The 205,883-nt window shown below is 71.3% G+C and carries 188 protein-coding genes, 3 pseudogenes, 1 CRISPR repeat array and 1 riboswitch (1 of these 193 only partly in view); of the genes and pseudogenes, 113 read left to right on the forward strand and 78 right to left on the reverse strand.

Annotated features, from left to right (window positions below; genetic code table 11):
- A protein-coding gene (locus QSK10_RS28075) for a SpoIIE family protein phosphatase (RefSeq protein WP_285666177.1) crosses the window boundary here: on the forward strand, positions 1 to 846 show its 3' end. It extends 1,254 nt beyond the left edge of the window; 846 of the gene's 2,100 nt are visible here — the last part of the coding sequence; its start codon lies beyond the left edge, outside the window; the stop codon is at positions 844 to 846.
- 15 nt (positions 847 to 861) lie between these two features.
- Positions 862 to 1,293, forward strand: coding sequence for a hypothetical protein (locus QSK10_RS28080; RefSeq protein WP_285666179.1), 432 nt, complete (start codon positions 862 to 864; stop codon positions 1,291 to 1,293).
- Here QSK10_RS28080 and QSK10_RS28085 read toward each other — a convergent pair.
- Positions 1,290 to 2,912 (reverse strand): hypothetical protein, encoded by a 1,623-nt coding sequence (locus tag QSK10_RS28085; RefSeq protein WP_285666181.1) that lies wholly within the window; start codon positions 2,910 to 2,912, stop codon positions 1,290 to 1,292. The two genes, QSK10_RS28080 and QSK10_RS28085, sit on opposite strands and share 4 nt — an antisense overlap.
- Before the next feature lie 63 nt (positions 2,913 to 2,975).
- Complete coding sequence (locus QSK10_RS28090; RefSeq protein ID WP_285666182.1) at positions 2,976 to 3,296, reverse strand: PadR family transcriptional regulator; 321 nt, start codon at positions 3,294 to 3,296, stop codon at positions 2,976 to 2,978.
- A gap of 137 nt (positions 3,297 to 3,433) precedes the next feature.
- Here QSK10_RS28090 and QSK10_RS28095 point away from each other — a divergent pair, with 137 nt between their 5' ends.
- The 4 genes from QSK10_RS28095 to cydC are packed head-to-tail and all read left to right on the forward strand — an operon-like array spanning position 3,434 to position 9,017.
- Positions 3,434 to 4,684 carry a cytochrome ubiquinol oxidase subunit I gene (locus QSK10_RS28095; RefSeq protein ID WP_285666183.1) on the forward strand — a complete coding sequence of 417 codons (1,251 nt, stop codon included), beginning with the start codon at positions 3,434 to 3,436 and terminating at the stop codon, positions 4,682 to 4,684.
- Positions 4,681 to 5,598 carry a cytochrome d ubiquinol oxidase subunit II gene (locus QSK10_RS28100; protein ID WP_285666184.1) on the forward strand — a complete coding sequence of 306 codons (918 nt, stop codon included), beginning with the start codon at positions 4,681 to 4,683 and terminating at the stop codon, positions 5,596 to 5,598. The genes QSK10_RS28095 and QSK10_RS28100 overlap by 4 nt, the downstream gene beginning before the upstream one ends.
- Before the next feature lie 51 nt (positions 5,599 to 5,649).
- The gene (gene cydD, locus QSK10_RS28105; protein WP_285666447.1) at positions 5,650 to 7,290 is read left to right on the forward strand and encodes a thiol reductant ABC exporter subunit CydD; all 1,641 of its coding nucleotides are present in this window, start codon (positions 5,650 to 5,652) and stop codon (positions 7,288 to 7,290) included.
- The gene (cydC, locus tag QSK10_RS28110) at positions 7,287 to 9,017 is read left to right on the forward strand and encodes a thiol reductant ABC exporter subunit CydC (RefSeq protein WP_285666185.1); all 1,731 of its coding nucleotides are present in this window, start codon (positions 7,287 to 7,289) and stop codon (positions 9,015 to 9,017) included. The genes cydD and cydC overlap by 4 nt, the downstream gene beginning before the upstream one ends.
- Here the strand turns inward: cydC and QSK10_RS28115 are convergent, their stop codons facing one another.
- Positions 9,018 to 9,593, reverse strand: coding sequence for a DUF1453 domain-containing protein (locus QSK10_RS28115; RefSeq protein ID WP_285666186.1), 576 nt, complete (start codon positions 9,591 to 9,593; stop codon positions 9,018 to 9,020).
- Between the two features lie 63 nt (positions 9,594 to 9,656).
- Here QSK10_RS28115 and QSK10_RS28120 point away from each other — a divergent pair, with 63 nt between their 5' ends.
- The gene (locus tag QSK10_RS28120; protein WP_285666188.1) at positions 9,657 to 10,298 is read left to right on the forward strand and encodes a TetR/AcrR family transcriptional regulator; all 642 of its coding nucleotides are present in this window, start codon (positions 9,657 to 9,659) and stop codon (positions 10,296 to 10,298) included.
- On the opposite strand, the gene QSK10_RS28125 is transcribed toward QSK10_RS28120, so the two are convergent.
- Positions 10,283 to 10,720, reverse strand: a complete 438-nt coding sequence (locus QSK10_RS28125) for a hypothetical protein (RefSeq protein ID WP_285666190.1) — start codon at positions 10,718 to 10,720, stop codon at positions 10,283 to 10,285. The genes QSK10_RS28120 and QSK10_RS28125 overlap by 16 nt on opposite strands.
- 144 nt (positions 10,721 to 10,864) lie before the next feature.
- Here QSK10_RS28125 and QSK10_RS28130 point away from each other — a divergent pair, with 144 nt between their 5' ends.
- Both QSK10_RS28130 and QSK10_RS28135 read left to right on the forward strand, forming a co-directional pair.
- Positions 10,865 to 11,440 carry a copper resistance CopC family protein gene (locus QSK10_RS28130; protein WP_285666191.1) on the forward strand — a complete coding sequence of 192 codons (576 nt, stop codon included), beginning with the start codon at positions 10,865 to 10,867 and terminating at the stop codon, positions 11,438 to 11,440.
- Between the two features lie 65 nt (positions 11,441 to 11,505).
- Positions 11,506 to 13,506: a bifunctional copper resistance protein CopD/cytochrome c oxidase assembly protein gene (locus tag QSK10_RS28135; RefSeq protein WP_285666192.1), complete on the forward strand. Its 2,001-nt coding sequence runs from the start codon at positions 11,506 to 11,508 to the stop codon at positions 13,504 to 13,506.
- Between the two features lie 796 nt (positions 13,507 to 14,302).
- Here QSK10_RS28135 and QSK10_RS28140 read toward each other — a convergent pair.
- The 3 genes from QSK10_RS28140 to QSK10_RS28150 form a co-directional block, all read right to left on the reverse strand.
- Positions 14,303 to 17,383: an ATP-binding protein gene (locus QSK10_RS28140; RefSeq protein WP_285666193.1), complete on the reverse strand. Its 3,081-nt coding sequence runs from the start codon at positions 17,381 to 17,383 to the stop codon at positions 14,303 to 14,305.
- A 15-nt stretch (positions 17,384 to 17,398) separates the two neighbouring features.
- The gene (locus QSK10_RS28145) at positions 17,399 to 18,772 is read right to left on the reverse strand and encodes an L-serine ammonia-lyase (RefSeq protein WP_285666194.1); all 1,374 of its coding nucleotides are present in this window, start codon (positions 18,770 to 18,772) and stop codon (positions 17,399 to 17,401) included.
- A 156-nt stretch (positions 18,773 to 18,928) separates the two neighbouring features.
- Complete coding sequence (locus QSK10_RS28150) at positions 18,929 to 19,513, reverse strand: cadmium resistance transporter (protein ID WP_285666195.1); 585 nt, start codon at positions 19,511 to 19,513, stop codon at positions 18,929 to 18,931.
- An 84-nt stretch (positions 19,514 to 19,597) separates the two neighbouring features.
- Between QSK10_RS28150 and QSK10_RS28155 the strand changes: the two genes are divergently transcribed.
- Positions 19,598 to 20,143 carry a mycothiol transferase gene (locus QSK10_RS28155; RefSeq protein ID WP_285666197.1) on the forward strand — a complete coding sequence of 182 codons (546 nt, stop codon included), beginning with the start codon at positions 19,598 to 19,600 and terminating at the stop codon, positions 20,141 to 20,143.
- On the opposite strand, the gene QSK10_RS28160 is transcribed toward QSK10_RS28155, so the two are convergent.
- The gene (locus QSK10_RS28160) at positions 20,140 to 20,697 is read right to left on the reverse strand and encodes a TetR/AcrR family transcriptional regulator (protein WP_285666198.1); all 558 of its coding nucleotides are present in this window, start codon (positions 20,695 to 20,697) and stop codon (positions 20,140 to 20,142) included. The genes QSK10_RS28155 and QSK10_RS28160 overlap by 4 nt on opposite strands.
- 94 nt (positions 20,698 to 20,791) lie before the next feature.
- Here QSK10_RS28160 and QSK10_RS28165 point away from each other — a divergent pair, with 94 nt between their 5' ends.
- Complete coding sequence (locus QSK10_RS28165) at positions 20,792 to 21,205, forward strand: nuclear transport factor 2 family protein (RefSeq protein WP_285666199.1); 414 nt, start codon at positions 20,792 to 20,794, stop codon at positions 21,203 to 21,205.
- A gap of 31 nt (positions 21,206 to 21,236) precedes the next feature.
- Here the strand turns inward: QSK10_RS28165 and QSK10_RS28170 are convergent, their stop codons facing one another.
- Genes QSK10_RS28170 through QSK10_RS28190 form a run of 5 tightly spaced genes read right to left on the reverse strand, consistent with a single transcriptional unit; the run spans position 21,237 to position 24,309 of the window.
- Complete coding sequence (locus QSK10_RS28170) at positions 21,237 to 21,668, reverse strand: SRPBCC family protein (RefSeq protein ID WP_349497712.1); 432 nt, start codon at positions 21,666 to 21,668, stop codon at positions 21,237 to 21,239.
- Positions 21,669 to 21,673: 5 nt separating this feature from the next.
- Positions 21,674 to 22,027 carry an ArsR/SmtB family transcription factor gene (locus tag QSK10_RS28175; protein ID WP_285666201.1) on the reverse strand — a complete coding sequence of 118 codons (354 nt, stop codon included), beginning with the start codon at positions 22,025 to 22,027 and terminating at the stop codon, positions 21,674 to 21,676.
- Positions 22,024 to 22,413 (reverse strand): SRPBCC domain-containing protein, encoded by a 390-nt coding sequence (locus tag QSK10_RS28180; protein WP_285666202.1) that lies wholly within the window; start codon positions 22,411 to 22,413, stop codon positions 22,024 to 22,026. Before QSK10_RS28180 ends, QSK10_RS28175 begins: the two co-directional genes overlap by 4 nt.
- A gap of 34 nt (positions 22,414 to 22,447) precedes the next feature.
- Positions 22,448 to 23,362: a DMT family transporter gene (locus QSK10_RS28185; protein ID WP_285666204.1), complete on the reverse strand. Its 915-nt coding sequence runs from the start codon at positions 23,360 to 23,362 to the stop codon at positions 22,448 to 22,450.
- Positions 23,359 to 24,309, reverse strand: coding sequence for a threonine ammonia-lyase (locus QSK10_RS28190; protein WP_285666205.1), 951 nt, complete (start codon positions 24,307 to 24,309; stop codon positions 23,359 to 23,361). Before QSK10_RS28190 ends, QSK10_RS28185 begins: the two co-directional genes overlap by 4 nt.
- Positions 24,310 to 24,378: 69 nt before the next feature.
- On the opposite strand from QSK10_RS28190, the gene QSK10_RS28195 reads away from it, so the two are divergent.
- Positions 24,379 to 24,861, forward strand: a complete 483-nt coding sequence (locus QSK10_RS28195) for an Lrp/AsnC family transcriptional regulator (RefSeq protein WP_285666206.1) — start codon at positions 24,379 to 24,381, stop codon at positions 24,859 to 24,861.
- A gap of 31 nt (positions 24,862 to 24,892) precedes the next feature.
- On the opposite strand, the gene QSK10_RS28200 is transcribed toward QSK10_RS28195, so the two are convergent.
- From QSK10_RS28200 to QSK10_RS28235, 8 genes are all read right to left on the reverse strand, one after another.
- Positions 24,893 to 25,699, reverse strand: a complete 807-nt coding sequence (locus tag QSK10_RS28200; protein WP_285666207.1) for an ABC transporter permease — start codon at positions 25,697 to 25,699, stop codon at positions 24,893 to 24,895.
- Positions 25,696 to 26,664, reverse strand: a complete 969-nt coding sequence (locus QSK10_RS28205; RefSeq protein ID WP_285666208.1) for an ATP-binding cassette domain-containing protein — start codon at positions 26,662 to 26,664, stop codon at positions 25,696 to 25,698. Before QSK10_RS28205 ends, QSK10_RS28200 begins: the two co-directional genes overlap by 4 nt.
- Before the next feature lie 143 nt (positions 26,665 to 26,807).
- On the reverse strand, positions 26,808 to 28,649 hold the full coding sequence (locus QSK10_RS28210; RefSeq protein ID WP_285666209.1) for a YhgE/Pip domain-containing protein: 1,842 nt from the start codon (positions 28,647 to 28,649) through the stop codon (positions 26,808 to 26,810).
- On the reverse strand, positions 28,649 to 29,428 hold the full coding sequence (locus tag QSK10_RS28215; protein WP_285666210.1) for an ATP-binding cassette domain-containing protein: 780 nt from the start codon (positions 29,426 to 29,428) through the stop codon (positions 28,649 to 28,651). Before QSK10_RS28215 ends, QSK10_RS28210 begins: the two co-directional genes overlap by 1 nt.
- A gap of 156 nt (positions 29,429 to 29,584) precedes the next feature.
- Entirely contained in the window at positions 29,585 to 30,502 is a 918-nt protein-coding gene (locus tag QSK10_RS28220; protein WP_285666212.1) for a serine hydrolase, read from the reverse strand.
- Between the two features lie 37 nt (positions 30,503 to 30,539).
- Entirely contained in the window at positions 30,540 to 31,574 is a 1,035-nt protein-coding gene (locus QSK10_RS28225) for an NAD-dependent epimerase/dehydratase family protein (protein ID WP_285666213.1), read from the reverse strand.
- Positions 31,575 to 31,705: 131 nt separating this feature from the next.
- Positions 31,706 to 31,993, reverse strand: a complete 288-nt coding sequence (locus QSK10_RS28230) for an SHOCT domain-containing protein (RefSeq protein ID WP_285666214.1) — start codon at positions 31,991 to 31,993, stop codon at positions 31,706 to 31,708.
- 776 nt (positions 31,994 to 32,769) lie between these two features.
- The gene (locus QSK10_RS28235) at positions 32,770 to 33,510 is read right to left on the reverse strand and encodes a lysophospholipid acyltransferase family protein (RefSeq protein WP_285666216.1); all 741 of its coding nucleotides are present in this window, start codon (positions 33,508 to 33,510) and stop codon (positions 32,770 to 32,772) included.
- A gap of 213 nt (positions 33,511 to 33,723) precedes the next feature.
- Here QSK10_RS28235 and QSK10_RS28240 point away from each other — a divergent pair, with 213 nt between their 5' ends.
- Both QSK10_RS28240 and QSK10_RS28245 read left to right on the forward strand, forming a co-directional pair.
- Positions 33,724 to 34,659: a sensor histidine kinase gene (locus QSK10_RS28240; protein WP_285666217.1), complete on the forward strand. Its 936-nt coding sequence runs from the start codon at positions 33,724 to 33,726 to the stop codon at positions 34,657 to 34,659.
- 4 nt (positions 34,660 to 34,663) lie between these two features.
- A complete protein-coding gene (locus QSK10_RS28245) occupies positions 34,664 to 35,335 on the forward strand; it encodes a response regulator (protein WP_285666218.1) in 672 nt (223 codons plus the stop codon).
- Here the strand turns inward: QSK10_RS28245 and QSK10_RS28250 are convergent.
- Complete coding sequence (locus QSK10_RS28250) at positions 35,332 to 35,961, reverse strand: hypothetical protein (RefSeq protein WP_285666219.1); 630 nt, start codon at positions 35,959 to 35,961, stop codon at positions 35,332 to 35,334. The genes QSK10_RS28245 and QSK10_RS28250 overlap by 4 nt on opposite strands.
- A gap of 102 nt (positions 35,962 to 36,063) precedes the next feature.
- Here QSK10_RS28250 and QSK10_RS28255 point away from each other — a divergent pair, with 102 nt between their 5' ends.
- Positions 36,064 to 36,435, forward strand: a complete 372-nt coding sequence (locus tag QSK10_RS28255) for a VOC family protein (protein ID WP_285666221.1) — start codon at positions 36,064 to 36,066, stop codon at positions 36,433 to 36,435.
- A gap of 40 nt (positions 36,436 to 36,475) precedes the next feature.
- Positions 36,476 to 38,152 (forward strand): ABC-F family ATP-binding cassette domain-containing protein, encoded by a 1,677-nt coding sequence (locus tag QSK10_RS28260; protein ID WP_285666222.1) that lies wholly within the window; start codon positions 36,476 to 36,478, stop codon positions 38,150 to 38,152.
- Between the two features lie 20 nt (positions 38,153 to 38,172).
- On the opposite strand, the gene QSK10_RS28265 is transcribed toward QSK10_RS28260, so the two are convergent.
- The gene (locus tag QSK10_RS28265) at positions 38,173 to 38,520 is read right to left on the reverse strand and encodes a hypothetical protein (protein ID WP_285666223.1); all 348 of its coding nucleotides are present in this window, start codon (positions 38,518 to 38,520) and stop codon (positions 38,173 to 38,175) included.
- Positions 38,521 to 38,531: 11 nt separating this feature from the next.
- The gene (locus QSK10_RS28270) at positions 38,532 to 39,479 is read right to left on the reverse strand and encodes a LysR family transcriptional regulator (protein ID WP_285666224.1); all 948 of its coding nucleotides are present in this window, start codon (positions 39,477 to 39,479) and stop codon (positions 38,532 to 38,534) included.
- A gap of 234 nt (positions 39,480 to 39,713) precedes the next feature.
- Positions 39,714 to 39,824, forward strand: a riboswitch (TPP riboswitch).
- Here QSK10_RS28270 and thiE point away from each other — a divergent pair.
- The 7 genes from thiE (at position 39,822) to thiC (ending at position 45,370) form a co-directional block, all read left to right on the forward strand.
- Positions 39,822 to 40,475, forward strand: a complete 654-nt coding sequence (gene thiE / locus QSK10_RS28275; RefSeq protein WP_285666225.1) for a thiamine phosphate synthase — start codon at positions 39,822 to 39,824, stop codon at positions 40,473 to 40,475. (Overlaps the previous riboswitch by 3 nt.)
- A complete protein-coding gene (thiO, locus tag QSK10_RS28280) occupies positions 40,475 to 41,506 on the forward strand; it encodes a glycine oxidase ThiO (protein WP_285666227.1) in 1,032 nt (343 codons plus the stop codon). The genes thiE and thiO overlap by 1 nt, the downstream gene beginning before the upstream one ends.
- Positions 41,507 to 41,538: 32 nt before the next feature.
- Positions 41,539 to 41,703 carry a sulfur carrier protein ThiS gene (gene thiS / locus QSK10_RS28285; RefSeq protein ID WP_432705376.1) on the forward strand — a complete coding sequence of 55 codons (165 nt, stop codon included), beginning with the start codon at positions 41,539 to 41,541 and terminating at the stop codon, positions 41,701 to 41,703.
- A gap of 1 nt (position 41,704) precedes the next feature.
- On the forward strand, positions 41,705 to 42,472 hold the full coding sequence (locus QSK10_RS28290) for a thiazole synthase (protein ID WP_285666229.1): 768 nt from the start codon (positions 41,705 to 41,707) through the stop codon (positions 42,470 to 42,472).
- Entirely contained in the window at positions 42,469 to 43,050 is a 582-nt protein-coding gene (locus QSK10_RS28295; RefSeq protein ID WP_285666230.1) for a thiamine phosphate synthase, read from the forward strand. Before QSK10_RS28290 ends, QSK10_RS28295 begins: the two co-directional genes overlap by 4 nt.
- A complete protein-coding gene (gene thiD / locus QSK10_RS28300; protein WP_285666233.1) occupies positions 43,047 to 43,829 on the forward strand; it encodes a bifunctional hydroxymethylpyrimidine kinase/phosphomethylpyrimidine kinase in 783 nt (260 codons plus the stop codon). Before QSK10_RS28295 ends, thiD begins: the two co-directional genes overlap by 4 nt.
- Complete coding sequence (gene thiC / locus QSK10_RS28305) at positions 43,826 to 45,370, forward strand: phosphomethylpyrimidine synthase ThiC (RefSeq protein ID WP_285666234.1); 1,545 nt, start codon at positions 43,826 to 43,828, stop codon at positions 45,368 to 45,370. Before thiD ends, thiC begins: the two co-directional genes overlap by 4 nt.
- A gap of 44 nt (positions 45,371 to 45,414) precedes the next feature.
- Here the strand turns inward: thiC and QSK10_RS28310 are convergent, their stop codons facing one another.
- Together QSK10_RS28310 and QSK10_RS28315 are read right to left on the reverse strand one after the other, a co-directional pair.
- On the reverse strand, positions 45,415 to 45,918 hold the full coding sequence (locus tag QSK10_RS28310; RefSeq protein ID WP_285666235.1) for a hypothetical protein: 504 nt from the start codon (positions 45,916 to 45,918) through the stop codon (positions 45,415 to 45,417).
- Positions 45,915 to 46,442, reverse strand: coding sequence for a hypothetical protein (locus QSK10_RS28315; RefSeq protein WP_285666236.1), 528 nt, complete (start codon positions 46,440 to 46,442; stop codon positions 45,915 to 45,917). The genes QSK10_RS28310 and QSK10_RS28315 overlap by 4 nt, the downstream gene beginning before the upstream one ends.
- 437 nt (positions 46,443 to 46,879) lie before the next feature.
- Here QSK10_RS28315 and rplM point away from each other — a divergent pair, with 437 nt between their 5' ends.
- From rplM to QSK10_RS28340, 5 genes are all read left to right on the forward strand, one after another.
- Entirely contained in the window at positions 46,880 to 47,323 is a 444-nt protein-coding gene (gene rplM, locus QSK10_RS28320; RefSeq protein WP_285666237.1) for a 50S ribosomal protein L13, read from the forward strand.
- Between the two features lie 28 nt (positions 47,324 to 47,351).
- Positions 47,352 to 47,870, forward strand: coding sequence for a 30S ribosomal protein S9 (gene rpsI / locus QSK10_RS28325; protein ID WP_349497709.1), 519 nt, complete (start codon positions 47,352 to 47,354; stop codon positions 47,868 to 47,870).
- Positions 47,871 to 47,958: 88 nt separating this feature from the next.
- A complete protein-coding gene (glmM, locus tag QSK10_RS28330) occupies positions 47,959 to 49,284 on the forward strand; it encodes a phosphoglucosamine mutase (protein WP_285666238.1) in 1,326 nt (441 codons plus the stop codon).
- Positions 49,285 to 49,979: 695 nt separating this feature from the next.
- A complete protein-coding gene (locus tag QSK10_RS28335) occupies positions 49,980 to 50,639 on the forward strand; it encodes a hypothetical protein (protein WP_285666239.1) in 660 nt (219 codons plus the stop codon).
- A 401-nt stretch (positions 50,640 to 51,040) separates the two neighbouring features.
- On the forward strand, positions 51,041 to 52,549 hold the full coding sequence (locus QSK10_RS28340) for a TROVE domain-containing protein (RefSeq protein ID WP_285666240.1): 1,509 nt from the start codon (positions 51,041 to 51,043) through the stop codon (positions 52,547 to 52,549).
- Positions 52,550 to 52,602: 53 nt separating this feature from the next.
- Here QSK10_RS28340 and cysC read toward each other — a convergent pair whose 3' ends face one another.
- Positions 52,603 to 54,123 (reverse strand): adenylyl-sulfate kinase, encoded by a 1,521-nt coding sequence (gene cysC, locus QSK10_RS28345; RefSeq protein WP_285666241.1) that lies wholly within the window; start codon positions 54,121 to 54,123, stop codon positions 52,603 to 52,605.
- A gap of 71 nt (positions 54,124 to 54,194) precedes the next feature.
- On the reverse strand, positions 54,195 to 54,377 hold the full coding sequence (locus QSK10_RS28350; protein ID WP_285666243.1) for a hypothetical protein: 183 nt from the start codon (positions 54,375 to 54,377) through the stop codon (positions 54,195 to 54,197).
- A gap of 104 nt (positions 54,378 to 54,481) precedes the next feature.
- Here QSK10_RS28350 and QSK10_RS28355 point away from each other — a divergent pair, with 104 nt between their 5' ends.
- Positions 54,482 to 55,477: a hypothetical protein gene (locus QSK10_RS28355; protein ID WP_285666245.1), complete on the forward strand. Its 996-nt coding sequence runs from the start codon at positions 54,482 to 54,484 to the stop codon at positions 55,475 to 55,477.
- Here the strand turns inward: QSK10_RS28355 and QSK10_RS28360 are convergent.
- Positions 55,474 to 57,324 (reverse strand): GNAT family N-acetyltransferase, encoded by a 1,851-nt coding sequence (locus QSK10_RS28360; RefSeq protein ID WP_285666247.1) that lies wholly within the window; start codon positions 57,322 to 57,324, stop codon positions 55,474 to 55,476. The two genes, QSK10_RS28355 and QSK10_RS28360, sit on opposite strands and share 4 nt — an antisense overlap.
- Before the next feature lie 1,005 nt (positions 57,325 to 58,329).
- Complete coding sequence (locus tag QSK10_RS28365) at positions 58,330 to 59,976, reverse strand: CBM96 family carbohydrate-binding protein (RefSeq protein ID WP_285666248.1); 1,647 nt, start codon at positions 59,974 to 59,976, stop codon at positions 58,330 to 58,332.
- 222 nt (positions 59,977 to 60,198) lie between these two features.
- Here QSK10_RS28365 and QSK10_RS28370 point away from each other — a divergent pair, with 222 nt between their 5' ends.
- The 5 genes from QSK10_RS28370 to QSK10_RS28390 are packed head-to-tail and all read left to right on the forward strand — an operon-like array spanning position 60,199 to position 68,230.
- Positions 60,199 to 61,953 carry a Wzz/FepE/Etk N-terminal domain-containing protein gene (locus QSK10_RS28370; RefSeq protein WP_285666250.1) on the forward strand — a complete coding sequence of 585 codons (1,755 nt, stop codon included), beginning with the start codon at positions 60,199 to 60,201 and terminating at the stop codon, positions 61,951 to 61,953.
- Positions 61,950 to 63,314: a hypothetical protein gene (locus QSK10_RS28375; RefSeq protein WP_285666251.1), complete on the forward strand. Its 1,365-nt coding sequence runs from the start codon at positions 61,950 to 61,952 to the stop codon at positions 63,312 to 63,314. The genes QSK10_RS28370 and QSK10_RS28375 overlap by 4 nt, the downstream gene beginning before the upstream one ends.
- The gene (locus QSK10_RS28380; RefSeq protein ID WP_285666253.1) at positions 63,311 to 64,573 is read left to right on the forward strand and encodes a hypothetical protein; all 1,263 of its coding nucleotides are present in this window, start codon (positions 63,311 to 63,313) and stop codon (positions 64,571 to 64,573) included. The genes QSK10_RS28375 and QSK10_RS28380 overlap by 4 nt, the downstream gene beginning before the upstream one ends.
- Positions 64,567 to 65,448: a sulfotransferase domain-containing protein gene (locus QSK10_RS28385; protein WP_349497710.1), complete on the forward strand. Its 882-nt coding sequence runs from the start codon at positions 64,567 to 64,569 to the stop codon at positions 65,446 to 65,448. The genes QSK10_RS28380 and QSK10_RS28385 overlap by 7 nt, the downstream gene beginning before the upstream one ends.
- A gap of 7 nt (positions 65,449 to 65,455) precedes the next feature.
- Positions 65,456 to 68,230: an MATE family efflux transporter gene (locus tag QSK10_RS28390; RefSeq protein WP_285666254.1), complete on the forward strand. Its 2,775-nt coding sequence runs from the start codon at positions 65,456 to 65,458 to the stop codon at positions 68,228 to 68,230.
- A 797-nt stretch (positions 68,231 to 69,027) separates the two neighbouring features.
- Here QSK10_RS28390 and QSK10_RS28395 read toward each other — a convergent pair.
- Entirely contained in the window at positions 69,028 to 69,819 is a 792-nt protein-coding gene (locus QSK10_RS28395) for a WecB/TagA/CpsF family glycosyltransferase (RefSeq protein WP_285666255.1), read from the reverse strand.
- Between the two features lie 137 nt (positions 69,820 to 69,956).
- On the opposite strand from QSK10_RS28395, the gene QSK10_RS28400 reads away from it, so the two are divergent.
- Complete coding sequence (locus QSK10_RS28400) at positions 69,957 to 70,979, forward strand: sulfotransferase (protein ID WP_285666257.1); 1,023 nt, start codon at positions 69,957 to 69,959, stop codon at positions 70,977 to 70,979.
- Entirely contained in the window at positions 70,976 to 71,887 is a 912-nt protein-coding gene (locus QSK10_RS28405) for a glycosyltransferase family 2 protein (protein WP_285666258.1), read from the forward strand. The genes QSK10_RS28400 and QSK10_RS28405 overlap by 4 nt, the downstream gene beginning before the upstream one ends.
- 66 nt (positions 71,888 to 71,953) lie before the next feature.
- Here the strand turns inward: QSK10_RS28405 and QSK10_RS28410 are convergent, their stop codons facing one another.
- The 7 genes from QSK10_RS28410 to QSK10_RS28440 form a co-directional block, all read right to left on the reverse strand.
- Positions 71,954 to 72,157: a hypothetical protein gene (locus QSK10_RS28410; RefSeq protein WP_285666259.1), complete on the reverse strand. Its 204-nt coding sequence runs from the start codon at positions 72,155 to 72,157 to the stop codon at positions 71,954 to 71,956.
- 149 nt (positions 72,158 to 72,306) lie between these two features.
- Entirely contained in the window at positions 72,307 to 72,525 is a 219-nt protein-coding gene (locus QSK10_RS28415) for a hypothetical protein (RefSeq protein WP_285666260.1), read from the reverse strand.
- Positions 72,526 to 72,639: 114 nt separating this feature from the next.
- Positions 72,640 to 73,383, reverse strand: a complete 744-nt coding sequence (locus QSK10_RS28420; protein ID WP_285666262.1) for a hypothetical protein — start codon at positions 73,381 to 73,383, stop codon at positions 72,640 to 72,642.
- Between the two features lie 67 nt (positions 73,384 to 73,450).
- Positions 73,451 to 74,425, reverse strand: a complete 975-nt coding sequence (locus QSK10_RS28425; protein WP_285666264.1) for a nucleoside triphosphate pyrophosphohydrolase — start codon at positions 74,423 to 74,425, stop codon at positions 73,451 to 73,453.
- Positions 74,426 to 74,429: 4 nt separating this feature from the next.
- Complete coding sequence (locus QSK10_RS28430) at positions 74,430 to 75,119, reverse strand: hypothetical protein (protein WP_285666265.1); 690 nt, start codon at positions 75,117 to 75,119, stop codon at positions 74,430 to 74,432.
- Between the two features lie 53 nt (positions 75,120 to 75,172).
- A complete protein-coding gene (gene mfd, locus QSK10_RS28435; protein WP_285666267.1) occupies positions 75,173 to 78,709 on the reverse strand; it encodes a transcription-repair coupling factor in 3,537 nt (1,178 codons plus the stop codon).
- Positions 78,710 to 78,858: 149 nt separating this feature from the next.
- Positions 78,859 to 79,674: a metal-dependent hydrolase gene (locus QSK10_RS28440; protein WP_285666269.1), complete on the reverse strand. Its 816-nt coding sequence runs from the start codon at positions 79,672 to 79,674 to the stop codon at positions 78,859 to 78,861.
- A gap of 200 nt (positions 79,675 to 79,874) precedes the next feature.
- On the opposite strand from QSK10_RS28440, the gene QSK10_RS28445 reads away from it, so the two are divergent.
- On the forward strand, positions 79,875 to 81,053 hold the full coding sequence (locus tag QSK10_RS28445; protein ID WP_285666272.1) for an outer membrane protein assembly factor BamB family protein: 1,179 nt from the start codon (positions 79,875 to 79,877) through the stop codon (positions 81,051 to 81,053).
- Position 81,054: 1 nt separating this feature from the next.
- Here QSK10_RS28445 and ppc read toward each other — a convergent pair whose 3' ends face one another.
- Positions 81,055 to 83,784 (reverse strand): phosphoenolpyruvate carboxylase, encoded by a 2,730-nt coding sequence (gene ppc, locus QSK10_RS28450; RefSeq protein ID WP_285666273.1) that lies wholly within the window; start codon positions 83,782 to 83,784, stop codon positions 81,055 to 81,057.
- A 166-nt stretch (positions 83,785 to 83,950) separates the two neighbouring features.
- Here ppc and QSK10_RS28455 point away from each other — a divergent pair, with 166 nt between their 5' ends.
- Positions 83,951 to 84,460 (forward strand): DM13 domain-containing protein, encoded by a 510-nt coding sequence (locus QSK10_RS28455; RefSeq protein WP_285666274.1) that lies wholly within the window; start codon positions 83,951 to 83,953, stop codon positions 84,458 to 84,460.
- A 234-nt stretch (positions 84,461 to 84,694) separates the two neighbouring features.
- Here QSK10_RS28455 and trxA read toward each other — a convergent pair whose 3' ends face one another.
- Positions 84,695 to 85,054: a thioredoxin gene (trxA, locus tag QSK10_RS28460; RefSeq protein WP_285666275.1), complete on the reverse strand. Its 360-nt coding sequence runs from the start codon at positions 85,052 to 85,054 to the stop codon at positions 84,695 to 84,697.
- A 181-nt stretch (positions 85,055 to 85,235) separates the two neighbouring features.
- Here trxA and dhaK point away from each other — a divergent pair, with 181 nt between their 5' ends.
- The 4 genes from dhaK (at position 85,236) to QSK10_RS28480 (ending at position 88,364) form a co-directional block, all read left to right on the forward strand.
- Positions 85,236 to 86,222, forward strand: coding sequence for a dihydroxyacetone kinase subunit DhaK (gene dhaK / locus QSK10_RS28465; protein WP_285666276.1), 987 nt, complete (start codon positions 85,236 to 85,238; stop codon positions 86,220 to 86,222).
- Entirely contained in the window at positions 86,219 to 86,806 is a 588-nt protein-coding gene (dhaL, locus tag QSK10_RS28470; protein WP_285666277.1) for a dihydroxyacetone kinase subunit DhaL, read from the forward strand. The genes dhaK and dhaL overlap by 4 nt, the downstream gene beginning before the upstream one ends.
- Positions 86,807 to 86,852: 46 nt before the next feature.
- Positions 86,853 to 87,248: a dihydroxyacetone kinase phosphoryl donor subunit DhaM gene (gene dhaM, locus QSK10_RS28475; protein WP_285666278.1), complete on the forward strand. Its 396-nt coding sequence runs from the start codon at positions 86,853 to 86,855 to the stop codon at positions 87,246 to 87,248.
- An 84-nt stretch (positions 87,249 to 87,332) separates the two neighbouring features.
- Positions 87,333 to 88,364, forward strand: coding sequence for a ComEA family DNA-binding protein (locus QSK10_RS28480; RefSeq protein WP_285666280.1), 1,032 nt, complete (start codon positions 87,333 to 87,335; stop codon positions 88,362 to 88,364).
- Here QSK10_RS28480 and QSK10_RS28485 read toward each other — a convergent pair whose 3' ends face one another.
- Both QSK10_RS28485 and glmS read right to left on the reverse strand, forming a co-directional pair.
- Entirely contained in the window at positions 88,365 to 88,592 is a 228-nt protein-coding gene (locus QSK10_RS28485) for a hypothetical protein (protein ID WP_285666282.1), read from the reverse strand. It abuts the gene before it with no gap.
- Positions 88,593 to 88,647: 55 nt separating this feature from the next.
- Positions 88,648 to 90,501 (reverse strand): glutamine--fructose-6-phosphate transaminase (isomerizing), encoded by a 1,854-nt coding sequence (gene glmS, locus QSK10_RS28490; protein ID WP_285666283.1) that lies wholly within the window; start codon positions 90,499 to 90,501, stop codon positions 88,648 to 88,650.
- 103 nt (positions 90,502 to 90,604) lie between these two features.
- Between glmS and QSK10_RS28495 the strand changes: the two genes are divergently transcribed.
- From QSK10_RS28495 to QSK10_RS28525, 7 genes are all read left to right on the forward strand, one after another.
- Positions 90,605 to 91,117, forward strand: a complete 513-nt coding sequence (locus QSK10_RS28495) for a GNAT family N-acetyltransferase (RefSeq protein WP_285666285.1) — start codon at positions 90,605 to 90,607, stop codon at positions 91,115 to 91,117.
- 44 nt (positions 91,118 to 91,161) lie between these two features.
- The gene (locus tag QSK10_RS28500) at positions 91,162 to 92,853 is read left to right on the forward strand and encodes a serine/threonine-protein kinase (RefSeq protein ID WP_285666287.1); all 1,692 of its coding nucleotides are present in this window, start codon (positions 91,162 to 91,164) and stop codon (positions 92,851 to 92,853) included.
- A gap of 113 nt (positions 92,854 to 92,966) precedes the next feature.
- Positions 92,967 to 93,275, forward strand: a complete 309-nt coding sequence (locus QSK10_RS28505; protein ID WP_285666288.1) for a hypothetical protein — start codon at positions 92,967 to 92,969, stop codon at positions 93,273 to 93,275.
- Position 93,276: 1 nt separating this feature from the next.
- On the forward strand, positions 93,277 to 94,236 hold the full coding sequence (locus QSK10_RS28510; protein WP_285666290.1) for a hypothetical protein: 960 nt from the start codon (positions 93,277 to 93,279) through the stop codon (positions 94,234 to 94,236).
- A gap of 610 nt (positions 94,237 to 94,846) precedes the next feature.
- A CRISPR array of direct repeats spans positions 94,847 to 95,118; the repeat unit is 29 nt; unit sequence GTGCTCCCCACGGGCGTGGGGGTGAGCCG.
- Positions 95,119 to 95,338: 220 nt separating this feature from the next.
- Positions 95,339 to 96,658, forward strand: coding sequence for a hemolysin family protein (locus tag QSK10_RS28515; RefSeq protein WP_285666291.1), 1,320 nt, complete (start codon positions 95,339 to 95,341; stop codon positions 96,656 to 96,658).
- Positions 96,655 to 97,686, forward strand: coding sequence for a hemolysin family protein (locus tag QSK10_RS28520; protein ID WP_285666292.1), 1,032 nt, complete (start codon positions 96,655 to 96,657; stop codon positions 97,684 to 97,686). Before QSK10_RS28515 ends, QSK10_RS28520 begins: the two co-directional genes overlap by 4 nt.
- A gap of 100 nt (positions 97,687 to 97,786) precedes the next feature.
- The gene (locus QSK10_RS28525; RefSeq protein WP_285666294.1) at positions 97,787 to 98,881 is read left to right on the forward strand and encodes an LLM class flavin-dependent oxidoreductase; all 1,095 of its coding nucleotides are present in this window, start codon (positions 97,787 to 97,789) and stop codon (positions 98,879 to 98,881) included.
- Here QSK10_RS28525 and QSK10_RS28530 read toward each other — a convergent pair.
- Genes QSK10_RS28530 through QSK10_RS28545 form a run of 4 tightly spaced genes read right to left on the reverse strand, consistent with a single transcriptional unit; the run spans position 98,856 to position 103,365 of the window.
- Positions 98,856 to 100,298 carry an outer membrane protein assembly factor BamB family protein gene (locus QSK10_RS28530; RefSeq protein WP_285666296.1) on the reverse strand — a complete coding sequence of 481 codons (1,443 nt, stop codon included), beginning with the start codon at positions 100,296 to 100,298 and terminating at the stop codon, positions 98,856 to 98,858. The two genes, QSK10_RS28525 and QSK10_RS28530, sit on opposite strands and share 26 nt — an antisense overlap.
- Before the next feature lie 18 nt (positions 100,299 to 100,316).
- On the reverse strand, positions 100,317 to 101,468 hold the full coding sequence (gene galK / locus QSK10_RS28535) for a galactokinase (protein ID WP_285666297.1): 1,152 nt from the start codon (positions 101,466 to 101,468) through the stop codon (positions 100,317 to 100,319).
- Between the two features lie 11 nt (positions 101,469 to 101,479).
- Positions 101,480 to 102,562, reverse strand: a complete 1,083-nt coding sequence (gene galT / locus QSK10_RS28540; protein WP_285666298.1) for a galactose-1-phosphate uridylyltransferase — start codon at positions 102,560 to 102,562, stop codon at positions 101,480 to 101,482.
- 26 nt (positions 102,563 to 102,588) lie between these two features.
- Positions 102,589 to 103,365 carry a DeoR/GlpR family DNA-binding transcription regulator gene (locus QSK10_RS28545; protein ID WP_285666300.1) on the reverse strand — a complete coding sequence of 259 codons (777 nt, stop codon included), beginning with the start codon at positions 103,363 to 103,365 and terminating at the stop codon, positions 102,589 to 102,591.
- 406 nt (positions 103,366 to 103,771) lie between these two features.
- Here QSK10_RS28545 and QSK10_RS28550 point away from each other — a divergent pair, with 406 nt between their 5' ends.
- The 7 genes from QSK10_RS28550 to QSK10_RS28580 all read left to right on the forward strand — a co-directional run bounded on the left by QSK10_RS28550 (position 103,772) and on the right by QSK10_RS28580 (position 112,924).
- Complete coding sequence (locus QSK10_RS28550; protein WP_285666303.1) at positions 103,772 to 105,025, forward strand: hypothetical protein; 1,254 nt, start codon at positions 103,772 to 103,774, stop codon at positions 105,023 to 105,025.
- Between the two features lie 60 nt (positions 105,026 to 105,085).
- Positions 105,086 to 106,813: an ABC transporter ATP-binding protein gene (locus QSK10_RS28555; protein WP_432705371.1), complete on the forward strand. Its 1,728-nt coding sequence runs from the start codon at positions 105,086 to 105,088 to the stop codon at positions 106,811 to 106,813.
- A complete protein-coding gene (locus QSK10_RS28560) occupies positions 106,810 to 108,549 on the forward strand; it encodes an ABC transporter ATP-binding protein (protein ID WP_285666305.1) in 1,740 nt (579 codons plus the stop codon). Before QSK10_RS28555 ends, QSK10_RS28560 begins: the two co-directional genes overlap by 4 nt.
- 1,310 nt (positions 108,550 to 109,859) lie before the next feature.
- A complete protein-coding gene (locus QSK10_RS28565; protein WP_285666306.1) occupies positions 109,860 to 110,378 on the forward strand; it encodes a hypothetical protein in 519 nt (172 codons plus the stop codon).
- A 64-nt stretch (positions 110,379 to 110,442) separates the two neighbouring features.
- Positions 110,443 to 111,456, forward strand: coding sequence for a tryptophan--tRNA ligase (gene trpS / locus QSK10_RS28570; RefSeq protein ID WP_285666308.1), 1,014 nt, complete (start codon positions 110,443 to 110,445; stop codon positions 111,454 to 111,456).
- A gap of 21 nt (positions 111,457 to 111,477) precedes the next feature.
- Entirely contained in the window at positions 111,478 to 112,020 is a 543-nt protein-coding gene (locus QSK10_RS28575; RefSeq protein WP_285666309.1) for a 2'-5' RNA ligase family protein, read from the forward strand.
- Positions 112,021 to 112,024: 4 nt separating this feature from the next.
- Positions 112,025 to 112,924, forward strand: coding sequence for a YihY/virulence factor BrkB family protein (locus QSK10_RS28580; RefSeq protein ID WP_285666312.1), 900 nt, complete (start codon positions 112,025 to 112,027; stop codon positions 112,922 to 112,924).
- On the opposite strand, the gene QSK10_RS28585 is transcribed toward QSK10_RS28580, so the two are convergent.
- Positions 112,872 to 113,249 carry a hypothetical protein gene (locus QSK10_RS28585; protein ID WP_285666314.1) on the reverse strand — a complete coding sequence of 126 codons (378 nt, stop codon included), beginning with the start codon at positions 113,247 to 113,249 and terminating at the stop codon, positions 112,872 to 112,874. The two genes, QSK10_RS28580 and QSK10_RS28585, sit on opposite strands and share 53 nt — an antisense overlap.
- Before the next feature lie 164 nt (positions 113,250 to 113,413).
- Here QSK10_RS28585 and QSK10_RS28590 point away from each other — a divergent pair, with 164 nt between their 5' ends.
- The 15 genes and pseudogenes from QSK10_RS28590 to QSK10_RS28660 all read left to right on the forward strand — a co-directional run bounded on the left by QSK10_RS28590 (position 113,414) and on the right by QSK10_RS28660 (position 128,510).
- Positions 113,414 to 113,776, forward strand: a complete 363-nt coding sequence (locus QSK10_RS28590; RefSeq protein WP_285666316.1) for a hypothetical protein — start codon at positions 113,414 to 113,416, stop codon at positions 113,774 to 113,776.
- A 122-nt stretch (positions 113,777 to 113,898) separates the two neighbouring features.
- On the forward strand, positions 113,899 to 114,420 hold the full coding sequence (locus QSK10_RS28595) for a SigE family RNA polymerase sigma factor (protein ID WP_285666317.1): 522 nt from the start codon (positions 113,899 to 113,901) through the stop codon (positions 114,418 to 114,420).
- Positions 114,417 to 115,373: a hypothetical protein gene (locus tag QSK10_RS28600; protein WP_285666318.1), complete on the forward strand. Its 957-nt coding sequence runs from the start codon at positions 114,417 to 114,419 to the stop codon at positions 115,371 to 115,373. The genes QSK10_RS28595 and QSK10_RS28600 overlap by 4 nt, the downstream gene beginning before the upstream one ends.
- A 123-nt stretch (positions 115,374 to 115,496) precedes the next feature.
- Positions 115,497 to 116,024, forward strand: a complete 528-nt coding sequence (locus tag QSK10_RS28605; RefSeq protein ID WP_285666319.1) for a SigE family RNA polymerase sigma factor — start codon at positions 115,497 to 115,499, stop codon at positions 116,022 to 116,024.
- Positions 116,021 to 117,037 (forward strand): hypothetical protein, encoded by a 1,017-nt coding sequence (locus tag QSK10_RS28610; RefSeq protein WP_285666320.1) that lies wholly within the window; start codon positions 116,021 to 116,023, stop codon positions 117,035 to 117,037. The genes QSK10_RS28605 and QSK10_RS28610 overlap by 4 nt, the downstream gene beginning before the upstream one ends.
- Positions 117,038 to 117,189: 152 nt before the next feature.
- A complete protein-coding gene (locus QSK10_RS28615) occupies positions 117,190 to 118,245 on the forward strand; it encodes a BMP family lipoprotein (RefSeq protein ID WP_285666321.1) in 1,056 nt (351 codons plus the stop codon).
- A gap of 171 nt (positions 118,246 to 118,416) precedes the next feature.
- A complete protein-coding gene (locus QSK10_RS28620; RefSeq protein WP_285666322.1) occupies positions 118,417 to 119,475 on the forward strand; it encodes a BMP family lipoprotein in 1,059 nt (352 codons plus the stop codon).
- A 210-nt stretch (positions 119,476 to 119,685) separates the two neighbouring features.
- Complete coding sequence (locus tag QSK10_RS28625) at positions 119,686 to 121,152, forward strand: ABC transporter ATP-binding protein (RefSeq protein ID WP_349497713.1); 1,467 nt, start codon at positions 119,686 to 119,688, stop codon at positions 121,150 to 121,152.
- Between the two features lie 107 nt (positions 121,153 to 121,259).
- Positions 121,260 to 122,543: an ABC transporter permease gene (locus QSK10_RS28630; protein WP_432705377.1), complete on the forward strand. Its 1,284-nt coding sequence runs from the start codon at positions 121,260 to 121,262 to the stop codon at positions 122,541 to 122,543.
- 5 nt (positions 122,544 to 122,548) lie between these two features.
- Positions 122,549 to 123,829, forward strand: coding sequence for an ABC transporter permease (locus tag QSK10_RS28635; protein WP_285666326.1), 1,281 nt, complete (start codon positions 122,549 to 122,551; stop codon positions 123,827 to 123,829).
- Positions 123,830 to 123,908: 79 nt separating this feature from the next.
- Positions 123,909 to 124,307: pseudogene (locus QSK10_RS28640) on the forward strand (cytidine deaminase); the annotation flags it as partial.
- Between the two features lie 5 nt (positions 124,308 to 124,312).
- Complete coding sequence (locus tag QSK10_RS28645; protein ID WP_285666327.1) at positions 124,313 to 125,605, forward strand: thymidine phosphorylase; 1,293 nt, start codon at positions 124,313 to 124,315, stop codon at positions 125,603 to 125,605.
- 378 nt (positions 125,606 to 125,983) lie between these two features.
- Entirely contained in the window at positions 125,984 to 126,670 is a 687-nt protein-coding gene (locus QSK10_RS28650; RefSeq protein WP_285666329.1) for a DUF4272 domain-containing protein, read from the forward strand.
- 158 nt (positions 126,671 to 126,828) lie between these two features.
- Complete coding sequence (locus tag QSK10_RS28655) at positions 126,829 to 127,374, forward strand: MauE/DoxX family redox-associated membrane protein (protein ID WP_285666330.1); 546 nt, start codon at positions 126,829 to 126,831, stop codon at positions 127,372 to 127,374.
- A 56-nt stretch (positions 127,375 to 127,430) separates the two neighbouring features.
- The gene (locus QSK10_RS28660) at positions 127,431 to 128,510 is read left to right on the forward strand and encodes an adenosine deaminase (protein ID WP_285666331.1); all 1,080 of its coding nucleotides are present in this window, start codon (positions 127,431 to 127,433) and stop codon (positions 128,508 to 128,510) included.
- Between the two features lie 40 nt (positions 128,511 to 128,550).
- On the opposite strand, the gene QSK10_RS28665 is transcribed toward QSK10_RS28660, so the two are convergent.
- The gene (locus QSK10_RS28665) at positions 128,551 to 129,456 is read right to left on the reverse strand and encodes an NADP-dependent oxidoreductase (protein WP_285666332.1); all 906 of its coding nucleotides are present in this window, start codon (positions 129,454 to 129,456) and stop codon (positions 128,551 to 128,553) included.
- Between the two features lie 115 nt (positions 129,457 to 129,571).
- Here QSK10_RS28665 and QSK10_RS28670 point away from each other — a divergent pair, with 115 nt between their 5' ends.
- Positions 129,572 to 130,528 carry a GlxA family transcriptional regulator gene (locus tag QSK10_RS28670; RefSeq protein WP_285666333.1) on the forward strand — a complete coding sequence of 319 codons (957 nt, stop codon included), beginning with the start codon at positions 129,572 to 129,574 and terminating at the stop codon, positions 130,526 to 130,528.
- Between the two features lie 135 nt (positions 130,529 to 130,663).
- Positions 130,664 to 131,446 carry an Rv1352/Rv1906c domain-containing protein gene (locus QSK10_RS28675; RefSeq protein ID WP_285666334.1) on the forward strand — a complete coding sequence of 261 codons (783 nt, stop codon included), beginning with the start codon at positions 130,664 to 130,666 and terminating at the stop codon, positions 131,444 to 131,446.
- Between the two features lie 63 nt (positions 131,447 to 131,509).
- On the opposite strand, the gene QSK10_RS28680 is transcribed toward QSK10_RS28675, so the two are convergent.
- Positions 131,510 to 132,679: an MHYT domain-containing protein gene (locus tag QSK10_RS28680; protein ID WP_285666335.1), complete on the reverse strand. Its 1,170-nt coding sequence runs from the start codon at positions 132,677 to 132,679 to the stop codon at positions 131,510 to 131,512.
- Between the two features lie 400 nt (positions 132,680 to 133,079).
- Here QSK10_RS28680 and QSK10_RS28685 point away from each other — a divergent pair, with 400 nt between their 5' ends.
- From QSK10_RS28685 to QSK10_RS28705, 5 genes are all read left to right on the forward strand, one after another.
- Positions 133,080 to 134,588: an aldehyde dehydrogenase (NADP(+)) gene (locus QSK10_RS28685; protein WP_285666337.1), complete on the forward strand. Its 1,509-nt coding sequence runs from the start codon at positions 133,080 to 133,082 to the stop codon at positions 134,586 to 134,588.
- A 236-nt stretch (positions 134,589 to 134,824) separates the two neighbouring features.
- Entirely contained in the window at positions 134,825 to 138,127 is a 3,303-nt protein-coding gene (locus QSK10_RS28690) for a sensor histidine kinase (RefSeq protein ID WP_285666338.1), read from the forward strand.
- A gap of 53 nt (positions 138,128 to 138,180) precedes the next feature.
- On the forward strand, positions 138,181 to 138,567 hold the full coding sequence (locus tag QSK10_RS28695) for a roadblock/LC7 domain-containing protein (protein ID WP_285666452.1): 387 nt from the start codon (positions 138,181 to 138,183) through the stop codon (positions 138,565 to 138,567).
- A 92-nt stretch (positions 138,568 to 138,659) separates the two neighbouring features.
- Positions 138,660 to 139,037, forward strand: coding sequence for a DUF742 domain-containing protein (locus QSK10_RS28700; RefSeq protein ID WP_285666339.1), 378 nt, complete (start codon positions 138,660 to 138,662; stop codon positions 139,035 to 139,037).
- Positions 139,018 to 139,644, forward strand: a complete 627-nt coding sequence (locus QSK10_RS28705) for a GTP-binding protein (RefSeq protein ID WP_285666340.1) — start codon at positions 139,018 to 139,020, stop codon at positions 139,642 to 139,644. Before QSK10_RS28700 ends, QSK10_RS28705 begins: the two co-directional genes overlap by 20 nt.
- Before the next feature lie 1,156 nt (positions 139,645 to 140,800).
- Here QSK10_RS28705 and QSK10_RS28710 read toward each other — a convergent pair.
- Genes QSK10_RS28710 through QSK10_RS28720 form a run of 3 tightly spaced genes read right to left on the reverse strand, consistent with a single transcriptional unit; the run spans position 140,801 to position 143,742 of the window.
- Complete coding sequence (locus QSK10_RS28710) at positions 140,801 to 141,208, reverse strand: roadblock/LC7 domain-containing protein (protein ID WP_285666343.1); 408 nt, start codon at positions 141,206 to 141,208, stop codon at positions 140,801 to 140,803.
- Positions 141,209 to 142,819: a hypothetical protein gene (locus QSK10_RS28715; RefSeq protein WP_285666344.1), complete on the reverse strand. Its 1,611-nt coding sequence runs from the start codon at positions 142,817 to 142,819 to the stop codon at positions 141,209 to 141,211. It abuts the gene before it with no gap.
- Between the two features lie 53 nt (positions 142,820 to 142,872).
- Positions 142,873 to 143,742, reverse strand: a complete 870-nt coding sequence (locus tag QSK10_RS28720; protein WP_285666346.1) for a DNA primase — start codon at positions 143,740 to 143,742, stop codon at positions 142,873 to 142,875.
- A 127-nt stretch (positions 143,743 to 143,869) separates the two neighbouring features.
- On the opposite strand from QSK10_RS28720, the gene QSK10_RS28725 reads away from it, so the two are divergent.
- On the forward strand, positions 143,870 to 144,460 hold the full coding sequence (locus QSK10_RS28725) for an acyltransferase (protein ID WP_285666348.1): 591 nt from the start codon (positions 143,870 to 143,872) through the stop codon (positions 144,458 to 144,460).
- A 62-nt stretch (positions 144,461 to 144,522) separates the two neighbouring features.
- On the opposite strand, the gene QSK10_RS28730 is transcribed toward QSK10_RS28725, so the two are convergent.
- Both QSK10_RS28730 and QSK10_RS28735 read right to left on the reverse strand, forming a co-directional pair.
- Positions 144,523 to 145,953 (reverse strand): GuaB1 family IMP dehydrogenase-related protein, encoded by a 1,431-nt coding sequence (locus QSK10_RS28730; RefSeq protein WP_285666350.1) that lies wholly within the window; start codon positions 145,951 to 145,953, stop codon positions 144,523 to 144,525.
- Positions 145,954 to 146,027: 74 nt separating this feature from the next.
- Complete coding sequence (locus QSK10_RS28735) at positions 146,028 to 147,776, reverse strand: acetyl/propionyl/methylcrotonyl-CoA carboxylase subunit alpha (protein WP_285666351.1); 1,749 nt, start codon at positions 147,774 to 147,776, stop codon at positions 146,028 to 146,030.
- Positions 147,777 to 148,066: 290 nt separating this feature from the next.
- Between QSK10_RS28735 and QSK10_RS28740 the strand changes: the two genes are divergently transcribed.
- Complete coding sequence (locus QSK10_RS28740) at positions 148,067 to 148,594, forward strand: DUF4396 domain-containing protein (RefSeq protein WP_285666352.1); 528 nt, start codon at positions 148,067 to 148,069, stop codon at positions 148,592 to 148,594.
- A 408-nt stretch (positions 148,595 to 149,002) separates the two neighbouring features.
- On the opposite strand, the gene QSK10_RS28745 is transcribed toward QSK10_RS28740, so the two are convergent.
- Positions 149,003 to 149,305 carry a hypothetical protein gene (locus tag QSK10_RS28745; RefSeq protein ID WP_285666353.1) on the reverse strand — a complete coding sequence of 101 codons (303 nt, stop codon included), beginning with the start codon at positions 149,303 to 149,305 and terminating at the stop codon, positions 149,003 to 149,005.
- Positions 149,306 to 149,355: 50 nt separating this feature from the next.
- Positions 149,356 to 150,003: a PadR family transcriptional regulator gene (locus QSK10_RS28750; protein ID WP_285666354.1), complete on the reverse strand. Its 648-nt coding sequence runs from the start codon at positions 150,001 to 150,003 to the stop codon at positions 149,356 to 149,358.
- Between the two features lie 266 nt (positions 150,004 to 150,269).
- Here QSK10_RS28750 and QSK10_RS28755 point away from each other — a divergent pair, with 266 nt between their 5' ends.
- On the forward strand, positions 150,270 to 151,232 hold the full coding sequence (locus QSK10_RS28755) for an ATP-binding cassette domain-containing protein (RefSeq protein WP_285666453.1): 963 nt from the start codon (positions 150,270 to 150,272) through the stop codon (positions 151,230 to 151,232).
- Positions 151,233 to 151,237: 5 nt separating this feature from the next.
- Entirely contained in the window at positions 151,238 to 151,999 is a 762-nt protein-coding gene (locus tag QSK10_RS28760) for an ABC transporter permease (protein ID WP_285666357.1), read from the forward strand.
- Between the two features lie 100 nt (positions 152,000 to 152,099).
- Here QSK10_RS28760 and QSK10_RS28765 read toward each other — a convergent pair whose 3' ends face one another.
- The gene (locus tag QSK10_RS28765) at positions 152,100 to 152,393 is read right to left on the reverse strand and encodes a DUF397 domain-containing protein (protein WP_285666360.1); all 294 of its coding nucleotides are present in this window, start codon (positions 152,391 to 152,393) and stop codon (positions 152,100 to 152,102) included.
- A 186-nt stretch (positions 152,394 to 152,579) separates the two neighbouring features.
- Between QSK10_RS28765 and QSK10_RS28770 the strand changes: the two genes are divergently transcribed.
- Positions 152,580 to 154,100 carry a N,N-dimethylformamidase beta subunit family domain-containing protein gene (locus tag QSK10_RS28770; RefSeq protein ID WP_285666362.1) on the forward strand — a complete coding sequence of 507 codons (1,521 nt, stop codon included), beginning with the start codon at positions 152,580 to 152,582 and terminating at the stop codon, positions 154,098 to 154,100.
- A 6-nt stretch (positions 154,101 to 154,106) separates the two neighbouring features.
- On the opposite strand, the gene QSK10_RS28775 is transcribed toward QSK10_RS28770, so the two are convergent.
- From QSK10_RS28775 to QSK10_RS28785, 3 genes are all read right to left on the reverse strand, one after another.
- A complete protein-coding gene (locus QSK10_RS28775; RefSeq protein WP_285666363.1) occupies positions 154,107 to 154,766 on the reverse strand; it encodes an O-methyltransferase in 660 nt (219 codons plus the stop codon).
- Between the two features lie 89 nt (positions 154,767 to 154,855).
- A complete protein-coding gene (locus QSK10_RS28780; protein ID WP_285666364.1) occupies positions 154,856 to 155,941 on the reverse strand; it encodes a hypothetical protein in 1,086 nt (361 codons plus the stop codon).
- Positions 155,938 to 156,489, reverse strand: a complete 552-nt coding sequence (locus QSK10_RS28785) for a SigE family RNA polymerase sigma factor (RefSeq protein WP_285666365.1) — start codon at positions 156,487 to 156,489, stop codon at positions 155,938 to 155,940. The genes QSK10_RS28780 and QSK10_RS28785 overlap by 4 nt, the downstream gene beginning before the upstream one ends.
- A 162-nt stretch (positions 156,490 to 156,651) precedes the next feature.
- On the opposite strand from QSK10_RS28785, the gene QSK10_RS28790 reads away from it, so the two are divergent.
- The 4 genes from QSK10_RS28790 (at position 156,652) to QSK10_RS28805 (ending at position 161,283) form a co-directional block, all read left to right on the forward strand.
- On the forward strand, positions 156,652 to 157,131 hold the full coding sequence (locus tag QSK10_RS28790) for a pyridoxamine 5'-phosphate oxidase family protein (RefSeq protein WP_285666366.1): 480 nt from the start codon (positions 156,652 to 156,654) through the stop codon (positions 157,129 to 157,131).
- Between the two features lie 76 nt (positions 157,132 to 157,207).
- A complete protein-coding gene (locus QSK10_RS28795) occupies positions 157,208 to 158,383 on the forward strand; it encodes an ABC transporter substrate-binding protein (RefSeq protein WP_285666367.1) in 1,176 nt (391 codons plus the stop codon).
- A gap of 165 nt (positions 158,384 to 158,548) precedes the next feature.
- Positions 158,549 to 160,882 carry an ATP-binding protein gene (locus QSK10_RS28800; protein WP_285666369.1) on the forward strand — a complete coding sequence of 778 codons (2,334 nt, stop codon included), beginning with the start codon at positions 158,549 to 158,551 and terminating at the stop codon, positions 160,880 to 160,882.
- On the forward strand, positions 160,879 to 161,283 hold the full coding sequence (locus QSK10_RS28805) for a roadblock/LC7 domain-containing protein (RefSeq protein WP_285666370.1): 405 nt from the start codon (positions 160,879 to 160,881) through the stop codon (positions 161,281 to 161,283). Before QSK10_RS28800 ends, QSK10_RS28805 begins: the two co-directional genes overlap by 4 nt.
- Before the next feature lie 174 nt (positions 161,284 to 161,457).
- Here QSK10_RS28805 and QSK10_RS28810 read toward each other — a convergent pair whose 3' ends face one another.
- The gene (locus tag QSK10_RS28810) at positions 161,458 to 161,862 is read right to left on the reverse strand and encodes an SgcJ/EcaC family oxidoreductase (RefSeq protein WP_285666373.1); all 405 of its coding nucleotides are present in this window, start codon (positions 161,860 to 161,862) and stop codon (positions 161,458 to 161,460) included.
- 71 nt (positions 161,863 to 161,933) lie between these two features.
- Here QSK10_RS28810 and QSK10_RS28815 point away from each other — a divergent pair.
- Positions 161,934 to 162,833, forward strand: a pseudogene (locus QSK10_RS28815) (RNA polymerase subunit sigma-70); the annotation flags it as partial.
- A 45-nt stretch (positions 162,834 to 162,878) separates the two neighbouring features.
- Here the strand turns inward: QSK10_RS28815 and QSK10_RS28820 are convergent.
- The 4 genes from QSK10_RS28820 to QSK10_RS28835 form a co-directional block, all read right to left on the reverse strand.
- A complete protein-coding gene (locus QSK10_RS28820) occupies positions 162,879 to 163,865 on the reverse strand; it encodes a hypothetical protein (RefSeq protein WP_285666375.1) in 987 nt (328 codons plus the stop codon).
- Positions 163,862 to 164,365 (reverse strand): SigE family RNA polymerase sigma factor, encoded by a 504-nt coding sequence (locus QSK10_RS28825; protein WP_285666376.1) that lies wholly within the window; start codon positions 164,363 to 164,365, stop codon positions 163,862 to 163,864. Before QSK10_RS28825 ends, QSK10_RS28820 begins: the two co-directional genes overlap by 4 nt.
- Positions 164,366 to 164,456: 91 nt before the next feature.
- A complete protein-coding gene (locus QSK10_RS28830; RefSeq protein ID WP_285666377.1) occupies positions 164,457 to 165,425 on the reverse strand; it encodes a hypothetical protein in 969 nt (322 codons plus the stop codon).
- Positions 165,422 to 165,913, reverse strand: coding sequence for a sigma factor-like helix-turn-helix DNA-binding protein (locus QSK10_RS28835; RefSeq protein ID WP_285666379.1), 492 nt, complete (start codon positions 165,911 to 165,913; stop codon positions 165,422 to 165,424). The genes QSK10_RS28830 and QSK10_RS28835 overlap by 4 nt, the downstream gene beginning before the upstream one ends.
- Before the next feature lie 202 nt (positions 165,914 to 166,115).
- Here QSK10_RS28835 and QSK10_RS28840 point away from each other — a divergent pair, with 202 nt between their 5' ends.
- The 5 genes from QSK10_RS28840 to QSK10_RS28860 all read left to right on the forward strand — a co-directional run bounded on the left by QSK10_RS28840 (position 166,116) and on the right by QSK10_RS28860 (position 169,431).
- Positions 166,116 to 167,189, forward strand: coding sequence for a hypothetical protein (locus QSK10_RS28840; protein WP_285666380.1), 1,074 nt, complete (start codon positions 166,116 to 166,118; stop codon positions 167,187 to 167,189).
- Between the two features lie 114 nt (positions 167,190 to 167,303).
- A complete protein-coding gene (locus QSK10_RS28845; protein WP_285666381.1) occupies positions 167,304 to 167,672 on the forward strand; it encodes a hypothetical protein in 369 nt (122 codons plus the stop codon).
- A 75-nt stretch (positions 167,673 to 167,747) separates the two neighbouring features.
- The gene (locus QSK10_RS28850; protein ID WP_285666382.1) at positions 167,748 to 168,164 is read left to right on the forward strand and encodes a hypothetical protein; all 417 of its coding nucleotides are present in this window, start codon (positions 167,748 to 167,750) and stop codon (positions 168,162 to 168,164) included.
- Between the two features lie 69 nt (positions 168,165 to 168,233).
- Positions 168,234 to 168,611, forward strand: coding sequence for a hypothetical protein (locus QSK10_RS28855; protein ID WP_285666383.1), 378 nt, complete (start codon positions 168,234 to 168,236; stop codon positions 168,609 to 168,611).
- A gap of 88 nt (positions 168,612 to 168,699) precedes the next feature.
- Positions 168,700 to 169,431, forward strand: coding sequence for an ankyrin repeat domain-containing protein (locus QSK10_RS28860; RefSeq protein WP_285666384.1), 732 nt, complete (start codon positions 168,700 to 168,702; stop codon positions 169,429 to 169,431).
- Here QSK10_RS28860 and QSK10_RS28865 read toward each other — a convergent pair.
- Genes QSK10_RS28865 through QSK10_RS28875 form a run of 3 tightly spaced genes read right to left on the reverse strand, consistent with a single transcriptional unit; the run spans position 169,428 to position 171,179 of the window.
- Positions 169,428 to 170,033, reverse strand: coding sequence for a Maf family protein (locus tag QSK10_RS28865; protein WP_285666386.1), 606 nt, complete (start codon positions 170,031 to 170,033; stop codon positions 169,428 to 169,430). The two genes, QSK10_RS28860 and QSK10_RS28865, sit on opposite strands and share 4 nt — an antisense overlap.
- On the reverse strand, positions 170,030 to 170,206 hold the full coding sequence (locus tag QSK10_RS28870) for an acyl-CoA carboxylase subunit epsilon (RefSeq protein ID WP_285666387.1): 177 nt from the start codon (positions 170,204 to 170,206) through the stop codon (positions 170,030 to 170,032). The genes QSK10_RS28865 and QSK10_RS28870 overlap by 4 nt, the downstream gene beginning before the upstream one ends.
- Before the next feature lie 16 nt (positions 170,207 to 170,222).
- Complete coding sequence (locus QSK10_RS28875; protein WP_285666388.1) at positions 170,223 to 171,179, reverse strand: NYN domain-containing protein; 957 nt, start codon at positions 171,177 to 171,179, stop codon at positions 170,223 to 170,225.
- A gap of 332 nt (positions 171,180 to 171,511) precedes the next feature.
- Here QSK10_RS28875 and QSK10_RS28880 point away from each other — a divergent pair, with 332 nt between their 5' ends.
- From QSK10_RS28880 to QSK10_RS28890, 3 genes are read left to right on the forward strand one after another with little or no spacing between them, the layout of a single operon-like run.
- The gene (locus QSK10_RS28880) at positions 171,512 to 172,051 is read left to right on the forward strand and encodes a TetR/AcrR family transcriptional regulator (RefSeq protein ID WP_285666389.1); all 540 of its coding nucleotides are present in this window, start codon (positions 171,512 to 171,514) and stop codon (positions 172,049 to 172,051) included.
- Complete coding sequence (locus QSK10_RS28885; protein WP_285666390.1) at positions 172,048 to 172,707, forward strand: SGNH/GDSL hydrolase family protein; 660 nt, start codon at positions 172,048 to 172,050, stop codon at positions 172,705 to 172,707. The genes QSK10_RS28880 and QSK10_RS28885 overlap by 4 nt, the downstream gene beginning before the upstream one ends.
- Positions 172,708 to 172,727: 20 nt before the next feature.
- Positions 172,728 to 173,366 carry an N-acetyltransferase gene (locus QSK10_RS28890; protein ID WP_285666391.1) on the forward strand — a complete coding sequence of 213 codons (639 nt, stop codon included), beginning with the start codon at positions 172,728 to 172,730 and terminating at the stop codon, positions 173,364 to 173,366.
- Between the two features lie 417 nt (positions 173,367 to 173,783).
- On the opposite strand, the gene QSK10_RS28895 is transcribed toward QSK10_RS28890, so the two are convergent.
- Positions 173,784 to 175,301: an acyl-CoA carboxylase subunit beta gene (locus QSK10_RS28895; RefSeq protein WP_285666455.1), complete on the reverse strand. Its 1,518-nt coding sequence runs from the start codon at positions 175,299 to 175,301 to the stop codon at positions 173,784 to 173,786.
- Positions 175,302 to 175,590: 289 nt separating this feature from the next.
- Here QSK10_RS28895 and QSK10_RS28900 point away from each other — a divergent pair, with 289 nt between their 5' ends.
- Complete coding sequence (locus QSK10_RS28900; protein ID WP_285666392.1) at positions 175,591 to 176,205, forward strand: GtrA family protein; 615 nt, start codon at positions 175,591 to 175,593, stop codon at positions 176,203 to 176,205.
- Between the two features lie 3 nt (positions 176,206 to 176,208).
- Positions 176,209 to 176,706 (forward strand): MaoC/PaaZ C-terminal domain-containing protein, encoded by a 498-nt coding sequence (locus tag QSK10_RS28905; protein WP_285666393.1) that lies wholly within the window; start codon positions 176,209 to 176,211, stop codon positions 176,704 to 176,706.
- Here QSK10_RS28905 and QSK10_RS28910 read toward each other — a convergent pair.
- The 6 genes from QSK10_RS28910 to QSK10_RS28935 all read right to left on the reverse strand — a co-directional run bounded on the left by QSK10_RS28910 (position 176,668) and on the right by QSK10_RS28935 (position 182,447).
- Positions 176,668 to 177,207, reverse strand: coding sequence for a PH domain-containing protein (locus QSK10_RS28910; protein WP_285666394.1), 540 nt, complete (start codon positions 177,205 to 177,207; stop codon positions 176,668 to 176,670). The genes QSK10_RS28905 and QSK10_RS28910 overlap by 39 nt on opposite strands.
- Before the next feature lie 132 nt (positions 177,208 to 177,339).
- A complete protein-coding gene (locus QSK10_RS28915) occupies positions 177,340 to 177,723 on the reverse strand; it encodes a hypothetical protein (protein ID WP_285666396.1) in 384 nt (127 codons plus the stop codon).
- Complete coding sequence (locus QSK10_RS28920; RefSeq protein WP_285666398.1) at positions 177,714 to 178,664, reverse strand: helix-turn-helix domain-containing protein; 951 nt, start codon at positions 178,662 to 178,664, stop codon at positions 177,714 to 177,716. The genes QSK10_RS28915 and QSK10_RS28920 overlap by 10 nt, the downstream gene beginning before the upstream one ends.
- Before the next feature lie 96 nt (positions 178,665 to 178,760).
- The gene (locus QSK10_RS28925) at positions 178,761 to 179,570 is read right to left on the reverse strand and encodes a biotin--[acetyl-CoA-carboxylase] ligase (protein ID WP_285666399.1); all 810 of its coding nucleotides are present in this window, start codon (positions 179,568 to 179,570) and stop codon (positions 178,761 to 178,763) included.
- A gap of 4 nt (positions 179,571 to 179,574) precedes the next feature.
- Complete coding sequence (locus QSK10_RS28930; RefSeq protein ID WP_285666401.1) at positions 179,575 to 180,045, reverse strand: GtrA family protein; 471 nt, start codon at positions 180,043 to 180,045, stop codon at positions 179,575 to 179,577.
- Entirely contained in the window at positions 180,042 to 182,447 is a 2,406-nt protein-coding gene (locus QSK10_RS28935; RefSeq protein ID WP_285666403.1) for a sigma-70 family RNA polymerase sigma factor, read from the reverse strand. The genes QSK10_RS28930 and QSK10_RS28935 overlap by 4 nt, the downstream gene beginning before the upstream one ends.
- Before the next feature lie 353 nt (positions 182,448 to 182,800).
- On the opposite strand from QSK10_RS28935, the gene QSK10_RS28940 reads away from it, so the two are divergent.
- From QSK10_RS28940 to purE, 4 genes are all read left to right on the forward strand, one after another.
- On the forward strand, positions 182,801 to 183,664 hold the full coding sequence (locus QSK10_RS28940; protein WP_285666404.1) for an Ig-like domain-containing protein: 864 nt from the start codon (positions 182,801 to 182,803) through the stop codon (positions 183,662 to 183,664).
- 191 nt (positions 183,665 to 183,855) lie between these two features.
- Complete coding sequence (locus tag QSK10_RS28945) at positions 183,856 to 184,683, forward strand: Ig-like domain-containing protein (protein ID WP_285666405.1); 828 nt, start codon at positions 183,856 to 183,858, stop codon at positions 184,681 to 184,683.
- A 66-nt stretch (positions 184,684 to 184,749) separates the two neighbouring features.
- Positions 184,750 to 185,901 carry a 5-(carboxyamino)imidazole ribonucleotide synthase gene (locus QSK10_RS28950; protein ID WP_285666407.1) on the forward strand — a complete coding sequence of 384 codons (1,152 nt, stop codon included), beginning with the start codon at positions 184,750 to 184,752 and terminating at the stop codon, positions 185,899 to 185,901.
- Positions 185,898 to 186,407, forward strand: coding sequence for a 5-(carboxyamino)imidazole ribonucleotide mutase (gene purE, locus QSK10_RS28955; protein ID WP_285666408.1), 510 nt, complete (start codon positions 185,898 to 185,900; stop codon positions 186,405 to 186,407). Before QSK10_RS28950 ends, purE begins: the two co-directional genes overlap by 4 nt.
- A 64-nt stretch (positions 186,408 to 186,471) precedes the next feature.
- On the opposite strand, the pseudogene QSK10_RS28960 reads toward purE, so the two are convergent.
- From QSK10_RS28960 to QSK10_RS28970, 3 genes and pseudogenes are all read right to left on the reverse strand, one after another.
- Positions 186,472 to 187,224, reverse strand: a pseudogene (locus QSK10_RS28960) (succinate dehydrogenase/fumarate reductase iron-sulfur subunit); the annotation flags it as partial.
- Positions 187,221 to 189,137 (reverse strand): fumarate reductase/succinate dehydrogenase flavoprotein subunit, encoded by a 1,917-nt coding sequence (locus QSK10_RS28965; RefSeq protein WP_285666409.1) that lies wholly within the window; start codon positions 189,135 to 189,137, stop codon positions 187,221 to 187,223. The pseudogene QSK10_RS28960 and the gene QSK10_RS28965, both read right to left, overlap by 4 nt.
- An 11-nt stretch (positions 189,138 to 189,148) precedes the next feature.
- Entirely contained in the window at positions 189,149 to 189,958 is an 810-nt protein-coding gene (locus QSK10_RS28970; protein ID WP_285666410.1) for a hypothetical protein, read from the reverse strand.
- 995 nt (positions 189,959 to 190,953) lie between these two features.
- On the opposite strand from QSK10_RS28970, the gene QSK10_RS28975 reads away from it, so the two are divergent.
- From QSK10_RS28975 to QSK10_RS29025, 11 genes are all read left to right on the forward strand, one after another.
- Positions 190,954 to 192,417, forward strand: a complete 1,464-nt coding sequence (locus QSK10_RS28975) for an ABC transporter substrate-binding protein (protein ID WP_285666411.1) — start codon at positions 190,954 to 190,956, stop codon at positions 192,415 to 192,417.
- A gap of 128 nt (positions 192,418 to 192,545) precedes the next feature.
- Entirely contained in the window at positions 192,546 to 193,550 is a 1,005-nt protein-coding gene (locus QSK10_RS28980) for an ABC transporter permease (protein WP_285666412.1), read from the forward strand.
- Positions 193,543 to 194,451 (forward strand): ABC transporter permease, encoded by a 909-nt coding sequence (locus QSK10_RS28985; RefSeq protein ID WP_285666414.1) that lies wholly within the window; start codon positions 193,543 to 193,545, stop codon positions 194,449 to 194,451. The genes QSK10_RS28980 and QSK10_RS28985 overlap by 8 nt, the downstream gene beginning before the upstream one ends.
- A 5-nt stretch (positions 194,452 to 194,456) precedes the next feature.
- Positions 194,457 to 195,488 carry an ABC transporter ATP-binding protein gene (locus QSK10_RS28990; protein WP_432705372.1) on the forward strand — a complete coding sequence of 344 codons (1,032 nt, stop codon included), beginning with the start codon at positions 194,457 to 194,459 and terminating at the stop codon, positions 195,486 to 195,488.
- Positions 195,481 to 196,491 (forward strand): ABC transporter ATP-binding protein, encoded by a 1,011-nt coding sequence (locus QSK10_RS28995; protein WP_285666418.1) that lies wholly within the window; start codon positions 195,481 to 195,483, stop codon positions 196,489 to 196,491. Before QSK10_RS28990 ends, QSK10_RS28995 begins: the two co-directional genes overlap by 8 nt.
- A 454-nt stretch (positions 196,492 to 196,945) precedes the next feature.
- The gene (locus QSK10_RS29000; protein WP_285666419.1) at positions 196,946 to 197,968 is read left to right on the forward strand and encodes an ABC transporter permease; all 1,023 of its coding nucleotides are present in this window, start codon (positions 196,946 to 196,948) and stop codon (positions 197,966 to 197,968) included.
- A gap of 38 nt (positions 197,969 to 198,006) precedes the next feature.
- Complete coding sequence (locus QSK10_RS29005) at positions 198,007 to 199,761, forward strand: ABC transporter substrate-binding protein (RefSeq protein ID WP_285666421.1); 1,755 nt, start codon at positions 198,007 to 198,009, stop codon at positions 199,759 to 199,761.
- Positions 199,762 to 199,874: 113 nt separating this feature from the next.
- On the forward strand, positions 199,875 to 200,864 hold the full coding sequence (locus QSK10_RS29010) for an ABC transporter permease (RefSeq protein WP_285666456.1): 990 nt from the start codon (positions 199,875 to 199,877) through the stop codon (positions 200,862 to 200,864).
- A gap of 34 nt (positions 200,865 to 200,898) precedes the next feature.
- A complete protein-coding gene (locus QSK10_RS29015) occupies positions 200,899 to 202,008 on the forward strand; it encodes an ABC transporter ATP-binding protein (RefSeq protein WP_285666422.1) in 1,110 nt (369 codons plus the stop codon).
- Positions 202,001 to 203,032: an ABC transporter ATP-binding protein gene (locus QSK10_RS29020; RefSeq protein ID WP_285666424.1), complete on the forward strand. Its 1,032-nt coding sequence runs from the start codon at positions 202,001 to 202,003 to the stop codon at positions 203,030 to 203,032. The genes QSK10_RS29015 and QSK10_RS29020 overlap by 8 nt, the downstream gene beginning before the upstream one ends.
- Before the next feature lie 130 nt (positions 203,033 to 203,162).
- Positions 203,163 to 204,917: an ABC transporter substrate-binding protein gene (locus QSK10_RS29025; protein ID WP_285666425.1), complete on the forward strand. Its 1,755-nt coding sequence runs from the start codon at positions 203,163 to 203,165 to the stop codon at positions 204,915 to 204,917.
- Positions 204,918 to 205,883: the final 966 nt, after the last annotated feature.

Below are 205,883 nucleotides of genomic sequence, written 5' to 3' on the forward strand. Positions count from 1 at the left end.
CTCGGCGCCCTGACCTGCGCCCGCCTCGGCGACCGCGAGCAGTTCGACCACGACGACCTCCTGCTGGTCCAGGAGATCGCCAACCGCACCGCCCTCGGCATCGACAACTCCCGCCTCTACCGCGACGAGAAGCAGGCCGCGCTGATCCTCCAGCTGTCGCTGCTGCCGGAGTCGCTGCCGAAGGCCCCCGAGGCCGACATGGCCTACCGCTACCTCCCCAACAGCCGCTCCCGCCAGGCCGGCGGCGACTGGTTCGACGCGATGGTGATGCCCGGCCGCCGCATGGTCCTGGTCGTCGGCGACGTGATCGGCCACGGCATCGCCGCCGCCGCCGCGATGGGGCGCTACCGCACCGCCGTCCAGTCACTGGCCTCCATCGGCCTCGAACCCGCCGCGCTCATGACCCGCCTCAACGACATCGCCATGACCTTCGGCGACAACGCCATGGCCACCTGCATGTACGTCCAGTACGACCCGCTCCAGCACAAGTGCGTCATCGCCTCGGCCGGGCACCCGCCGCTCATCGTCGAGCCCCCCGGCGTCCCACCGGCGACCCACGAGATCCCCGCCGGGCCCATGCTCGGCGCGATCCCCGGCGCCGAGTACCGCAGCTACTCCCTGCCCACCCCGCCCGGCACCCGCCTGCTGCTCTACAGCGACGGCGTCGTGGAGTCCCGCTCGACCCCGCTGGACGAGGGCATCGCGCGCGTGGTCCAGCAACTGGCCGTCCGCCGTGGACTGTCGGAGCAGTGCGACCTGATCATGGCCGTCACGCCGACCGACGCCCGCGACGACCGGACGGTGCTGCTGGCCGAACTGCACGGGCTGCGGAGAGTGGGGGAGTAGCGCTAGCGTGGCCGCGTGCCACGCTACGTCCTCCCGGCCTTCCACGCCGACGTGCTCGCCCCCGGCGAGACCCACCCCGACGTGCCGCGGGAATTCCACGACGCCGCCGAGGCGCTGGGACCGCGGTTCCGGCCCGCGCTGCTCCGCTACCGGCGCTTCCGCGGCGTGTACCCGATGCTCGTGGTGTGGGCGGAGGACGCGCCCGCGCTCACCGGCGACCCGGCCGAACTGGCGGGAGCCGTCTACGCCGGGCTCCACCGCAACATGTGCTTCGCGTGCCGGACCTGGTACACCGTGGCCTACCCCGACCACTCCCTGGCCCCGGGGAGCGTGCCGCACGTCCCGAACTGCCCCGCCTGCGGCGCGCCCGCCGACACCGCGCGGCTGCACGTCCTGGGCATCGTGCCGGGTTCGGCCGGCCCCTCGCGGGACCGGCCGATCCCCTAACGCAACAGGTAGGAGCGGACCACGCTGACCGTGGCGGTGTTCCCGTCGGCGTCGGCGGCCGTGGCGCGCAGGGACACCGAGGCCGCACCGCGCGGGTGCCTCAGCACGCCGCGTCCGTTCACGAGGGACACCGGCGTCCAGGTCGCGCCGTCGTCGTAGGACGCCTCCAGCGTCAACGACGTCGCCGCCGGGATGCCCTCGGAGGCGGGGGACGTCACCGTCACCCGCTGGTCGCGCCCGGCCTTCGCCGCGCCGTCGGCCACGCCGCTCACCGTCCAGTGGGGCATCAGCAGCGGCAGCGTCCCGGTGCCGCCCGCCGAGGCGAACTCCCACACGCCGCTGATCTTCGCGCCCAGGCTCGTCCAGGACGCCCCGAGCCGGCCGTCGACGGCCAGGCGGTAGCGGCCGGTGTCGCCCGGGGGCAGATCGGCGTAGAAGGAGGTCACGTCGCCCTCGGCGCGCATCAGCTCGGCGCCGTCCTTCGACAGCACCGCCGTGCCGGTGAGGAAGCCCTCGTCGAAGAAGGTGAGCTCGGCCAGGGACGAGTCGAAGGAGACGGAGTCGTGCCAGCGGAAGCCGTAGGCGCCGAAACCGAGGGCGCCCGGCACGAAGTCCTCGCGGAACCGTCCCGGCCGCATGACGCGCTCCCCATGATGGAGGGCGACCAGCCCGCGCTGCTCGTCGACGAGGAAGAGGCTCGGCTGGTAGAGCACGCCCACCTGGTAGTACTCGGTGCGGGTCGACGGGACGGTGATGTCCAGCAGGAGGCACATGCCCTCCAGCAGGTCGTCGTCATTGGACGTCGCGCACTGCTTCGCCGGGGTCGCCGCGCCCAGCCCCCCGTAGCGGACGGTGCCCACCGCGAGGTCGCGCGGCCGGACCTCGTAGACCAGGTCGCGGGGCACGCCGGTGCGCTCCTTGAAGAGCAGGTGGTAGGAGTAGTCGCCCCCGCCGGGGGCGGCCGCCGCGACCCGGAACGTGTGGGCGAAGCGGCGGTCGGCGCTCGGGCGGATGTACAGGTCGGTCGTTTCGTCCATCGCCGCGCTGGCGGCGATGAAGTTCTCACCGGCGCCGAACCGCAGCGCCGTGTAGGCGACCTGGGTCACCGAGGCGCGGGGAGTGACCACCTTGAGCGGGCTCAGCCCGGCGCCGTCGAAGGCCAGCGAGCCGCCGGAGGCGCCGACAGTGAGGAACCGCCAGGTCGCGGCGTACTCGCCCCGGCGCGAATCGGTGGCCTTGGTGAGCATCCGGATCAGGCAGCCGTACTCGCCGGGCGGCAGGTCCATGGCGCCCTCGCCGCCGGTGAGCCGCGCCGGGGCCCAGGTGCCGTCGGCGGGATCCATGCAGAAGACGTCGGCCAGGTCGGGGGCCTTTCCGTGCCGGTCACGGGCGGTCACGGTCACCGGCACGCCCTCGGCGGCGGCGAGAGTGGGCGGCGGTGCCGGCATCGGCTGGTCGCCGAGGCCGAAGCCGTCCATCGGGTCGGACGGGGAGAGCGGGTCGGGCGCGGCCGCCGGTAACGGCCGCGCGGAAGGCGGCTCGGCCGCCGCCGGAGTGGCGGGGACGATGACCGGCACGAGGGCGGCGGCCAGGAGCGGGATGATCAATCGACGTCGCACGTGTGTCCCTTCGATCGAGGATCTCAGGGGAGGGAACGCCGTGGACGGGCCGAAAGGTTGGCCCTAGGCCGTCCCGAGCACCGCGCTCACCACGTCCCGGAACTCGCGCCACTCCCCCCGCTGCGTCGCGAGGGCCTGCTTCCCCCCGGTCGTCAGGCGGTAGGTGCGCCGGTCGCGCCCGGCCACGTTGGACCACTCGCTGCGCAGGTGCCCGGTGCGCTCCAGGCGGCGCAGGGCGGGGTAGACCGTGCCGGTGGGCAGATCGAGCGCGCCGTCGCTTCGGGCGCGCAGGGCTTCGATGATCGCGTAGCCGTGGAGGGGGCCGTCTTCGACGACGGAGAGGATCAAGGCGTCCAGGTGTCCGTGCAGCGAGCTCGCCTTCATAGGTAGCCAGTCTAGAGGTGTCAGAGCATGATCACCATACCGGGCTGTTATCAGCGCAGGTGAAAAGCATATTGGTGTGTAGGCGGGCGATATGTAGACTGGCGACATGTTGTCAAGTCATAGATGGGGTGGTGACGATGGGGGCGCTTGATCTGGCGCGTACCCAGTTCGCGCTCACCACGTCGATCCACTGGGTGTTCGTCCTGGTCACCCTCGGCCTGCTGGCCGCGCTGCTGTACTTCCAGACGCGCGCCACGCTCTCGCGCAAGCAGGAGAGCCGGGACCTGTACTTCCGCATGACCCGCTTCTGGGGCATGGCCTACGTGATCAACTACGCGCTGGGCATCGCCACGGGCATCGTCATGGAGTTCCAGTTCGGAACGCACTGGTCGGGCCTGTCGCACGTGGCCGGCGGGGTCTTCGGGGCGCCGCTGGCCCTGGAGACGATCATCGCGTTCACCGCCGAGTCGACCTTCCTCGCGCTGTGGATCTTCGGGTGGAACCGGATCCCGCGCGTGGCGCACCTGGTGGTGCTGTGGGTCGTGGCGATCACCGCCTACCTGTCGGCCTTCTGGGTCCTGGTCGCCAACGGCTGGATGCAGAACCCGGTCGGCTACGAGATGCGCGACGGGCGCGCGGTCCTGGTCGACGCCGGGGCGGTCTTCGCCAACCCGTCCACGTGGCACGCGTTCGGGCACATCCTCGGTGCGGCGCTCACCGTCGGCGGGACGGTCGTGCTGGGCGTGTCCGCCTGGCACCTGTTCCGCAAGCGCGGGACGCCGTTCTGGCTGCGCAGCTTCCGCACCGGCCTGGTGACGGCCTTCATCGGCCTCAACGTCATCCAGGCCACCGGCTTCCCGCAGCAGGACTTCGTGAAGGGCATCCAGCCGATGAAGTTCGGCGGGGACGCCGCCGACATGGTCGCCAGGTTCGGGCCCGGCGACTACACGCCCTGGGACGGCATCAGCGGCGTCATGGACGCCATGCAGGGCATCGGCAACGCCGGTTACGCGATCCTGCTGCTGGCGCTCCCGCTGGCCTTCGGCAAGCTCGCCGCGCGCGCCCGCTGGGCCATGCCGGTCCTGTGGATCTTCGTGCCGTTCCCGATCCTGGCGGCGATCTCGGGCTGGGTGTTCCGCGAGATGGGCCGCCAGCCGTGGATCGTCTACGGCGTGGAGAAGACCGCCGACGCCTTCAGCGGCGTCAGCGCCGGCGGCATGTGGGTGTCGCTGATCGGCTTCACGGCCGTCCTGGGGACGCTGCTGGTCACCGACTGGTGGCTGATCCTGCGGCACACCGTGCGCGGCCCGGTCAAGGACCCGTGGGTGCCCGACGCCGCCGCCGCTTCGGCTCCCGAGGAGCCCGTCCTGCTGGGAGGCGTTCGATGACCGGTCTCTGGTACGCCCTTCTGGGCCTGCTGTTCGCCGCCTACTTCGGCCTCGCCGGGCTCGACTACGGCGTGGGGATGCTGGCCCGCCACCTGGGCCGCGATGAGCGCGAGAAGCGCCTGGCGCTGGCCACCGTCGGCCCGTTCTTTCTGGGCAACGAGGTGTGGCTGGTCGCCGCGATCGGGGCGATGTTCGGCGCGTTCCCGCTGATGGAGGGTGAGTTCCTGGGTTCGCGCCCGGTGCTGTTCGCGGTCCTGCTGTGCGGGCTGGTCGCCTTCACCGCGGCGGTGCAGCTGCGCAGCCGCGGCAAGAACGTGGGCGCCTTCGACGCGGTCATCGCGCTGGGCGCGCTGGTCACCGTCATCGGCTGGGGCGCCGTGCTCGGCGAGGTCCTCCAGGACGACGGCGGCCTGCCCAACTGGTTCTCGCTGCTGTGCGGGCTGGTGCTGGCGGTGCTGGCGCTGCTGCACGGCGCGGCGTTCCTGGCCTGGCGGGGCACGCCGGAGCTGAAGGCGCGCGCCAAGGGCGTCCTGAGTGCCGGGACGCTCCCGGCGCTGATCGGCGTGGCACTGGTCACCGTGACGGGGATCTTCACCGTCGACGTGGCGCAGCCGATCGTGCTGATCGCGGGCGCGGTGGTCATCGCGGGCGCGGTCCTGCTGGCCGGTCGCTCCTCCCGCGCGGGCCTGGCGCTGACCGGCTCGGCGGCCGCGATCACGCTCCCGGTGCTGGTCATCGGCCTGGCGAAGCTGCCCTACGTCGCCGGTCACCTGACCGTGGCGCAGGCGGCGACCGGCGAGGACGCGCTGACGCTGCTCACCATCGCCGCCGCGCCGATGGTCCCCGTGCTGCTGGCCTTCCAGGCCGTCACATGGTGGCTGTGGCGACGCCGGGCGACGCCGCTCTTCTACTGACCTTCTACGAGCCGTAGGGTTTTAGCCGTGAGGCCCATCGACCCCCAGGCCATGAAGCGGCTGCCGGAGCTGCGCCGCTACCTGACGCTGACGGCCGTCACCGGCGCGGTGACGGCCGCCGCGATCGGCGTGCAGGCGTTCGCGCTGTCCGGCGTGCTCTCGCGCGCCGTGCAGGACGTGTCCCCAGAACTGCTGGGCGGGCTGGCGCTGGTGGCCGCCGCGTTCGGCGTCCGGGCCCTGCTGGCCTGGACGCACGGGCGCGTGGCCGCCCGCGCCGCCGCCGACGTCAAGGCGCGGCTGCGCGCGGAGGTCCTCGAAGGCGCCGCCGCGCGCGGCCCCCGCTGGCTGCGCGGGCGGCGCGGCGGCGAGACCGCCACCCTCGTCACCCGGGGCGTGGACGGGCTCGACGCCTACCTCACCGGCTACCTGCCGCAGCTCATGCTGGGCATGACGGTGCCGATCGCGGTCCTGGTGATGCTCTACGTCGCCGACCTGACCTCGGCGATCATCATCACCGTCACCGTGCCGCTCATCCCGATTTTCGGGATCCTCGTCGGCTGGCACACCAAGGCCAAGACCGAGAAACAGTGGCGCCTCCTCTCCCGCCTGGGCGGTCACTTCCTGGACGTGGTGGCCGGCCTGGCCACCCTCAAGGTCGCCGGTCGCGCCGCCGCGCAGGCCAAGGCCGTGCGCGAGGTCGCCGACCGCTACCGGGGCGCGACCATGTCCACCCTGCGCGTGGCGTTCCTGTCCGCGCTGGTCCTCGAACTGGTCGCCACCGTCTCCGTCGCCCTGGTCGCCGTCCCCATCGGACTGCGCCTGGCCGACGGCACCTTCGACCTGCGGACGGCGTTCTTCGTCCTGCTGCTGGCGCCCGAGGCGTTCCTCCCGCTGCGCGCCATGGGCACGCAGTTCCACGCCAGCCAGGAGGGCCTGGCCGCGATGCGGGAGGCCCTCGACGTCAAGCCCGAACCCGAACCCGCCCGGCGCGCGCTGCCGGAGGGCCCGTTCCAGACCATCGCCTTCGAGGACGTCACCGTCGAATACCCGGGCGTCAAGGCCCTCGACGGCGCCACCTTCACCGTCACCGCCGGTGAACGCGTCGCCCTCATCGGCCCCTCGGGCGCGGGCAAGACCACGGTCCTGGCCGTGCTCCTCGGATTCGTCACCCCCTCCTCCGGCCGTGTCCTCATCGATGGACACGACCTCGCCGAACTCGACGCCGACGACTGGCGCGCCCGCCTGGGCTGGGTGCCGCAGCGCGCTCACCTGTTCGCCGGGACCGTCGCCGACAACATCCGCCTCGGCGACCCGGACGCGCCGATCGGCCGGGTCCGCGAAGCGGCCATATCGGCCGACGCCGGATTCATCGACACATTGCCCGACGGGTACGACACTTCCCTCGGCGACCGCGGCGTGGGCCTGTCCGCCGGTCAGTCCCGCCGCCTGGCGCTGGCCCGCGCGTTCCTCCGCGACGCGCCCCTGCTCCTGCTCGACGAACCCACCGCCAGCCTCGACGGCCACAGCGAAGCCGCCGTCACCACCGCCACCGCCCGCCTCGCCGAGGGCCGCACCGCCCTCATCGTCGCCCACCGCCCCGCCCTGCTCGAACACGCCGACCGCGTCCTGCGCGTGGCCGACGGGCGCGTGGCCGAACTCGAAGTGACGCCCATGCCCGAGGTGACGACGTGAGCGAACTGCTGATCCTGCGGCTCATCCGCCGCCACCTGCCCCGCGTCGCCCTGGCCGCCCTGGTGTCGGTGGGCGCCGAACTCGCCGGGATCGGCCTCATCGCCACCGCCACCTGGCTGCTGGCCCGCGCCGCCCAGCAGCCCCCGCTGACCGCGCTCACCGTGGCCATCGTCGCCGTCCGCGCCCTGGCCATCGGCCGCGGCGGACTGCGCTACCTGGAACGCCTCGCCGGGCACGACGCCGTCCTGCGCGCCCTCGCCGAGCTGCGCGCCCGCGTCTACGCCGCCCTCACCCCCCTGGCGCCGGCCGGGCTGCGGAACCTGCGCGGCGGCGACCTGCTCACCCGCTTCGTGGCCGACGTCGACGCCGTCCAGGACCTGCTCCTGCGCTGCCTGCTGCCCGCCGCGACCGCGCTTGTCACCACCGCCGCCGTCCTGGTGTTCGTGGGCGCCTTCTCGCCCCTGGCCGCGCTCGTCGTCCTCGGCGGCGCGCTCATCGCCGGTGTGTTCCTGCCGTGGCTGGCCGGGCGCCTCGCGCGCGCCTCCGCCCGCCGCACCGCCCAGGCCCGCGCCGACCTGTCCACCGCCACCGTCGACCTCGTCCACGGCGCCGCCGACCTCACCGCCTACGGCGCCGCCGGGCGCAAGGTCGCCGAGGCCACCGCCATCGCCGGCGACCTCGCCGCCGCCGAACGCCACGGCTCGGCCGTCGCCGCCCTCGTCGGCGCGATCGGCCTGGCCACCCAGGGCGCGGCCGTCATCGGCGTCCTCCTCGCCGCGCGGGCCACCGGCGGCATCGACCCGATCATGATCGCGGTCCTCTCACTGACCACCCTCGCCGCGTTCGAGGTGCTGCTGCCGCTCACCGCCGCCGCCCGCCGCCTCCAGGAGGTGCGCGCCTCCGCGACCCGCCTGGCCGCCATCCTGGACGCCGCGCCACCCGTCCCCGACCCCGCCACGCCCGCCGAGGCCCCCACCGCGCCCGTCACCCTCACCCTCAGCGCCGCCCGCCCCGTCATCCCCGGCCGCGTCGCCGGTGACGGCGGCACCGACCTCGTCCTCGCCCCCGGCCACCGCGTGGCCGTCGTCGGGCCCTCCGGCGCGGGCAAGTCCATGCTGCTGGCCGCCCTCGTCCGCTTCGCCGAACACACCGGCGGCATCACCCTCAACGGCGTCGACATCGCCGACCTGCGCGGCGACGACGTCCGCCACCTGGTCTCCGGCGCCCTCTCCGACGCGCACGTCTTCCACGCCAGCATCGAGGAGAACCTGCGCGTGGCCTCGCCCCAGGCGTCCCCCGAGGCCGTCACCGCCGCGCTCACCGCCGCCGGGCTCGCCACCTGGACCGAGAGCCTCCCCAATGGCCTGGCCACCATCGTCGGCGAGGACGGCGACCAGATGTCCGGCGGACAGCGCCAGCGCCTCCTCCTCGCCCGCGCCCTGCTCGCCGACCCGCCCGTCCTGCTCCTCGACGAACCCACCGAGGGCCTCGACCCCGCCACCGCCGACGCCGTGCTCGCCGACGTCATGGCCGCCACCCCCAGCCGCTCGGTGCTCCTGGTGACGCACCGCCTGCGCGGGCTGGAGGCCGTCGACGAGATCCTGGTGCTGGACGACGGGCGCGTCACCGAACGCGGGACGCACGCCGCGCTCATCGAGCGCGGCGGGTACTACGCCGAACTGTGGGCCTCGCAGGAACTGGCCGAGGGACGCTACGCCGCCCTCTGATCACCACCGGTCGCGCGGCGGGGCCGGCACCGGGGGGTTCTGCGGGGCGGGCCGCCGCTCGCCGGAGCTCCGGAACGACTGCAACAGCGCCGAGGCCGGTGAGTCCCGCTTCTCCGGCGCGAACGGCACCCCGCTGCGCAGCGCCCGCGCGCCCACGACCAGCATCTCGCCGAGCAGGCCGACGCCGATGGACAGCGTCATCTGCCGCGCCTCGGCGTGCATCCCGCCGACCTTGGTGGCCAGCAGCCCGAACCCCCCGTTGACCGCCAGCGAGAGCACCCACACCACGACCGTCCCGGCCGTGTACTTCTGCCACAGCACGCCCTCCCTGCGGAACAGCACCAGCGTCCCACCGCGGATCGCGCCCATCACCACGCCCAGCAGCCCGCCGCCGACGATCCACGCGATGTCGCGGGCGTCCACGAGGTCGAGTTTCGTCAGCTCGTAGACCGCGATCCCGCACAGGATCACCGGCGGCCCGCACAGGTCCCTCGCGTTCAGCGGCTCGCCGCGGAAGCGCTTCACGATCAGCGCGATCACCGCGACCACGATCAGCGCCGTCATCCACCAGGACATCAGAACTCCTTTATTTGGCACGCTCGTGCTAAATAACGTAGCACAGTCGTGCTATAAAAAGCCATGCCCAAGATCGTGGACCCCGAGGAGCGCCGCCGCCTCGTCGCCGCCGCCGTCTTCCGCGTCGTGCGCCGCGACGGCATCGAACGCGCGACCCTCAAGGCCATCGCCGCCGAGGCCGGACTCGCCGTCGGCTCCGTCCGGCACTACTTCACCTCCCACGACGAGCTCATGCTCTTCGCGATGAACGAGATGGTCGACGGCGTCACCGCCCGCGTCCTCGAACACGCCGAGACCCTCAAACGGCCCGCGCCCGTCGCCGACCGCATGGCCCGCGCGGAGCAGCTCCTCGCCGAGTTCCTGCCCCTCGACGAACGCCGCATGGACGAAGTCGTCGTCTGGCTGGAATTCGCCGTCGCCGCCCGCACCCGCCCCGAGCTGGCCACCCACGTCCGCAGACTGCATGACGGCGAGCGCATGATCGTGCGCCGCGTGCTCGGGCGCGCCGAGGAGTCGGGACGGCTGCGCCCCGGGCTCGACCTGGACCTGGAGGCGGAGCGCCTGTGCGCCGTCCTCGACGGCCTGGCCGTGGCGGCGGCGCTACGGCCGGAGGCGCACGACCCGGAACGGTCGATGGGGGTATTGAGGACGCACCTGGCGGGGCTGAGCGTGGAGGGTTTAGCGGAGGATCACTCCGTGTCGTAGTGCCACACCGCGAACACCGCGCAGGCCACGTCGAGCGCGATGGCGAACGCCTGCAGACCGCAGCAGAGCGGCGCGAAGAGCAGCCCAGGCGGGCCCTGGAACACCGGGATCAGCCCCACCGCGAGCGCCACGGCCGCCGCGAGGCCGCTCCAGCCCAGAAACGCGATGGGGGCTTTCAGCCGCACGCCCAACGCGAGCGCGCCCCCGGCGATGACGGCGGCGGCACTGGCGAAAACCATCACCCAGCCGGCCGCGGGCACAGGCCGCGCCCAGGGTGTCAGCGCGAGCACCGGGACGGCGGCCAGGAGCGTTCCCCCACCGGCGGTGGCGGCGACCGTGCGCGTCCTCAGGTAACTGTCGGAGTCGGGTACCCGGATCCGCGTGGGTACCGGCTCGGGACGCGGCGATTCGGGTTCGGGCATGGGGCACCTCCATCGACCCCCGCCGGGCAACGGGCGTCCCCCGCAACCTAAGCCCCACGCGTCCCACCACGCTCCGGAATGTGCGCGGGCACACCTACCCGGGCCGCCGGGAACTTTCCAGCGGCCACCGACGACAATCCCGACGTGACCAAACCCCGGCTCATCCTCGCGGCCCTCGCCGCGGCCTTCGCCTTCGTCCTGGTGACCGCGACTCCCGCCTCGGCGCACGCGCGTCTGCTGTCCTCCGACCCGAAGGACGGCGCCGCGCTGGCCACCGCGCCCAAGCAGGCGGTCCTGGAGTTCTCCGAGCGCCTGGACGCCAAGTCCACGCAGATCGCGGTGACCGACTCCTCCGGCGGCGTCGTCCCGTCCTCGCCGTTCACCGTGGACGGCCAGAAGCTCACCCAGCCGCTGTCGCTGACGGTGGCCGGCACCTACACGATCGGGTACCGCCTGGTCTCCGAGGACGGCCACCGCGTCGACGGGAAGCTGACCTTCTCGGTGCAGACCGGCACGACCCCCAGCGAGGCCGCCTCGGCGGGGACGTCGCCGTCGGGCACGGTCCCCTCGCCGCTGAAGTCGGAGGTCAAGTCGACCGCCGACCAGATCGCCGAGACCTCCGGCACCACCATCTGGTGGATCGCCGGTGCCGTCGCGCTCGCCGTCGGCCTCTTCGTCGCGGTCAGCGCCATGCGCAAGAGGAACGCCCGCCGGCCGTGAGACGCTCGCCGCGCGAGGCACCCCCGGGGGAAGCGGCCGCTCCCCCCGGGAGCACCATCAATGCCGTGACCGACGCCGCGCCCGCCCGCCGTCCGCTGCCCGTGTGGCCGCTCGCCGGAGCCCTCGTCGCGGCCGTCGTGGTCGCGGCGGTGGCGCTGCGGCTGGGCGGCGGCGTCCGCATCGTCGAGGTCCCGGGACTGCCGACCGCCGACCCGGTGGTGGCGTGGCTGCTGCCGGTCGCCAAGCTCGTCGGCGACCTCTCCGCGGCCCTCACCATCGGGTGCCTCGTCGCGGCGGCGTTCTTCGTGCGCAGCGCCGACGGGCGCATCGGCGCGCAGGCCTACCGCTGGCTGCGCGTGGGCGCGCTGTCGGGCGCGCTGTGGGTCGCCGCGTCGCTGGTGATCCTGCCCGCCAACTACGCCGACCTGATGGCCTGGCCCCTGTCGAACGTGACGACCGAGGGCCTGTGGAGCTTCATCGTCGACACCGAGAACGGCACCGCCTACGCCCTCACCGCGTTCCTGGCGCTGCTGGCGGCCGTCATCGCCGGGCGCACGTTCACCGTCACCGGCGCCGCGGTCGCCGCGATCCTGGCGATCCTGGCCGTCCTCCCGCCGGTCTTCACCGGCCACTCCGCGGCCTCGGGCAACCACCAGATCGCGGTGGACTCGATGGTCCTGCACGTCGTCGGCGCCGCCCTGTGGGTCGGCGGCCTGGCCGCGCTGCTGCTCGCCCGCCGCGACCGCGCCGAGGTCGCCGCCCGCTACAGCCGCCTCGCGCTCGCCTGCTTCGGCGCGGTGGCCCTGTCCGGCGTCATCAACGCCGCCACCCGCATCGAATCCCTCGACTACCTCGCCACCACCGACTACGGACGCGAGGTCACCCTCAAGGCGCTCGCCCTCATCGTCCTGGGCGCCGTCGGCTACTGGCACCGCGCCCACACCCTCCCGAAGGTCGGCGAGACGAACGCGTTCCGCCGCCTGGCCGCCGCCGAGCTCGTCGTCATGGGCGCCACCTTCGGACTCGCCGTCGCCCTCGGCCGCACACCCCCACCGCCGACCGCCCCCCGCGACGAGACCGCCGCGCGCTCGCTGCTCGGCTTCGACCTGCCCGGCCCGGTCAGCGCCAAGGCGATCCTGGTCGACTGGTACCCCGAGATCATCGTCTGCACCGTCGCGCTCACCGCGATCACGCTGTACCTGCTGGGCGTGCGCCGCCTGCGCAAACGCGGCGACGCGTGGTCGGCGGTCCGCACCGCCCTGTGGATCGCCGGCTGGTGCCTGGCGATCTTCGTGACCTCCTCGGGCATGGGCCGCTACGGGATGGTGCTGTTCAGCATCCACATGGTCCAGCACATGACGATCAACATGCTGGTGCCGATCCTGCTGGTCCTGTCGGCGCCCATCACCCTCGCGCTGCGCGCCCTCAAACCCGTCCGGGACGGCCGGGGCCCGCGCGAATGGCTCACGCTGGTCCTGCACTCCAAGCCCGTCAAGTTCGTCTCGCACCCGCTGATCGCGCTGGGCATCTACGTGGCCTCGCTGTACATGATGTACTTCACCGGCCTGTTCTACTGGGCGATGAAGTCGCACGCCGGGCACCTGATGATGCTCGCGCACTTCCTGGCCGCCGGGAGCCTGTTCTTCTGGCTGCTCATCGGCCCCGACCCGGCCCCCCGCAACATCCCCTACCCCGCGCGCGTCCTGATGATGTTCGTCGCGGTCGCCTTCCACGCCATCTTCGGGCTCACCGTCATGCAGTCCACCGACCTGCTGGCCGCCGACTGGTACAACGCCCTCGGCCGCACCTGGGGCGACACCCCCATGGCCGACCAGCGCGCCGGTGGCGGCATCGCCTGGGCCTTCGGCGAGGCCCCCAGCCTCGTCGTCCTCGTCGCGCTCCTCGCCCAGTGGTCGAAGAGCGAGGACAAGGAGGCCCGCCGCCTCGACCGGGCCGCCAAGCGCGCGCAGGAGACCGGGCGGCCCGAAGAGGACCCGCACGAGGTCTATAACGCCTACCTGGCGGAGCTGGCGGAGAAGGACCGCGCGGCGGGGCTGCGGGACTGAGGCCGACGGCCCCGGGACACGCGCCCGGGGGAGCGGCGGCGATGCCGACCGGGCGCTCGCCCATCGCCGGTTCCAGGCCGGGACGGTGATGCCGCGCGGACCGGGTGAGGACCCGGCCCGCGCCCGCCTCCGTGAGCGCGGAAACGGCGCGCCGGGTGCGCTCGGCGGCCACGAGGGACTCTCGTGGTGTCGTGTGGTGCGCGCCGGTGATGAGCCGTGTGACGCGGCCGGAGGCGATCGCGCCGAGCGGTATCGGGTGGACCTTCGCCCCGGCCACCGGCCACTGTGGACCGGCGGGAACGGCACGACCCGGTGCCCGACCGTCATGCGCGCGAGCACGGCGGGTCTCTCCGCGAGTCAAGGTGACATCGAGCCGTACTCGCCGCCTTGAACGTGCCGTGCATCCGGGCTCGCCGAGGAGGCGGCTCCAGGCGGGTGAGGCGCCGGAAGAGGCCCGGACGGCTCCACGGGCCGTGCACAGGCGCGCTTCCATGCGGCGAGCGTGGGCCGTGTCGTGCCCGCGTGACGGTGAACGGGCCTGAGGGGGCGCATTGCCCGTGCCGGTTCGGGGAGCCTCGCGGTGGAGCCGGTGACCGGTCACCGCGAGCTCGCATCGACGGCCGGAGTGGCGAGTGTGGGTCGTCTCGCGCCCGTGCCGAGGGGGCACATCGTCCGTACCGGCTCGCGGAACCTCGCGGCGGAGCCGGTGACCGGCCATCGCGAGCTCGCACCGGCGGCCGGAGCGGCACGCCGGTCACCCCACGCCGATCACCCCACACCGGCCCCCCGGCCGCCTCTAGCGCGGGTTCACCCGCCGTCCCGGATCGGGTTCCTTGCGCCACCCCGCCAGGCGGGGCACGCGCGCCTCGCCGCCGATGACCTCGTCGCGGTCCCGCGCGCGGCCACGTGCGTAGGCCGCCTCGTAGGCGTTCTTGCCCAGCAGGGCACGCGCGGCCTCCACCGTCTCGGCCACGTCGGGTGAGGACCGGTCGGGCATGCCCCGGACCAGGTGCGCCTCGCCCAGCAGCTCCGCCGCGCGCACGGACTCACCGCGCGCCTGCGCCAGGGCCGCGGCGGCCTCGATCGCCTGCGAGACGATCGGCCCGTCACCGGTGGCCGAGGACAGCTCCCGCGACTCGGCCAGCGCCGCGTCGGCGGTCTCCAGGTCGCCCAGGACCAGCGCCAGCCGTGCCCGGGCCGTGGCGTGCAGCGCCTGGAGATGCGGCGGACCGGCGCACAGGTCCAGCGAGGGTTCCACGTCTCGCAGCGCTTCGGCGGCCTGCTCGAAGCGCCCTTCACGGCGGTGGACGTCGGAGAGGAACACCCCGGCGTGGACGACGTTATTGTGCTCGGCGACTCCCCGTGCCGCCGCCAGTGCCCGCTTCAGGGCGTCCACGTCGCCCTGCGCGCGGCGGACGTGCAGCTGCGAGAAGCCCGGGTCGGCGCCCAGTTCGTCCTCGGCGGTGATGGCGCGCGCGTACAGCGCGGTGGCGACCTCGCGCTCGCCGCGCCACATGGCCATGTCGGCCTGCTCGGCGAGCACGAAGGACAGCCCCCAGCGGTCGCCGTTGACGCCGTAGATCTCGGCGGCCGTGGCGAGGCGCTCGGCGGCGGTGTCGAGGTCGCCGAGGTTGATGAGCAGCGCGCCCTGGAAGCAGTTGACGGTGGCGCGCATCCACGGGTCGGGGTCGTCGCGCATGGGTTCGGTATCGCGGATGGCGGTGGCGTCCTGCTGGCACATGACGACCACGGTCATGTCGACCAGCCGCAGCAGCGGGTGGGCGGCGCGCAGGCCGTGGGCGTCGCGGATCTCGCGGGCCTTGTGCATGTAGGCGAGGATGTGCCCGGCGTCGGGTTCGGCGTCGAAGGCGTGGAAGGCCCCGACGGCGTTGACCACGGCCCGGTGCAGCGGTGCGGCCTCGCCGTCCATGCGGAGGGCCTCGGTGGCCATCTGCGCGCCCTCGACGCGTCGTCCCCGCAGCCACCAGTACCAGCCGAGCGCGGCGACGACGCGCAGGGCGATGTCGGCGCGGCCCTCACGGACGCCCCAGCGGTAGGCGGCCATCAGGTTCTCGTACTCGTGGGTGATGAGGTCGAGCGCGGTGAGCTGTTCCCCGGTGCGCAGCACCGGCTCCAGCCGCTCGGCGAGGGCGATGTGGTGGAGGGCGTGGCGTTCGTGGACGGGGACGGTCAGCCGCTCGGCCGCGTACTCCCGGATGGTCTCCAGGAGCCGGTACCGGCCGTCGGCACTGTGAACAACGAGCGACTTGTCGACCAGTGACGCCAGCGCGTCGAGCGGGTCGTCGTCGGTGACCGCCTCGACGGCGTCCAGCGTCGCGCCGCCGGCGAAGACCGACAGGCGCGCGAGGAGGTCGCGCTCGGCGTCGTCGAGCAGCTCCCAGCTCCAGTCGACCACCGCGCGCAGGGTGCGGTGCCGGGGCAGCGCGGTGCGGTCGCCGCCGGTGAGGACCCGGAAGCGCGCGTCGAGGCGCGCGGCGAGCTCGGCGGGCGTCATGGACCGCAGGCGCGCGGCGGCCAGCTCGATGGCCAGCGGCAGCCCGTCCAGGCGGGCGCAGATCTCGTTGACGGCGGCGCGGTTGGCGCCCTCGACGGTGAAGTCGGGCCGGGCGGCGCGGCCGCGCTCGGCGAGCAGCCGCACGGCGTCGGCGGACGCCAGGGGCGCCACCGGGTAGAGGGTCTCGCCGTTGAGGCCGAGGGGCTCGCGGCTGGTGGCCAGGACGCGCACGCCCGGGCATTCGGCGAGCAGCCGCGCGGTGATCGCGGCGGCGGCGTCGATGAGGTGCTCGCAGTTGTCCAGCACCAGCAGGACGCGTTTGGTGCGCAGCGCGTTGATGAGGCGCGTGACCGGCTCGGAGGCCGGGGTGGGCGCGGTCCGCCGGGCGTAGGCGGTGTCGGTGAGGTCGAGGGCGGTCAGCAGCGCCGAGGGCACCTCGGCGGGGTCGGCGATGGGCGCCAGCTCGACCAGGCGGACGTCGCCGCTGTCCCCGGCGGCGGTCTGGAGGGCCAGGCGGGTCTTGCCCGCGCCGCCGGGCCCGGTGAGGGTGATCAGCCGCGAGGGGATGCCGCGCAGCGCGGTCAGGTCGTCGTCGCGGCCGATGAAGGAGGTGAGCACGGCCGGGAGGTTGTCGCGGCGGGGCGCGGCCTGCCCGCGCAGGACCGCCTTGTGGACCTCGGTGAGCACCGGCGACGGGTCGACGCCCAGCTCCTCGGCGAGGTGCCCGCGGGTGGTCTCGAAGACCTGGAGGGCCTCGGCCTGCCGCCCGGCGGCGGCCAGCCCCCGCATGAGCTGCGCCTGCGCGCGCTCCGACAGGGGGTGCGCGGCGGCGCGCGCGTGCAGCGTGGAGAGGTCGGCGCGGCCGAGGGCCAGCTCGGCCTCGGCGAGGTCGAGCCCGGCTTCCTCACGGCGCAGGGTCAGTGCGGTGGCGGTCTCGGCGGCGACCTCTTCGAGGGCGTCGGGACGCTCGCCGCGCCACAGCTCCCGCGCCCGGCGCAGGACCGCCGCAGCGGTGTCGTGGTCCCCGGACTCCAGGTGCGCGCGGCCCTCGGCGGCCAGCGCGGTGAACCGGTGGGCGTCGACGGCCTCCGGCGGCAGGCCGAGGCGGTAGCCGAAGGGCCCGGAGGCGATCAGGTCGCGGTCGCGCAGGGCGGTCCGCAGGCGGGAGACGGCGGACTGGACGGTGTTGGCCGCGACCGGGGCGTCCGGCCACAGCGCGGCCGCGATGCGGTCGGCCGAGACCCACTGCCCCGCCTCGGCGGCGAGTAGCGAGAGGAGGCCGCGCGGACGTGCCCCGGTGACCGGGATCGCGCGGCCTTCGTCGTCGGTCGCTTCGAGCGGCCCGAGGACTGCTATCAACATGACGCCATTATGCCGTCAGCATTCAATCACGTTGACGGCAAGCCCTCCTCGCGCGGTCTCCTTGTACTTGACCTTCATGTCCGCGCCGGTCTCGCGCATCGTCTTGATCACCTTGTCCAGCGACACGTGGTGCTCGCCGTCCCCCCGCAGCGCCATGCGCGCGGCGGTGATCGCCTTGATCGAGGCCACCGCGTTGCGCTCGATGCACGGGATCTGCACCAGGCCGCCCACCGGGTCGCAGGTCAGCCCGAGATTGTGCTCCATGGCGATCTCGGCGGCGTTCTCCACCTGCGCCGGCGTCCCGCCCAGGACCTCGGTGAGCCCGGCGGCGGCCATCGAGCACGCCGAGCCGACCTCACCCTGGCAGCCCACCTCGGCGCCGGAAATCGAGGCGTTCTCCTTGAACAGCACGCCGATCGCGGCGGCGGTCAGCAGGAAGCGCACCACGCCCTCGTCGGAGGCGCCCGGCACGAACCGCCAGTAGTAGTGCAGCACCGCCGGGACGATGCCCGCCGCGCCGTTGGTCGGGGCGGTCACCACCCGTCCGCCGGCGGCGTTCTCCTCGTTGACGGCGAGGGCGAACAGCGTCACCCAGTCCATCACCCGCAGCGGATCGGTCGCGTAGATCTCCGCCTGGAGGTCCCGGTGCATCCCCGCCGCCCGGCGCGGCACCTTCAGCCCGCCCGGCAGGACGCCCTCGGTGGCCACGCCCGTGCGCACGCACTCGCGCATGACGTCCCAGATGTGCAGCAGGCCCGAACGCACGTCGGCCTCCGAACGCCACGACAGCTCATTGGCCATCATCACGCCCGAGATCGGTAGGCCCGTCGCCTTCGTGATCGCCAGCAGCTCACCGCCGGTCTTGAAGGGGTGGGCGACCGGGGTGTCGTCCTCCTTGATGGGCGGGGCGTCGGTGCCGCCGGTGTCGTTGACGACGAAACCGCCGCCCACCGAGTAGTAGGTCCGCTCGCGCAGGACCGCGCCATCGGCGCCCACGGCCCGGAACGTCATCCCGTTCGGGTGGTAGGGGAGGGCCTTGCGGCGGTGCAGGACCAGGTCCCGCCGCTCATCGAAGCCGACCTCGTGCGTCCCCATCAGGCTGATGCGCTTCGCCACCCGCACGGCGGCCACGCGCTCGCCCACGGCGGCGGTGTCCACCGTCTCGGGGTCCTCGCCCATCAGGCCGAGGAGTACCGCCTTGTCGGAGCCGTGCCCGTGCCCCGTGGCCCCCAGCGAGCCGAAGAGCTCGGCGCGGACACCGTCGACCTGCGCCAGGAGGCCGTCGGCCTTCAGGCCGGCGACGAACATGTGGGCGGCCCTCATCGGTCCCACGGTGTGGGAACTCGACGGGCCGATACCGACCTTGAAGAGGTCGAAGACGCTGATCACTGCTGGCTCGCTCCTTAGGCCCTCGGGTTCGCGCCGACCGCGTTGTCGGGTGCCCGGGCGCATCAAGCGTAAACGCCGATCTTGGCGGGTGAGGGGCGGTGTGACGCGGGCCGTTCGCTGATTGACGCGGCGTTCATCTGGTGGGACGCGCGTGGTTCACCGCGGGATCGACTCCAGGACGATGACCGCGCCGATGACCATGAAGACCACCGGGACCATCCACTCACCGTAGCGCTCCACGACGGCGATGACCCGCTCGTGCGAACCCAGCCACGACGCCGCCAGGCACCACACCGCCACGCCCACCGCGAACACCGCGACGGTCACCGCGCTCGGCCACGCGCCGATGGAGCGGAAGACCGGGGTGTAGACCGAGATGTTGTCCGCGCCGTTGGCCAGCGTCACACCGGCCACCGCGAGCAGCCCACCGGCCACCGGCTTCGGCTCGTCCCCGCCGCCGCCGCGGCGCCGGATCGCCCCGATCAGCCCCCGCACCCCGAGCGCGAACGGCACCAGCCCGAGCAGCCCCACCCACCGGTCCGGGACGATCGTCAGGCCCAGCGCGGCCACGCCCGAGATCGCCACCAGGGCCGCGATGCCCGCGTACTGCCCGGCCCAGATGTGCCACGCCCTGGGGCGTCCCGTGGCCCGCGAGGACAGGAACAGGACGGTGAGCACGATGATGTCGTCGATGTTGGTCCCGGCGAACATGCCCGCCGCCGCCCCGATGGTGCCGCCCATGGACGTGGACGATACCGATGTGACACCCATCACTCTCCGTGTTCCGGCAGTGGAACGTCCGGAACCCCTCCTATCGTCATCGGCATGATCGAGTTGACCACGCATTTCGCCGATACCGTCCCCATGCCCGGGGAGATCGAGACCATCGTCTTCGCGCTGGACCGCTCCCGCGCCCAGTTCGCCTGGAAGGCCGGCGGCCTGGACGCCGAGGCCCTCGCCCGCCGCCCGCTGCCCTCCCGCATCACCCTCGGCGGGCTCGTCAAGCACCTCGCCCTCGTCGAGGAGCTCTTCACCATCGACCTCACCGGCGAGGCCCCCGGCTCGCCGCTCGCCGAGGCCGACCACGAGGACCCCGACTGGGCCTGGCGCACCGCCGCGGAGCACACCCCCGACGAGCTGTACGCCATGTGGCGCGACGCCGCCGCCAAATCCCGCGCCGCCCTCCTGCGGGTGACCGCCGACGGCGGCCTCGACCAGCCCGCGAAGTACTGGCGCAACAACGACGGCGAGACGATCAACCTCCGCCGCCGCATGACCGACCTGCACGACGAGTACGCCCGCCACGTCGGGCACGCCGACCTCCTGCGCGAGGCCGTCGACGGCCTCGTCGGCGAGGACCCGCCGCGCTAGCCCCCGGCCAGCCCCTCAAAGAGCAGGGCCAGCGTCCGCTCCCGGAACTCCTCGCCCCACCCCTCGGCCATCGCCTCCTGGCACAGCGCCGACAGCAGCGCGATCAGCTCCTCGGTCACCAGGTCCGCGCGGACGCCGCCCGCCGAGCGGGCCCGCTCCACCAGCCGGTCGATCGCCGGCCGCAGCCGCGACAGCGCGTCGCCCACGTGGACGCGCGTCCCGGTCTCGGCGAGCCGGGCGAAGACCGCCCGGTTGTCCGCCCCCACCGCCAGGACCCGCGCGCAGAACAGCCGCAGCGCGCTCGCGTCGGGCGCCCCGGCCAGCGCGTCGACGTCGGCGACCAGGCCGTCCTGGAGGCTCATCACCACGGCCTTGAGCAGGTCGGGCTTGGTGGGGAAGTGCCGGAACACCGTCCCGATGGCGACTCCGGCCCGGGCGGCGACCTCTTCGGTGGACGCCGAGGCGCCCCGCTCGGCGAACACCCCGACGGCGGCGTCGAGGATGCGCGCGCGGTTGCGCCGGGCGTCGGCGCGCAGCGGGCGGGGTGTCTCCACGGGACCTCCATGGCCAAAGTGAGTGGGACTCACTATATTGATACTGAGTCCCACTCATCTTAGTTCAGGAGGCGCCATGACACATTCAGGTGCGGTGACACATTCAGGTGCGGTGACCCCGCGCGAGATCTACCGCCGCATGCGCGAGTCCGTCCTCGCCGAGGACGCCACCCTGCTCCCCGCCGAACTCCTCGCCGAGGACCTGGTCGTCGAAACGCCCTTCTCGCCCCCCGGCATGCGCCGCTACGAAGGACGCGAGGCCTGGCTGCGGTTCTTCGCCGAGCGGGCCCTGCCGGTGCGCTTCCACGAGATCCGCGACATCGCCGTCCACGACACCGCCGACCCCGGGGTCATCGTCGTCGAATACGAGCTGAGCGGCACCGTCACCACCACCGGCGTCACCGCCTCGGCCACCTTCGTCGGCGTCCTCGGCGTCCGCGACGGGCTCATCCGCCTGTGGCGCGAATACCAGGACGTCCGCGCGATCGCCGAGGCCCTGGCCGCGTGAAGGAGGGGCGGCCGCGAGGCCGCCCCGTCCGTCAGTGCCAGTCGCTGATCTGGACGTCGTGCGGCGAGGGCTCGCCCTTGCCCGTCTCCACCAGCCGCTTCATGCTCATCAGGAAGGTGGCCCACTTCGTCGAGCAGTGGTTCATGAACTCCACCCGCTCGCGCCAGCCCTCGTGCTTGAACAGGACGATGGTGAACTCGCCCTCCTGCCGCAGCTCGAAGTGGATCTCGGTGCCCACCCACTCCTCGGGCCCCTCGGCGACCTCCCAGCGCACGAACTCGGCGGGACGCGTCTCCAGGACGCGCATGTCGAAGCCGCCCGGGGGGAAGCGGAACCGGAGGATGTCGCCCTCGCCGGTGGTGTCCTCGGTCCACCATCCGGCCAGCCCCTCGACGGTGGTCAGGGCCTTGAAGACGTCCTCGGCCGGCGCGATCACGCCGACGCGGTGCAGGATCTCGTACAACTCGCTCACTCCTTCTCGTTCCGCGCGCGCTGAATGGCCTCGGCGATGTCCTTGATCCGGCGCAGCCGGGCGTCCCACGCCGCGGCGACCGAACTGAACTGGGACACCGCGAGGGATAGCCGGTCCTCGTCGACGCTGTAGCGCCGCTCGCGCCCGGCGGGCGCGGAGTGGACGAGACCGGCGCGGTCGAGGACCGCGAGGTGCTTGGCGATCGCCTGCCGGGTGACGGGCAGCCGCTGGCTCAGGGCCGTGGCGGTCCCGCCGCCCTCGGCCAGGAGCAGGTCGAGCATCCGGCGGCGGATCGGGTCCCCGATCGCCGACCAGAGCTCGTCGTCGACGGGGTGGTCGAAGCGGCTCACGCCGCGACGGTGGTCGGCACGTACTCCACCAGGCGCGGCAGGAAGTGGTCCCAGCCCCGCACGTTCTCGGCGTGCCCGGCCGCGTCGGCGTGCCCGGACTCCACGAACCGCACCAGGGTGCCGGTGCCGGAGGGGGTCAGGGTGAAGGTGACCTGGAGGTCCTCGGCCCAGGTGAAGGCGAAGCGGCTCACCGGGATGGCCTCGTCGACGGTGAGGGGCACGGAGGGGTAGTCGGGCAGGAAGGCGATGGTGCCGGGCTCGCCGGGGGCCAGGCTCACCTTCGCCTCGTCCGGCCACCACTTCACCAGGTGCTCGGGCGAGGTGAGCACCTCGTAGACGATCTCGGGACTGGCCTCGATGTGGAGTTCGCGCTCGATGGTGGTCATGATGTCCTCTCGCAACCTTTGGTTGCGAATGAACCTACCGCGCCGGAAGCAGATGTGCAACCTTTGGTTGCGCGCGGGGACGCGACCGCAGCGCGCCGAACCCGATCGCGGTGAGCAGCAGCGCGCACCCGGCCAGCTGCGCCGCCGAGGGCGCCTCGCCCAGCAGGGCGGTGGCCAGCGCCATCGTCAGCATCGGCTGGAGCAACAGCAGCAGTCCCGACACCGCCAGCGGCAGCTTCGGCAGGTTCACCGTGATCAGCAGCCACCCGGCGACCTGCGGGCCCAGCGCCAGCAGCAACACCCAGCCGTGCGAGGGCCACGACGGCGTCAGCCCGCCGTCGCCGACGGCCAGCGCCGCCACCAGCGCGCCCAGCGCGGCGACGCCGGTGACGTCCCGCAGCATCGCCACCGGCCGGTCGGCGCCGTGCCGCTGCGCCTGCCGCACCGCCATCAGGAACCCGCCGTAGCAGAGGGAGTTGGCCAGCCCGGCCAGCGCGCCCAGGACCGGGTCGGAGCCGGTGGCGCCGCCGATCACCCCGGAGACCAGCACGACCCCCAGCAGCGCGGGCCCCAGCGCCAGGACCAGGCGGCGCGGCGGCTTCTCGGCCAGCAGCCACCAGCCGCCGACGGCGACCACGAGGACCTGGAGGTTGCAGATCACCGTGGCCACCCCGGCCCCGATCAGCGACACCGCCAGGTTCTGCATGACCCCGGCCGCCCCGAACAGCAGCCCGGCCAGCACACACCAGGCGCGCTGCCGGGCGGTCCGCCGCGCCCCACGCCGCTCGAACAGCGCCAGCAGGGCCAGCACCGGCAGCGCGTACCCGTTGCGCAGGGCGGCCGTCGTCGTCGCGGGCAGGTCGGCGAGCTTGACCAGGACCGCCGAGGTCGAGATGACCGCCGCCCCCAGCGCGCCGGTGAGCAGCGCGCGGTCGCCGCCCAGGTTCACCGGGACAGCTCCAGCGCCATCGACCGCAGCTGCTCCGGACGCGGGTTGGCGCCGGTGAACACCGTCGCCACGGAGGTCTCCGGGACCAGGCCCCCGGCGATCGCGGCGAGCCCGGCGGCGCCGGCCGGTTCGAGCAGGACGCCGAGGGTGCGCGCGGCCAGCGTCATCGCCGAGGCGATCTGCGCGTCGTCGACCACCACGATCTCGTCCACCAGCTCGGTGGCCCGCGCCACGGCCTCGGCGAAGGGCCGCTGGACGCCGATGCCGTCGGCGAAGGTGTCCACGGCGGGCAGGCTGACGACGCGCCCGGCGCGCAGGCTCTCGCGCATGCTCGCCGCGCCCGCCGCGTTCACCCCGACGATCCGCACGCCCGGCCGCTTCGCCTTGAGCCAGCGGCCGACGCCGTTGATGAGGGCGCCGTCGCCGACCGGCAGGACGACCGCCTCCAGGTCCTTGATGGTGGCCAGCTCGACGCCGATGGTGCCCGCGCCCTCGGCGACCCGGACCTCGCGCCCGTCCTGGAGGCAGCGGACGTGCGTGTGGGACGCCGCGTACTCCTCGGCGGCGATCCGCGCGGTCTCCCCGTCGGCCCCGGCGAGGGTGACGGTGGCGCCGAGGGCCTCCATGCGGGCGCGCTTGCCGGGGTTGATGGACTCGGCGACGAAGACCTCCACGGGGATGCCGCGCGCGCGTCCGCAGTAGGCCATGGCCTGCCCGAAGTTCCCGGCCGAGGCGCACACGACCTTCTGGCCGGGGGCGATGTCGCGCAGGAGGTAGTCGGCGCCGCGCCCCTTGAAGCTGCGGATGGGGTTGGCGGTCTCCAGCTTGACGGTGACGGCGCGGCCGAGGGTCGCGGAGAGGTTCTCGTCCACGTACTGGGGGGTGTGCAGGAAGACGGGGTCGATGACGGCGGCGGCTTCTTCGATGCGGGCGAGGTCGATGTCCATGCCCTGAAGCTATGGGAAGTGATGATCTACGCGATTGAAAGTTTTGGCGCCGAAGCGCAAAGTTGTTGCATGAGATCGCATCCGGCGCTCGACGAGATCGACATGATGCTCCTGGACCTGCTGCAACGGGACGCCGCGCGGACCCTGCGCGAGCTCGGCGAGGACGTGGGACTCACGCCCAGCGCGGTGCAGCGCCGGATCGCGCGGTACAAGGCGGCCGGGCTGATCTCGGCGCAGGTCGCCGTCCTGGACCCGCACCGGCTGGGCCCGACGGTGCTGGCCAGCGTGATGCTGACGCTGGTGCGGGAGTCGATGGAGCACCACAAGGCGTTCACCGACCGGATGCGCGCGGCCCCCGAGGTCCAGCAGTGCTATCTGATCGCCGGGCCCTGGGACTACCTGGTGATGCTGGCGGCCAAGAGCCCCAGGCATTGCAGTGAGCTGGGCAACCGGCTGTTCAAGAGCGACGAGAACATCAAGCGCTACGAGACCTGCATCGTCTTCGACACCATCAAGGCCGGGCTGACGATCCCGCTGGGCGGCGGCCGGTGATCCGGCCGCCGCCCTCGTGGTCCGCCGGGCTTCAGGACAGCTTGGCCCGGTAGGCGCGCAGGGCGAGGGGGAAGAACACCACCGCGATACCGGCGGCCCAGGCCAGCGACACCCACACCGAGTTGCCCACCGGCGTGCCGTTCAGCAGGGCGCGCGTCCCGTCGGCGAGGAACGTGATCGGGTTGAGGTTCTCCGCCCACCACTTCAGCGCGCCGGGCATCGAGTCGGTGCGCACGAAGGCGCTGGAGGTGAAGGACAGCGGCATCGCGATGACGAAACCGAACATCATGACCTTCTCCTCGGAACCGGCCAGCAGGCCCAGCAGCACGTTCAGCCACGACATCGCCAGGCTGAACACCACCAGCAGCGCCAGCGCGGCCAGCAGGCCCAGGACGCCGCCGTGCAGGTCGAAGCCGATGAGCACGGCCAGGCCGACCATCAGGCCCAGCGCCCACACCTGCTTGACCATGTCGGCCAGGATCCGCCCGATCATCGGGACGGGCCGCGCCACCGGCAGGCTGCGGAAGCGGTCGTAGACGCCCTTCTCCACGTCGGCGTGCAGGCCGACGGCGGTGTTCAGCGAGGTGAACACCGAGTTCTGGACGATGATCCCGGCCAGCGCGTAGGTCAGGTACTCCTGCGGCGAACCGGCCATCTGGCCGCCGAAGACGTAGGTGAACAGCAGCAGGAACATCACCGGCTGCACCGACAGGTCCAGCAGCTCGGCCGGATTGTGCTTGATGCGGACGAGGGTGCGCCAGGCGATCGACCAGGTGTTGCGGAACTGGGCGGACAGGCCGGTCTGGCGGGCGGGGCTGGGGATCAGCAGGGTGGTCATGCGAGGGCTTCTTCCATGGAGTCGGAGGAGTCGGCGGAGCGGCCGGTCAGGGTGAGGAACACTTCGTCGAGGCTCGGGCGGCGCAGCGAGAACTCCGCCACGTCCAGCCCCGCCTGGGACAGCCGCACGGCCGCCGCGGGCATCACGCCGCCGTCGGTCACCGGCACCGAGAGCCCTTCGCCCTCGGTGGCGACCTCGCGGCCGGTCACGTCGATGAGCAGGTTGCGCACGGCGGCCACGTCCACGCCGCGCTCGGGCCGCACGTACAGGACCTGCCCGCCGACCTTCGACTTCAGCTCCTCGGGCGCGCCGGTGGCGATGACCCGGCCGTGGTCGATGACGGCGATCTCGTCGGCGAGCTGGTCGGCCTCTTCGAGGTACTGGGTGGTCAGCAGGACGGTGACGCCCTCGGCGACCAGGTCGCGCACGATCTGCCACAGGTCGCCGCGGCTGCGCGGGTCCAGGCCGGTGGTGGGCTCGTCGAGGAACAGGATGCGGGGGCTGCCGACGAGCGAGGCGGCCAGGTCGAGGCGGCGCCGCATGCCGCCGGAGTAGTGCTTGGCGGCCTTGTTGGCCGCGTCGGTCAGCTTGAAGCGCTCCAGCAGCTCCATGCCGCGCGCCCGGGCGTCGCGGCGGGAGAAGCCGAGGAGCCGCCCGATCAGCAGCAGGTTCTCGATGCCGGTGAGGGCCTCGTCGACGGCCGCGTACTGGCCGGTCAGCCCGATCAGGCCGCGGACGGCGGCGGCGTCCTTCAGGACGTCGTGCCCGGCGACGGTGGCGTGCCCGGCGTCGGGCCGCAGGAGGGTGGTCAGGATGCGCACGGCGGTGGTCTTGCCCGCCCCGTTGGGGCCGAGGACGCCGTGCACGGTGCCGGTCTTGACGGCCAGGTCGATCCCGGCCAGGGCCTTGGTGTCCTTGAAGCTCTTCGTGAGCCCCTCGGCCCAGATCGCGTATCCGTTGCTCATGGAACACAGGTTGCGCGGGGCCGCTGGCAGCGCGCTGGCACGGCGCTGGCGCGTGCTGACAGGGCCTCCGTCAGCGCGAAAGAGGCCCGGGACGCGGTGAGGCGTCCCGGGCCTTCCCCTCCCTGGGGTCAAGCGAGTGAGTCCTACATCTCCACGGCGGGCTTCAGCCGCATCATGTTCCAGCGCCGCTGGGCGTGCACCGTCAGCGTCGAGGCGCCCACCGCGATCAGGAAGATCGCGCCGAGGATCGCCGCGTCGCGGGCCACGTGCCAGCCGACGCCGCCGGAGATCGTGACGCGCAGGGCGTCCACGAAGTAGGTCATCGGCAGGAACGGGTGGATGGCCCGGAAGAACGCCGGGGCGGTCTCGATCGGGTAGAGGCCGCCGCACGCGGTGAGCTGGAGCATCAGCAGCACCAGGATCAGCACGTCGCCGACGGCGTCCAGGGCCAGCCGCAGGAAGTGCGCGATGGCCGAGAAGCACATCACCCCCAGCACGACCATCCCGATGGTGCCCAGCACGTTCACCGGCTTCAGGCCGAGCCCGACGTCGACGACGACGTAGAGCACCAGGCCACCGGCGATGCCGAGGAGACCGGCCGGGAGCCAGCCGCCCAGGGCCACGGTGAACGCGTTCACCTTCGCCGCGGCGGCGCGGGCGTTGAACGTGCGCAGCAGCAGGAAGGCCACCAGGCCGAAGACCCACAGCGCGATCGCGAAGAAGAACGGCGCCAGGCCGCGCCCGTACACCCCGGCCGGGTGCTCGTTGGTGGTGTTGACGCCGACGGGCGAGCCGAGCACGTCGGCCTTGGCCGCGTTGTCGGCGGAGTCGCCGCTGGGCAGCTTCGAGACCGCCGAGGCCAGGCCGGAGGACAGCTGCGAGGAGCCGGTCTTGAGCTGGTCGGTGCCCGCGGCGAGCTGGTCGGCGCCGGTCTTGGCGGTGCCCACGCCCTCGTTGACCTGGCGCGCGCCGTCGGCGACCTGCTTGGCGCCGTCGGTGAGCTGCTGGACCTTGCCGGCGGCGTCCCCGATCTGGCCGGGGGACAGGCTCTGGATGGTCTTGTTGGCGCCCTGGATGGTGCCGTTGACGTTGTCGGCGCGCCCGGCGATGCCGGTCAGGCGCGAGCAGATCTCACCGTCGGGGTCCTGTTTGCAGGCCAGGTCCTTGACGCGGTTGATGTCGGTGTCGATGGTGCCGGACACCTCGGCGGCGCTGGCCATGCTGTCCTGCACGCCCGGCAGCGCGTCCTGGGCGAACTTCGCGATCGGCTGGACGGCGCCGTTCAGCTGGTTGGCGCCGTCGGAGACCTGCTGCGCGCCGGTGGCGACCTGGCTGGAGCCGTTGTCCAGGGTGCCCAGCCCGTCGGCGAGCTTGTGCGCGCCGTCGGAGGCCGCCGCCGAGCCCGAGGCCAGTTGCGAGGCGCCGTTGGCGGCGTCGGCGAGACCGGTGTGCAGCTCGCCGAGGCTGCCGAACATGGTCGTGGCGAAGGTGGTGTAGGCGGCGGTGTTGATCTGGTTCTGGAGCTGCGATTTCACCGTCTCGGCCATCATGCCGATGATGAAGCCGTTGGCGTCGTCGAGGGTGATGTCGATCGAGGCCCGTTCGGGTGACTGCCCGGCGAGGCTGGCCAGCTTCGCGGAGAAGTCACTGGGGACGGTGATCGAGAAGTAGTACTCCCCGGACTCCATGCCCTTCTTCGCCTCGTCGGCGTCCACGAACTCCCACTTGAAGATGGGCGTGGCCTTCAGCTGCGCGACGAACTCGTCCCCGGCATTGAGCTGCTTGCCGTCCACGGTGGCCGGCTGGTCCTCGTTGACCACGGCGACCGGGACCTTGTCCAGCCCGCCGTAGGGGTCCCAGTTGGACCACAGGTACAGCGAGCCGTACAGCAGCGGCACGAAGACGATCATGCCGAGGGCGAGCTTGCGCATGACGGGCTGGGAGAACCGCCGGAACTCCAGCAGCGCGAGGCGAAGGGCTTTCATCAGTTGGTCTCCTCGTCGCGCTGGGCGATGGTCTCGGCGCGGTGCTGGCCGGTGTGGTGAGGCGGAGCGGGCTCCACGCGCGGCACGATCCGGGTGGGCGTGTCGGCGTCGACGGGCGCGTTGGGGAGGTGCACGGTCACGTCGGCGATGCCGGGCTGCGCGGTGGTCGCGATGACGAGGTGCCCGTGCTGGGCGAGCTGCCGCAGGGCCGTCCACACGCGATGGACGTTGGGGCGGTCCAGGCCCTTGTCCACGTCGTCGATGGCGATGATCGGGCGGTGCTCGGCGGTGGCCAGCGCGAGGGTGAACAGGACCTTGGTGGGCGCGTCCAGGTGCCCGAAGCGGGTGCCGGAGTCGGGGTTGATGCCGAACAGCGCGCAGGCCTCCACGATGGACGCCGGGGTGATCTCGGCGCCGCCGATCAGCAGCCGCTCGGAGGTGAGCGCGCCGACCGTCAGGTGCTCGTCGGGGACGATGACCGGCCCGGCGGAGGCGATCGCGGCGTACTCGCGGATGCGCTTGGGCTCGTCGTGGCCGTCCACCGTGACCGAGCCGGTGGAGTGCTTGAAGCGGCCGGTGAGGCTCAGCAGCAGCGAGGTGCGGCCGGTGTCGCCCTGGCCGACGATCGCGAGCAGCTGCCCGCGCTCGGCGGTGACGTTCACGCCGTCGAAGATGGGGCCCTCGGGCCCCTTCGCGGACAGGTTCCGCGCGGTGAGGAACGCCGGTACGTCCATGCTGCCGTAATCCACAGTGGGCAGCACGGTGGTCTCGTCGGTCATCTCCTCATGATCACAGCTTTTTGACACACAGCTATGTTACTCACGAGTACGGTAAGAGAATTCGACCCGATTCGGGGGGATCGGTCCAGGTTCGCACCCGGCCATCGTGCACGGTGAGCGACCGGCCCGGGACGCGTCGCGGTCGAGTGTGGACCGTTACACCGCGGCCGCGATCAGCGAGCCGATGGCGCTCACCACGTCCAGCGCGTCCTCGTAGTCGGTGTGCCCGCTGGTGAGGATCGCGACGAACACGTCCGGCTCGCCGGGCGTCTCGATCATGCCGACCGAGTGGGCCAGCCAGCGCCCGTCGAGGTTGTCGCGCCAGTCCCAGCCGTTCTTCAGGCGCACCACCGAGCCCGGCACCGACAGCCGGTCCACGCCCCAGACCTGCTCGGAGACCACCGAGGCGGTCAGCTCGCGGATGAGCGCCACCTCGTCCTCGGACAGCACGCCCGGGTACATCACCGCGTGCCACAGCCGCACCTGGTCGGCCGCCGAGGTGCTCACCGCGCCCCAGTCCCAGCCCGCCTCGGTCTCGCTCAGCCCGAAGGCCTCGTTCGCCTTCGACAGCCCCGCCGGGCCGCCGATGTCGCCGTAGAGCTCGTTGGTGGCGTCATTGTCGGACAGCGTGATCATGTCGCTGGCCATGTCCCGCTGATCGCGGGTGAGCGGGGCGTCCTGCAGATAGAGCAGCGTGGCGAGGATGTCGACCTTCACGATCGAGGCGGTCTCGAAGCGCAGCTCGGGGTGGTAGTCGAAGAACTCCTCGCCGACGCTCACGCGCACCGAACCGGCCAGCTCCGGGTGCAGCGCGAGATAGGCGTCCAGGGACTCGGTGAGCTCGCCGGCGTCCACCAGTGGCGCGGCCGGTTCGGCCTGCGGCAGCACCGACGGCGCGGCGGCGGCCATCCCCGGGGAGGGCGGATTCTGGACCATGATGAGCGTCACGGCCGCGGCCACGGCGAGGAAGCCGAGCGCGGCTGCGCGCAGCGGCTTGCGTTTCCAGGCCTGCCGGGGCGCCCACGAGAAGGCGACCCAGGCCAGATCCCGGATGAACTCCAAGATCTTGCGCATCGGTCCTCGGGGAGGGGTGCGGGGACGGCTTGCCAGGCTACGCGATCACGACGCCCGGCCGCAGCCGCCGATCCAGCAGCCCATCGGCCTGGAGGCGGCGAATCCGGCGAATCCGCAGATAACGATCCTCGAACTCGGCCAGATTCAGCCGTTCGGACCGGTACGCCTCGGTGAGCTCCCGGACACCCTCCGCGAGTGTCCACCGGGGACGGAACGACGGGATGTCGGCGGCGATCCGGTCGCACGCCACCCGGTAGCCCTGATCGTCGCCGTACGGGTCCGGCGTGAACCCCACGCGCCCGCCCACCGTCTCCTCGATCAGCCGGGCGATGTCGCCGAGCCGGTGGTTCTCCGTCTTCACGCCCACGTGATAGGCCCGGTTGTGCCAGATCTCCCGGCGCGTGCCCAGGACGGCGGCGTAGGCCCGCGCGATGTCGCTCACGTGCGTCAAGGGCCGCCAGGCGTCCGGATCGCCCCGCACGTTGATCCGGCCCGCGACCAGCGCGAACGCGACCAGGTTGTTCACCAGCAGATCACCGCGCAGCTTCGGGGCGATCCCGTAGGCGGTGGTGTTGCGCAGGAAGACCGGGGAGAACTCGTCATCGGCCAGCGCCGCGATGCGCCGCTCGGCCAGCACCTTCGACTCGCCATAAGGCGTCACCGGGGCGAAGGACACCCCCTCGTCGATCCACCCCGCGCTGCCCGCCCCGTACATCGAGCACGTCGAGGAGAACAGGAACCGCGGCACCCCCGCCGTCTTCGCCGCCCGGGCCAGCCGGACGGCCGCGTGGTAGTTGATGTCGTAGGTCACCGAGGGATTCAGGTTTCCCAGCGGGTCGTTGCTCAGGGCCGCCAGATGCACCACCGCGTCGAAACCCGCGCAGTGCTCGAAGGTGACGTCCCGCACGTCCATCCGCAGGGTCGGGACCTCCGGTGGTGTCGCGCCCGGTGGGAAGGCGCAGTCGCGGAACCAGCCGGGGTCGAGGCCGATGACGTCGTGACCGGCGGTGAGGAGGAGGGGGAGGAGGGCGGAGCCGACGTAGCCTTCGTGGCCGGTGAGCAGGATGCGCATTTCACCTCCCGGGTTTGGGGGTGGGTTCTCGCGGTTCGTTCGCGGGCTCGGGAGGGTGAGGGTAGGGGAGGCCGGATCCCGTCGGGAGGTGGGTGACGGGAATCCGACGCTCGGTTTGGCTTTCTCGGGGCTTAGCTTTCGCGGAGGGTGCTCAGGCGGGACTGGTACTCCTCGGCGTCGATCTCGCCACGGGCGAAGCGGTCGCGGAGGACGCTCTCGGCGTTGACCTGGGGGGCCTGGGCGGCGCGTTCGGCCTGACCGCGCCAGAAGGCGCGGCGACGGCGGCCGAAGACGAGGCCGAGGGTGACGAAGACGGCGATCCAGAAGAGGGGGAAGAGGAGGAACCAGGGGCCGGGGCCGCCATGCCAGCCGTAGTGGTCGGTGGTGGAGGCGGTGGCGAGGAGGGCTTGGGTGAACATTGCTTGCTCCTTGGTGGAGTTGGTGGGTTGGGTGAGCTGAGCTGGGTGGGCGATCTATGTCCAGCGTGGGGTTTTTGGCGGGGGATCGCGTCGGCTCGGGGGCGGCTGTCGGGGTACTTCGGGGGGAGTACGGGGGATCCCTGGGGGGCTCTGCCCCGGCCCCTGCTCCTCGCCCTTACCCCGAGCGCGTCTCCCCGCGCTTCTCGCCCGCCCCCACGGGTCGCCCTCACCCGATTCCCTGCGCTGCGGCTATGTCACGGTCGCCGTCTGGTCAGGGCTTTCAGCCCTAGGACCCGACCAGGGGTGCGGCCCCTGGACGCCGGACCTCTCTCGGGAGGCGTCTCCTCCTCTGGCCGGCCAAAGCGACGCTGAACGCAGAACCTGGGGGTGTCAAGACGGAAGGGCGTGTCTTGACACCCCCAGAACCTGCGTTCTGAAACCACGTCTGGCCGACCGACGGAGGATCCACCTCTCCTATCCCGAGTCACCCCAGCGGATCTGGTCTCGGGCCCGTGTTGTCGTGCGGCTTACGGGCCGTCTCGGTCCGGATCTAAAACAACAAGCCTGTTCCCCACCCGGGTTCTGACCCCGTAGCCAGCCAGTCACTGTGCCCGGCTCTAAAACAACGAGCTTGTCTCTCACCCGGGTTTTGACCCCGTTGCCCGCCGGTCACCTCGCCCGGCTCCGACCAACTGCCATCCTTCCCGGAACGCCACAGGGGCCGCCCTTGTCGTGGGCGGCCCCTGTGGCGTGTTGGTCCGTGCTCGTCTTGCTTGTTACTGCTCCTGCTGTTCCGGCTTCTGTTCGCCGTTCTCCTGCTCTTCCGCCTTCTGCTTCTCCGCGAGTTCGCGTTTCGCACGCGCGGCGAACATGTCCACGTACTCCTGCCCGGAGAGGGCCTGGATCGCGCGCATGATCTCGTCGGTGACTTCGCGGAGGGTTTGGCGGTCGGGCGAGTCGGTGAGCTTGTCGGAGAAGTCCAGTGGCTTGCCGATGTCGATGCTGACCTTCGCCATCTTCGGCAGGAGCTGGCCCTCCATCTGCACGTCTTGCGTGCCCTGGATGCCGGCGGGGACGACGGTGGCGCCGGTGGCGAGGGCCAGGCGGGCGACGCCGGTCTTGCCCTTGTAGAGGCGCCCGTCGGGAGAGCGGGTGCCTTCGGGGAAGATCGCCAGGACGCGGTCCTCGCGGAGGATCTGCTCGCTGGCGCCGAGGCCGTCGAGGGCGGCGCGGCCGCCGGAGCGGTCGACGGGGACCTGGCCGAGGCCGTTGAAGAGGGCGCTCATGAGTTTGCCCTTGACGCCGGGCTGGGCGAAGTACTCGATCTTGGCCATGGTGGCGATGTGGCGGTGGGTGATCAGTCCCAGGAAGTAGTGATCGGCGGCGGAGAGGTGGTTGGCCGCGATCAGCACCGGGCCTCGCCGGGGGATGTTCTCCGTGCCGGTGAACTTCGGACGCCACACCACACGGATGGCGGGCGCCGCGGTCACCTGGAGGACCCTGTACAGAAAAGTCACCGTTCTCCCTCACGCTCGTCGGCGGGCGACGCCGACACATTCCTACTCCCGATGTCGTACCCGAGCCCACTCCGCGCGGGGAATGCGCCGACCAGCGGCGACGCATACCGTGAACGGGTGCACCCAGACGAGCAAGGCGATAATAAAGACCGTACCCAGCGTGACCGCGCGCCCCGGGGGCGGAAGGGGAACCTCTCACCCGAGGCGTTCCGTGTGCCGTGGGCGCTCATCGCCGTGCCCGTCGCGCTCGTCCAGATCTTCGGCACGCTCGGCGCGGCGCGTGCGCAGCCCGATGCTGCGCATCATCTCGACCGTCTGGCCATCGTCCTGGTGCTCGCCGGGCCGGTCGCGTTGCTGTTCGCCGGGCGGTTTCCGCGGACCGTCATCGGCGTGACCATGGCCGCCGCGGCGGCCTATTACACGCTGGGATACCCGCCGGGGCCGATCTTCGTCTCCGTCATCGCCGCCCTGTTCCTGTGGGGACGCCGGATGCGCGTCGAGCGGCACCGGGCGCGGCAGCGGGAGGAGGCCGCCGACGAGGAGCGGCGCGCCGGGGAGGAACGCCTGCGCATCGCCCAGGAGCTGCACGACGTCCTCGCCCACCACATCTCCCTCATCAACGTGCAGGCGGGCGTGGCGCTGCACCTCGTCGACGAGCGGCCCGAGCAGACGCGAGAGGCGCTCGCGGCGATCAAGACCGCCTCGAAGGACGCCCTCGGCTCCCTCCGCGCGGCCCTCGACCTGCTGCGCAACCCGGGCGAGGCCGCGCCGCGCTCACCGACGGCGGGGCTGGCGCAGCTGCCGGGCATCGTGGACAGCGTCCGCGCCGCCGGACTCGACGTCACCCTCACCGTCCTCGGCGACCCGCGCGAGGTGCCCCTGCCCACGCAGCTCGCCGCGCTCCGCATCACCCAGGAATCGCTCACCAACACCCTCCGCCACTCCGGCGCGTCCACGGCCGCGGTGACCCTGGAGTACCGGCCCGGCGACGTCGTCGTCACCGTCACCGACGACGGGCGCGGCGGCGTCCCCGTCCCCGGCAACGGCCTGAGCGGCATGAGCGAACGCGCCACCGCCCTCGGCGGCGCGTGCTCCGCCGGGCCCGCGCCCGGTGGCGGCTTCACGGTCCGCGCGGAACTGCCAGGATGAGGAGGTGACCGACATCCGCGTCCTGCTCGCCGACGACCAGGCGCTCCTGCGCGCCGGTTTCAAGGCCCTCCTGGACTCCGCCCCCGGCATCACCGTGGTCGGCGAGGCCGCCGACGGCGCCGAAGCCGTCCGCCTCGTCCGTGAGCTCGTCCCCGACGTCGTGCTCATGGACATCCGCATGCCCGGCACCGACGGCCTGGCCGCCACCGCCGCCATCGCCGCCGACCCGGCCCTCACCGACGTGAAGGTCGTCATCCTCACCACCTTCGACCTCGACGAATACGTCTTCGAGGCGCTGCGCTCGGGCGCCAGCGGCTTCCTCGTCAAGGACACCGAGCCAGTGGAGCTGCTGCACGCGGTGCGCGTGGTCGCGCGCGGCGACGCGCTGCTGTCCCCGAGCGTCACCCGCCGCCTGGTCTCGGAGTTCGCCGCCCGCGCCAAGGAGCCCGTGCCCAGCGGTGAGATGGACCGCCTCACCGAACGCGAGAAGGAGATCGTCGCCCTCGTCGCCACCGGCCTGTCGAACGAGGACATCGCCAAGAAGCTCTTCCTGAGCCCCGCCACCGCCAAGACCCACGTCAGCCGCGCCATGATCAAACTGCGCGCGCGGGACCGGGCGCAGCTGGTGGTCATGGCCTACGAATCGGGCCTGGTCCGCCCGGGCTGGCTCGGCTAGGACCCGGGGTAGCCCATCTCCCGCAGCGCCGCCGCCAGCTCGCCGGCGTCCCGCCGCGCGCCGTCCGGTGGCGCGTCGCCCGCGAAGGCCCACCGGCCGTCCACGGGCACCCCGTAGTAGTCGGCGGCCCATTTCCCGAACGCCGCCGCCGGGTCCTCGGCCGCGACGACCTTGCACAGCCACATGGCCCCGTCGTTCTCGCCGCCGGGGAACTCCACCGGGCCGCAGCGCCACTCGCCGGACTCCGGCGTCCACCACGCGGCGAAGGTCGCGTCCAGGACGCCGTCGTCGGCGAAGTTGTCCACGAGGTGCCCGAAGACCGGCGGCAGCCCGTCTAGGAGGCCCGGCCACAACTCGCGCGGGTGCTCGCGCCAGGGCGAGACCTCCGACTCGTGGTCGAAGCCCCACAGGAACACCCCGTGGCCGGTGAAGGCGATGAAGAGATCGTCGCCGGACCCGTTCATCAGCTGCATCATCGCCGTGCCCGGCCCCCACTCCGGCGTGAAGTGGTACGTCAGATACGCCCCGTCGTCACTGGCGGCGGCCTCGGCCGCCGCGCAGGCCAGGGCGCGGCGGCGCAGCTCGGCGGGTTCGGGCAGGAGGGGGATGAGGTCATGGACCGACATGGGACGCCACTCTGCCACGAGGGACCGACATCACACCGCCGCTCCTTGTTTCGTACGCCGTACGATGTACACTGTACGAAGTCATCCGCCAGAAGGAGTCGCATGGAAATCACCGCCACCGCCGTCTCGATCAACGTCGCCGACGTCGCCGCCTCGGCGAACTTCGCCCGCGAGCACTTCGGGTACAGCGAGGCCATGGCCGCCGACGGCTTCGCCTCCCTCACCCACCCCCAGGCGCCGGCGCTGATCTTCCTCGACGAGAACTCGCCCGTCCTGCCCGAGGCGCTGCGCACCCGGGCCGCCGGGGTCATCGTCGCCTTCACCGTCGGCGACATCGACGCCGAGTACGCGCGCCTCGCGGGCGTGGGCGACCTCGTCGTCCCCCTCAAGACCGAGGAGTGGGGCGAGCGCCTCTTCGTGATCGCCGACCCCAACGGCGTCCACTACGAGTTCGTCTCGTGGGTCAGCGGCTAAACCGCTGGCCGCGCGGGGCGATCCCCGGCAGACTCCCTGCGTGGGTTACGTAGACGTGGCCGGTGTCGGCCGGATCCTTCCCGACGGCAGAGAGCTGTTCTCCGGGGTTTCCTTCCGGGTCGGTGAGGGCGCGAAGGTCGCCCTCATCGGCGCGAACGGAACCGGTAAGACCACGCTCGTCCGGATGATCGCCGGGGACACCGCGCCCGATGAGGGCGTCATCAACCGGGCCGGTGGGCTCGGGGTGATGCGGCAGATCCTCGTCCACGACGACCGGCTGCTCTCCGATCTCGCGCTGTCCCTCGCCCCGCCCCGGCTGCGCGAGCTCGGGGAGCGGCTGGCCGCCGCCGAGAAGGCGATCACCGACGCCGAGAAGCGCGGCAAGTACTCCACGGCCGCCGAGAAGGCCCAGGTCGCCTACGCCGACGCGCTGTCGGCGTGGGGCGACGCGGGCGGTTACGACTTCGAGGTCCTCTGCGACACCGTCTCCATCCTCATCCTGGAGAAGCCGTGGGACCTGACGCGCACGCGCGTGGTCCGCACGCTCTCCGGCGGTGAGCAGAAGCGCTTCGCGCTGGAGCTGCTGCTGCGCGGCCCGGAGGAGGTCCTCCTCCTCGACGAGCCGGACAACTTCCTCGACGTGCCCGCCAAGCGCTGGCTGGAGCGGCGCATCAACGAGTCGGAGAAGACGATCCTGTACGTCTCCCACGACCGTGAGCTGCTGGCCAACACCGCGCAGAAGATCGTCACCCTGGAGTCCGGGGACGCCTGGGTGCACGGTGGCGGCTTCGCCACCTGGCACGAGGCGCGGGTGGCGCGCTGGGAGCGTTTCGAGGAGCTGCGCCGCCGCTGGGACGAGGAGCACCAGAAACTCAAGGATCTGGTGATCATGTACCGCCAGAAGGCGTCATATAACGCCGACATGGCCTCGCGGCTGCGCGCCGCCGAGACCAGGCTGGAGAAGTTCGAGGAGAAGGGCCCGCCGCCGGAACCGCCGCGCGACCAGGACATCCGGATGCAGATCGCCGGTGGCCGCACCGGCAAGCGCGCGGTGATCTGCGAGGGGCTGGAGCTGGACAACCTGACCTTCCCCTTCGACCTGGAGGTCTGGTACGGCGACCGGGTCGCGGTCCTGGGCGCCAACGGCACCGGCAAGTCGCACTTCCTGCGGCTGCTGGCCCGTGGCGGCACCGACACAGATTTTTCAAAGAGCGGCGGCCCCCTGGACGGCCCCCGCCTCGAACCCGTCGCGCACAACGGGATCGCGCGGCTGGGCGCACGCGTCGTCCCCGGGCACTTCTCGCAGACCCACGACCGCCCCGACCTGCTCGGGCGCACGCTGCGGGAGATCCTGTGGAAGGGCGACGACAACCGCCCCAGCCTCGACCGCCCCTCGGCGATGAGCCGCCTGTCGCGCTACGAGCTGAACCGGCAGTCGGAACAGACGTGGGAGAGCCTGTCCGGCGGACAGCAGGCCCGTTTCCTGGTGCTGCTGCTGGAACTGGGCGGCGCGACCCTGCTGCTGCTCGACGAGCCCACCGACAACCTCGACCTGGCCAGCGCCGAGGCCCTGGAGGAGGGCCTGAAGCACTTCGAGGGCACCGTCATCGCCGTCACCCACGACCGCTGGTTCAGCCGCGGCTTCGACCGCTTCGTGCTGTTCCAGGGCGACGGCGAGGTCGTGGAGACGCCCGAACCGGTGTGGGACGTGCGTTAGCCGTCAGTCGAGGACTCCCGTCATTCGAGGACCTTGCGCCGGAACTTCTCGCCCACCCGGGTGAAGAAGTTCCGCAGGGTCGCCTCCTGCTCGCGCGTCACCTCGTAGACGCGCCCGGGGTTCTCGAAGACCCCGGTGACCGAGCGGTACAGCGGCGTGGTGATCCGCGCGTTGGCGTACACCGCGACCTTCGCGCCGTCCCGGGACCGGCGGGTCTCGGCGGCGAACCAGTTCAGCGGGATCCGCACCGGGGCGAGTTCGCCCCTGGTGTAGATCTCCACGATCCGCTCGATGACCTGGAAGCGGTACTCGCCGAACTCGGTCTTGTGGCTTATGGCGTTGGTGATCTCGCCGTACTCGTCACGCATGATCGCGGAGACTACAGCCACTCCCGGTCCTCGGCGGGCGTCCAGGCGCCGTCGGGGATCGCCAGCCAGCCCTCGGCCGCGCCGAGTTCGCGCGCGGCGGCCAGGACCGCGTCGAGGCCGGGGTGGCGCAGTTCGCGGCGGTGGACCAGGCTCACCACGCTGACCGGGACGGGCGCGGTGAGCGGGCGCACGACCGTCCCGGGCAGCGCGGGCATGACGGTGCTGAACAGGATCGGCTCGCGGTGGCGTCCAATGTAGACGGTCATCTCCTCGGGGCCCTGCGGCCAGGCGCGGGCCGGGGACGGGTCGATGCCCTTGAGGGACAGCAGCCTGCGGCCGTAGTCGGCCCATTCGGTGCTGGCGGGGTTGCCGAGGCCGATGTCGACGCGGTGGCCGTCCAGCGCGGCCAGCGGCACCTCGGCGTAGGCGGCGAGGGGATGGTCTTCGGGCAGCAGGACCGCCACCCGCTCGACGCGCACGACGGTGTGGCGCAGCCGGTCCCGGACCTCCGGTGGCAGCCCGGCGAAGCGCCCGAAGGCCGCGTCGAGGTTCCCGGCCAGGATCTCGCGCGCGGCGGCGGCCAGTCCATTGTGGAAGCGCCCGGCGAACTCGACCTCGGGCGCGGCGGCGCGGGCCCCGGCCAGGATGCGGCCGGAGGTCATGGCGGGCCCGTTCAGGTCCATCAGCAGGGGCCGCCGCCGGGGCCGGATCGCCTCGGCCACCTCGTCGTGGACGTCGAGGAACCGCCGGGCGTGCGGCAGCAGGTTCCGGCCGTGCTCGGTGAGGTCGACCGCCCGCGTGGACCGCCGGAACAGCGGGTGACCCAGGTCACGCTCCAGGCGCGCCACGTCGCGGCTGAGCGCCTGCGGGGCGACCAGCAGGCGGGCCGCCGCGCGGCCGAAGTGCAGCTCCTCGGCCACGGTGACGAAGACCCGCAGCAGGCGGGGATGCAGATCCATGCCGCGATTATCTACAGAAGCGCGTCAATGCCTCCGGGGAAGGTGCTGGAGTCTCGCGCCCGGCCGGCACAGGATCGACGGCATGCCCCACAAGATCGCCGCCCTGCTCACCGCCATCGTTCGCCGTGTTCTGAAGGAGCCGTCCATTTCGGACAGACTGCCCCGGATGTGGTGACGGAGATTACTTGACGCGACCCTCTTGATACGCGCCGCTGAAGCGGCGTACGGTAGCGGCCAGAAACCCACGGGTGTCCAGTGCACTGGGCTGAGATTGCGGCATGCAGCCGCGGACCGTCGAACCTGATCCGGGTCATGCCGGCGCAGGGAGAGGAGCCATCGCCAATGGCCGTACCCCCTGGCGCGCTGCCGCGCCTGCACGTCATCACCGACACCTCCCCGGGTGTGGACACCCTCGGCGCCGTCCGCGCCGCCCTGTCGGCCGGGGCGCCGCTGATCCAGGTGCGCGTCGAGGACGCCGCCACCGACCGCGCCGCCTTCGATCTCGCCCTCCGCGTCGCCGCCCTGTGCGCCGACCACGCGGCGATATGCCTGGTCAACGACCGCCTGCACGTCGCCCTCGCGGTCGGCGCGCACGGCGGGCACGTGGGTGCCGAGGACCTCCCGGTCGACGCCGCCCGCCGCGTGCTGGGACCGAAGGCGATCGTGGGCGGCACCTGCCGCGAACCCGACGCCGGGCGCTCCCACCGGCGCGCCGGAGCCAGCTACCTGGGCGTCGGGCCCGCGCATCACACGTCCACAAAGGACGGGCTGCCGGATCCGCTGGGCGCGGCCGGGATCCGCGCGGTCGCGCAGGCCGTGGACATTCCCGTCATCGCCATCGGCGGCGTCACCCCCGAGCGCGTGCCGGACCTGCTGGACGCGGGCGCGCACGGCGTCGCCGTCGTGGCCGCGATCTCCCGGGCCGCCGATCCCTTCGAGGCCACCAAGTCCTTCCTCAAGGTGCTCCCGTCTTTTGAAGGACGGCGAGAGGGCTGATGACCGACGTCGCCATCGTCGGCGGCGGGGTCATCGGGCTGTCCATCGCCCTGCGCTGCGCGAAGCGCGGCCTGGGCGTGGCCGTCCACGACCCCGCGCCGGGTTCGGGAGCCTCCACGGTCGCCGCCGGGATGCTCGCGCCGGTCACCGAGGCCCACTACGGCGAGGAGGCCCTGACCTCCCTCGCGCTGGCCTCCCTCGCCCTGTGGCCCGCCTTCGCCGCCGAACTCGGCCTCGGCGACGCCTACACCGAGCACGGCACCCTGCTGGTGGCCCTCGACCACGGCGACCGCGCCGAACTCGACCGCCAGCACGGCTTCTACGCCCGGCTGGGCCTGGCATCCCACCGGCTCACCGGGGGCGAGGCCCGCGCGCTGGAACCCCTGCTGTCCACCCGGGTCCGGGGCGGCGTCCACGCGCCCGGCGACCACCAGGCCGATCCGCGCCGCCTGCACGCAGCGCTGCTGGACGCCTGCCGCGCCGCCGGGGTCGCCTTCGTCCCCGCGGCGGTCACCGATCCGTCCACACTGGACGCCGACCGGGTGGTGGTCTGCACCGGCGCCCGTGACCTGCTCGGCCTGCCGGTGCGGCCCGTGCACGGCCAGGTCCTGCGCCTGCGCGGGCCCGCCGAGCTGCGGCTCACCGTGCGCGGCATCGTCGGCGGCCGCAGCGTCTACGTCGTGCCCCGGCCCGACGGCGAGGTCGTGGTCGGCGCGTCCTCCGCCGAGCGCGGCTTCGACACCGCGCCGCGCGCCGGGGACGCCTACGAGCTGCTGCGCGACGCGCTGGACGTGCTCCCCGAGCTGGCCGAGTACGAGCTGCGCGAGGTCCGCGCGGGACTGCGTCCCGGCACCCCCGACAACGCGCCGATCCTCGGCCGCACCGCCGATCCGCGCGTCATCGCCGCCACCGGTCACTACCGCAACGGCGTCCTGCTCGCTCCCGTCACCGCCGAGCTGATCACCGCGCTCGTCGTCACCGGCGAGGAGCCCTCGGCGCTCCAGCCCTTCCATCCCAGGAGGTTCCAGTGAACGTCAACCTGAACGGCGCGACACGGTCCCTTATGGACGACGCCACCGTCGCCGACGCCGCCGCGCTGCTCGACGTCCGTCCCGGCCGCGGCGTGGCCGTGGCGGTCAACGGCGAGGTGGTGCCCCGCGGGGAATGGGGCCGCCGCCTGCGCGAGGCCGACCACGTGGAGATCCTGCGCGCCAGCCAGGGCGGCTGACGTGGACGACTTCACCGTCGACGGCGTCACCTTGCCGTCCCGCCTCATCCTGGGCACCGGCGGCGCCTCCAGCCACGCCGCCGCCGAGGCCGCCATCCGCGCCAGCGGCACCGGGCTGGTCACCGTCGCGCTGCGCCGCGTCGACCCCTCGGCGCCGGGGTCCATTCTGGACGTCGTCGACCGCTGCGGCGTGCGGCTGCTGCCGAACACCGCCGGGTGCTTCACCGCCGTCCAGGCCGTGCGCACCGCCCACCTGGCCCGCGAGGCCTTCGGCACCGGCTGGGTGAAGCTGGAGGTCATCGGCGACGAGAAGACGCTGCTGCCCGATCCGGTGGAGCTGCTGGCCGCCGCCGAGAAGCTGGTCGCCGACGGCTTCACCGTCTGGCCCTACACCAATGACGACCCGATCCTGGCCCGTCGCCTCGCCGACGCCGGATGCCCCGTGGTCATGCCCCTGGGCTCCCCGATCGGCACGGGCCTGGGCATCCGCAACCCCCACAACATCGCGCTGATCGTGGAGGGCGCCGGTGTCCCGGTCATCCTGGACGCCGGGATCGGCACCGCCTCGGAGGCCGCGCAGGCGATGGAGCTGGGCTGCTCCGGGGTCCTGCTGGCCTCGGCGGTGACCCGCGCCGAAGACCCCACCGCGATGGCCGAGGCGATGAGGCACGCCGTCATCGCCGGGCGCCTGGCCCACCGCGCCGGGCGGATACCCCGGCGCACGCACGCCGAGGCGTCCACCGCCTTCGAAGGGATGGCGGCGCTGTGACCGCCCGGCTGCTGCTGCTCACCGACGGCGCGCGCAGCCACCATCCCCTGTGGACGGTGATGGAGGCCGCGATCGACGCCGGGGTGCGCCAGGTCGTGCTGCGCGAGCACGGCGATCCCGACCGCCGCCTGCTGGCCACCCGCCTGGCGAACCTGCTGGGCGAGGTCGGCGGACGGCTGATCCTGGCCGTCCGCGACGTCGCGCCCGCCTGGTGGCAGGGCGCCTACCACCTGGCGGCCGCCGCCCGTCCCGTCGACCGGGCCGTCTTCGGCCGCTCCTGCCACAACGCGGCCGAACTGGCCGCCGCGCAGGCCGAGGGCGCCGCCCACGTCACGGTCTCACCGGTCTACCCGACCTCCTCGAAGCCCGGCTACGGCCTGGCCCTCGGCGTCGCCGGGCTGGGCGCGCTGTGCGCCAAGGCCGTCGTCCCCGTCTACGCCCTCGGCGGGATCGACACCCCCGCCCGGATCCGCGAATGCCTGGGCGCGGGCGCCCACGGCGTGGCGGTCATGGGGGCGATCATGCGGTCCCGCGACCCGGGCGTGGTCGCCGCGCGGCTGGTGGAGGCGGCCCGATGAGCCAGGCGCCACCGGTCGTGCTCACCATCGCCGGATCCGACTCCGGTGGGGGGGCGGGCATCCAGGCCGACCTGTCGACCTTCGCCGCCCACCGCGTCTTCGGGACCAGCGTCATCACCGCGCTGACCGCCCAGAACACCACCGGCGTGCGCGGCGTCCACCGCGTCCCGGCCGATTTCGTGGCCGCGCAACTGGACGCCGTCCTGGCCGACTTCGACGTGGTCGCGGTCAAGACCGGGATGCTCGGTGATCCGGCGATCCTGGCCGTGGTCGCCGACTACGCGAAACGCGGCCGCCTGCCCAACCTCGTGGTCGACCCCGTCCTGGTGTCCACCTCCGGCGCCCTCCTCTACGAGGGCGACCCGCTGGACTACCTGCGCCTGCTCGCTCCACATGCGACGGTGTTCACCCCCAACCTGCCCGAGGCCCGCGTCCTGGGCGTCCCGGACGCGCGGGCGCTGGCCGCCGCCACCGGCACCACCGTCGTCCTCAAGGGCGGCCACGCGACCGGGCCGCGCGCCACCGACGAGGTCGCCGACGGCCACGGCACCTGGCTCCTGGACGGCGAGCGCCTCGACACGGTCAACACCCACGGCACCGGCTGCACCTTCTCCGCGGCCATCACCGCCGGTCTCGCGCTCGGCCATGCCCTTCCAGCGGCATTGCGCGAGGCCAAGTCCTACATCTCCCGCGCCATCGCCGCCGCCCGGGAGTGGCGGCTCGGCGCGGGGCACGGTCCCGTCGATCACCACGTTCGTCCCGAAGGAGTGTCCACATGAGGCAGAAGGTCTACGTCGAGGGCTCCCGTCCCGACATTCAGGTTCCGTTCGCCGAGGTCCACCTGGCCGGGGACAACCCGCCCGTCCGGCTCTACGACACCTCCGGTCCCGGCTCGGACCCCGAGGTCGGCCTGCCGAGGATGCGCCAGGCGTGGATCGACGAGCGCGGACCCGGCGAGCGCGTGACGCAGATGCACTACGCCCGCAAGGGGATCATCACCCCCGAGATGGAGTACGCCGCGATCCGCGAGGGCCTGGACCCCGAGATCGTGCGCGAGGAGATCGCCACCGGCCGCGCGATCCTCCCGGTCAACGTCAACCACCCCGAGTCGGAGCCGATGCTGATCGGCACCCGCTTCCTGGTCAAGATCAACGCCAACATCGGCACCAGCGCGGTCTCCGACTCCATCGCCGCCGAGGTCGAGAAGCTCCAGTGGGCGGTCAAGTGGGGCGCCGACACGGTCATGGACCTGTCCACCGGCAAGCACATCCACGAGACCCGCGAGCACATCGTGCGCAACTCGCCCGTCCCGATCGGGACCGTGCCGCTGTACCAGGCCCTGGAGAAGGTGAACGGCGACCCGGTCAAGCTGACCTGGGAGGTCTTCCGCGACACCGTCATCGAGCAGGCCGAGCAGGGCGTGGACTACATGACCGTGCACGCCGGCGTCCGCCTCGCCTACGTGCCCCTGGCCGCGAACCGCGTCACCGGCATCGTCTCGCGCGGCGGCTCGATCATGGCCGCCTGGTGCCTGGCGCACCACACCGAGAGCTTCCTCTACACCCACTTCGAGGAACTCTGCGAGATCTTCGCCCGCTACGACATCGCCTTCTCCCTCGGCGACGGCCTGCGTCCCGGCTCCATCGCCGACGCCAACGACGAGGCCCAGTTCGCCGAACTGCGCACCCTGGGCGAGCTCACCGAGATCGCCTGGCGCCACGACGTCCAGGTCATGATCGAAGGCCCCGGCCACGTGCCGATGCACAAGATCAAGGAGAACGTCGACCTCCAGCAGGAGCTGTGCCACCAGGCGCCCTTCTACACCCTCGGCCCCCTCACCACCGACATCGCGCCCGCCTACGACCACATCACCTCCGCCATCGGCGCGGCCATGATCGGCTGGTTCGGCACCGCGATGCTCTGCTACGTCACCCCCAAGGAGCACCTGGGCCTGCCCAACCGCGACGACGTCAAGGCCGGCGTGATCGCCTACAAGATCGCCGCCCACGCCGCCGACCTCGCCAAGGGCCACCCCACCGCCCAGGCCTGGGACGACGCGCTGTCCAAGGCCCGCTTCGAGTTCCGCTGGGAAGACCAGTTCAACCTCTCCCTTGACCCCGAGACGGCCCGCGAGTACCACGACGAGACCCTCCCGGCCGAACCCGCCAAGACCGCGCACTTCTGCTCCATGTGCGGACCGAAGTTCTGCAGCATGCGCATCTCCCAGGACCTCAAGGAGTACGCGGCCAAGGGCATGGCGGAGAAGTCGGCGGAGTTCGTGGAGAGCGGCGGGAAGGTGTACCTGCCGGTCGTCGGCTGAGCCGGTGAATAGGGTGCGGCGGCCCGAAGCCGCCGCACCCCGCCTCACCGGGCTCGCCGCGTCCGCCGCCACCAGTACTGCCCCGTCAGCGCCATCACCACCGGCCCCCACAGGGCCAGCGGCCCGTAGGCCGCCCAGAACACAGGCACCTGCCAGCCCGCCAGGAACAGAGTGCTGGGACCGCCGGTGATCTTCGTGCCGAAGGGCACCAGCAGCAGCCCGTAGGTGAAGACCAGCAGCACGAGCGAGCCGAGCCCCGCCGGGATCACCGCCGCCGGGACGGGGACGCGCCACCGGCCCAGCCGCTCGCCCCAGCGCGCCACCAGCCCGAAGCAGAGCAGCGCGAGCCCTTCGCTGACGAAGAACAAGGTGATGACGTAGGGCAGCCCGGCGTGCCCGGTCACCCCCGGCGGCGGGATGGTCATCGGCGCGTCCAGCGCGTGGGCGAAGCGCCACGCGCACGACGGCAGGATCAGGAAGGGCAGCAGGACCGCCAGCCGCACCGCCCACCGGGGCGCGCCCTCCGCGACGGCTCCGTGGAGCCTCACGCCGCCACCGCCCGGGTGCGGCGGCGGTAGTAGTGGACGGTGAGGATCGCCAGCAGCGGCGGCCACAGCGCCAGCGGCGCGTAGCAGACCCAGAAGACCGCGACCTGCCAGCCGTGCAGGATCAGCCCGTCGGGCTCGCCGTTCAGCTTCATGCCCAGGGCCGAGGTCGCCATCGCCCACGGGAAGATCAGCAGCGCCACCGAACCGAGCGCGGCCGGGATCGTGGCGGCCAGGACCGGGATGCGCCACCCGAAGACGCGTTCGCCCCAGCGGGCGACCAGGCCGAAGGCCAGGAACGCCAGGGCCTCGCTGACCACGCTCAGCGCGATCACGTACCAGAGCCCGGAGAGCGGGCCCTCGTCCGGCGGGGCGTCGGAGTGCTCCAGGATCGGCACGTTCAGGGCCAACAGGATCCGCCAGATCCCCGAGGGCAGGGCCAGCAGGCTGATGACGAGGGCGGTCCGGACGGCCCAGCGGGGGACACCGGCGGCGAGCTGGCCGTGCAGGCGGCTCAGACGGCTCATGACTACTCCTTGATGGGGAACGCCATGAGCCTCGCGCCGGACGGGGGCCGCTCACGTCCCGCGCGGGAGGGGACACCATCCCCCGGGCAGGGGAGAGGACGTGCCGGCCGGTGACACCGGCCACAACCACGGGGACGGTCCCGGGCACGGGAGTGGCCCCCGTCACCGCCGCCCGCGTGAGGCGCCCGCGAGGCCGCGACCCGCACCACACCGCCCGGCCTCGTCACCCGCCGGGGCGTGCGGATAGACTTCGCAGCGGACACCAGCGCCTCCCCGCCCCCGAATCACCTCGGGATTTTCGCGCGGGGTAGACTCGCGGACTGTTGTGCGAGCGTACGGACACCTACGTGAAACGTGTGTGCCCAGTTCAGGTACGCTCAGGCGATCGGCGCGGTCTTCGCGCGCCCACACACCGACGATGAGAGCAAGGTAGACCTGTGCCTACGTACAGCCCGAAGCCGGGTGACATCACTCGCGAGTGGCATGTCATCGACGCGACCGACGTTGTGCTCGGCCGTCTCGCCACCCACGCCGCCACGCTGCTGCGGGGCAAGCACAAGCCGACGTTCGCGCCGCACGCGGACACCGGCGACTTCGTGATCATCGTCAATGCCGGCAAGGTCGCCCTTACCGGTAACAAGCGTGAGCAGAAGATCGCCTACCGTCACTCCGGCTACCCGGGCGGTCTGAAGAAGACCAAGTACTCGGAGCTGCTGGACAACAAGCCCGAGCGCGCTGTCATGCTCGCGATCAAGGGCATGCTGCCCCACAACAAGCTCGGCCGCCAGCTGCTCACCAAGCTGAAGGTCTACGCCGGCGCGGAGCACCCGCACGCCGCGCAGCAGCCGCAGCCGTTCGAGATCAAGCAGATCGCGCAGTAGGCGCGGCTAAGGAAGCGTGAAGGAACAGATGACCGAGCCGACGACCGCCGTTGAGGCGACCGACGACATCACCGCCGACGTCCCGGCCGTTCCCGCCGTGGACGAAGTGCCGGCCGTTCCCGCCGTGGCCGAGGTCGCCGCGCCGTACGTGCCGCGCATGGACAAGCCCGTCCAGACCGTCGGCCGCCGCAAGAAGGCGATCGTCCGCGCTCGCCTGAAGCCGGGCACGGGCAAGTTCGTGCTGAACGGCCGCACCCTGGAGGACTACTTCCCCAGCGCGGTCAGCCAGCAGATCGTCAAGGAGCCCCTGGTCACCATCGACCGGGTCGAGACCTTCGACATCTTCGCCAACCTCAAGGGCGGCGGCATCACCGGCCAGGCCGGCGCGCTGCGCCTGGCGATCGCCCGCGCGCTCATCGAGATCGACCCCGACGCGCGCCCGGAGCTCAAGAAGGCCGGCTTCCTCACCCGGGACGCCCGTGCCACCGAGCGCAAGAAGTACGGCCTGAAGAAGGCCCGCAAGGCTCCGCAGTTCTCCAAGCGGTAACCAGATCCTGGCGTTCGAAGCCGCCGGGGACGTCGTGCGGCGTTCCCCCGGCGGCTTCGGCGTATTCAGCAGACGGAAGGTTTTCGGTATGGGTCGGCTGTTCGGTACCGACGGGGTGCGAGGCCTCGCCAATGACAAGCTCACGCCGCAGCTGGCGACGGCCCTGGCCGAAGCCGCTGTGCACGTGCTTTCTGACGCGGGCAACAAACGCCCCTTGGCGCTGATCGGCCGCGACTCGCGCGCCAGCGGCGAGATGCTGGAGGCCGCCGTCATCGCCGGTCTGCTCAGCGTCGGCGCCGACGTGATCCGGGTCGGCGTGCTGCCCAGCCCCGCGATCGCCTACCTGACCGCCGACACCGGCGCCGACATCGGCGTCATGCTGTCGGCCAGCCACAACCCCATGCCCGACAACGGCATCAAGTTCTTCGCCGCCGGCGGCCACAAGCTGCCCGACGAGGTCGAGGACCGCATCGAGGCCGCGCTGGAGCGCGAGCACCCGCGTCCCACCGGCGCCGAGATCGGCCGCCTGCGCGACCTCACCGACGGCGCCGAGCGCTACACCGCGCACCTGGTGTCCACCGTGGACGCCGACCTGTCCGGGCTCAAGATCGTGGTCGACTGCGCCAACGGCGCCGCCTCCGACGTCGCCCCCGAGGCCCTGCGCCGCCTGGGCGCCGAGGTCATCGCCATCCACGCCGAGCCCGACGGCCTCAACATCAACGAGAACTGCGGCTCCACGCACATGGACTCGCTGCGCGCGAAGGTCCTGGAAACCGGCGCCGACATCGGCTTCGCCCTCGACGGCGACGCCGACCGCTGCCTCGCCTCGGCCGCCGACGGCTCCGAAGTGGACGGCGACGCGATCATGGCGATCCTGGCGCTGCACATGAAACGCGCCGGGAACCTCGCCGGCGACACCCTCGTCGCCACCGTCATGAGCAACCTCGGCCTCCACCACGCGATGCGGGACGCCGGAATCACCCTCGTGACCACCGCCGTCGGCGACCGCTACGTGCTGGAAACCCTGCGCGCCAAGGACTTCAGCCTCGGCGGCGAACAGTCCGGGCACATCGTCATGCCCGCCTACGCCACCACCGGCGACGGCACCCTCACCTCCCTCCACCTGGCCGCCTCCGTGGTCGAGACCGGCAAGGGCATCGGCGAACTCGCCGCGGTCGTCCGCCGCCTCCCGCAGGTCCTGCTGAACGTCCCCGTCGGCGACAAGAACGTGGTGAACACCCAGGCGGTCCGCGACGTCCTCGACGAACAGGCCGGAGTCCTCGGCGAGGACGGGCGGATCCTGCTGCGGCCGAGTGGGACCGAACCGCTGGTGCGGGTGATGGTCGAGGCGGACACTGCTGAACGCGCGCACGCGGTGGCGGACACGGTGGCCGCCGCGGTGCGGGCGGGGTAGGGCGGGGGCACTCGCTTGAGAGGAGAGCCGGGGCGGCGCCCCGGCTCTTTTTGTGGGTGCGTGGGTGCGTGGGTGCTCGCGGCCGGTGGGTTGGCTGCGGCTCTGCGTGGTGCTCAAGGGGCTTTGCCCCCTGGACCCCCACCAGGGAACTCCGTCCCCTGGACCCCGGAAGTCAAAACACTTCCCCCGAGCCGGAGGCGGGCTTAGCTCCTCGGCACACGGTGATTCGTGGCTCTGGGGGTTGGTTGCGCCGCTGCACGCGCGCGTCCGGCTTCACCACACGATCAAGACACTTCTCTCACGTGGGTGGTCGCTGCCCTGTCTTGGCTTGCGGCTGCCCTTGCCCTGCGGCTGCCGCTGGCCGTCCACTTGGGACGGCCGCGCAGCCTTCATAGGGTGTCCCGCCGAGATCATCATCGGAAGCGGCGCGGTTTCATTGGAAGAAGTAGCCGCGTCCTGCGCACCGGCGGAACACCCACCACGCTAACCCCGCCCACCCGGGCCGGCAACCGCTTATGGACCCACCACTCCGGTTTCGGAGTGTGACGGGCCCGCCGCGTTCGGCTAGGGTCGATTCCATGCCCTCGCGCAACAGGTTCCGCGCGTTGTCCGGCGAACACCGGTTAGGTGCCGTCGTCCGCGTTCACCGCGAGCGTCATCCCGTCTGGTCCGGGTGGGCCAGGTACGCCGCCACCGTGGCGGGAGTCGCCGCGGTGCTCTGCGCCGTGCGCGATCCCGACCTGTCGGTGTCGATCCTGCTGGCCACCGGCACCGTGATCTACGGGCACGCGCTCCTCGCCGAAATACCCGCGCCCGCCGGGCGGCGCTGGATCGCCGTCTGCGACGGCGGATTCATCGTCGTGTCCGAATGGGACGGACCGGTGGCCATGCGCTGGACATCGGTCAACGCGACCCTGCGGGTCACCCGCAAAGGCGTCTCCTGGACGCCGTACGTGTTCTACCAGCCCTACCAGGTCTACGGCCGGACCACCGACGGGCGCGCGCTGTGCGTCCCCATCGGCACGTTCGTCGCACAGGACCTGCTGGTGGAGACCATCGAAGCCCGCGTCTCCGAGCGGCTCATGGTGCGCGCCCGGCGCGCGCTGGAAGCCACCGGCCGCGCCGACTTCGGGCCCGTGTCGATAGTGGACGGCGGCATCGAGGTCCGGGTCGGCGACCTGGAACTGACCGTGCCGCGCAAGGCCTTCCTCGCCGACGACTCGCGCATCATGCTGCTGACCCCACCGGAAGGGTATCCGCAGCTGGCGGCCATCCCGGTGAACCGGGTGATGCTGCGGCTGCTGGCCGAACGCCGCGAAGGCGTGAAGTCCATTGAGGACGGCCGCGAGGCTTAATGCGTTGAGGCGCCCGTGAGGCGTCCGTATGGTTGGGATCGCGCTCCTCCCGGTGCGCAGACCGCGGCTACTTCGGGTCGAGGGTTCGAATCCCTCCATCCCCTCGGGGATGTAGCTCAGATGGCAGAGCAGGACCGGACCTTCTCCGGCTGCCCGCGGTCGGCTTGTTCTCGGGAGGGCGTCCAGGCATGGGCACCCGGTGCGCAGACGAGGGTTACTTCGACTGTTAATCGGGAGGTCGCGGGTTCGAGTCCCGCCCGGATCCACCAAACCATGGGTCCGGTAGCTCAGAGGCAGAGCGCCAACGTTCCTTCGTCACTTCGATCTCGGGTGCCCTTGCGTGGACGTACGTCCCTCCCATTCCCTCAAGGTGCCAGTTCCCTAAGGTGGTGTCTTCAGCCATGGCCCGATTCAACAAGACCGCCCAGACGCGGCGCCATTCTGTTCCGACCGCCGAGCGCGGCATGGGCCACCGGCGGGACGCCAAGGGTGAACTGTTCCTGCTCGCGGTGTCCACTCTGGGCGGTGCGAACGCCTTCTACGAGTCGGCCGAGGAGCGTGACAAGCGCCTGGTCGGCCTGGTCCGCAAGGTCGCGGTGAGCGATCCCGACTGGATCGCGGCGTTCCTGTCGTGGCTGCGGAACACCGCCAACCTGCGCAGTGTCTCGCTGATCGGCGGCCTGGAGGCCGCTAGCGCGCTGGCCGCCGTGGGCATCCCCGGCGGGCGGTCCATCGTGGACTCCGTCCTCCAGCGCGCCGACGAGCCCGGCGAGGCCCTCGCGTACTGGTTCGCCACCCACGGGCGGGTCATGCCCAAGCCCGTGAAGCGGGGCATCGCCGACGCCGCGACGCGGCTCTACGACGAGTTCGCGCTGCTCAAGTACGACACCGCCGCGCGCGGGTTCCGCTTCGGTGACGTCCTGGAGCTCACCCACGCCAAGGCCCGTACCCCCGAGCAGGGCGCGCTGTTCCGGCACGCCATCGACCGGCGCCACGGACGCGGTGAGGCGATCGCGGAGTCGCTGACCACGCTGCGGGCCCGCGCCGAGCTGATGGCGGTCCCCGTCAAGAACCGCGCCCGGGTGGCCCGGGACGCCGAGCGGCTCAAGTCCGCCGGGATGACCTGGGAGGCCCTCGCGGGCTGGAAGCAGAGCCCGATGGACGCCGACGCGTGGCGCTCGGCCCTGCCGACCATGGGTTACATGGCGCGGCTGCGGAACCTGCGCAACCTCGACCAGGCCGGGGTGGACGACGCCACGGCCGCGCTGGTCGCCGAGGGCCTGGCCGACCCGGCCAAGGTCGCCCGGTCCAAGCAGCTCCCGATGCGCTTCCTGGCGGCGCACCGGGCGGTCGGCTCGCTGCGGTGGGCGTCCTCGCTGGAGGCCGCGCTCAACCACAGCCTCGCCAACGTCCCGTTCCTGCGGGGACGGACGCTGGTGCTGGTGGACCGCTCCGGCTCGATGTTCTTCTCGACCTCGGAGGCCACCGGGCTGAAGTTCGCCGACCTGGCCGCCGTCTTCGGCGCGGCGCTGGCGCTGCGGGCGGAGAAGGCCGAGCTCGTGGAGTTCGGCACCACCTCGCGCGGTGTCGGGTACCGGCGCGGCGACTCGGTCCTGACGGTCGTCGGGCGCTTCCACGACCTCGGCGGCACCAACACCGAGGCGGCCGTCAAGCGCTGGTACCGCAACCACGACCGGGTGATCATCGTGACCGACGAGCAGTCGGCCGGCGGCGACCCGCTCGCCTCGATCCCCGACACGGTGCCGGTGTACACGTGGAACCTGGTCGGCTACCGCGTCGGGCACGGCGTGCCGCGCGGACGCCGGTACACCTTCGGTGGCCTCAGCGACGCCGCGTTCGGCCTGATCCCGCTCATCGAGGCGGGCGAGGACGCGCGCTGGCCGTTCTGAAAGACCGGGAACGTCGTGAAGCCCGGCTCGTCATGAGCCGGGCTTCCTCGCCGTCACCACCCCCGGCGGTCCAGCCACCCCTCGTCGCGCAGGTGGTCCAGGACCTGCTTGACCGCCTCGTCCACGCCGATCTCGCTGGTGTCGACCGACAGGTCGGCGTCGGTGGGCGTCTCGTACGGGTCGCTGATGCCGGTGAAGGACCCGATGATCCCCGCGCGGGCCTTGGCGTAGAGGCCCTTGCGGTCGCGGCGTTCGCACACCTCCAGTGGCGTGGCCACGTGGATCAGCACGAACCCGCCGCCCGCCTCCTCGGCGGCCGCGCGGGCCTCGGCCCGGGTGGCGGCGTAGGGGGCGATCGGGCAGCAGATCGCGATGCCGTGATGGCGGGCGATCTCGGCGGCCACGTAACCGATGCGGCGGATGTTCAGGTCGCGGTCCTCGCGCGAGAACGTCAGCCCGGCCGACAGCAGCCGCCGGACCACGTCACCGTCCAGCAGCGACACCGTCCGCTCACCGGTCTCGGCGAGCGCGTCGTAGAGCCCCCGCGCGATGGTGGACTTGCCCGAGCCGGAGAAGCCGGTGAAGAACACGACCAGGCCGCGCTCCCTGCGCGGCGGGCGCGAACGGCTCAGCTCGGCGGCCACCGCCGGTGGCGTGTGCCAGTCGGGCAGGCCGGAGCCGCGGTCGAGCAGGTCGGCGATCTCGGCGGGGGTCTTCTGCCCGCGCCGGAACCGCGGCGGAACGTCGTCGAGGGGCCGCCACTGGCCGTCGCGGATGTCGTAGCCCAGCTCGCGCGGCACGATGACGCGCACGCCCGCGCTGGACACCGTCCCCCCCAGGGACAGCAGGTGCGTGACGCCGTAGGCGGCGGCGATCTTGGCGCGCAGCAGCCCGTCGCGGATCTCGTCGCCGCGCGGCGCCAGCGGCACCGCCACGACCGTGCACCTCGGGAGCCGGTCGCGCGCGGCCAGCACCGCCCGCACCAGCGCCTCGGCGGGCAGCCCCCCGGGGCCGGCCGAGGCGATGGGCAGCAGCAACAGGACGTGGGCGTTCAGCGCGCGGGCGGTGTGCGCGATCTGCGCCAGCTGCGGGCGGTGCAGCGGCCGCTCGGCGATGACGCCGAGGACCCGCCCGTCGGGCAGCGAGGCGCGCACCACCGCCGGGGCGGTGCGCATCTTGCGGAAGGGACCGTGCGCGGGTTCGGCGATGCGCCGGACGGGTCCGGCCAGCCGCGCCGAGCCGGGCCCGGCGGGGGTGATCTCCAGGACCTCCACCGCGGCCACGGGCGCGCCCTCGGGATCGGTGAGGACCAGGACGCGGTCGCGCGGCGCGCGCGGATCCAGCCGCGCGGCCAGCTCGGCGGGCACGTCGAGGGTGATCGGGACCGGCCACGGCCGCCCGTCCGCCAGTTCACCGCGCGCGACCACCGAGGCCACGTCGGCGGCCGTCAGGAACCCGGTCAGCGGCTCGTACGCGCCCGTCAGCAGCAGCTCCAGATCGGCCAGCTCATGTGGCCGCGGCGTGCAGGTCGGCGCGTTGGCGAGTACCTCATCGGGAAGCACCCATTCGCTCAAGGCGGCATCACCCCCGACAGGAGTGTCCCAGGCTCCTGTGACATCCGTCGAGGGGGATCATGCTCACGGTGCTATTTCCGTCCCTCTTTGTAGAAGTAGACGAACGCCAGGACCAGCAGGAGCGCGATCAGCGCCCGCCCCCGCCACCGTTTCAGCTTCGAGCGCGCCTTGGGCGACACGAACCACGCGATCGCCGCGATCACCAGGAACATCCCGGCGAACGCGATCAGGGCCGTGGGCAGCCGTTCGTCCATGCGCTTCTCCGCCTTCCCAAACGTGTCACTCGATTCTGCCGTGCCCCCCGGTGTTCGCCCGGGCCGGATAGCGTTGCTCACACCGAGAACGGGGGTGACGGGCCATGACGGCTTGGCAGGACAGTGGATACCCGCTCAAAGCGCATGACGGTTCCCCCCACCCGGTGCGCGTCGGCGTGGGTCCCGACGCCGTCCTCCTCCCGTCCGGCGCGGCCGGACTCTGGATCGACACCGGCTCCGGCGCCGTCCCGCCCGTCGTCGGCGTCGACGACGCCCCCGCCGTCTGCGGCTGGGGACGCGCGCTCATCGCCGTCCCACCCGGCCGCCACCTGATCGCCGTCCAGCTGCAGGGCACCTCGGAGTGCGAACGCCTCGCCGACCTCGCCGAGGGCGAGGTCACCGCCTGGGAGTACCGCGAGTCCCGCTTCGGCGGCCGGGGCGTCCTCGGGCCGCCCGGCGTCCGCCCCGGTGGCCTGTCCGGATCCCGCCTGCTCGCCGCGATCCTGCTGGTCCAGGCCGTGGCGATCGGCGCGGCGGCCGTCCTGGGCCGCTACGGCGGCTGGCTGTCGGCGATCTTCGGCTGGATCCTGTGCACGGTCCTGGCGGCCTGGCTGGTGTCGCTGCCGGTCCGCGCCCGCGGACGCGCCACCACCCGCCGCCAGTCCGGCCCGCCCGCCGAGCGCGCCCCCGGCGTCCACCTCCTCGCGCCCCTGCGCGGGCCCGAGCTGCCCGCGCTCGCCGCGGGTGAGGGACGGCTGCTGCTGGCGGTGTCCACCGAGAGCGGTCCGGACGCCCCCGCCGACGGCTGGCGGGAGGCGCCCGAGGTGACCGTCGACGGTGAGCGCGTGCCCCTCGCCAACGGCCGCTGGTGCCTGAGCCTGCCCGCCGGGACGCACTGGCTGGAGGCCTTCGCCGACGGGCGCCGGCTGGACCTGGGCGTCCGCGTCATCGAGGGACGCACCACCGGCTATGAGCTGACTCAGCGTTCCGGGGAGGACGGGACGGTCCTCGCGGCCCATCTGGAGCGCCGGTTCAGCCCACCGGGTTCGACCCCGGCGGGCGTCGACGGCATCGCGTCCACATCCGACGAGGGTTATTAACGGAGGTCGATGCGGCCGCCGGTGATGGCGAAGCCCGCCTTCAGGAACGCCGCCTTCATCGGCAGGTTCGGCAGGTCGGTGTGCCCGCCGACCGACTCGGCGCCGTTCTCGGCGTGGATGTGCAGCATCTCGGCGAGCAGGTCGTGCACGTACCCGTTGCCGCGATGGCCCGCGACGACCGTGATGTAGCAGATGATGGCGCTGTCGTAGTTGCGCGCGGGGAAGATCGCCCCCACGACCTCACCGTCGGCGTTCTCGGCCAGCCGCCACCAGTCGCGCCCGGCGGGGTAGTCGGCGAATCCGGCGACCTCCTGCTCGGCGGTGGCCTGCGCGCCGAGCTTCTCGCAGTCCTCGCGCGTGTAGGCGTCCAGCGTGCCCGGGAAGCCCTCGCGCACGGCGTCGACGAACTCCTCGTCGGTGCCCTCACGGAACCTCAGCCGCGCCGAACGCTCCGGCAGCCCCCGCTCGGCCGTCCAGCGGAATCCGTGCCGCTCGACGAAGACCGACAGGCCCGCCCGCTCGGCGGCCGCGACCCGCGCCTCGACCTCGCCGCGCAGCGGCGTGTCCCGCCACCCCGCCGGGGTCCGCAGCGCGTACTCCGGACGCGGATCGGCGTCCTGCGTGGCATATGCCGCGCGCATCAACCCGGCGCCGACCTCGACGTCGTCCCCGGGCTCGAACCAGTCGACGACCTTCGGCGCGGTATCGGCCGGGAAACCCCAGAACGCCATCCGCCCCCGCACCACACCGCCCTCGATCGCCACCCACATCCAGTGCGGCTTGTAGTGCCCCTCGGCCAGGTTGCGGCGCCAGTCAACCTTGTCCTCGTAACCCACACCCTCCACAGGCGCGTGCGGATAAGCGCCGAACAGCTCGGTGTCGCCCTCGCCGAGAGACCGGAAAACCAGCCCCGGCCAGTAGTCCAGCTGCACCGTGACCGTCCGGAACCCCGCCCGGTCGAAGGCCGCCTTCATCGGCGCGTTCGCCAGGTCGGTACTGGCCGTGACGACCGTCCGCCCGTTCCCGGCATGAACGTGCAGGCCCTCGGCCAGCAGATCGTTCACGTACCCCCGCCCACGATGATCGGCGGCGACCGTGATGTACCCGATGCTGGCACTGTTGGAGATCACCGTCGGGAAGATCGCACCGACCACCGCACCACCGGCGTCCCGCGCCAGCCGCCAGTCGTCCCGCCCCGGCAGCGTGATCACACTGTCGAGCAACTGCTCGGCGGCGAAATCCTCACCCCGCGCCAGATCGGTGACCGTGTGCCCATCGAGAGTCCCCGGCAACCCCGCCCGAATCGCCGCGAGAAACTCGGCATCCGTCCCCGGCACGAACGTCAACCGAACCGACCGCGCCGGCAGCCCGTCCGAGGGCTCCCACCGGAACCCGAAGCGCTGCTGCGCCACGACCAGCCCGGCATTCTCGATCGCCGCACACCGATCGGCGATCTCACCGGCGATATCATCCCGCGAACGCCAATCCGGCGGCATCAGAAGATTGAACTCGGGCTCCCCCATCCCACCCCGCCCCACAGCGGCATAAGCATGAGCGGCGAGCAACGTCCCCACCGCCACCCGATCGGCGGAATCACCCAGCTCGAACCAGTCGAGAGCCAACGGCGCAACCGAATCCGGACGCCCGAAAAAAGCCGCCCGAGCGATCACGACATCATCGCGAACAGCGACGAACGTCCACTCCGGACGCACCTTGCCCTGCGCGAGCAGAGCGGAATAGTCCTGCGAAGCCTCACGCCCGACAGAGGGGTGAGAGGAATGCGGATAAGCGTGAAAAAGGTGAAGCGTATCCGGCGTGAGCGCACGGATGGAAAGCGAAGAAGTCATGCGGTTCCTTACGGAGAGAGCGTATGCGCTCCCGAAGAACCGGGTCAGCCCGCGTGAGACGGAAGCTGGGAGCGCGTAACAGTGAGAGTCGACATCGCACTCGCCTCCTTCCGGGAACAGGGCTGATCCTGCGACGGCCGAAACCGTAACACGGAAGAGCGGAGCTAGCAAGATCGACTAGGGGAAGGGGTATCGGCGCAGGTAAGCCCGCCGCGAGGACGAGACGCAGGGTGGAGCGGGTGCGCCGCGTAGCTGCGGGCGATGGCGAGATGAGGCGAGGCGGGGCGGGGGAACTGGGCCGGGGCAGTGACTGGCTGGCAACGGGGTCAAAACCCGGGTGGGGAACCGGCTTGTTGTTTTAGACCCGGGCAAGGTGACTGGCTCGCTACGGGGTCAGAACCCGGGTGGGGACGATAGCTTGTTGTTTTAGAGCCGCACTGAGACGGCCCGTAAGCCGCAGAACAAACCTCGCCCCGCGCCCGGCTTGTGCGGGGGCTGTCTCGGGATAGGAGAGGATCCTCCCTCGGTCGGCCGGATGGTTCTTCGAACGAGGGTTCTCGGGGTGTCAAGACAGCTCTACCGTCTTGACACCCCGGGGTTCATCGTTCACCGTCGCAAAGGCCGAACGCGGGTGGAGCCTCCCGAGAGAGGTCCGGCGTCCAGGGGCCGCACCCCTGGTCAGGTCCTAGGGGTGAAACCCCTGACCAGACGGCGACCGTGTCATAGCCGCAGCGCAGTGGATACATCGAACACGGACGATCCGCGGGGCGCCAAACAAGAAGCACGACAAGCTGCAACAGGCGTCGGAAACAAACAACCCCCGGGCCAGGGATGCCCGCTGAGACCGGGTGAAACGGCCCCGGGTGATGGGTAGCGGCCGCACGGGAAGGCCCGACCCGCGCGGCCCGCAAGCCGAAAGACAGGGGCTGGGGTGACAGGGGCAGGGCTGACAGGCGCCGGGGTAACAGCCCCCGGCCGACAAGCCCCAGCCCGACCCCCCCACCCCTACCCCATCCGCACCTGAAAATGCCGAGACTCACTCAAATCCCGATAAGCCGACAGCGTCCCCGGATCCGTATCCACCCGCGAATCCTTCCCCCGGTCATTCGCCGTCTCAAAATAAACCAGCGCCTTCAACCGCGGAAAAAGCGAAATCTGCGCCTCCGCCTGCGATATCACCTCAGCCGGATGCCCCGGGTTCTTGTCCGACTGCCAAACCCCCCACTCCGCCAGCATCAGCGGCTTCCCGGGAAAGGTCTCAGTAGCCCACCGGTAGTACCCCGGCCAGTCCCGCCCGTCGGTCCGGTCCACCATCTCCGCGAAGTCCCCGTACCCGTACCCCGGGTCGGAGTACGCGTAGGCGTCCCAGGCCACCCAGTCCACGACGTCGTCGCCCGGGTACAGGTTCTTGTGCCAGGGCTGCACGGCCCAGTCCAAATAGGCCATGTAGACCATCACGGTGACCATGTTCGTGACCCCGTCGGCCCGCAGCCGCTGGATCACGTACCGGTACATCGCCGCGTAATCCGACGCGGTGCGCCCGGACCCCGCGCGGGGGTCCACGTCGTTCTCCGGCTCGTGGTGGACGGTGAAGAAGAACGGCTCGGTGTAGGTCTTCTTGATGTGCTCGGCGAGCCGGTCGAGGTAGTCGTCCATGTCCTTGTTCCCGGCCGCGATCTGCGCCCAGGTGGCGCCGCGCGGCTTCCAGTTGAGGAACAGGATGCGGGGCTTCTCAGGGTCGTTGGCGATCTTCAGCTCGTCCTCGGTGGGGAACAGCTCGAAGCCGCGGTGGTAGGCGTGGTAGATGTCCTGCCGCCGCCCGGTGCGGTCCTCGAAGCGGTTGAGGGCGGTGACCCGGGGTACGTCGGATCGCGCGCCGGGCGCGACCCCCCACAGTGCCCCGCAGGTGGGTACGAGCTTGACCCCGATGACGCACCCGTTGTCCAGATCGGACCCGACGATGGCCTCGGTGGAGGACGAGGACGAGGACGACGAAGAGGGCGAGGAAAGAGAGTGCTGCCCCGGCGTCGGCACCACCGGCACCTTGTAGTCCAGCCGGGGCGGGGTGTCGCCTTCCCGGGCCTGGAGCCGCGCCAGGAGCTTCTCGTCGGGGGAGGTGATCGCGAAGGCGTACACGCCGACCTTGGTGACCACCTTGGACAGGTCGAAGGTCACCTGGCCGTCGGTCGCGGTGGCCGCGTCGACGGGGTCGCCGAAGGGCGGGATCTCGGCGGCGGTGAGGCCGGACTCGGTCCAGCGCGCGGCGACGCGGGTCAGCTCCAGCAGCTGCTTGGGCCGGGCGTCGACGACCGCCACGTGCAGGCGCGGTTCGCGCACGGGCGCGTCGGAGACCGTGAAGCGCAGGTAGGCGGTGGCCACGCCCACGTCGCGGGAGCCGCCGACCAGCAGCTCGGTCTCCGAGCCCGCGGGGGTCTCGGGCGCCGCCGTGCGCGTGTACGTGTCCGCCTCGGCGTTGATCGAGGTCGACATGAAGTCGGCCGCGCCCCCGCCCTCGGTGCGGTCGGCGCCCACGGCGTAGCCGAGGCCGAAGCCCGCCGCCGCGATGGGGACCACCACGGCTATCGCCACGCCTCTGCGCCCGCTTCCCGCGCGCAGGCCCAGCGCGTTGCGCCAACTCCGCCACCCGCCCATGCCGTCGTCCCTCCCACCCGGCATTGCACTCCCGCCCAGAACACGTCGGCATCCCAGCACACACCAGTGCCGAACCGGTTTCATCTACTTTCGACACCAATTGTGAATACCAACCGTAGCCGACCATTACCCTCTTCGTCACCATGCCCGTATCCGACACGGACGATCGTCGTTGTCCTTTGGGACGATTGGACGGCGGAGGGGGCGGACCGCTCGATGGCCATGGACACTGGTCGCACCACATCCACCTACCACCTGAGCGACATGCTCGTGGCGGTCAAACGTGGACGGACGCTGCTGCTGGCGCTACTGGGCGCCGGCCTCGCCGTGGGCGCCGCCCTGGCGGTGACGACCCCGGCCGAGTACGTCTCGCACACGCAGGTGCTGGTGCGTCCCACGGGCGTGGACGACCCCAACGTCTCCGGCGGGCGCACCAAGGGCGAGCTCAATCTGGACACCGAGGCGCAGCTGGTCAAGTCCACCGCGGTGGCCGACCGGGCCCTTGAGATCTTGGGCGGGCAGGCGTCCGCGCAGGACCTGGCCGCGCACGTGACGGTGGAGGTCCCGGCGAACACGTCGGTGCTGACCATCGGCTTCTCGGGGGGCTCGGCCGTCGCCGCGCACGATGGTGCCGCCGCGTTCGCCACCGCCTACCTGGAGCACCGGGAGGCGACGGCCAAGGAGACCATCGACACCGAGATCAAGGGCGTCGACGCCAACCTGGAGAGCCTGCGCGGCCAGCTCGCGCAGGTCTCCACCGACCTGGCGGCGGCCACGGCGGCCGACCGGGTCGTGCTGGGCAGCAACAAGGACCTGCTGAGCCGCCAGATCGAGGAGCTGACCTCGCGCCGCTCCGAGCTGGACGGCAAGCTGTCCACCCTGGCCGGTGGCAAGGTCATCAGCGAGGCGGTCACGCCGTCCTCGCCGGACAAGCCCATCGTGTGGCTGGACGTGGCCGGTGGCGGCACGGCGGGCCTGCTCGCCGGGTTCGGCGCGGTGCTGGCGCGTGAGCGCTTCTCGCGTACCGTGCGGCGGGCCGCCGACCTGCCCGAACGCTGCGGGGTGCCGCTGCTGGTGGAGCTGCCCGCGTCGGTGGCGCCCAGGTTCGCCGACGTGTACGGCGCCTACGGCCCGGCGGGCAAGGTCTTCGGGCGCCTGCGCAACGAGCTGATCGCCGCCCTGCCCGAGCGGGGCCGGGTCCTGCTGGTCGTGGGCGTGGACGAGGGCCCGGGCGCGACCGTGGTCGCCGCCAACCTCGCCGCCGCCTTCGCGCGCGCCGACCTGCCCACCGCGGCCGTGGCCGCGCACGCCTCGCCCTACCTGGCGCTGCCCGACATGCTCGGCACGCCCTCCGTCCCGGGTCTGGCCGACGTCATCACCGGCCGCGCCGACCTGGACGAGGCCACCGTGCGCGCCGCCCGCCACCCGCGCCTGTCGGTGCTGGGCGCCGGTTCGGCCGCGCGCGCCGGGGGCTGGCCGAACGGCGCGATGCGGCAGATCACCGGGGCCCTGGCGCAGACCGCCGAGTTCGTCGTCGTCGAGGCGCCCCCCGCGTCCGGGGACGCCGACGCGCAGCGCCTGGCCGCCGAGTGCGACGCGGTCCTGCTGGTCGCCGAGTCCGAGCGGACCCGCCTGTCGGCCGTCTCCGACCTCGCCGAGCAGCTGCGCCGGGTCAACACGCCCCTGCTGGGCGCGGTGGTCCTGCCGCGCTTCAAGAAGCGCCGTCCCGACGCGCCGGAGACCGTCCCGACCGTGCAGGCCGGGTCCGGGGCCCCCGAGCCGCGCTTCGAGCGCGCCGGGGCCGAGGCGCTCACCGAGATCATGCCCGCGATCCCCGCGCAGCACGGCGAGCCCGAGCGCGCCGGTGACCTGCTGGTCGCCGCCGACGCCGAGCCCGCAGGCGACACCGAGGCCGCCGAGGCGCCCGCCGGTGAGGTGAAGGCCCGCCGGAAAGGCCGCCCATGCCCGCGACGATGAGGGGGGTCGCGACGGTGCGGGAGGCGGTCTTCGCCGTGCCCCGCCCCGCGCGGCTGCTGCGGCTGCCCCCGGCCTGGCCGCTCACCGGCCTGCTCGTGCTCTATCCCCTGTGGTGGGCACTGGGGCTGGGCACGCTCATCTTCCCGATCCTGGCCGTGCCGATGGCGGTGTGGCTGTCGCGCCGCGCGAAGATCGCCGTGCCGCCCGGCTTCGCGCTGTGGCTGGCCTTCTGCGCCGTGGTCGTCATCAGCCTGCTCGCCCTCGACGTCGACCCCGCCGGGACGATCCCCGGCGGCCTCGGCAGCCGCCTGCCCGGCGCGCTGTTCCGCGTCCTGGGCTACGCCTCGGTGACGATCATGTTGCTGTACGCGGGCAACCAGACCGAACGCGACCTGCCCCGCCGCCGCCTCGTGGCGATGCTGGTGTGGCTGTTCGCGGTGACCGTCGCCGGCGGGCTGCTCGGCATGTTCGCCGGGCACTTCGAGTTCACGTCCCCCCTGGAGATGCTGCTCCCCGCCAAGGTCGCCAAGGACGGCTTCGTGCAGTCCCTCGTGCACCCGGCCGCCGCGCAGGTCATGGACTTCCTCGGCTACGAGACCCCCCGCCCCGCCGCCCCCTGGGGCTACACCAACACGTGGGGCAACAACCTCGGCATCCTCGCGCCCTTCGTGGTCGTCGCCGCCTTCGCCACGCCCGCCAAGGCCGCCGTCCGGGTGGGCGCGCTGGCACTGCTGGCCGTCGCCCTCGTCCCCGCCGTGTACTCCATGAACCGCGGCCTGTGGGTCAACATCGGCGTCGCCGGGGCCTACCTCGCCGTCCGCTTCCTGCTCATGGGCCGCGTGTGGATCCTCGGCGTCCTCGGCGGCGTCCTCGTCGCCGCCGCCATCGCCGTCACCCTCACCCCCCTCGGCGGCGTCATCCAGCAGCGCCTCGCCAACGGGCACTCCGACGACGGACGCGGCTACTCCACCGAACAGGCCCTCACCGGCGTGTGGGAATCACCCGTCATCGGCTACGGCAACACCCGCAAGACCCTCGGTTCCGGCGCGTCCATCGCCGTCGGCGCCACCGAGGACTGCCCCCGCTGCGGCGGGCGCGTCATCGGCGGCAACGGGCAGCTCTGGCAGGCCATCTACGCCCACGGCATCGCCGGGGCCCTCACCTACGTCGGCTTCTTCTGCTGGGTCCTGTGGCGCTTCCGCAAAGACCGCAGCGCCATCGGCCTGGCCGCCAGCGTCGCCATGCTCCTGTCGCTGACCTCGATGTTCTACTACAACGCCCTCTACACCCCGCTCGCCCTGACCTTCATGGCCTACGCCCTGCTGTGGCGCAACCAGCGCGAACCGGAGACGACCGCATGACCGTTAATGGCGCTGCCTTCAATGACGCCGCCCGCCGCGCGCAGTACGTGAACGAGGTCCTCTCCCTCCTCTTCCCCGCCCCGTGGCGACGCGACGACACCGCCGCCCACGGGCCGGGCACCGTCCGCATGATCGCCGTACCCAACATCCGCCGCCCGCGCCTGCTCGTCCCCGCCGACGAACCGCGCGTCGCCGCCGCCGCGCTCGCCCGCTACGCCCGGCCGCAGGCCCGCATGGCCCGCCTCAAGCGCGACGCCGCCGTCCTCGCCCTGCGCACCGGCGCCTCCCGCCTGCTGCTGCGCGACCGCGTCGCCGTCACCGGGCCCGACCCCGAGACCGACAGCATCGTGGCCTACCTGTCCGGCGTCCTGGACACCCCCGTGCGCATCGGCATCGACATCGGGCCCGCCCGCGCCAACCGCAAACCCGTCGTCCAGCTCCTCACCCGCCTCGGGCAGACCATCGGCTTCGCCAAGATCGGCGTCAACGACCTCACCCAGCGCCTCGTCGCCGACGAGACCGACGCCCTCGAACGCCTCGCGAAGGCCGAGCTCACCGCCGTCACCGTCCCCGCCGTCCGGCACGCCGGCATCTGGCGCGAGCACAATGTCCTCGTCCAGCAGGCCCTGCCCATCTGGGCCGACCGCGTCCCCGTCCACCCCGGCCGCCTCGCCGCCGCCATGCGCGAGATCGCCCACGTCGACGGCACCACCGAGGCCCCGCTCGGCGCGTCCGGCTACGCCGCCCGCCTCCGCGAACGCCTCGCCGCCCTCGACGACACCCCCGACGCCCGCGAGCTGCGCGCCGCCGCGCTCGCCCTCCTCGACGCCAGCGGCGACGACGTCCTCGGCTTCGGCGCCTGGCACGGCGACTGGGCGCCGTGGAACATGGCCGTCCTCGCCCAGACGCTCCTGGTCTGGGACTGGGAACGCTTCACCCTCGACGTACCCCTCGGCTTCGACGCCGTCCACTACCGACTCCAGCACGACATCGTCGTCGCCCACCGCGACCCATCGGCCGTGGTGGACCACTGCATCGCGCACGCCGGCGACCTCGTCGCCCCCTTCACACAGGCCACCCCACGTCGGGCCGGGCTCACCGCGCTGCTGTACCTGATCGACCTCGCCACCCGGTACCTCACCGACCGCCAGGCCGAGGCCGGAGCCGCGCTGGGAGCCCTCGGCACCTGGCTCCTCCCGGTGCTGGTGCGCCGGGTCTCGGCCTTCGCTTCCAGCCCAGAAGGGAACCAGCAGTGCTGAAGATCAGCGGGGAGAAGGTCCCGCATCAGCTCAAGCGCGTCATCCATCTCGGATCGCGCTCGTACGGGCGGATGACCGCCGCCGCGCGGCTCCTGCCGTCCTTCCTGCTGTGCGGCGGGCAGCGCTGCGGCTCGACGTCGCTGTACCGGGCGCTCTCGTCGCACCCGGCGATCCTGAAACCCGTCCTGCACAAGGGCGTCCACTACTTCGACACCAACTACCGGCGCGGGCTGTCGTGGTACCGCGGGCACTTCCCGACCCGGCTGACCGCCAAGCGCGTCAGCGACGGGCTCGGGCTGCGTCCCATGGTCTTCGAGTCCAGCCCGTACTACCTGTACCACCCCCTCGCCGCCGAGCGCTTCGCCCGCGACCTGCCCGGCGTCAAGCTCATCGTGCTCGTCCGCGACCCCGTCGAGCGCGCCTACTCCCACCACGCCCACGAGGTCGCGCGTGGCTTCGAGCCGATCCTGGACTTCCGGGCGGCCCTCGACGCCGAACCCAAGCGCCTTTACGGGCAGGACGCCCGCCTGCGCCGCGAACCCGACTACTACAGCTTCAGCCACCAGCACCACGGCTACCTCTCCCGCGGGGAGTACGCCGTCCACCTGGAACGCGTGGCGGGCATCGTCGGACGCGAGCGGATCCTCGTCATCGACTCCCACGACTTCTTCACCGAACCGGGCCCCACCTACGACCGCGTCCTCGGTTTCCTCGGCCTGCCCTCCCTGCACACACCCGCCTTCGGCAAGCACAATGCCCGCCCCGACCGGCCCTCGATGACCCCGGAACTGCGCGACGAACTCGACTCGCACTTCCGCCCGCACGACGAGGCCCTGTCGGACTGGCTCGGGCACACGCCCTCCTGGCGGCGGTGACCCGCACATGACCGCGGTGGGCGGCCCCCGGGCCGGAGATGAGACGACCGCCCACCGGGGCGGCCAGATCGCGCCGAACGACGGCCCGGCCGACGACGCGATGCTGCTGTGGGAGGCGGTCCGCGAAGCCGCCCGGCACGCACCGGGCGCGCGCTCCGCGTCCTGGGGGCCCGTGCACCCCGGCTTCGCCGGCCTGCCGGGCTTCTCCGGCGGGCTCGGCATCGGCGCCGACCCACCGGAGGTCGAATGGCTCGCCGCCGCCTCGACCCGGCCGGACACGCCACCGCCACCGGGCCCGATCGCGACCTTCCGCGCGCCGGGCCGGGCGGGGGAGCAGCCGACCACGCCCCGGCAGGGCGAGCGCCACGGCGGCGAGCGGGGACCGGCGCTCACGCCACCCGCCTCGGCCGTGTGGCGGCCGACGGGCGAGAGCGGCTCAAGCGCCATCGAGCACGAGCCGATCCCGGGCACGTCGCCGATCGAAGCCGACTGGACGTTCACACCCGACGGCCCGACCACCGACGCCGCCCACCTGCACGCAGCCTTGACCGCGCCCGATGACGCCGGCGGGTTCACCACGACGGTGTCGCCCGCCGAGGCCGACGGGCCGTCGTGGCTCGGACTCACCGCGCATGTGGACGGTGGTGAGCTCGCCGCGAGGCGGGACACGGCCACCGACGGGTTCGCCGAGACGGCACTGCCCGCCGGAGGCGATGGTGCTGGCTACGACCAGGCTTCGGTCGCGGCGATACCCGAGGCAGGGGTCGTGCGCCAGAGGGCGGGTGAGGGAGGCTCGACCGCCGACGAGTCCGGCGACATAGCATCACGCGCCGGAGGCGATTGTGGTGTAACCAGGCACGATACGGCCGAAGCCACGGCCGAGCGCGGGTTCGCGCGGCAGTGGGTGGGCGAAAAGGCCCCGGCCAGCGACGGGTTCGCCGGGACGGCACCGCCCGCCGGAGGCGATGACGGTGCCAGCGGGCATGACGTAGCCCCGGTTGCCGCGTCACCCGAGGCCGCGGTCGTGCACCAGCGCGCAGGTGAGAGCGACTCGCTCGCCGACGGCCTTGAGCCGACTCCGGCCGCGTCGGCTCTCGAACCCGATCACGTGGCGACCCCGCCGGGAGGCACTGGCGCGCCCTCCCGCTGGAGCCCGTCCGTCGTCCCGGCCGCGTCGCCCGCCCCCACCGTGGTCCCCACCCCGCGCGGCGAACCGGCCCCCGCAGACCTCACTCCCGAAGACCTCACTCCCGAAGACCTCACCCCCACAGACCCCCCACCCTCCACCCCGACCCCCCCGAAGTCCGACTCCCTCCGGGGCGTCGCCCGCGGAGGCGTCGCCAATCTCGCCGGGTCCGCCGTGTCCGGCGCGGCGGGGCTCGGCATCACGTGGCTGGTCGCCGCCGCTCTCGGGCCGGCCGGGGCCGGGTTGTTCTTCGCCGCGACCTCCGCGTTCCTCATCACCACGAGCCTCTCGCGGCTGGGGACGCCCACCGGGCTCGTCTACTGGATCGCGCGGCTCCGGTCCGACGGGGTCACGTCCTTCCGCAAGACGCTGCGGGTCGGCCTCACTCCCGTCGTCGCGCTGAGCGTCGCGCTCGGGGTCGCGGGATACTTCCTGGCACCGGCGCTGGCCGGGGCGTACAGCCCCGATCCGGCGCACACCGACGAGTACGCGCGGCTGTTGCGGCTGCTGGCGGTCTTCGTCCCGGCGGCGACGATCCTCGACGTGCTGCTGGCGGCCACGCGGGGCATGTCGACGATGAAGCCGACCGTCTACATCGAACGGCTGGGCCGCACGCTCCTCCAGGTCGCGCTCCTCGCGCTCGCCGTCGCGCTCGCCGGGGACGGTGGGGCGGCCGACGCGGTCACGCTCGCGTGGGCGGCGCCGTTCGTCCCGGCGATGGTGGCCGCCGCGATCTGGCTGCGCAAACGCCGGGGACCCGCCACTGGTGAGGGTCCGACGCCGCGCGAGTTCTGGACGTACACCGGCCCGCGCGCGCTCGGCTCGCTGGCGCAGCTGGCGCTCCAGCGGCTCGACATCCTGCTCGTCGCGGGCATGCTCGGCTTCCGCGAGGCCGCCCTGTACACCGTCGCCACGCGCTTCGTGATCGCCGGGCAGCTGGCCAACCTGGCCGTGGGGTCCTCGCTGCAACCGCGCATCGCCGCGGCGCTCTCGCCGAAGAACGGCGCCATGCGCGACCCGGGCACCGCCCGGCGGCTCTACCGGCACACCACGTCGTGGATCATCCTGCTGGCCTGGCCCATGTACCTCACCGCCGCCGTCCTCGCGCCGGAGTACCTGCGCCTGTTCGGCGCCGAGTACGACACGCCGCAGGCCGTGGTGATCGTGCGCGTCATGGCCGCCGCGATGCTGGTGGCCAGCGCCTGCGGGACCGTCGACAGTGTCCTGTCGATGTCGGGCCGCACCAGCTGGCAACTGTCCAATGTGCTGACCGCGCTGGCCGCCAACATCGCCGTCGACCTGTGGCTGATCCCGCGCGTCGGGGTCGCCGGGGCGGCGCTGGGGTGGGCGGCGGCGGTCCTGGCCAACAACCTGATCCCGCTGGCGCAGCTCGGCTTCGCCGAGCGGCTGCACCCGTTCGGGCGCGAGTCGGCGATCGCGATGGGACTCGCGGCCTTCTGCTTCGGCGCGCTGCCGGTGACGGCGATCGCCCTCGGCGCGCCCGGCGTCGGGGCCGCGATCGGCGGCGGCCTGGTGTACGCGCTATCGCTGTGGCGGCTACGGGGACCGCTGCTCACGAAACACGTAAGTGCCTGATCCGCTGGGGGATGACGAGGGAATGCGCTCCGACTACACAGAGATCTTCCGCGACGAAGGGGCGGCCGAACAGTACGAGAGCGACAACTACCGTCCGGGATCGTTCTACTCGCAGGTCTCGGCCAGGCAGCGGGACTGGCTGCGCGCCTTCACCGAGACCGCCTTCGACGTCCCGCCCGTCCACCACGACTTCGCCTGCGGCACCGGACGCGTCCTGCGCATGCTCGAAGGGCTGGTGCGCGAGGCGCACGGCTACGACACCTCCGGTGTCATGCTCGCCCGCGCGCACGAGCTCGACACCCCGGCCGAGCTGCACGTCATCGAGGCGGACGGGCCCGTAGCGTCCACTGTGGACGATGAGTGGCCGGCCCTGGTGACCTGCTTCCGGCTGCTCCTGAACGCGCCCCGTGACCTGCGCGAACGCGCCCTGCGCTTCGCGGCGGGGATCCTGCGCGGACCCGACTCGGGACTGCTGATCCTGGAGAACCACGGCAACGCGTCCTCGCTGCGGCACCTGAGGCGGCCCCGCGCGGGCTCCGATCGCCGGTTCGCCGAACTCGGCCACGACGAGGTCGCCGCGCTCCTGCACCGCTACGGCTTCGAGCTGCTCACCATGCAGGGCTTCACGATGCTCACCCAGGGCTTCTACCGTCCCCCGATCGGGTGGATCGCGCCCGCGCTGGACAGCGCCGTCAGCCGCCGGGGGTTCCTGGCCTCGCGCGCCACGAACGTCCTCTACGTGGCGCGGCGGCTGTTAAGAAACGGCCGGGACCCCGCGAGGGTCCCGGCCGTGGTGGTCATCGCCGCAGTAGCGCCAGGACCAGCAATCGCAGCGCCAGCGGCGCGTCGTGCAGGACGTAGCGGGCGAACAGCCGCCGCGGCTCGCGCGCCATGCGGTGCAGCCATTCCAGGCCCGAGCGCTGCATCCAGACCGGCGCGCGGCGCATCGTGCCCGCCACGAAGGCGATCGACGCGCCGCAGCCCATGAACCACGTCCGGGGCAGCATCGGCGCCAGTTTGGAGATCATCCACTCCTGCTTGGGGAAGCCCAGGCCCACGTAGACGACGTCCGGGTCGGCCGCGGCGATCTCCTCGCAGACCTCGCGGATCATCGCCGGGTCCTTCTCGAACCCGAAGGGCGGCGCCAGCGCGCCCGCGATCCGCAGCCCGGGCGAAGCGTCGGCGAGCTTGCGCGCGGCCACGTACTCGGTGCCGGGACGCCCGCCCAGCAGGAACACCGATCCGCCCAGCCGGCCCAGTTCCGCCGACAGGCTCCAGATCAGGTCCGAGCCCGCCACCCGCGCCGGAAGCCCGCGCCGGGCCAGCTTCGACGCCCACACCACCGGGGCGCCGTCGGCGACGACGAGCGTCCCGGCCTCAACGTACGCGCGTGCGCGGGGATCACGCAGAGCCTGCCGCACGATGTCCACATTGGCCGTGACGATGCGCCCGCCGCGGCCCTCAAGCAGCGATTCGCGGACGTGGTCGACCACGCCCTGCTCGTCGATGGCGTCGAATCTGATTCCGGAGACGGTGAAGTGATCACTCTGCGTTCCCAGACGACTCTGGAACGTGGGCTGCGAGCTCATAGCCGCAGACGATAACCCGCCGAGGGTGCCGATCGTAGTTGTTTCGCCACAAGGCGTGTCCTTTTTGTGGTCTGACTCGGTTATACGGGGTGAGGGCACCGGCGGCCCTCCTTCGACGCACGGGTGGGGGGAAGGGAATGTCAGACGAGGTCGTGAAGGTGCTCTTCATCGGCGGTCTCGGCCGCAGTGGCACCACGCTGCTGGAACGGCTGCTCGGGCAGCTTCCGGGGACGCTGCCGCTCGGCGAGGTCGCCCACCTGTGGGAGCGCGACATCCGCGATGACGAGCGCTGCGCCTGCGGGTCCCGTTTCTCGATGTGCGAGTTCTGGCACCGGGTCGGGCAGCGGGCCTTCGGCGGCTGGGACAACGTCGACCTGGCCCGCGTCGAGGCCCTGCGCGCGACCGTGGACCGCACCCGGCACATCCCGACCCTGGCGGGCAAGAAACTCGCCCCCGTGCAGTACCGCCTCGTGACCGAGTACGCCGACTTCTACCGCCGCGTCTACGCCGCCGCCTCCGCCGACGCCGGTGGCAACCGGCTGATCATCGACTCCTCCAAGCACGCCTCCCTCGCCTACTGTCTGCGCTGGAGCCCCAATGTGGACCTTCGCGTCGTGCACGTCGTGCGCGACAGCCGGGGCGTGGCCTACTCGTGGACGAAGCAGGTCCGCCGTCCCGAGACCGGCGGCGCCGCCGAGATGACCCGCTACTCGCCGGCCCGCTCGGCGATGCTGTGGAACGCGCAGAACGCGGCGTTCTCGATGCTGCGGCGGCGCGGGGTGCCGGTCCGGCGCGTCCGCTACGAGAAGCTGCTGGCCGACCCGCGCACCGTGGTCGAGCGCCTCGCCGAGTTCGCGCTCGTCCCGCTGGAGCCCGGCGACCTGCGCTACATCGGCTCCGACTACGCCGATCTCGGCCCCAACCACAGCGCGGCCGGGAACCCCATGCGGTTCTCGGTGGGACGCATCCCGCTGCGCCGCGACGAGGAGTGGCGCGATGAGCTGCCCAGCGCGCAGCGCCGCCTCGTCCGCACCCTCACCGCGCCCCTGCTCAACCGCTACGGGTACATCTCCCGGCCGGTGGAGCTCCCGGCGCCCGCGCCACCGTCCACGGTGGAGACCGTCACGGCCGCTCCGGCGCACGCGGGGCGTGAGCTGTGAGCGGGCAGCAGTGGCCGTCCATCGGCGTCGTCGTCCCCACCCACCGGCGGCCCAAGCAGCTGCGCGACACCATCGACGCGATCCTCACCCAGGACTACCCCGGTGACCTGCGCGTGGTCATCGTCTTCGACCGGGCCAAACCGGACGAGGCCTTCGTCCAGAATGGACCGCGCACGGTCGCCGTCACCAAGAACCTGCGCACGCCCGGCCTGGCCGGGGCCCGCAACACCGGCATCTGCGCCCTCGACACCGACCTGGTCGCCTTCTGCGACGACGACGACGTGTGGCTGCCGGGCCGCCTGCGCCGCCAGGTCGCCGCGCTGTCCCCGACGGCGGAGCTGGTCACCTGCGCGGTGGAGGTCGCCTACGAGGGCTCGGTCGTGCCGCGCCTGGCGGGCACGGCCACGATCCGGCACGTCGATCTCCTGCGCTCGCGCATGATGATGCTGCACTCCTCGACGTTCCTGCTGCGCCGCACCGCCCTCATGGGCGGGCTCGGCATGGTCGCCGAGGACGCGCCCGGCTCCCAGAACGAGGACTGGGACCTGCTCCTGCGCGCCGCCCGCCGCGCGCCCATCACCCACGTGGACGAGCCGCTGGTCCGCGTGCACTGGGGCAACTCGCACTTCGCCGCCCGCTACGACACCAAGATCTCATCGCTGCACTGGATGCTGGGGCGCCACCCGGAGCTGCACGGCTGCCCGCAGGGCGCCGCGCGCGTCTACGGCCAGCTCGCCTGCTGGCACGCCGCCGTCGGGCAGCGCAAGGACGCCTTCCAGTGGGCGCGCCGCGCGATGCGTTCGAAGTGGACGGAGCCGCGCGCGGTGATCGCGACGGCCGCCGCGATGGGCATCGTCAAGATCGAGACGGTGATGGCGGCGCTGCACCGCCACGGGCACGGCATCTAGCGACGGCGGAACCGCCTCGTCCACCACGGGGGTGCGGGCGAGGCGGTCCACGCGGATCCCGTGCGGTCAGCAGGGGCTGTTGGTGCGGTAACAGGCCGTGCAGCTGACGAGCGGGCCGGTGCAGCTGACCCGGCAGGTCCGCTGGTACTCCATGCGGCCCTGACCGCAGCCGCAGCTCGGGTAGGCGTAGTCGCCCGCGTTCGGGACGCAGGCTCCGGCCCCGATGGCGGGGATCAGGGCGGCGAGTAAGCGATCGGCGAGTCTCAGCATGGGCGCTCCTTGTGCCGGCGGAGCCCGGTGGGCTCCGGATCACCGGAGGCTAGCGATCGGCGAAACCCACTGTCCACAGTGTGTTCATCCGATCGGGGGACACAAAGGACCGCCTCCCGGTGACGGAGAGGCGGTCCCGATGGGCGCGGCTAGCCGGGGCAGATGCTCTGGGTGGCGACGCAGCTTCCGCAGTCGGCGTGGCCGGAGCAGCTGATGGTGCAGTACTGGCGGGTGCGGCGCTCGCCGGGGTAGCACTCGCAGGTGGACCAGAAGCTGTCCCCGGCGTTGGGTACGCAGGCGCCCGCCCTGCCCCGGGGCATGATGGCGGTGAGTAAACGGTCGGCGGCGGCCTTGACGAGCTTGGTCATGGCGACTCCTCGGATGGTGAAACGTGCCGGTGTCGCCGGACAGTAGTGATCGCCGCTATCTGTGTCCATAGTGGACGGACGCGTATGTGCACCTCAGTGTGCCTTGCGTGTGCGCTACGTGGTCATGCGCTCCAGGGAGCCCGTGAGGCTCGCGTAGGTCATCACCGTCAGTCCGGGACGCCAGTAGGAGGCGACCGCCTCGCGCACCTCGGTCGCCTCGAAACCCGTCGCGTACCGGGGATGCCCGAGCACGACCGTGGCTGGCGTGCCGGTGCGCGCGGCGAGGCGGTGGACGTCCCCGCCGGGCACCACGCGGTCCTCGAAGCGCTCGACCAGCGCGGGCACGTTCGCGCGGCCGAAGGCCCACACGTGGACGCCGTCGGCGCGCAGGACCGCGACCTCGTGCGCGGCCCGCCCGCGCGCGGGCAGGAACGCGCCGCCCAGCAGCCATTCCCGGTGTTTGAAGCAGGACCGCAGGTCCTCGGCGGTGGAGTCGGGGTTGTCGATCGCGGCGGTCAGCCGCCGCACGGTCTCGGCGATCTGCTCGCCGATCTGGCCGCGCAGCTCGGCGGTGTCGTCATCGGCCTTGGCGAGCCGCTCGTCGAGCTGCTCCTCGGTGAGTCGCCCGGCGGCGAACTCGGCGAGGTGATGCAGGCGCGCCGAGACGTCCCATCTGCCGTAGCGGTCGGCCTCGCGGACGCCGTCGCGCAGGTAGCGCACCAGCGCGGTGGGCCGCGACTTGGGTGAGGAGACGTGGGCGAGCGCGGCCTCCACGTGAACGCGGACGGCCGGGATGTCGGTGCGGGAGAGGAGGAGCTTGATGTGCTGGACGAGGGAGGGGGAGGTCCGGGAGCCCATCGCCGAGTTATAGCCCCATGGCCTCGGCGGGTGCGAAGTGGGGTTCAGCGAATCGGGGACGGTCCTTTCAGGACGTCGTCTTCTCGTTCTCCCGGACGGCCTCGGCGTAGGCCAGCGCGTACTTCCGCAGCGCGAGTTCGGGGTCCACTCCGGACTCGCGGGCCTTGGCGACCAGGGCGAACATCTCGGCGCCGAGGGCGAGGTCGGCGTCGGTGGCCTCGGGGGAGGCGGTGACGCCGGCGCGGGAGGCGCGGGACTGGAGCTTGGCGGCGAGGGGGAGGGCGGGTTGCGCCATGGCCACACCGTCCATCGAGGACTCGCGGTGGGGCTTCTCCTCGGCCTTGATGGCCTCCCAGTTGTCGAGGGACTGGTCGGCGGAGTCCACCTTCGCGTCGGAGAACACGTGCGGGTGGCGGCGGATGAGTTTGGCGACGAGGTCGCCGGAGACGTCGTCGATGGTGAAGCGGGTCTCGTCGTCGGGGTCGTCCTCGGCCATGCGGGCGTGGAAGACGACCTGGAGGAGCAGGTCGCCGAGTTCCTCGCGCAGGTGGGACTTGTCGCCGGAGTGGACGGCGTCGATGACCTCGTAGGTCTCCTCGACGAGGTAGGGCAGGAGCGACTCGTGGTCCTGTTCGGCGTCCCAGGGGCAGCCGCCGGGGGAGCGCAGGACGTCCATGGTGGACACCACGTCGAGGAGGCGGCCGCCGGGCGGGTCCCAGGAGCCGTGGAGCAGCTCGATGTCGGCGAGGCGGGGTTCCTTGGCGAGGCGGAAGCCGAGGCGCCGGGTGAGGGCGGGGTCGCCGTCGGGGGCGGCGAGCCAGACGGTGGTGGCGCCGTCGGCGGTGGAGAGGAGGACCTCGGTGGCGGTGTCGGCGGGCAGGACGGTGACGTTCACGCCGGAGCGGCGGATCGCCGAGGCCTGCGCGGAGTCGGCGCCGGTGAAGACGGCCTTGGCGGAGCGCAGGGCGTCCCACGCGTCGGCGGAGAGGAGCCCCGCCGGGAGGCGGGGCGAGGTGACGAGCAGGACGATGCGCGGGGCCATGGCGTTACGGGGTGGTGGAGGTCGGGATCGGCGCCTCGATCATCACGGCGGTGCCGTCGGCGACGGGGATGGACGCGAACTTGATCGCGAGCTGCCCGTAGCGCGGGTTGGTCAGCACGTCGTACTGCTCGAAGAGCTCGTCGGCGCGGTTGCGCTGCGCGAGGGCGACGCGGAGGGGGGCGCCGCTGGTGGGCTCGTTGATCGCGGCGAGCACCTGGGCGCCGAAGTCGGCGGGCAGCTGCGCGTCGCCGTTGGCCGCCTTGTAGTCGGCCACCAGGCCCTCGACCATCTCGGGTGAGGCCTGCATCTCCTCGACGCCCTCGAAGAGGAACGCCTTGTAGGCGGGACCCTGGGCGAGCAGGCGCGCGAAGGCGTTGTCGGAGTCGGCGCCGATCTTGGCGGCGGCGGCGGCGAAGTCCGGCCCGGGCAGCGGGCGCCCGGTGTCGGCGGAGACGCGCTGGGCGAGGTCGACGATCGTCAGCCACTCCACGACCTGCTGGCGGAGGTCTTTGACCTCGGCGGGGCGGCCGTTGATGGTGAGCGCGTCGGGCGCGCTGTCCACGATCGCGTCGACCCGGTCCTCACCGACCCGGCTGTCGGCCACGAACACCGCCGCGCCGGTTTCCACCCGGCATGCCGAGAGCCCGCCGACGGCGAGCAGTGCCAGGGCGGCGACGGTCGCGATGCGCCTCATTGTGTCGTCCCTCTCATCGTGCGAACGGGTGCCAACGGCTCACGCAGCCTAACTCACCGCACCGGCGCGGGCGCGTCGAGAACCGTGGTCACGAGCTCGGCGCACCAGTTCAGCAGCGCCAGCCCGGACAGCGGCTGCCCGCCCATGCGCCCGGTGGTGGGGCGGGGCAGCGACACGACGTCGCCGGTGGCCTTGTAGACCGCGTCGGGGTAGTAGCGCTTGAGGCGCAGCTGCTTGGAGTCGGGCAGCGGCATGGGCGAGAACCGGACGTGGCGGCCCTGGAGGGACACCTCGCCGATGCCGTACTTGCGCAGCAGGAGCCGGAAGCGGGCGACCTGGACGAGGTTCTCCACCGGCTCGGGCGCCTCGCCGTAGCGGTCGGTCATCTCGGCGCGGACCTCCACGAGGTGCTCCTCGGTGCGAACCTCGGCGAGCTTGCGGTACATCTCCAGGCGCAGGCGCTCCACGGAGATGTAGTCGTAGGGGATGTTGGCGTCGACGGGCAGGTCGACCTTGACCTCGGCGAGCTGCTCGCCCTTCTCGCCCTTGAAGGACTGGACGGCGTCGCCGACCATGCGCACGTACAGGTCGAAGCCGACCCCGGCGATGTGCCCGGACTGCTCGCCGCCGAGGAGGTTGCCGGCGCCGCGGATCTCCAGGTCCTTCATCGCCACGTACATGCCCGCGCCGAGCTCGGTGTGCTGCGCGATGGTCGCCAGGCGCTCGTGCGCGTGCTCGGTGAGGGGCTTGTCGGGCGGGTACAGGAAGTAGGAGTAGGCGCGCTCGCGGCCGCGCCCGACGCGTCCGCGGATCTGGTGGAGCTGGGACAGCCCGAGCAGGTCGGCGCGTTCCACGATCAGCGTGTTCGCGTTGGGGATGTCGATGCCGGACTCGATGATGGTGGTGGCGACGAGGACGTCGAACTCGTTCTCCCAGAAGCCGACCATGATCTTTTCGAGGCGGTCCTCGCCCATCTTGCCGTGCGCGGTGACCACGCGGGCCTCGGGCACCAGCTCGCGGATGCGGGAGGCGGCCTTCTCGATGGACTCGACCCGGTTGTGCAGGTAGAAGACCTGCCCGTCGCGCAGGAGCTCGCGGCGGATGGCGGCGGTGATCTGCCGGTCGTCGTAGGCGCCGACGCTGGTCAGGACGGGGTGCCGCTCCTCGGGCGGGGTGGCGATGGTGGACATCTCGCGGATGCCGGTGATGGCCATCTCCAGGGTGCGCGGGATCGGTGTGGCCGACATGGACAGCACGTCCACGGCCGCGCGCAGCTGCTTGAGGTGCTCCTTGTGCTCGACGCCGAAGCGCTGCTCCTCGTCGACGATGACGAGCCCGAGGTCCTTGAAGCGGGTGGTGGGCTGGAGGATGCGGTGGGTGCCGATGACGATGTCGACCTCACCGGTGAACATCTTCGCCAGGACCTCTTCGGCCTCTTTGGGCGTCTGGAAGCGGGACAGCTGGCCGATCTTGACCGGGAACTGCGACATGCGCTCGGTGAACGTGTTGAAGTGCTGCTGGGCGAGCAGCGTCGTGGGCACCAGGACGGCGACCTGCTTGTTCTCGGTGACGGCCTTGAAGGCGGCGCGCACGGCGATCTCGGTCTTGCCGTAGCCGACGTCGCCGCAGATGAGGCGGTCCATCGGCATGAGCTTGCGCATGTCGCCCTTGACCTCGTCGATCGCGGCGAGCTGGTCGGGCGTCTCGTGGTAGGGGAAGGCGTCCTCCAGCTCCCGCTGCCACGGGGTGTCCTCGCCGTAGGCGTAGCCCTCGGTGGCCTGGCGGGCGGCGTAGAGCTTGATGAGCTCGGCGGCGATCTCCTTGACGGCCTTGCGGGCGCGCGCCTTCGTCTTCTGCCAGTCGGCGCCGCCGAGGCGGTGGACGGTGGGCTGCTCGCCGCCGACGTAGCGGGTGAGCTGGTCGAGCTGGTCGGTGGGCACGAACAGCCGGTCGCCGGGCTGGCCGCGCTTGCTGGGGGCGTACTCGATGACGAGGTACTCGCGCTCGGCGGCGTTGATGGTGCGGCGGACCATCTCGATGTACTGGCCGACGCCGTGCTGCTCGTGGACGACGAAGTCGCCCGGGTTGAGTTCCAGCGGGTCGACGCCGCCGCGCCGCCGGGACGGCATCTTGCGCATGTCCTTGGTGGAGGCGCCGCGCTGGCCGGAGATGTCGTCGCCGGTGATGACGGCCAGGTCGGCGGCCTGGAGGCCGCCCAGCAGCGCGCCGACGGTGACGGTGACGGTGCCGTGCTGGACGTCGGCCAGGCCCGGCAGGTCATGGGCGAGGTGCGCGCCGAACTCGGCGGTGCGCAGCAGCTCCACCGCGCGCTCGGCGGGCCCGGTGGCGGGGAAGACCAGGGCGACGCGCTTGCCCGCGGCCAGGTGCCCGCGCAGGTCGGACAGGAGGGCGACGTTGTCGCCGTGGTACTTGGGCGACTCGTTGAGGCCGAGCGGGATGGCGTCCAGGTCGCCCAGGGGCGTCAGGTCCCACCACGGCTGGCCGCGGTCGGCGGCGGCCTGCCGGACCTCGGCGATGCCGCGGAAGGCCGCGGCGCCCAGGTCGATGGGGGACTCGGCCCCGGCCGCGGCGGCGGCCCACCCGGCGGCCAGGAACTCCTCGCTGGTGGCGACCAGGTCGTGGGCGCGGGTGCGGATGCGCTCGGGGTCGCAGGGGACCACGATCGCGCCGGGCGGGAGGCAGTCGATGAGCAGTTCGAGCTTGTCGGCGCCCAGCAGCGCCGGCGCCAGCGACTCCATGCCCTCGACGGGGATGCCCTCGGCGAGCTTGTGCAGCATCTCGGCCAGGCTCGGGTGCTCGCGGGCCAGCTCGGCGGCGCGCGCCCGGACGTCCGGGGTCAGCAGCAGCTCACGGCACGGCGGCGCCCACAGCACCTCCGCCTTGTCCAAAGAACGCTGGTCGGCGACGGAGAAGTAGCGGATCGAGTCGACCTCGTCGCCCCAGAACTCCACCCGCAGCGGGTGCTCCTCGGTGGGCGGGAAGACGTCCAGGATGCCGCCGCGCACGGCGAACTCGCCGCGCTTCTCGACCAGGTCGACGCGCGCGTAGGCGACCTCGGACAGCGCCTGCGCCACCTGTGTGAGGTCGTGGGTGCCGCCGACCGTCAGGTGCACCGGCGCCAGGTCGCCCAGGCCCTTGAGCTGCGGCTGGAGCAGGCTGCGGACGGGGGCGACGACCACGCGCACCGGGCCGCGCGCGGGATCGCGCGGGTCGGGGTGGGCGAGGCGGCGCAGGACGGCCAGGCGGCGCCCGACGGTGTCGGAGCGCGGGGACAGCCGCTCGTGGGGGAGGGTCTCCCAGGCGGGGTAGAAGGCGACCTCGTCGGGCGGGAGCATGCACCGCAGCGCCTCGGTGAGGTCCTCGCCCTCGCGGCTGGTGGCGGTCACGGCCAGCACCGGCCGCCCGGCACCGAGCCGGGCGTGGGCCAGGGCGGCGACCAGGAACGGCCGCGCGGCGGTGGGTCCGGTCAGATCCAGGATCTCGGGCGGCGTGGCGGACTTCGCCAGCTCGATCGCGTTGGCGAACTGCGGGGTGGCGAGGGCGGCGGCGAGCAGACCGGCCAGGGACATGGATGCACCTTTGGTCGACGGGCACGCAGGATGCCCCCGGCCCGGGACAGGGAGGGGGGTGGACGTGCTTCCGGGCCAAGCCTACGCCCGACCTGTGACGATTCGCTCGTGGATCGCGCGGACGGGGGCCGCGGCCCCCGTCACGAGGGTCACTGCAGCAGGGCCACGATCGCCGCCCGCACCTCGGGCAGCAGCGCGATCGCCGAGATACCGGCGACGATGGTGAAGCCCGGCGCGAGGATCTTCTTCTCCACCGTCCCGCCGACCTTGACGGCCATCTTGTCCGGGACGCCGATCTCGAACCACACCTGCTTCTTGATGGGCAGCGGGAAGAACAGTGGGCAGCCCATCTTGGTGATGATGTCGCCGAGGGTGTGGATGACGCACCCGGCGGCCACCGCGACACCGATCAGCCAGTACGCGCGCCCGTCCGGTGGCAGCAGCCTGGCCGCGCCGAAGGCCCCCACGCCGGAGACCACGGTCACCACGAACCAGCCCTTCTCCCGGGCGACCTCGGCCATCAGGCCCCGCATGGCCAGCCCGATCATGAAGAACAGGATCGGGATCACCGCCGGTTTCCCGAACTTCCAGCCCAGCCAGCCGAACAGGACCCCGATCAGCGCGGCGAAGAACCACGTGTGGGTCAGCGTCCGGTGCCCGTTGTTGCGTTTGCCGTCCTTCTTGGTGCGGGTGATGGAGTAGAAACCCCACGCGATGCGCTCGGTGGCCTCGGCCATCACCATCGTCACCGGGCCGAACGCGCGCGCGACGGTGGAGCCGCCGCGATTCTTCAGCACGCGGCCGGCGCAGTCGAGGTCGGGGAGCAGTGACCCGCCCGCGCACACGATGGTGCCGACGACCAGCTCGGCGGGCGTCTGGTGGAAGTCGTAGAAGGCGTCGGCGATCGCCGAACCGGCCAGCCAGACGGCAGCGCCGGACAGGGCGTGTGTCGGTCCCATCACCATCGGTAGTCACTCTCCTTTGTGGACGTGAGGGTAGCCGATGGGTACGACGGCGCCGAGGCGCGGGATCGGTTGCGACTCAGGGGTTTCGGTGACTCTGCGTGGTCGTGTCGTGGCGATGGTGTGATGGCCGCTTCGGCGCATGGTGATCAAGGACCGGGCTCGCCTAACCTCGGCTCGTCGAAGGCGATGGGGGAGGCGCGATGAGGCCGCGGATCGTGGTGCCGGTCGTGGCGGGGGTGGCGGTGCTGGCCGTGGTGGTGGCGCTGGTGGCGTCGCGGTTCCTGGGACAGGGCCTGCCGCCGGAGATCGAGCTGCCGGGGCCCGAGGCGATCGACACGGCCGGAACGCCGCCACCGCCGGGCTTCGGGGACCAGCCACTGTGGACCAGGGACGGGCTCTTCTCGGTCGCCCTCGGCGGTGGGCTGGCCGTGGTCGAGTACGCCGAGAGCCTCCGCACGGGCATGGTCGTGCTGGACGCCCGCACCGGCGAAACCCGGTGGGCGCTGGGACGGCGGGCCGTCATCGCCGGTGGCACCACCATGCGGGCCACCGGGATCGGGCCGTACCCGACGGCCGAGGGGACCGTCATCATCGGCACGAGGCTCCTGGAGGAGGAATCCCCCAGCGGCGTCACCGCGCTGGACGGCGGCCGTCGCGTGTGGACCTACGAGCCCGGCGGCGGAGTCTCCTTCGGCGGGGCCGTCGGCGACGGCTTCACCGCCCTGAACGTCACCGGCCCCGGCCGCGAACCCGGCGTCGTCGTCCTGGGCAACCACGACGGCGAGCCGGTGTGGCGGCTCGACGGGCACCGGATGGACAACCTCGCCGGTGGCGTGGTCCTGGCCCGCCCCAACGGGTCGGCGGCGATCGGCGGCTTCGACGGCCGCACCGGCCGGAAGCTGTGGGAGCACCCGGAGTACACCTCGGCCGAGCTCGCCTACGCCGACGCGGCGGTGGTGGTGGTCAAGGCCGCCGTCGGCGCCGAGACGCCGGTGCACCGCCTGCTGGACGCGCTGTCCGGCGCCGAGATCGCCCGCCTGGACGACCAGGTGAACACGCTGCTGGGCGCGTGCGCGTCGGATGCCTCGGCGCTGGTGTGCGACCTGGTGAACCGGGGCGTGGAAGAGGACCGCCGGCTGCTCAGCTACGCCGGCGGGCACGTGCGGATGTCGGCGCGGGCACCGGCCGACACCGGTGCGACCCGCTCGGTGTGGCGGGGCCGGGTGCTGCTCGCCGAGTCCACCGTGGACATCGCCGGGGTCGAGCTGAGGCCCGGCCTGCCCGGGCCCCTCCTGGCCGAAGGCGGCGGCTTCGTGGCGTTCCGGACCGGCGGTGACGACGGGGACATCACCGTGTCGGTCCACGCCGCCACCGGCTGACTCAGCCCGTGTTCCGCATTCCCGCCGCGATGCCGTTCACCGTGGTCAGCAGCGCCCGCTGGAGCAGCGGGTCGGCCTCGCCGCCGTCGCGGTAGCGGGCCAGCAGCGAGACCTGGAGGTGGTGCAGCGGCGCCAGATAGCGGTCGCGGACGGCGAAGGTGCGGCGCAGGGCGGGGTTGCCCTCCAGGAGCTGCTCGGATCCGGTCACGCGCAGGATCTCGGCCACGGTCAGCTCGTGCTCGGCCTTGACGGCGTCGAAGACCGGGCGCAGCTCCTCGTCGGCCAGGACGTCGACGTAGCGGGCGGAGATGGACAGGTCGGTCTTGGCCAGGGTCATCTCGACGTTGGACACGAAGGTCTTGAAGAAGTTCCAGCGGCCGTACATCTCGTCCAGCAGGTCGCCCAGTCCCGCCTCGCGGGCGGCCTTGAGGCCGGTGCCCACGCCGAACCAGCCGGGGACGATCTGGCGGGACTGGGTCCAGCCGAAGACCCAGGGGATGGCGCGGAGGCCGCCCAGGCCCGCGCCGGTGTCGGGGCGCTTGGCGGGGCGGGAGCCGATGTTGAGGGCGCCGAGCAGCTCGGTGGGGGTGACCGCCCAGAAGTACTCCGGCAGCCGCGGCATGTCCACAAGGGAGCGGTAGGCGGTGTGCGCCCTGGCGCTGACCTGGTCCATGGCGGCGTACCAGGTGTCCAATGTGTCCGACTGGAAGCGCGGCTCGGTGTGCAGGAGGGTCGCGCGCAGGACCGCCGAGACGGTCAGTTCGAGGTTCTCGCGCGCCAGGGCCGGCAGGGTGTACTTGTCGGAGATGACCTCGCCCTGCTCGGTGACCTTGATGGCGCCGTGCAGGGTTCCCCACGGCTGTGCCAGGATCGCCTCCAGGGTGGGGCCGCCGCCGCGGCCGACGGTGCCGCCGCGGCCGTGGAAGAGGCGCAGGTTGACGCCGTGCTTGGTGGCCACGTCGCGCAGCTGGCGCTGGGCGCGGTGGATCGACCACTGGGAGGTGGTGATCCCGGCGTCCTTGTTGGAGTCGGAGTAGCCGAGCATGACCTCCTGGACGTCGCCGCGCGCGGTCACCAGGGCCCGGTACGACGGCACCGACAGCAGGGCGTCCAGCAGGGTGTCGGCGCTCGCCAGTTCGGCCACGCTCTCCAGCAGCGGCACGAAACCGACCGACGCGCGCCCACTGTGGACGTCGACCAGCCCGGCCTCGCGGGCCAGGACCACCGCGGCCAGGACGTCGTCGATGCCCTCGGTCATGGAGATGATGTAGGACTCGATGACGTCGGCGCCGTAGCGCTTCTGGGCCGCGCGGATCGCGCGGAACACCCCGAGGGTCTTGGTGTTGCGCTCGTTCAGCGCGGTGTCCGGTGTGGACAGCGGCCGCCGTCCGGACAGCTCCTTGGCCAGCAGCGCGGTGCGCGCCGGGCGGGCGGCGTCCTCGTAGGGCGCCGACAGCCCGCCGATGCGCTCGTACATCTCGGCGATGACCGCGTGATGGGCGGCGGCGTGCTCCCGGACGTCCATGGTCGCCAGCTGGAGCCCGAAGGCGGTGATGGTGCGGATCGCGGTGGCCACCCGGCCGTCGGCGATGAGGCCGCCGTGATGGGTGGCCAGGGAATCGCGGATCAGCTCCAGATCGGCGATCAGCTCGGCCGCCGAGGCGTAGTCGCGGCCCGGACGGTGGGGCCCGTCGGCGGCGAGGCGGGCGCGGGTCAGCTCCAGGCGGGTCCGCATCGCGCGGGCCTTGAGGCGGTAGGGCTCCTCGGCGTTGACGCGGCGGAAGCGGTCGCCCAGTTCCGGCAGCGCGCGCAGGTCCGCCGCGACCGAGGCCAGCAGGGCCTCCGAGGGCTCGGCGAGGCGCTGCGAGACCGACACGTCGGCGATGACGCTGTCCAGCGCGCGCTCGGCGGCGCGGATGCCGTGCTCGTGCTGGATCAGCAGGACCTCGCGGGTCACCTCCGGCGTCACGAACGGGTTGCCGTCGCGGTCGCCGCCGATCCACGTCCCGAAGGACAGGGGACGCGCCGGGGGCGTGGCGCCCAGCTCGGCCAGCGTGCGGTTCAGGTCGTCCAGGACCTGCGGGGCGGCCTCGTTGAACAGGTCGGCCAGGTAGTAGATGGCGTTGCGAGCCTCGTCGGCGGGCTCGGGACGGTTGACGCGCACCTCGTCGGTCTGCCACAGCAGATCGATCAGCTCCGCCAGGCGCCGGTCGGTGGCGGCGGTGTCGGCGACACCGGTGACGGCCGCGTCGGCCGCCTCGGCGTCCAGCAGGTCGGCGACCGCGCGCAGCTTCGACAGGATCGACCGGCGCGCGGCCTCCGTCGGGTGCGCGGTGAACACCGGGCGGATCGCCAGCTGCGCCGCCCCCCGGGTGATCTCCTCCGGCGACAGGCCGCGCTCGCGGATCAGCCGCGCGGCGTCGGCGAGGTGCCCGCCGTCCTCGGCGCGCCGCCGCCGCAGCTCACGGGCCCGGTGGACCTGCTCGGCGATGTTGGCCAGGTGGAAGTAGGTCGCGAACGCGCGCGCGAGGCTGATGGACGTCGGCAGGTCCAGCGCCGACAGGCGCGTCACGGCCAGCTCGTCGCCGGCGCGCACCAGCTTGCGGGTCTCCTCCACCAGGTCCAGCAGGCCCTGGCCCTCCTGCCGCACCAGGCTCTGCCCGAGCAGCGCCCCCAGTCGGCGTACGTCGGCGCGAAGCGCGGCGTCGATCGCGGCGGCCTCAACAGACATGCTGGTCTCCCTCACGAAGCAGGGGGTGGACGGCGCTGTCCGCGGTCGATGGGCGAATTTTACCGGTGGCGGCCCGGCCCGGGGGTGAGGCGCGGAACACACCCGTAAGGCTTCCGTAACGGGCCTAACCCTTCCACCCCGCCCCCGGCGGTGCTGCACTGGAGACATGCTCCGCAGACTCGCGCGCAAGCCCCTGACCTGGGTGATCATCGCCGTCCTCATCGCCGGGGCCGGCTTCGGGCTCTACTGGTTCCAGCCCTGGCGGCTGTGGACGGCCAGCACCGCCCACGACGCGCTGCCGGTCGTCACCGCATCGGACTCCGCCACACCCGGACCGGTGCTGCTCGCCTCGGGGACCTTCGTCGCCCACGAGCACGAGACCACCGGCACCGTCCAGCTCGTCCGGCAGCCCGACGGCGGCGTGGTCCTGGCCATCGCCGGGCTCGCCACCTCCGACGGGCCCGACGTGCACGTGTGGCTCACCGACCAGGCCGTCACCGCCGACGGCTGGAAGGTCTTCGACGACGGATACCACCGGGAGATCGGCAAGCTCCGCGCGAACAACGGCGACCAGGTCTACGACGTCCCCGCCGACGTCGACCTCGCCAAGGTGACCAGCGTGTCGATCTGGTGCGAGCGGTTCAGCGTCTCCTTCGGGGCCGCGACGCTCGCGTAGGGGAGCGGGGTGAGGTGGGCCGGTGGTGCGCGCCACCGGCCCGCTACATGAGATGCGCCGGGAGGGGGCGGGGGATGCCGGAGGCGACGCCTTCGGACCATCAGGCCGGTCGATCGTGGCCGCGCGTGCCACTGACACCTGCTCCCGCCCACGAAAAAGGCCGGTGGCAACCCCACCGGCCCTCACACCACTGCGCCTCTCACCCCAGAACCGCGGACGGTGGCTTCGCGGGAGCTAGTTCTGCTCCTCCACCTGGGCGCGGACCTTGTCCATGTCCAGTTCCTTCACACGCTTGATGACCTCGTTGAGGCCACTCTCGGGGAGGACGCCGGGCTGGGCGAAGACGAGGATGCCGTCGCGGAAGGCCATCACGGTCGGGATCGAGGAGATCCCGGCGGCGCGGGCGAGGTCCTGCTCGGCCTCGGTGTCGACCTTGCCGAAGACCACGTCCTCGTGCTGCTCGCTCACCGACTTGTACGTGGGCGCGAAGCGCTTGCACGGGCCGCACCAGTCCGCCCACCAGTCGACCAGCACGATCCCCTCGCCGGTGATCGTCTGCTCGAACGTTTCCTTGGTCAGGTCGACGGTGGCCATGGGTCCTCCAGCTCTGGCGTCACGGACGAATACCGTCCGTGGGTATGCAACGACGTCCTCCCGATGACTATTCCACGGGAGCGGGGGCGACGGTGGTGAGCCGCGGCACTGAACCGAGCTCGCCACGAACCGCCCACCGAGGCGCTAGCGTGTCAACCACGCCGCCAAATGGGAGATTCCCGTGAAGAAGCTCATCAACACCCCCGGCACACTCCTCACCGACGCGCTCACCGGCTTCGCCGCGGCCCACCCGGCGCTGGACGTCGACGTCCGGCGGCGCATCGTCACCCGCGCACCGACCCCGGGACGGGTCTCGCTCGTCTCCGGCGGCGGCTCCGGGCACGAACCGCTGCACGCCGGATTCGTCGGGCCCGGCATGCTGCACGCGGCCTGCCCCGGCGAGGTCTTCACCTCACCCGTGCCCGGCCAGATCCACGCGGCCACCACCGCCGTCAGCGGCGGCGCCGGCGTCCTGCACGTGGTCAAGAACTACACCGGGGACGTCCTGAACTTCGCGCTGGCCGCCGAACTCGCCGACGACGACGGCATCGAGATCGCCACCGTGATCGTCGACGACGACGTCGCCGTCGAGGACTCCACCCACACCGCCGGGCGCCGCGGCACCGGCGCGACCGTCCTGGTCGAGAAGATCGCCGGGGCCGCCGCCGAGAACGGCGAGAAACTGGCCGTGGTCGCCGAAATCGCCACCGAGGTCAACGCGCGCAGCCGCTCCTACGGCGTGGCCCTGCGCGCGGGCACCGTCCCCGCCGTCGGCACACCCGGCTTCACCCTCGCCGAAGACGAGATGGAATGGGGCATCGGCATCCACGGCGAGCCCGGACGCCGCCGCGGCCCCATCGCCCCCGCCCGCGACATCGCCGCCGGAGCCCTCGACGCCATCGCCGCCGACATGCCCCTGGAGGGCGAGGTCCTCGTCCTCGTCAACGGCATGGGCGGCACGCCCCTCATGGAGCTCTACGTCATGTTCGCCGAGGTCACCGCATGGCTGGAGGCGCGCGGCGTGCGCGTGGCGCGCAGCCTCGTCGGCGACTACGTCACCTCACTCGACATGACCGGCTGCTCCATCACCGTCATGAGACTCACCGGCACCCTGCGCGATCTATGGGACGCGCCCGTCGAGACGCCCGCGCTGAGGTGGGGCCGATGATGGACGCCGCCCGCACCCGCGCCTGGCTCACCGCCGCCGCCCGCCTCATCAACGCCAACTCCGGCCACCTCACCGCCCTCGACACCGCCATCGGCGACGGCGACCACGGCCTCAATCTGCGCCGCGGCTTCGAAGCCGTCACCGCCGAAGCCACCGGCGACACCCCCGGCGCGGTCCTCAAAGCCGCCGGGAACGCCCTCATCGACGCCACCGGCGGAGCCTCCGGGCCCCTCTACGGCACCTTCTTCCGCCGCGCCGCCAAAGCCCTCGGCGACGCCCCCGAAGTCGACGACGCCGTCTTCGCCCAGGCCCTCGCCGCCGGGCTCGCCGGCGTCCAGACCCTCGGCGGCGCCGCCGAAGGCGACAAGACCATGGTCGACGCCCTCGCGCCCGCCGTCACCGCCTTCGCCGCCGGCGGCGACGCCGCGGCCGCCGCCGCCAACGGACGCGACGCCACCGAATCGATGACCGCCCGCAAAGGCCGCGCCAGCTACCTCGGCGAACGCTCCATCGGCCACATCGACCCCGGCGCCGCCTCCGCCGCCCTGCTGTTCCAGGCGCTCTGCTCGGTGACAACCGACTGATCCCGGGTACACGGCCAACCCGCCCCCGCACCGGAGGTAACCGCCCATGACCGTCGGCATCGTCCTCGTCTCCCACTCCCCGGCCCTCGCCGAGGGAACCGCCGAACTCGTCCTCTCCCTCACCGCCGGAGGCGTCCGCGTCCTGCCCGCCGGAGGCAACTCCGACGGCGCGCTCGGCACCAGCCCGCCGCTGATCCTGGACGCCGTCATGCGCGCCAACGAGGACGGCCACGGCGTCCTGCTCATCCCCGACCTCGGCTCATCGGTGCTCTCGGCCCGGCTGCTCATCGACGACCTCGCCGAAGGCGTCCTCGCGCTCGCCGACGCGCCCTTCGTGGAGGGCGCGGTGGCCGCCGGAATGGCCGCTTCCACCGGCGGTGACCTCGCCGTCGTGCAGGCCGCGGCGAAGGAGGCGTGGTCCTTCCGGAAGGACCCTGATTAAACCCTGATCGTTCGCCAGAAGGATGGCCGCGCAAAGGTTTCCGGCTACCGTCGAGGAAGGACCTCACCCCCTCCGGAGAACTTCATGCGGATTCTCGTGCTCGGCACCGGGCCGGGAGCGGCCAGCGCGCGCCAGTTCGCCCACGCACGCGGGCTCGCACTGGCACGCCACGCCCTCGACCAGGTCGGCTACATCGTCACCGACGACACGGTCAACCCGCGCGACCCGAAGCTGGTCGCGGCCAAGGCCCTGGGCATGCGCGTCATGGACGACACCGAGTTCGTCAACCAGCCCGAAGGGATGCTCCTCCCGCAGCCGCACGAGGGACACCTGGTGCCCCGGCAGCGCGGCCACCACCCGCATCCGCGCCCGACGGTCGTCGACGACGCCCTGCGCGCCCTGGGCGACGCCGCCCGCCGCGCCGACGGCAACGCCGTGCGCAACGTGCTCCGGCAGCTGTTCTCGGTGCTGTGGGCGATCTCCCCGCTGATCACCGGCGGCCTGAGCACGCCGATCATCTTCGGGCACGCCGCCGCGAAGCTGAAGTCGGTGCTGCTGGGCATCTGCACCGCCGTCTACGGCGGCATCCTGCTCGGCGTGCTCATCCTCGGCGGCATCATGGGCGGCGACCTCATCAACGGCGGGCGCGTCCAGCCGAACCCGTTCATCATCGCCGGGGTGTTCGCCATCGTCTTCGGCGGCACCGCGCACGCCTTCGCCATCCGCAAGAAGGTGTTCGCGCCCGACAAGGCCGAGCCGCAGCCGGCCCGCCGCGTCCCCACCGACGACGTGGAGGCCCGCGCGCTGGCCCGCCGCGAGCGCCGTCAGCGCGCCCGCGAGATCGCCACCGAGGACCCCGCCCTGGCCGATGAACTCGGCATCGGGCGTCCCGACCTGCGCACCGGATACGACGACGGCGGCCTCATCGACGTGAACGCGGTCCCCGCCGGGGTGCTGGCGGAGATGCGCGGCGTCGACGAGGCCACCGCCGAGAGGATCGTGGAGATCCGGGCCCTGAGCGGGCCCTTCACCTCGACCGAGGACCTGATCGTGCGCGCCGACCTCGACCCCGCCTCGCAGCGGATCGTGGAGGAGTACGCGCTCTACCGCTCCTGACTACTCGTCCATGGCCCACCAGAGCACGCCGGGACCGCGCCCGCCCTCGTCCTCGAAGGCGACCACGATCTCCCAGTCCTCGTAACCGGCGGGCTCCGCCGGCGGCTTGAGGCCCTTGCGGAGGGCGTACTCGGTGAGCTCGTCGGTGTCCATCGTCTCGGCGCGGCGGCGCAGGTCGGCCAGCAGCGCCGGCGGGCCCTCGACGGGACGGTCGTAGTCGTCTTCCATGCGCACAGTCTCGCAAAAGCGCGGGCCGGACCCATCGAGGTCCGGCCCTTCACGGTTACTCGACGGTGACCGACTTCGCCAGGTTGCGCGGCTGGTCGATCTCCAGCCCCAGCGCGCCGGCCACCTCGCAGGCGAAGACCTGCAGCGGCACCGCCGTCAGCAGCGGCGCCAGGAGCGTCGGCACCACCGGCACGTACACCACCTCGTCGGCGTGCGGGACGACGGCGGTGTCGCCGTCCTCGGCGACCGCGATGACCTTCGCGCCGCGCGCCTTGACCTCCTGGATGTTGCTCACGACCTTGTCGTGCAGCAGGCCCCGCCCGCGCGGCGAGGGCACGATCACCACGACCGGCGTGCCGTCCTCGATCAGCGAGATCGGGCCGTGCTTGAGCTCACCGGCGGCGAAGCCCTCGGCGTGCAGGTAGGCCAGTTCCTTGAGCTTCAGCGCGCCCTCCAGCGCCACCGGGTAGCCCACGTGGCGTCCGATGAACAGGACCGGCTGCACGCCCGCCAGGGACCGCGCCAGCTCTCGCACCGGGTCCATCGCGGCCAGCACGGTCTGGATCTTCTCCGGCATCGCGGCCAGTTCGTCCAGGATCGCGGCGACCTCGTCGGCGTACTTCACGCCCCGGATCTGCGCCAGGTGCAGGCCCACCAGGTAGCAGGCCACCAGCTGCGTCAGGAACGCCTTGGTGGACGCCACGGCGACCTCAAGACCGGCGCGGGTGTAGAGCACGGCGTCCGACTCGCGCGGGATCGTCGAGCCGACGGTGTTGCTGATGGCCAGCACGCGCGCCTTCTGCTCCTTGGCGTGGCGCAGCGCCATGATCGTGTCCATGGTCTCCCCGGACTGGGAGATCACGATGACCAGCGTCGAGCGGTCCAGGACCGGGTCGCGGTAGCGGAACTCGCTGGCCAGCTCCACCTCGCAGGGCAGGCGCGTCCAGTGCTCGATGGCGTACTTGGCGACCAGGCCCGCGTGGTACGACGTCCCGCAGGCCACGATGAACACCTTGTCGGTGTCGCGCAGGTCCTGGTCGGACAGCCGGACCTCGTCCAGCGCGATCTCGCCGGTGGCGGTGAAGCGGCCGCGCAGGGTGTCGCGGACGGCGGTGGGCTGCTCCTCGATCTCCTTGAGCATGAAGTGCTCGTAGCCGCCCTTCTCGGCGGCGTCGGCGTCCCAGTCGACGGTGTAGGGCGTGGCGTCGGCGGGCAGCCCGTCGAAGCCGGTGACGGTGATGCCGCCGCGGTCGATGGTGACGATCTGGTCCTGGCCGAGCTCGACGGCCTCGCGCGTGTACGACAGGAACGCCGACACGTCGGAGGCCAGCCAGTACTCGCCCTCGCCCTTGCCGACCACCAGCGGCGAGTTGCGGCGGGCGCCCACGACGGTGCCGGGGTCGAGGGCGTCGACGGCGAGGAGGGTGAAGGCGCCGGTGAGGCGGCGGCAGACGCGCGTCATGGCCTCGGTGAGCCCGGCGCCGGACGCCAGCTCGGCGGCCAGCAGGTGCGCCGCGCACTCGGTGTCGGTGTCGGAGGCGAACTCCACGCCCGTCGCCTCCAGCTCGGCGCGCAGGACGGCGAAGTTCTCGATGATCCCGTTGTGGATGACCGCCACGCGCCCGTCGGCGCTGCGGTGGGGGTGGGCGTTCCGGTCGGTCGGGCCGCCGTGCGTGGCCCACCGGGTGTGGCCGATGCCCACCGTCGCGTCCCGGGGGACCGCCTCGGACTCGGCGAGCGCCTTGTCCAGGTTGCCCAGTTTCCCGGCGCGCTTCTCCACGTAGAGGCCGCCGCCGTCGGGCAGGGCCACGCCCGCGGAGTCGTAGCCCCGGTACTCAAGGCGCCGGAGGCCGTCCATCACGACATCGAGCGCCTGTCGCGCTCCCACGTATCCCACAATTCCGCACACGGCCGCGACTGTACCCCAGTTTCAAGCAAAGTGCTTGCGCGGATGGGGGGTGTTCACGCACGCCTCTTGAGCGCGAAATGCGAAGTGGCTTTACAGTTCGGCAATGAACGGCGCCTACGGTGGGCCGATGCCGCTCTCGCTCGTCCCCATGACCCCGGCGCACGCCGAGGATGTTCTGGCCGTCTACGCCGCCGGGATCGCCACCGGCCACGCCACCTTCGAGACCGCCACGCCGTCCTGGGCCGACTTCGACGCCGCCCGGCTCCCCGCGCACCGCTTCGTGGCGCTGGACGGCGTGGTCGCCGGGTGGATCGCCTGCTCGCGCAAGTCGGCCCGCCCGGCCTACGCGGGCGTGGTGGAGCACTCGGTCTACGTGCGTCCCGGGTACGGCGGCAGGGGGATCGGGGGTGAGTTGCTGCGGGCGTTCATCGCGTCCACCGAGGCGGCCGGGATCTGGACGATCGAGACGGCGGTCTTCCCCGAGAACACCGCCAGCCTGGCCCTGCACCGCCGTTTCGGGTTCCGCGAGGTCGGTGTGCGCGAGCGCATCGGGATGCTCGCCGGACGGTGGCGCGACACCGTTCTCATGGAAAGACGCAGCCCGGTCGTGGCCTGAGCCGCTTAATCTGGATCCATGGCCTTAGCGCTCCGGACGTTTTCGTGAGGCCCCTGGACGCGTCCGAGCGGACGCCCATGGGGCCCTTCCTGCCCCTCGCCGAGCTGGGCGCGGGGCGCCTCGCCGTGACCTTCCTCGGGCGCGGGCCCGACGGGCGTCCCGTCGCGCTCAAGGCCGTGCGGGAGCAGCTGCTGGCCGAGCCGGGGTTCGTGCACCGGCTCGCGCGTGAGGCCGCCGCGTCCCGGCGGGTGACCGGTGGGCACGTGGCCGCGATGGTGGCCGCCGGTGAGGACTGGCTGGCCGCCGAGTTCGATCCCGGCCCCACCCTCACCGAGGCGCTCGCGCAGGGGCCGCTGGCCGAGGACGACGTCCTGCGGCTGGCCTCGGGGCTGGCGCGGGCGCTGGTGGAGATCCACCGCGCGGGGACCGTCCACCGCGATCTGAAGCCCTCGAACGTGCTGCTGGCCGACAACGGCGTGAAGGTCTGCGACTACGGGCTCGCACGCGTCTTCCAGGGCCCGGTGACGCCCGCCTACTCCGCGCCGGAGCAGATCGCCGGGCGGGCGGTGACCGCCGCCGCCGACGTGTGGGCGATCGGCGTCCTGCTGGTGGAGGCGGCCACCGGGGTCAACCCGTTCGCCGGGACGAGCGTGCAGGCCGGGTACAAGATCGCCAATGTCTCCCCGGACCTGTCGGGCCTGCCCGCGAGCGTGCGGAAGGTCGCCGAGCGCTGCCTGGACAAGGACCCGCGCAAGCGGCCCACGCCCCGCCGCCTGCTGGAGCTGATCGGGCCGGAACCGGCCGGGCGGCCGTGGCCGCCGCACGTCCACCGCATCGCCGCCGCCCGCCGGGTGGAGGCCGAGGCGCTGCTGCACGGCCTGGAGCCCGAGGACCCGCCCGCCGAGCGGCGCTTCGTCCCCGGCGGCCCGCCGCCGCGCCGCCGCACCGGCATCGCGGTGACCGTCGGGGCCGGGCTGCTGGCCGCCGTGCTGATCACCATCGCGCTGGTGGCGGGCGGGCGCGGCGGCGGGCCCTCGGGCGCGCCGGACGTCGCCGACTCCTCCACACCCGCCGAGACGCCGTCCTTCGACGCCGTGCACGCCGGGCAGTGCGTGGTGAACGTGGGCGGCGAGTCGGCCCCCGCGCTGCGGGTGGTGTCGTGCCAGGACGGCGCCTTCGAGGTGGACAAGGTGGTGCCCTCGGCCGACTCCTGCGACGGCCCCTGGAACGTGACGTTCCCGGAGGAGAAGGTGACGGTGTGCCTCTGGTACCTGCACCCGAACGGCGACGCCTACCGCGCCAAGGCCGGTGACTGCGTCAAGGAGCGGGACAACGTGTGGTCGCGCACCGAATGCGAGACCGGCGAGTTCTCCGTCGTCGACCGCTTGGGCGGCACCGCCGACAGCGGCCAGTGCCGCCGGATGCGCTCCATCGACCGCAGTCCCCGGTTCGTGGTGGACGGCGTGACGGAGCTGGACGTGGTCCTGTGCCTGTCGATGAACTACCCCGACGCGATGGGCCACGCGCCCGTCGGCACGTGCCTCATCGCGAAGGGCAAGGAGGGCGCCTGGCGCTTCGAGTTCGCCGACGACTGCGCCATCGCCAACGCGGTGGTGACGGGCCGGACGCCCGGGGTGAACCAGGTGGGCTTCTGCGGCGGCGACGGGTCGGTGAGCTGGGCGCCGCCGAGATACCCGGATCTGGGGTACACGGTCTGTTTCCGGTGGCAGAAGTAAGGGGATTCGCATTCGTCCCTTTCTTTGATCTTCCGGCGCCTCTAGGGTTTCCACCACACAGGCGTACCCGGGCGGGCCGCGCGCCCGCTCCCGAGAAGCAGAGGGGACCGCACATGCAGATCGATGCCGAACGCATCAAGCGGGCGTCCGCCAAGATCGAACAGGTCGGCGACGACGCCCACGACTACTTAGGGCGCATGACGGGCCCCATGGACGCCGCGGTCAAGAGCATGACGGGCCTGGCGGGCACGGCGACCCTCCAGCAGCTCCTGACCACCCTCGACAAGCGCGTCGCGGCACTGGCCACCGAGTCGCGGTCGCTGTCGGCGACGATCAACACCGCCGTCGACAACCACGTCGTCAACGACGCCGAACGCGCCGCGCAGCTCAAGGCGCTCAGCCCGGCCGGCGGAGGGCGCTGACATGGTCGACTTCCGGCACCTGCGCGACATGGCGGTCGAACCGCTCCACGAGTTCGCCGGCCAGGCCCGCAAGATGGCCTCCGAGCTGGAGCGCTTCAACACCGAGACCGACCGGCAGCGCCTCGCGATCGCCGAGGCCTGGTCCGGGCTGGACGCCTCGGCCGCCGACCGCTCGCTGGTCCTGTCCGCCACCGACTACCGCAAGACCTCCGAGCACTACGGGCAGCTCGACACGATCATCACCACCCTCGCCGACGAGCTGAACGCCGCCCGCCAGACCCTGGAGTCGGCGATCGCGAACGCGCCCTCGATCCCCGGCACCGTCAACGACGCCGGCACCGTCCGCGTCAACGTGTCCGCACTCGGTTCCAACCCGGCACCGGCCGCCGTGAAAGCGGCCGAACTGCGTGCGCGCCAGGTCGCCGCTCAGATCAGAGCGGCCCTCCAGGCGGCGACCAACGCCGACCGCAAGGCCGACACCGCGCTCAAGGCCGTCCACCCCCAACCCCCGCGCAAGCTCCCGACCACCGTCCACGTCGGCGACCTGACCCTCGCGCAGCTCAATAACGCCGAGACCATCGTCGACGTCGGCACCCGCCTCGGCATGAGCGACAAGGGCAAGGCCATCGCCCTCGCCACCGCGCTCCAGGAGAGCAACCTGCGCAACCTGGCCAACACCCGCATGCCCGACTCGCTGACCGTGCCCAACGAGGGCGTCGGCAAGGACCACGACTCGGTCGGGCTGTTCCAGCAACGGCCGAGCCAGGGCTGGGGCACCATCCGGGAGTGCATGGACCCCGACCACGCGGCCACGGCGTTCTATAACGAGCTGAACAAGGTCAAGAAGTTCGAGGACCTGGATTTGACCGTTGCGGCACAGCGGGTGCAGCGATCGGCGTATCCAGATGCGTACGCGAAGTGGGAGAGCTTGGCGAACGAGATCGTGCAGGCGAAGAAGTGAAGTAGGGAGGGGCGGGCCGCCCGGGGTGGGGCTTGGGTGGCTCTGGGCGGCCCCGGGCTTGGGTGGCCGTGGGCGGCTCGGGTCGGGGCCGCCGCGGCTTTCGGCGCGCCGGGGTGGGGCGGCGGGGGAGTGGGACGAGGCGGAGTGGTGGCGGTAGCGGATCCGGCGGCGGCCCGGCGGCGATCCGCCGGGCGGGCGTTCAGGCCACACCCGCCACCCGCCGACCCGCTCACCCACCGCCCGCCTGCTCATCACCTGCGACCCGCCACCCGCCCGCCTGGTCACCTACCCCGGCCCGGCGATGTCGTGACGAGAGGTGGACGGGAGTCATGGTTTCGGCTTGTCTGTCCGATTCGAAGGTCGGAGTTATCCACATTGAAGTGGTTATCCACAGGCTGTGGACTCATCCGTTTGGCAGGCTCCGCGTGAGCCCGGTTACGTTCGCCCCAGCGGGGCGGGCTCTGGGCCCCCACCGAAAAGAGGTGCGGTTTTGAACGAGCGGCGAGCGCTGGACGCGACCGGGCTCGCGGTGACCGGCTTCGGGTTGCCGAGGCGGGCACGCCGGGGTGAGAATCGGCCGATGGGCTCGTAGCGGCGCAGGTCGCGAAGGGTGCTCCCCACGGGCGTGGGGGTGAGCCGGCGGATGAACTTCGGACGCGGGCGATGGTCACCGTGCTCCCCACGGGCGTGGGGGTGAGCCGACCCAGGCCCAGGCGATGAGGGACAACGGATCGTGCTCCCCACGGGCGTGGGGGTGAGCCGTCAAGGGTTTTGGCTGGCCACCTCCCTTTTGAGTGCTCCCCACGGGTGTGGGGATGAGCCGGGGCTGTCGATCCGGCGGGTCCTGCGCGATGTGCTCCCCATGGGCGTGGGGGTGAGCCGACCTTCAATGCGGTGGCGCCGGTTTCGGCAGCCTGCTCCCCACCCCATCCCCCACCCCGTGATACCCCCACCACAGTCGGTTTCCACCCCACCCATGAAACCGATACGCTTTTCTGATGCCGATCATGGACGACGAACCAGAACCCAGTAATACCCGGCCGGGTACGGCCCGGCCGCTTTCGCGCACTTCGTGTGCGCGCGTCGCCTTCGAGGGGGTGACATGCTGATCCTCCTCGGTGTCCTGATCATCCTGCTCCTGACCGCCGCCACCGGCTACTTCGTGGCGCAGGAGTTCGCCTTCGTCGCCGTCGACCGCAACCGCTTGCGCCAGGCCGCCGAGTCCGGCGATCGCCGGGCCGCGCGGGCGCTCGATGTGACGCGCAGGCTCTCCTTCATGCTCTCCGGCGCGCAGCTGGGGATCACCGTGACCGGTCTGCTGGTCGGTTACGTCGCCGAGCCCTTCGTGGGTGACGGCCTGGCCGCGTTGTTCGGGACTTCGGTGCCGACGGGTGTCTCCACCGCGATCTCGGTGGCGGCGGCTCTTCTCTTCTCCACGCTGGTGCAGATGGTCTTCGGTGAGCTGTTCCCGAAGAACCTCGCCATCGCCAAGCCGGAGGCGCTCGCGAAGGCGCTGGCCGGGTCGACGCAGGTGTACCTGAAGGTCGCCGGGCCGGTCATCCGCCTCTTCGACGCCGCGGCGAACTGGATCCTGCGCAAGGTGGGCATCGAGCCCGTCGAGGAGCTCGCGCACGGCGCCACCGCCGAGGACCTGGGCCACATTATCGACGAGTCGCACGCCAGTGGTGTCCTGGACGCCGAGCTGTTCCGGCAGCTGGAGGGCGGCCTCGACTTCCGCACGCTGGACGCGGGGCAGGTCATGACGCCGCGCGTGGACGTCCACACGATCGCCGCCGACGAGCCGGTCTCGGCCGTGGTGGCCGCGCTGGAGACGGGCCGCTCGCGGTTCCCGGTGATCGGCGCGCACATCGACGACGTCCTGGGCGTGGTCGGCATCGCCGAGGTGCTGGGCGTGCCCGCCGGGCTGCGGGACCGCATCACCGTCCGCTGCGTGGTGAGCCCGGCGCTGCTGGTGCCCGACAGCCTGCCGCTGCCGGAGCTGCTGGAGCGCTTCCGCGAGGAGAACCGGCAGCTGGCCGTGGTCGTCGACGAGTACGGCGGCCTGGCGGGCGTGGTGACCTTCGAAGACGTCGCCGAGGAGGTCGTCGGCGAGATCCTCGACGAGGACGACCAGCCCGAGCGCACCGCCTGCCGCAAGATCGACGGGACGTGGATGGTGCCCGCGCGCTGGCGCGTCGACGAGATCGCCGAGGAGACCGGCATCCGCCTGCCCGACGACCCGGCCTACGAGACCCTCGGCGGACTGGTGCTCCAGCAGCTGGGCCGCACCGCCGAGCCCGGCGACGTCGTGGACGTCGCGCTGGGCGAGGAGGGCGTGGCGCGGCTGCGGGTGGTGGACGTGCAGCGGCACGTGCCGCACACCGTCGCCGTGCACATGCTGGAGCTGGAGCCGTCCTCATGATCGTCGCGCTCCTCGTCTCCCTGTTCCTGCTCGCCGCCAACGGGTTCTTCGTGGCCGCCGAGTTCGCCCTGATCGCCGCCAAGCGGCACCGGCTGGCCGAGAAGGCCGCGTCGGGTTCGCGGGCGGCGCGGCTGGCCGTCCAGGGCGGCAAGCAGCTGACCGTGACCCTGGCCGGGGCGCAGCTCGGCATCACCCTGTGCACCCTGGGCCTGGGCGCGCTGGCCAAGCCCGCCGTGGCGCAGCTGCTGGACCCGCTGCTGACCGCGGCCGGGCTGCCCGACCAGGTCGCCTACGTGATCTCGTTCCTGATCTCGATCGTGCTGGTGGTCTTCCTGCACATGGTCATCGGCGAGATGGCGCCGAAGTCCTGGGCGATCACCCACCCGGAGACCTCGGCGCTGGCGCTGGCCATCCCGTTCGAGGGCTACATCCGCGCCACCAGGCCGCTGCTGTGGCTGCTGAACGGCGCGGCGAACCTGGCGCTGCGCGCGGCGGGCGTCACGCCCAAGGACGAGATCGGCGACACCGTCCAGGCCGAGGAGCTGTCGCTGCTGGTCCGGCAGTCCGCCGAGGACGGGCTGCTGGCCGACCAGCAGCACCGGATCCTGTCGGGCGTGCTGAACCTGCGCGACACCACCGTCGGCGAGCTGGCCCTGCCCCGCGCGGACGTGGTCACCGTCGACGTCACCGCCGCCGGTCCCGACATCGAGCGGGTCTCGCTGGAGTCGGGCCGCTCGCGCCTGGTCGTGGTCGACGCCGGTGACCGCCCGCTGGGGATCGTGCACATCCGCGACGTGCTCAAGCGGCCCGGCGCGACCGCCGCCGAGCTGCTCACCGAGCCGTTCACGCTCGCGCCGGACACCGCGATCTCGCAGGCGGTCAGCGCGATGCGCCGGGAGCGCGCGCAGCTGGCGCTGGTCACCGAGGAGGGCCGGGTCACCGGCCTGGTGACCCTGGAGGACCTGCTCGAACAGGTCCTGGGCGACTTCGAGGACGAGACCGACGCGCGGACGCCGGCGCCCGTCTAGCGGTGGCCCGGCCCACAGCCGGGAACAACCGGAGCCGTGGTCCGCTTTTCGTTGAGGGAACTCCGTGCCAAAAAACGGAGCCTCTAGCGAAAGGCGGACCATGGCCGACGAGATCCGCGGCGAGGCGCGCGGGACCGCGCCCGTCCCACTGTCCATCCTGGACCTGGCCCCGGTGGGCACCGGCTACACCGCCGCCGAGGCCCTGGCCACGACCGCCGCGGCGGCCCGGCTGGCCGAGGAGCTGGGCTATCACCGCTTCTGGGTCGCCGAGCACCACTCGATGCCCGGCATCGCCAGCACCACCCCGGCGGTCCTGCTGGCCAATCTCGCCGCGCACACCGGCCGCATCCGCCTCGGTTCGGGCGGGGTCATGCTGCCCAATCACGCGCCCCTGGTCGTCGCCGAGCAGTTCGGGACCCTGGAGGCCCTCGCGCCCGGCCGCGTCGACCTGGGCCTGGGCCGCGCGCCCGGCACCGACCAGGGCACCGCGCTGGCGCTGCGGCAGTCGGCCGAGCGCCTGCACGTGGACGACTTCCCGCGCCAGGTCGCCGAACTGAGCGGCTTCCTGGACGGCGACTGGCCCGAGGGGCACCCCTACGAGCGCATCCACGCCGTCCCGGGACCGGTGCAGCGGCGCGCCGACGGCGGTGTCGGCGAGCATCACCGCCCGCCGCTGTGGCTGCTGGGATCCAGCGACTACTCCGCCCGGCTGGCCGCCGAGCTGGGGCTGCCCTTCGCCTTCGCGCACCATTTCTCCGCCGACAACACCGTCCCGGCGTTGCGGATCTACAAACAGAACTTCCGTCCCTCGGCGGTGCTGGACGAGCCGTACGCGCTCATCGGGGTGACCGCGTTCGCCGCGCCCACCGCCGAGGAGGCGCGGCGGGCGGTGGCCTCGCTGGGGCTGTCGATGCTGAAGCTGCGCACCGGGCGTCCCGGGCTCGTCCCGTCCCCGGAGGAGGCCGAGGCCTGGCCGTACACCCCGCAGGAGCGGAACTTCGTGGACGCCTGGCTGTCCAATGTGGTCCACGGGACGCCGGAGGAGGTCCGCGACGGGCTCGACGCGCTGGTGAAGCGCACCGGCGCCGACGAGCTGATGATCACGTCCACTGTGCACGGACGTGAGGCGCGGCTGGCGTCCTACCGGCTGATCGCCGAGGAATACGGGATCACACCGGCCGCATCGTCAGGCTGAAGTACGTGCCGTCGGCGGGTTTGGCGGCGGTGATGAGGGTGCGGTCGTCGTAGCCGATGACCGTGCCCTTGCCGATCGCGGTGAGCCGCCCGTCGGCGAGGTTCACCGACCAGGTGAAGCCCTCGGTGCCGAAGTAATCGGCGCGGGCGCTGAAGATGAGCTTCCCGCCGGCGATGAGGCTGCCCGACCACTCGGTGTACTTCTGGCCGCCCGGCTGCTCGATGGGCGTCTTCCACAGCTGCTGCCCGGCCGGGCTCTCGGCGGTGACCTCGACGGCGTCGCCCATGACGGCCAGCTCGGGTGTCACGGTGAGCAGCGGGCCGCGGTTGCCCAGGATCGGGCCCGCCTCGCCGGTGGCGGGATCGACCGTGCGGTAGGAGCGCATCCCGGTGTCGCGGTCCACCAGCAGGCCGCCGGAGGTGACGGCCCCGGCGAACTCGGAGAGCATCTGCGAGTCCTTCAGGCCCTCGTAGGTCCAGATCTCGGCACCGGTCTTGGGATCGATGCCCTTGTAGGTGTCGTCGCCGATGCCGCCGTCGCGCACGATCTTGTCGCCGAAGACCTGGTAGGTCCAGCTGCCGCCGTCGCCGATGCCCCACTCGCCCACGACCGAGCCGTCGGCGAGGTTCACCACCGTCGCGCGGCGGTTCTTCCCGTCCATCAGCATGGCCAGGCCCGGCGCGTCGGTGACGCGCCAGGGCGCGATGGTCGCCACGGCCGCCGATTGGTCGGTCTCCCACTGCTCGTTGACCCAGATCGGGAACTCGGGATAGCGGCCGCCGGGCGCGCTGCGCGTCCACTGTGGGCTCCCGTCCTTCAGGGAGTACGAGGTCAGCTCGCAGGACTCGCCGTCGACGCATTCGGCGGCGATGAGCGCGGTGGTGGTGGCGTGGGCGACCGACCAGCCGACCACGTGCGAGGTCTTCGGCAGCTGCGTGAAGCGCAGTTTCCCGGTGGCCAGGTCGAGCACGTCGCGGGTGCTGCGGAAGATCTCGGCGCCGTCCGGCGGGCTCTTCTGCACGATCACCGCGTCACCGGCGATGGTGACCTCGGTGGTGGCGATGGTGTGGTTGAGGCCCTCGGTGTCCCACTCGGTGAAGGGTTGCCGGTAGTCCTGCTTCCACAGCACCTTCCCGTCCTCGCGCGACAACGCGAAGACGCCCCGCTGCGCGGTGACGACCACGACCTTCCCGGCGACCCGCGCGGCCACCGGATCGCCGAAGTCGGCGGGCGCGGTGACCGTCCACGTCTTCGGCGGCCGGAACGCGCTGTCCGAAGTGGACGACCGCAGGGCGAGCGCGCCCACGGTCGCCGCCACGGCCAGAACCACGACGGCGCCGATGATCGCGGTCAGCAGCACACCGGCGCCCGGCCCCCGGCGCGGAGGAGTGGGAGCCGGGGGGAAGTGGGACGTCATGGGGCGGATCGTATTGGATCAGGCCAAGCGGTGGGCGCCCGCCGACGGCGTCGCGACGAAGGTCACCGGCGCGGTGTATCCGGCCGCGGCGAAGGCCTCGGCGACCGCTTCGCCGATCTCGCCGGTCTTCTCCGTCTCGCACAGGGCGATGACGCAGCCGCCGAAGCCGCCGCCGGTCATGCGGGCGCCGTGGGCGCCGGCCTTCTCGGCGGTCGCGGCGGCCAGGTCGACCTCGCCGACGGTGATCTCGTAGTCGTCGCGCATGGACGCGTGCGAGGCCGACAGCAGCGCGCCGAGCCGGACCGGGTCGAGCCCGGATCGCAGGGACGCCACGGTGTCCAGCACGCGCGTGTTCTCGGTGACCACGTGCCGGACGCGGCGGCGCAGCAGCTCGTCGTCCAGAGTGGACAGGGCCGCGTTGAGATCGGTGACGTCGCGCAGCGCTGGGACGCCCAGCAGCGCGGCGGCCTCCTCGCAGGACGCGCGGCGGGCGGCGTACTCGCCGTCGACGTGCCGGTGGGGCGCGCGGGTGTCGATGATGAGGACACTGAGTCCGTTGTCGGCCAGGGGGAACGGGACCTGCTCGGCCTCGTAGGTGCGGCAGTCCAGGAACAGCGCGTGCCCCTCGGCGCAGCGGATCGAGGCGCTCTGGTCCAGGATCCCGGTGGGCGCGCCGACGTAGACGTTCTCCGCCCGCCGCGCCAGCGCCGGACGGTCGGCGGTGGGCACGTCCAGGCCGTGCAGATCGGCCAGCGCGCCCAGTACCGCGCACTCCAGCGCCGCCGAGGACGACAGGCCCGCGCCGATCGGGACGTCGGAGGCCAGCGCGATCCGGGCGCCGCCCACGGCGTGCCCGGCGTCCCGCAGCGCCCAGACGATCCCGGCGGCGTAGGCCGCCCAGCCCTCGACCGCGCCCGGCGCGAGCCCGGCCTCGGTGAAGGTCACCGGCGCGTCCGGGGCCAGCTCGGACACCACCGTCCACTCTGGAGTCCCGGTCGCCGCGACGGCCGCGACCGTGGTGTGCGGCAGCGCGAAGGGCAGCACGAAACCGTCGTTGTAGTCGGTGTGCTCGCCGATCAGGTTCACCCGTCCCGGCGCCGCCCACACCACCGCGGGCGCCTCGCCGAAGGCCGCGGCGAACAGCGCGCCGGCGCGATCCCGGGTGCTCACGACGTCCCCGCTCACAGCGCCTCCCGCAGCATCGCCGCCGCCTTCTCCGGCGGCACGTCGTTGATGAACACGCCCATCGCCGACTCCGAACCCGCCAGGTACTTCAGCTTCCCCGGCGCCCGGCGCGTGCTGTGCACCCGCAGGTGCGCGTAGGCCAGATCGCGGCCGGTGCGCACCGGCGCCTGGTGCCAGGCGGCGATGTAGGGCATCGGCAGGCCGAACACCGCGTCCAGCCGCCGCAGGACCTCCAGGTAGGCCGGGCCGAAGGCGTCCCGCTCCTCATCGGACAGTGCCGGGACGTCCGGCACCCGCCGGTGCGGGTACAGGTGGATCTCGAAGGGCCAGCGCGCGGCGACCGGCACGAACCCCGTCCAGTGCTCGTTCTGCACCACGACCCGCTCGCCCTTGCGCTCCCCGGCCAGCACGTCGGCGAACAGGTCGCCGCCGGTGCGCAGCCGGTGCTCCTCGGCCGACGCCAGCATCCGGCGCGTCTCGGGCGTCACGAACGGGTAGCCGTAGATCTGTCCGTGCGGGTGATGCAGCGTCACGCCGATCTCCTCGCCCCGGTTCTCGAAGCAGAAGACCTGCTCCACACCGTCCAGTTCGGACAGCGCGGTGGTGCGGTCGGCCCACGCGTCCACGACCGTGCGGACCCGCTGCGGTGTGAGCTGCGCGAAGGACGTGCCGTGGTCGGAGGTGAAGCACACGACCTCGCAGCGGCCCACCGCCGGGCGCGCCGGCGACAGCTCGGTGCCCTCGCCCACCGCGTGCCCGTCGAAGGCCACGAAGGACGGGAAGAGGTTCTCGAAGACCGCCACCTCGTAGTCCGGCGCCGGGATCTCGGTCGCCCGCTCCGGCGTCGAGGGACACAGTGGACACTCGGCGGCCGGCGGCAGGAACGTCCGCGACTGCCGGTGCGAGGCCACCGCCACCCACTCCCTGCGCAGCACATCGAAGCGCATCTCGCCGGTCGGCGGGCGCTCCGGCAGCACCCGTCCGTCCACATGGGACGCGTGATCGGCGCCCGGTTCGGCGTCGAAGTAATGGATCTCCCGCCCGTCGGCGAGCACGGTGGAACTGCGATGGACTGTCACGGTGGGGCCTTCGGTTCGGGGAGGGGTCACTGCGTGTCGGCGACGATGAGCTCGCCGACCTGATCGCGCAGTTCGCCGCGGGCGGCTTCGGGCAGCCCGTCGTCGGTGACGAGCACGTCGGCCTGGCCCAGGTCGGCGATGGTGCGGATGCCGACCATCTCCCACTTGGAGTGGTCGGCGAGGACGATGAGGCGCCGCGCGGAGGCGACCATCGCGCGGTCGGTCTCCGATTCGGCGATGTTCGGGGTCGTGAAGCCCGACCGCGCGCTGAACCCGTGGACGCCCAGGAACAGCGCGTCCACGTTGATGGTGGCCAGCGAGGCCACCGCGAACGGCCCGACCAGCGCGTCGGAGGGCGTGCGGATGCCGCCGGTGAGGATGACCGTCTGGTCGGCGCGCCCGGAGCGGTAGAAGACGTCGGCGACCGGCACCGAGTTGGTGACCACCGTCAGCCCCGGCACCGACAGCAGGTGATGCGCGAGCGTCCAGGTCGTGGTCCCGCCGGACAGCGCGATCGCCGTGGACGGCTTCACCAGCCCCGCCGCCGCCCGCGCGATGGCCTCCTTCTCGGCCTTCTGCTGCACCGACTTCGCCGCGAAACCCGGCTCGTCCGTCGCGCCGATGTCGACCGCCGTGGCACCGCCGTGCACCTTGGCGACCAGGCCGCGCTCGGCGAGCTGCTCCAGGTCACGGCGGATGGTCATGTCGGACACCCCGAACTCGACGACGAGTTCGCTCACCCGCACGGCGCCGTCACGGCGTACGCGCTCGGCGATGATGGCCTGTCGTTGCTGCGCGAGCATGGCTCTCCCCGGGGGCGGGACGGCGATAAGAAGGCGATGACGATCCTGTGAGGGTAATCCAACACGACCGAACATGCCAATGCCAGCCCAGCGCGCATCAATCGCGCAACAGGTGGGGCGTGATGGGAAGTGGGTCCGGTATTGGGAAGGGTGAATGCGCATTCGAGCGCGTTCGCGCACGCGGCGGGGTTCGGGATTTGGGGGGAGGTGTGGGATGAGGTGGGCGCGGGCCGCCGCCGGGGACCCGGTCTCGGGAAGGGCCGACAAAGGCGCGGTACGGGCATGGGCCGGGACCGGCTCCCGCCCGGCCGCGCCGATGCGGACGGTGAGGGTCTGGCCCCACTGGGTTCGTTTGCCCTAATGTCGATCCCTCATCGTGAGACGGCGCGAGACGGGGAGACGGGTCATGGAACGAGAGCATGTGCGGGAGCGCGCCGGTTCGCCGGTTCGCACGGCCGGACGGCGGGCCCCGTCGCAAGGCCCCGTCGCCGTGGACCTGGTCCGGCTTCAGAGGCTGGCGGGCAACCGCGCCATCGCGCGCATGTTCACCTTCCGGCGCGGCCTGGAGAGCCTCCGTGCCGGTCACAACCAGGAGCAGGCCGCGTTACCGGGCAAAGCAGAGGTCATCGGCCTGATCAAGGCGGATCTCGACGCCATCGATCGTGATCCCGTGAAGAACATCGGCCTGCTCACCGACGTCCGGCAGGACATGGACGTCGTACTCTCCGTCTTCAGCGACGGGCTGGGGGTGCGTACGGCGACGGCCGCGCCCGACCCCGTCCGGCTGGAACGGCAGAGCGACATCAAGCAAAAGCTGGTGGATGCGAGAGTGTTCTGCGAGACCGCCTACCACCGGCTGCTCAAGCTGCCCGAACCCGTGGGGCCGGAGTGGGAGGCGGCCGTGCGGGAACTGAGGGCCAGCAGGCGGCTCTGGTACGGCATCGTGCAGGACAAGATCAAGACCGAGGTCCGGGAGACGCTCGACCGGACCGTCAAGGACGGTAAGCGCGAGGCCGGTGGGGCCAGCGGAACCGGGCAGATCGACACGCGCTCCGACGAGCTCGTGAAGGTGCTGAGGGCAGACGCGTTCATCCCGCACCTGCTGGTCGGGCTGCCCACCGCCGGAGCACACGTCGCGGCCCGGATCGCCGGGGCACTGAACGCGTCGGCGGCTTCTCCGGCGGCCGTGACCGAGCTCGTGACCTTCCGCCCCCGGTATGTGAAAGAGTCCGCCGACACCGATGCCGTGGACCCGAACGTGCAGGTCGCCTCCGAGAGGCTCGCGGAGGCGCACAGGAGCATCCTCGCCGCGGATCTCGCCCGCCTCCAGCTGCCCCCGTCACCCGAACTGCGGGTCCTGGTCGTGGACGACTTCTCCAGCAGCGGCGACAGCATCGCGTCCGCCAAGGACGCGATCCGGGCGGCCCTGGGGCAAGGTGTCGAGGTCCGTGCGGCCGTATCCCGGTACAACTTCGGTCAGATCGGGCCCAGGCTCCGTGAGCACAAGGTCAACCCGATCGACTACATGGTCGGCCCAGTGAAGTCCGGCACCCGGGAGGAGGTCGAGGCCCATATCGGCACAGACGACGACCGGATGGAAGCGGCACAGGAAGACGGCTGGACCGACCCGCGCCCCAAACCGTGGTGGCGGGTCTGGTAACCCCACCTCACCCCCTGAAACACGACGTCAACCTCATGTTCGGGTACCGTCGCCCGCATCATGCCGATCATGCCTCTCACCCACCCGGGTACCCCCGACGCCCGTGGACCGGCCCGCTACCTGTGGTGGCTCGTCGTCCGCCAGCCCTGGCGCGTGCTCCGGGGCGCGTTCTTCGGCACGGTCTGGATGGTGGGGCTGACGCTGCCGCCCTACCTCACCTCGCGGGCCGTGGACGACGGGCTGCGCGCGCACGACGCGCGTGCGCTGATCTGGTGGACCGCCGCGATCGTCGGCGTCGGCGTCGCCAACGCGCTGCTGGGCATGATGCGGCACCGGACGATGACCTTCATCCGCATGGACGCCTCCTTCCGCACCGTGCGGGCCGTCGTCCGGCACGCGACCCGGCTCGGCGCCGCGCTGCCCCGGCGGCTGTCGACCGGTGAGGTCATCGCCGTCGGCTCCACCGACGTCAACCGGATCGCCATGGTCCTCACCTTCGTGGGACCGGGCGTGGGATCGGTCATCGCCTACGTCGTCGTGGCGATCCTGCTGTTCAACGTCTCGGCGCTGCTGGCCGCGATCGTGCTCCTCGGCGTGCCCGGCATGGTCCTGCTCGTCGCCCCGCTGCTGCGGCGCCTCCAGCGCGTCGAGACCGAGTACCGCGAGCAGCAGGGCACCCTCACCGCGCTCGCGGGCGACGTCGTGTCCGGACTGCGCGTCCTCAGCGGCATCGGCGGCAAGGACCTCTTCACCGAACGCTACCGGCAGCGCTCGGCGGCCCTGCGTGACGAGGGCTACCGCGTCGGCGCCGTCGCCAGCTGGATCCAGGCCTGCGCGGTCGGCGCGCCCGCCCTGTTCCTCGCCGCCGTCATCTGGCTCGGCGCGCGCACCGCCGCCGCCGGCGACATCTCCGTCGGCCAGCTCATCGCCGTCTACGGCTACGTCGCCATGCTCGCCGGACCCGTCTACTTCTTCGTCGAAACCTCCTACGACCTCACCCGCGGCCTCGTCGCCGCCCGTCGCGTCACCACGATCCTCAACATCACCCCCGACGTCACCGAACCGGACACGGCCACCCCCGCCCCCACCGGTCCCGCCGACCTCCACGACCCCGCCACCGGCCTGACCGTCCCCGCCGGGAGCCTCACCGTCATCGCCGCCGACGACCCCGCCGAGGCCCTCGCGCTCGCCGACCGGCTCGCGCGGCTGGTCGACTCCGACGTCACGTGGGGCGGCGCCCCGCTGGCGGGGATGCCGCTGGACGAGCTGCGGCGCCGCGTCGTGGTCGCCGACAATGACGCCTACCTGTTCGCCGGTTCGGTCCGCGACACCCTCGTCGCCGCCCGCGACCACGACGCCGCCGAGGTCGCCGCCGCCGTCCACACCGCCGCCGCCGACGACGTCATCGAGGCCCTCCCGGACGGGCTCGACACCGCCGTCGGCAACCAGATCCGCACCCTCTCCGGCGGGCAGCGGCAGCGCCTGCGGCTGGCGCGCGCGGTCCTCACCGGCGCCGACGCGCTGATCCTGGTGGAGCCGACCTCGGCCGTCGACAGCCACACCGAGTCGGTCATCGCCGGGCGCCTGCGCGCCGCCCGCGCCGGGCGCACCACCGTCGTGGTCAGCACGTCCCCGCTGTTCCTGGACCTCGCCGACACCGTCGCCCACCTCCACGACGGCCGTGTCACCACCGGCGACCACGAGTCGCTCCTGCGCACCGACCCCGCCTACCACGCCCTCGTCGACCGGCGCACCGGCGACGACCAACCCGCCGAGGCCGGCCGATGACCACCACCCGACTCCCCATCGCCGGCCGCCGCGACGTCCGCCGCGCCACCTGGCGGCTCCTCGCCGCCGACCGCCGCGCGATGGCCGCCGTCCTGGCCCTCTACTGCGCGGCCGCCGCGACCGGCCTCGCCGGTCCCTGGATCGTCGGGCGCATCATCGACCAGGTCGACAAGGGCACCACCACCGCGACCATCGACGTCCTGGCCGCCACCGCCTGCGCCTTCGTGATCACCCAGGTCCTGTTCACCCGCGCCGCCCGCTACGCCGGGCACCGCTTCGGCGAACGCGCCCTGGCCCGCCTGCGCGAGGGCTTCCTCGCCAGCGCCCTCGACCTGCCGGTCTCCACCGTCGAGCACGCCGGCACCGGCGACCTGATGACCCGCGCGTCCTCCGACGTGTCGACCGTCGGCAACAGCGCCCGCGACGCCCTCCCCGAGATCTTCCTCGGGCTCGTGCAGACCGTCTTCGTGGTCGCCGCGATCATGTTCCTCGACCCCGTCCTCGGGCTCTGCGTCCTCATCTCGGCGCCCTTCCTGATCCTGGTCACCCGCTGGTACCTGCGCCGCGCCCGCGACGCCTACCTCGCCGAGGGCGCGGCCAACACCGAGGTCGCCGAGGACCTCGCCGCCACCGCCGAGGGCGCCCGCACCGTGGAGGTCCTGCGCCTGCGCACGAGCCGCATCCACGGCGGCGACCGCCACATCACCACCGCCCACGGCACCCGCGTCCGCACCCTCGCCCTGCGCAGCGTCCTGTTCCCCAGCATCGACATCGCCCACACCCTCCCCGTCGCCGCGACCCTCCTCATCGGCGGCGCCCTCTACTTCCACGACCTCGTGTCCCTCGGCACGATCGCCGCCACCACCCTCTACCTCTGGCAGCTCGTCGACCCCATCAACACCATCGTCATGTGGATCGAGAGCCTGCAAAGCGGCAGCGCCGCCCTCGCCCGCATCGAAGGCGTCGGACAGGTCCCGCCCGCCCCCGAACCCTCCGGCCGCACCCCCCACGACGACCGCCTCGACATCGACGCCGTCCACTACGCCTACCAGCCCGGACACGACGTCCTGCGCGGCGTGACCCTCTCGGTCAACCCCGGCGAACGTCTCGCCATCGTCGGCCCCTCCGGTGCCGGAAAATCGACCCTCGGCCGCCTCCTCGCCGGCATCGACGCCCCCACCTCCGGCCGCGTCACCATCGGCGGCGTCGACGCCACCGACCTCGACCCGGCCGAACTGCGCCGCCGAGTCGCCCTGGTGACCCAGGACCACCACGTCTTCCTGGGAACCCTCCGCGACAACCTCGCCCTCGCCGCCCCCGAAGCCAACGACGAGGACATGGAAAAGGCGTTGCAAGCAGTCGGCGCCACCTGGACCAAGAGCCTCGACGACGGACTCGACACCATGCTCGGCGCCGGAGGCCTCAAACCAGACGCCTCCCAGTCACAGCAACTGGCACTGGCCAGACTCGTCCTCGCCGACCCCCACACCCTCATCCTCGACGAAGCCACCTCAATGCTCGACCCAAGAGCCGCCCGCGACACCGAACGCTCACTCGCGGCAGTACTCGAAGGCCGCACCGTCATCGCCATCGCCCACCGCCTCCACACAGCACACGACGCGGACAGAGTCGCGGTCATGGAGAACGGAGTGGTGACCGAACTCGGCAGCCACCACGAACTGGCGGAAGCAGGCGGCACGTACGCAGCGCTGTGGCGCTCGTGGCACGGAAGCTAGAAGCAAGAGCACGGAAGAGCAGAGCAAAAGAGCAAGAGCAAGAGAACAAGCACGAGCACGAGTGAGCGCGGGGGGCGCACGGCCACGAGCGAAGACCGGCGTGCGACGAAGGCAAGAGCGGGGTCGGGCGGGCAGCGATGGGTGAAGCCAGCCCGGGGTGAGGGCGGTAGACGTAAGACCGGCCGGGTGTGATGCGAAGCCTGGTGCGGTGGGGGTGAGACGAAGTCCTGGCGGTGTGGGGATGCAGCGGTGGGTGAAGGCCGCCCGATGACAGTGCCGGGGACGATGTGTCGAGCCGGGTGCGATGCGTAGCAGGGTAGGGCTCTTGACCTGACCCGCAGCCGACGAACCTGCCCGTCGCCCAAGACGAGGCCCCGCACAACCTTTCCTTCGAGAGCTGGATCTTCTGGCGTGCGGCCTGACGGGTCTTTGGAACGAGGGTTCTGGGGGTGTCAAGACAGCTCTTCCGTCTTGACACCCCCAGGTTCCTCGTTCACCGTCTGCAAGGCCGAACGACGGGAGATCCGCGGCCGGTAACCCGAACGATCAGAGTGGGGATGGAAGGGGATGGGCCAAGGGGGAGAGGCGGGAAGAAGGGTGGTGCGAGATGAGGCCGGTGCGGGCTGGGGTGGCGCGGGCCGGGGGGGTGCGGGCCGAGGGCAGGAGAGCCGCTGTGGCGAGGTTCGGGGACCGGGCACGGGCGGGGGTGAGGCGTACGGCCCGCAGGCCGAGAGATGGCGGGGTGAGAGATGGCGGGGTGAGACCCAAGGTGAGGCGACTGGCGGACCACGGTGGCCTCGCGAGGCGAACCCCGGCTGGTGAAACGGTGCGATCCCGACGCCCAGGGCATGGGCAGGGGTGAGGTGTGTGGCCCGCAAGCCGAGAGATGGCGGGGCGAGAGGTGCGGCCAAGGGCCAACGGGGGCTGCGGGACAGGTCAGGGGAGGCGTGACGGGGGTGGTGCGGGCCGGGGTGAGGCCGAGGGTCGGGGAAGGCGCCGGGGGAACCCGGGAGGCGGGCTGGTGTGCCCCGGTGGCCCGGGCCGTGGGCTGGTGGTGAGGGAGACGGCCCGCAAGCCGAAAGACGGTGGGGGGTGACGGTGGGGGGCGACCGTGAGGGGCGACGCCGGGCCGAGCCGCCGGGGGCGACGGCCAAACACCCCCCACCCCCTCCCCCAAATCGGCGACAATCAGCCAAGATCCCCTAAATCCCGCCACCTCCCCCATCCCCCCTGACTACGTTCGTGTTGATCATGCGACCGCCGCACTCCGGCCGTCGCATTCGCCGAACGAACGAAAGGTGGACCACACCGTGCGTACGTTTAAGAAGGGCATCGCGGCGACCGCCATCACCACCGCCGCTCTCGCGGGCCTCCTAGTAACCCCGTCGATCGCAGCGGCAACGGAGACGGCGGCAGCGGACCCGGCTCCCGGGGCCGACTGCGCCACCCAGGTCACCGCCCTCCAGCAAACGATCACCGATCTCACCGCCGCCGTCGCCCTGCCGGTCAGGGCCACGCCGGACGAGATCGGCCTTCCGCCGCTGCCGGGTACGGCCGATCCGACCGCGCTGGCCGTCCAGCTGCAGTCGCAGGTCACCGGTCTCGCCGACACCGGCTGTCTGCCGGCGCTTCCGGCCACGGGCGCCGATCCGGTCAGCGCGTGCCTGGACGCGGCGGTCGACCTGCAGGCCGAGGTCTCGGCACTGCTGGCGGCGCTCATCGGCACCGACGGCCCGGACGTGACCGCCGCGGTCGCCGTCGTCACGAAACTCTCGGCGACGGTGACGGTGCTGGTCAGCGGCAACTGCCTGACCGGTCTGCCGGTCTGAGCGACGGCGCGGCGGACGGTGGCCTCACCGTCCGCCGCGCCGGTTCGCCTGACAGAATCCCCCCATGGTCGCCACGCGCAAACCCCGGGTCCTGTCCGGCATCCAGCCCACCGCGGAGTCCTTCCACCTGGGCAACTACCTCGGGGCCCTGCGGCAGTGGGTGACGCTCCAGGACACCCATGACGCGTTCTACATGGTCGTCGATCTGCACGCGATCACCGCCGGGCATGACCCGCAGGCGCTGCGGCGGCGGACGCGGGCCTCGGCCGCGCAGCTGCTCGCGATCGGCCTGGACCCGGCGCGCTGCACCTTGTTCGTCCAGTCGCAGGTGCCCGAGCACACGCAGCTGGCGTGGGTGATGAGCGCGATCACCGGTTTCGGCGAGGCCAGCCGGATGACGCAGTTCAAGGACAAGTCCGCCAAGCAGGAGCGCGCCTCGGTCGGCCTTTTCACTTATCCGATCCTGCAGGCCGCCGACATCCTGCTCTACGACACCGACCAGGTCCCGGTCGGTGAGGACCAGCGGCAGCACCTGGAGCTGACCCGTGACCTCGCCGGGCGCTTCAACAAGACCTTCGGGAAGACGTTCCGGCTGCCCGAGCCCTACATCCCCAAGGAGACCGCCAAGATCGGCGACCTCCAGGAGCCGGGCGCGAAGATGTCGAAGTCGAACTCGGTGCCCGCCGGGATCATCGAGCTGCGCGACACGCCGAAGAGCGCGGCCAAGAAGATCCGTGGCGCCGTCACCGACACCGGACGTGAGATCGTCTTCGACGAGGAGAACAAGCCGGGCGTCTCGAACCTGCTGTCCATCTACTCGGTCCTGGCGGACACGCCGATCCCCGAGCTGGAGGCGCGGTACGAGGGCAAGGGGTACGGCGACTTCAAGGGCGACCTCGCCGAGGTCGTCGTCGAATTCATCACCCCCATCGCCGCGCGGACCGAGGAGTACCTGGCCGACACCGCCGAGCTCGACAAGATCCTCACCGAAGGGGCGCACCGTGCGCGCGCCGTCGCCACGGCGACCCTCGCGGACGTGTACGACAAGGTCGGGTTCGCGCAGCCAGTGCGCGACTGAGAACGGAGACGGGGGATCGGCGTGGCCAGAATCGGGGTCGCCATCGCGGTACCGGAGCCGTGGGGGAGCGAACTGCGGCGGCACAGGATGAGCACCGGCGATCCCCAGGCCGAGATCGTCCCCACCCACGTCACGCTCCTCGCGCCGGTGGAGATCGCCGACGGCGACCTCCCCGGCGTCGAGGAGCACCTGGCGTCGGTGGCCGCCCGGCATGCCGCGTTCACGCTGCTGCTGCGCGGGACGGGCACGTTCCGGCCGGTCACCGAGGTCGTGTTCGTCGCGGTCGCCGCCGGCATCGCCGAGTGCGAACGGCTGGCGGCCTCGGTCCGCACCGGCCCCCTCACCTACGAGGCGCGTTTCCCGTACCACCCGCACGTCACCGTCGCCCACGACGTGGACAGCGCCCACGCCGACCGGATCTTCGACGAGCTCGCCGGTTACGAGGCGCGTTTCGGGGCGGACGATTTCGTGCTGTACGCGCACGGACCGGACGAGGTGTGGCGCGAGCGTCGGCGATTCGCGCTCACGGGTCCCGATACGTCTGGCGAACTTCACCGAGAATGAGTCCATGAAGGACCCGATGGATTACGTCGAGCGCTGGTGGATGCGCCTGCGCAAATGGTCCCCGCGCGTGGACCATTTCAGCCGGGCCATCGACCGGTTCTGGCTGACGCAGGGGGCCCTGCACTCGGCGGGCATCTCCTACTACGGGTTCTTCGCCGCGTTCGCGTTGCTGCTGGCGGCCTTCTCCGGGCTCGGGTTCATCCTGGACGCCGATTCACGGATCCTCGACACCGTCGAGGAGTGGCTGACCACGAACCTGCCGACGGTGGACGTCTCCACGATCATCGCCGCGCGCGGCACCGTCGGCATGATCGCCCTGGTGGGCTTCATCATCACCGGCATCGCGTGGGTGCAGGCGCTGCGGTCGTCGGTGCGGGCGGTGTGGAAGCTGGAGCCGGAGCCGGGCAACCCGGTGCTGCGGTGGCTGGTGGACCTGGGGGTCCTGTTCGCGCTGGGGCTGCTGCTGGGCGTCACGCTCACCATCGGCACGATCCTGGAGCGCGGCCTGAACTGGACCCTCGACGTCAGCAGCCTCAACGGGTTCGGCTGGATCGGCACCACCAGCGAGGTGCTGATCGGGATGGCGGTCAACACGGTCCTGGCGACGGCGTTGCTGACCGTCCTGCCGCGGCTGGCGATGCGCCCGGCGCGGGTCCTGATGCCCGCGCTGTGGGTGGCCGTCGGCCTTGAGCTGATCAAGACCGTGGGCCGTTTCTACATCACCCGCGTGGAGCACAATCCGGCCTATCAGCTGGTCACCGGCACCGTCGGGCTCCTGGTGTTCCTGCAGCTGTTCAATCAGACCCTGATGTTCGCCGCGGCGTGGACGGCGACCTCCAGGCGCGGGAAGGTCACCGACCTGTCCGTGAAGCCGCCGATCGTGGTGGCCGACGACCCGGAATGAGCAGCAGCGCCGCCACCGCGAGCAGGCCCAGGGACAGCGCGGTCTCGGTCCCGAAGGACAGGTCGCCGGTGCCGCCGCCGGAACCGCCGTCCTCGCCGCCGTCGACGGGACGCCGGTCGGCCGGGGCCGGGCTGATCGAGGCGGGCGCGGAGGGCTTGGGCGACAGTGGGGGCTCCGGCGACTGCGAGCCGCCGCCCGCGTCGTCGACCAGGACGTACGGTGGCGCCTGTGGCGGGCCGGGCTGGGTGAGCGCGGCGGGGACGAGCACCGCCGACAGGCCGAGAGCGGCCAGCGCCCAGGAGCTGAACAGTGCGCGTCGCTTCATTGTGCTTCGCGGATGCACGCTCAACCCCCTTCGCATGGGTACACGCTATCGAGTCCCGTCGCTCCCGTCCGGCAGGCGTGCCCACGAATGTGCCGAAGTTATCGTCGCGCTCCGGTATCTCTCGACTTCGACAGCGCGTAGAACCTTTGGCATAATCCCGTGACATGGAGACTCTACGGCTCATCCTCAGGTACGCCCATCTGATTGGCTTCGCGCTGCTGCTCGGCGGCGCGGTCGCGCAGTACTTCGCCGGGAAGTTCAAGATCAACGCGGCGATGGCCTGGGGCGCGGGCATCCAGGTGCTCACCGGCGTGGCCCTGTCGGCGCCGCTGGGACGCGCGGTCCAGCCCGACGCGGCCAAGCTCGCCGTCAAGGGGGTGGTCGCCGTCCTCATCGCGGTGATGGTGCTGGTGCCCTTCTTCCGCAAGCGCAAGCAGGAGGGCGGCGCGGTCGTCGCCAGTGGACACTTCCACGGCATCGTGCTGATGACGCTGGCCAACGCGGCCGTGGCGGTGTTCTGGCGCTAGCGGCCGGAGGGGGATGGCCTCGGAGGGGCGGGCGCGGGATGCGCCCGCCCCTTTTCGTCGGTCGTGCAACCCCGGTGGCTCCCACGCCCATTGATAGGGCGACACCACGGGAGAGGACACCCATGCGAGGCTCCGAGAAGGACGCGCAGTACCGCGAGTTCGTGGTCGCCCGTGCGGACGCGCTGCGCCGATTCGGCTACCTGCTGACCGGCGGCGACTGGCACCGGGCCGAGGACGCCGTCCAGGTGGCGTTGACCAAGCTGTACGTCGTCTGGACGCGGGCGGCGGGCATGAACACCGACGCCTACGTCCGCCGCATCCTCATCAACGTCATCGGCGAGGAGCGCCGGCGCGCCTGGTTCCGCAGGGAACGCGCCGTGCGGACCCTGCCGGAGCGGAGCTCGCGTCCCGACACAGGAGACGTCCGCGTCACCGTGCTGTCCGCGCTCACGCGCCTGCCCGCGAGGCAGCGCGCGGCCGTGGTCCTCCGCTTCTGGGAGGACCGGTCCATCGAAGAGACCGCGGAGATCATGAAGTGCTCCGCGGGCACCGTGAAGAGCCAGACCGCGCGGGGGCTGCAGACGCTGCGCGGCCTGCTCGCAGACACCGAATCCATGCGGGCCGAAGGGGCAGCCACCACATGACCGACATCAAGAGACTCCTCGACGAGGCCGGGGACGTCAGTCCTCCCCACGCCTTCGACATCGACGCGCAGATGACGCGCGGCCACCGGGCACAGCGCCGCCGCAACGCCGCCATCGGCGGCGCGACCACCCTCGGGGTGGCCCTGATCGCCGCCGCGCTGGTGGCGTTCCCGGCGCTGCGGGGGCCGGGCGGCGGCGTCGTCGCGGCGAGCTCGCCGAGCGCCTCGGCGTCCTCCGAGGCGCCCCAGCCGGGGGGTCCGGTGGTGCTGCCGGTCCTCGACCCCGACAAGCATTACACCTGGGACAACGAGGGTCCCGACCCCGCCACCGCCGAGTCCGCGGCCTACGACCGGGCCATGTGGGACCACATGACGGCCGAACACGGGTGGAGCGGGCCCGAGCGGCCCTTCGACCGCTGGATCACCCAGTTCACCGAGATCGACCCGGCCACCGAGAAGATGGGGCCGCCGCTGGTCTACACCCACACGTACAAGACCGCCGTCAATGTCAAGGCGGGGGAGAACGGCACGCTCGTTCCGGCCGCCTCCGAGCAGGGCGACTCTCTTGCCGTCGTCGTCATGCCCGTGGGGTCCTTCACCGACGGCACCGACATGCCCAGCCCCACCGAAACCCCCAAGGGCCTTCCGGGCGTCTTCGACCTCCTCCGCTGCACCGACTACACCCTCGGTGAAGGGACGCGCGCCCAGAACGTCGCCGTCGACTGCGATGAGAAGACCACGCCCGGCGGCCTGCGCTACATCGAAGCCACCGAACACATCTCCCGCGGCTCCTTCCAGTACGCCGTGCGCTCGATCGTGCTCTACCGGGCCGACGGCACCGCCGTGATCGTCTCCGACACCTCCGACTACCACGTGAACAGCATCGTCCCGATCCTGAGCTTCGGCCGGCTCGTCGACCTGGCCCTGGCCCTGCCCGGCGCGCCCGTCCGCTAGACCGCACCACCAACGGGGGAAGACCCCCACGGCGCCCGCCGTGGGGGTCTTTCGCGTTCGTGTAACCCTTCCCGGGTCCCGCCTCCGTATGTGCCCCGACAGGAACGGCGGGAGAGAGGGCCCATGAGACACACCGCGCAGATCGAGGACGAGTACCGGGAGTTCGCGGCCACCCGCGCCACCCGGCTGCGCGACTTCGCCTATCTGCTCTGCGGCGACTGGCACCGTGCCGAAGACGCGGTGCAGACGACGCTCACCAAGCTCTACGTCCGCTGGCCGAAGACGCTGCGGATCTCCGCCGACGCCTACGCCCGCAAGATCGTGCTGAACTGCCTGCGCGACGACTGGCGCAGCGCCTGGTTCCGCCGGGAGAAGTCGGCGGGCGACGAGATGCCGGACCGGGCCGTCCAGGACCCGGCCGACGGGCACGCCGACCGGGCCGCCGTCCTGTCGGCGCTGGCGAGCCTGTCCAGGAGACAGCGAGCCGTCGTCGTCCTCCGCTACTGGGAGGACCGGTCCATCGAGCAGACCGCCGAGATCCTCGGCTGCTCGATCGGGACCGTCAAGAGTCACACCGCGCGGGGACTGCAGGCGCTGCGCGGGCTGCTCGACATCAACACATCGACGCAGGCCGAAGGGGCACGCAGATGAAAGACGACATCAAGCACCTGCTGGACGGAGCGCTGGGGGACGCCCCGCCGATCGCCGTCGACAGCGAGGACGCCACCGCGCGCGGACGGGTGGCGCTCGGCCGCCGCCGTCGCCTCGCCGGGAGCGGCATCGCCGCGGCGGTCCTGGCGGGCGCGCTGACGGTGACGCTGGCGATGAACACGGTGGGCGGGGACGGAGGGGTGCCCTCGGGGGCCTCGCCGAGCGCGTCCGGGCCGAGCGTCCACCCGAGCCCGACCGACCCGGTCGACGATTCGCAGCCGTTCCCGCTGCACCCGGACGGGCTCTACAAGTGGGCGCTGAACACCGACCAGGGCGGCAACGAGCTCACCGCGTTCACCGACGCCTACTGGAACGTCCTGAACGAGCGGTACGGCATCCAGCGCCCGCAGGAGGGACAGGCCTTCCAGTCGGAGGTCTGGGAGCTGAACCGGCTGGTGAAGGAGGGTACGGAGGAGGAGCCGGAGGACGTCGTCGAGCCCGTGGGCTACCGCGACGACCGCGTGGTCCTGCGCGACGGCGTCGCCTCAGGCTCCGGCAACCACGTCGACCCGGAGCTGATCCTGCCCGGGTCGGCGCCCGACACCGAGGACACCATCTCGATCGCGATCTTCGCGCCGGGCGCCTACTCGACGGGCACGAACAAGTCCGCCCAGGACAACCGCCCGGGCCCGGGTGAGGGCTTCTTCGACCTGATCGACTGCCGGGAGTACAGCTTCACCATCCAGCTCGGCATCAAGCTCACCATGACGCCGGACTGCCAGTTCCTCGGTGGTGGGAGCGCGATCTACAGCGAGACCACCAGGGTCTCCACCTCGGGCCCGGGCTCGTCGATCATCACCGAGCTGGTGGTCTTCCGCTCCGACGGCAGCGCCGTGGTGATCAAGGACCAGGCGTGGCCGAAGGACCACGCCGCCGGCCTGCGCGACGCGACCCTCAAGCAGGCCGACCTGATGGCCATCGCCGGTGCCCTCCCCGGGTGGAACCAGCGCTGATCCGCCCCCTCCCAGGACCCCGCGAGCCCACCGGCTCGCGGGGTCCTCCCATGCCGGCCGCGGGATTCTCCATGTGGAGCACAGTGGACGCGTCCCGGTCCTACCATGGCCGAAGTATCAGAAGACGGACATATCGGGGGATCGAGATGCGGGTGAGGACCGGGGTGGCACTGGCCGTCGGCGTGACGCTGCTGGCGGCGGCGGGATGCGGGAAGCCGCCGGACGACTCCAAGGACGGCGGCAGCGGGGCCTTCACCGCGTGCATGGTGACCGACACCGGCGGCGTCGACGACAAGTCCTTCAACGCGTCGGTGTGGAAGGGCCTCCAGGACGCCAAGGGCGCCGACGGCGACGTCAACCCGTCCTATGTCTCCTCCAACAGCGAGGCCGACTACGAGCCGAACCTGAACGCCTCGGTGGACAAGGGCTGCAAGCTCATCGTGGCCGTCGGCGGGCTCATGTCCGACGCGACGAAGAAGGTCGCGCAGGCCAACCCGAACTCGCACTTCGCGATCGTGGACGCCAAGATCGACCTGCCGAACGTGTACTCCATGGAGTTCAACACCGCGCAGGCCGCCTTCCAGGCCGGATACCTGGCGGCGGGCATGTCCCAGACGAAGAAGGTCGCCACCTGGGGCGGCATGAAGATCCCGCCGGTCACCATCTTCATGGACGGCTTCGCCGACGGCGTGGCCTACTACAACTCCAAGAAGGGCACCAGCGTCGAGGTCCTCGGCTGGGACGTGAAGGCGCAGAACGGCAGCTTCACCAACAACTTCGCCGACCAGACCGCCGGCAAGACCCTCACCGACAGCCTCGTCGCGCAGGGCGCCGACGTCGTCATGCCGGTGGCGGGCAACTCCAGCCTGGGCGCGGCCAACGTCGCCAAGGACAAGGGCGGCGCGCTGACCCTCGTCTGGGTCGACTTCGACGGCTGCACCGCCGCCCCCGAGTACTGCCCGTACTTCCTGACCAGCGTGGTCAAGGAGATCCCGGGCATCGTCCAGCAGGCCACCGTCGACGCGGCCAAGGGCACCTTCCGGACCGGCGCCTACGTCGGCCAGCTGAACAACCAGGGCGTCAAGATCGCCCCCTACCACGACTTCGACGCCAAGGTCCCGGCCGAGCTGAAGGCCGAAGTGGTGCAGGTCGGCGCCGACATCAGCGCGGGTACGATCCAGATCACATCGCCCTCGCAGCCGTCGTAGGGACCGCATACGCGCAGGCCGATTCGTCGCATTGATTACGGCACAGTAACCACTCGCCGACGAATCGGCCTCAGCCCTGTGTTCAGCGACTTAACACCACTATGCTTCCGCCCTTGGACCGCCGGGTAGTGCGGGCCATCCAGGGAAGGGAGACGCAGGGTGCGTCCTGCTATGAAGTTCACCGCCGCGGCCCTCGCCGGCGGTCTGGTCCTCGGCCTGTCCGCCTGCGGCAAGCCCCCGGCCGACGACAAGGCCGGCGACTCCGGCGCCAAGTTCAACGCGTGCATGGTCACCGACCTCGGCGGCGTGGACGACAAGTCCTTCAACACCTCCGCCTGGAAGGGCATGCAGGAGGCGGCCAAGAAGGACACCGGCATCAACGCCACCTACGCGCAGTCCAACACCGAGGCCGACTACGAGCCCAACCTGCAGAACGCCGTCGACAACAACTGCAGCCTGATCGTGGCCGTCGGCGGCCTGATGGCCGACGCGACGAAGAAGCTGGCCACCGCGCACCCCGACAAGCAGTTCGCGATCGTCGACGCCAAGATCGACCTGCCGAACGTGCGCTCCATGGAGTTCAACACCGCGCAGAACTCCTTCATGGCCGGTTACCTCGCCGCCGCCACCTCCAAGACGGGCAAGGTCGCCACCTACGGCGGCCTGAAGATCCCGCCGGTCACCATCTTCATGGACGGCTTCGCCGAGGGCGTGAAGTACTTCAACGAGAAGAAGGGCAAGAAGGTCGAGCTGCTCGGCTGGGACGAGGCCAAGCAGGAGGGCACCTTCGCGGAGTCCTTCATCGACCAGCAGAAGGGCAAGGCGCTGACCGAGACCTTCGTGTCCCAGGGCGCCGACGTGGTCTTCCCCGTCGCCGGTGGTACCGGTGTCGGCTCGACCACCGTCGCCAAGGAGAAGCCCGAGGTCTCCGTGGTGTGGGTCGACGTCGACGGCTGCCAGAGCCTGGCCACCGCCTGTGACACCTTCCTCTCGACCGCCGAGAAGAACATCCCCGCGGCCGTGACCGACGCCGTGATCGCCGCCAAGGGCGGCGCCAAGGGCGGCGCGACCGTCGGCACCCTGGAGAACAAGGGCGTCTCCCTCGCCCCGTTCCAGAAGAAGGACGCGCTGGTGACCGCCGAGACCAAGGCGGAGCTGGAGCAGATCAAGACCGACATCATCGCCGGCACCATCAAGATCCAGTCGCCGTCGCAGCCCAAGGTGTCCTAAAAGGTCCCTTACCTGCGGTAATAGCGCACATACTATGCGTACCGGGTGTCGGTCAGTGTTACCGGCACCCGGTACTGCGGTTAAATACGTGTTCGATGCGCCGGGCACCCCCCGTCCGCGCACGGCCCAGGCGACAAGGAGGTCACGGCCCTGAGACTCGAACTTCGCGGCATCACCAAGACGTTCGGTGCCCTCGTCGCCAACGACCACATCGACCTCGTCATCGGGGACGGCGAGATCCACGCCCTCCTCGGTGAGAACGGCGCTGGCAAGAGCACGTTGATGAACGTGCTCTACGGCCTGCTGACCCCCGACTCCGGCGAGATCCTCATCGACGGCGTCCCGCAGACCTTCCACAGCCCCCGCGACGCCCTGCGCGCGAAGGTGGGCATGGTCCACCAGCACTTCATGCTGGTGCCCGTCTTCACCGTCGCCGAGAACATCATGCTCGGCCGCGAGAAGACCAGCGGCGTCCTGCTGAGCCGCGCCGCCGCCCGCGCCGAGGTGCGCGAGCTGTCCGAGCGCTACGGCCTCGACGTCGACCCCGACGCCGTCGTGGAGGACATCCCCGTCGGCGTCCAGCAGCGCGTCGAGATCATCAAGGCCCTCACCTCCGACTGCGACCTGCTGATCCTGGACGAGCCCACGGCGGTGCTGACCCCCGCCGAGATCGACGAGCTCCTCGACGTCATGCGCACCCTGCGCGCCGACGGCAAGTCGATCGTGTTCATCACCCACAAGCTCAAAGAGGTCAAGGCCATCGCCGACAAGATCACCGTGGTCCGCCGCGGTCGGATCGTCGGCACCGCCGAGCCCACCACCGGCGAGGACGAGCTGGCGGCGATGATGGTCGGCCGCGAGGTCAGCCTCACCGTCGACAAGACCCCCGCCCGGCCGGGCGAGCCGGTCCTGGAGATCGCCGGGCTGAGCGTCCTCGACGAGCGCGGGCAGCGCGCCGTCGACGGGCTGGACCTGGAGGTCCGGGCCGGGGAGATCCTCGGCATCGCCGGCGTCCAGGGCAACGGGCAGACCGAGCTGGCCGAGGCGATCATGTCGCTGCGGCCGGTGCTGACCGGCACCATCATGGTCAACAAGTGCCCCGCCACCCGCAGCAAGACCCGCCAGGTCATCGACTCCGGCGTGGGCTACGTGCCCGAGGACCGCAGCGCCGACGGCCTGGTGAAGAGCTTCTCCATCGCCGAGAACCTGGTCCTGAACCAGTACGACAAGCCGCCCTACGGCAGCGGGTTCATGATCAACCCCAAGATGATCAACAAGGTCGCCGAGGAGCGCGTCGCCGAGTACGACGTCCGCACCCCCTCGGCGCGCACCCCGGTCGGCACCCTGTCCGGCGGCAACCAGCAGAAGGTCATCGTGGCCCGCGAGATGTCGCGCAAGCTCGACCTGCTGATCGCCGCCCAACCCACGCGCGGCGTGGACGTCGGCTCGATCGAGTTCATCCACAAGCGCATCGTCGCCGAGCGCGACACCGGCACCGGCGTCCTGCTCATCTCCAGTGAGCTCGACGAGGTGCTGGCCCTGTCGGACCGGGTGGCGGTGATGTACCGGGGCAGGATCCTCGACATCGTCTCCCCCGACACCCCGCGCGAGAAGATCGGCCGCCTCATGGCCGGCCTCACCGACGACCAGGCCGCGAGTAAGGAGCCGGGAGCGTGACCAATCCGCCCGCCAAGGGTGACGGCGTCCCCGCCGAGGAGCCGGCGCCGACCGCCGGTGGCGACAACGGCCTGACCGTGCCCCCCGCCGAGCAGTTCGAGGCGGCGATGGAGGACGAGGCCGCCGAGCAGGCCGTGGCGGTCGAGGAGACCGCCGCGGTGACCCGGCGCAAGCCGTGGATCCTGCGCGCGGCGATCTACCTGACCACCGCCAACCAGGTCATGGTCACCGTGTACTCGCTGATCCTGGCCGCGGTGGTCGGCGCGATCCTGATCATCGTGTCCGACCCCTACGTGCGATCCACCTGGGGCTACTTCTTCTCCCAGCCCGGCGACGCCCTCTCGGCCAGCTGGGACGCGGTCGCCACCGCCTACGGCGCGCTGTTCCGCGGCGCGGTGGTCGACCCCGACAAGCTGAACCGCTGGTTCTACGGCATGGCCGACCTGGACGCCGTCCTGCGGCCCATCGCCACGACCTTCAACTACTCCGCGCCGCTGATCTTCACCGGTATGGCGGTGGCCCTGGCCTTCCGCTCCGGCCTGTTCAACATCGGCGCGCAGGGCCAGGCGGTCGTGGGCGCGATCGGCGCGGCCATCGTCGGCTTCAGCTTCACCGGCCTGCCCACGATCGTGCACCTGCCCCTGACGCTGCTGGGCGGCCTGGTCGGCGGCGCGATCTGGGGCGCGATCCCCGGCGTCCTCAAGGCCCTCACCGGGGCCCACGAGGTGATCATCTCGATCATGCTCAACTACATCGGCGGCTACCTGCTGCTGTGGGTGATCTCCACCAAGTTCGTGCACTCGCCCGATCGCACCGACGCCATCTCCAAGCCGGCGAGCGAATCGGCGCTGTTCCCCTCGCTGTTCGGGGCGGGCCTGCCGGCCAACTGGGGCATCGTGCTGGCGGTCGTGGTGGCCGCGGGCATGTCGTGGTTCCTGGCGCGCTCCAGCCTGGGCTTCCGGTTCCGCACCGTCGGCGCCAACCCGGCGGCGGCCAAGACCGCCGGTATGGGCGTGGCGGGCACCTACGCCACCGCGATGGCCTTCGGCGGCGGCCTGGCCGGCCTCGGCGGCGCGACGATCCTGCTGGGCAGCACCTCGCACGCGCTGACCCCGTCGGTCGCCGGGACCATCGGCTTCGACGGCATCACCGTGGCCCTCCTGGGCCGGGCCAAGCCGCTCGGCGTGGTCTTCTCGGCGCTGCTCTTCGGGGCCATGCAGGCGGGTGCCTCGACCATGCAGACCGTGGCGCAGATCCCGGTGGACATGGTGACCGTCCTGCAGGCCGTCATCGTCATCTTCATCGCCGCCCCGGCGCTGGTGAAGGGCATCTTCCACCTGCGCGAGGCCAAGGTCTCCGGGCAGGAACTCTCCATGGCGAAAGGCTGGTGACCGCCATGACCACTCTCGCCACGACCGAACCCGCCGCCCCCGCCGCGGTGAAGATCGTCTCCGGCCGCACCATCGGCGTCGGCGTCCTCGCCCTGGTGTTCGCCGGGCTGTCGCTGTGGATGGGCCTGAAGGTCGCCTCCGGCGCGCAGGCGGTGTTCAAGACCTACATGATCGGCGAGGACGTCGAGCTCGACGTCCCCGCCAAGCCGGTCATCCTCGTGATGGCGGTCCTGTGCCTGGCGGTGGGCGCGCTGCTGCTGAGCGACCGGACCGCGAAGTACTTCGCGATGGGCGCCTCGGTGGCCGTGATCGCCTTCGCGATCGCGTTCGTGTGCTGGTCGATCGCCAAGCCCGGCGTGTTCCTGCCGGTGACGGCGACCCTGAACGGCGCGCTGTTCCTGGCGCTGCCGCTGATCCTGGGCTCCCTGTGCGGCGTCCTGTGCGAACGCTCCGGCGTGGTCAACGTCGCCATCGAGGGCCAGTTCCTGGTCGGCGCCTTCGCGGGCGCGCTCATCGGCACCATCTCCGCCTCGGCGTGGGCGGGCCTCATCGCGGGCGCGGCGGCCGGGTGCCTCATCGGGCTGCTGCTGGCCGTCCTGGCCATCCGCTACCTCGTCGACCAGGTCGTCCTCGGCGTCGTGCTGAACCTGCTGGCCCTGGGCCTGACCAGCTTCCTGTACGAGCGGATCATGCAGCGCGCGGCCGAGCAGTTCAACTCGCCGCCGAAGCTGGGCAACTGGACCATCCCGGGCCTGTCGAAGATCCCGGTCATCGGCCCGGCCCTGTTCGACCAGAACATCTTCACCTACATCGCCGTGGCGCTGGTGATCATCGTCTACGTCGGCCTGTTCCACACCCGCTGGGGCCTGCGGACCCGCGCGGTCGGCGAGCACCCGGCCGCGGCCGACTCGGTGGGCATCCGGGTCAACTGGGTGCGCTTCCGCAACGTCCTGATGGGCGGCCTGGTCGCCGGTGTCGGCGGCGCGTTCTTCACCATCGGCTCGGCGATCGCGTTCAACAAGAACATGACCGTCGGCAAGGGCTTCATCGCCCTGGCGGTGCTGATCGTCGGCCGCTGGAACCCGCTGGGCGCCCTCGCGGGAGCGCTGCTGTTCGGTTTCACCGACCAGCTGCAGATCTTCCTCAGCTCCATGCCGGGCGGTTCGCCGATCCCCTCGCAGTTCCTGTCGATGCTGCCCTACGTGGTGACGATCTTCGCCGTCGCCGGGCTCGTCGGTAAGGTCCGGGCACCGGCCGCCGACGGGGTACCGTACGTAAAGTCATGATCAAGATTCACGGCGCGGGACGCGGGCAGCCGCGTCCCGCGCCGTCGTCTTGTGTGGGAAACACCGTGTGGGAGCCGAAGTGACCGAGGTCGACTGGCCCGCCCTCCGCGAGGCCGCCGTGGCGGCCATGCGCCGGGCGTACGCGCCTTACTCGAAGTACCCCGTGGGGGCCGCCGGGCTCGTCCTGGGCCCCGGCGGCGACACCCGCGTGGTGTCGGGCTGCAACGTGGAGAACGCCTCTTACGGGCTGACCCTGTGCGCCGAATGCGGCCTGGTGTCGCAGCTTCACAACACCGGCGGCGGGCGCCTGCTCGCCATGGCCTGTGTGGACGGCGGGGGCGAGGCCCTCACCCCCTGCGGCCGCTGCCGTCAGCTCCTGTACGAGCACGGCGGGCCGGACTGCCTCGTGGACGCCGCCGGAGGGCCCGTCCGCGTCATCGACCTACTGCCCGGAGCATTCGGGCCGGACCATCTGGAGCGCGCATGAGCTCTTCGAATAACGGGGCCATCTCCGCCGTCGACGTCATCCGTACCAAGCGCGACGGGGGCGTCCTCTCCGACGCCCAGATCGACTGGGTGATCGACGCCTACACGCGCGGTGTCGTCGCCGACGAGCAGATGTCGGCGCTGGCCATGGCGATCTTCCTGAACGGCGCCACCGACGCCGAGATCGCCCGCTGGACGCAGGCGATGATCGCCTCGGGCGAGCGCCTCGACCTGTCGGGCGTCGGCAAGCCCACCGTGGACAAGCACTCCACCGGCGGTGTCGGCGACAAGATCACGCTCCCGCTGGCCCCGCTGGTCGCCGCGTTCGGCGTGGCCGTCCCGCAGCTGTCCGGGCGGGGTCTCGGGCACACCGGCGGGACCCTCGACAAGCTGGAGACCATCCCCGGATTCCGGGTGGGCCTCAGCAACGCCGAGTTCATCGAGCAGATGCGCACCACCGGCGCCGTCGTCTGCGCCGCCAGCGACACCCTCGCCCCCGCCGACCGCCGCCTGTACGCGCTGCGGGACGTGACCGCGACGGTGGAGTCCATCCCGCTGATCGCGTCCTCGATCATGAGCAAGAAGATCGCCGAGGGCACCGACGCGCTGGTGCTGGACGTGAAGGTCGGCTCCGGGGCGTTCATGAAGGAGCTGGCCCCGGCCCGCGAGCTGGCCGAGACGATGGTGCGGCTGGGTGCCGCGCACGGCGTCCGGACGGTGGCGCTGCTGACCGACATGAACACCCCGCTGGGGCGGACCGCCGGCAACGCGCTGGAGGTGCGCGAGTCGGTGGAGGTGCTGGCCGGTGGCGGTCCCGCCGACGTGGTCGAGCTGACGGTGGCGCTGGCGCGGGAGATGCTGCTGCTCGCCGGTGTCGACGCCGACCCGGCCCCGGCGCTGGCCGACGGCCGCGCGATGGACGCCTGGCGCGCCATGGTCGTGGCCCAGGGCGGCGACCCGGACGCGGCCCTGCCGGTGGCGCCCGAGTACGACGACGTGGTCGCCGAGGCCGACGGCGTGGTGACCGCGATGGACGCCTACGCGGTGGGCATCGCCGCGTGGCGCCTGGGCGCCGGGCGCGCCCGCAAGGAGGACAAGGTCTCGGCCGGTGCCGGTGTGGAGATCCTCAAGACCGTCGGCGAGGAGGTCAAGGCCGGTGAGCCGGTGCTGCGCCTGTGGGCCGACGGGACGGGCGTGTTCTCCGCCGCCCGCGACGCCCTCGGCGGCGCGGTGACCATCGGCGGCGAGCGCGTCGAGCGCGACATGGTCCTGGGGCGCGTGGCGCAGTAGTTCAAGAAGCGCAGTGGTTCACGTGTTCGTGTGGGGCGGGTGGTGCCGGTGGCGCCGCCCGCCCCCGCTTTTCGCCCTCGCCGTCACACGGCGTGACCGGGTGCGCGTTCCCTCACGCCCCGGAATCGCGCCCGCTCACGCGCGCCGGGTGCCGGTGAGACGATCTCCGGCATTGCGCCGGCGTTAATTCCCCGTCGCGTTCGCGTTGAAGCGAATCCGGTTCCCGGCTAAAACGATCGCCTCGCCCCGACTTGTCATCCTTGCGCTGCGGGCCTCGACGCTCTAACGTCTCGACCAGCACGGGATGTGTCGCGCGCCACCACGCGTGACGTTTCGCCGTCTCTCATTCTTGCTCGACGAGTTGTGAACGAGTGGCTCATGACTGCGATGACATTGGATCCCCGGCAGATCCGATCTCGTACGTGCGGTGACTTCCAGCGCCTGGGACTGCAATCGGCATCGGCCGAGCGCTTCCCGCTGATGTGGCGCCCCGACGAGGACGTCACGCTGCGTTCGGTGACCGAGATCGAATCGCGCGCGGCGATCCTGAGCGTCCTCCAGGCGAGGGTCATGGACATGCCCCCGCAGATGGCGATGCGCTGGATGCTCGACGCGCACGTCCTGGAGGAGCTGACCCGCGACGAGTGGGCCTTCATCGCCAGCGGCGTGGGCGATCCCCGCCGTTACGCGCAGCAGCTCGACGCGCTGTACGGGATGGCGTGGCTGCTGGGTCTGGTGGACGGCCTCGACCCGCAGCGCGCCTGCGCCGACGGGCTGGCCGCGGTGTTCCCGGACCTGCGCTCGGGCGAGTCCTTCGGGGTATGGCGGGCGCGGACCCTCACCACGCGCCCCGACCCGTGGGAGGTCGCGTCCCTTCTGGACCTCTACTACTGCCTCGACTGGGCCTACCAGGACGCCGCCCGGCGCGGCATGCCCGCGCCCGGCCCCCTCGACCCGGCCGCGGTGTGGCACCGCCGGTGGGCCCTGGAGTGGGCGCTGGTGGTGCGCGGCGGCAACCGGCAGGTCACCACCCCGGCGTGGGACCAGGTGGACCTTTCGGCCTAGGCCGCCCATTCCCGGCTGGATTATTCCCGAACGTGGGAGTGGGAATCACCGCATCGCGCTGACCTGCGGGTGTGCGAAAGCGTGTGCGGCAGGGGCTACCCCGCCGGGTATCGAACGAGTAGCTTCGATGCGATAACCGACTTCGCGGAGGGCGACGAATGCAGTACGTGGGTCTGGCCGCCCGATTCCTGATCGGCGCGGTGTTCCTCGTGTCGGCGCTGACCAAGCTCACCAGCGGCGTGCGCTACCGCTCCTTCGTCCGCGCCACCAAGCGCATGCGGATCGTGCCGCGCAACCTGGTGACCGCCGCCGCGATCACCGTCGCGGCCTCCGAAGTGGCCATCGTGGTCCTGCTGGCGGTGCCGGTGGACCTGGTCGCCACCGCCGGTTTCGCCGTCGCCTTCGGGCTGCTGGCGGCCTTCACCGTCGGCATCGTCGTCGCCGTCAAGGACGGGCAGACCGAGCCGTGCGCGTGCTTCGGCAAGTCCACCACCCCCATCGGGACGCAGCACGCCTTCCGCAACGGGTTCCTGATGCTGGCCGCCGTCCTGGGCGCGATCGGCACCCTCACCGGCGGCACCCTCGCCTTCGGGCTGGCCGCGGTCGCCGCCGTCGGCGGGCTCGTCTTCGGTGGCCTCGTCACTATGTTCGACGACCTGTACGAGCTGTTCGCGCCGTCCCCGGCGCCGGCGCGGCGGTCCTGACCGTCCACCGTGGCGGGCCCGTCACCGACGGTTCGACCTGGGCCTATGCTCGACCGATGGCACTGACAATCGAGGAGATCCGCACCGCGCCGAAGGTGCTCCTGCACGACCACCTGGACGGTGGGCTGCGCCCGTCCACCATCATCGAACTGGCCGCCGAGGCCGGGCACGAACTGCCCGCCACCGAACCGGAGGCGCTGGGCGCCTGGTTCGCCGCCGCCGCCGACTCCGGTTCCCTGGAGCGGTACCTGGAGACCTTCGCGCACACCGTCGCGGTCATGCAGACCGAGTCGGCGATCCGCCGCGTGGCCGCCGAATGCGCCATCGACCTCGCCGACGACGGCGTCGTCTACGCCGAGGTCCGCATGGCGCCGGAGCTGCTCACCGAGCGGGGCCTGAGCCTCGAACAGGTCACCGAGGCCATGCTCGCCGGATTCGGCGAGGGCTCGGCCGAGGCCGCCGGGCGCGGCCGCCCCATCCGCATGGGCCTCCTGCTGGTGGCGATGCGCCACGCGGCGATGTCCATGGAGATCGCCGAACTCGCCGTCCGCTACCGCGACGAGGGCGTGGTCGGCTTCGACATCGCCGGTGCCGAGGCCGGGTACCCGCCCACCCGCCACCTCGACGCCTTCGAGTACCTCCAGCGCGAGAACGCGCACTTCACCATCCACGCCGGTGAGGCCTTCGGGCTGCCCTCGATCTGGCAGGCGCTCCAGTGGTGCGGCGCCGACCGGCTCGGCCACGGCGTGCGCATCATCGACGACATCGTCGTGGGCGCCGACGGCGTCCCGCACCTGGGCCGTCTGGCGCATTACGTGCGCGACAAGCGGATCCCGCTGGAGATGTGCCCGTCGTCGAACGTGCAGACCGGCGCCGCCGAGTCCGTCGCCTCGCACCCGCTGGGGCTGCTGACCCGGCTGGGTTTCCGCGTCACCGTCAACACCGACAACCGCCTGATGAGCGGCACGTCGGTGTCGAAGGAGTTCGCGCTGCTCTCCGAGGCCTTCGGGTACGGCTGGGAGGAGCTGCGCTGGTTCACCGTCAACGCGATGAAGAGCGCCTTCGTGCACCACGACGAGCGGCTGGCCATCATCAACGACGTCATCAAGCCCGGTTACGCCAAGCTGATCGGCTAAAAGAGTGCCGCGGGCGGGGCCCTGCGGCCCCGCCCGTCGGCTACACCGCCGTCAGGACGACCTTGCCGCGCGCGCGTCCCGACTCCACCCGCGCCATCGCCTCCCGGACCCGGTCGAGGGGCAGCACGGTGTCGATCTCGGCCCGCAGGTGGCCCTTCGCGGCGAAGCGGGCCACCGCGCCCATGTCGTCGTGGTCGGGTTCGACGAGCAGGAAACCGCCCCGGACGTGCGCGGGCAGCTCGGTCACGCCCGAGGGGACCAGGTTGACCAGCGTCCCGCCCTCGCGCAGCACCGGCAGCGACCGCGCGGCGTAGTCCCCGCCGACGGTGTCCAGCACGACGTCGACGTTGCGCAGCTCGCCGAAGTCCTCGGCGGTGTAGTCGATCATCCGGTCGGCGCCCAGGTTCGTCACGAACTCGTGCTTGGCGGCACTGGCGGTGCCGATGATGACCGCGCCCAGCTCCTTGGCCAGCTGCACCGCCACGTGCCCCACGCCCCCGGCGGCGGCGTGGATCAGCACCCGCTGCCCCGGCCGCAGGCCCGCGGTGTCCACCAGCGCCTGCCACGCCGTCAGCGAGACCAGCGGCAGCGCGGCGGCCCGCACGTGGTCCAGCGCGGCGGGCTTGCGGACCAGGTGCCGCGGCGGCGCGGTGACGTACTCGGCGAAGGTCCCGCCCGCGTGCGGGAAGCGGATCATCCCGAAGACCTCGTCACCCGGCTTGTACAACTGCACACCCCGCCCGACCTCCTCGACCACGCCCGAGACGTCCCAGCCCGGCGTCCGCATCGGCGTCCCGTCGGGCAGGCTCCCGCGCGCGGCGCCCTTCACGTCGGCGGGGTTCACGCTCGCCGCGTGCACCCGCACCAGGACCTCCACCGGGCCCGGCTCCGGGCGGTCCACCTCGGTGACCGACGGTCCGTCCCCGGTCATGACGACTGCCTTCATCGACACTCCTTCTCTCTGCTCACCTACAGCCTCCGGCTCTCTGCTCATTTACAGCCTCCGGCTGTCACCGCGCGGCCGAAACGGCCCGCGGGCCGACATGTGCCAGGATCGGGCCATGCATCGGGTCGCCGTCCTCGCCCTCCCCGGAGTGATCCCCTTCGAGCTGGGCATCCCCTCCCGCGTCTTCGACGTTGCCGGACGCTACGAGACCGTCACCTGTGGCGCCGACGACCGGCCCGTGCCCACCGCCGCCGACTTCACCGTCACCCCCGCCCACGGTCCCGAGGCACTGGCCACCGCCGACACCGTGATCATCCCAGCCACCCACGGCGAGGTGTCCGATTCCCTCACCCCGGCCGTGGCCGCCGCCCTCGCGCGCGTCCGCCCCGGCACCCGCATGGTGTCGATCTGCCTGGGCTCCTACGTCCTCGCCGCCGCCGGATACCTCGACGGCCGCCGCGCCACCACCCACTGGAAGCACGCCGAGCACTTCCAGCGCACCTTCCCCCGCGTCCACGTCGACCCCGACGTCCTCTTCGTCGACGACGGCGACGTCCTCACCTCCGCCGGCGCCGCCTCCGGGCTCGACCTGTGCCTCCACATCGTCCGCCGCGACCACGGCAGCGAACTCGCCAACCACGTCGCCCGCCGCTGCGTCGTCCCACCCTGGCGCGACGGCGGGCAGGCCCAGTACAGCGAACGGCCCGTCCCGCCCCCGGCCGACAGCGGAACCGCGCCGACCCGCGCCTGGGCCCTCGGCCGCCTCGACCGCCCCCTCGCCCTCGACGACCTCGCCACCCACGCGCGCATGAGCCGCCGCACCTTCACCCGCCGCTTCCGCGACGAGGTCGGCGAGAGCCCCGGCCGCTGGCTCACCCGCCAGCGCGTGGAGGAGGCCCTGCGCCTCCTGGAGACCACCGACCTGACCGTGGACCGCATCGCGCTGCGGGTCGGGTTCGGCTCGGGCGCCTCGCTGCGGGAGCACCTGCGCGGCAGGGTCGGGGTGGCGCCGGGCAGGTACCGGGCGGCGTTCCGGGGCGAGGGAATCCCCCGTTCGACCGGCTTCGCGTAGCCGGGCGCGCGCCGGGAAGGCCCCGCCGGTACCCGGCCACGGCTTTTCGGAGCTTCGGGGGAGAACCGGCGCCGATCATCCCGATCGGGCCGCGCGGACCGGGAACCGGCAGGTCGCGGGCCTATCGTGGCGGTCGTGCCCGTGGACGAACACGCCCGGCCCCGCCGCGACTGGGTCCTCCCGCTGAGCCTCATCGCGGCCGCCGCGCTCTCCGTCGCGCTCGCCGCCCGCACCGGGGACGAGGCCGTGCCCACCGCGGCCCCACCCGCGCCCGCCCCGGCCACCGCCGCCTCCCACGGCGAGACCCGCGTCCCCGGCGACGAGCGGATCACGGTCACCTGCGACGGCTTCACCGGGCACCTGACCATCGGGCACCCCGACTTCGCACCGGCCTGGGCGGCCCGCGCCGACCACTGCGCGATCGAGCGTCCCGCCGGGATACCCCTCACCGGCCCCGAACGCCGCGCCCTGGAGACCGCCGGACGCCACGACGACGCCGACGTGAAGTTCCTCTACGGCGTCTGCGCCGAGGCCGACCCCGCCGGTGTCTACGCCTCCGCCGACTACGCGGCCACACCCGAGCAGGCCGCCGAGATCCGCGGCGCGCTGGTCCTGTGCCCCGGCCACCCGCTCGCCGCGGAACTGGGGGCCACCGCCGAACGCGGTGAACAGGACGCCGAACTCGCCGCCGGCGGCCGCATCTTCGGCCCCGGGACCCTCATCGTCGGCGCCGAGATCCAGCCCGGCACCTACGCGGTCACCGGCGACATCGAGAACTGCCACTGGATACGCCGGGGCCAGGGCGGGGCGGTCCTCGACGAGTACTTCTCACTCACCGACCGGCGGGTCGTGGTGATGATCCAGGAGAACGACTACTCGTTCTTCTCCGAGAGCTGCGGGCGGTGGCGGCCCGCCTGACCGCAGACGCAAACGTGCCCCGGAAGCGCGGGACGGATGCGCTTCCGGGGCACCGCCGTCCGGTCAGGCCCCGCCGGCCGTAGGAGGCGAGGCGAGCGTCGTCGCCGGGCCGGTGCGCGCACGGGGGGCGTCCGCGTGCCGGCGGGGGAGTCCGCTGGGTGTTGCCTCGCCGTGATGGAGCGGTGCGCTCGCCTCGCTGGCGGGACGAGGTGGCGCGGCGGCTCCGTAGGCGTCGCGCGGGGGGAAGGGCGCGGATGCGCCGTGGTCGATCGGCTCGCCGGCACTGGCGGGATAGTCGACTTCACGGCTGAAGTCGGTTTCCGCGTGCCACCCGTCGCTGGCGACGACTTTCGGGATGGAGCCGGTGACGTACGGGCGCGGCGTGCCTGCGGTCTCGGGGGAGGTATGAGAGCCGAAGGCGGCCGAGAGGCGCGCGTCCTGACCGGGGTCGTGGGGGGAGACGGCCACCGCGCGGCGGCGCGGGGCTTCGAGGGGCAGGGCGGGTTCCTGGTCGTCGGCGTCGGACAGCAGCCCGAAGATCAGGCCGACCAGGGCCATGGTGGCCAGCACCATGATGGGGATCAGCAAGAGGATGGGGTCCACCCCGGGAACGGTCGTGCGCTGCTCGTCCAGGGTCACCGTCACCGACGCCATGCCGGTGTAGTGCATGCCGCAGACGGCGACCGCCATGATCGCCGAGGCGATCAGGATGGGCTTGCGGCCCTCGATCCAGACCGCGAAGGCCAGGGCGACCGTCGCGGCGACCACGGCGATGGCCACGGACGCGGTGAACAGCACCGGGTCGTAGTCGATCGTGCCGTTGACGCGGACGGCGCCCATGCCCGTGTAGTGCATCGCGACCACGCCGAGCCCGGTGAGGGGCCCGCCGATGAGGACCTTCACCACCGACTTGCGGCCGAGACCGACCGTGTAGATCCCGAAGGCGACCGAGGCGATGGAGATGACCAGGCTCAAGGCGGTCACGCCCAGGTCGTAACGGACGTCGGATCCGGCCACGTCGAAGCCGATCATGGCGGTGAAGTGCATCATCCAGATGCCCGTGCCGCCCAGCGCGATCGTCGCGTAGAACAGCCGCGCCACCCGCGAGGCCGTGGTGGTGGCCTTGCGGGCCCGGACCATGCAGAACAGCCCGAGCAGCGAGCCCGAGAGGGCGAACCCGAACCCCATGAGCGGATTGATGAAGCCGTGCGAAAAGTGGGAGATATGAGCCACGTCAACTCCTGGCGCCATGGACTGTCATCTGCTCACCGCCGAGTCTCGTCCAGAAGGGACGTTCCACGTCGGACACCATGTGCGTTCCGACCGACCAACGGCTTTCCCGGCCATCGAGAACCCTCGATCCGGGTCAGTGCGAACCGACCATAGCGAAGCCGGACATCTTGCATGTACCGGGATGAGTCTGTCGGACTCGGCCGTGAAGATCCAAGCCCTTAGGTATCTCTTAATCCGGACTTGAGATACCGGTACCGACCGTGCTGTGATGCTCCCGGCGCGCGCTCGCCCGGCGCGAGGCGATGGGATACGGTGACGATGTCGGCCATGTGACATTGCACTGATCTGGGTAGGCGGATCGGTCGCCGGACGACGTCCCGAAGCCCGTGGAGGGAGACCCATGACCGAGGCGCTGCGCAGCATCGACCCCCGCACCGGCGAGGCCACCGGCGAACCGGTGCCCGTCACGTCCCCCGCCGACGTCGACCGGGCCGCCACCCGCGCCGCCGCGGCCGCGCCCGCCTTCGCCGCCCTCCCCCTCGCCACCCGGGCGGCACTCCTCCGCGGCATCTCCGCCACGCTCGGCGCGCACGCCGACGAGATCGTCGCCACCGCCGACGCCGAGACCGCCCTCGGCACCGCCCGCCTCACCGGCGAACTCGGCCGCACCCGCGTCCAGTTCGAGCTCTTCGCCGACGCCGTCGAGGCCGGGGCCTTCCTTGAGATCATCATCGACAAGGCCGACCTGGACGCCAAGCCGACGCCGCGTCCCGACCTGCGCCGGATGCTCGTCCCGCTCGGCCCGGTCGCCGTCTACGCCGCCAGCAACTTCCCCCTCGCCTTCTCCGTACCCGGCGGCGACACCGCCAGCGCGCTCGCGGCCGGCTGCCCCGTCGTCGTCAAGGCGCACGAGGCGCACCCGCGCACCTCTCTTCTGTGCGCGCGCCTCATCACCGAGGCCCTCGCCGAAGGCGGCGCCCCCGACGGCGTCTTCTCCGTCGTGTACGGCTTCGAGGCCGGGACGGCCCTCGTGCGGCACCCCGCGATCAAGGCCGCCGGTTTCACCGGCTCCCTGCACGGCGGGCGCGCCCTCCACGACCTCGCCGCCTCGCGGCCCGAGCCGATCCCGTTCTTCGGCGAACTCGGCAGCGTCAACCCCGTCGTGGTGACCCCGGCGGCCCTCGCCGAACGCGGGCCCGCCATCGCCGAGGGGTACGTGGCCTCCATGACCCTGGGCGCCGGGCAGTTCTGCACCAAGCCGGGCGTCCTCTTCCTCCCCGAGGGCCACGGACTCGACGACGCCCTCGCCGCCGCGGCCGCCGCGACCACCCCGCACCCGCTGCTGCACGAGCGCATCCGGGACGGCTACCTGGCCGGTGTCGAAGCGCTCGCCGCGCTGCCCGGTGTGCGGGTCCTGGCCGCGCCCGGTAAGGGCGAAAACGGGTTCAGCGTCCGGACCGGACTGTTCGGTGTCGAGGAAAAGTACTTCCGGGCGAACACCGAGGTACTTCTGACCGAATGTTTCGGGCCCGCGTCGGTCGTCGTCGAGTACGCGCCGGAGTCGGCGGCCGACCTTCCGTCCCTCATTCCGGGGAGCCTGACCGCCACCGTCCACATTGGCACGGACGAGGACGCCGCCGCGCTCGTCGCCGGGCTGGCCCGGCGGGTCGGCCGGATCATCGTGAACGGCTGGCCGACGGGCGTGGCGGTCACCGCCGCGCAGCAGCACGGTGGCCCCTGGCCTGCGGCGACGACGTCCCAGCACACCTCCGTGGGGGAGACCGCGATGCGCCGCTGGCTACGCCCGGTGTCCTATCAGGACACTCCGCAGGCGCTCCTGCCCGAAGTGCTCAAAGACACCGCCGAGGGCACCCTTCCGTGTCGGGTTTCGCAGTCCTTCGGCTCGTGACGTGGCAGGTCAGTGACCACCTGTGACAGACGAGCGTCGATATACCCGAATTGTGGTAGAGCCTTAATTGATCTTGCTCCCCGCCCTTCCGTTAATCGGTTTCGCGTGATGGAATCGCACAGGTCCGCAGAGGCCGACGGCGCCTGTCGCGCTGTCCGCGAACCGATCCGGGCGGCATCGCCCCGCCGGGCCCCGAAGACGGGCCACTAAGAAAAAGTCCGGGAGGACGACCAGAGGTGAGCAGCAGAAGCGAGGCGACCGAAACCGCGCGTGGGCGCAGGTTCGGCATCCCGCCCCTTCGGGACATCCGCATCCGGCCCAAGCTCGGGATCATCCTGATCGTGCCGGTGCTCGCCCTCGTCGGCCTCGCCGTGGTCCGCCTCCTCGATACCGGCCAGCGGGCCGTCGAGGCCGACGTGCTCAAGAGCTACGCGTCCTTCGCGGGCGTGGTCTCCGAACTCACGCACACCCTCCAGGTCGAGCGGACCGCCGCCTGGGACTTCCTCGACCCGACCGACCGCGGCGACGCCGGTGAGGACGACAAGCAGCTGCTCCAGGCCTCCTACGCCAAGACCGACGTCGCGCTGGCCGCCTATCACGAGGCCCGCGACGCGCTCGGCGACGTGCCGGTCCAGTTCGCCGAGGCCCTGCGCACCGCCGACTCCAGCTTCATCCAGCTCCCGAGCAACCGGACCGACGTCGACCAGCGCGTCATGAACGTGTCCAGTGTCGCCGCGCGCTACACCTCGATGGTCATGCCGCTGCTGGGCGTGCACGAGGTGCTCAGCCAGTCCACGGCCGACCCCGACCTGAGCCTCGACCTGCGGATCTCGGCGCTGCTGTCCACCATGAAGGACGCCTCCGAGCAGGAGAAGCTCGTCATGCTCTCCAGCGAGCAGGACAAGCGCTTCACCACCGTCGAGTACCAGGACTTCAGCTCGTGGCTGGTCACGCGCAGGCAGGCCCGTGACGCGCTCATCCTCGCCGCGCCCGACGCCAGCCGCCGCAACGACATCGTCCGGGCCATCAACGCCGCCGTCGACACCCGCGACGCGCTCCAGGTCGAGGGCCAGATCCGCGACCTCCTCCCCGGGCAGGCCCTGAACGTCGACTACGGCGCCTGGCAGAAGGCCATGGACGGGCGCCGCGACTCCGCCCGGCAGGCCGAGATCGAGCAGGAGAGCCGCCTCAAGGCCGAGGCCGAGTCGATCCGCAACCAGGTCGTCACCCGCGTGCTCATCGAGTCCGCGGTCGTCCTCCTCGCGCTCACCGCCGCCGTCGCGCTGGCCCTGGTCATCGCCCGGTCCATCGCCTCCAGCCTCCGCCAGCTGCGTGAGGGCGCGCTGCAGATGGCCCACGTCGACCTCCCCGAGGCCGTGGCCCGCCTGCGCGACACCGACGTCCTGGGCACCCTGACGCCCGAGGAGTTCGCCGAACGGCAACCCGAGCCGCTGAGACTGCACACCCGCGACGAGATCGGGCAGGTGGCGCAGGCCTTCAACATCGTGCACAAGGAGGCCGTCCGGGTTGCCGCCGAGCAGGCCGCCCTGCGGTCCTCGGTCTCGACGATGTTCGTCAACCTCGCGCGCCGCTCGCAGATCCTCGTCGACCGGCTCATCGGCCACCTCGACCGCCTCGAACGCGGTGAAGAGGACCCCGACCGCCTGGCCGAGCTGTTCCAGCTGGACCACCTGGCCACCCGAATGCGCCGCAACGACGAGAACCTCCTCGTCATCGCCGGCGCCGACTCCGCCCGCGTCCAGCGCGAACCCGCCACCATCGGCGACCTGCTGCGCGCGGCCCAGTCCGAGGTGGAGCAGTACACCCGCGTCGAATTCGGCACCATCCTCGCCGAGCGCGAGATCAGCGCCGCCTTCGTCAACGACCTCGTCCACCTGGTCGCCGAGCTCTTCGACAACGCCACCGCGTTCTCCTCACCGGACACCGCGGTCGTCGCCGAGGCGCGCCAGCAGGGCAGCGAGATCATCCTCCTCATCACCGACCGCGGCATCGGCATCAGCCCCGAGCAGCTCGAAGAGCTCAACCGGCAGCTGGCCGAACCGCCGCTGGTGGACCTCGCCGCGTCCCGCATGATGGGCCTCGTCGTGGTCGGCCGCCTGGCCGTCCGGCACGGCGTCCGCGTCACCCTGCACCCCGGGGAACTGGGCGGAACCGTCGCCGAGGTCGCCCTGCCCGACGCGATCCTCACCGACCCGCACCGGCCGCAGCTGAACGGCGGCGCGCGCCCCGCCGCGGAGATCCCGCCGGCGCCCGCGTCGTTCAACGGCTTCGCCGCCTCCGGAGGCTACGAGCCGTCCGGGCCCGTCGAGGACGTCTACACCCCGCCCGCCGCACCGCAGCGCAGCCTGTTCGAGCCGGTCCACCTGCCGGAGACCGACTTCCAGCAGGCGCCCGCCTACGATGACGCGCCGGCGCCCTCCTTCTCCGTGAAGGAGGAGGACGTCCCCTCCATGACGTTCCGGCCCGCCAACGGCGCCGACACCGACGGTCTCCCGCGCCGCAAGGTGATGGAGCTGACCGGCGAGATCGTCTCCGAGGCCGCCGGGCACGTCGACCCCGACACGCCGGTGCACACCCCCGTCGAGGGGCCCACCGAGGCGTTCCCGATGATCACCCTTGAGGCGACCACGGTCACCCGTCCCACGGTGTCCACCGCGACCACCGAGGACGAGGCCGAGACGCCCGCCGCCGAGGAATCCTCGAAGTGGGCCGCCCTCAACGACGCGCCCTCGTGGCCGCCGCCGCGCAGCGTCGAGAAGCCCACGCCGCCCCCGTCGGGCGCCCCCGACGAGACCATGGAGATCCCGATCTTCCGTGAGGTCTCCTCGGCCTGGTTCACGCCGTCCCACATCGACGCGCCGCCCACCGTGCCCGCTCCCCGCGAGCCGGAGCCGGTGGAGACCGCCGTCGCGCCGCCGGAGCCGGTCCGCATGGAGGCTCCGCGCATGGAGCCCCCGCGAGTGGAACCCCCGCGTGTGGACGCCGTCCGGTCGCACGGCTCGATCGCCGGGGCCGTTTCCGGGCGTGGCCGGGTACGGTCGGACGAGCCCGGTGAGAGCTTCTTCGGCACCGCCCCGTCGGTGCCGGAGGTCCCCGAGGTGCCGACCCCGGCCACCCGGGACCACTACGACACGACCTCCACCCGGCAGGAGGAGAGCATGGCGTCCGAAGCTCGGCCGTCGCGGGACAACCCGCGCGCGGACTTCTGGGGGGAGACCTCGGCCGATGACGGCTGGGTCGCCGCCCGCAACGCGTCCTCGGTGGCCGACGATCGGACGACAGGTAACGGACTGCCCAAGCGCACGCCCATGGCGCAACTGGTCCCGGGCAGCATCGAAGTCCCCGACGAACAACCGATGCGCGCTCAGCAGCGCGACCCCGAAGGCGTGCGCGGACTGTTGTCCGCGTATCACCGGGGCGTGCAGCGGGGCCGCGGAGGCCGTACGGTTGACGACGACGCGGCTCGGCGCCAGACGGGCAGGCTCACCAACGGTGCAGGCAAGGAGCACGACGCATGACCCTCCCACACACCGCCCCTCAGCGCGGGTTCACCCAGCACGCCAGAGGTCACATGCAGGACCTCGGCTGGCTGCTGGCCGGCTTCGCCGACCGGGTTCCCGGTGTCGCTCACGCCATCGCCGTCTCCGCCGACGGCCTGCTGCTCGCCTCGTCCCGTGACCTCCCGAGGGACCGCGCCGACCAGCTCGCCGCGGTGGCCTCCGGCCTCGTCAGCCTCACCCAGGGCGCCTCGCGGTGCTTCGAGGGTGGAGCCGTGCTCCAGACCGTCGTGGAGATGGACAACGGGTTCCTCTTCCTGATGTCCATCTCGGACGGTTCCTCGTTCGCGGTCCTGGCCGCTCGCAACTGCGACGTCGGCCAGGTCGGATACGAGATGGCCCTGCTGGTCGACCGGGTCGGGCAGGCGCTCACGCCGGCCACCCGAGAGGCCGCGAGGTGATCCACTGTGGACGCGGTACGGTGCTCTGAGCCCGACGACGTGACCACCAGCCGAGGTTTAACACGACATGAGAACTCAAGGATGTGAGGACGATGGTCGTTGATCGGGACCACGAGCCGACCGGTGCGCTGGTTCGGCCATACGCGGTAACCAGAGGTCGCACCCGCCCTCGCCTTGAGATCGCCATGGAGGCGCTGGTGGAGACCACCGCCCGCGGCAGGCTGAACGGCCTGTCCTCCGGGCGTGAACAGGCGACCATCGCGGGAATGTGCGGCACGAGACTCCAGTCCCTCGCCGAGATCGCGGCGCACATGCGCATGCCCCTCGGCGTGGCCCGCGTCCTGGTGGCCGACATGGCCGCCGACGGACTCCTCGCGGTCCACGAGCCCACGGGGATTGGTGATGGGGGCGGTGACCTGGTGGGCACCGAACTGCTGGAAAGGGTACTTAGTGGACTCCGGAGGCTCTGACGTGTCCATCCGTCAAAACAACCGCGTGACCTCGGCGAAAATCGTCATCGCGGGTGGTTTCGGCGTCGGCAAGACGACCCTGGTCGGGTCCGTCTCGGAGATCACTCCGCTGACGACCGAGGCGATCATGACGTCGGCGTCCGAAGGCGTCGACGACAACGACATGGTGCAGGACAAGACCACGACCACGGTCGCCATGGACTTCGGCCGCATCACGATCGACTCCGACCTCATCCTGTACCTCTTCGGAACCCCCGGCCAGACCCGCTTCTGGTTCATGTGGGACGAGCTGGTCCGCGGCGCCATCGGCGCGGTCGTCATAGTGGACACCCGACGCCTCGCCGACTGCTTCGCCGCGATCGACTTCTTCGAACACCGGCGGCTGCCCTACCTGATCGCGCTCAACTGCTTCGACGGGAAGCAGTACCACGACATGAACGATGTCCGTGAGGCCCTCGCGATCTCCCCGAACACGCCGATCGTGACGACGGACGCGCGCAGCCGGGAGAGCACCAAGCAGGTGCTGATCACGCTGGTGGAGTACGTGCTGACGATGCGGCGAGCCGGGGCTGGGGCTGGGGCTCCGGCGGTGGGGGCGGCGCAGTAGCGCTCGCTCTTGGCTTGGCTTGTTCGGACTCGTCTGGGCTTGGCTTGTTGCTCGGGTTAGACGTTGGTCGGGTTTTGCCGACCGGAGGTAGGTAGGCGGAGCCGCCTCGCTCTTGGAGCGGGGCGGTTTGGTTTTGGTGTTTTCTTCGGGCTGGCGGTGGCGTCTGGGGTGTCAGCCCCGGTGCCACCCGCAGCGCCACCCGCAGCGCCACCCGCAGCGCCACCCGCAGCGCCACCCGCAGCGCCACCCGCAGCGCCACCCGCAGCGCCACCCGCAGCGCCACCCGCAGCGCCACCCGCAGCGCCACCCGCAGCGCGAGTTTTGCTACCACACGCGCGGGCCTTTCCCGTTGCGGCCGTTACCCATCACCCGAGGCCGTTTCACCCGTTCTCAGCGGGCATCTCCAGGCCGGGGCTCGTTTGTTTCCGACGCCTAGGTGGCGGCAGGGTCCACTTCTTGCCACACCTCTACGGATCTTCCGTCCTCTAATGCCTGCATCGGCGGTGCGTTCCCATCGCCGTCTGGCCTGGGCTTTCAGCCCTTGCCCCGACCAGGACGCTGTCCTGGACCTGGGCCTCTCTCGGAAGGGGGCTTCGCCTCGGCTCTCGGGCCGTTGTCCACGGGCTTAGGGCATGGTCGGGCTTGTTTGGGGTTGGTCTTTGCGTGCGGTGGTGCCCTTCGTCGGTCGGCCCCGGCACCATAACGACGAACCTGGGGGTGTCAAGACGGTAGAGCGTGTCTTGACACCCCCAGAACCCTCGTTACCGATTCCTTTACGGCCGACCGACGAAGGACCCCACCACCCGAAGCCGGCATCTGCGCTATCGCGCCAAGTCCGTGGGGCACCTTGCGCTGTCCGTGTCCACATGCCACCCATGTCGCCTGTGCCCACACACGTCCTTTGGTGCATGCCTGCTCACTCAGGTTCATCCCGCCAGCGCGCACGGGCCTGTTCACTCGGGTTCATGCCGCCACCGCGCACGCACAGGTTCGTCGCCAGCCGTCAGTCCGTCCGGCTCACCGGCCGGTTCGGTTCGCCCTGCCGGTGTGTCTGCCTGCGTGCGTGCCTGCGTGGGCACTCTCGCCCGGGCGGCCTTCACTCACCCGCCGTTGCGACCGCTGCCGCCACCGCCGTGTACGTCCGTCCCGGCTTCGGCTAGCGTCCGCCGCCGCCCAATGCCTCGTCCAGCAGTGGTCCCACCTGGGTCGTGAACTGTCCGATCTCGTATCCGAGCAGTTCGCGGTTGCACTCGGTCACCGCGAGCAGGGTCAGTGAGATCTGCGGTCCCACGGGGGCGGTGAGGAGGATGCCTTCGGCCATTTCCACCATGACCTGGTGGGTGCGTCCGGTGGTCAGGGCGGCGCCCGCGCCGTCGCCGATGGACAGGAGTCCGGCGCCGATGCTGGAGAGCTGGCTGGCGCGTTCCAGGGGGAGGCCGTGGGACATGGCGAGGGGGACGCCTTCGGCCGACACGAGGACCGCGTGGGTGAGGCCGGGGGTTCTTGCCACCAGCGAGGCCAGCAGCATGCTCAGACTTCGTTCGTAGACACCGAGGTTCGTCACCTATCGCACCGTCCCGTTCGCGCCGACGGGGGCGGCGTCCACTGCGTCGCGGCGGGCGCGGTTCCAGCCTCGGAAGTAGCCGGCGGTGTTGGCGGCGAGGGCTTGGGGGTCGCGTTCGATGGGGGTGGGGGGGTTGTCCTCGGGGAGGGCGGAGCCGGGGACGAGGTTGGCCTGGGGGACGCGGCGGGGGAGGCCCTTGGCGGTCTGCTCGCCGATGGTGGGGGCGGCGGTCTTCTGGGCGGAGCGCCAGGCCTCGTCGGTGGGCATGGTCCAGTCGAGGGTGTCGCCGGGGGCGTCCTCGGCGACGCCGGTGAACCAGGCGGACTTCGCCTGCGCGAAGATCGTCAGCCCGTCATCGTCGGCGTCGGGAATGGGGAGCGGGCGGGACGACTGGGCGGGTGCCGCGATCGGGGGTTGCTGGCTCGGGGGGAGCTGGATGCCGCCGGGGACCGTCTCGGGCTCCGGTACGGGGTCCTTGAAGACGGGGGGCTCGCCCATGATCGGGAAGCCACCGGAGGTGGTCTCCACGACGGGGAGGGCCTGGGTGCTGCTCGTCGTCTGCTGTTGCTGCTGGGAGGCGGCGGCCTCGCGGGCGGCGCGGCGGGTGGGGAGGGGCGTCACCTTCGCGCTGCGAGAGGACTCGCGGGGCGAGGCCGTTTCGCGCTGCGGGGGCTGCTGCTGGGGTGGGGCGGGGGGTGCCTGCTGGACCGGGGGGGCGAGGTCTTCCGCGCGCTGCTGGGGGATGCCGCGGCGCTTGGGGGCGTCGTCGTTGGGCAGCGGGGGGAGGTCCTCGGCGCGGGTGCGGCCGCTGCGGGTCGGCGCGGCGGGCTTCAGGCGCTCGGTGAGGACGTCGGCGAGGCCCTTCAGGCCGTCGTCGTAGACGCGGACGGCCGATACGGCCGTGCGGACGGTCAGGCGGGTCGCCTCGTCGGTGCTGCGGCGGCTGGGCGCGTACTCGGCGGCGGCGGCGCGCAGGGCCGCGATCACGCCGGAGGTGTCGGCGAGCCCGGCGGTGGCCAGCTCGCGGGCGACGGCGTCCTCCTGGCAGTAGGCGGCCGCGGCGGGCTCGGGGAGGGCGTCCAGGACGGCCAGGGGACGCGCGTCGCCCGGGTCGTCGAAGGCGCGCAGGGCCGCGGGGTAGACCTCGCGCAGGACGCCGCGGAGGCTCGCCACGGCGGTGGCGCGCCCGGCGGCGAGGGCGATCGCGGAGGAGAGGAGGGGACGCAGTCGCGCGAGGTTGCGGACGGCGCCACCGGCGATCGCGGTGACCGCGCCGGTTTGCAGCGCGCGGGCGGCCGCCAGGGCGCGCTGGGCGGCCGGCTGGCGCGCGGCGGGGTCGTCGCGGGTGAAGCGGCCGATCAGGTCCTCGTCGGCGACGACGACCGGGTGACCGGCGGCGGTGCACAGCTGCGGCGTCTGACCGGAACCGTCATCGCTGGCGATGGGGGTGCACCGCCCGCCGCCGTTGGCGGCGAGGAGAGCACAGAGCGCGGTGAACGCCCGTGGACCTCCGTCGTCGAGCGCGGTGACCGCCACGGCCCGCCCGGCGTCGTCCACGATCGCGGCGAACGTGGCCTGTCCGGCCGTGGCGAGTCCACAGTAGATGCGCACGCTGTTTGCTCCCTCCAGTCGTACGGTCCGTCCCGATGCTCCCCCGAAGAGTGCTACTTCCGCCAGTCCGAGGCGGCGCTAAGTTTCCCGATGATCGAACGCCACGCCAGAGATGCCTGCTGTGCCCCGATTTTGCGCAGGCGGCGCTTGGCGAAGAAGCCGGAGAGGCCACCGCCGTCGACCGAACGGAGCGCCTCATCGAGATCGTCGATGGGGGACCCGGGGGCCAGCGCGGTCAGCACCGACTTGAGCTGCAGGGCGTAGGCGAGGTCGCGGGCCAGTTCACCGGCGGAGATGATGAGCTCGTGGTCCCAGGCGTCGTGGCCGCCGCGCAGGTTCTCCACGACCAGGTCCAGCTCGTAGCTGTCCTCGTCGGTGGCGACCACCCACTCGGTCTTGATCTTGCCGACCACGTCGTCCCAGGTGTCGAGCTCGGCCAGGTCGTGGTCGCGGTTCTCCTTGACGTAGGCGACCAGGTCGGCCGCGTTGTCGAAGAGCAGGAGCTTGCCGCCGGAGGTCAGGAAGCGGGGGGCCTCGTCGATGTCGGCGTCGGTGAGCTCGGAGACCGGAGCGGTCAGCTCGGGCTCCTCCTCTTCCTCATCGTCCTCTTCCTCGTCATCGGACCCGGACTCGTCGTCCTCGTCGTCATCGGAGGCGGCGGGCTTCTTCTTCCCGTCCTTCTTCGCCGCGGGCGTCTCCTCTTCCTCCGCCTCGGCGTCCTCTTCGGCCTCGTCCTCGACGTCCTCGGCGACCGGGAGGTAGGCGCGCAGGGTCAGGCCCACGCCCTTGCTGAAGGCGATCTCCACCGGGTCGACGCCCACGAGGTCCCAGAACTCGTCGGCCTCCCGGGAGCGCTCCGGGGCGCCCTCGGCGTCGAGCGCGTCCTGCGCGGCCCCGTCCTCGTCAGAACTGTGGCGGCCCACGGCGTCCTCCAGGTGCAGATGTCGAGATCGTGCTGTGTCGTGAACGTCATAGAGACTATGCGGTCGCCGTCGGGCGCGTGGGCTCGCCCCGGCGCGGTCGGTCACTTTCACCGGGTACGGTCTCGGCGTGACAGTAACGATCGCGGACAGCGCCGACGTCGACCCCCGCGCGAGCATCGGCGAGGGCACCAAGGTGTGGCACCTGAGCCAGATCCGGGAGAACGCCGTCATCGGCGCCGACTGCGTCATCGGCCGGGCGACCTACATCGGCCCGGGCGTGAGCGTGGGCGACCGGTGCAAGATCCAGAACCTCGCGCAGGTCTTCGAACCGGCCCGCCTGGAGGCCGGTGTCTTCATCGGACCCGGCGTGATCCTCACCAACGACCAGTACCCGCGCGCGGTGAACCCCGACGGCGGCCTCAAGAGCGCCGACGACTGGGAGGCCGCGGGCGTGACCGTCCGCGAGGGCGCCGCCCTGGGCGCGCGCACGGTCGTCGTGGCGGGCGTGACGATCGGGCGCTTCGCGATCGTGGGCGCCGGTGCCGTGGTCACCAGGGACGTCCCCGACTTCGCGCTTGTGATCGGCAACCCGGCCCGCTTCCACCGCTGGGTGGGCCGCGCGGGACGCCCGCTGATCGACGAGGGCGAGGGCGTGTGGCGCTGCCCGGTCAACGGCGAGAAGTACGCCGAGGCCGACGGGATCCTCACCCTCGCCTAGGGACATCGACGAGAACACGCGCGGGACGCCCCGGGGCGTCCCGCGCGTGTGACGTCGGGGCTCTACCAGTCGGAGAGCGGCGCGCCCTCGGTGAACCCGGCCGCGCTCTGCACGCCGACGGTGGCCCGCTCGGCGAACTCCGCCAGGCTGGAGGCGCCCGCGTAGGTGCACGCGCTGCGGACCCCGGCCACGATCGAGTCGAGCAGGTCCTCCACGCCCGGCCGCTGCGGGTCGAGGTACATGCGGGAGGTGGAGATGCCCTCCTCGAACAGTGCCTTGCGGGCCCGCTCGTAGGCGGTGTCCTCGGCGGTGCGCAGCCGCACCGCGCGCGCCGAGGCCATCCCGAAGTTCTCCTTGTAGGCGCGGCCGTCGGCGTCGCGGTGGAGATCGCCGGGCGCCTCGTAGGTCCCGGCGAACCAGGAGCCGACCATCACGTTGGACGCGCCCGCCGCGAGGGCCAGCGCGACGTCGCGGGGGTGCCGGACGCCGCCGTCGGCCCACACGTGGCGGCCCAGGCGGCGGGCCTCGGCCGCGCACTCCAGGACGGCCGAGAACTGCGGGCGGCCCACCCCGGTCATCATGCGCGTGGTGCACATCGCGCCCGGGCCCACGCCGACCTTGACGATGTCGGCGCCGCCGTCGATGAGATCGCGGGCGCCCTCGGCGGTCACCACGTTCCCGGCGGCCACCGGGATGCCCGGCGCGGCCTTGCGGACCAGCTTCAGCGCGTCCAGCATGCGCTCCTGGTGGCCGTGCGCGGTGTCCACGACCAGCACGTCGACCCCGGCCTCGACCAGGCGGTGCGCCTTGGCCGAGACGTCGCCGTTGATGCCGATCGCCGCGGCCACCCGCAGGCGGCCCGAGACGTCCAGGTTCGGCTGGTACAGCGAGGCCCGCAGCGCCGCCTGGCGGGTCAGGATGCCCACCAGCAGCCCCTCGCCGTCCACGACCGGCGCGAGCTTGCGGCGGCGGGCGGTCAGCTCGGCGAACGCGGCCTCGGGGGCGGCGTCGGCGGAGACGGTCACCAGGTCGGTGGAGGCGATCCGGCGCAGCTGCGTGAAACGGTCCACCCCGGCGCAGTCGGCCTCGGTGACCACACCGACCGGACGGCCGTCCTCGACGACGACGATCGCGCCGTGCGCGCGCTTGGGCAGCAGCGCCAGCGCGTCCGAGACGGTGTCGGCCGGCCCCAGCGTCAGCGGAGTGTCGTGCACGATCGGGCGCGCCTTCACCCACGAGACGACCTCGGCGACGATGTCGGCCGGGATGTCCTGCGGGATGACCGCCAGCCCGCCGCGCCGGGCCAGGGTCTCGGCCATCCGCCGCCCGGCCACCGCCGTCATGTTCGCCGCGATGATCGGGACGGTCGTGCCGGTGCCGTCCCCGGTGGACAGGTCGACGTCCAGGCGCGAACCCACCGACGAGCGGCCGGGCACCATGAAGACGTCGGAGTAGGTCAGGTCATAGCCGGGTTCACCGTGCAGCCAGCGCATGAAAAAGCCCCGTGTTCAGGTAGAGCGCCACGGGAAGCGGCCCGCGGTCCGGAAAGGGTCTTTCAGGAGGCCCTTTACTCCTTGATCTCGCAGATCGTCGCACCCGAGGGCACCACGTCGCCGACGTTCGCCGAGAGTCCGGTCACGGTGCCGGACTTGTGCGCGGTCAGCGGCTGCTCCATCTTCATCGCCTCCAGGACGACGACCGTGTCGCCCGCGGCGACCGTCTGGCCGTCCTCGACGGCGATCTTGACGATCGTGCCCTGCATCGGGCTCGTCAGCGCGTCACCGGACGCGGCGGCGGAGGTCTTCTTGCGCGCGCCGCCCTTGCGCGGGCCGCCCTTGGCCGCCACGGGAGCCGTACCGCCCCCGAAGCCGGCCGGCAGGCGCACCTCGACGCGCTTGCCGCCGACCTCGACCACGACGGTCTCGCGCTCGCCCGGGGCCTCGGCCTCGGCGCCGCCGGTGAACGGCGGGATGTCATTGACGAACTCGGTCTCGATCCAGCGGGTGTGGACGCGGAACGGCTCATCGGTGAAGGCCTCGTCGCGCAGGACCGCGCGGTGGAACGGCAGGGCGGTGGCCATGCCCTCGACGACCATCTCGTCCAGGGCACGGCGGGCGCGCTCGATCGCCTCGGCGCGGGTGGCGCCGGTGATGATGACCTTGGCCAGCAGCGAGTCGAAGTTGCCGCCGATGACGGTGCCCTCTTCGATGCCGGCGTCCACGCGCACGCCCGGGCCCGCCGGGAACACCAGCCGGGTGACCGCGCCGGGGGCGGGCAGGAAGCCGCGCCCGGGGTCCTCGCCGTTGATGCGGAACTCGATGGAGTGGCCGCGCGGGGCCGGGTCCTCGCCGAAGGCGACGGTCTCGCCGCGCGCGATGCGGAACTGCTCGCGGACCAGGTCCACGCCCGCGGTCTCCTCGGTGACCGGGTGCTCGACCTGGAGGCGGGTGTTGACCTCCAGGAAGGAGATGGTGCCGTCCTCGCCGACGAGGAACTCCACCGTCCCGGCGCCGTGGTAGGCGGCCTCGCGGCAGATGGCCTTGGCGGCGGAGTGGATCGTGGCGCGCTGCTCCCCGGACAGGAACGGCGCGGGCGCCTCCTCGACGAGCTTCTGGTGGCGGCGCTGGAGCGAGCAGTCGCGCGTCCCGACCACGATCACGTTGCCGTGGGTGTCGGCCACGACCTGCGCCTCGACGTGCCGGGGACGGTCGAGGTAGCGCTCCACGAAGCACTCGCCGCGCCCGAAGGCGACCTCGGCCTCGCGGACGGCCGAGGCGTACAGCTCGGGGATCTCCTCGCGCGTGCGGGCGACCTTGAGGCCGCGCCCGCCGCCGCCGAAGGCGGCCTTGATGGCCACCGGCAGGCCGAACTCGTCGGCGAAGGCCTCGACCTCCTCGTGCCCCTTGACCGGGTCGGGGGTGCCGGGGACGAGGGGCGCGCCCGCGCGCTGCGCGATGTGGCGGGCGGTGACCTTGTCGCCGAGGTCGCGGATGGCCTGCGGGGTCGGGCCGATCCAGGTCAGCCCGGCGTCCAGGACGGCCTGGGCGAAGTCGGCGTTCTCGGAGAGGAAGCCGTAGCCGGGGTGGACGGCGTCGGCGCCGGAGCGCGCGGCCACGTCCAGGAGCTTGTCGATGCGCAGGTAGGAGTCGCCGGGGGTGTCGCCGTCCAGCGCGTAGGCCTCGTCGGCGAGCCGGGCGTGCGGGGCGTCGCGGTCGGAGTCGGCGTAGACCGCCACGGAATCGAGGCCCTCGTCGCGGCAGGCCCGCACGACCCGGACGGCGATTTCTCCCCGGTTGGCGATCAACACCTTGCGCACGTCGTCACTCCTCCACTGTGAGCGGGCCCGAAGCCCGCAAGGAGTCTAGTGCCGCGCGCGGGGCCGGGGGACTTCGCTGCCCGCCAATGGGTCCAGTGTGCTCCGGTTCACTGGATCATCACTGGACAGGTACCCCAGGGGGGTATATGTTCTCGTGCATGGGACACGGAACGGAACACCAGGGCCACGGTGTGCGCGAAGATCACTCCATGCACGATGAGCACGCCGGTCACGCGGGCCACGGGGACCATACAGGTCACGAGGGCCACGACCACGCCGCCCATCGCCCGATGACGCACGACCACCACGGCCACGGCGGCTCGCACGCCGACCCGCACGCGGGCCATGCCGGTCATGCCGGGCACGGGGGTGGCAAGGTCGGCTGGGGCGCCGCCGCGAAGGCGACGCTGCACTGCCTGACGGGCTGCGCCATCGGTGAGATCCTCGGCCTGGTCATCGGCACCGCCTTCGGCTGGCACAACGGCGCAACCACGGTGACCGCGATCGTGCTGGCCTTCGTCTTCGGCTACGCGCTGACCATGTGGGGCATCCGCAAGTCGGGCCTGGGCTTCGGGCAGATGGTGAAGATCGCGCTGGCCGCCGACACCGTGTCGATCGTGTTCATGGAGATCATCGACAACGGGATGATGTGGGTCATCCCCGGCGCGATGGACGCCGGCCTGAACAGCGGACTGTTCTGGGGCTCACTGGCGGTGGCGCTGCTGATCGCGTTCCTGGTGACCACGCCGATCAACAAGTGGATCATCGGCAAGGGCAAGGGGCACGCGGTGGTGCACCAGTACCACGCGGGGCACTGACCCGGGGGTACTGACGCCCGGCAGGGCTTGAGACGTGCGCAGGGCTCCCTCCGGGGAGCCCTTTCGCGTGCCCCGCGCGGGCGGGGACGGCGCGCACCTCGTGGCCGTGGACGAGGCGTGGGCGGGTTCATCCCGCCGGTGCGGGAGCCTCGCGGCCGCAGGGGCGTGACGCGGGTGTGTCAGGGCGACTCGAACTCGCCGAAGCGTTCGCGCTCCCAGGCGGCCTCTTCTTCGGGGGCCTCGGCGGCGCGCTTCCGCTCGTACTCGCCGATGGCGACGCACTCGGCACGCAACCGGTCGGCGGCACTCTCACCGTCGTCAGGCGTCTCGGGCGTGTGGCCGCCCGGCTCATCGCGGGACTCCCGCGCGGCCCTGGCGATGGCGGCCTGGCGCCGGGTCCGCTCCCGGCTAGGCCGCGATCACCGGTACCACCGGCATCCCGCGCTCGTTGTCCTCGTCGGTGCCCTTGATGTCGGCGGCGGCCTGGATCAGCCCGCCCCCGGCGCTCTTGACGCGCCCGGCGACGGTCACCACCTGCGCGTGCCAGTCCGTGGCGGCCTGGGCGGCGGCGGACACGACGGTGAACCCGTCGTTGCCGGTGCCGGCCTTCTCGAAGCCGGCCTTCTGGGCGTCGGCGTCGCCCTTGGCCTGGTCGGCCACGCCTTGGAGGCGCTGTCCGATGCCGGTCATCTTCGACGGGTAGGCGTGCATGATGAGCCCCTCTCTCGGGGTTGCCGGATGCGGCATCGTATTGCCGCGCGTCAACTCACGCCGGGGTCGGGGAGGGTGGCGATGTGGCGCTTCCAGTGCTCGATCGCGTCGGGGCCCATGTGGTGGATGTCGTCGATGCCGAGGGTGCCGTTCTCGGCCTCCACGGCCGTCTCCTCGCACCAGCGGATCGACAGTTTCATGGCCTCCAGGCCCAGCTCCAGCGCGCGCTTGACGTGGGTGGGCAGGAAGCTGTCGCGGGTGAAGTCGGTGGGGGAGGCCAGCGACAGGAGCCCCTCCTGCTTGGCCACCACGTCGCGCAGCATCGCCGCCCGGTTGCGCAGCATCGCGGCGGCCTCGCGGCGGCCGAGGACGGGCACGAAGCTCCAGGCGATGAAGAAGGGGTCCTGGATCGGCGCCAGCTCCCACAGCTTGGCCCGCAGGGTCTCCTGGAACTCCGCCTCGCCCTTGGCGGTGATCTTGTAGGACGTGCGCGCCGGGCGGTTGTCCACCTGCTCGGTGGCCACCACCTCCAGGCAGCCGTCGGCGGTGAGTTTCTTCAGCCCGTGATAGATCGACCCGGGCTTCACCTTCGCCCAGTCCTCCACACCCCAGGAGGTCAGCTCGCGCAGCAGCTCGTAGCCGTGCACCGGCTGTAGCCAGCGCACGAGGCCGAGAAGCATGAGGCGGGTCGTCCACATGTGGTGAATGCTATCCGACGTTGAGTAAGACGATCATGGGGCCACCGTTCAACCCTGCGTCACTCCGCGTGAACTGCTTGGGCGCGAACCTGCCCGAATCGGTACGCGCGCCCCCGTCGCACTCGGGTTTATATTCAACGTTGACTAACGCGCGGGACATGAGTTACTGTCGCCTGAGAGTTGCCATGGCGGCACTATGACGTCGTTGCGACGGAGGCTCGTGCGACGCCGCGTGGCCACGGAATTCGGGAGACGAGAACGCAATGCTGATCGAGACGAAAGGGCTGCGGAAGACCTACCGCGGCCGGAAAGGCGACGTCGAGGCCGTTCGCGGTGTCGACCTGACGGTCAAGGAGGGCGAGATCTTCGGCTTCCTCGGCCCCAACGGCGCGGGGAAGACCACCACCCTGCGCATGCTGTCCACACTGCTCCAGCCCACCGGTGGGAGCGCGCGCATCGCCGGCGCCGACCTGCTGAAGGAGCCCGCGCAGGTCCGCCGCCAGATCGGGTACGTCGGCCAGTCCGGCGGCACCTGGGGCGAGGTGACCGCCCGCGAGGAACTGGTCATGCAGGGCCGCCTGTACGAGCTGCCCAAGGCCACCGCCCGCGAGCGCGCACAGGAGGTCATCGAGGCCTTCGAGCTCGTCGAGTTCGCCGACCGCAAGGTCAAGACCTACTCCGGCGGCCAGCGCCGCCGCCTGGACGTCGCCCTCGGCACCGTCCACCAGCCGTCCCTGCTGTTCCTGGACGAGCCCACCACCGGGCTCGACCCGCAGGCGCGCGCCCACATGTGGGACGAGATCCGCAAGCTGCGCGAGCGCGGCACCGCGGTCTTCATCACCACGCACTACCTCGACGAGGCCGACGCCCTGTGCGACCGGCTCGCCATCATCGACCACGGCACGATCGTCACCGAGGGGACGCCGATCGAGCTGAAGCGCCAGATCGCCGGGGACATCGTCCTCATCGGCGTCACCGGAGACGCCACCGTCGCCGCCGACCTGCTGCGCCCGGCGGAGTACGTCCGCGAGATCGAGACCGACGAGGCCGACGCCGCCGACGTCACCCGCCTGCGCCTCTACGTGGAGAACGGATCCTCGGCGCTGCCGGAGATCCTGCGCACCCTCGACGGCGCGGGCGTCGCCCCCGCCTCGATCGAACTGCACCGCCCGAGCCTCGACGACGTCTTCCTGCGGCAGACCGGCCGTTCGCTGCGGGAAGGGAACTAGGGACCATGAAACTTCTGCGGGACACCTGGCTGGTCTACTCGCGCCAGATGGGACTGGTCATCCGCCAGCCCACCTGGATCTTCATCATGCTGATCCAGCCGCTCTACTACCTCATCCTGTTCGGCCCGCTGCTGGACAACATGGAGAAGATGCCCGGCTTCGAGGCCGGGGCCATGGAGACGTTCGTGCCCGGCCTGGTGATCATGCTGGCCATGTTCGGCACGCTCTTCGTCGGCTTCGGGCTCATCGCCGAGATCCGCGAGGGCGTCATCGAGCGCTTCCGCGTCACCCCCGTCAGCCGCCTCTCGCTGCTGCTGGGCCGCTCCCTGCGCGACGTGACGACCCTGGTCTTCCAGGCGCTCATCCTCGTGCTGCTCTCGGCGCCCATCGGCGGCCTCACCATCAACTGGGACGGCCTGGGCCTGATGATGCTCATCGTCATCGGCATCGGCCTGGCCCTGTCGGCGGCCTCCTACGGCGTGGCGATCGTCCTCAAGAGCGAGGACGCCCTGGCGCCGCTGCTGAACACCGTCACCCAGCCGGTGCTGCTGCTGTCGGGCATCATGCTGCCCATGGCGCTGGCCCCGGACTGGCTCCAGACGGTGGCCAAGTTCAACCCGTTCGCCTACGCGGTCAACGCCGCGCGGGCCCTGTTCAACGGCGACCTGCACTCCCCGTCGATCTGGCAGGCCGCGCTGTTCATCGGCGGGCTGATGGTGCTGCTGGTGATCTGGTCGGCCCGTAAGTTCGGCCGCGCAGCGGCGTAAAGGTACAGAGTCGGGCGGGCCGCCGCCTAGTAGCGGCGCACACGACAGGGGCGGGACCTTCGGGTCCCGCCCCTTCTCGCGTGCTCAGTGGGCCGGGGGATCAGCCGGACTCGCCGCGCGCGGCGGCGGCGTCCTCTTCCTCCCAGGCCTGGCGAGCGTCCTCTTCGAGGACCTCGACGTCGAACTCGCCGTCCTTGGCGCCCGCCACGAAGGCGTCCCATTCCTCGGGGGTGTAGATCAGGATCGTGTCGGGGTCGTCGACGGTGCGCAGGCCGACCAGGCCGTCGGCGGCGAAGCCGACTTCGAGCTTTCCGGGGCTACCGTCCAGGTTCGTCGAGCGGCGCCAGTCGGCGGCCTTCTCGTCGAACTGGCCTTTGAGCGGGTGTTCGTGCACGTGAGACTCCTTTTCGTCACCGGGTTCAACGATAGAAGGCCGTCGGCGGCAACGCGCCGGTCCCGCCGCGCGCGGTTCGCCGGAATGTCACCTGAAGTTCCCCGGTCCGCCGTTTCCGTCCGGGTGGGTCCGGCGCTCTTTACCTACGCTCAGAGATCACGCGCCGAGGTGTCACGGGGGCAGAAGTTGACCAGCGAGTTCACGCCGAAGAAGAAGAGACGGACGCTCACCCGCCGCGCCATCCTGGGCGCCATGGGCATCGGCGTCCTGGGCGCGGCCGGATACGCCGGGGGCGGTGAGATACCCGGGCGGCCCGGGCACACCGACCGCAACCCGGTGGCCACCGAGAACGCCGAGACCGGGGACCGCCGCTGGCGCCCGGACGCGCGGGGCGTGGCCACGTCCACCGACGCGCACGGCGAGATCCAGGGCTACGCCTCGCTGACCTCGGTGGAGCGCGGCGAGACCATCGACTTCCACGTGTCCACATCGGGTGCCGAGCAGTACCGGATCTCCATCTACCGGCTGGGTCACTACCAGGGCGCGGGCGCGCGGCTGATGACCACGAGCCCGCCGCTGGCCGGTTCGGCGCGCCAGATCCCCGACTGCGACCCGGAGACCGGCTCGGTGGGCTGCGAGTGGCCGGTGTCGTGGACGCTGGGCGTGCCCAGGTCGTGGACCTCGGGCACCTACATCGCGGTCTTCGACACCGTCTCCGGGCGCCGCGGGTACACGCCGTTCGTGGTGCGCGAGCTGGACCGGGCCGCCGACCTGCTCGTCGTCCTGCCGTTCACCACCTACCAGGGCTACAACCTGTGGCCGGTCATCGGCCGCAGCGGCAAGAGCTTCTACAACGGCCACAATCCCGACGGGACCCTCGGCGGGCACAAGAACCGCGCCTTCACGGTGTGCTTCCGCCGTCCCTACCAGGACGCCGGGCTGCCGGTGTGGTTCGAGATGGACCAGAACTTCGTGCACTGGGCCGAGGGCAACGGCTACGACGCCACCTACGCGTCCAGTGTGGACCTGCACGCCGGGCGCGTGGATCCCTCGCGGTACAAGGCGATCGTGTTCCCCGGGCACGACGAGTACTGGACGACGCCGATGCGCTCGGCGCTGGAGGACGCCCTGGCCGCCGGGACGCATGTGGCGTTCCTGGGCGCCAACAACGTCTACTGGCACACCCGCGTCGAGCCCGACTCCAACGGCGTCGCGCACGGGCACGTCACCTGCTACAAGGAGGCCCCCGACCCCTACGCGGGCGACGAGGGCACCACGGTGAAGTTCCGGGACCTGCCCGGCATGGCCGAGCAGGCGCTCATCGGCGTCATGTACAACGGGCTCCCGCACCGGCCCGAACCCCTGGTGGTCAAGGGCGCGCGGCACTGGTTCTGGAGCGGGACGGGCCTGAAGAACGGGGACAAGATCCCGGCGATGGTGGCCATCGAGGCCGACGGCGTCGACGGCGCCTCGCCGAACCCGTCGGGCGCGCAGCGGACGCTCCTGTCGGCCTCGCCGTACAAGCACCGGGGCGCGCACAAGCGCGTCCAGAACACCAGTCTCGTCGAGTACGACTCGGGGACCATGGTGTTCGTGGCGGGCACGTTCTTCTGGCCGCTGGCCCTGTACAAGGAGGGCCAGATCAACGAGCACGTCCGGCGGGCCACCACCAACCTGCTGGGGCGGATGATCGGCCCGCCGGCCTGAGTTTCGCTACTTGCGCTGCGCGAGGGTGAGCCCGTCGGCGATCGACAGCATGACCACGTCGAAGCGGTCGTCGGCGGCCACCGCGTCGTTGAACGCGCGCATCGCGATCACCTCCGGGGTGGTCACGGCGTCGTCGATGATCCGGCCGCCCTGGAAGACGTTGTCCACGATGATGTAGCCGCCGGGGCGGATGCGCGGCGCGAGCTTCTCCCAGTAGACGGGGTAGCCGGTCTTGTCGGCGTCGATGAACGCCAGGTCCACCACCGGCGCGGGGTCGAGGTCGTCCAGAGTGGACTTCGCGTCGCCGATGCGCAGCTCGATCCGGTCGGCCACCCCGGCCTTGTCCCAGTAGGCGCGGGCGATGGAGGTGAACTCCTCGCTGATGTCGAAGCAGATGAGCTTGCCGTCGGCGGCCATGCCGCGCGCCACCGACAGCGAGGACATGCCGGTGAAGGTGCCGATCTCCACGGCGTGCCGGACGCCGAGGGTGCGCGAGAGCATGGTGAGGAACTTGCTCTGCTCGGGGGAGATCTGCATCTGCGCCCGGTCGGGGAGGACCGAGTAGGTCTCCTCGATCAGCTCCGCCAGCAGCGGATCGGTCGGCGTGGAGTGGGCGCGCGCGTAGTCGTCGAGCTCGGGGATGAGGTTGATCGAACGTCGGCTCATGCCGCAGACCGTACCGGTAGCGGGGGCCTCACGGGGCGTGCGACGCGGCCCGGGGCGTGTTCGTCCCCGGGCCGCCGTTCGCTGTTCGGTCAGAAGGTCACCGGCGGGACGGCCAGGGCCATCGCGATCATGTCGGCCATGCTCAGGCCCGGTTCACGGTCGAAGGACTGCCCCTGCTTCCAGCCGATCGGCTTCTCGGCCTTGGTGCCGAGGACCACGGCGGTGCCGTCGGCCCGGTAGACCACCGCGGTGTAGTCGGTGATCGGGGATCCCTTCCACCACGCGGTGCGCACGGAGGTGAGGATCCGCTCGCCATTGGGGCCGGTGGTCTCGTCGCACTCGAAGGTGATCTTCGTGTCGGGCTTCCCGTGCTCACCGGGCTCGGTCTGTTCGTCGCAGCCGGAGATCAGCCGCCCGCCGGTCGGGCTGAAGGTGCCCTCCGCGGAGGAGTCGAAGCCCTGGACGTAGGTGTTCGCCGGGAACACCGCCACCCGCAGCGCCTCCACGTTCTCGGTCCCGTCGCCGCCGTCCACGACGAGCTGTATGCCCTCGTCGTTGCCGACAGGGTCGGCGTTATCGCCGCCGCCCATGTCGTCGCCCGGCCCGGTCTCCCCGCTCCAGTTGCGGTAGATGGGCACCATGTCCATCATCACCGAGTAGCTGCCGTCGCGGCTGGTGGTGAGCATCGCCTGGTAGCGGTCGATCCGGAACGAGGAGCCCGGGTCGGCCGGGTCCACCAGCGTCTTGGTGTTGTTGTATTCAGGCGCCTCGCCGGGACCCCACAGCACGTTCTTCACGTTCGGGTAGTGCTGCTTCAGATAGGCGGCCAGCGTGGCCGAGATCGCGTCGCCGGTGGCGTCGCGCGTGGCCCAGGTGGAGCCCCAGTAGACCGGCGCGCCTTCCGGCGGGTACAGGCGCGTGACCCAGACCGAGGGCGACGAGTCCGACGGCGACGGTTCGCCGGCGGCGACCGGCGAACCGCCGCCACCGCCGTTCAGCACCACCCCGGCGCCCACCGCCAGGACGGTGAGGACGGCCAGCCCGGCACCGGCGAAACCGGTCCGCCGCTGCGATCGCCTGCGGCCCTTGGCGACGACGTCCTCGGCGGAGAACGCCAGGGGCGGTGAGCCGGACGACGAGGCTTCGTCCAGCAGGATCTTGAGATCCTCTGTCATGATGTGGCTCCAATGGTCTGTTCCGTGAAGGCATCGGGTACCGGGATCCCCCGGCCCGGCATGGAATCGGCCAGCAGGGCGCGCAGCGTCCGCAAGCCGCGCGCGCCCTGCGACTTGACCGTTCCCGTCGAGCAGCGCAGGACTTCGGCGACCTGCTCGATCGAGTGGTCCTCCCAGTAGCGGAGGACCACCACCGCCCGCTGCCTCTTGGGGAGGCGCGCGAGGGCGTCCATGATGGTGAGGCGGTCGACCTTGCGGTCGGCGCCGTCGGCGGGCGGTGGTTCGGGCGGCTCGCCGACGCTGCGCACGCGCCGGAACCACGCCAGGCGGCCCTCGTCGATGAGGACGTTGGTGATGGTGCGGCGCACGTAGCGGTCGAAGTTCACCGAGTTCTTCCGATGCCAGGCCCCGTAGAGCTTGATGAACGCCGTCTGGACGGCGTCCTCAGCCCGATGCCAGTCACCGCAGCACAGGTAGGCGAAGCGCCGGAGTCGGTCGGCGCGCGCGGTGACGTACTGCCGGAACTCGGCTTCCTGGTCGGATCTCACGAATGGCTCCCGTCTTCGGGTACGGGGCAACATACGAGGACGAGCGGGCCCGGGGTTGCCCTCGCGCCGGAGATTCTTTTCGCCGATGACCGGGCCTCGTCACGACCTGTCACCATCCGTTCCCCTTCGGTACCATTTCCATCCACAATGGAGGGAGACCCGATGGTCGACGCCCGCAAGATCCTGGAGGAGTACGTCTCCTCCGCCAAGGCCGTCCAGCTCGCCACGCTCTCGCCGGACGGCGCCCCGGCGATGTGCAATCTGTGGTGCGCCACGGCCTTCGCGCCCGACCGGCTCTGGTTCATCTCGCGGCCCACGCGTTTCCACTGCGTGAACATCCGCTCCGACGCCCGGGTGGCCGGTGCCCTGCTGGCCATCGAGCTGGCGGAGCTGGGGCAGCCGGTGCGCGGGGTGTCGTTCACCGGTGTGGCACGGGAGCTGCCGACCTCCGATGTGGACGACGACATCGCCGCCTACGTCGGCCGCTGGCCGAGCGCGGCCGGGGCCATCGACCCGGCGCGGCTGGCGGCGGGGGAGACCCATCACCGGATCTACCGGGTCGAGGTGACGGGCTGGGTCCTCTACGACGAGATCGATCACGCCGGCGGGCCGCGCGTGGAGATCCCCGCCGAGACCGCCTGAGCACTCGACCTCGCGCCCGGTCCACGGTAGGTTCACGTACCGTGCCCCGGCGGATTCGCGAGAGTCGAGGAGAACGATGCGGTTAAAGCAGGCCGGAACGGCCGTGGTCGCCGCGGTGACGGTCCTCCTGGCGGCGGGCTGCACGCCCGACGAGGGGAACCGCCCCGGCGGCGACCTGAAGGGCGTGGGCTCGGGGAGCGAGTGCGTCATCGCCGCCCCGGTCAAGGTCGGGCTCGTGCTGAGCCTCACCAACGGCGCCGCCTTCGCCGGGGAGTACCAGAAGCAAGGTCTCGAACTGGCCTTCAAGCAACTGAATGAGCGCAAAGGCGTCCATTACGAGGTGCTGCTGGAGGACGACGAGACCAGCCCCGACAAGGGCGTGGCCGTCTACGAGAAGCTGATCAACACCGACCGGGTCAGCGTCCTGGTCGGCCCGACACTGTCCAGTGTGGCCTTCCCGGCGTTCGGCGACGCCCAGGAGGCCGGTGTCCCGGCGATCGGCATCTCCACCACCGCCGAGGGCATCCCGCAACTGGGCGACTACATCTTCCGCGACTCGCTGCCCGAGCAGTACGCCCTGGCGGCCAGCATCCCGGCGGCCAAGCAGGCCCTGAACCTCAAGACGGTGGCGATCCTGCACGACTCGGTCGACGAGTTCACCTCCTCGGCCTACACCACCATGAAGGAGACCCTGGAGCACGAGGGGATCCGGATCGTGGAGGACGAGTCCTTCAAGACCACCGACACCGAGTTCGGCGCGCAGCTGGGCAAGGTGGCGGCGGCCAAGCCGGACGCGGTGGTCCTGTCGGCGCTCCCGGGGGCCACGATTCCGCTGGTGAAGCAGGCGCGCTCGATGGGCATCAGCTCGCCGATCGTGGGCGGGAACGCCTTCAACTCGCCGTTCATGATCGGCAAGCTCGGCGAGGCCGCCGAGAACCTGATCGTGGGTGGGGCCTGGAGCGCGTCCTCGGGCACCACCGGCAACGAGGACTTCATCAACGCCTTCACCGCCGCCTATGGCCGCGCGCCCGACCAGTTCGCCGCGCAGGCCTTCACCGCCGCGCAGCTGATCGACGTCGCCGTGCGCGCCGACTGCGACGGCAACCGCGAGGCGATCAAGGACAACCTCGGCCAGATCCTGGAGCTGGACACGATTCTGGGCAGCCTCTCCATCGACGAGGACGGCGAGGTCTACCAGAAGCCGGTGGTCCAGATGGTCAAGGACGGCCGCCTTACCCTTCTGGACCGCTGAGGCGTGCGATGACCTCCCAAAGAACGACGCCCCCGAATGGCATCGACATTCAGGGTTTTCCATTCATCACTCTGTGGTGCGATCGGCGAGGGCCGGTGACGATGAACTCGGCAGACCGACGGGACGGTGAGGGCGGCGGTGTCTCGCGAACCTAAGGAATCCACGGTGCCCGCGGAGGCCCGCGCGCCGAAGGAGAACACTGTGGACGAACGGCGGGAGTCGCGGGCCGGGCGCTGGTTAAGCCGCCTGCGGCCCTCCTCGGTGCGCATCCGCACCAAACTCGCCCTCATGCTGCTCATCCCGGTGCTCGCCCTGGCCGGGATCTCGTCGGTGCGCCTGGGCGACTCCGCCGACGAGGCCTCGGTGGCGGCCAAGACCGAGGACCTGGTGCGCCTGGCCGACACCACCGCCCGGCTCATCCGGGCGATGCAGGACGAGCGCACGCAGGCCGCCGTCCAGGTCTTCAAGGAGAACGCCGTCCTGGGCCAGACCCTCGACGGCTTCGAGGCCGCCGTCATCGCCTCCAACGAGCGCCTCAAGGAGTTCGACGCCGCCCGCGCCACCTTCGCCGACGATCCCGTCGTCAAACCGCTGCTGGACTCGGCGTCCAAGCCGCTGTCGCGACTGGCGGTGGTGCGCGCCGCCGCCCACGGCGACATCGAGCGCGTCCACCTGACCGTCTACAGTGCCGCCGTCAGCCGCCTGGTCGGCGTCCTCGACCACGCCGTGGACGAGGCCGAGGCCCCGCTCAACCAGAACCTGCGCGCCGCCGCGCTGCTGGCCACCGCCGACGAGAGCTCCGAGCGGCTGCGCGTCCTGAGCCTCGGCCTGGTCGACGGGCAGCCCCTGGACGCCTCGTACCGCCCGATCATGGAACTCATCGGCGACCGCGAGCGCGCCCTCACCGAGTACCGGCGCATCAGCGCCGAGGGCACCGGCTTCGAGTCGGGCGGCCTGGGCGCCAAGGACGCCCGCCCGGCCAACGCCTTCGAGCAGAAGGTGGCCACATCCCGTTCGCACGAGGCGATCGCGGTCGGCCACGCGGCCCTCATGGTCGCCTTCGACGCCCGCCACGCCGCCACCACCGCCGCGATCGACACGGTCTTCCTGCGGACCGTGGAACGCGCCGAGGTCATCCGCGAGGACGTGACCCGGCGGGTGCTCATCGAGGGCGGCCTGGTCGTGTTCACCCTCGTCCTGGCCGTGCTGATCGGGCTGTGGCTCGGTCGCTCGGTGACCCGGGGCCTGCGGCGGCTGCGCGACTCGGCCCGCCGGGTGGCCCGCCACGAGCTGCCCACCGCCGTCCGCCAGGTCGACGAGCAGCGCGACCTGACCGGGCTGACGCCCGAGGAGTTCGCCGAGCGCACCACCCCGCCCCTGCGGGAGGCCGGATCCGATGAGCTGGCCGAGGTGGCCGGCGCGTTCAACATGGTCCACCGCGAGGCGATCCGGGTCGCGGCGCAGCAGGCGATGCTGCGCGTCCACATCGGCGCGATGTTCGTCCGCCTCGCCCGGCGCGGGCACAGCCTCACCGGCCGCCTCACCGCCGAACTGGACGCCGCCGAGCTCAATGAGCAGGACCCCGACCAGCTGGAGCGCCTCTTCCGGCTCGACCACCTGGTGTCCCTCCAGGGCCGCGCCAATGACAGCCTGCTGGTCCTCGGCGGCGCCTCGGCGGCGAAGGTCCGGCGCTCCAACGAGAGCCTGTCCGACGTCTTGCGCGCCGCGCAGAGCCACACCGAGCACTACACCCGGGTCAACTACTCCACAGTGGACGACGGGATCTGGATCAAGCCCGGCGTGGTCGACGACGCCGTCCAGCTGCTCGCCGAGCTCATCGACAACGCCACGCGCTACTCCAACAGCCCCGCCACGGTCTCGGCGCGGTTCCTCGCCGACCACGTCGCCGTGGAGGTCACCGACCAGGGCATCGGCATCGCGCCGGAACGGCTGGCGCGCTTCAACGAGCGCCTCACCGGAGCGTCCCCATTGGACCTGGAGTCGCTCCAGGCGATGGGGCTCACCGTGGTCGGCATGCTCGCCGGGCGGCACGGCATCGCCGTCCGGCTCGTCCCCGGCGGCGAGAAGGGCATCCGCGTGGAGGTGACCATTCCCGGCTCGCTGGTGGACTTCGAGCCCTCGCCGGAGCACCAGCGCCGCCTCGGCGAGCCCGCCACCGTCCCCGTCCGGCGGGAGGCGCCGCTGTTCCGGCGGGGTGGCGAGCGCCGAGCACCATCGATCGTGGACACCGAAGTCCTGCCCGTCATCCACTTCGAGCGACGGCCGGCCACCGCCGAGCCCGTCGAGATCGGACCCGACGGCCTGCCCCGCCGGCGGCCCATGACCTCATACGGCTCGGCGACACCGAGCCCCAACCCGCCAGCAACCGGCCCCATCCGCCGCGACCCGGCCGCGATCGGCGCGACGTACGTCGCGTACGCCCGGGGCCTCACCGGAAGCCGCAACGGCCGGAACAACGAACCGAGGACCACCACGTGACCACCAGCTTCAACGTCGACTTCCTGGTCAACGACTTCGTCGCACGCGTCCCGCACGTGTCACACGTGATCGCCGTGGCCGCCGACGGGCTCCTGATCGCGGCCAACCACGAACTGCCCCGCGAAGAGGCCGAGCGACTGGCGGCCATCGCCTCGGGACTCACCAGCCTCCTCGCCGGCGCGGCGCGGTCGATGCGAGCCGACCCGGTGATCAGCAACCTGACGGAGATGAACGGCGGCTACATGTTCTCGATGGCGGTGTCGAACGGGGCCAGCCTGCTGGCCCTGGCGGGCTTCGGCTGCGACATCGGGCAGGTCGCGCACGAACTGGCCGACCTGATCAACAAGGTGGGCCCGGCGCTGACCCCGCAGGCCCGGCACAACATGAGGGTGGACTACTAGGACGGCACGGGACGACCGGCTCCATGGGTGTGACGGTGGCCCGAACGGGATCGGGTCGCGAGCCGGACGAGCCGCCGACCGCGATGGGCCCGGCCGCGCGTCCTCCCGGCGGGCGGCGGGGCCGCGGTCCCTCCGGAACCGCGACCCCGCCACCTCACCCGGTCGGGCGGGGTCTCAGGCAGGGCTGTTGTGGTAGGCCGCGACCTTCCACTCCCCGTCCGCTCCATTGGCGCGGATCAGCGTCCAGGTCGCCACGACCCAGCGGCCCTCCGGCACCTCCCCGGCCCCGGCGAACTCCTCCCCGGCGAACACGATCGCGTTGCGCGCGGTCACCACGGCGGTGCCCTCGGCGGGGAACCGGACCGAGATGTACTCGCCGTCCACGTGGGAGTCCTTGAGGGGACCGGCGAAGCTCTCCGCCATCCGCTCGCCGATCTCGGCGGCCCCGGCGCGGTACACGCCGGGCATGACGGAGGTAGCGTCGTCCAGGAACCGCGCGGCGAAGGCGGCGGCGTCGTTTCGCGTCCACGCCTCGTACACGGCGTCGATGGTGGCCAGGGCGGCCTTCTCGTCGTTCATCTGTCTCCTCCTAGAAACGGGTTTCGGAGGTATCTACCGGCGGGCGGTGGCGAACTCATCGGTCCCGCGCTAGAAATCTTCGGGTGGACGACTTCGAGCGCTACCGCCGCGAGCTCACCGCGCACTGCTACCGCATGCTCGGCACGCCCGAGGACGCCGAGGACCTCGTCCAGGAGACCTACCTGCGCGCCTGGCGCGCCCGCGGCGACTACGACGCCTCGCGCGCCTCGTTCCGCACCTGGCTCTACCGGATCGCCACCAACGCCTGCCTGACCGCGCTGCGCTCGCGGGGGCGGCGTCCGCTGCCGATGGACCTCGCCGCGCCCGACGAGGACCCCCACGGCCCGCTGCGCCCGGGTGAGGTGCCGTGGCTGGCGCCGTTCCCGTGCGACCCGGCCGAGGAGGCCGCCGCGCGGGGGAGCATGCGCCTGGCGTTCGTGGCGTCGGTGCAGTACCTGCCCGCCAGGCAGCGGGCGGTGCTGCTGCTGCGCGACGTCCTCGACTTCCCCGCCGCCGAGGTGGCGGTGCTGCTGGAGACCTCGGTCGCCGCTGTGAACAGTGCGCTCCAGCGCGCCCGCGCCCGCGTCGGGCGCCTCGCCGAGCACGACGTGGACGCCACCGCCGCCCGCGAGGTCGTCGACCGCTACGTCGCCGCCTTCGAGGCCGCCGACGTCGAGGGACTGTCCCGGCTCCTGGCGCGCGACGCGATCCTGGAGATGCCGCCGGTGCTCAACTGGCTCATCGGCCGCGCGCACTACGCGTCCTTCATCGAACGCGTCTACGGCATGGCCGGCACCGAGTGGCGGATGCTCCCGGTGTGGGCGAACGGCCAGCCGGGCGTGGCCGCCTACGCGGCGGGCGTCGCGCACTCGCTTCAGGTGTTCGACGTGCGGGACGCCCGCGTCGCGCGCAACACGGTGTGGGTCGTCCCGGAGCTCTTCGGGCGCTTCGGGCTGCCGGAGCGGTTGTGAGAGGTGGGGAGCGGCGGACCCCCGTAGACCCGCCGCTCCCCGGGTTCAGTAGACGATCACCTCGGGCAGGGAGCGCAGGATCTCGCCGAGCTGGGCGGCCGACAGCCTCGGGGGAGCGAGGGCGCCGTCGTCAAGGGTCCTCAGCCGGGTGCTCATCATGTACGCGTTCCCGTTGGGCAGATAGAGGATCGCGGTGTCGATACCGGCCCGGGCCTCGGTGCCGTTCGGAGGAGGGGTCCGCCGGGACTCGATCGTCACCAGTTGTGCGCCATCGGCCAGGTCGGTGGTCGCGCACGTGTTGTCCCAGTCGCCCACGATGTACCCGTCGGCGACCCATGAGGTGTAGTCGTCGCAGGTGTACAAGTAGGCGGCACTTCTGACCTCCCCGTGGCCGTTGTCGCTCGCGGACGTGGGGCCGCGCTTGAAGGAGCCCTTCGACACCGCCTCGAAGCTGAAGTAGCCGTTCACCTCCGGCCTGCCGGAGGTCGGATACGGGCCGGGGCGCAGGTCCAGCACGCCACCCTGGTAGGCGACCTGCTCGGAGAGCCTGGCGTTCCAGCGGGCGACCATGTCGGTGGTGAACGGGGTCGAGTCGAGTTCGAGTCCACCCAGCGATCGCCCGAAGGTGGAGTCGTCGTTGGGGTGGACGCCGTGATCACGAAGCCGGGCGAGCAGGGCCTCGTGGAGCCGGACCGTCTCCGGGTTGGTGGCGACCGCGTTCTCCGACCCGGGCTCGCTGATCCAGTGGGACGGCGCGCTCAGGTCGAGGTCTTCGGGCAGTGGGAAGTCCGGCTGCGTTTTCGGCACCGGGCTGCCCGAGGTCGTCGGGTTCGGGTGGCCGTCCCGCCCCGGCAGGTTCCCGATGGCCACGGCGAGGGCCATCACCAGCGCCAAGGCCGCCGTCCCCATGACGGCGTAGCGCGAGCGCTTTCGCCTCCGGCCCCGGTCCATCAGGCTCGCGGAGTCGATGATGATGTCGGGCGTGCAGTCCTCGAACTCCCGGTCCAGGCGGGCGCGCAGATCCTCGGTCACGTCGCGCTCCCTTCAAAGCCGGGCTCGCCCAGCAGGTCGCGCAGGGTGCTCAGGCCGCGCATCGTCAGGTTCTTCGCCGCGCCCGTGGAGCACCCCAGGATCGTCGCGGTCTGCTCGACCGTGTGGTCCTCCCAGAAGCGCAGGACGACCGCCGCCCGCTGCCGCTTCGGCAGCCGCAGCAGCGCCGAGATCAGCACCAGCCGCTCCTCGGGCGCGTCGGGCGTGACGGGACGCTCGGGGAGCACGTCGGTGGTCTTCTCCCGCCGGAAACGGAAGAGCCGGTGCTCGTCGATGAGCGCGTTGACGATGATCCGCCGGACGTAGGCGTCCAGCGACTTGCGCCTGGCCCGGTTCCAGTTGGCGTACAGGCGCACCAGCGCGGTCTGCACGACGTCCTCGGCGCGATGCCAGTCGGCGCAGCAGAGATAGGCGAAGCGGCACAGTCTGCGGGTGTGGGCGGCGACGTAGTCGCGGTAGTCGCGGTCCTGCTCGGGTGTCATGGGCGCCTCGGGTTCCGGTGGGGTCGGCGGAGGATACGAGGTGGGGACCCGGGAAGGTCACGCTCGCGCGCCGACCTCTCCGGGCCCGGGGTCAGTAGATGATCACTTCGGGGAGGGATCGGAGGAGCTCGCCGAGCTCGGCGGCGGGGATGGTCGGATCCCGCAGAACCTTCTCGGCCACATGGCCGAACACGTTCGTGATCATGTAGGCGTTCCCGTTGGCCAGGAACAGGATCGCGGTGTCACTGCCGCGCGGGCCCTCGTTGCCGCGCCCGATCGTGCGCGACTCGATCGTCACCAGTTGCCCGCCATCGGGCAGGTCGGTGGTGACACACGTGTTGTCCACGTCGCCCATGACATAGCCGTCGCCGACCTTGTCGGCGTAGTCGTCGCAGGTGTAGAGGTGCACCGAGCTGGAGGTCATGCTGTGCCCGTCGAAACCGATGGAGCCGGGGCCGCGTTCGAACGAGCCCTTGGGCAGTGCCTGGACGTCGAAGGAGTCGATGAAGTCGGCTCGCCCGTCCGGGCCCGTGCCGGGCGACAGGTTGCTGATGACTCCCGTGTAGATCAGCCTCGTCGTGAGCATCCGGTCCCAGCGCGCCTGCTGGTCGCCGCGTGTATCGGCCGACTCGGCCTCCAGGCCATCCCGGTATCGCATCAGGTGCCCGTCGGGGTTGGCTCCGTGGGCGCGCAGCCGGTCCAGCAGCGCCTCCTGCAACCGGGTCATCTCGGGGTTGTCGGGCAGGTCCTCGATGCCGGGCGGGCCGACCCAGTGGTAGACCTCCTCGGGAGCCAGATCCCCCGGCAGCGGAAACTCCGGCTGCGCCACCGGCACCGGGCTCCCGGAGGTCGTCGGGTTCGGCGTCCCGCCCCGGCCCGGCAGGTTCCCGACCACCACGACCAGCGCCATCACCAGCGCCAGCGCCGCCGTCCCCGCCACGGCGTAGCGGGACCGCTTCCTCCTCTTCCCGCGCTCCATCAAGCCGGCCGAGTCGATGATGATGTCGGGCGTGCAGTCCTCGAACTCCCGGTCGAGGCGCGTTCGCAGGTCCTCGGTCACGATGTCGCTCCTTCGGCGATCACGAGGGACGGGTCCGCCAGCAGCCCGCGCAGGGCCGCGACGCCCCGCTCGGCAAGGTTCTCGGCGGCGCCGGTCGAGCAGCCCAGGACGGACGCCGCCCGCTCGGCGGGCAGGCCCTCCCAGAAGCGCAGGACGACCGCCGCCCGCTGCCGCTTCGGCAGGCGCAGCAGCGCCGAGATCAGGACCGGCTCGTCGCCGGGCTCGGGCGGGACGTCGGGGATCGGCTCCCGGCGGAGGCGGAGGAAGCCGCGCTCGCCGATCAGCGCGGCCACGATGAGCCGCCGGACGTAGACGTCCGGTGTGGTGCGCCGGGCACGGTTCCAGCTCGCGTACAGGCGCACCAGCGCGGTCTGGACGACGTCCTCGGCGCGACGCCAGTCGGCGCAGCAGAGGTAGGCGAAGCGGCAGAGCCGTCGTGTGTGTGCGACCACGTAGTCGCGGTAGTCGCGGTCTTGCTCGGGTGTCATGGGCGCCTCGGTTCGGGTGGGGTCGGCGGGGGATACGAGGTGACGGTGGGCGGAGGTCACGCCGAGGGCCGGAAAAGAAGTGAATGACCTTTTTCTTCAGGTATCGGAAAAAATTCCCTTAGGTCCGTATCCCTCCGATCCCTTGATCGTTGATCATTCCGGTAGCGCCGGAACGGCCGGCGCCGACAGTGAGCGAGCCATCATGCCGTACACGTCGCAGGTCACACGCGGTGCGCGCCGCGTTGTGCCCGGTCGTGCGCGGTCCTGGCTGTTCCGGCTGGGGCTCGGTCTCCTCGCTGTCGGTGGCGCGGTCGGTTTCGGCTGGAGCCTCGACGGCTCCTCGGCTCAGGCCGCCGGTGTCGGTGACGAACCGACCGCGGTGGGGCTGGCTCCGGCCTCGGCGTCGCTCATGGGCGACGTCGGGCACGTGGTGGGCGCCTCGATGGACGACTCCCTGCTCAAGGGGTCGGTCCTCAAGGGCCACCGCCACACCGCCGTCGCCCTGATGGCGAACCTCGGCCGCACGGTCGAGGGCACGGCCGGGGACGCCTCGGCCGAGATGGAGCCGGTCGCGGGGGAGGTCGTCGGCACGCTCGTGTGCGGCGACGGCTGCACCTCGGACACCGGTCGTCCGCGCGATGCCGCACCTGCTTCGCACGGCGACCCGCTCGGCACCATCGCCAAGGGCGTGGTGCGGACGTCTTCGACGCTGGTCGACGACGTGACGCGTACGACCGTGACGCCCGCTCTGGCGTCACTGTCGGATTCCGGCGAGGCCACCGCGGCCACGCCGGGCCTGGCGCACCGCGTTACCGCGGTGCTCTTCCCCGTCCTCGGGGCGGTCGCCGACACGGTGACCGAACCCGGGTCGAGCGGCCCCGCCGCTGACACCGCCGTCGGCCGTCCCCTGGACGCCGGTGCGGTAGTCGCGTGCCTTCCGCGGCCGGCCGCCGACCTTCACCCCGCGGACGCGGCGGCTCACGCCGCCGGGGACCACGCGGCGGCGCACGTGGACGCGCCGCACTTCGCCGTGGTCCCGGTTCCGGCAGGCGAGAGCCTGCCCGCGGCGCCCTGCGCGCCGCTGCCGTGCTCCGATTCGGGGTGCGCGCCCGGGGCGGGATCGGGACGGATGACGGCGTACGGGAACGGCGGAGCCGCCGCCGTACTCGCCGGCGCCGAGCCGTCCTTCTTCGCCCTTCCGGGTATCCGGCCCGCCGGTGAGGCCTTCTCCTCGCCGACCGGTGCGGTGCTCGGGCACATCATCGCCCCCGACTAGGGGCGTCTCCGGCACGTCGGTCCGTCGCGTCTCTTTCGCGGCTGGTTGTCCGGCGTGCTTTTCGCGGCCTCTTTCCGGCCGATCGCTACGCACGAATCAACTAGGGGGAACTCCATGCGCAAGGCTCTCACCGCCGTCGCCGTCGCCGCGGGCGTCGCCGTTCTCGGCTTCGCCGGCCAGGCCTCGGCCTCCAACTCGGGCGCGTTCGCCGGCGCCCTGTCGCTGGTCAACATCGACGCCTCGTCGGCGGCGCACTGGCAGATCTGCGGCCAGAACGTCCTGACGCAGTCGTACTACCAGGTGTGCGACAACCGCGACCACATCGGTGACGGCCCGCAGTCCGGCGCCTTCGCGGGCGACCAGTCGCTGGGCAACCTCGACATCTCCGACGCCGCGCACTGGCAGATCTGCGGCCAGAACGTGTTCGTGGTCCCGTCGCTGGACCAGCAGTGCCTGAACAGCGACCACAAGAGCCACGGCTGATCTCAGCCTCCCGCCGGGGCGGCTCGCCCGCCCCGGCACCCACAAGCAACGACTTCCTTTAGGAGAGAACAGATCATGCGCAAGACCATCGCGACCGCTTTCGTCGCCGCCGGTGTCGCGGCCCTCGCCTTCTCCGGCACCGCCGCCGCCAACGGCCCGAACTCCGGCGCCTTCGCCGGCGCCCTGTCGCTGGTGAACATCGACGCCTCGGACGCCGCGCACTGGCAGATCTGCGGCCAGAACGTGTTCGCGCAGTCCTACAGCCAGGTGTGCGACAACCGCGACCACATCGGCGGCGGCCCGCAGTCCGGCGCGTACGCCGGCGACCTGTCGATCGCGAACGTCGACATCTCCGACGCCGCCCACTGGCAGATCTGCGGCCAGAACGTCGGCGTCTCGCCCTCGCTGGTCCAGAAGTGCCAGAACACCGACCACATGCCGGTCGGCGCGTCGATGAAGAACACCAAGACCACGCACAAGCACAGCAAGTAAGCAACGACGGGTCCCACCGGCCGCACCGGCCGGTGGGACCCCGCCGTCTCGGGGCACGAGAGGAGAGCCATGAGGCGCACCATCATCGCGGCGGCGATCGGAGTACTGGCGCTGGCGGCGCCGGTCTCGGCGTCGGCCCACCCCGGGGGCGCGGACTACACGCCGCCCACCGGTTACGTCACGTCCTGGGGCGAGACCGTCCCCGTGGGCGGCATGACCCTGGTGAACGCGGACCTGCACGGTGCCGCGCACTGGCAGATCTGCGGGGTGAACGTGGCGGACACGCTCGTCGCGCCCACCTGTGACAACAGCTCGCGGTCGGAGCCCGCGCCCGGCGGCAGGAACGCCCTGGTGAACGTGGACCTGCACGACGCGGCCCACTGGCAGATCTGCGGCATCAACGTCGCCGCCAGCGGAACCGCGGCGACCTGCGACAACACGCACTAGAACGCGCGCGGGGCGGCGGCGGCCCGCCGTCCCGCGCGTCATCCGATCGGTGTACACCGGACGGCCCCGGCGCGGCGACCGTGGATGCATGGGCACCACACGCCGCGCCTTCCTGGCGCTAGTACCGTCCGTGGCCGTGCTGGCCGCCTGCTCCGCGCAGCAGCCGCCCGCCGCGTCCTCCACGCCGAAGGAGCCGTCCGCCATGTCCCAGAGCCCCGAACCCCGCCCCGCCGCAAGCCGCCGCCTGCTGGCCGCGTCCGCCGACGGCGACACCGCCGCCGTGACCGCCGCGATCGCCGCGGGCGCCGACCTGGAGACCCGCGACGGCGACCGCCGCACCCCGCTGCTCCTGGCCGCCACCTTCGACCACGTGGACGTGGCGAAGGCCCTGGTCGCGGCGGGCGCCGACCCCGACGCCCTCGACGGACGCCACGACACCCCGTGGCTGGTCACCGGCGTCACCGGCAGCGTGGCCATGATGAACGCCCTGCTCCCGGCGAAACCCGACCTGACCATCCGCAACCGCTACGGCGGCATCTCGCTGATCCCCGCCTGCGAGCGCGGGCACGTCGACTACGTCCGCGAGGTCCTCAAGACCGGCATCGCCGTCGACCACGTGAACGACCTCGGCTGGACCGGGCTGCTGGAGGCGATCGTCTACGGCGACGGCTCCGGCGCCTACCAGCAGATCGTGTCGCTGCTGATCGCCGGTGGCGCCGACCCGCGCAAGGCCGACGGGAACGGCGTGACGCCGCTGTCGCACGCCGAGCGCATGGGCCAGGCGAAGATCGCCGCGATCCTGCGGGCGGCGGGCGCCTAGGCCTCGCCGGGCACGGCCCAGAGGGTGTGCACGGGCACGCCGAGCTCGGCGAACATGCGACGCAGCAGCGGCAGCGACACCCCGATGACGTTGCCGTGGTCGCCGTCGATGCCCTCGATGAAGGGCGAGGCGTAGCCGTCGATGGTGAAGGCCCCGGCCACCCACAGGGGCTCGCCGGTGGCCACGTACGCGGCGATCTCGGCGTCGTCGACGTCGGCGAAGCGCACGGTGGTGGAGGCCACCTCCAGCAGCGTGCGGCCGGTGCCGGTCTCGATGAGGCAGTGGCCGGTGTGCAGGACGCCGGAGCGGCCGCGCATCGACTTCCAGCGCGCGACGGCCTCCTCGGCCCCCTCGGGTTTGCCGAGGGGTCGGCCGTCCAGCTCCAGCAGCGAGTCGCAGCCCAGGACATAGGCCTCGCCCTCGACGCGCGCGGCGACGTCGGCGGCCTTCAGCCGGGCGAGTTCCCTCGTGAGCGCGGGGACGGTCGGGGCGGTCACGCCGGACTCGTCGACGCCGCTGACGATGACCTCCGGCGCGAAGCCCGCGGTGCGCAGCAGGCCCAGCCGGGCCGGGGACTGCGAGCCCAGGATGAAGCGGCTCACCGGGGCAGCCCGCTCGCGCGCCAACTGCGGACCGCGCCCAGGCGCAGGCCCGGGTCGCTCCAGGCGGGGGTGGGTGCCGGTGGTGGGGGCGAGCCCGCCCGGGCGCGCGCGGCCAGCACGACGTACACGGCCGCGAGTTCCTCGGGCGTCACCGCGCCCCGCACCACCTGCATGGTCACTCCCACCTAGCTACCAGGGCTTACCGTCGTGGTCGAACTCGCGGTAGACCCGGTCCCAGAACCCGTCGCGCACCCAGATGCGCGCCTCGGGCAGATCACGTAGCGAGTATCCCAGGGTCTTCTCCGCCTCGACGAGCAGCTCCTTGTCGATGACGGTGGGCAGGGTCGGCCCGGGCAGCAGGTCCTGGATGTTGTCGCGGCCGCGGGTGAGGATCCACTTGTGCGCGACGTACTCGCCGGTCTCCTCGATGGCGTTGCGGTCGGCGGCCTCTTTGGTGGTCGGTTTCGGCTTGGCGCGCTCCAGGGTGTCCCACGCGTCGGCGGCCGACATGGTGACCGCCACGGAGTGCCGCTGCCCGAAGACCGAGGCCGGGGACGGCGGGCCGATGACGACCGGGGCCGGCTGGGACGCGGCGGCGACCTTGGCGGTCCCGGCGGCGGCGGTGCCGACCTTGGTGAAGTAGGACCGGCAGAAGTCGGCCGGGAGGATCTCGACGGTGTCGGCCTCCCACACCAGCCGTTCCGCCTGGTTGGTGCCGTACGGCGGTTCCACACCCCACAGGTGCAGGCGGACGCCGTAGGCCTGCGCGATCTCCACGGCCGGGACCATGTCCTCGTCGCCGGCCAGGAGGATCGCCTCGGTGATGGCGCGGTGCCGCGCCAGCTGCTCAAGATCGGCGCGGATCATGGCGTCCACGCCCTTCTGCTGCCCCCGTGAGTTCAGGTTCCCCAACCGGACCTTGACATAGTCCATTTGCGCGATGACCCGCTGATCGACCGTCGGGACGCGGTCGCGGGCGGCGTCGAACCAGTAGACGCGGAGCAGTTCCCCGTCGGTGAGGCGCTCGGCGGCGCGGGCTATTAAAGTGCCGATCAGCTTTTCGGCGTCAACTTTGTATTCCCGGCGCGAGGTGGCCCCCAACAGGACTTCCGCCGCCGCGGCGTAGAGATATCCGACGTCTATCAAGATCGAATATCGACGGCTCGCTTTGCTGCCACAGTCATGGTCGAGTCGGGACATCGGGCGGCTCCATCCAGCTGGATATATAGCGCAATTTCGTTCCGGTGGGAAACGCTACCGGAGAAGGTGGACACGAGGGTGAGGCGCGCATGGGCGTCCGCCGTGAACCGGGCGCGGGTACCGACAGGTGACGGACGAGCGGCCCGGTGCGCGTGACCGGGACCTCGGGTGATTCGCGTTCGTCGATGCGCCGGTGGGCGGCGGGACGTACGGCCTGCGTAGCGGGGACGTCCCGGGCCGGTATGTAAGTAACCACTTACTTCTGTCATCATCTCCCCATGCCGCCCAAGTTCGCCAAGCGCAGCACCGCCACCCACCGCCGCGCCGACGCCATCGAGGCGGGCCTGCGGGTCCTGGCCGATCTCGGCCCGACCACCGCCGCCGTGCAGCAGGTCGCCGCCGAGATCGGGGTCTCACCGCCCTACGTGTTCCGCCTCTTCGGCGGCAAGCAGGGCTTCTTCGTCGCGTGCCTCGACGAGCTGGAGGACCGCGTCCGGACCGTCTTCGCCACCGCCGCCACCGAGGAGCCCTTCGGCGAGATGGGCGCGCGTTTCCGCGAGCACGTGCGCGACGGCGTCTTCTCCGGCCTCCTCGTCCAGGCCCTGGCCGCCGCGCGCCACGACGAGGTCATCGCCGCCCGCTGCCGCTCGCTGATCGCCGGAGTCCTGGAGGAGGTCGCACAGACCACCGGCGCCACCGACGAGACCCTCGCCGGGTTCCTCGCCGACGGCGCGCTCGTCTTCATGCTCCAGGCCATCGGCGCCGACCTCACCGAGGGCAGCCGGGCCGCCGTCACCGCACTGCGGAAGTCGGTGTGAACCCCCTCGTCGCCGCGCAGGGCCTGTGGGTCCGCGCCCGCACCGAGAAGCTCCCCGAGGCCGCCGGACCCCGCACCGGCGTGACCGGTGAGGGCGCCCCGCTGCGGCTGGCCGTCCTCGGCGACTCCACGGCCGCCGGATGCGGCGTCGACGACCACGAGAACGGTTTCACCGGCGCCCTCGCCGCCGCGCTGGCCGCCCGCGGCCACCGCGTCGAGTGGTCGGTCACCGGCGCCAACGGCGCGACCTCCCGCCGCGTCCGCCACCGCCTGCTGCCCGAGGTCCCGCCGGCCACGATCGCGGTCCTGCTCGCCGGCACCAACGACGTTCTCGCCCGCCGCCCGCCCGGCGACTGGCGCGAGGACCTCTCCGCGATCGTCGACGGGCTGCCCGCCGAGCGCGTCGCCGTCGTCGGCCTGCCGCTCTTCGCCGAGTTCCCCCGCCTGCCCCGCGCCCTGGGCCGCTATCTCGCCCGCCGCGCCGAGGGCCTCGACGCCGTCGCCCGCGAGGTCTGCGCGGCCCGCCCCAACGCTCAGTGGATCCCCTCCGCCGAGTCCTTTCCCGTCCCACCCGGCTTCTTCGCCCGGGACGGTTTCCACCCTTCCGCCGCCGGTTACCGGCACTGGGCCCGGCTCGTCGCCGGGCACCTGACCTGACTCACCTGGAGAGGACGACGATGCCAGCCACCCTCGCCGACATCCTCGACGACGCCGCCCGCGGGACCTTCCCACCCCCCGACGGCACCACCACGATCGTCGCGCAACCCGCGCCCCGCGACGCCGGGGTCATCGCCTTCACCGCCCATTCGGTCGTCTTCACCGACGAGGACCCCGCCTGGGTCCGCGAGACGATGGCCTCCATCGGCTGCGACGCCCTCGCCGCGGCCATGAACCCGCTGTTCCTGACCCGGATGCTCGAACGCACCGGCCGCACCACCGACACCGTCATCCTGCTGACCGTCGCCGACTCCCTCCCCGGCGCCCCGCCCCTGGACCTGCGCGAACTCACCGACCCCGACCACCCCCGCGTCGCCGCCGCCCACAAGCGCCGCGACGGCGTCCGCGTCTGGGCCGCCGACGGCGGCCTCGTCCTCCTCGGCCGCGGCGTCGCCGGCCGCTGGGAGACCGCCATCGAAGTGGACGAGAACTCCCGCCACCAGGGCCTGGGCCGCGCCCTGGCCCTGGCCGCCCGCCATCTCGTCCCCGACGGCGAACACGTCTGGTCGCAGCAGGCCACCGGCAATGCCCGTAGCGTGCGCGCCTTCCAGGCGGCCGGCTACCGGCCGGTGGGTGCCGAGCTGCTCATGTTCCCGTGAAACGCGGAAGCTGAAGCGAACGCCCCAGGCGGACGCGCCCGGCCACCGGCCGGGCGCGTCAATCCGGAAGCAGCCCAGTCCGAGGCACGAGAGCGGCCACCCACGCGGGGAGAAGTGTCTTGACCGCGTGTCTGAGAAAGACGCGCGCGTGCAGCGGCGCAACCAACCCGGTCGGCCACGACCCAAGCGGGTGCCGAAAAACTAAGGACGCCTCCGGCTCGGGAGAAGTGTCTTGACTTCCGGGGTCCAGGGGACGGAGTTCCCTGGTCTGGTCCAGGGCGAAGCGCCTGGTCGGGTGCAGGGCGAAGCGCCTGCGCTCTCGCACCGACAGGCTGCAGCAAAAACGACACACCCCACGCCCCACCCACCCAAAAGAAAGAGCCGGGGGCACCGCCCCCGGCTCTCCTCACAACCCGCCTACAGCGGAATGTTCCCGTGCTTCTTAGCCGGCAGCGACTCCCGCTTCGTCCGCAGCGCCCGCAACCCCCGCACCACGTGCCCCCGCGTCGCCGAAGGCTCGATCACCGCGTCCACGTACCCCCGCTCGGCGGCAAGGTAAGGGTTGGCGAGGGTGTCCTCGTAGTCGGTGATCAGCTCCGCCCGCCGCGCGTCGACGTCCGCCGCCTCGGCCAGCTCGCGCCGGTACAGGATGTTCACCGCCCCCTGCGCTCCCATGACCGCGATCTGCGCCGTCGGCCACGCCAGGTTCAGGTCCGCGCCGAGGTGCTTGGAGCCCATGACGTCGTAGGCGCCGCCGTAGGCCTTGCGGGTGATGACGGTCAGCTTCGGGACGGTCGCCTCGGCGTAGGCGTAGATCAGCTTCGCCCCGCGCCGGATGATGCCGTTCCACTCCTGGTCGGTGCCGGGCAGGAACCCGGGCACGTCCACGAAGGTGAGCACGGGGATGTTGAACGCGTCGCAGGTGCGCACGAACCGCGCGGCCTTCTCGGAGGCGTTGATGTCCAGGCAGCCCGCGAAGTGCATCGGCTGGTTGGCGACCACGCCCACCGACTGCCCGTCGACGCGGCCGAAGCCGACGATGATGTTCTGCGCGAACAGCGGCTGGACCTCGCAGAACTCGCCCTCGTCGAGCACGGTCTCGATGACGGTGTGCATGTCGTAGGGCTGGTTGGCGGAGTCGGGGATGAGCGTGTCGAGGGCCAGGTCCTCCGCCGAGCGCTCCAGGTCGGTGCCGGCGTCGAAGGATTGCGGGGCGTCCAGGTTGTTGCTCGGCAGGTACGACAGGAGCTGCTTGACGTACTCGACGGCGTCCTCTTCGTCGGCGGCGAGGTGGTGGGCGTTGCCGGAGGTCGCGTTGTGGGTGCGCGCGCCGCCCAGCTCCTCCATGCCGACGTCCTCGCCGGTGACGGTCTTGATGACGTCGGGACCGGTGATGAACATGTGGGAGGTCTGGTCGACCATGACGGTGAAGTCGGTGACGGCGGGGGAGTACACCGCGCCACCGGCGCAGGGGCCCATGATCAGCGAGATCTGCGGGATCACGCCCGAGGCGCGCACGTTGCGGAAGAAGATCTCGCCGTACAGGCCGAGGGAGACCACGCCCTCCTGGATGCGGGCGCCGCCGGAGTCGTTGATGCCGATGATCGGGCAGCCGGTCTTGACCGCCAGGTCCATGACCTTGACGATCTTCTCCCCGAACACCTGTCCCAGGGAGCCGCCGAAGACGGTGAAGTCCTGCGCGAACACGCACACCTGGCGGCCGTCGATGGTCCCGTAGCCGGTGACCACGCCGTCGCCGTAGGGGCGGTTGGCGTCCATGCCGAAGTTCGTGGACCGGTGCCGGGCCAGCTCGTCGAGCTCGACGAAGGAGCCCTCGTCGAGCAGCATCGCGATCCGCTCCCGCGCGGTCTTCTTGCCCCGCGCGTGCTGCTTCTCCACGGCCCGCGCCGAACCGGCGTGCGCGGCCTCGTCCATGCGGGCGCGCAGATCGGCGAGTTTGCCCGCGGTGGTGTGCAGGTCGATTGGAGGCGCGGCGGTCTTCGGGTCCTCGGTCACGCACGGATGGTACCGAGGTCGCCGATCACGACCGGTCCCGGCGGCGTGGTCGCGGTTCCGTCACAACTCCGTCTCAACCCGCACACCTCGCCCACGGGCCCCCGACGTGGGATTTCGGGCCCTGACCAGCCCTACGAACGTAGTGACGACCCTCCCTTCCCTGAAGCTTTGTCAGCAACCGCCCAGACAAGGCGCGTATCGTGACCGGGTGCGTTTTGTGGAAAAGCTGCCGCCCAAGTACCGGTCTCTCGCCGAAGAGGTCGTGAAATTCGGGCTCATCGGCGGGGTCAACACCGCGATCACCTTCGCGGTGTACAACCTGATCCTGTCGATCGGCGCGATCAAGGCCACGCTCGTCGCCGCCGTGGTCGCCACGACGGTGTCGTATTTCCTCAACCGGCACTGGACCTACCGGCACCTGCCGAAGACGGACCTGAAGCGCGAGTACACGCTCTTCTTCGTCTTCAACCTCATCGGGATGGCCATCGACTCCGGCATCCAGGGCTTCGCGATCTACATCCTCGACTTCAACGTCAAGACCGACGCCCTCGGCCTGAACATCTTCAAGTTCGTCGCCCTCGCCATCGGCACCGTCTTCCGTTTCTGGGCCTACCGGACCTTCGTGTTCAAGGCCGGAAAGACCGGTGAGACCGCCGTCGTCGCCGACGACCCCGCGCCGGTCTCGCCCGCGCCCGGCACCGTCCCCGCGGTGGCGGAGAACGAGGCCGCCGAAGCCGCCGAGGCCGTGGACGGCGCTTTCGCCGACGTGCTCGCCGAGGACGCCCTCGACGAGAAGAACACCCCCAGCTCCCGGCTCCGGTAGCCCGTGCCGCCGCTGTCGGGGACCGAACCGGTCTGGCACTTCGAGGACCTCGTCCCCGGACGCGTGTTCGACCTCGGCGTGACCGTCGTGGACGAAAAGGAGATGCTCGCCTTCGCCGAGCGCTTCGACCCGCAGTGGTACCACCTGGACGCGAGCCTGGCCGCCGACGGGCCCTTCGGCGCGGTCACCGCCAGCGGCTGGTTCACCGCGTCCCTGTTCATGCGCGCCTACGTCGACGGGGTCCTCGCACACGCCGCCGCCGACGCCTCGCCGGGCGTGGAGGAGATGCGCTGGCCGGGCGCCGTCTACGCGGGCGACCGGCTGTCCGGGCGCGTGGAGGTCCTGGACGCCTTCGCGTCCAAGGCCCGCCCCGGCCTGGGCACCCTCGTCCTCACCGGTGCCTTCACCAACACCGAGACGGGCCGAGAAGTGTTCCGGATCCGCTTCCGCGGCTGGTTCAGGTCAGCGCTCGACGAGGGTCGGGGGCTCGTCGTCGGGTAGCCCGCCGGTGCGCCGGTCGTGGTCCTCCTCGACCAGGCGGTACAGCGTCGACTGGGCGTTCTCCACCTGCGGCATGTCCTTGAGGACCTGCTGCCCGCGCTCACCGGCCGACTCGACCACGAGCGTGCCGAAACGGAACATCCGTTCGAGGACGCCCTGCTCGAAGGAGACGTCGTTGATGCGGGCCAGCGGGATGTCGCGGCCCCGGCGCGTGATCAGCCCGGTCCGCAGCAGCACCCGGTGCGTGGTGAAGACGTAGTGCGTGGTCGCCCAGCGGATGTAGGGCGTCACGACCAGCCAGAGCATCAGGATCACCACGATGACCCACCCGATCATCTTCGGGATCGACCCCCAGGACTCGGGCAGCGCGAGCAGGATGATGGACCCGAACGCCCCGATGAGCACGAACCACACCACCGGCATCACTAGTTCTTTCCAGTGCGGGTGGGTGTGGAGGACCAGTTCCTCGTCTTCTTGCAGCAGATTGTTCGGGAAGCCCATGTCGGCAAGGTACCTTGCGGCGGCTAGCCCCTCAAGGCGAATGGGGCAGCCGAGCGGGCGTGTCAGCTGGGAGTGTTCATCCGGTCGGGGGATGCGCGGGGGCGGGGACGAAAGGGGCGCGAGTGCCGGGCGTCACGCGCCCGGCCGGGTGAACCACACGTCGCCGAGCTCGCCGCCGACGGCCTCGGCCGTGGCGTGCGCGGCGGCGACCCGGACGTCGCCCGGGCAGGTGTCGGCGGGCGTGTCGAGCACCTCCACCACCGTCACGTGGAAGCGTCCCCCGCCGGACAGGGCCGCCAGCGCGAGCGCGGCCCCTTCGAGCGCCTCGGCGAGCATCCGGTCCTCGTCGGGCCCGGTGACGCGGGCGGAGGGCCCGTAGACCTCCCGCCGCCAGCCGTAGGGGTCGGGCCCGGGCGTCACCGCGTTCTGCGCGGCGGGTTCGGCGGTGACGGCGACCTCGGCGAGGTGGCCGAGGCCGTCCACGATCCGGGCGAGCCGGTGGCGGCCTACACCCATCCCCGCCGCGCCGCCTGCCAGCCGAGCTGGATACGGGTGTCGACCCCGGCGGTGTCCATGAGGTCGCGGACGCGCCGCTGCACCGTCCGCAGCCCGACGCCCAGCCGGGTGGCGATGGTCTGGTCGGTGAGCCCGGCCAGCAGCAGCGACAGCAGCATCCGGTCCTCCTCGGAGGAGAAGGGGGCGTCGGGGTGCGACTGGGGCGCGGGCACGGCGTCGGTCCAGACCTGCTCGAACAGCGAGGCGGCCAGCAGGACCAGCGCGGGGTGCTCGGTGGCGAGGGCGACGGGCTGGGCGCCGGGTTCGCCGATGATCGCGCCGAAGTCGTCGGCGATGACGATCTTCAGCGGCACCGACGCGGCGAAGCGGACCTCCTCGCCGCGCGAGGTCAGGTCGCGGATGCGGTCGACCTGGCCGGGCAGGTCCAGCATCGTCTTCTCGTAGATCTGCCGGTAGCGGACACCGCGCGCCAGCCCTTCGTCATGGACGGCGAGGTCGCTGCGGGCGGTGACGCGCGGCCCGCGGATGAAGGTGCGCATCTGCGTCGTCGCGCGGCGCTGCATCTGGTCGATGCGGGAGCGCAGGGCGGCGGCGCCGGTGATGGTCTCGGCCTCGTCGCCGCCGCGGCGGCGCTGGGCGTCGCGGTAGGCCTGGACGAGGGCGTGCAGGGCGTCGTAGCCGTCGCGGAGGGCCTCGAAGCGGTCGGCGAGGACGGCGCCGAGGGCGGTGTCGGGCGGCGCGGCGGAGTACTGGTCGTCGCCGTGCATGCGGGCCAGGCCGCGCGCGGTGAGGGCGGCCAGGACGGCGGCGGCGTCGGGCGCGGACATGTCGAGGGCGGCGGCCAGGCCCGCGGTGTCGGTGCGGGCCAGGTCCATCAGGGCGCGATAGGCCCGTTCCTCATCGGCGGCCAGGCCGAGTGTTCCGTCCCGATCATGCGCCACGTCGCCTCCCTAACGGGTCCACGGTGCGGGTAGGAGAACATTTCACAAAGGATCACGAGAATTGCCGGGTCGCCGGTTGCGCCCGAGACTGACTCGTTACGTGTCGACCGTATTTTGTGGACGGAGGTGGACCACGTCGGCGGCGGCCACGGGCGTGCGTCCGTCCCGGTGGGCGATGACGAGCCGCCCGTCGGTGTCCACGGTCTCGGCGAGGCCGGTGAGGGAGCCGCCGTCGGGCAGTTCGGCGCGCACGGGACGGCCGATGGTGTCGCACACGGCCAGGTAACCGGGCAGCAGGACCTCCGGGTCGCCCCCGGCGGCCGACCAGGCCCGGTAGCGGGCCTCCAGGCGGTCCAGCAGCGCGGCCAGCAGGACGGTCCGGTCCAGCTCCTTCGCCCCGGCCAGCTCCAGCGACGTGGCGTCCTCGCGGGGCAGTTCGGCCTCGGTCAGCGAGACGTTCAGGCCCATGCCGAGCACGACGCCGGTGGGCGGCGCGATCTCGGCGAGGATCCCGGCGCCCTTGCGCCGCTCTGGCCCCAGCAGCAGGTCGTTGGGCCACTTCAGCCAGGCCTCGGCGCCGGCGGTCTCGCGGGAGACCTCCACCAGCGACAGGCCCGCCAGCAGCGTCAGCCACCCGAAGCGCGCGGGCGGGACGGTGGGACGCAGCAGGACGCTCACCGCCAGCCCCGCCCCCGAGGGCGAGGTCCAGCCGCGCCCGAGACGGCCGCGCCCGGCGTCCTGCCGGTCGGCGCTCAGCACGGTGCCCTCGGGCGCTCCGGCGCGCGCGAGGGCGGCCAGGTCGGCGTTGGTGGAGCCGGTCGCGGGCACGGCCCGCACGTCGTGCCAGAGGCTCCCGGTGAGCCGGGCGCGCACGGCGTCGGCGTCGATCGGGTCTCGTCCCGTCATCCACTCATTGTTCCGGGTCGATGGCCGCTTTCGTGCCGGGGTCGGCGGTGAACACCCACCGGCGGTAGGCGTAAAAGCGGAACGCGGTGCCCAGGGCCGCGCCGACCAGGTTCGCCGCGATGTTGGCGGCGAGCGGGTTGCCGAACACGCCCGGCCACACCTCGGCCAGGCGAGCGTTGGCCCACAGGCAGGCCAGCGAGATGCCCAGCCCGATCGCGTTGAAGAAGAAGTAGCGGCCGTATTCCAGGTGCAGGCGCGAGCGGGGCCGGTGCCGCCAGGTCCAGAAGCGGTTGCCGAGGAAGGCCAGGGTCGCCGCGATGACGGTCGAGACGGTCTTGGCGGCCAGCCACGGCCAGTCCAGGGCGAGGATGCCGAGGTTGAACACGCCGACGTCGACGAGGTAGGCGCAGGTGCCCACGATGCCGAAGCGGCCCAGCTCGGCCGCCAGGTCCCGCAGGCGCTTGCGCAGCCTCATGCGGCCGTGGCGATGACGCCGATGTCGATGGGGTCCCAGCCGGTGACGATCCGCAGGCGGTTCTCGTCGGCGGGGACGTCGATGTCGTAGGTGACGGCGTCGACGCCGAAGGTGTGGTCCTCGCCCGAGCCCGGCGTCCGGCTCTGCCCGAGGTTGCCGGGGGTGCCGATGACGCGGTCGCCGACGGTGGCGGTGTCGCCGGTCAGGCAGCGGTCGCCGTCCCACAGGACCATGCCGACCTGGATGCGGCCCTTGTGGCGGATCTGGAGGTCGAGCGCGCTTCCGCCGCGCGGCTGCGAGAGGCCCTCGTAGACGGCGACCTCGCGGTCGGGTCCGGTGTCGTAGGCGACCACGATGCTCCATCCGGCGTAGTTGGTGATGCCGTACGGGAGCTGGTCGGCCTCGGCCGACACCGTCCACGTCCCGCCGCGGATGAGGTCGGTGACCTCGGCGCCGGCCTGGGTGACGGTGCGTTCGGAGCCGCTCCAGGTCCGCTCGGCGCCGATGCGGTGCTTCCCGCCGGGCCCGGACAGCACGACCTCGCGGGGGACCGAGCGCGCCGAGGCCGTCCAGTACAGCCCCGCCCACACCACGCGCGCGCCGCCGGGCAGCGTCAGCTTCGCGCCGCTGCTCGCCAGGTCCGGGTCCTCACCGGTCCACGGCACCATGCGGCGGGTGTGGTTGTCGAGGGCGGGACCCTGGAGGCACTCGGGCCGGTGCTTGCAGGTCAGCAGCGTGTTGCCGGTGGTGGCGACGCCCGAGGCGGTCACCGAGGCGAACGCGGTGGTCATGCCCTGCGGGGCGATGGCCACGCGCAGCTCGGCCTCGCCGCGCCGGTCGCGGGTGTCGACGGTGACCTTGACCGTCTGGAAGCCGCTCACCTGGCGCGGGACGTCCAGGCGCAGCCGCGCGGTGGTCGAGCCGCCCGGCCGCAGCGCGGGATGCGTGCAGCGGATGCCGGCGGTGGTGCCGCCCTGCTCGGTGACCGCGCAGCTCCAGCCGTCCCCGGCGTCGCGGGAGGCCAGGCCGACGCCCTCGGGGACGGCGGCGACCAGCGTGACGACGTCCTCGGCTTCGGCCGATGCGGCGCGGAACCAGCCGCCCTGCCCACCGGTGTCGTCGGCGACGGCGACGTCGGCGCGCTCGGGGGAGCGGATGGTGATGGGCAGCGTCCCGTCCGAACCGGCGACCAGGTCGTTGCCGATCTCGGGGGTGAAGATCGCGAAGTCCTTCGCCGACGGCGAAGGCGCGGGCGCGGGCGAGCTCGGGGACGCCCCCGGCGAGGACGGGTCGGGTCCCGGCGGGTTCGGCGGGGGTTCGGCCGGGTCGTTCGGGGGCTCGGCGGGCGGGTTCGGCGCGGGCGCGGCGGGGTTCGCCGGCGTCGCCGAGGGCGGTGGCGGGGGAGCGTCGTTGGCCAGCAGCAGGAACGCCAGGACGGCGGCGGCCACGGCGACGGTGCCGCCACCGGCCGCCGACCACTTCCCGGCCGGGCTCTGGAAGAACTCCCGGATCCGGTTGAGGATCGTCACCGACCACTTCACGAACTGCGCGTACAGCCCGGCGACGCCCGCGCCGACGGCGACCTTCCCGGCCAGCGACAGCAGGTACGGGACGGCGGCGGTGCCCAGGAAGATGGGCGCGATGACGTTCGGGATCGACTGGTTCAGCTCGCCCAGCTCGACGAACAGCAGCTTGCAGGCGGTGCAGGACTCCAGGTGCGCGTCGACCTTCTGGGAGTCGCGCTGCGACAGCCCGGCCCGCACCCGCGCGCCGAGCCGCTCGGCGGTCCAGCCGCACTCGGGATCGGCGGTGTCGTTGGCGTGCTCCTGGAGGAACGCCTGCCGCAGCCGCTCGCGCGCCCGGTAGGCGAGCGCGGAGACGCCGTTGGGGCTCAGCCCCAGCAGCCGCGCGACGTCCTTGGGCGACTCGCCCTCGACCTCGGTGTGCCACAGCACCATCTGCCAGCGCTCGGGCAGGCGCTTGAACGCGCGGGCGGCGTAACGGCGGTCCAGCCCGGCGATGGCGGGGTCCTCAAAGGACTCGCCGCGGTCGTGGCGGGTGAGGTCGTCGGTGTACTCGACCTTCTTGTCGCGCCGGACGCGGTCGTAGAAGGTGTTCCGCAGCATCGTCAGCAGGTAGGCGCGGAACGCCAGGTCCGGGCCCCGGCCCGAGCGCAGCGTGGTGAGCATCTTCGCGAAGGTCTCCGACACCAGGTCGTCGGCCTCGGCGCCGTCCCTGGCGAGGATGCGGGCCAGGCGCTTGGCAGCGCCAACGTGACGCGCGTACAGCTCCCCGTACGCCGTGGTGTCACCGCCACGGGTGGCGATGATGAGTTCGGCGTCGCCGGGAGGACTGTCGGCGTCGGTGGGCGGCTCCCCGCCGGGGTGCGGTGCGGTCGCCATCGGCGTGCGTTCTTTCGTGGTGTCGGGGAAGACTCTGCGGGAGAAGACTCGGGCGTGCTCGGGTGTCGTCAGCCTGTCACCAGGCCATCACAGCCTAGGGGACAATGTGCCCGAACACGGCCGCGGCGCGCATTCGAGACAGTCGGCTAGGCGACTATCATCATCCGGCCCAAAGGTCCTGTTTGGACGAAAGGTCGCCGAAATGTTATGCGCACGTGGGGCCCGCCACCGTCCGGATTATGCGGGAAAGCGCTGGTAGCGCACCGATTACGCGGTGGCCGCGCCTTGCATGATCACCATATTCTCGCCTTTCGATGATCGAAAGCCGGTCATCGGGGACGGAGAACAACCGCATGAAGAACATCGCGCCGCGTGCCCTGCGGTACGCCGGAGCGGGGGCGGCGGCCTTCGCGCTGGCACTGGCGATTCCGGCCACGGCCATGGCCGACCCGGCTTCCCTGAACTGCGACACCGCCACCAGCAACGGCAAGGTCGTCGACTTCGACGCCACCAAGTCCTGCTCCGGCGGCGTCGGTGCCCTCTCGGTCGTGACCGCGACCGCCGACAACGGCAGCAAGGTCACCTTCGCCGGTGCCGGGGTGTCGGTGTCCGGCCTGCCCGAGGAGGGCGTCACCACCATCACCGCCAAGGTGAAGGACAGTGGCGACCCGGTTTCCGAGGCGCAGTGGACCATCGTCATCACCACCGAGAAGCCCGAGGAGCCCAAGCCGGTCCTGGGCGCCGACGACTTCACGGTCAAGGCCGGAGAGTCCGTCAAGGGCAACCTCCTCGCCAACGACACCCTGCCCAAGGGCTGGGTCGTCATCGTGGACGACGGCAAGACCGCGAAGGGCTACGCGACCCTCGCCGCCGACGGCACGTTCGGTTACACGGCGAACAAGGGCGAGTCCGGCGTCGACACCTTCCAGTACGGCGTGGTGAACGAGGAGACCGAAGAGGTCGTCACCGGCACCATCAAGGTCACCATCACCGCGTCCGGCAACGGCGGCGGCGACAACGGCAACAACAACGGCGGCAACAACGGCAACGGCACCGACAAGCCCTCCACGGGCGGCGTGCCGCAGGCCAAGGGCAAGACCCCGCTGCCGAAGACCGGCTCGCCGGTCCAGACCATGGCGATCGCCGGCGCGGGCGCCCTCGTCCTCGGCGCGGGCGCGATGGTGCTGACCCGCCGCCGCAAGGCCGAGCAGGTCTGACGGAACCGCGAAAGCGAAGTCGATCATGAATGAGCGGTGAATAGTCGACCGACTTTCAAGATCAATTGAGCGGTAAAAGAACCCGGATCGGTTAACCCGATCCGGGTTCTCGCGTTTTTGGAAAAAACTTCGCAACCCATTCCGGCCGCATCGCGTGTCCCCACCACAATGGACTACGGGGAGGAACCCGCATGACCCGCACCGCACGTTCTGTCACCCGTGTGCTCGGGGTGGCAGGCGCCGCGTTCGCTCTGTCCCTGGCGGCACCCGCGCTCGCCTATGCGGACGAGGAGAACGGGGCTCCCACCTGCACCGCCATGTCCGACCGCTGGCTCGGCACCGCCGACCTGAACTGGTCGGACTTCGACTGCCAGGACCCGGACAACGACGACATCACCGCCACGGCGGCGTCCATCAAGTCCGGCCCCGGCACGGTCAAGATCGCCACCGGTACGGTCACCTACACCGGTGACAAGACCGGCACCGGCCCGGCCGTCGTCACCGTGACCGTCTCCGACGGCCACGAACACACCGCGACCGTGGACATCACGGTCACCTACGACCTCCCGGTCGAGCCCCCGGTCGCCAACGACGACCTCGACTTCACCGTCAAGGCCAACGAGGTCCTGACCGGCAACGTCGCCGCCAACGACCAGAACGTCACCGGCGGCCTCTTCGAGGTCACCGTGCAGCCGGCCCACGGCACGGTCACCCTCGACCCGAAGACCGGGGCCTTCACCTACACCCCCGTCAAGGACTACGAGGGCCCCGACGGCTTCACCTACAAGGTGACGGTCGGCGGCAAGGCCTCCGACACCGCGGTCGTCAAGATCGTCGTCAAGCCCAAGGGCACCGGTGGCGGTCCCTCGACCAGCCCCAGCCCCTCGCCCAGCAAGACCCCCGGTAAGGGCCTCGCGAAGACCGGTTCGCCGCTTCTCACGGTCGCTCTGACCGGCGCCGGCGTCCTGGTCGCCGGTGGTGTCGTGCTGTTCGTGGCGCGTCGCCGCCGCGAGGTGTAACGCACCGCACCACCCTCAGGCCCGCACCGGATTCCGCCCGGTGCGGGCCTCGTTACTCTTAGCGCCGTGGACCAGCACACACAACTTCCCCGCGTCGGCATGATCGGCGGCGGGCAGCTCGCCCGCATGACCCACCAGGCCGCCATCGCCCTCGGGCAGTCCCTCCGCGTCCTCGCCGTCGCCGAGACCGACGGGGCCGCGCTCGTCGCCGCCGACGTCCACATCGGCGACCACACCGACCTCGACGCCCTGCGCACCTTCGCCAAGGACTGCGACGTGGTCACCTTCGACCACGAGCACGTCCCCGGCGACCACATCCGCGCACTCGCCGCCGACGGCGTCAACGTCCAGCCCTCCGCCGAGGCCCTCCGCTTCGCCCAGGACAAGCACGCCATGCGCGAGAAGCTCACCGAGCTCGGCGCGCCCGTGCCCCGCTGGGCGCCCGTGGCGTCCCTCGCCGACATCGAGGCCTTCGGCACCCCCTGCGTCCTCAAGGCCGCCACCGGCGGATACGACGGCAAGGGCGTCTGGATCATCGACACCCCCGCCGAGGCCGCCGACGTGCTCGCCTCCGGCGTCCGCCTCATCGCCGAGGAGAAGGTCGACCTCGCCCGCGAACTCGCCGCCGTCGTCGCCCGCTCGCCCTACGGGCAGGTCGCCGCGTGGCCGGTCGTGGAGACCGTCCAGGACGGCGGCATCTGCGTCGAGGTCATCGCCCCCGCCCCCGGCCTCGCCGAGGCGAAGGCCACCGAGGCGCAGGAACTGGCGATCCGGCTCGCCGGCGAGCTCGGCGTCACCGGCGTCCTCGCCGTGGAGCTCTTCGAGACCCGCGACGGCCGCCTCCTGGTCAACGAGCTGGCCATGCGCCCTCACAACAGCGGGCACTGGACCATCGAGGGCTCGCGCACCTCGCAGTTCGAGCAGCACCTGCGCGCCGTCCTCGACTACCCCCTCGGCGCCACCGAGCTGGCCGCGCCCGTGGTCGTCATGGCCAACGTCCTCGGCGGCGAACCCGGCGGCATGCGCCTCGATGAGCGCCTCCACCACCTCTACGCCGCCGACCCGGCGGTGAAGGTCCACCTGTACGGCAAGGCCGTCCGCCCCGGACGCAAGATCGGCCACGTCACCGCCCTCGGCGCCGACCTCGCCGAGACCCGCGCCCGCGCCGCCCGCGCCGCCACCTGGCTGCGCGACGGGCATGGGAGCATCGGGTCATGACCGAGACCCGGCCCATCGTGGGCGTCATCATGGGCAGCGACTCCGACTGGCCCACCATGCAACCCGCCGCCGACGTCCTGGACGAGTTCGGCATCCCCTACGAGGTCCGTGTCGTCTCCGCCCACCGCACCCCCCAGGGGATGCTCTCCTACGCCGACACCGCCGACGACCGCGGACTGCGCGTCATCATCGCCGGCGCCGGAGGGGCCGCGCACCTGCCCGGCATGGTCGCCTCGATGACCACCCTGCCGGTCATCGGCGTCCCCGTCGCCCTCAAGTACCTCGACGGCATGGACTCGCTCATGTCGATCGTCCAGATGCCCGCGGGCATCCCCGTGGCCACCATGGCGATCGGCGGCGCGAAGAACGCCGGCCTGCTCGCCCTGCGCATCCTCGGCGCGGCCGACGACAAGCTCCGCGCGGCCCTGCGTGACTACCAGGTCGGCCTGGAGCGCATGGTCGCCGAGAAGGACGCGCACCTGCGCAACTCGCTGCGCAACAAGTAGGACATGAGAATGGCGCCCCACGGTGGTGGGGCGCCATTTCGCGCACTCGCTACTTCTGCGACTCCAGCTGGTCGCGGCGGAAGATCTTGCGCCCCAGCCACGTCAGCGGGTCGTACTTGCGGTCGACCACGCGCTCCTTCATCGGGATGATCGCGTTGTCGGTGATCTTGATGTGCTCGGGACACACCTCGGTGCAGCACTTGGTGATGTTGCAGAACCCGAGGCCCTGCTCCTCCTGCGCGAACTCCTTGCGGTCGTCGCGCGCGTCGAGGGGGTGCATGTCGAGCTCGGCGGCGCGGATGAAGAACCGGGGACCGGCGAAGGCCGCCTTGTTCTCCTCGTGGTCGCGGATCACGTGGCAGGTGTTCTGGCACAGGAAGCACTCGATGCACTTGCGGAACTCCTGCGAGCGCTCCACGTCGACCTGCTGCATCCGGTACTCGCCGGGCTTCAGGTCGGCCGGGGGAGCGAAGGCCGGGATCTCGCGCGCCTTCTCGTAATTGAAGGACACGTCGGTCACCAGGTCCCGCATCACCGGGAAGGTCCGCACCGGCGTGACCGTCACGGTCTCGTCGGGACCGAAGGTGTTCATCCGGGTCATGCAGAGCAGCCCGGGCTTGCCGTTGATCTCGGCCGAGCACGAGCCGCACTTGCCGGCCTTGCAGTTCCAGCGGACGGCCAGGTCGGGCGCCTGGGTCGCCTGCAGGCGGTGGACGATGTCGAGCACGACCTCGCCCTCGTTGACCTCGACGTCGTAGTCGGTCAGCGCACCGCCCTGATCGTCGCCGCGCCACACCCTGAAGTGACGTGTCGTCATTCCTTCTCACCGTCCTTGGTGGACTCGTCGAACGCGGCCAGCTCGTCCTCGGTGAGGTACTTCGCCAGCTCGGAGCGGTCGAACAGGCCGAGCAGCTCGATGGGCATGGTGGGGACCGGCTGGCGGCGCAGGGACACGCCGTCGCCCTGGACGGAGCAGATCAGGTTGATCTTGCGCCAGTTCGGGTCCATCTTTCCGTGGTCGTCGCGGGTGTGACCGCCACGGCTCTCGGTGCGCTCCAGGGCCGCCTTGGCGATGGCCTCGCTGACCACGACCATGTTGTGCAGGTCGATCGCCAGGTGCCAGCCCGGGTTGTACTTGCGGCCGCCGCCCACGCGGACGCTGGCCAGGCGCTTCTTGAATTCGGCGATCTTGACCAGCGCCTCCTCCAGTTCGTCGGCGCGGCGGATGATGCCGACCAGGTCGTTCATGACCTGCTGGAGCTCGTGCTGGACGGTGTAGGGGTTCTCGCCGCCCTCGGCGTCCTCGACCAGCGGCGTCAGCGCCTTCGCCATCGCGGCGTCCACATCGGACTGCGCGACGGCGGGACGCTCGGCGGTCTGGTCCACGTAGAGCGCGGCGTACTCACCGGCGCGCTTGCCGAAGACGAGCAGGTCGGACAGCGAGTTGCCGCCCAGCCGGTTGGAGCCGTGCATGCCGCCGGCGACCTCGCCCGCGGCGAACAGCCCGGGCACCGCCGACTGCGTGGAGTCGGGGTCGACCTCGACGCCGCCCATCACGTAGTGGCAGGTCGGGCCGACCTCCATGGGCTCCTTGGTGATGTCGACGTCGGCCAGTTCCTTGAACTGGTGGTGCATCGACGGCAGCCGCTTGATGATGACCTCGGGCTTCATGCGCGTCGACACGTCCAGGAACACGCCGCCGTGCGGTGAGCCGCGGCCGGCCTTCACCTCGGAGTTGATCGCGCGGGCGACCTCGTCACGCGGCAGCAGCTCCGGCGGGCGCTTGTTGTTGTCGGGGTCGGTGTACCACCGGTCGCCCTCCTCCTCGGTCGTGGCGTACTGCGCCTTGAAGACCTCGGGGATGTAGTCGAACATGAACCGGCGGCCCTCGGAGTTGCGCAGGACGCCGCCGTCACCGCGAACCGACTCGGTGACCAGGATGCCCTTCACCGACGGCGGCCACACCATGCCGGTCGGGTGGAACTGGAGGAACTCCATGTTCACCAGGTTCGCCCCGGCCCGCATGGCCAGCGCGTGCCCGTCCCCGGTGTACTCCCACGAGTTGGAGGTGACCTTGAAGGACTTGCCGACGCCGCCGGTGGCCAGCACGACCGCCGGGGCCTCGAACAGCAGGAACTGCCCGTCCTCGCGGCGGTAGCCGAAGGCCCCGGCGACCTTGCCGTCGGTCAGCATCAGCTCGGTGATGGTGGTCTCGGCGAACACCGCCAGCCGCGCCTCGTAGTCGCCGGACTCGGCGAAGTCCTCCTGCTGGAGGGAGACGATCTTCTGCTGGAGGGTGCGGATCAGCTCCAGGCCGGTGCGGTCGCCGACGTGCGCGAGGCGGGGGTACTCGTGCCCGCCGAAGTTGCGCTGGCTGATCTTGCCGTCCTTGGTGCGGTCGAACAGCGCGCCGTAGGTCTCCAGCTCCCAGATGCGCTCCGGGGCCTCCTTGGCGTGCAGCTCGGCCATCCGGTAGTGGTTGAGGAACTTCCCGCCCCGGATGGTGTCCTTGTAATGGACCATCCAGTTGTCGTTGGAGTTGGCGTTCCCCATCGCCGCCGCCGCGCCGCCCTCGGCCATGACCGTGTGGGCCTTGCCGAACAGCGACTTGGAGATGATCGCGGTCTTCTTCCCCGCCAGGCGGGCCTCGATGGCCGCGCGCAGCCCGGCGCCACCGGCGCCGATGACGACCACGTCGTAGGAGAGGCGTGTGATGTCTTTGTCGGTCATGGTCGCCGCTCCTAGTTGAAGATCCGCAGGTCGTTGATGGCCCCGGAGGCGACCATCCAGACGTAGGCGTCGGCGATGACCACCGAGAACATCGACAGCCACGCGAACAGCTGGTGGCGCTTGTTCAGCTTGCCGACCTGCGTCCACATCCAGTACCGGATCGGGTGCTTGGAGAAGTGCGTCAGGCGCCCGCCGACGATGTTGCGGCAGGAGTGGCAGCCGAGCGTGTAGCCCCAGATCAGCACCGCGTTGACCACCAGGATCAGCGAGCCCAGGCCGATGCCGAAGCCGCCCTCCTTGCCGTGGAACGAGATCACCGCGTCATAGGTGAGGACCAGGCCGACCAGCACCGCAGCGTAGAAGAAGTAGCGGTGGACGTTCTGGATCAGCAGCGGGAACCGCGTCTCGCCGGTGTACTTCTTGTGCCCGTCGGGCACCGCGCACGCCGGCGGCGACAGCCAGAAGGACCGGTAGTAGGACTTCCGGTAGTAGTAGCAGGTCGCCCGGAACCCGCCCGGCAGCGCCAGCACCAGCATCGCCGGGCTCATCCACGACGGCAGCTGCGGGAACGGCTGCCCCAGGAAGTGGCTCGACCCCGGTGCGCAGCTCTCGCTGAGGCACGGCGAGTAGAAGGGCGCGAGGTAGTGGAACTCCTCGACCCAGTAGTTGTCGTTCACGAAGATCCGGACCGTGGCGTACACGAGGAACCCGGCCAGTCCGAGGAACGTGAGCAGTGGAGCGAGCCACCACCGGTCCGTCCGCAGGGTTCGCTCGGCGATCGCCGCCCGCGGACGAGGCGGCGTCGTTGCCGTTGTTGTCATCCTTCGTACGCTCCCTGAGCGGTTCGTGCGAGCCAGGCAAGTGCCGCCAGACGAAAACGACATAGTTCGCATGCCGGTGCACAGGTTACGCCGAGGCTCTGTCTACAGATGTGGCAGGCAGCATACTCAGACCGCTGTGTGGCCTTACACACTCGGGGCGCAGAAGCGCCATCAGGTCACAGATCGGCACCTCGGAGCCCATCGTGGACGGTGAGCTCGCTCACGAAGTTGATCAAGCGCGTCCACTTCTTCCGATCGGCGCGCTTCGCCGGATTCCACGTCCGCCCGCGAGTGGGAGAAAGAGGTATCCCGGGAGCCGTTTCCGGGGTGCCCCAGAGGGGTCGATGAAAGATCATCTGCTAGCCCTCTTGCGCGGCGCGTCTCTTTACCACAAGATCTGAATCCACGCAGCCCCGTCGATCCGGTCGCGCTTTGGCAACGACCCGAAAACGGAGGCGATTCTCTCTGGTAACTCTTCAGTAACGACATCCGTTAAGTCCGAATTGGGACTTCGAATGTCACTCTGGGTGCCCATCCTACGAACGGTCAGTACCCGTTGACCGCTGATGCGCCCAATCTTGTCTGAATTGCCGAAGATGACCGTTGCCGCAGCTGGCAGCACATGCGTGACGGATCGGTTGTGGCCGAGTTGTTATTCATCCGATGGCTTCGAGCGCTCAAGATTCAAAAAACCTGAGCTAGGTTTCCGATCCATGGGCCGCAGCCGGTGGCCCACATCACCGGGAGCCGGGGAGCACGACCCAGACCCAGCCAGCCGGTGGCCCTGACCTCAATTCCCCCTAAACAGGAGGCTGTAGATGCGCACAAAGCGCGTCATGTCGGCCATCGCCGTCGCGGCCATCGCCGGACTGGTTGTGTCCGCGTGTGGCTCTGGTGGCGACGACGCAGGTAGCGGTTCTCAGGAACTGAACCTGGGACTCGGCGAGCCGAAGAACCTCGTTCCCCCGAACGTCGGTGAGTCCGAGGGTGGCGAGGTGACTCGCCTCGTGTACTCGGGTCTCTACACGTACAACAACGACGGCTCGCTGAAGCCCGTCATCGCCGAGGGCCAGCCGACCTCGACCGACAACAAGGTCTGGACGATCAAGCTCAAGTCGGGCTGGACCTTCCAGAACGGTGAGGCGATCGACGCCAACACCTTCAAGAAGGCCTGGGACTACACCGTTTACGGCCCCAACGCCAACAGCGGTTCCTACTTCTTCAACAAGATCACCGGCTTTGCCGACACCCAGTCGGGTGCGGACCCGGACGGCGATGGCCCGCAGAAGGGCGCCGAGCCGAAGGCCAAGGAGCTCTCCGGTGTGAAGGTCGTCGACCCGACCACCATCCAGATCACCCTGGACACCCCGTGGGTCGTCTTCCCGGCGCTGCTGGGTTACACCGCGTTCTACCCGACCGCTGACGCGTGCCGCGCTCAGATCGAGGCCTGCAACGAGGCCCCGATCGGTAACGGCCCGTTCAAGTTCGTGGGCAAGTGGGAGCACAAGACCAGCATCAAGCTGGAGAAGTGGTCTGACTACAAGGGCGAGCAGCCCTCGTACCAGAAGCTGAACTTCACCATCTTCACCGGCTCCAACAACTCGCAGTGGGCGCCTTTCGAGGCCGGCAGCCTGGACATCGCGGCGCCGACTCCGGACAAGTACGAGTCTGCGAAGCAGAAGTACGGCGACCGGATGATCGAGGCCGACTCCCCGAGCACCTGGAGCCTGGGCTTCCCGTCCTACGACAACATCTACAAGGACCCGAAGGTTCGCCAGGCGTTCTCGCTGGCCGTTGACCGCCAGGGCATCATCGATGCGATCTTCACCGGCCGCGGCAAGCCGCTGGCCACGTTCATCCCGACGATGATCCCGGGTTACACCGAGGGCACCTGCGCCACCTACTGCAAGACCGACCCCGCCGCCGCGAAGGCGCTGCTGGACAGCAGCACCTGGCCGAAGGGCAAGAAGGTCGAGCTGTGGATCAACTCCGGTGGTACCGGTGAGAAGATCCTCAAGGCGATCGGCGACCAGCTCGCCAAGAACCTCGGCGTCGAGTACGAGATGAAGAACATCGAGTGGAATGACTTCCTGCAGAAGAAGCAGGACCACAAGCTCACCGGCCCGTTCTTCACCGGCTGGCAGCCGGACTACGCCGACTCCGAGAACTACATGGGTCCGCTGTACTACAGCGGTGCCAAGGACGGCAGCGACAACGACTTCGGCTACTACAACGCCGACTTCCAGAAGCTGATGGACGAGGGTAACGCCGCGCCGACCATCGCCGAGGCGCACGCCAAGTACACCGCCGCCGAGAAGATCCTGACCGAGACCCTTCCGGTCGCGCCGCTCTACACCGGCCGTACCTCCACGGTCATCGGCGACAAGATCGACTTCAAGAGCGTGGACCGCAACCCGATCCTGGGTGGCATCGACTTCGTGAAGATCAAGCTCAAGTAGTTCCGCCTGATCTAGCGAGTCACGAGCAATAACCGAGGGTGGTGGCCGACCTGGAACGGTTCTGGCCACCACCCTCTTTCCACGTTCTCGAACCGATCCGATGAGAAGAAAGAAGGAGGGAGGGTCCCGTGGGGCGTTATGTCATCAGGCGGCTACTCCAAGCGGTGCTGACGCTGAGCGTCGTCCTGTTCATGCTGCACTACCTGATGTCGCTGGCGATTCAGATCAACGGCAACCCGGTGCGCACGTTCTTCGGCGACAAACCGGTCAGCGACGAGTTGCTTCAGGCCACGATGGAGAAGTTCAATCTGGACGATCCGTGCCTGAAGTCGGTCGGCGATCCCTGTTGGGGGATGTTCACCGACCGGATGCAGCAGTGGAGTCACTTCGACTTCGGCACCGACTTCCAGTCGGTGAAGATCGGCGACTCGATCGCCAACGCCATCCCCGTCACCCTGACCATCTTCGCCATCACGACCGTGGTGTGGGCCCTCTTCGGCGTCACCGCCGGTGTGCTGGCGGCGATGAACCGGGGCCGCTTCATCGACTATCTCGTCCGGATCGGCACGACCTTCACCCTCGCCATCCCCGGCTTCCTGATGCTGATCCTGGTGCAGAACATCTTCGGCGTCATCATCGGAAACTGGTTCCGGGAACAGTTCGGCAGAGAGAGTTTCCTCTCCCTGATCTTCCAGCCGACCTACAGCGCGAAGGCTCCCTTCCTCAGCCTGGTGATCCCCGGCATCGCCCTGGGCGTCTTCGGCATCGCCGGCATCACCCGCCTGTCGCGCACCAGCATGCTGGAGAACCTGCGCTCCGACTTCGTGCGCACCGCCAAGGCAAAGGGCCTCAAGCGCACCCGCGTCACGATCGTGCACACCCTCCGGAACTCGCTGATCCCCGTCGTTACGGTCATCGGGTTCGCGCTGGGCGACGCGCTCGGCGGTTCGGTGGTGCTCGAAGGCCTCTACAACATCCCGGGTCTGGGTCTGCTCGCCTTCAACGGCGTCAAGACCAATGACACCGCGGTGGTGATCGCGGTCGTCGCACTGGCCTCCGTGGTCTTCATGGTCACCAACCTGATCGTGGACCTCTTCTACGCCGTTCTGGACCCGAGGATTCGCTATGAGTGACGTCTCGACTCCCAAGCCGAGCAAGCAGCGCAGCCTGTGGAGCGACGCCTTCCACGACCTGCGCAAGCGACCCACGGTCATCGTCTCGGTCGTGGTGCTGCTCGTGGTCTTCGCGATCGCGTTCTTCCCCTCGCTGTTCACCTCGGTGGACTACAAGCAGTGCGACATCGCGCTGACCAAGGCGGGTCCGGTCTCCGGTCACCCCCTGGGCTTCGACGAGTTCGGCTGCGACCTGTACTCGCAGGCGATCTACGGAGCGGGTCCCTCCATCCAGCTCGCGCTGATGGTCGTCGTCATCACCCTGCTCGTCGGCGGCTTCATCGGCGTGCTGGCCGGCTTCTACGGCCGCTGGGTCGACGCGATCTTCTCCCGCATCGTCGACATCTTCAGCTCGGTGCCCTTCCTGCTCGGCTCGATCCTGCTGCTGGCGATGTTCCGCGACGTGGACCTGCCGCTGATCTCGGGACAGTTCGAGCTGATCATCCCGGCGGTGCTGACCCTGGCGCTGTTCGGCTGGACGAACACCATGCGCCTGATCCGCGCCAGCGTCATGGAGGCCCGCAGCCAGGACTACGTCCACGCGGCGCGGTCCCTGGGCGCCGCCGACGGCCGGATCATGTTCCGGCACATCCTCCCCAACGCGATGGCGCCCGTCGTATCGCTGATCCCGCTGTCCATCGGCGGTCTGATCAGCGCCGAGGCGACCCTGTCCTTCCTCGGGCTGGGCATCAAGCCGCCGTCGATCACCTGGGGCATCATGATCAGCAACGGGGCCGGCTGGTTCACCGGCGGCTACCCGCGACTGCTGATCGTGCCCAGTATCTTCCTGATCGTCACGGTTCTCGCGTTCGTGCTGCTCGGCGACGCGATCCGGGACGCCCTCGACCCGAAGCTGCGGTGAGTCCAGTGGCAGATGTGAAGTTCCAGTCCGAGATCCTGCCGGAGCTCGACCCCTCGGCGCCGCTGCTCGACGTCCGCGACCTCCAGGTGGAGTTCCGTACCCGCGACGGCATCGCCAAGGCGGTCAACGGCGCCAACTTCACCGTGAACCGCGGTGAGACCCTCGCCATCGTCGGTGAGTCCGGTTCCGGCAAGTCGGTGACCTCGCAGGCGATCATGGGCATCCTGGAGACGCCCCCGGCGAAGATCGCCGGCGGTGAGGTGCTGTTCCACGGCGTCGATCTGCTGACGCTGTCCAAGGAGCGCAAGCGCCGCGTCCGCGCCAACCACGTGGCGATGGTCTTCCAGGACGCCCTGTCGGCGCTGAACCCGGTCTACACCGTCGGGTTCCAGCTCGCCGAGCTGTTCCGCAAGCACCGGGGCATGTCCAAGGCCGAGGCGAAGAAGAAGTCGCTGGAGCTGTTGGACCTGGTCAAGATCCCCGCCGCCGCGCAGCGGATCAACGAGTACCCGCACCAGTTCTCCGGCGGTATGCGCCAGCGCGTCATGATCGCCATGGCGCTGGCCCTCGACCCGGACCTGCTGATCGCCGACGAGCCGACCACGGCCCTGGACGTCACGGTGCAGGCGCAGATCATGCGCTTGCTGGCCGAGATCCAGGCCGAGCGGCAGATGGGCCTGATCCTGATCACCCACGACCTCGGCGTCGTCGCCGACGTCGCGGACAAGATCTCGGTCATGTACGCCGGCCGCATCGTCGAGCAGGCTCCCGTGCTGGACCTGTTCGGCAAGCCCGCGCACCCCTACACCAAGGCGCTGCTGCGGTCGATTCCGCGACTGGACACCAAGGGGCAGAAGCTTGAGGTCATCGAGGGCCTGCCGCCGGTGCTGACGAACATCCCGCCCGGCTGCGCCTTCGCGGCGCGCTGCCACTACGCGCAGGACGTCTGCCGCACGGACATCCCGCTGTTGGAAACGGTGGCCGCCGACCGCGCCGCCGCCTGCCACTTCTCCGCGGAGGTGATCAACGGTGAGTGACATCGCGTTGGAGGTCACCGACCTCAAGAAGCACTTCCCGATCAAGCAGGGCATCGTCTTCAAGTCCACCGTCGGTCAGGTCAAGGCCGTCGACGGCGTCAGCCTCCAGCTGCGCAAGGGCGAGACGCTCGGTGTCGTGGGCGAGTCGGGCTGCGGCAAGTCCACCCTCGCCAAGATGCTGGTGGGCCTGGAGAAGCCGACCGGCGGCTCGATCTCGGTGCGGGGTGAGGACGTCACGCGGCTCGGCAAGGCGGGCATGCGCCGGCTGCGCCGCAACGTCCAGATGGTGTTCCAGGACCCGTACACGTCGCTGAACCCGCGCATGACGGTCGGCGACATCATCGGCGAGCCCTTCGAGATCCACGAGGACGCCGTCCCGAAGTCCGGCCGCCGCCGCGCGGTGCAGGACCTGCTGGACATGGTCGGCCTGAACCCCGACCACATCAACCGGTACCCGCACCAGTTCTCCGGTGGTCAGCGTCAGCGCATCGGCATCGCCCGCGCGCTGGCCCTGAAGCCGGAGATCCTGATCTGCGACGAGCCGGTCTCGGCGCTGGACGTGTCGATCCAGGGTCAGGTCATCAACCTCCTGGAGCAGCTCCAGGACGACCTGGGTCTGTCCTATGTGTTCATCGCCCACGACCTCTCGGTGGTCCGGCACATCTCCGACCGCGTGGCCGTGATGTACCTGGGCCGGGTCGTGGAGATCGGCAACGAGGACGAGATCTACGACTCGCCGATGCACCCGTACACGCAGGCGCTGCTGTCGGCGGTGCCGGTGCCGGACCCGACGCTGCGGGGTCACCGCGACGAGATCATCCTCGAAGGCGACGTGCCCTCGCCGGCCAACCCGCCCTCGGGCTGCCGGTTCCGCACGCGTTGCTGGAAGGCGACCGACAAGTGCGCCTCGGAGGAGCCGCTGCTGCAGATCCGGCAGGGCGCCCCGCACGCCAACGCGTGCCACTTCGCCGCGCCGCGCGACGTCGTCCACGCCGTCGACTAGGGCACCAACGGCACTTCGGCGCCGTGTTCGGGAGGAGACTCCCGGGCACGGCGCCTTTTTGTTCCCCCTCGGCGGCGCAGTGTCATCGCCTCGCGATGATCGGTGACCACCGGTGATGTGATCGACACCTCACTGGCGAAGCGGCCCGCGGGTAGAAGCCAACAGGGCAGTCTCTCTCATACCCGCGGGCCACGCCAGACGATTAATGGCCCAGTACAGTCCGGACGCGCCTTAACGCTCGTTTGTGGACGTCTGGGATCCGCCCTTCCGAGCAGCCATAACATGCGTCCATAGCCGGCCTCTGTCCGCCGGGTTTTCGTGATCCAGTTGTTACCCAACCGTTGGCGGACGGCGCCCTGTGACCGGGGCCTCAGGGGTTAGGTTGCAGCGAAGCACACCACAGTGAACGTCGTCACTGTGTTCGGTTGTGGGTTTGGAAGGACGGACGGTTGCGATGAGCGGAACCATGGAGCCGATGGTCACCGAGACCGCCGGTCCCGGGGTCGCCGTCATGGCGGAGATCCCGGAGGCCGAGGCGAGGAAGTTCGTCGGTCTCTCTCCGGGCAAGCTCGCCTGGCGTCGGCTGAAGCGGGACAAGGTGGCGTTCTGGTCCTTCGTGACCGTCGTCGTCATGTTCGTCGTGGCGTACGGCGCGCCACTGATCTCCCTGCTGTACGGCAAGGACTACACGACCATGAACTCCGATCTGCTGGACGCCTACGGTCGCCCGTTGGGCTACCTCAACGGTGTCAGCGGAGAGCACTGGCTCGGCATCCAGATCGGAACCGGGCGCGACGTCTTCATGCAGATGATCTACGGCATGCGGACCTCGATGACGATCTCGTTCGTCTCGGCGGTCGGCGCCATCTTCTTCGGTGTGGTGGTCGGCATCATCGCCGGCTACTTCGGCGGCTGGATCGACGCGATCATCAGCTGGTTCATCGACTTCATGCTCTCCTTCCCGTTCCTCATCTTCGCCATGGCCGCGGTGCCGATCTTCGCCAACGTGGTGGTCGGTGAGGCCAAGGAGGTCCCGGGCTGGATCAACGCCAGCTTCCTGATCATGGTGTTCCTGATCTTCGGCTGGACGGGCACCGCGCGTCTGGTGCGCGGTCAGGTGATCGGGCTGCGCGAGCGCGAGTTCGTCGAGGCCGCGCGCGCCTCCGGCGCCGGGCCCATGCACATCATCTTCCGGCAGCTCCTCCCCAACGTCTGGGCGCCGATCCTGGTGTCCTTCTCGATGGCCGTGCCGGCGTTCATCGCCGCCGAGGCCGCGCTGTCCTTCCTCGGCATCGGTGTCCTGGAGCCGACTCCCGACCTGGGACGTCTGGTCGGCCAGGCCGTGGCGACGATGCAGCTCGACGGCATGTGGATGTACCTCCTTGTGACGGGTGGCGCCGTCTTCCTGCTGGTCCTCGCGTTCAACCTGTTCGGCGACGCGCTGCGGGACGCACTGGACCCCAAGTCCTCGCGGTAGTTACTGCGAGCGCAACTCTCGATGGGAGAGAGAACATAATGAAACGCCGTAATGTGGCGGCTATAGCCGCCACGCTCTCGGCCGCGCTGATCGTGGCCGGGTGCAGCAAGAACAAGGGCGATGACGGAGCTGGCGACAATGGCCAGTACGAGACCCGCAACAGCCTCATCGGCACCGCCGAGGACTCCAAGGGCCCGGCTCCGGAGATGCCCGGTGGCCGCAAGGGCGGCACGATCACGTTCCTGCAGAACAACGACTTCGCGCACCTGGACCCGGCGAAGGTCTACGTTTCGACGTTCTCGGCGACCGCGAACCTGATCTACCGGCCCCTGACCACCTACAAGGAGACGCTCCTCCCGGACGGCTCCATTGAGATGCGCCTCGTCGGCGACCTCGCGGTGGACCCGGGCAAGAACGTCAAGAACGACTGCACCGTCTGGGAGTTCACCCTCAAGGACGGCCTCAAGTACGAGGACGGCTCGCCGATCAAGGCCGCCGACATCGCCTACGGTGTCGCGCGCGCCTTCGCTCCGGAGGCTGCCGCCGGTCCCCACTACATCCAGCAGTGGCTGGCCGGGGACAAGAACTACAACGCGACCTACAAGGGCCCGTACAACGGTGGCGCGAAGGTCCCGCCCGGTGTGACGGTCGACGGCGACAAGAAGATCACCTTCACCTTCAACTCGCCGCACTGCGACATGCCGTTCGCGGCCGCGATGACCACCACCGCGCCGGTGCCCGAGGCCAAGGACACCAAGGAGGCCTACGACTCGGTGCCCTTCTCGTCGGGCCCGTACAAGATCAAGAGCCACACGCGCGGCACGTCCATGGAGCTCGTCCGCAACGAGCACTGGGACCCCAGCACCGACGCGACCCGGCACCAGTACCCCGACAGCTTCGTGTGGAAGTTCGGCAGCGACATCGTCGCGACGACCAACCGCCTGAAGACCGACGAGGACCCGAACATGGCCACCTACGCCGGTGTCGACCCGGCGCAGTCGGCCGCGATCTGGACCGACCCGGCCCTGCGCAAGCGCAGCATCGCCGGTAGCACCCAGTTCGTGTGGTACCTGAACATCAACACGCAGCGGGTGACCGACGTCAACGTCCGCAAGGCGCTGAACATCGCCTTCGACAAGACGCACTACCAGCAGCTGAACGGTGGCCCGCCGGCCGGTGAGATCGCCTCCACGGTCATGTCGCCGACCACCGCCGGTTACAAGAAGTTCGACGCGTTCGGTGTCCCGCCCGCGGGTGACCCGGAGAAGGCCAAGACCCTGCTGGGCGGCAAGTCCGTCAAGCTGACCTACGCCTACGGCAACACCCCGGTCGGCCAGCAGATCGCCGCGGCGATCAAGGAGGACCTGGCCAAGGCCGGCTTCGACATCGAGCTGGTGGCCGTCGACGCCGAGCGCTACTACGACGTCATCGGCGACAAGGCCAACAAGTACGACTTCTACATCTCCGGCTGGGGTGCCGACTGGCCGCTCGGCTCGACGATCATCCCGCCGACCCTGGACGGCCGTGAGATCACCGACCAGGGCAACTACAACTCGGCCTACTTCGACAACGCCGAGGTCAAGACCGAGATCGACCGGATCATGAAGCTTCCCGTGGAGCAGGCCGCCCCCGAGTGGGCCAAGCTCGACCAGAAGATCATGACCGATTACGCGCCGGTCGTTCCGCTGCTGTACGACGGGGCGTTCTCGCTGTACGGCTCCAACATCGGTGGCGCCTACCTGAGCAAGGTGAGCGGCTGCGTCAACCCGGCCTCCCTCTTCCTGAAGAGCTGACCGGAAACCAGTTAGGCAACGTCCGGTGTGGACGGGCTCGTCCCGTCCGCACCGGACCCCGATCGACCGACAGACCGACACGGCGCGGCGCCGCCGAACCTGAGGTGGAACTGATGTTTCGATTTTTGATCCGGCGGATCCTGCTGGCCGTCTTGACGTTGTTCGCGATCAGCGTCGTCGCCTTCGGACTGTTCTTCGCCGTGCCCGCCGACCCGGCGACCACGATGTGCGCGCGCGGTTGCGACCAGGTCACCAAGGACCAGATCCATGCCCGTCTGCACCTCGACGACCCGATTTACGTGCAGTACTTCGACTACATGAAGGGCATCTTCGTCGGCCGTGAATACGGCGCCGGAGACTGGAAGCGGGATTGCCCCGCGCCCTGCCTGGGCTTCTCGTTCCGCACCGACGAGCCGGTGATGGACATCGTGAAGCGCTCGCTGCCGATCACCGTCTCGATCGCGATCGGGGCGTGGATCTTCGAGTTGCTGATCGGTGTGACCGCCGGCGTGTTCGCCGCCTTGCGAAGGGGAACGGTCTTCGACAAGCTGGCCATCAGCCTCTCGCTGGTCGGCGCGGCCATGCCGGTCTTCTTCTTCGCCGCGATCCTGTTGTACGTTTTCGTCTTCGGCACCGGCATCCTGCCGTTCCCCGAATACGTGCCGATCAGCAAGAACCCGCTCGCCTGGGCGGGGGCGTTCATCCTGCCCTGGTTGTCGCTGGCGCTCATCAACGCCGCCAACCACTCCCGGCTCGGCCGCGCGCAGATGCTGGAGACGCTCTCCGAGGACTTCATCCGCACCGCCCGCGCCAAGGGCCTGCGCAAGTCGAAGGTCTCCCTGCGTCACGCGCTGCGCGCCGCGATCAACCCGATCGTCACCATGGCCGGCCTGAGCCTGGGCGGCCTGCTCGGCGGCGCGGTGATCACCGAGTCGGTGTTCGGTATGCAGGGCCTGGGCATGCAGACGGTCACCGCCGCCCGCGAACTGAACATGCCGCTGGTCATGGCCACGGTCCTCATCGCCACGGTCTTCATCGTCGTGGCCAACATCGTCGTCGACGTGGCCTACGCCGCGCTCGACCCTCGGGTCCGGCTCAGCTGACCGGCGGACACGGATTGTTTCGGGAGTCAACAAGATGACCACAGTCACTGAGGCCGCCGCGGCCGCCAAGGACACCACCGACGAGGCGCCCTACCTGGAGGTCGAGAACCTCACGGTGCGGTTCAAGACCGAGGACGGCGTCGTGCGGGCCGTCGACGGCGTGGACTTCTCCGTCCAGCGTGGACGCACCCTCGGCATCGTGGGCGAGTCCGGTTCCGGCAAGAGCGTCACCAGCCTGGCGATCCTCGGCCTGCACAACCCCAAGAGCGCCACCATCGGCGGCCGTGTCTCCGTGGGCGGCACCGACGTCGTGGGGCTGTCGGAGGCCCGGCTGCGCAAGATGCGCGGCAAGGACATGTCGATGATCTTCCAGGACCCGCTCACGTCCCTGCACCCGTACTACAAGATCGGGACGCAGATCGTGGAGGCCTACCGGATCCACCACGACGTGTCCAAGAGCGATGCCCGCAAGCGCGCCATCGAGATGCTCGACCGCGTCGGGATCCCCGAGCCGGCCAAGCGCGTCGACCAGTACCCGCACGAGTTCTCCGGCGGTATGCGGCAGCGCGCGATGATCGCGATGTCCCTGGTGAACAACCCGGACCTGATCATCGCCGACGAGCCGACCACGGCCCTCGACGTGACCGTCCAGGCGCAGATCCTGGAGCTGCTGGCCGACCTGCAGCGCGAGTTCCGCTCCGCGATCATCATGATCACCCACGACCTGGGCGTGGTCAGCCAGGTCGCCGACGACGTGCTGGTCATGTACGGCGGCCGCTCGGTGGAGTACGGCAGTGCCGCGCAGGTCCTGCGGTCCCCGCACCACCCCTACACCTGGGGCCTGCTCAACTCGGTGCCCACGCTGTACGGATCGGCCGAGGAGGACCTCAACCCGATCAGCGGCAACCCGCCCAGCCTGATCAACATCCCGTCCGGCTGCGCGTTCAACCCCCGCTGCAAGTACGCGATGCTCGGCGACGGCCCCTGTGACAAGGACGTGCCGCAGCTGGCCCCGGTGGCCAGCGACGAGGGGCACCTCGTGTCCTGCCACCTCCCCGAGGGGGAGCGGATCACGATCCTCAACGAGGAGATCCTGACCAGCAGCCACCTGCAGAGCCGAAGCGAGGAGACCGACGGTGAGTGAGGACAAGAGCGCCACCGCGGTGGCGGAGCGGGCGACGGGCGACAACGGCGAGCAGCCGCTGCTCCAGGTTCGCGGGCTCACCAAGCACTTCCCGGTCCGCGGCGGCATGTTCGGGCACAAGCAGGTCGTGCAGGCCGTCGACGGCCTCAACTTCGAGGTCGCCCGCGGCGAGTCGCTGGGCCTGGTCGGCGAGTCCGGCTGCGGCAAGACCACCACCGGCCGGATGCTGGTGCGGCTCCTGGAGGCCACCGGCGGGCAGCTGCTCTACGAGGGCCGCGACATCACCCACACCAAGGGCGAGTCGCTGCGGAAGCTGCGCCAGGAGATCCAGATCATCTTCCAGGACCCGTACTCGTCGCTGAACCCGCGGCACACGGTCGGCCGGATCATCGCCACGCCCTTCGAGGTCAACAAGATCGACCCGCCCGGCGGTGTGCGCAAGCGCGTCCAGGAGCTGCTGGAGATCGTCGGCCTCAACCCCGAGCACTACAACCGCTTCCCGCACGAGTTCTCCGGCGGCCAGCGGCAGCGCATCGGGATCGCCCGGGCCCTGGCGCTGCGGCCCAAGCTGATCATCGCCGACGAGCCCGTCTCCGCGCTGGACGTGTCGATCCAGGCGCAGGTGATCAACCTGCTGCGCGATCTCCAGCGCGAGTTCGACCTGTCCTTCGTGTTCATCGCGCACGACCTGGCGGTGGTCCGGCACTTCTGCCATCGGATCGCCGTGATGTACCTGGGGAAGATCGTCGAGGTCGGTGACCGGCACCAGATCTACGACACCCCCTCTCACCCGTACACCAAGGCGCTGCTCTCGGCCGTGCCGGACGTGACGAAGCTGGGCAAGGACGACGGCCGCCGGATCCGGCTGGAGGGCGACGTTCCCACGCCGCTCAACCCGCCCTCCGGCTGCCGCTTCCGCACCCGCTGCTGGAAGGCCACCGACAAGTGCGCGCAGGAGGAGCCACCCCTGGTGCAGATCGCGTCGGGCGCTCAAGTGGCCTGTCACTACCCCGAGACCCAGTGACGCCTCCGGCGTCCAAAAGCAATCGCCTTGTTGTACTTCCGTGATCCACCACGGAAAGCAGCGCAGTAGCGTCGCTGCATCGTTCGTCACCATGACGTAGGTCACGTGACGGCAGGAGGAGGAGTAACAGATGAGCCTGCGCAGAGCTCTGGTCGCCACGGGCGTCGCCGCCCTGTTGGCCACCAGCGTTGTCGCCTGCAGCAAGAACTCCGGCGATGATCCCGCCGGTAACGACGACAGCCGTAAGCAGAACACCGGAGCCCTCGGTACCGCCGAGGACTCGAAGGGCCCGGCCGCCGAGGTCCCCGGCGCCACGCCCGGTGGTGACATCACCGCCTACCGTCGCGCGGCGTTCGACCACGCCGACCCGGCGCGTGCGTACTACGTGGACGTGCTGGCGATGCTCGACCTGGTCGCGCGCCGCCTGACCAACTACAAGGAGCTCGGCGACGGCCGCATGGTCGTGGTGGGCGACCTGGCCACCGACGCCGGCACCGACGTCAACAAGGACTGCAAGACCTGGAAGTACACCCTCAAGGACGGCATCAAGTACCAGGACGGGTCGCCGATCAAGGCGTCCGACATCGCCTACGGTGTCGCCCGTGCCTTCTCGCCGGCGCTGCCCGAGGGCCCGCACTACGTTCAGCAGTGGCTGACCGGCAAGGCCGAGTACAACGCCGACTACAAGGGCCCCTACGACGGCGGCGCGGCGATTCCGCCCGGTGTCCAGGTTCCGGATGAGAAGACCATCATCTTCAACTTCCAGACCGCGGCCTGCGAGGCCCCCTTCGCGCTCGCGATGGGCATCTCGACGCCCGTCCCGCCCGCCAAGGACACCAAGACCGACTACGACAAGGCCGTTTGGGGTTCTGGTCCTTACAAGATCAAGGACTACCAGATCGGCGTGTCGATGACCGTCGAGAAGAACGAGTTCTGGGACAAGAACACCGACCCGATCCGTCACCAGTACGTCGACACCGTGACGTGGAAGTTCGGTCAGGACCAGAAGACGGTCACCCAGCGCCTCATGGCCGACCAGGGTGCCGACCAGACGTCCTTCGACCTGATGAACGAGGACCCCTCGCTCATTCCGCAGATCGTGGGCGACACCAAGATGATGGAGCGCGTGATCACGGGCACCAACATCTTCGTGAACTGGGTCGCGATCAACAACGAGCGCGTCAAGGACGTCAACGTCCGCAAGGCGCTCCAGTACGTCATCAACAAAGAGGCGTACATGAAGCTGCGCGGTGGTCCCACCGCCGGCACGATCGCCACCACCACGATGTCGCCGACCGCGCTGGGCTACAACAAGTTCGACGCGTACCCGCAGGCGCCGACCGGTGACAAGGAGAAGGCCAAGCAGCTGCTCGCCGGCAAGGTGACCACGCTGAAGTACGCCTACGCCAACACCGAGCTCGGTCAGCAGATCGCGGCGTTCATGAAGGAAGAGTTCAAGGCCGTCGGCATCGAGCTGGAGACCATCGCGCTCGACCCGAACACCGCCCCGGACATCCTGACGACCAAGTCGTCCAACGTCTACGACCTGTACCCGAAGAACTGGGGCCAGGACTGGGCGACCGGCTCGACGGTCATCGGCCCGATCTACGACGGCCGCACGATCGCCGACTCGGGCAACGTCGACAACATCTGGTTCAACGACCCGGGCGTCTCCGCCGAGATCGACCGGATCAACAAGCTCTCCGTCAACGACGCCGTCGCTGAGTGGGGCAAGCTGGACCAGAAGATCATGACCGACTTCGCCCCGATGATCCCGCTGTTCTACGGGAAGAACTTCGGCCTCAGCGGCTCGAAGGTCGGCGGCCTCTGGCTGTCGGACGCGCTCGGCACCATCTCCATGGTGAACGCGTACGTCAAGAAGTAAGCCTCGTGCCCACCGGCCCCCGGGCCGGTGGGCGCCTCACCGTCGATCGACGGTCCGCCCCCTCCCGTACCCACCCCACGGGAGGGGGCGGTTTTTTGTGGGCGGGGAGAAGGAGAAGGGGAAGGCGGAGGCGCGCGGAGCGGCGCATCCGGCGGCGGGTGTGACGAGGCCGCAGGCCGAGGCGCACGGCGAGGCGAGTGCTGAGGCGCGAGGGTGACCACCCACGCGGGGGGAAGTGTTTTGATCGGGTGGTGAAGAGGTACGCGCGCGTGCAGCGGCGCAACCAGCCCGGTTGGCCACGACGCATCCGTGTGCCGAAGAGCGGAGGCTTCCATCGGCTCGGGGGAAGTGTTTTGACTTCCGGGGTCCAGGGCAAGGCCCTGGTCTGGTGCAGGGCGAAGCGCCTGCTACCTCGACCCGAACGGTCGTGAGGCGAGGTGACACCGCAGGTGTCACTCGCTTGAAAAGGGAGGGCCGGGGCGCCGCCCCGGCTCCGAACCGCCCCGGCCTCGCCCCGCTCCACCCCGGCTCCGGCCTTGCCCTGTCCCGGCCCCGCCCCGCGTCGCCCCACCCCGGCTTCTCTTCTCGGCTGCGTGGGGTCTTGCGGCCGTGGCCTGTCGTCTTCTCCGCTTGGTGCCCAAGGGGCTTTGCCCCCTGGACCCCCACCAGGGAACTCCGTCCCCTGGACCCCGGGAGCTCAAAACATTTCTCCCGAGCCGGAGGCGTTCTTTGTTCTTCGGCACACGGTGCTTCGTGGCCGACCGGGTTGGTTGCGCCGCTGCACGCGCGCGTCATTCTTCGACACACGACCAAAACCCCACCCCCGCGCCCACGGCCGCCCCTCGGCCTCCGGCCTCAGGCGCCCACGGCGACCTCCGCGACCTCAGCCGCCTCCGCGTGCCTCCGGCCCGCCCCCTCGCCACGCTCCGCCCGCCGCGCCCGTCCCGCCCCGGCCCTCCCACCCCC

It is taken from the genome of Actinorhabdospora filicis (assembly GCF_030269765.1).
Lineage (GTDB): Bacteria > Actinomycetota > Actinomycetes > Mycobacteriales > Micromonosporaceae > Actinorhabdospora > Actinorhabdospora filicis.

Bases quoted from the DNA above. Each gene is read 5' to 3' on its own strand.
- QSK10_RS28090 (WP_285666182.1), bottom strand. From the start codon at position 3,296: ATGAAGGCGAGCTCGCTGCACGGACACCTGGACGCCTTGATCCTCTCC.
- QSK10_RS28095 (WP_285666183.1), top strand. From the start codon at position 3,434: ATGGGGGCGCTTGATCTGGCGCGTACCCAGTTCGCGCTCACCACGTCG.
- QSK10_RS28100 (WP_285666184.1), top strand. From the start codon at position 4,681: ATGACCGGTCTCTGGTACGCCCTTCTGGGCCTGCTGTTCGCCGCCTAC.
- cydD (WP_285666447.1), top strand. From the start codon at position 5,650: ATGAAGCGGCTGCCGGAGCTGCGCCGCTACCTGACGCTGACGGCCGTC.
- QSK10_RS28115 (WP_285666186.1), bottom strand. From the start codon at position 9,593: ATGTCCTGGTGGATGACGGCGCTGATCGTGGTCGCGGTGATCGCGCTG.
- QSK10_RS28120 (WP_285666188.1), top strand. From the start codon at position 9,657: ATGCCCAAGATCGTGGACCCCGAGGAGCGCCGCCGCCTCGTCGCCGCC.
- QSK10_RS28125 (WP_285666190.1), bottom strand. From the start codon at position 10,720: ATGCCCGAACCCGAATCGCCGCGTCCCGAGCCGGTACCCACGCGGATC.
- QSK10_RS28140 (WP_285666193.1), bottom strand. From the start codon at position 17,383: ATGTTGATAGCAGTCCTCGGGCCGCTCGAAGCGACCGACGACGAAGGC.
- QSK10_RS28150 (WP_285666195.1), bottom strand. From the start codon at position 19,513: ATGGGCGGCACCATCGGGGCGGCGGCGGGCATGTTCGCCGGGACCAAC.
- QSK10_RS28155 (WP_285666197.1), top strand. From the start codon at position 19,598: ATGATCGAGTTGACCACGCATTTCGCCGATACCGTCCCCATGCCCGGG.
- QSK10_RS28180 (WP_285666202.1), bottom strand. From the start codon at position 22,413: ATGACCACCATCGAGCGCGAACTCCACATCGAGGCCAGTCCCGAGATC.
- QSK10_RS28190 (WP_285666205.1), bottom strand. From the start codon at position 24,309: ATGGACATCGACCTCGCCCGCATCGAAGAAGCCGCCGCCGTCATCGAC.
- QSK10_RS28195 (WP_285666206.1), top strand. From the start codon at position 24,379: ATGAGATCGCATCCGGCGCTCGACGAGATCGACATGATGCTCCTGGAC.
- QSK10_RS28200 (WP_285666207.1), bottom strand. From the start codon at position 25,699: ATGACCACCCTGCTGATCCCCAGCCCCGCCCGCCAGACCGGCCTGTCC.
- QSK10_RS28205 (WP_285666208.1), bottom strand. From the start codon at position 26,664: ATGAGCAACGGATACGCGATCTGGGCCGAGGGGCTCACGAAGAGCTTC.
- QSK10_RS28210 (WP_285666209.1), bottom strand. From the start codon at position 28,649: ATGAAAGCCCTTCGCCTCGCGCTGCTGGAGTTCCGGCGGTTCTCCCAG.
- QSK10_RS28215 (WP_285666210.1), bottom strand. From the start codon at position 29,428: ATGACCGACGAGACCACCGTGCTGCCCACTGTGGATTACGGCAGCATG.
- QSK10_RS28220 (WP_285666212.1), bottom strand. From the start codon at position 30,502: ATGCGCAAGATCTTGGAGTTCATCCGGGATCTGGCCTGGGTCGCCTTC.
- QSK10_RS28225 (WP_285666213.1), bottom strand. From the start codon at position 31,574: ATGCGCATCCTGCTCACCGGCCACGAAGGCTACGTCGGCTCCGCCCTC.
- QSK10_RS28230 (WP_285666214.1), bottom strand. From the start codon at position 31,993: ATGTTCACCCAAGCCCTCCTCGCCACCGCCTCCACCACCGACCACTAC.
- QSK10_RS28250 (WP_285666219.1), bottom strand. From the start codon at position 35,961: ATGTCGGTCCATGACCTCATCCCCCTCCTGCCCGAACCCGCCGAGCTG.
- QSK10_RS28255 (WP_285666221.1), top strand. From the start codon at position 36,064: ATGGAAATCACCGCCACCGCCGTCTCGATCAACGTCGCCGACGTCGCC.
- QSK10_RS28265 (WP_285666223.1), bottom strand. From the start codon at position 38,520: ATGCGTGACGAGTACGGCGAGATCACCAACGCCATAAGCCACAAGACC.
- QSK10_RS28270 (WP_285666224.1), bottom strand. From the start codon at position 39,479: ATGGATCTGCATCCCCGCCTGCTGCGGGTCTTCGTCACCGTGGCCGAG.
- thiE (WP_285666225.1), top strand. From the start codon at position 39,822: ATGGCCGTACCCCCTGGCGCGCTGCCGCGCCTGCACGTCATCACCGAC.
- thiO (WP_285666227.1), top strand. From the start codon at position 40,475: ATGACCGACGTCGCCATCGTCGGCGGCGGGGTCATCGGGCTGTCCATC.
- thiS (WP_432705376.1), top strand. From the start codon at position 41,539: ATGGACGACGCCACCGTCGCCGACGCCGCCGCGCTGCTCGACGTCCGT.
- thiD (WP_285666233.1), top strand. From the start codon at position 43,047: ATGAGCCAGGCGCCACCGGTCGTGCTCACCATCGCCGGATCCGACTCC.
- thiC (WP_285666234.1), top strand. From the start codon at position 43,826: ATGAGGCAGAAGGTCTACGTCGAGGGCTCCCGTCCCGACATTCAGGTT.
- QSK10_RS28315 (WP_285666236.1), bottom strand. From the start codon at position 46,442: ATGAGCCGTCTGAGCCGCCTGCACGGCCAGCTCGCCGCCGGTGTCCCC.
- rpsI (WP_349497709.1), top strand. From the start codon at position 47,352: ATGACCGAGCCGACGACCGCCGTTGAGGCGACCGACGACATCACCGCC.
- glmM (WP_285666238.1), top strand. From the start codon at position 47,959: ATGGGTCGGCTGTTCGGTACCGACGGGGTGCGAGGCCTCGCCAATGAC.
- QSK10_RS28340 (WP_285666240.1), top strand. From the start codon at position 51,041: ATGGCCCGATTCAACAAGACCGCCCAGACGCGGCGCCATTCTGTTCCG.
- QSK10_RS28350 (WP_285666243.1), bottom strand. From the start codon at position 54,377: ATGGACGAACGGCTGCCCACGGCCCTGATCGCGTTCGCCGGGATGTTC.
- QSK10_RS28355 (WP_285666245.1), top strand. From the start codon at position 54,482: ATGACGGCTTGGCAGGACAGTGGATACCCGCTCAAAGCGCATGACGGT.
- QSK10_RS28360 (WP_285666247.1), bottom strand. From the start codon at position 57,324: ATGACTTCTTCGCTTTCCATCCGTGCGCTCACGCCGGATACGCTTCAC.
- QSK10_RS28365 (WP_285666248.1), bottom strand. From the start codon at position 59,976: ATGGGCGGGTGGCGGAGTTGGCGCAACGCGCTGGGCCTGCGCGCGGGA.
- QSK10_RS28370 (WP_285666250.1), top strand. From the start codon at position 60,199: ATGGACACTGGTCGCACCACATCCACCTACCACCTGAGCGACATGCTC.
- QSK10_RS28375 (WP_285666251.1), top strand. From the start codon at position 61,950: ATGAGGGGGGTCGCGACGGTGCGGGAGGCGGTCTTCGCCGTGCCCCGC.
- QSK10_RS28380 (WP_285666253.1), top strand. From the start codon at position 63,311: ATGACCGTTAATGGCGCTGCCTTCAATGACGCCGCCCGCCGCGCGCAG.
- QSK10_RS28390 (WP_285666254.1), top strand. From the start codon at position 65,456: ATGACCGCGGTGGGCGGCCCCCGGGCCGGAGATGAGACGACCGCCCAC.
- QSK10_RS28395 (WP_285666255.1), bottom strand. From the start codon at position 69,819: ATGAGCTCGCAGCCCACGTTCCAGAGTCGTCTGGGAACGCAGAGTGAT.
- QSK10_RS28400 (WP_285666257.1), top strand. From the start codon at position 69,957: ATGTCAGACGAGGTCGTGAAGGTGCTCTTCATCGGCGGTCTCGGCCGC.
- QSK10_RS28410 (WP_285666259.1), bottom strand. From the start codon at position 72,157: ATGCTGAGACTCGCCGATCGCTTACTCGCCGCCCTGATCCCCGCCATC.
- QSK10_RS28415 (WP_285666260.1), bottom strand. From the start codon at position 72,525: ATGACCAAGCTCGTCAAGGCCGCCGCCGACCGTTTACTCACCGCCATC.
- QSK10_RS28420 (WP_285666262.1), bottom strand. From the start codon at position 73,383: ATGGGCTCCCGGACCTCCCCCTCCCTCGTCCAGCACATCAAGCTCCTC.
- QSK10_RS28425 (WP_285666264.1), bottom strand. From the start codon at position 74,425: ATGGCCCCGCGCATCGTCCTGCTCGTCACCTCGCCCCGCCTCCCGGCG.
- QSK10_RS28430 (WP_285666265.1), bottom strand. From the start codon at position 75,119: ATGAGGCGCATCGCGACCGTCGCCGCCCTGGCACTGCTCGCCGTCGGC.
- mfd (WP_285666267.1), bottom strand. From the start codon at position 78,709: ATGTCCCTGGCCGGTCTGCTCGCCGCCGCCCTCGCCACCCCGCAGTTC.
- QSK10_RS28440 (WP_285666269.1), bottom strand. From the start codon at position 79,674: ATGGTGATGGGACCGACACACGCCCTGTCCGGCGCTGCCGTCTGGCTG.
- QSK10_RS28445 (WP_285666272.1), top strand. From the start codon at position 79,875: ATGAGGCCGCGGATCGTGGTGCCGGTCGTGGCGGGGGTGGCGGTGCTG.
- ppc (WP_285666273.1), bottom strand. From the start codon at position 83,784: ATGTCTGTTGAGGCCGCCGCGATCGACGCCGCGCTTCGCGCCGACGTA.
- QSK10_RS28455 (WP_285666274.1), top strand. From the start codon at position 83,951: ATGCTCCGCAGACTCGCGCGCAAGCCCCTGACCTGGGTGATCATCGCC.
- trxA (WP_285666275.1), bottom strand. From the start codon at position 85,054: ATGGCCACCGTCGACCTGACCAAGGAAACGTTCGAGCAGACGATCACC.
- dhaL (WP_285666277.1), top strand. From the start codon at position 86,219: ATGATGGACGCCGCCCGCACCCGCGCCTGGCTCACCGCCGCCGCCCGC.
- dhaM (WP_285666278.1), top strand. From the start codon at position 86,853: ATGACCGTCGGCATCGTCCTCGTCTCCCACTCCCCGGCCCTCGCCGAG.
- QSK10_RS28480 (WP_285666280.1), top strand. From the start codon at position 87,333: ATGCGGATTCTCGTGCTCGGCACCGGGCCGGGAGCGGCCAGCGCGCGC.
- QSK10_RS28485 (WP_285666282.1), bottom strand. From the start codon at position 88,592: ATGGAAGACGACTACGACCGTCCCGTCGAGGGCCCGCCGGCGCTGCTG.
- QSK10_RS28495 (WP_285666285.1), top strand. From the start codon at position 90,605: ATGAACGGCGCCTACGGTGGGCCGATGCCGCTCTCGCTCGTCCCCATG.
- QSK10_RS28505 (WP_285666288.1), top strand. From the start codon at position 92,967: ATGCAGATCGATGCCGAACGCATCAAGCGGGCGTCCGCCAAGATCGAA.
- QSK10_RS28510 (WP_285666290.1), top strand. From the start codon at position 93,277: ATGGTCGACTTCCGGCACCTGCGCGACATGGCGGTCGAACCGCTCCAC.
- QSK10_RS28515 (WP_285666291.1), top strand. From the start codon at position 95,339: ATGCTGATCCTCCTCGGTGTCCTGATCATCCTGCTCCTGACCGCCGCC.
- QSK10_RS28520 (WP_285666292.1), top strand. From the start codon at position 96,655: ATGATCGTCGCGCTCCTCGTCTCCCTGTTCCTGCTCGCCGCCAACGGG.
- QSK10_RS28525 (WP_285666294.1), top strand. From the start codon at position 97,787: ATGGCCGACGAGATCCGCGGCGAGGCGCGCGGGACCGCGCCCGTCCCA.
- QSK10_RS28530 (WP_285666296.1), bottom strand. From the start codon at position 100,298: ATGACGTCCCACTTCCCCCCGGCTCCCACTCCTCCGCGCCGGGGGCCG.
- QSK10_RS28545 (WP_285666300.1), bottom strand. From the start codon at position 103,365: ATGCTCGCGCAGCAACGACAGGCCATCATCGCCGAGCGCGTACGCCGT.
- QSK10_RS28550 (WP_285666303.1), top strand. From the start codon at position 103,772: ATGGAACGAGAGCATGTGCGGGAGCGCGCCGGTTCGCCGGTTCGCACG.
- QSK10_RS28555 (WP_432705371.1), top strand. From the start codon at position 105,086: ATGCCGATCATGCCTCTCACCCACCCGGGTACCCCCGACGCCCGTGGA.
- QSK10_RS28560 (WP_285666305.1), top strand. From the start codon at position 106,810: ATGACCACCACCCGACTCCCCATCGCCGGCCGCCGCGACGTCCGCCGC.
- trpS (WP_285666308.1), top strand. From the start codon at position 110,443: ATGGTCGCCACGCGCAAACCCCGGGTCCTGTCCGGCATCCAGCCCACC.
- QSK10_RS28580 (WP_285666312.1), top strand. From the start codon at position 112,025: ATGAAGGACCCGATGGATTACGTCGAGCGCTGGTGGATGCGCCTGCGC.
- QSK10_RS28585 (WP_285666314.1), bottom strand. From the start codon at position 113,249: ATGAAGCGACGCGCACTGTTCAGCTCCTGGGCGCTGGCCGCTCTCGGC.
- QSK10_RS28590 (WP_285666316.1), top strand. From the start codon at position 113,414: ATGGAGACTCTACGGCTCATCCTCAGGTACGCCCATCTGATTGGCTTC.
- QSK10_RS28595 (WP_285666317.1), top strand. From the start codon at position 113,899: ATGCGAGGCTCCGAGAAGGACGCGCAGTACCGCGAGTTCGTGGTCGCC.
- QSK10_RS28600 (WP_285666318.1), top strand. From the start codon at position 114,417: ATGACCGACATCAAGAGACTCCTCGACGAGGCCGGGGACGTCAGTCCT.
- QSK10_RS28605 (WP_285666319.1), top strand. From the start codon at position 115,497: ATGAGACACACCGCGCAGATCGAGGACGAGTACCGGGAGTTCGCGGCC.
- QSK10_RS28610 (WP_285666320.1), top strand. From the start codon at position 116,021: ATGAAAGACGACATCAAGCACCTGCTGGACGGAGCGCTGGGGGACGCC.
- QSK10_RS28620 (WP_285666322.1), top strand. From the start codon at position 118,417: ATGAAGTTCACCGCCGCGGCCCTCGCCGGCGGTCTGGTCCTCGGCCTG.
- QSK10_RS28630 (WP_432705377.1), top strand. From the start codon at position 121,260: ATGGAGGACGAGGCCGCCGAGCAGGCCGTGGCGGTCGAGGAGACCGCC.
- QSK10_RS28635 (WP_285666326.1), top strand. From the start codon at position 122,549: ATGACCACTCTCGCCACGACCGAACCCGCCGCCCCCGCCGCGGTGAAG.
- QSK10_RS28645 (WP_285666327.1), top strand. From the start codon at position 124,313: ATGAGCTCTTCGAATAACGGGGCCATCTCCGCCGTCGACGTCATCCGT.
- QSK10_RS28650 (WP_285666329.1), top strand. From the start codon at position 125,984: ATGACTGCGATGACATTGGATCCCCGGCAGATCCGATCTCGTACGTGC.
- QSK10_RS28655 (WP_285666330.1), top strand. From the start codon at position 126,829: ATGCAGTACGTGGGTCTGGCCGCCCGATTCCTGATCGGCGCGGTGTTC.
- QSK10_RS28660 (WP_285666331.1), top strand. From the start codon at position 127,431: ATGGCACTGACAATCGAGGAGATCCGCACCGCGCCGAAGGTGCTCCTG.
- QSK10_RS28665 (WP_285666332.1), bottom strand. From the start codon at position 129,456: ATGAAGGCAGTCGTCATGACCGGGGACGGACCGTCGGTCACCGAGGTG.
- QSK10_RS28670 (WP_285666333.1), top strand. From the start codon at position 129,572: ATGCATCGGGTCGCCGTCCTCGCCCTCCCCGGAGTGATCCCCTTCGAG.
- QSK10_RS28685 (WP_285666337.1), top strand. From the start codon at position 133,080: ATGACCGAGGCGCTGCGCAGCATCGACCCCCGCACCGGCGAGGCCACC.
- QSK10_RS28695 (WP_285666452.1), top strand. From the start codon at position 138,181: ATGCAGGACCTCGGCTGGCTGCTGGCCGGCTTCGCCGACCGGGTTCCC.
- QSK10_RS28700 (WP_285666339.1), top strand. From the start codon at position 138,660: ATGGTCGTTGATCGGGACCACGAGCCGACCGGTGCGCTGGTTCGGCCA.
- QSK10_RS28730 (WP_285666350.1), bottom strand. From the start codon at position 145,953: ATGCGCTGGCTGCACGGTGAACCCGGCTATGACCTGACCTACTCCGAC.
- QSK10_RS28740 (WP_285666352.1), top strand. From the start codon at position 148,067: ATGACGCACGACCACCACGGCCACGGCGGCTCGCACGCCGACCCGCAC.
- QSK10_RS28745 (WP_285666353.1), bottom strand. From the start codon at position 149,305: ATGCACGCCTACCCGTCGAAGATGACCGGCATCGGACAGCGCCTCCAA.
- QSK10_RS28750 (WP_285666354.1), bottom strand. From the start codon at position 150,003: ATGTGGACGACCCGCCTCATGCTTCTCGGCCTCGTGCGCTGGCTACAG.
- QSK10_RS28760 (WP_285666357.1), top strand. From the start codon at position 151,238: ATGAAACTTCTGCGGGACACCTGGCTGGTCTACTCGCGCCAGATGGGA.
- QSK10_RS28775 (WP_285666363.1), bottom strand. From the start codon at position 154,766: ATGAGCCGACGTTCGATCAACCTCATCCCCGAGCTCGACGACTACGCG.
- QSK10_RS28780 (WP_285666364.1), bottom strand. From the start codon at position 155,941: ATGACAGAGGATCTCAAGATCCTGCTGGACGAAGCCTCGTCGTCCGGC.
- QSK10_RS28790 (WP_285666366.1), top strand. From the start codon at position 156,652: ATGGTCGACGCCCGCAAGATCCTGGAGGAGTACGTCTCCTCCGCCAAG.
- QSK10_RS28795 (WP_285666367.1), top strand. From the start codon at position 157,208: ATGCGGTTAAAGCAGGCCGGAACGGCCGTGGTCGCCGCGGTGACGGTC.
- QSK10_RS28810 (WP_285666373.1), bottom strand. From the start codon at position 161,862: ATGAACGACGAGAAGGCCGCCCTGGCCACCATCGACGCCGTGTACGAG.
- QSK10_RS28825 (WP_285666376.1), bottom strand. From the start codon at position 164,365: ATGACACCCGAGCAGGACCGCGACTACCGCGACTACGTCGCCGCCCAC.
- QSK10_RS28835 (WP_285666379.1), bottom strand. From the start codon at position 165,913: ATGACACCCGAGCAAGACCGCGACTACCGCGACTACGTGGTCGCACAC.
- QSK10_RS28840 (WP_285666380.1), top strand. From the start codon at position 166,116: ATGCCGTACACGTCGCAGGTCACACGCGGTGCGCGCCGCGTTGTGCCC.
- QSK10_RS28845 (WP_285666381.1), top strand. From the start codon at position 167,304: ATGCGCAAGGCTCTCACCGCCGTCGCCGTCGCCGCGGGCGTCGCCGTT.
- QSK10_RS28850 (WP_285666382.1), top strand. From the start codon at position 167,748: ATGCGCAAGACCATCGCGACCGCTTTCGTCGCCGCCGGTGTCGCGGCC.
- QSK10_RS28855 (WP_285666383.1), top strand. From the start codon at position 168,234: ATGAGGCGCACCATCATCGCGGCGGCGATCGGAGTACTGGCGCTGGCG.
- QSK10_RS28860 (WP_285666384.1), top strand. From the start codon at position 168,700: ATGGGCACCACACGCCGCGCCTTCCTGGCGCTAGTACCGTCCGTGGCC.
- QSK10_RS28870 (WP_285666387.1), bottom strand. From the start codon at position 170,206: ATGCAGGTGGTGCGGGGCGCGGTGACGCCCGAGGAACTCGCGGCCGTG.
- QSK10_RS28880 (WP_285666389.1), top strand. From the start codon at position 171,512: ATGCCGCCCAAGTTCGCCAAGCGCAGCACCGCCACCCACCGCCGCGCC.
- QSK10_RS28890 (WP_285666391.1), top strand. From the start codon at position 172,728: ATGCCAGCCACCCTCGCCGACATCCTCGACGACGCCGCCCGCGGGACC.
- QSK10_RS28895 (WP_285666455.1), bottom strand. From the start codon at position 175,301: ATGGACGAGGCCGCGCACGCCGGTTCGGCGCGGGCCGTGGAGAAGCAG.
- QSK10_RS28910 (WP_285666394.1), bottom strand. From the start codon at position 177,207: ATGGGCTTCCCGAACAATCTGCTGCAAGAAGACGAGGAACTGGTCCTC.
- QSK10_RS28915 (WP_285666396.1), bottom strand. From the start codon at position 177,723: ATGGGTGTAGGCCGCCACCGGCTCGCCCGGATCGTGGACGGCCTCGGC.
- QSK10_RS28925 (WP_285666399.1), bottom strand. From the start codon at position 179,570: ATGACGGGACGAGACCCGATCGACGCCGACGCCGTGCGCGCCCGGCTC.
- QSK10_RS28930 (WP_285666401.1), bottom strand. From the start codon at position 180,045: ATGAGGCTGCGCAAGCGCCTGCGGGACCTGGCGGCCGAGCTGGGCCGC.
- QSK10_RS28935 (WP_285666403.1), bottom strand. From the start codon at position 182,447: ATGGCGACCGCACCGCACCCCGGCGGGGAGCCGCCCACCGACGCCGAC.
- QSK10_RS28940 (WP_285666404.1), top strand. From the start codon at position 182,801: ATGAAGAACATCGCGCCGCGTGCCCTGCGGTACGCCGGAGCGGGGGCG.
- QSK10_RS28945 (WP_285666405.1), top strand. From the start codon at position 183,856: ATGACCCGCACCGCACGTTCTGTCACCCGTGTGCTCGGGGTGGCAGGC.
- purE (WP_285666408.1), top strand. From the start codon at position 185,898: ATGACCGAGACCCGGCCCATCGTGGGCGTCATCATGGGCAGCGACTCC.
- QSK10_RS28965 (WP_285666409.1), bottom strand. From the start codon at position 189,137: ATGACCGACAAAGACATCACACGCCTCTCCTACGACGTGGTCGTCATC.
- QSK10_RS28970 (WP_285666410.1), bottom strand. From the start codon at position 189,958: ATGACAACAACGGCAACGACGCCGCCTCGTCCGCGGGCGGCGATCGCC.
- QSK10_RS28985 (WP_285666414.1), top strand. From the start codon at position 193,543: ATGAGTGACGTCTCGACTCCCAAGCCGAGCAAGCAGCGCAGCCTGTGG.
- QSK10_RS29000 (WP_285666419.1), top strand. From the start codon at position 196,946: ATGAGCGGAACCATGGAGCCGATGGTCACCGAGACCGCCGGTCCCGGG.
- QSK10_RS29005 (WP_285666421.1), top strand. From the start codon at position 198,007: ATGAAACGCCGTAATGTGGCGGCTATAGCCGCCACGCTCTCGGCCGCG.
- QSK10_RS29010 (WP_285666456.1), top strand. From the start codon at position 199,875: ATGTTTCGATTTTTGATCCGGCGGATCCTGCTGGCCGTCTTGACGTTG.
- QSK10_RS29015 (WP_285666422.1), top strand. From the start codon at position 200,899: ATGACCACAGTCACTGAGGCCGCCGCGGCCGCCAAGGACACCACCGAC.
- QSK10_RS29025 (WP_285666425.1), top strand. From the start codon at position 203,163: ATGAGCCTGCGCAGAGCTCTGGTCGCCACGGGCGTCGCCGCCCTGTTG.